The sequence below is a fragment of the Streptococcus sp. BS35b genome, from assembly GCF_000286475.1.
Lineage (GTDB): Bacteria > Bacillota > Bacilli > Lactobacillales > Streptococcaceae > Streptococcus > Streptococcus oralis_W.
Genome location: NZ_ALKH01000001.1, coordinates 57,672 through 288,357, shown reverse-complemented (window position 1 = coordinate 288,357; position 230,686 = coordinate 57,672). Strand labels below are relative to the sequence as shown.

At 40.3% G+C, this 230,686-nt stretch carries 214 protein-coding genes, 2 tRNA genes, 2 pseudogenes and 1 riboswitch (2 of these 219 only partly in view); of the genes and pseudogenes, 114 read left to right on the top strand and 104 right to left on the bottom strand.

Annotated features, from left to right (window positions below; translation table 11 throughout):
- Nucleotides 1–118 carry the final stretch of a F0F1 ATP synthase subunit epsilon gene (locus HMPREF1149_RS03615; RefSeq protein ID WP_000940837.1) on the top strand. 302 nt of this gene lie to the left of the window's left edge, so only the last 118 of its 420 coding nucleotides appear in the window; the start codon falls outside the window, past its left edge; its stop codon occupies nucleotides 116–118.
- Nucleotides 119–170: 52 nt separating this feature from the next.
- On the opposite strand, the gene HMPREF1149_RS03610 is transcribed toward HMPREF1149_RS03615, so the two are convergent.
- Nucleotides 171–1,184 (bottom strand): lactonase family protein, encoded by a 1,014-nt coding sequence (locus tag HMPREF1149_RS03610; RefSeq protein ID WP_000665607.1) that lies wholly within the window; start codon nucleotides 1,182–1,184, stop codon nucleotides 171–173.
- A gap of 176 nt (nucleotides 1,185–1,360) precedes the next feature.
- Here HMPREF1149_RS03610 and HMPREF1149_RS03605 point away from each other — a divergent pair, with 176 nt between their 5' ends.
- The 6 genes from HMPREF1149_RS03605 (at nucleotide 1,361) to HMPREF1149_RS03580 (ending at nucleotide 8,113) form a co-directional block, all read left to right on the top strand.
- Complete coding sequence (locus HMPREF1149_RS03605; protein WP_000745943.1) at nucleotides 1,361–3,337, top strand: peptide ABC transporter substrate-binding protein; 1,977 nt, start codon at nucleotides 1,361–1,363, stop codon at nucleotides 3,335–3,337.
- Nucleotides 3,338–3,454: 117 nt separating this feature from the next.
- The gene (locus tag HMPREF1149_RS03600) at nucleotides 3,455–4,621 is read left to right on the top strand and encodes an AI-2E family transporter (RefSeq protein WP_000400302.1); all 1,167 of its coding nucleotides are present in this window, start codon (nucleotides 3,455–3,457) and stop codon (nucleotides 4,619–4,621) included.
- Entirely contained in the window at nucleotides 4,611–5,840 is a 1,230-nt protein-coding gene (locus tag HMPREF1149_RS03595; RefSeq protein ID WP_001065987.1) for a tetratricopeptide repeat protein, read from the top strand. The genes HMPREF1149_RS03600 and HMPREF1149_RS03595 overlap by 11 nt, the downstream gene beginning before the upstream one ends.
- Nucleotides 5,841–5,976: 136 nt before the next feature.
- A complete protein-coding gene (locus HMPREF1149_RS03590; RefSeq protein ID WP_000121160.1) occupies nucleotides 5,977–6,618 on the top strand; it encodes an amino acid ABC transporter permease in 642 nt (213 codons plus the stop codon).
- A 10-nt stretch (nucleotides 6,619–6,628) separates the two neighbouring features.
- Nucleotides 6,629–7,258, top strand: a complete 630-nt coding sequence (locus HMPREF1149_RS03585; protein ID WP_000891744.1) for an amino acid ABC transporter ATP-binding protein — start codon at nucleotides 6,629–6,631, stop codon at nucleotides 7,256–7,258.
- Between the two features lie 15 nt (nucleotides 7,259–7,273).
- Nucleotides 7,274–8,113 carry an amino acid ABC transporter substrate-binding protein gene (locus HMPREF1149_RS03580; RefSeq protein ID WP_000823419.1) on the top strand — a complete coding sequence of 280 codons (840 nt, stop codon included), beginning with the start codon at nucleotides 7,274–7,276 and terminating at the stop codon, nucleotides 8,111–8,113.
- A gap of 228 nt (nucleotides 8,114–8,341) precedes the next feature.
- On the opposite strand, the gene lysS is transcribed toward HMPREF1149_RS03580, so the two are convergent.
- The 5 genes from lysS to HMPREF1149_RS03555 form a co-directional block, all read right to left on the bottom strand.
- Complete coding sequence (gene lysS, locus HMPREF1149_RS03575) at nucleotides 8,342–9,832, bottom strand: lysine--tRNA ligase (protein WP_000102435.1); 1,491 nt, start codon at nucleotides 9,830–9,832, stop codon at nucleotides 8,342–8,344.
- Between the two features lie 140 nt (nucleotides 9,833–9,972).
- Nucleotides 9,973–10,596, bottom strand: coding sequence for a histidine phosphatase family protein (locus HMPREF1149_RS03570; protein ID WP_000780793.1), 624 nt, complete (start codon nucleotides 10,594–10,596; stop codon nucleotides 9,973–9,975).
- A complete protein-coding gene (locus HMPREF1149_RS03565) occupies nucleotides 10,596–11,078 on the bottom strand; it encodes an aminoacyl-tRNA deacylase (RefSeq protein ID WP_001085915.1) in 483 nt (160 codons plus the stop codon). Before HMPREF1149_RS03565 ends, HMPREF1149_RS03570 begins: the two co-directional genes overlap by 1 nt.
- Nucleotides 11,078–11,920 carry a DUF368 domain-containing protein gene (locus HMPREF1149_RS03560; protein ID WP_000493300.1) on the bottom strand — a complete coding sequence of 281 codons (843 nt, stop codon included), beginning with the start codon at nucleotides 11,918–11,920 and terminating at the stop codon, nucleotides 11,078–11,080. The genes HMPREF1149_RS03565 and HMPREF1149_RS03560 overlap by 1 nt, the downstream gene beginning before the upstream one ends.
- Before the next feature lie 105 nt (nucleotides 11,921–12,025).
- Nucleotides 12,026–12,826, bottom strand: coding sequence for a glycoside hydrolase family 25 protein (locus HMPREF1149_RS03555; RefSeq protein ID WP_001224384.1), 801 nt, complete (start codon nucleotides 12,824–12,826; stop codon nucleotides 12,026–12,028).
- Nucleotides 12,827–12,981: 155 nt separating this feature from the next.
- Here HMPREF1149_RS03555 and glmU point away from each other — a divergent pair, with 155 nt between their 5' ends.
- The 7 genes from glmU (at nucleotide 12,982) to HMPREF1149_RS03520 (ending at nucleotide 18,966) form a co-directional block, all read left to right on the top strand.
- Nucleotides 12,982–14,361, top strand: a complete 1,380-nt coding sequence (gene glmU / locus HMPREF1149_RS03550; protein ID WP_000073754.1) for a bifunctional UDP-N-acetylglucosamine diphosphorylase/glucosamine-1-phosphate N-acetyltransferase GlmU — start codon at nucleotides 12,982–12,984, stop codon at nucleotides 14,359–14,361.
- Between the two features lie 9 nt (nucleotides 14,362–14,370).
- A complete protein-coding gene (locus tag HMPREF1149_RS03545; protein ID WP_000393802.1) occupies nucleotides 14,371–14,916 on the top strand; it encodes an NUDIX hydrolase in 546 nt (181 codons plus the stop codon).
- An 11-nt stretch (nucleotides 14,917–14,927) separates the two neighbouring features.
- The gene (gene macP, locus HMPREF1149_RS03540; RefSeq protein WP_000517856.1) at nucleotides 14,928–15,239 is read left to right on the top strand and encodes a cell wall synthase accessory phosphoprotein MacP; all 312 of its coding nucleotides are present in this window, start codon (nucleotides 14,928–14,930) and stop codon (nucleotides 15,237–15,239) included.
- Nucleotides 15,240–15,255: 16 nt separating this feature from the next.
- A complete protein-coding gene (locus HMPREF1149_RS03535; RefSeq protein WP_000689804.1) occupies nucleotides 15,256–15,948 on the top strand; it encodes a 5'-methylthioadenosine/adenosylhomocysteine nucleosidase in 693 nt (230 codons plus the stop codon).
- A 76-nt stretch (nucleotides 15,949–16,024) separates the two neighbouring features.
- The gene (rocS, locus tag HMPREF1149_RS03530; protein WP_000021249.1) at nucleotides 16,025–16,519 is read left to right on the top strand and encodes a chromosome segregation protein RocS; all 495 of its coding nucleotides are present in this window, start codon (nucleotides 16,025–16,027) and stop codon (nucleotides 16,517–16,519) included.
- A gap of 81 nt (nucleotides 16,520–16,600) precedes the next feature.
- Nucleotides 16,601–17,194, top strand: coding sequence for a 3'-5' exonuclease (locus HMPREF1149_RS03525; RefSeq protein WP_000413632.1), 594 nt, complete (start codon nucleotides 16,601–16,603; stop codon nucleotides 17,192–17,194).
- Between the two features lie 8 nt (nucleotides 17,195–17,202).
- Entirely contained in the window at nucleotides 17,203–18,966 is a 1,764-nt protein-coding gene (locus tag HMPREF1149_RS03520; RefSeq protein WP_000801710.1) for a glycerophosphoryl diester phosphodiesterase membrane domain-containing protein, read from the top strand.
- A 37-nt stretch (nucleotides 18,967–19,003) separates the two neighbouring features.
- On the opposite strand, the gene HMPREF1149_RS03515 is transcribed toward HMPREF1149_RS03520, so the two are convergent.
- A complete protein-coding gene (locus HMPREF1149_RS03515) occupies nucleotides 19,004–19,303 on the bottom strand; it encodes a YbaB/EbfC family nucleoid-associated protein (RefSeq protein WP_000981517.1) in 300 nt (99 codons plus the stop codon).
- 423 nt (nucleotides 19,304–19,726) lie between these two features.
- Here HMPREF1149_RS03515 and HMPREF1149_RS03510 point away from each other — a divergent pair, with 423 nt between their 5' ends.
- From HMPREF1149_RS03510 to lacG, 17 genes are all read left to right on the top strand, one after another.
- Nucleotides 19,727–20,434, top strand: coding sequence for an IspD/TarI family cytidylyltransferase (locus tag HMPREF1149_RS03510; protein ID WP_000638518.1), 708 nt, complete (start codon nucleotides 19,727–19,729; stop codon nucleotides 20,432–20,434).
- A 4-nt stretch (nucleotides 20,435–20,438) separates the two neighbouring features.
- Entirely contained in the window at nucleotides 20,439–21,461 is a 1,023-nt protein-coding gene (locus tag HMPREF1149_RS03505; protein WP_000609918.1) for a ribitol-5-phosphate dehydrogenase, read from the top strand.
- A 16-nt stretch (nucleotides 21,462–21,477) separates the two neighbouring features.
- The gene (locus tag HMPREF1149_RS03500; protein ID WP_000413088.1) at nucleotides 21,478–22,335 is read left to right on the top strand and encodes a phosphotransferase family protein; all 858 of its coding nucleotides are present in this window, start codon (nucleotides 21,478–21,480) and stop codon (nucleotides 22,333–22,335) included.
- Nucleotide 22,336: 1 nt separating this feature from the next.
- On the top strand, nucleotides 22,337–23,215 hold the full coding sequence (locus HMPREF1149_RS03495; protein ID WP_000791840.1) for a DMT family transporter: 879 nt from the start codon (nucleotides 22,337–22,339) through the stop codon (nucleotides 23,213–23,215).
- Between the two features lie 11 nt (nucleotides 23,216–23,226).
- Nucleotides 23,227–23,916 carry a sugar phosphate nucleotidyltransferase gene (locus HMPREF1149_RS03490; RefSeq protein ID WP_000643947.1) on the top strand — a complete coding sequence of 230 codons (690 nt, stop codon included), beginning with the start codon at nucleotides 23,227–23,229 and terminating at the stop codon, nucleotides 23,914–23,916.
- Between the two features lie 191 nt (nucleotides 23,917–24,107).
- A complete protein-coding gene (locus HMPREF1149_RS03485; protein WP_000521982.1) occupies nucleotides 24,108–24,584 on the top strand; it encodes a PTS sugar transporter subunit IIA in 477 nt (158 codons plus the stop codon).
- Nucleotides 24,585–24,621: 37 nt separating this feature from the next.
- Complete coding sequence (locus tag HMPREF1149_RS03480) at nucleotides 24,622–24,927, top strand: PTS sugar transporter subunit IIB (protein ID WP_000590551.1); 306 nt, start codon at nucleotides 24,622–24,624, stop codon at nucleotides 24,925–24,927.
- A gap of 55 nt (nucleotides 24,928–24,982) precedes the next feature.
- Nucleotides 24,983–26,458 carry a PTS galactitol transporter subunit IIC gene (locus HMPREF1149_RS03475; protein WP_000382523.1) on the top strand — a complete coding sequence of 492 codons (1,476 nt, stop codon included), beginning with the start codon at nucleotides 24,983–24,985 and terminating at the stop codon, nucleotides 26,456–26,458.
- Between the two features lie 107 nt (nucleotides 26,459–26,565).
- Entirely contained in the window at nucleotides 26,566–27,462 is an 897-nt protein-coding gene (locus tag HMPREF1149_RS11235; protein ID WP_000234151.1) for an aldose 1-epimerase family protein, read from the top strand.
- Nucleotides 27,463–27,742: 280 nt separating this feature from the next.
- The gene (gene lacA, locus HMPREF1149_RS03465) at nucleotides 27,743–28,168 is read left to right on the top strand and encodes a galactose-6-phosphate isomerase subunit LacA (protein WP_000029277.1); all 426 of its coding nucleotides are present in this window, start codon (nucleotides 27,743–27,745) and stop codon (nucleotides 28,166–28,168) included.
- 30 nt (nucleotides 28,169–28,198) lie between these two features.
- The gene (gene lacB / locus HMPREF1149_RS03460) at nucleotides 28,199–28,714 is read left to right on the top strand and encodes a galactose-6-phosphate isomerase subunit LacB (protein WP_001216921.1); all 516 of its coding nucleotides are present in this window, start codon (nucleotides 28,199–28,201) and stop codon (nucleotides 28,712–28,714) included.
- A gap of 10 nt (nucleotides 28,715–28,724) precedes the next feature.
- Nucleotides 28,725–29,654, top strand: a complete 930-nt coding sequence (locus HMPREF1149_RS03455; RefSeq protein ID WP_000604250.1) for a tagatose-6-phosphate kinase — start codon at nucleotides 28,725–28,727, stop codon at nucleotides 29,652–29,654.
- Between the two features lies 1 nt (nucleotide 29,655).
- Entirely contained in the window at nucleotides 29,656–30,636 is a 981-nt protein-coding gene (gene lacD / locus HMPREF1149_RS03450) for a tagatose-bisphosphate aldolase (protein WP_001229122.1), read from the top strand.
- Nucleotides 30,637–30,854: 218 nt separating this feature from the next.
- Nucleotides 30,855–31,694, top strand: coding sequence for a BglG family transcription antiterminator (locus HMPREF1149_RS03445; protein WP_029710821.1), 840 nt, complete (start codon nucleotides 30,855–30,857; stop codon nucleotides 31,692–31,694).
- 35 nt (nucleotides 31,695–31,729) lie between these two features.
- Nucleotides 31,730–32,047, top strand: a complete 318-nt coding sequence (locus tag HMPREF1149_RS03440) for a PTS lactose/cellobiose transporter subunit IIA (RefSeq protein ID WP_001078323.1) — start codon at nucleotides 31,730–31,732, stop codon at nucleotides 32,045–32,047.
- Nucleotides 32,047–33,741: a lactose-specific PTS transporter subunit EIIC gene (locus HMPREF1149_RS03435; RefSeq protein WP_001037487.1), complete on the top strand. Its 1,695-nt coding sequence runs from the start codon at nucleotides 32,047–32,049 to the stop codon at nucleotides 33,739–33,741. Before HMPREF1149_RS03440 ends, HMPREF1149_RS03435 begins: the two co-directional genes overlap by 1 nt.
- A gap of 84 nt (nucleotides 33,742–33,825) precedes the next feature.
- Nucleotides 33,826–35,232 (top strand): 6-phospho-beta-galactosidase, encoded by a 1,407-nt coding sequence (lacG, locus tag HMPREF1149_RS03430; RefSeq protein ID WP_000169241.1) that lies wholly within the window; start codon nucleotides 33,826–33,828, stop codon nucleotides 35,230–35,232.
- Nucleotides 35,233–35,271: 39 nt separating this feature from the next.
- Here lacG and HMPREF1149_RS03425 read toward each other — a convergent pair whose 3' ends face one another.
- From HMPREF1149_RS03425 to nrdH, 4 genes are all read right to left on the bottom strand, one after another.
- Nucleotides 35,272–36,039, bottom strand: a complete 768-nt coding sequence (locus HMPREF1149_RS03425) for a DeoR/GlpR family DNA-binding transcription regulator (RefSeq protein ID WP_000917585.1) — start codon at nucleotides 36,037–36,039, stop codon at nucleotides 35,272–35,274.
- A gap of 139 nt (nucleotides 36,040–36,178) precedes the next feature.
- Entirely contained in the window at nucleotides 36,179–37,141 is a 963-nt protein-coding gene (gene nrdF, locus HMPREF1149_RS03420) for a class 1b ribonucleoside-diphosphate reductase subunit beta (RefSeq protein WP_000451372.1), read from the bottom strand.
- 194 nt (nucleotides 37,142–37,335) lie between these two features.
- Nucleotides 37,336–39,495 (bottom strand): class 1b ribonucleoside-diphosphate reductase subunit alpha, encoded by a 2,160-nt coding sequence (gene nrdE / locus HMPREF1149_RS03415; RefSeq protein WP_000523235.1) that lies wholly within the window; start codon nucleotides 39,493–39,495, stop codon nucleotides 37,336–37,338.
- Between the two features lie 80 nt (nucleotides 39,496–39,575).
- Nucleotides 39,576–39,794, bottom strand: a complete 219-nt coding sequence (nrdH, locus tag HMPREF1149_RS03410; RefSeq protein WP_000259240.1) for a glutaredoxin-like protein NrdH — start codon at nucleotides 39,792–39,794, stop codon at nucleotides 39,576–39,578.
- A gap of 361 nt (nucleotides 39,795–40,155) precedes the next feature.
- On the opposite strand from nrdH, the gene HMPREF1149_RS03405 reads away from it, so the two are divergent.
- From HMPREF1149_RS03405 to HMPREF1149_RS03375, 7 genes and pseudogenes are all read left to right on the top strand, one after another.
- On the top strand, nucleotides 40,156–40,419 hold the full coding sequence (locus tag HMPREF1149_RS03405) for a phosphocarrier protein HPr (protein ID WP_000146948.1): 264 nt from the start codon (nucleotides 40,156–40,158) through the stop codon (nucleotides 40,417–40,419).
- Between the two features lie 5 nt (nucleotides 40,420–40,424).
- Nucleotides 40,425–42,158 (top strand): phosphoenolpyruvate--protein phosphotransferase, encoded by a 1,734-nt coding sequence (gene ptsP, locus HMPREF1149_RS03400; protein WP_007519770.1) that lies wholly within the window; start codon nucleotides 40,425–40,427, stop codon nucleotides 42,156–42,158.
- Nucleotides 42,159–42,416: 258 nt separating this feature from the next.
- Nucleotides 42,417–44,954: a pneumococcal-type histidine triad protein gene (locus HMPREF1149_RS03395; protein ID WP_000700233.1), complete on the top strand. Its 2,538-nt coding sequence runs from the start codon at nucleotides 42,417–42,419 to the stop codon at nucleotides 44,952–44,954.
- A gap of 188 nt (nucleotides 44,955–45,142) precedes the next feature.
- Nucleotides 45,143–46,060, top strand: a complete 918-nt coding sequence (locus tag HMPREF1149_RS03390) for a metal ABC transporter substrate-binding protein (protein ID WP_000747441.1) — start codon at nucleotides 45,143–45,145, stop codon at nucleotides 46,058–46,060.
- Nucleotides 46,061–46,067: 7 nt separating this feature from the next.
- Nucleotides 46,068–48,569 (top strand): pneumococcal-type histidine triad protein, encoded by a 2,502-nt coding sequence (locus HMPREF1149_RS03385; RefSeq protein WP_000700251.1) that lies wholly within the window; start codon nucleotides 46,068–46,070, stop codon nucleotides 48,567–48,569.
- 256 nt (nucleotides 48,570–48,825) lie between these two features.
- A pseudogene (locus HMPREF1149_RS03380) lies at nucleotides 48,826–48,942 on the top strand (adhesin); the annotation flags it as partial.
- A 19-nt stretch (nucleotides 48,943–48,961) separates the two neighbouring features.
- On the top strand, nucleotides 48,962–52,009 hold the full coding sequence (locus HMPREF1149_RS03375; RefSeq protein ID WP_000731460.1) for a pneumococcal-type histidine triad protein: 3,048 nt from the start codon (nucleotides 48,962–48,964) through the stop codon (nucleotides 52,007–52,009).
- 36 nt (nucleotides 52,010–52,045) lie between these two features.
- Here HMPREF1149_RS03375 and pepT read toward each other — a convergent pair whose 3' ends face one another.
- Nucleotides 52,046–53,269: a peptidase T gene (gene pepT / locus HMPREF1149_RS03370; RefSeq protein ID WP_000121373.1), complete on the bottom strand. Its 1,224-nt coding sequence runs from the start codon at nucleotides 53,267–53,269 to the stop codon at nucleotides 52,046–52,048.
- A 356-nt stretch (nucleotides 53,270–53,625) separates the two neighbouring features.
- On the opposite strand from pepT, the gene pitA reads away from it, so the two are divergent.
- The 6 genes from pitA to hemH all read left to right on the top strand — a co-directional run bounded on the left by pitA (nucleotide 53,626) and on the right by hemH (nucleotide 61,140).
- The gene (pitA, locus tag HMPREF1149_RS0101900; protein WP_001025900.1) at nucleotides 53,626–56,196 is read left to right on the top strand and encodes a PI-2 pilus tip adhesin PitA; all 2,571 of its coding nucleotides are present in this window, start codon (nucleotides 53,626–53,628) and stop codon (nucleotides 56,194–56,196) included.
- The gene (sipA, locus tag HMPREF1149_RS03365; protein WP_000924783.1) at nucleotides 56,196–56,747 is read left to right on the top strand and encodes a PI-2 pilus system signal peptidase SipA; all 552 of its coding nucleotides are present in this window, start codon (nucleotides 56,196–56,198) and stop codon (nucleotides 56,745–56,747) included. Before pitA ends, sipA begins: the two co-directional genes overlap by 1 nt.
- Nucleotides 56,747–58,003, top strand: a complete 1,257-nt coding sequence (locus tag HMPREF1149_RS03360) for a DUF7601 domain-containing protein (protein ID WP_009066820.1) — start codon at nucleotides 56,747–56,749, stop codon at nucleotides 58,001–58,003. Before sipA ends, HMPREF1149_RS03360 begins: the two co-directional genes overlap by 1 nt.
- A gap of 17 nt (nucleotides 58,004–58,020) precedes the next feature.
- Nucleotides 58,021–59,022, top strand: a complete 1,002-nt coding sequence (srtG1, locus tag HMPREF1149_RS03355) for a PI-2 pilus system class B sortase SrtG1 (RefSeq protein ID WP_000851045.1) — start codon at nucleotides 58,021–58,023, stop codon at nucleotides 59,020–59,022.
- A gap of 73 nt (nucleotides 59,023–59,095) precedes the next feature.
- Nucleotides 59,096–59,968 (top strand): PI-2 pilus system class B sortase SrtG2, encoded by an 873-nt coding sequence (gene srtG2, locus HMPREF1149_RS03350; RefSeq protein WP_000218040.1) that lies wholly within the window; start codon nucleotides 59,096–59,098, stop codon nucleotides 59,966–59,968.
- 77 nt (nucleotides 59,969–60,045) lie between these two features.
- Complete coding sequence (gene hemH, locus HMPREF1149_RS03345; protein ID WP_000709209.1) at nucleotides 60,046–61,140, top strand: ferrochelatase; 1,095 nt, start codon at nucleotides 60,046–60,048, stop codon at nucleotides 61,138–61,140.
- A 42-nt stretch (nucleotides 61,141–61,182) separates the two neighbouring features.
- Here hemH and mscL read toward each other — a convergent pair whose 3' ends face one another.
- Both mscL and HMPREF1149_RS03335 read right to left on the bottom strand, forming a co-directional pair.
- Nucleotides 61,183–61,563, bottom strand: a complete 381-nt coding sequence (gene mscL / locus HMPREF1149_RS03340; protein ID WP_000910210.1) for a large conductance mechanosensitive channel protein MscL — start codon at nucleotides 61,561–61,563, stop codon at nucleotides 61,183–61,185.
- A gap of 78 nt (nucleotides 61,564–61,641) precedes the next feature.
- Complete coding sequence (locus HMPREF1149_RS03335; protein ID WP_000733463.1) at nucleotides 61,642–62,079, bottom strand: GtrA family protein; 438 nt, start codon at nucleotides 62,077–62,079, stop codon at nucleotides 61,642–61,644.
- 28 nt (nucleotides 62,080–62,107) lie between these two features.
- Nucleotides 62,108–62,204: riboswitch (PreQ1 riboswitch) on the top strand.
- On the opposite strand from HMPREF1149_RS03335, the gene HMPREF1149_RS03330 reads away from it, so the two are divergent.
- From HMPREF1149_RS03330 to dapA, 4 genes are all read left to right on the top strand, one after another.
- Nucleotides 62,202–62,711 carry a QueT transporter family protein gene (locus HMPREF1149_RS03330; protein ID WP_000737309.1) on the top strand — a complete coding sequence of 170 codons (510 nt, stop codon included), beginning with the start codon at nucleotides 62,202–62,204 and terminating at the stop codon, nucleotides 62,709–62,711. (Overlaps the previous riboswitch by 3 nt.)
- A 105-nt stretch (nucleotides 62,712–62,816) precedes the next feature.
- Nucleotides 62,817–62,889, top strand: a tRNA-Thr gene (locus HMPREF1149_RS03325).
- A gap of 389 nt (nucleotides 62,890–63,278) precedes the next feature.
- Nucleotides 63,279–64,355, top strand: coding sequence for an aspartate-semialdehyde dehydrogenase (locus tag HMPREF1149_RS03320; protein ID WP_000542500.1), 1,077 nt, complete (start codon nucleotides 63,279–63,281; stop codon nucleotides 64,353–64,355).
- A gap of 56 nt (nucleotides 64,356–64,411) precedes the next feature.
- Entirely contained in the window at nucleotides 64,412–65,347 is a 936-nt protein-coding gene (dapA, locus tag HMPREF1149_RS03315; protein ID WP_000121610.1) for a 4-hydroxy-tetrahydrodipicolinate synthase, read from the top strand.
- A gap of 46 nt (nucleotides 65,348–65,393) precedes the next feature.
- Here dapA and mnmE read toward each other — a convergent pair whose 3' ends face one another.
- Nucleotides 65,394–66,767, bottom strand: a complete 1,374-nt coding sequence (gene mnmE, locus HMPREF1149_RS03310; protein ID WP_000632738.1) for a tRNA uridine-5-carboxymethylaminomethyl(34) synthesis GTPase MnmE — start codon at nucleotides 66,765–66,767, stop codon at nucleotides 65,394–65,396.
- A gap of 134 nt (nucleotides 66,768–66,901) precedes the next feature.
- The gene (locus HMPREF1149_RS03305) at nucleotides 66,902–67,084 is read right to left on the bottom strand and encodes a 4-oxalocrotonate tautomerase (RefSeq protein ID WP_001117401.1); all 183 of its coding nucleotides are present in this window, start codon (nucleotides 67,082–67,084) and stop codon (nucleotides 66,902–66,904) included.
- Between the two features lie 122 nt (nucleotides 67,085–67,206).
- Here HMPREF1149_RS03305 and HMPREF1149_RS03300 point away from each other — a divergent pair, with 122 nt between their 5' ends.
- From HMPREF1149_RS03300 to HMPREF1149_RS03225, 18 genes are all read left to right on the top strand, one after another.
- Nucleotides 67,207–67,806: a thymidine kinase gene (locus HMPREF1149_RS03300; RefSeq protein ID WP_000068134.1), complete on the top strand. Its 600-nt coding sequence runs from the start codon at nucleotides 67,207–67,209 to the stop codon at nucleotides 67,804–67,806.
- Complete coding sequence (locus HMPREF1149_RS03295; RefSeq protein ID WP_000151332.1) at nucleotides 67,796–68,275, top strand: GNAT family N-acetyltransferase; 480 nt, start codon at nucleotides 67,796–67,798, stop codon at nucleotides 68,273–68,275. Before HMPREF1149_RS03300 ends, HMPREF1149_RS03295 begins: the two co-directional genes overlap by 11 nt.
- Nucleotides 68,276–68,284: 9 nt before the next feature.
- Nucleotides 68,285–69,364 (top strand): peptide chain release factor 1, encoded by a 1,080-nt coding sequence (gene prfA / locus HMPREF1149_RS03290; protein ID WP_001028815.1) that lies wholly within the window; start codon nucleotides 68,285–68,287, stop codon nucleotides 69,362–69,364.
- Nucleotides 69,364–70,200 (top strand): peptide chain release factor N(5)-glutamine methyltransferase, encoded by an 837-nt coding sequence (prmC, locus tag HMPREF1149_RS03285; protein WP_000779318.1) that lies wholly within the window; start codon nucleotides 69,364–69,366, stop codon nucleotides 70,198–70,200. The genes prfA and prmC overlap by 1 nt, the downstream gene beginning before the upstream one ends.
- Complete coding sequence (locus tag HMPREF1149_RS03280) at nucleotides 70,184–70,786, top strand: L-threonylcarbamoyladenylate synthase (protein ID WP_000969277.1); 603 nt, start codon at nucleotides 70,184–70,186, stop codon at nucleotides 70,784–70,786. The genes prmC and HMPREF1149_RS03280 overlap by 17 nt, the downstream gene beginning before the upstream one ends.
- Nucleotide 70,787: 1 nt before the next feature.
- A complete protein-coding gene (locus HMPREF1149_RS03275) occupies nucleotides 70,788–71,219 on the top strand; it encodes a GNAT family N-acetyltransferase (protein ID WP_000945730.1) in 432 nt (143 codons plus the stop codon).
- A 49-nt stretch (nucleotides 71,220–71,268) separates the two neighbouring features.
- On the top strand, nucleotides 71,269–72,525 hold the full coding sequence (glyA, locus tag HMPREF1149_RS03270) for a serine hydroxymethyltransferase (RefSeq protein ID WP_000575505.1): 1,257 nt from the start codon (nucleotides 71,269–71,271) through the stop codon (nucleotides 72,523–72,525).
- A gap of 7 nt (nucleotides 72,526–72,532) precedes the next feature.
- Nucleotides 72,533–73,507 carry a nucleoid-associated protein gene (locus tag HMPREF1149_RS03265; protein WP_000356111.1) on the top strand — a complete coding sequence of 325 codons (975 nt, stop codon included), beginning with the start codon at nucleotides 72,533–72,535 and terminating at the stop codon, nucleotides 73,505–73,507.
- Entirely contained in the window at nucleotides 73,507–74,121 is a 615-nt protein-coding gene (pmp23, locus tag HMPREF1149_RS03260; protein ID WP_025170428.1) for a cell wall hydrolase Pmp23, read from the top strand. Before HMPREF1149_RS03265 ends, pmp23 begins: the two co-directional genes overlap by 1 nt.
- A gap of 75 nt (nucleotides 74,122–74,196) precedes the next feature.
- Nucleotides 74,197–75,171: a DUF1002 domain-containing protein gene (locus HMPREF1149_RS03255; RefSeq protein ID WP_001227375.1), complete on the top strand. Its 975-nt coding sequence runs from the start codon at nucleotides 74,197–74,199 to the stop codon at nucleotides 75,169–75,171.
- Nucleotides 75,172–75,245: 74 nt separating this feature from the next.
- Complete coding sequence (rlmD, locus tag HMPREF1149_RS03250; RefSeq protein WP_000914616.1) at nucleotides 75,246–76,604, top strand: 23S rRNA (uracil(1939)-C(5))-methyltransferase RlmD; 1,359 nt, start codon at nucleotides 75,246–75,248, stop codon at nucleotides 76,602–76,604.
- A gap of 128 nt (nucleotides 76,605–76,732) precedes the next feature.
- Nucleotides 76,733–77,539 (top strand): alpha/beta hydrolase, encoded by an 807-nt coding sequence (locus HMPREF1149_RS03245; protein ID WP_000668458.1) that lies wholly within the window; start codon nucleotides 76,733–76,735, stop codon nucleotides 77,537–77,539.
- An 11-nt stretch (nucleotides 77,540–77,550) separates the two neighbouring features.
- A complete protein-coding gene (locus tag HMPREF1149_RS11225) occupies nucleotides 77,551–77,679 on the top strand; it encodes a hypothetical protein (protein WP_000899997.1) in 129 nt (42 codons plus the stop codon).
- Nucleotides 77,680–77,783: 104 nt separating this feature from the next.
- Nucleotides 77,784–78,410 (top strand): SAP domain-containing protein, encoded by a 627-nt coding sequence (locus HMPREF1149_RS03240; protein ID WP_000573127.1) that lies wholly within the window; start codon nucleotides 77,784–77,786, stop codon nucleotides 78,408–78,410.
- 281 nt (nucleotides 78,411–78,691) lie between these two features.
- Nucleotides 78,692–78,841: a hypothetical protein gene (locus HMPREF1149_RS11445; protein WP_000983966.1), complete on the top strand. Its 150-nt coding sequence runs from the start codon at nucleotides 78,692–78,694 to the stop codon at nucleotides 78,839–78,841.
- A gap of 27 nt (nucleotides 78,842–78,868) precedes the next feature.
- Nucleotides 78,869–79,417: a hypothetical protein gene (locus HMPREF1149_RS03235; protein WP_000339990.1), complete on the top strand. Its 549-nt coding sequence runs from the start codon at nucleotides 78,869–78,871 to the stop codon at nucleotides 79,415–79,417.
- Nucleotides 79,418–79,862: 445 nt separating this feature from the next.
- Nucleotides 79,863–80,744, top strand: a complete 882-nt coding sequence (locus HMPREF1149_RS03230) for a diacylglycerol/lipid kinase family protein (RefSeq protein WP_000757441.1) — start codon at nucleotides 79,863–79,865, stop codon at nucleotides 80,742–80,744.
- 112 nt (nucleotides 80,745–80,856) lie between these two features.
- Complete coding sequence (locus HMPREF1149_RS03225) at nucleotides 80,857–81,168, top strand: hypothetical protein (RefSeq protein ID WP_000420576.1); 312 nt, start codon at nucleotides 80,857–80,859, stop codon at nucleotides 81,166–81,168.
- A 52-nt stretch (nucleotides 81,169–81,220) separates the two neighbouring features.
- Here the strand turns inward: HMPREF1149_RS03225 and HMPREF1149_RS03220 are convergent, their stop codons facing one another.
- Nucleotides 81,221–82,240 carry a hypothetical protein gene (locus HMPREF1149_RS03220; protein WP_000495211.1) on the bottom strand — a complete coding sequence of 340 codons (1,020 nt, stop codon included), beginning with the start codon at nucleotides 82,238–82,240 and terminating at the stop codon, nucleotides 81,221–81,223.
- A gap of 119 nt (nucleotides 82,241–82,359) precedes the next feature.
- Here HMPREF1149_RS03220 and HMPREF1149_RS03215 point away from each other — a divergent pair, with 119 nt between their 5' ends.
- The 17 genes from HMPREF1149_RS03215 (at nucleotide 82,360) to HMPREF1149_RS03135 (ending at nucleotide 97,522) form a co-directional block, all read left to right on the top strand.
- Complete coding sequence (locus HMPREF1149_RS03215) at nucleotides 82,360–82,866, top strand: YfbM family protein (RefSeq protein ID WP_000525324.1); 507 nt, start codon at nucleotides 82,360–82,362, stop codon at nucleotides 82,864–82,866.
- A 32-nt stretch (nucleotides 82,867–82,898) separates the two neighbouring features.
- Nucleotides 82,899–83,750: a CbrC family protein gene (locus tag HMPREF1149_RS03210; protein ID WP_001070498.1), complete on the top strand. Its 852-nt coding sequence runs from the start codon at nucleotides 82,899–82,901 to the stop codon at nucleotides 83,748–83,750.
- An 18-nt stretch (nucleotides 83,751–83,768) separates the two neighbouring features.
- On the top strand, nucleotides 83,769–84,242 hold the full coding sequence (locus tag HMPREF1149_RS03205) for a hypothetical protein (protein ID WP_029710809.1): 474 nt from the start codon (nucleotides 83,769–83,771) through the stop codon (nucleotides 84,240–84,242).
- 26 nt (nucleotides 84,243–84,268) lie between these two features.
- Entirely contained in the window at nucleotides 84,269–84,823 is a 555-nt protein-coding gene (locus HMPREF1149_RS03200) for a hypothetical protein (protein ID WP_000723612.1), read from the top strand.
- Nucleotides 84,824–84,833: 10 nt separating this feature from the next.
- Nucleotides 84,834–85,331, top strand: a complete 498-nt coding sequence (locus HMPREF1149_RS03195; protein WP_001265714.1) for a hypothetical protein — start codon at nucleotides 84,834–84,836, stop codon at nucleotides 85,329–85,331.
- A gap of 48 nt (nucleotides 85,332–85,379) precedes the next feature.
- Nucleotides 85,380–86,174, top strand: coding sequence for a DUF4261 domain-containing protein (locus HMPREF1149_RS03190; RefSeq protein ID WP_001010102.1), 795 nt, complete (start codon nucleotides 85,380–85,382; stop codon nucleotides 86,172–86,174).
- Nucleotides 86,175–86,217: 43 nt separating this feature from the next.
- Entirely contained in the window at nucleotides 86,218–86,685 is a 468-nt protein-coding gene (locus tag HMPREF1149_RS03185; protein WP_000817468.1) for a hypothetical protein, read from the top strand.
- Entirely contained in the window at nucleotides 86,678–87,694 is a 1,017-nt protein-coding gene (locus HMPREF1149_RS03180; RefSeq protein ID WP_000124742.1) for a hypothetical protein, read from the top strand. The genes HMPREF1149_RS03185 and HMPREF1149_RS03180 overlap by 8 nt, the downstream gene beginning before the upstream one ends.
- 592 nt (nucleotides 87,695–88,286) lie before the next feature.
- On the top strand, nucleotides 88,287–89,747 hold the full coding sequence (locus HMPREF1149_RS03175; protein WP_000732143.1) for an aminotransferase class I/II-fold pyridoxal phosphate-dependent enzyme: 1,461 nt from the start codon (nucleotides 88,287–88,289) through the stop codon (nucleotides 89,745–89,747).
- Nucleotides 89,748–90,608, top strand: coding sequence for a polyamine aminopropyltransferase (gene speE, locus HMPREF1149_RS03170; protein ID WP_000366710.1), 861 nt, complete (start codon nucleotides 89,748–89,750; stop codon nucleotides 90,606–90,608).
- Nucleotides 90,605–91,864: a saccharopine dehydrogenase family protein gene (locus HMPREF1149_RS03165; protein WP_000088755.1), complete on the top strand. Its 1,260-nt coding sequence runs from the start codon at nucleotides 90,605–90,607 to the stop codon at nucleotides 91,862–91,864. Before speE ends, HMPREF1149_RS03165 begins: the two co-directional genes overlap by 4 nt.
- A complete protein-coding gene (gene nspC, locus HMPREF1149_RS03160; RefSeq protein WP_000764356.1) occupies nucleotides 91,864–92,991 on the top strand; it encodes a carboxynorspermidine decarboxylase in 1,128 nt (375 codons plus the stop codon). Before HMPREF1149_RS03165 ends, nspC begins: the two co-directional genes overlap by 1 nt.
- The gene (gene aguA / locus HMPREF1149_RS03155) at nucleotides 92,988–94,073 is read left to right on the top strand and encodes an agmatine deiminase (protein ID WP_000969479.1); all 1,086 of its coding nucleotides are present in this window, start codon (nucleotides 92,988–92,990) and stop codon (nucleotides 94,071–94,073) included. Before nspC ends, aguA begins: the two co-directional genes overlap by 4 nt.
- Before the next feature lie 9 nt (nucleotides 94,074–94,082).
- A complete protein-coding gene (gene aguB, locus HMPREF1149_RS03150; protein ID WP_001246732.1) occupies nucleotides 94,083–94,958 on the top strand; it encodes an N-carbamoylputrescine amidase in 876 nt (291 codons plus the stop codon).
- A gap of 144 nt (nucleotides 94,959–95,102) precedes the next feature.
- Nucleotides 95,103–95,840 carry a TraX family protein gene (locus HMPREF1149_RS03145; protein ID WP_000759212.1) on the top strand — a complete coding sequence of 246 codons (738 nt, stop codon included), beginning with the start codon at nucleotides 95,103–95,105 and terminating at the stop codon, nucleotides 95,838–95,840.
- A gap of 105 nt (nucleotides 95,841–95,945) precedes the next feature.
- Complete coding sequence (locus tag HMPREF1149_RS03140) at nucleotides 95,946–96,647, top strand: response regulator transcription factor (RefSeq protein WP_001284148.1); 702 nt, start codon at nucleotides 95,946–95,948, stop codon at nucleotides 96,645–96,647.
- Nucleotides 96,644–97,522, top strand: coding sequence for a sensor histidine kinase (locus HMPREF1149_RS03135; RefSeq protein ID WP_000990194.1), 879 nt, complete (start codon nucleotides 96,644–96,646; stop codon nucleotides 97,520–97,522). The genes HMPREF1149_RS03140 and HMPREF1149_RS03135 overlap by 4 nt, the downstream gene beginning before the upstream one ends.
- Nucleotides 97,523–97,560: 38 nt before the next feature.
- On the opposite strand, the gene HMPREF1149_RS03130 is transcribed toward HMPREF1149_RS03135, so the two are convergent.
- From HMPREF1149_RS03130 to HMPREF1149_RS03120, 3 genes are all read right to left on the bottom strand, one after another.
- Nucleotides 97,561–98,313 carry an ABC transporter permease gene (locus HMPREF1149_RS03130; RefSeq protein ID WP_000581956.1) on the bottom strand — a complete coding sequence of 251 codons (753 nt, stop codon included), beginning with the start codon at nucleotides 98,311–98,313 and terminating at the stop codon, nucleotides 97,561–97,563.
- A 10-nt stretch (nucleotides 98,314–98,323) separates the two neighbouring features.
- Entirely contained in the window at nucleotides 98,324–99,232 is a 909-nt protein-coding gene (locus HMPREF1149_RS03125) for an ATP-binding cassette domain-containing protein (protein ID WP_000859677.1), read from the bottom strand.
- Between the two features lie 142 nt (nucleotides 99,233–99,374).
- Nucleotides 99,375–100,184 carry a Cof-type HAD-IIB family hydrolase gene (locus HMPREF1149_RS03120; protein ID WP_000593580.1) on the bottom strand — a complete coding sequence of 270 codons (810 nt, stop codon included), beginning with the start codon at nucleotides 100,182–100,184 and terminating at the stop codon, nucleotides 99,375–99,377.
- A 146-nt stretch (nucleotides 100,185–100,330) separates the two neighbouring features.
- Here HMPREF1149_RS03120 and HMPREF1149_RS03115 point away from each other — a divergent pair, with 146 nt between their 5' ends.
- The 5 genes from HMPREF1149_RS03115 (at nucleotide 100,331) to HMPREF1149_RS03095 (ending at nucleotide 109,441) form a co-directional block, all read left to right on the top strand.
- Nucleotides 100,331–100,792, top strand: a complete 462-nt coding sequence (locus tag HMPREF1149_RS03115; protein ID WP_000170552.1) for a MarR family winged helix-turn-helix transcriptional regulator — start codon at nucleotides 100,331–100,333, stop codon at nucleotides 100,790–100,792.
- Complete coding sequence (locus HMPREF1149_RS03110; protein ID WP_001138500.1) at nucleotides 100,785–101,204, top strand: EVE domain-containing protein; 420 nt, start codon at nucleotides 100,785–100,787, stop codon at nucleotides 101,202–101,204. Before HMPREF1149_RS03115 ends, HMPREF1149_RS03110 begins: the two co-directional genes overlap by 8 nt.
- A gap of 106 nt (nucleotides 101,205–101,310) precedes the next feature.
- Nucleotides 101,311–104,586 carry an ATP-dependent nuclease subunit B gene (gene rexB / locus HMPREF1149_RS03105; protein ID WP_000772370.1) on the top strand — a complete coding sequence of 1,092 codons (3,276 nt, stop codon included), beginning with the start codon at nucleotides 101,311–101,313 and terminating at the stop codon, nucleotides 104,584–104,586.
- Nucleotides 104,583–108,245 (top strand): helicase-exonuclease AddAB subunit AddA, encoded by a 3,663-nt coding sequence (gene addA, locus HMPREF1149_RS03100; protein ID WP_000802720.1) that lies wholly within the window; start codon nucleotides 104,583–104,585, stop codon nucleotides 108,243–108,245. Before rexB ends, addA begins: the two co-directional genes overlap by 4 nt.
- Before the next feature lie 17 nt (nucleotides 108,246–108,262).
- Nucleotides 108,263–109,441 carry a hypothetical protein gene (locus HMPREF1149_RS03095; protein ID WP_001207724.1) on the top strand — a complete coding sequence of 393 codons (1,179 nt, stop codon included), beginning with the start codon at nucleotides 108,263–108,265 and terminating at the stop codon, nucleotides 109,439–109,441.
- A gap of 33 nt (nucleotides 109,442–109,474) precedes the next feature.
- Here HMPREF1149_RS03095 and HMPREF1149_RS03090 read toward each other — a convergent pair whose 3' ends face one another.
- Together HMPREF1149_RS03090 and mazE are read right to left on the bottom strand one after the other, a co-directional pair.
- On the bottom strand, nucleotides 109,475–109,831 hold the full coding sequence (locus HMPREF1149_RS03090) for a type II toxin-antitoxin system PemK/MazF family toxin (RefSeq protein ID WP_000256778.1): 357 nt from the start codon (nucleotides 109,829–109,831) through the stop codon (nucleotides 109,475–109,477).
- Nucleotides 109,815–110,030, bottom strand: coding sequence for a type II toxin-antitoxin system PemI/MazE family antitoxin (gene mazE / locus HMPREF1149_RS03085; RefSeq protein WP_001098935.1), 216 nt, complete (start codon nucleotides 110,028–110,030; stop codon nucleotides 109,815–109,817). Before mazE ends, HMPREF1149_RS03090 begins: the two co-directional genes overlap by 17 nt.
- Nucleotides 110,031–110,241: 211 nt before the next feature.
- On the opposite strand from mazE, the gene ylqF reads away from it, so the two are divergent.
- The 4 genes from ylqF (at nucleotide 110,242) to xerS (ending at nucleotide 115,075) form a co-directional block, all read left to right on the top strand.
- Nucleotides 110,242–111,093, top strand: coding sequence for a ribosome biogenesis GTPase YlqF (gene ylqF, locus HMPREF1149_RS03080; RefSeq protein ID WP_000201289.1), 852 nt, complete (start codon nucleotides 110,242–110,244; stop codon nucleotides 111,091–111,093).
- Nucleotides 111,080–111,865 (top strand): ribonuclease HII, encoded by a 786-nt coding sequence (locus HMPREF1149_RS03075; protein WP_000207526.1) that lies wholly within the window; start codon nucleotides 111,080–111,082, stop codon nucleotides 111,863–111,865. The genes ylqF and HMPREF1149_RS03075 overlap by 14 nt, the downstream gene beginning before the upstream one ends.
- Before the next feature lie 15 nt (nucleotides 111,866–111,880).
- Entirely contained in the window at nucleotides 111,881–113,431 is a 1,551-nt protein-coding gene (locus HMPREF1149_RS03070) for a ClC family H(+)/Cl(-) exchange transporter (RefSeq protein WP_000392529.1), read from the top strand.
- Between the two features lie 573 nt (nucleotides 113,432–114,004).
- Complete coding sequence (gene xerS / locus HMPREF1149_RS03060) at nucleotides 114,005–115,075, top strand: tyrosine recombinase XerS (protein WP_000817872.1); 1,071 nt, start codon at nucleotides 114,005–114,007, stop codon at nucleotides 115,073–115,075.
- A 72-nt stretch (nucleotides 115,076–115,147) separates the two neighbouring features.
- Here the strand turns inward: xerS and HMPREF1149_RS03055 are convergent, their stop codons facing one another.
- From HMPREF1149_RS03055 to eno, 17 genes are all read right to left on the bottom strand, one after another.
- Nucleotides 115,148–116,137: a lipoate--protein ligase gene (locus tag HMPREF1149_RS03055; RefSeq protein WP_000873997.1), complete on the bottom strand. Its 990-nt coding sequence runs from the start codon at nucleotides 116,135–116,137 to the stop codon at nucleotides 115,148–115,150.
- A 202-nt stretch (nucleotides 116,138–116,339) separates the two neighbouring features.
- Entirely contained in the window at nucleotides 116,340–118,043 is a 1,704-nt protein-coding gene (gene lpdA, locus HMPREF1149_RS03050) for a dihydrolipoyl dehydrogenase (RefSeq protein ID WP_001162903.1), read from the bottom strand.
- Between the two features lie 45 nt (nucleotides 118,044–118,088).
- The gene (locus HMPREF1149_RS03045; RefSeq protein ID WP_000752714.1) at nucleotides 118,089–119,132 is read right to left on the bottom strand and encodes a dihydrolipoamide acetyltransferase; all 1,044 of its coding nucleotides are present in this window, start codon (nucleotides 119,130–119,132) and stop codon (nucleotides 118,089–118,091) included.
- Between the two features lie 338 nt (nucleotides 119,133–119,470).
- Nucleotides 119,471–120,463: an alpha-ketoacid dehydrogenase subunit beta gene (locus HMPREF1149_RS03040; protein ID WP_000448714.1), complete on the bottom strand. Its 993-nt coding sequence runs from the start codon at nucleotides 120,461–120,463 to the stop codon at nucleotides 119,471–119,473.
- 15 nt (nucleotides 120,464–120,478) lie between these two features.
- Complete coding sequence (locus HMPREF1149_RS03035; protein ID WP_000105375.1) at nucleotides 120,479–121,447, bottom strand: thiamine pyrophosphate-dependent dehydrogenase E1 component subunit alpha; 969 nt, start codon at nucleotides 121,445–121,447, stop codon at nucleotides 120,479–120,481.
- 178 nt (nucleotides 121,448–121,625) lie between these two features.
- Nucleotides 121,626–122,966 (bottom strand): MATE family efflux transporter, encoded by a 1,341-nt coding sequence (locus HMPREF1149_RS03030; protein WP_000283617.1) that lies wholly within the window; start codon nucleotides 122,964–122,966, stop codon nucleotides 121,626–121,628.
- Nucleotides 122,967–123,007: 41 nt separating this feature from the next.
- Nucleotides 123,008–124,276, bottom strand: coding sequence for a dihydroorotase (locus HMPREF1149_RS03025; protein ID WP_000924513.1), 1,269 nt, complete (start codon nucleotides 124,274–124,276; stop codon nucleotides 123,008–123,010).
- 12 nt (nucleotides 124,277–124,288) lie between these two features.
- Nucleotides 124,289–124,753 carry an NUDIX hydrolase gene (locus tag HMPREF1149_RS03020; RefSeq protein ID WP_001135763.1) on the bottom strand — a complete coding sequence of 155 codons (465 nt, stop codon included), beginning with the start codon at nucleotides 124,751–124,753 and terminating at the stop codon, nucleotides 124,289–124,291.
- 9 nt (nucleotides 124,754–124,762) lie between these two features.
- Nucleotides 124,763–125,416 carry a uracil-DNA glycosylase gene (locus HMPREF1149_RS03015; protein WP_001164846.1) on the bottom strand — a complete coding sequence of 218 codons (654 nt, stop codon included), beginning with the start codon at nucleotides 125,414–125,416 and terminating at the stop codon, nucleotides 124,763–124,765.
- A gap of 61 nt (nucleotides 125,417–125,477) precedes the next feature.
- Complete coding sequence (locus HMPREF1149_RS03010; protein WP_001146397.1) at nucleotides 125,478–126,170, bottom strand: YjjG family noncanonical pyrimidine nucleotidase; 693 nt, start codon at nucleotides 126,168–126,170, stop codon at nucleotides 125,478–125,480.
- Between the two features lie 38 nt (nucleotides 126,171–126,208).
- On the bottom strand, nucleotides 126,209–126,340 hold the full coding sequence (locus tag HMPREF1149_RS11620; protein WP_267472357.1) for a hypothetical protein: 132 nt from the start codon (nucleotides 126,338–126,340) through the stop codon (nucleotides 126,209–126,211).
- Nucleotides 126,341–126,403: 63 nt separating this feature from the next.
- Nucleotides 126,404–127,405, bottom strand: coding sequence for a hypothetical protein (locus HMPREF1149_RS03005; protein ID WP_000344675.1), 1,002 nt, complete (start codon nucleotides 127,403–127,405; stop codon nucleotides 126,404–126,406).
- Between the two features lie 382 nt (nucleotides 127,406–127,787).
- Nucleotides 127,788–128,330, bottom strand: a complete 543-nt coding sequence (locus HMPREF1149_RS03000; RefSeq protein WP_001137894.1) for a ClbS/DfsB family four-helix bundle protein — start codon at nucleotides 128,328–128,330, stop codon at nucleotides 127,788–127,790.
- Between the two features lie 126 nt (nucleotides 128,331–128,456).
- Nucleotides 128,457–129,371, bottom strand: a complete 915-nt coding sequence (locus HMPREF1149_RS02995) for a hypothetical protein (RefSeq protein WP_001178531.1) — start codon at nucleotides 129,369–129,371, stop codon at nucleotides 128,457–128,459.
- A 184-nt stretch (nucleotides 129,372–129,555) separates the two neighbouring features.
- Nucleotides 129,556–130,392: an AraC family transcriptional regulator gene (locus HMPREF1149_RS02990; RefSeq protein WP_025170427.1), complete on the bottom strand. Its 837-nt coding sequence runs from the start codon at nucleotides 130,390–130,392 to the stop codon at nucleotides 129,556–129,558.
- A 201-nt stretch (nucleotides 130,393–130,593) separates the two neighbouring features.
- A complete protein-coding gene (locus tag HMPREF1149_RS02985) occupies nucleotides 130,594–131,088 on the bottom strand; it encodes a YkgJ family cysteine cluster protein (protein WP_000031476.1) in 495 nt (164 codons plus the stop codon).
- Between the two features lie 124 nt (nucleotides 131,089–131,212).
- Nucleotides 131,213–132,517 (bottom strand): surface-displayed alpha-enolase, encoded by a 1,305-nt coding sequence (gene eno / locus HMPREF1149_RS02980; RefSeq protein ID WP_000022823.1) that lies wholly within the window; start codon nucleotides 132,515–132,517, stop codon nucleotides 131,213–131,215.
- Between the two features lie 162 nt (nucleotides 132,518–132,679).
- On the opposite strand from eno, the gene HMPREF1149_RS02975 reads away from it, so the two are divergent.
- Entirely contained in the window at nucleotides 132,680–133,126 is a 447-nt protein-coding gene (locus tag HMPREF1149_RS02975) for a DUF1694 domain-containing protein (protein WP_000131092.1), read from the top strand.
- On the opposite strand, the gene HMPREF1149_RS02970 is transcribed toward HMPREF1149_RS02975, so the two are convergent.
- The 12 genes from HMPREF1149_RS02970 to HMPREF1149_RS02915 form a co-directional block, all read right to left on the bottom strand.
- Complete coding sequence (locus HMPREF1149_RS02970) at nucleotides 133,123–134,238, bottom strand: glycerate kinase (protein WP_000706387.1); 1,116 nt, start codon at nucleotides 134,236–134,238, stop codon at nucleotides 133,123–133,125. The two genes, HMPREF1149_RS02975 and HMPREF1149_RS02970, sit on opposite strands and share 4 nt — an antisense overlap.
- 9 nt (nucleotides 134,239–134,247) lie before the next feature.
- A complete protein-coding gene (gene serB, locus HMPREF1149_RS02965) occupies nucleotides 134,248–134,892 on the bottom strand; it encodes a phosphoserine phosphatase SerB (RefSeq protein ID WP_000084496.1) in 645 nt (214 codons plus the stop codon).
- 58 nt (nucleotides 134,893–134,950) lie between these two features.
- The gene (gene glgA, locus HMPREF1149_RS02960) at nucleotides 134,951–136,384 is read right to left on the bottom strand and encodes a glycogen synthase GlgA (RefSeq protein ID WP_000697324.1); all 1,434 of its coding nucleotides are present in this window, start codon (nucleotides 136,382–136,384) and stop codon (nucleotides 134,951–134,953) included.
- Entirely contained in the window at nucleotides 136,381–137,520 is a 1,140-nt protein-coding gene (glgD, locus tag HMPREF1149_RS02955; RefSeq protein WP_000687051.1) for a glucose-1-phosphate adenylyltransferase subunit GlgD, read from the bottom strand. The genes glgA and glgD overlap by 4 nt, the downstream gene beginning before the upstream one ends.
- Nucleotides 137,510–138,652: a glucose-1-phosphate adenylyltransferase gene (locus HMPREF1149_RS02950; protein WP_000787258.1), complete on the bottom strand. Its 1,143-nt coding sequence runs from the start codon at nucleotides 138,650–138,652 to the stop codon at nucleotides 137,510–137,512. The genes glgD and HMPREF1149_RS02950 overlap by 11 nt, the downstream gene beginning before the upstream one ends.
- Nucleotides 138,653–138,810: 158 nt before the next feature.
- Entirely contained in the window at nucleotides 138,811–140,706 is a 1,896-nt protein-coding gene (gene glgB / locus HMPREF1149_RS02945) for a 1,4-alpha-glucan branching protein GlgB (protein ID WP_025170426.1), read from the bottom strand.
- A gap of 272 nt (nucleotides 140,707–140,978) precedes the next feature.
- A complete protein-coding gene (locus HMPREF1149_RS02940; RefSeq protein WP_000186349.1) occupies nucleotides 140,979–142,403 on the bottom strand; it encodes an NADP-dependent glyceraldehyde-3-phosphate dehydrogenase in 1,425 nt (474 codons plus the stop codon).
- Nucleotides 142,404–142,600: 197 nt separating this feature from the next.
- Nucleotides 142,601–144,886 (bottom strand): type I pullulanase, encoded by a 2,286-nt coding sequence (gene pulA, locus HMPREF1149_RS02935; RefSeq protein ID WP_000287689.1) that lies wholly within the window; start codon nucleotides 144,884–144,886, stop codon nucleotides 142,601–142,603.
- A gap of 161 nt (nucleotides 144,887–145,047) precedes the next feature.
- Nucleotides 145,048–147,006 carry an NAD-dependent DNA ligase LigA gene (ligA, locus tag HMPREF1149_RS02930; protein ID WP_001005750.1) on the bottom strand — a complete coding sequence of 653 codons (1,959 nt, stop codon included), beginning with the start codon at nucleotides 147,004–147,006 and terminating at the stop codon, nucleotides 145,048–145,050.
- Nucleotides 147,007–147,094: 88 nt separating this feature from the next.
- Nucleotides 147,095–148,273 carry an MFS transporter gene (locus tag HMPREF1149_RS02925; protein WP_001079350.1) on the bottom strand — a complete coding sequence of 393 codons (1,179 nt, stop codon included), beginning with the start codon at nucleotides 148,271–148,273 and terminating at the stop codon, nucleotides 147,095–147,097.
- An 80-nt stretch (nucleotides 148,274–148,353) separates the two neighbouring features.
- On the bottom strand, nucleotides 148,354–149,217 hold the full coding sequence (locus HMPREF1149_RS02920) for an Rgg family transcriptional regulator (RefSeq protein WP_000400527.1): 864 nt from the start codon (nucleotides 149,215–149,217) through the stop codon (nucleotides 148,354–148,356).
- A gap of 3 nt (nucleotides 149,218–149,220) precedes the next feature.
- The gene (locus tag HMPREF1149_RS02915; protein WP_000584894.1) at nucleotides 149,221–151,122 is read right to left on the bottom strand and encodes an ABC transporter ATP-binding protein; all 1,902 of its coding nucleotides are present in this window, start codon (nucleotides 151,120–151,122) and stop codon (nucleotides 149,221–149,223) included.
- Nucleotides 151,123–151,349: 227 nt separating this feature from the next.
- On the opposite strand from HMPREF1149_RS02915, the gene HMPREF1149_RS02910 reads away from it, so the two are divergent.
- Entirely contained in the window at nucleotides 151,350–153,068 is a 1,719-nt protein-coding gene (locus tag HMPREF1149_RS02910; RefSeq protein ID WP_000222137.1) for a phospho-sugar mutase, read from the top strand.
- Nucleotides 153,069–153,178: 110 nt separating this feature from the next.
- Nucleotides 153,179–153,526 carry a thiol reductase thioredoxin gene (locus tag HMPREF1149_RS02905; RefSeq protein ID WP_001071325.1) on the top strand — a complete coding sequence of 116 codons (348 nt, stop codon included), beginning with the start codon at nucleotides 153,179–153,181 and terminating at the stop codon, nucleotides 153,524–153,526.
- 37 nt (nucleotides 153,527–153,563) lie between these two features.
- On the opposite strand, the gene HMPREF1149_RS02900 is transcribed toward HMPREF1149_RS02905, so the two are convergent.
- The 9 genes from HMPREF1149_RS02900 to HMPREF1149_RS02860 form a co-directional block, all read right to left on the bottom strand.
- Entirely contained in the window at nucleotides 153,564–154,337 is a 774-nt protein-coding gene (locus HMPREF1149_RS02900; RefSeq protein ID WP_000824595.1) for a potassium channel family protein, read from the bottom strand.
- Nucleotides 154,338–154,426: 89 nt separating this feature from the next.
- The gene (locus HMPREF1149_RS02895) at nucleotides 154,427–155,236 is read right to left on the bottom strand and encodes an MBL fold metallo-hydrolase (protein WP_001290611.1); all 810 of its coding nucleotides are present in this window, start codon (nucleotides 155,234–155,236) and stop codon (nucleotides 154,427–154,429) included.
- A gap of 1 nt (nucleotide 155,237) precedes the next feature.
- A complete protein-coding gene (gene vicK / locus HMPREF1149_RS02890) occupies nucleotides 155,238–156,587 on the bottom strand; it encodes a cell wall metabolism sensor histidine kinase VicK (RefSeq protein WP_000568714.1) in 1,350 nt (449 codons plus the stop codon).
- Nucleotides 156,580–157,287, bottom strand: coding sequence for a response regulator YycF (gene yycF / locus HMPREF1149_RS02885; protein ID WP_000722062.1), 708 nt, complete (start codon nucleotides 157,285–157,287; stop codon nucleotides 156,580–156,582). Before yycF ends, vicK begins: the two co-directional genes overlap by 8 nt.
- Before the next feature lie 56 nt (nucleotides 157,288–157,343).
- On the bottom strand, nucleotides 157,344–158,522 hold the full coding sequence (mutY, locus tag HMPREF1149_RS02880; protein ID WP_000886133.1) for an A/G-specific adenine glycosylase: 1,179 nt from the start codon (nucleotides 158,520–158,522) through the stop codon (nucleotides 157,344–157,346).
- 82 nt (nucleotides 158,523–158,604) lie between these two features.
- Nucleotides 158,605–159,579, bottom strand: a complete 975-nt coding sequence (gene pta / locus HMPREF1149_RS02875) for a phosphate acetyltransferase (RefSeq protein ID WP_000451564.1) — start codon at nucleotides 159,577–159,579, stop codon at nucleotides 158,605–158,607.
- Nucleotides 159,580–159,622: 43 nt separating this feature from the next.
- Nucleotides 159,623–160,519 carry an RluA family pseudouridine synthase gene (locus tag HMPREF1149_RS02870; protein WP_001210026.1) on the bottom strand — a complete coding sequence of 299 codons (897 nt, stop codon included), beginning with the start codon at nucleotides 160,517–160,519 and terminating at the stop codon, nucleotides 159,623–159,625.
- Entirely contained in the window at nucleotides 160,516–161,334 is an 819-nt protein-coding gene (locus tag HMPREF1149_RS02865) for an NAD kinase (protein ID WP_000799063.1), read from the bottom strand. Before HMPREF1149_RS02865 ends, HMPREF1149_RS02870 begins: the two co-directional genes overlap by 4 nt.
- Nucleotides 161,318–161,989, bottom strand: a complete 672-nt coding sequence (locus tag HMPREF1149_RS02860) for a GTP pyrophosphokinase (protein ID WP_000151552.1) — start codon at nucleotides 161,987–161,989, stop codon at nucleotides 161,318–161,320. The genes HMPREF1149_RS02865 and HMPREF1149_RS02860 overlap by 17 nt, the downstream gene beginning before the upstream one ends.
- A gap of 128 nt (nucleotides 161,990–162,117) precedes the next feature.
- On the opposite strand from HMPREF1149_RS02860, the gene HMPREF1149_RS02855 reads away from it, so the two are divergent.
- The 7 genes from HMPREF1149_RS02855 (at nucleotide 162,118) to HMPREF1149_RS02825 (ending at nucleotide 166,885) form a co-directional block, all read left to right on the top strand.
- The gene (locus HMPREF1149_RS02855) at nucleotides 162,118–162,687 is read left to right on the top strand and encodes a CYTH domain-containing protein (protein WP_000681310.1); all 570 of its coding nucleotides are present in this window, start codon (nucleotides 162,118–162,120) and stop codon (nucleotides 162,685–162,687) included.
- A 111-nt stretch (nucleotides 162,688–162,798) separates the two neighbouring features.
- Nucleotides 162,799–163,758, top strand: a complete 960-nt coding sequence (locus HMPREF1149_RS02850; RefSeq protein ID WP_001283843.1) for a ribose-phosphate diphosphokinase — start codon at nucleotides 162,799–162,801, stop codon at nucleotides 163,756–163,758.
- A 9-nt stretch (nucleotides 163,759–163,767) separates the two neighbouring features.
- Entirely contained in the window at nucleotides 163,768–164,883 is a 1,116-nt protein-coding gene (locus HMPREF1149_RS02845) for a cysteine desulfurase family protein (protein ID WP_000639682.1), read from the top strand.
- A gap of 4 nt (nucleotides 164,884–164,887) precedes the next feature.
- Nucleotides 164,888–165,235, top strand: coding sequence for a DUF1831 domain-containing protein (locus HMPREF1149_RS02840; RefSeq protein ID WP_000863522.1), 348 nt, complete (start codon nucleotides 164,888–164,890; stop codon nucleotides 165,233–165,235).
- Nucleotides 165,236–165,241: 6 nt separating this feature from the next.
- A complete protein-coding gene (locus HMPREF1149_RS02835; protein WP_025169551.1) occupies nucleotides 165,242–165,445 on the top strand; it encodes a DUF4649 family protein in 204 nt (67 codons plus the stop codon).
- A 93-nt stretch (nucleotides 165,446–165,538) separates the two neighbouring features.
- Nucleotides 165,539–166,180: a redox-sensing transcriptional repressor Rex gene (locus HMPREF1149_RS02830; RefSeq protein ID WP_000653419.1), complete on the top strand. Its 642-nt coding sequence runs from the start codon at nucleotides 165,539–165,541 to the stop codon at nucleotides 166,178–166,180.
- A gap of 15 nt (nucleotides 166,181–166,195) precedes the next feature.
- Nucleotides 166,196–166,885 carry a gamma-glutamyl-gamma-aminobutyrate hydrolase family protein gene (locus HMPREF1149_RS02825; RefSeq protein WP_000743315.1) on the top strand — a complete coding sequence of 230 codons (690 nt, stop codon included), beginning with the start codon at nucleotides 166,196–166,198 and terminating at the stop codon, nucleotides 166,883–166,885.
- Here HMPREF1149_RS02825 and radC read toward each other — a convergent pair.
- The 4 genes from radC to HMPREF1149_RS02805 all read right to left on the bottom strand — a co-directional run bounded on the left by radC (nucleotide 166,882) and on the right by HMPREF1149_RS02805 (nucleotide 172,241).
- Nucleotides 166,882–167,562 carry a RadC family protein gene (gene radC, locus HMPREF1149_RS02820; protein ID WP_000286942.1) on the bottom strand — a complete coding sequence of 227 codons (681 nt, stop codon included), beginning with the start codon at nucleotides 167,560–167,562 and terminating at the stop codon, nucleotides 166,882–166,884. The two genes, HMPREF1149_RS02825 and radC, sit on opposite strands and share 4 nt — an antisense overlap.
- A 42-nt stretch (nucleotides 167,563–167,604) precedes the next feature.
- The gene (gene pcrA, locus HMPREF1149_RS02815) at nucleotides 167,605–169,896 is read right to left on the bottom strand and encodes a DNA helicase PcrA (protein ID WP_000992839.1); all 2,292 of its coding nucleotides are present in this window, start codon (nucleotides 169,894–169,896) and stop codon (nucleotides 167,605–167,607) included.
- A gap of 88 nt (nucleotides 169,897–169,984) precedes the next feature.
- Nucleotides 169,985–170,497, bottom strand: a complete 513-nt coding sequence (locus HMPREF1149_RS02810) for a GNAT family N-acetyltransferase (RefSeq protein WP_001142347.1) — start codon at nucleotides 170,495–170,497, stop codon at nucleotides 169,985–169,987.
- 73 nt (nucleotides 170,498–170,570) lie between these two features.
- Nucleotides 170,571–172,241: a formate--tetrahydrofolate ligase gene (locus HMPREF1149_RS02805; protein WP_000845268.1), complete on the bottom strand. Its 1,671-nt coding sequence runs from the start codon at nucleotides 172,239–172,241 to the stop codon at nucleotides 170,571–170,573.
- Between the two features lie 231 nt (nucleotides 172,242–172,472).
- Between HMPREF1149_RS02805 and coaB the strand changes: the two genes are divergently transcribed.
- From coaB to HMPREF1149_RS02790, 3 genes are read left to right on the top strand one after another with little or no spacing between them, the layout of a single operon-like run.
- Nucleotides 172,473–173,162, top strand: coding sequence for a phosphopantothenate--cysteine ligase (gene coaB / locus HMPREF1149_RS02800; RefSeq protein WP_000699532.1), 690 nt, complete (start codon nucleotides 172,473–172,475; stop codon nucleotides 173,160–173,162).
- A gap of 11 nt (nucleotides 173,163–173,173) precedes the next feature.
- Nucleotides 173,174–173,725 carry a phosphopantothenoylcysteine decarboxylase gene (gene coaC, locus HMPREF1149_RS02795; protein WP_001274060.1) on the top strand — a complete coding sequence of 184 codons (552 nt, stop codon included), beginning with the start codon at nucleotides 173,174–173,176 and terminating at the stop codon, nucleotides 173,723–173,725.
- A complete protein-coding gene (locus tag HMPREF1149_RS02790) occupies nucleotides 173,709–174,272 on the top strand; it encodes an ECF transporter S component (RefSeq protein WP_001042718.1) in 564 nt (187 codons plus the stop codon). The genes coaC and HMPREF1149_RS02790 overlap by 17 nt, the downstream gene beginning before the upstream one ends.
- 41 nt (nucleotides 174,273–174,313) lie before the next feature.
- On the opposite strand, the gene HMPREF1149_RS02785 is transcribed toward HMPREF1149_RS02790, so the two are convergent.
- The gene (locus HMPREF1149_RS02785) at nucleotides 174,314–174,673 is read right to left on the bottom strand and encodes a hypothetical protein (protein ID WP_000600207.1); all 360 of its coding nucleotides are present in this window, start codon (nucleotides 174,671–174,673) and stop codon (nucleotides 174,314–174,316) included.
- A gap of 134 nt (nucleotides 174,674–174,807) precedes the next feature.
- On the opposite strand from HMPREF1149_RS02785, the gene HMPREF1149_RS02780 reads away from it, so the two are divergent.
- Together HMPREF1149_RS02780 and HMPREF1149_RS02775 are read left to right on the top strand one after the other, a co-directional pair.
- Nucleotides 174,808–175,335 carry an ECF transporter S component gene (locus HMPREF1149_RS02780; RefSeq protein ID WP_000354641.1) on the top strand — a complete coding sequence of 176 codons (528 nt, stop codon included), beginning with the start codon at nucleotides 174,808–174,810 and terminating at the stop codon, nucleotides 175,333–175,335.
- Nucleotides 175,336–175,346: 11 nt separating this feature from the next.
- Nucleotides 175,347–175,862, top strand: a complete 516-nt coding sequence (locus HMPREF1149_RS02775; RefSeq protein WP_000205862.1) for a transcription repressor NadR — start codon at nucleotides 175,347–175,349, stop codon at nucleotides 175,860–175,862.
- On the opposite strand, the gene HMPREF1149_RS02770 is transcribed toward HMPREF1149_RS02775, so the two are convergent.
- A complete protein-coding gene (locus HMPREF1149_RS02770; protein WP_000085290.1) occupies nucleotides 175,859–176,326 on the bottom strand; it encodes an 8-oxo-dGTP diphosphatase in 468 nt (155 codons plus the stop codon). The genes HMPREF1149_RS02775 and HMPREF1149_RS02770 overlap by 4 nt on opposite strands.
- A gap of 748 nt (nucleotides 176,327–177,074) precedes the next feature.
- On the bottom strand, nucleotides 177,075–179,063 hold the full coding sequence (gene uvrB, locus HMPREF1149_RS02765; protein ID WP_000610416.1) for an excinuclease ABC subunit UvrB: 1,989 nt from the start codon (nucleotides 179,061–179,063) through the stop codon (nucleotides 177,075–177,077).
- A gap of 180 nt (nucleotides 179,064–179,243) precedes the next feature.
- On the opposite strand from uvrB, the gene HMPREF1149_RS02760 reads away from it, so the two are divergent.
- The 3 genes from HMPREF1149_RS02760 to zwf all read left to right on the top strand — a co-directional run bounded on the left by HMPREF1149_RS02760 (nucleotide 179,244) and on the right by zwf (nucleotide 183,786).
- Nucleotides 179,244–181,409, top strand: a complete 2,166-nt coding sequence (locus tag HMPREF1149_RS02760; RefSeq protein WP_000726958.1) for an ABC transporter substrate-binding protein/permease — start codon at nucleotides 179,244–179,246, stop codon at nucleotides 181,407–181,409.
- Entirely contained in the window at nucleotides 181,409–182,149 is a 741-nt protein-coding gene (locus tag HMPREF1149_RS02755) for an amino acid ABC transporter ATP-binding protein (RefSeq protein WP_001096337.1), read from the top strand. Before HMPREF1149_RS02760 ends, HMPREF1149_RS02755 begins: the two co-directional genes overlap by 1 nt.
- Before the next feature lie 149 nt (nucleotides 182,150–182,298).
- Nucleotides 182,299–183,786: a glucose-6-phosphate dehydrogenase gene (gene zwf / locus HMPREF1149_RS02750; protein WP_000096123.1), complete on the top strand. Its 1,488-nt coding sequence runs from the start codon at nucleotides 182,299–182,301 to the stop codon at nucleotides 183,784–183,786.
- A 44-nt stretch (nucleotides 183,787–183,830) separates the two neighbouring features.
- Here zwf and ftsY read toward each other — a convergent pair whose 3' ends face one another.
- From ftsY to HMPREF1149_RS02735, 3 genes are read right to left on the bottom strand one after another with little or no spacing between them, the layout of a single operon-like run.
- Nucleotides 183,831–185,129, bottom strand: a complete 1,299-nt coding sequence (gene ftsY / locus HMPREF1149_RS02745; RefSeq protein ID WP_000522291.1) for a signal recognition particle-docking protein FtsY — start codon at nucleotides 185,127–185,129, stop codon at nucleotides 183,831–183,833.
- Nucleotides 185,130–185,132: 3 nt separating this feature from the next.
- Nucleotides 185,133–185,951, bottom strand: coding sequence for a Cof-type HAD-IIB family hydrolase (locus HMPREF1149_RS02740; protein WP_000763425.1), 819 nt, complete (start codon nucleotides 185,949–185,951; stop codon nucleotides 185,133–185,135).
- Nucleotides 185,951–186,742, bottom strand: a complete 792-nt coding sequence (locus tag HMPREF1149_RS02735; protein WP_009066845.1) for a Cof-type HAD-IIB family hydrolase — start codon at nucleotides 186,740–186,742, stop codon at nucleotides 185,951–185,953. Before HMPREF1149_RS02735 ends, HMPREF1149_RS02740 begins: the two co-directional genes overlap by 1 nt.
- Nucleotides 186,743–186,947: 205 nt before the next feature.
- Between HMPREF1149_RS02735 and HMPREF1149_RS02730 the strand changes: the two genes are divergently transcribed.
- A complete protein-coding gene (locus HMPREF1149_RS02730) occupies nucleotides 186,948–187,643 on the top strand; it encodes a VIT1/CCC1 transporter family protein (protein ID WP_000136036.1) in 696 nt (231 codons plus the stop codon).
- A gap of 38 nt (nucleotides 187,644–187,681) precedes the next feature.
- Here the strand turns inward: HMPREF1149_RS02730 and HMPREF1149_RS02725 are convergent, their stop codons facing one another.
- The 5 genes from HMPREF1149_RS02725 to HMPREF1149_RS02710 all read right to left on the bottom strand — a co-directional run bounded on the left by HMPREF1149_RS02725 (nucleotide 187,682) and on the right by HMPREF1149_RS02710 (nucleotide 193,708).
- Nucleotides 187,682–189,670, bottom strand: a complete 1,989-nt coding sequence (locus tag HMPREF1149_RS02725) for an FtsX-like permease family protein (protein WP_000489340.1) — start codon at nucleotides 189,668–189,670, stop codon at nucleotides 187,682–187,684.
- A gap of 1 nt (nucleotide 189,671) precedes the next feature.
- The gene (locus tag HMPREF1149_RS02720; RefSeq protein ID WP_000173369.1) at nucleotides 189,672–190,430 is read right to left on the bottom strand and encodes an ABC transporter ATP-binding protein; all 759 of its coding nucleotides are present in this window, start codon (nucleotides 190,428–190,430) and stop codon (nucleotides 189,672–189,674) included.
- A gap of 380 nt (nucleotides 190,431–190,810) precedes the next feature.
- Nucleotides 190,811–191,083, bottom strand: coding sequence for a PspC domain-containing protein (locus HMPREF1149_RS02715; protein ID WP_001092797.1), 273 nt, complete (start codon nucleotides 191,081–191,083; stop codon nucleotides 190,811–190,813).
- Nucleotides 191,084–191,142: 59 nt separating this feature from the next.
- Entirely contained in the window at nucleotides 191,143–191,592 is a 450-nt protein-coding gene (locus tag HMPREF1149_RS0101870) for a SprT family protein (RefSeq protein WP_001054510.1), read from the bottom strand.
- On the bottom strand, nucleotides 191,579–193,708 hold the full coding sequence (locus tag HMPREF1149_RS02710; protein ID WP_000359110.1) for a Tex family protein: 2,130 nt from the start codon (nucleotides 193,706–193,708) through the stop codon (nucleotides 191,579–191,581). The genes HMPREF1149_RS0101870 and HMPREF1149_RS02710 overlap by 14 nt, the downstream gene beginning before the upstream one ends.
- A 130-nt stretch (nucleotides 193,709–193,838) precedes the next feature.
- Here HMPREF1149_RS02710 and HMPREF1149_RS11615 point away from each other — a divergent pair, with 130 nt between their 5' ends.
- From HMPREF1149_RS11615 to HMPREF1149_RS02695, 3 genes are read left to right on the top strand one after another with little or no spacing between them, the layout of a single operon-like run.
- Entirely contained in the window at nucleotides 193,839–193,970 is a 132-nt protein-coding gene (locus HMPREF1149_RS11615; RefSeq protein WP_000268697.1) for an SPJ_0845 family protein, read from the top strand.
- Nucleotides 193,971–194,876 carry a permease gene (locus tag HMPREF1149_RS02700; protein WP_000215682.1) on the top strand — a complete coding sequence of 302 codons (906 nt, stop codon included), beginning with the start codon at nucleotides 193,971–193,973 and terminating at the stop codon, nucleotides 194,874–194,876.
- Nucleotides 194,873–195,688, top strand: a complete 816-nt coding sequence (locus tag HMPREF1149_RS02695; RefSeq protein ID WP_000617758.1) for a TIGR03943 family putative permease subunit — start codon at nucleotides 194,873–194,875, stop codon at nucleotides 195,686–195,688. Before HMPREF1149_RS02700 ends, HMPREF1149_RS02695 begins: the two co-directional genes overlap by 4 nt.
- 20 nt (nucleotides 195,689–195,708) lie before the next feature.
- Here HMPREF1149_RS02695 and HMPREF1149_RS02690 read toward each other — a convergent pair whose 3' ends face one another.
- The 29 genes and pseudogenes from HMPREF1149_RS02690 to HMPREF1149_RS02545 form a co-directional block, all read right to left on the bottom strand.
- Nucleotides 195,709–196,320, bottom strand: a complete 612-nt coding sequence (locus HMPREF1149_RS02690) for a tetratricopeptide repeat protein (RefSeq protein WP_001070707.1) — start codon at nucleotides 196,318–196,320, stop codon at nucleotides 195,709–195,711.
- Nucleotides 196,321–196,337: 17 nt separating this feature from the next.
- Nucleotides 196,338–197,390, bottom strand: coding sequence for a hypothetical protein (locus HMPREF1149_RS02685; protein WP_000521320.1), 1,053 nt, complete (start codon nucleotides 197,388–197,390; stop codon nucleotides 196,338–196,340).
- A gap of 8 nt (nucleotides 197,391–197,398) precedes the next feature.
- Nucleotides 197,399–198,172, bottom strand: coding sequence for a nucleotidyltransferase domain-containing protein (locus tag HMPREF1149_RS02680; RefSeq protein WP_001194439.1), 774 nt, complete (start codon nucleotides 198,170–198,172; stop codon nucleotides 197,399–197,401).
- A 17-nt stretch (nucleotides 198,173–198,189) separates the two neighbouring features.
- Nucleotides 198,190–201,540: a DEAD/DEAH box helicase family protein gene (locus tag HMPREF1149_RS02675; RefSeq protein WP_000526247.1), complete on the bottom strand. Its 3,351-nt coding sequence runs from the start codon at nucleotides 201,538–201,540 to the stop codon at nucleotides 198,190–198,192.
- 28 nt (nucleotides 201,541–201,568) lie between these two features.
- A pseudogene (locus HMPREF1149_RS11645) lies at nucleotides 201,569–202,650 on the bottom strand (restriction endonuclease subunit S).
- Nucleotides 202,651–202,662: 12 nt separating this feature from the next.
- Nucleotides 202,663–204,156, bottom strand: coding sequence for a type I restriction-modification system subunit M (locus tag HMPREF1149_RS02660; protein ID WP_000627758.1), 1,494 nt, complete (start codon nucleotides 204,154–204,156; stop codon nucleotides 202,663–202,665).
- A 143-nt stretch (nucleotides 204,157–204,299) separates the two neighbouring features.
- Nucleotides 204,300–205,226, bottom strand: a complete 927-nt coding sequence (locus HMPREF1149_RS02655; RefSeq protein WP_000633638.1) for a bifunctional riboflavin kinase/FAD synthetase — start codon at nucleotides 205,224–205,226, stop codon at nucleotides 204,300–204,302.
- A gap of 142 nt (nucleotides 205,227–205,368) precedes the next feature.
- Nucleotides 205,369–208,908: a chromosome segregation protein SMC gene (smc, locus tag HMPREF1149_RS02650; protein ID WP_000280888.1), complete on the bottom strand. Its 3,540-nt coding sequence runs from the start codon at nucleotides 208,906–208,908 to the stop codon at nucleotides 205,369–205,371.
- Complete coding sequence (gene rnc, locus HMPREF1149_RS02645) at nucleotides 208,899–209,597, bottom strand: ribonuclease III (RefSeq protein ID WP_000661475.1); 699 nt, start codon at nucleotides 209,595–209,597, stop codon at nucleotides 208,899–208,901. The genes smc and rnc overlap by 10 nt, the downstream gene beginning before the upstream one ends.
- A gap of 182 nt (nucleotides 209,598–209,779) precedes the next feature.
- Nucleotides 209,780–209,851 (bottom strand) — tRNA-Arg (locus tag HMPREF1149_RS02640).
- Nucleotides 209,852–209,919: 68 nt separating this feature from the next.
- A complete protein-coding gene (locus HMPREF1149_RS02635; RefSeq protein ID WP_000931192.1) occupies nucleotides 209,920–210,906 on the bottom strand; it encodes a GMP reductase in 987 nt (328 codons plus the stop codon).
- A 174-nt stretch (nucleotides 210,907–211,080) separates the two neighbouring features.
- Nucleotides 211,081–212,385, bottom strand: a complete 1,305-nt coding sequence (locus HMPREF1149_RS02630; protein WP_001223079.1) for an McrC family protein — start codon at nucleotides 212,383–212,385, stop codon at nucleotides 211,081–211,083.
- Nucleotides 212,372–214,360: an McrB family protein gene (locus HMPREF1149_RS02625; protein WP_000253878.1), complete on the bottom strand. Its 1,989-nt coding sequence runs from the start codon at nucleotides 214,358–214,360 to the stop codon at nucleotides 212,372–212,374. Before HMPREF1149_RS02625 ends, HMPREF1149_RS02630 begins: the two co-directional genes overlap by 14 nt.
- 214 nt (nucleotides 214,361–214,574) lie before the next feature.
- The gene (locus HMPREF1149_RS02620) at nucleotides 214,575–215,354 is read right to left on the bottom strand and encodes an L-threonylcarbamoyladenylate synthase (RefSeq protein ID WP_000160498.1); all 780 of its coding nucleotides are present in this window, start codon (nucleotides 215,352–215,354) and stop codon (nucleotides 214,575–214,577) included.
- A gap of 26 nt (nucleotides 215,355–215,380) precedes the next feature.
- On the bottom strand, nucleotides 215,381–215,974 hold the full coding sequence (gene leuD, locus HMPREF1149_RS02615; RefSeq protein ID WP_000410617.1) for a 3-isopropylmalate dehydratase small subunit: 594 nt from the start codon (nucleotides 215,972–215,974) through the stop codon (nucleotides 215,381–215,383).
- A 9-nt stretch (nucleotides 215,975–215,983) separates the two neighbouring features.
- The gene (leuC, locus tag HMPREF1149_RS02610; RefSeq protein ID WP_000907586.1) at nucleotides 215,984–217,366 is read right to left on the bottom strand and encodes a 3-isopropylmalate dehydratase large subunit; all 1,383 of its coding nucleotides are present in this window, start codon (nucleotides 217,364–217,366) and stop codon (nucleotides 215,984–215,986) included.
- A gap of 3 nt (nucleotides 217,367–217,369) precedes the next feature.
- Nucleotides 217,370–217,639 (bottom strand): DUF1294 domain-containing protein, encoded by a 270-nt coding sequence (locus tag HMPREF1149_RS02605; protein ID WP_000700084.1) that lies wholly within the window; start codon nucleotides 217,637–217,639, stop codon nucleotides 217,370–217,372.
- On the bottom strand, nucleotides 217,636–218,673 hold the full coding sequence (leuB, locus tag HMPREF1149_RS02600) for a 3-isopropylmalate dehydrogenase (RefSeq protein WP_000162506.1): 1,038 nt from the start codon (nucleotides 218,671–218,673) through the stop codon (nucleotides 217,636–217,638). The genes HMPREF1149_RS02605 and leuB overlap by 4 nt, the downstream gene beginning before the upstream one ends.
- A gap of 11 nt (nucleotides 218,674–218,684) precedes the next feature.
- Nucleotides 218,685–220,247: a 2-isopropylmalate synthase gene (locus HMPREF1149_RS02595; RefSeq protein WP_001261078.1), complete on the bottom strand. Its 1,563-nt coding sequence runs from the start codon at nucleotides 220,245–220,247 to the stop codon at nucleotides 218,685–218,687.
- 314 nt (nucleotides 220,248–220,561) lie between these two features.
- The gene (locus tag HMPREF1149_RS02590; RefSeq protein ID WP_000461569.1) at nucleotides 220,562–221,218 is read right to left on the bottom strand and encodes an MmcQ/YjbR family DNA-binding protein; all 657 of its coding nucleotides are present in this window, start codon (nucleotides 221,216–221,218) and stop codon (nucleotides 220,562–220,564) included.
- A gap of 43 nt (nucleotides 221,219–221,261) precedes the next feature.
- The gene (locus tag HMPREF1149_RS02585) at nucleotides 221,262–221,894 is read right to left on the bottom strand and encodes a copper homeostasis protein CutC (RefSeq protein ID WP_000638809.1); all 633 of its coding nucleotides are present in this window, start codon (nucleotides 221,892–221,894) and stop codon (nucleotides 221,262–221,264) included.
- Between the two features lie 92 nt (nucleotides 221,895–221,986).
- Nucleotides 221,987–222,346, bottom strand: a complete 360-nt coding sequence (locus tag HMPREF1149_RS02580; RefSeq protein ID WP_001220350.1) for a YbaN family protein — start codon at nucleotides 222,344–222,346, stop codon at nucleotides 221,987–221,989.
- A gap of 106 nt (nucleotides 222,347–222,452) precedes the next feature.
- Entirely contained in the window at nucleotides 222,453–224,540 is a 2,088-nt protein-coding gene (gene topA / locus HMPREF1149_RS02575; RefSeq protein WP_000179624.1) for a type I DNA topoisomerase, read from the bottom strand.
- Between the two features lie 117 nt (nucleotides 224,541–224,657).
- Nucleotides 224,658–225,506, bottom strand: a complete 849-nt coding sequence (dprA, locus tag HMPREF1149_RS02570; RefSeq protein ID WP_000705330.1) for a DNA-processing protein DprA — start codon at nucleotides 225,504–225,506, stop codon at nucleotides 224,658–224,660.
- 81 nt (nucleotides 225,507–225,587) lie between these two features.
- Nucleotides 225,588–226,211 (bottom strand): hypothetical protein, encoded by a 624-nt coding sequence (locus HMPREF1149_RS02565; RefSeq protein WP_000734771.1) that lies wholly within the window; start codon nucleotides 226,209–226,211, stop codon nucleotides 225,588–225,590.
- 145 nt (nucleotides 226,212–226,356) lie between these two features.
- On the bottom strand, nucleotides 226,357–228,180 hold the full coding sequence (gene lepA / locus HMPREF1149_RS02560) for a translation elongation factor 4 (protein ID WP_001047193.1): 1,824 nt from the start codon (nucleotides 228,178–228,180) through the stop codon (nucleotides 226,357–226,359).
- Between the two features lie 78 nt (nucleotides 228,181–228,258).
- Nucleotides 228,259–228,987, bottom strand: coding sequence for a metallophosphoesterase family protein (locus tag HMPREF1149_RS02555; protein ID WP_000133360.1), 729 nt, complete (start codon nucleotides 228,985–228,987; stop codon nucleotides 228,259–228,261).
- Nucleotides 228,988–230,655 (bottom strand): DNA repair protein RecN, encoded by a 1,668-nt coding sequence (gene recN, locus HMPREF1149_RS02550; protein WP_000923554.1) that lies wholly within the window; start codon nucleotides 230,653–230,655, stop codon nucleotides 228,988–228,990. It lies immediately after the preceding gene.
- 6 nt (nucleotides 230,656–230,661) lie between these two features.
- Nucleotides 230,662–230,686, bottom strand: the 3' end of a protein-coding gene (locus HMPREF1149_RS02545) for an arginine repressor (RefSeq protein WP_001034405.1). The gene runs 407 nt beyond the window's last position; 25 of the gene's 432 nt are visible here — the last part of the coding sequence; its start codon lies off the right edge, out of view; the stop codon is at nucleotides 230,662–230,664.

Genomic DNA, 230,686 nt, shown 5'->3' with positions numbered 1-230,686 from the left:
TCGTGCTGAACGTGAGATTGAAGAAGCACAAGATAAACACTTGATTGACCAAGAACGGCGAGCTAAGGTTGCTTTACAACGTGCCATTAACCGTATCAATGTCGGAAATAAACTATAAAAACTATAAAATAAAAATGAACTTGCTTAAGCGAGTTCATTTTTATTTTACATTAATGTTTAAATGTGATGCAAACAGCTTCGGGAACTTGGAAATCGTTAGAAAGCTCAGCTAATCGACCAGTTTCAGGATTACGTTTAAAGACGGTTGCATTATCTGAATCTTGGTGAACTGCAATTAGAAATTCTTGGTCAGGAGTAAGATTGAAATCGCGCGGATTTTGTCCGTGGCTGGGCACAATTTCTAATAACTCCAGACTACCATCAGCTAGGATGCTAAATACAGCAATGGAATCATGACCACGGTTGGATGCATAGAGATATTTACCATCTTTTGAAAGACGAATGGCGGCAGTAGCATTAAATCCCTCATATCCATCTGGCAAAGTCGAAATGACTTGCATGCGTTCAAATTCACCAACACCATCGTAAATCAAGACTTCAATGGTACTGTTGAGTTCACAGATGAGGTAGGCAATCTTATAATGATGATGGAAAACGATGTGGCGAGCACCTGCCCCAGCTTGGCTGTTATAAGTGTAGAGTTTACTTAGTTTTCCTTCTGGGCTAACATCGTAGGTAGTTACTTCATCCGTGCCCAGATCACATGTAACGAGATACTGGTCAGGTGTTAGATCCGTAAAGTGTACATGTGGGGAAGCTTGGTTTTCATGAGGGCCTTGTCCACTATGCTGATCTAGATCTGTTTGGATGAGGCTACCATCCGTTTGACGTTTATAAACCAGAACTTGTCCTTTATGATAGTTGGCTCCATAAACGAGACCACGCTTTTCATCCACTGCCACATAACAATGGGGAGCGCCTTCTTCCACCACATGATTTAACAAAGTGCCATCTGTCTTGTAAGCAGCGATTCCACCTAAGCCATCCTGGCTCCCTACAGTGTATAAGTGTTGCTGTTGGTCAAAGGCAAGGTAGGTCGGACTTGGTTCAGCAGCAAAGAGTTCAAGATTTGCAAGCTGTCCTGTTTCTGTATTAAAATCAGCTTTGTAAATCCCTTTAGATAAGCGACGAGTGTAAGTTCCAAAATAAACAGTTTCTTTCATGTCCATACCTCTTAATAATGATAAATTTATTATACCACAAAATGAAATTCTTAACTGACTTTCATCATTTTTTGAAAATTACAGAAAACATCTTAGGGAGATTTATTTAGTTTTTACCTTGCTTTCAAAAATCAAAGTGATATAATAATCATATATTTGATTTAAAGGAGTGCCTTATGAAAAAACGTATTTTTCTAACGGCTGCAGTAGCAGTGTTGTCCTCAGCACTACTAGCAGCTTGTTCGTCTGGTGGTAAAAATGCCAACCAACCTGTGACTTATACTTATGTCTTCTCATCGGATCCCGCAACTTTGGACTACACAGTTTCTGGAAATTCCAGTACCAAACAGGTGACTGGGAATGTCATCGATGGTTTGCTTGAGAATGACCAATATGGAAATCTTGTACCGTCTGTAGCAGAGGACTGGAGTGTTTCTAAAGATGGTTTGACTTACACCTATAAAATCCGAAAAGGGATTAAGTGGTACACTAATGAAGGCGAAGAATATGGTGAAGTAAAGGCTCAGGATTTCGTGACAGGTTTGAAACATGCTGTCGCTAAGAAATCACAAGCCCTCTATCTCGTACAGGATTCAATCAAAGGGTTGGATGATTATATTAACGGGAAAACAAATGATTTTTCTACTGTTGGAATTAAGGCGACAGATGATTATACACTTGTTTATACGCTTAATAATCCTGAATCTTTCTGGAATTCCAAGACAACGATGGGTGTTTTAGCACCAATCAATGAAGACTTTTTAGCCTCTAAAGGGGATGATTTTGGTAAACCTACTGATGTTACAAGTATTCTATACAATGGTCCTTACCTTCTGAAAGGTCTCACATCGAAATCTTCAATTGAGATGACGAAAAACCAAAACTATTGGGATAAAGGAAACGTCTTCATTGATGATATAAAATTGACTTTCTTTGATGGTCAAGATGCAGACTCTCTTGGTCGTGGTTTTGATGAAGGACACTACCCAGCAGCTCCGCTCTTTAAGAATTCTGCAAACTATGAGCGATTCAAAGAAAAATACAAAGACAATATTGTGTATGGTCAACAAAGAGGAGGTAGCTACTACATTTCAACTAATATTGACCGTGTAGCCTATAACCATACTTCTAAAACAACGGACGAAGAAAAGACATCTACTAAGAAAGCTTTGTTGAACAAAGATTTCCGCCAAGCCTTGGCTTTTGGAGCAGATCGTAAGGCTGCTGTCTCTCAAGTATTTGGTGATGAAGTTGCCCCTCGTAAATTACGTACTAGCTTTACACCTCCAACATTTGTTCAAATTGGGGATCAATCTTTTGGTCAAGTAACAAAAACAGAACTTGACAAGTTGGATACTGCTTGGAGCGATGTTAGCTTAGATGATGCACAAGATTCACTTCATAATGTAGATAAAGCTAAAATCAAACTTGAAGCGGCTAAGAAAACTCTTCAAGCCGACGGTGTTCAGTTCCCTATTCATTTGGACTTGCCAGTATCCTCTACTCAAACGGATTTTGTACGTCAAGCTCAATCGTATAAACAATCAATAGAGGAAGCTCTTGGAGTTGAGAATGTTGTGGTTGATATCCAACAAGTTTCTGATGATGAATTGGGAAGTATGACCGTTCTTGCAACTTCAAAAGACAATATCGACTGGGATATCAATCCAAACAGTGGATGGAGCCCAGACTATGCAGATCCATCAACCTATCTTGATGCATTTGATCCAACATCTGGACCAACTCTTCTTGGAGCACTTGGTATTGCACTAGGATCAGATAGTTCAGCCATTAAGGCAGTGGGATTGGATAAATACAAAGAATTACTTGATGATGCAAACAGTGAGAAAACAGATCTCGAAAAACGCTATTCAAAATATGCTAAAGCTCAAGCATGGTTGACTGATAGTGCTTTGATCATCCCTGTTAACTCTGACGGTGCCCAAATGCTTGTTACAAAGAAAGTCCCAGGAACAGGAGCAGATGGTTGGGTCGGTGATAAAACAGGTGAAAACAGTTATAAATATCTGAAGATTCAAGATAAGATTGTGACAAGTAAAGAAATGGAAGAATTCCGCAAGAAATTTGCTGAAGAAAAAGCAAAATCAAACGAAGAATACCAAAAACAACTATCAAGTCATATTAAAGATTAAATAAATCTCCTCAATAGAGGAGATTTTTTCTTTTTGTCTATCTATGTAAGCACTTTAAAAAAGAGTTATTTTAGTCTAAAAATGGTATAATGAGAGAATGACAGAAAGGATGTATTTATGGAACATAAAGAGAAACATTTTAGCCTATCTTGGTTCTTCAAGTGGTTTTTAGATAACAAAGCTATTACTGTATTCTTGGTGACCCTGTTACTGGGCTTGAACCTTTTCATTCTAAGTAAGATTAGTTTTATTCTTTTACCAGTTTTAGATTTTCTAGGAGTTGTCATGTTGCCAGTTATTTTATCTGGTTTACTTTATTATCTCCTCAATCCGATTGTTGATTGGATGGAGAAACACAAAATCAATCGTGTTCTTGCCATTAGTATTCTCTTTGTTATAATTGGTCTCTTTATCATTTGGGGGCTAGCGGTTGCTATTCCAAATCTGCAACGTCATGTCTTAAATTTTGCGAAGAATGTGCCGACATACCTGGAAGATGCTGATAAGGTGATCAATGACCTGGTAACCAAACGTTTGCCAGATGATTTTAGGCCGCAGTTGGAGCAGGTTCTTGCGAATATTTCTACTGAAGCGACCATGTGGGCGAGCAAAATCTCTTCCCAAGCCGTTAACTGGGTGAGTGCCTTTGTCAGCAGTGTATCCCAGGTTATTGTAGCGGTCATTATCGTACCTTTTATGCTCTTTTATCTTTTACGTGATGGAAAAGGTTTGCGAGATTATTTGACCAAGTTTATTCCTACGAAGTTAAAAGAACCAGTAGGACAAGTTTTGTCAGATGTTAATAAACAGTTGTCAAACTACGTTAGAGGGCAGGTTACAGTTGCTATTATCGTGGCGATTATGTTTATTATCTTCTTTAAGATTATTGGTCTCAGGTATGCTGTAACACTTGGTATCACGGCTGGTATCCTCAATCTAGTACCTTACCTAGGTAGTTTTCTAGCGATGTTGCCTGCTTTAGTTTTGGGCTTAATAGCGGGGCCTGTGATGCTTTTGAAAGTGATTATTGTCTTTATTGTTGAACAAACGATTGAAGGTCGCTTCGTTTCTCCGCTTATTTTAGGTAGTCAGCTAAACATCCATCCGATCAATGTCCTCTTTGTTCTCCTAACTTCAGGGTCTATGTTTGGTATTTGGGGAGTCTTGCTGGGAATCCCAGTCTATGCCTCTGCCAAGGTCGTTATCTCAGCTATCTTTAACTGGTACAAAAAAGTCAGCGGTTTGTATGAAGAAGAAGGGGAGGAAATCAAGAGTGAACAATAGTCAACGCATGCTCCAAGCTTTGGAGGACCAAGATTTAAGCAAAGCGGATCAGTATTTTCACAAAGCAGTCGAAACAGATTCAAGTGAAGTTCTCTATGAACTAGCAAGCTATCTAGAGGGAATTGGCTTTTATCCTCAAGCAAAAGAAATTTACCAAAATATCGTTACAGAATTTCCAGAAGTGAATCTGAACTTAGCTAGCATTGCTAGCGAGGATGGCAATGTTGAAGAAGCCTTTGCTTACCTTGAGGAAATTACACCCGAAAGTGACTGGTATGTATCGGCCTTGGCCTTGAAGGCAGACCTCTATCAGTTGGAAGGATTGACAGATGTAGCACGCGAAAAGTTACTGGAAGCCTTAAATTACTCAGATGATGCCTTATTAGTTTTTGGTTTGGCTGAGTTGGATAGCGAGTTAGGGAATTATCAAGAAGCCATTCAGGGCTATGCTCAATTAGACAATCGCTCTATCTATGAGCAAACGGGTGTCTCAACTTATCAGCGAATTGGCTATGCTTATGCCCAGTTAGGTAAGTTTGAAGCTGCAACAGAATTCTTAGAAAAAGCTTTAGAATTAGAATATGATGACCAAACTGCCTTTGAACTGGCCAGTCTTTACTTTGACCAAGAAGAGTATCAAAAATCTGTTCTTTACTTTAAGCAGATTGATACCATTTCACCAGATTTTGAAGGATATGAGTATGGTTATAGTCAAGCCTTGCATAAGGAACATCAGGTGGAAGAGGCCCTTAGTATCGTTAAAAAAGGACTGGAGAAAAATCCATTTGAGACTCGGCTCTTACTAGCTGCTTCTCAGTTCTCGTACGAATTGCATGATCCTAGTGCTGCAGAGCAGTTTCTCCTTACTGCTAAGGATGATGCAGAGGATACAGAAGAAATTTTCCTTCGCCTTGCAACTATTTATATGGAACAAGAGCGGTATGAAGATATCATTGCTCTCCAAAGTCAAGAACCTGAAAATCTCTTGACTAGGTGGATGATTGCCCGTTCTTACCAGGAAATCGAGGATTTAGATAAGGCCTATGAGCTCTATCAGGAACTATCGTCTGACCTCAAGGATAATCCTGAGTTTCTGGAGCAGTATAGCTATCTCCTGCGTGAATTAGGATATTTTGAAGAGGCCAAGATACAAGTTGAAGCTTATTTAAAACTCATTCCAGATGATGTTCAGATGCAAGAACTCTTAGAAACACTTTAAAAGTTATCTCTCGAAAAACGTATCCGTCAATTTGTCAGATACGTTTTTTTAGGAGAAATGGAATTTTTTTACAATTACTCTTGCTAAATTGTTTATTTATGCTATAATAGGAACAATTATTTTTAGGAGGTGCAGTATGTCTTATATGTTTGAGATATTACCAAGTTTGTTAAACGGTGCAAGTATGACACTTCAAGTCTTTGCTCTGGTTTTAATTTTTTCAATTCCCTTAGGTATTGTCGTTGCCTTTGCTTTGCAAGTCCGTTGGAAACCCCTCCATTATCTGATTGACCTTTATATTTGGGTAATGCGAGGAACTCCCTTGCTTTTGCAATTAATCTTTATTTACTATGTGCTCCCTAGTGTTGGGATACGTTTAGATCGTTTGCCAGCTGCTGTGATTGCTTTTGTATTGAACTATGCAGCCTACTTTGCTGAAATCTTTCGTGGAGGGATTGAAACCATTCCCAAAGGACAGTATGAGGCTGCTAAGGTCTTGAAGTTTAGTCCTTTTGACACAGTGCGCTATATCATTTTGCCACAGGTTACAAAGATTGTTTTACCGAGTGTCTTTAATGAAATTATGAGTCTGGTCAAGGATACTTCATTGGTTTATGCCCTTGGGATTTCAGATTTGATTTTGGCAAGTCGGACAGCAGCCAATCGAGATGCCAGCCTTGTGCCTATGTTTTTAGCTGGGGCGATTTATTTGATCATGATTGGTCTTGTAACCATTGTAGCGAAAAAACTTGAGAAGAAGTACAGTTATTACAGATAGGAGGATTGCTATGTTAGAATTACGAAACATCAACAAAGCCTTTGGTGGCAAACAAATCTTAACTAATTTCAGTCTATCAATTCCTGAAAAGCAAATCCTTGCAATCGTAGGTCCATCAGGAGGCGGAAAGACAACCCTATTACGTATGCTAGCTGGACTGGAAACCATCGATTCTGGAGAAATCTACTATAACGGTGAATCGCTAGCTATAGACGAACTAGAAAAGCGCAATCTTCTGGGATTTGTTTTCCAAGATTTTCAACTCTTTCCACATTTGTCAGTTCTAGATAACTTAACTCTGTCGCCCATAAAAACGATGAGCATGGAGAAGGAAGTAGCTGAGAAGAAGGCTCGTGGTTTGTTAGAACAACTTGGGTTAGCTGGGCATGCAGATGCCTTTCCGTTCTCATTATCTGGTGGGCAAAAACAACGGGTGGCCTTAGCGCGTGCTATGATGATAAACCCAGAAATTATTGGATATGATGAGCCTACATCAGCCTTAGACCCAGAATTGCGATTAGAAGTAGAAAAACTTATCCTTCAAAATAAAGAGCGTGGGATGACCCAGATTGTTGTGACCCACGATCTTCAGTTTGCGGAAAACATTGCTGATCAGATCCTTAAGGTTGATCCAAAATAGGAGTAGGAGGTGCCTATGAAGAGAAAGAAAATTGCCCTTGTACTTGCTCTGTTCTTTAGCTTCTTCCTGACAGCTTGTACTCAGAAGGCAAGTGATCCAAATCAGAATAATTTGGCCAAATATCAAAAGCAGGGTAGCATTACCATTGGCTTTGACAATACCTTTGTTCCCATGGGATTTGAGGAAAAGAATGGCCAGTACGCGGGCTTTGATATTGACCTAGCCCAAGCTGTTTCTGAAAAGCTAGGAATTCAGATTAAATTTCAACCCATCGATTGGGATATGAAAGAAACCGAACTACAAAATGGTACCATTGATGCCATCTGGAATGGCTATACAGCTACAGATGAACGGAAAGAGAAGGTTGCCTTTACCATTCCTTACATGGAAAATCAACAAGTTTTGGTCTCTAAAAAGTCTCAAAATATCCACTCAATTCAGGATATGACAGACAAAGTTTTAGGGGCTCAGGCTGGATCTTCTGGTTATTTGGATTTTGAAGCCCAGCCAGACTTATTGAAAAATCGTGTCAAAGACCAGAAGGCTAATCAATACCAAAGTTTCAATGAAGCCTTAATTGATTTGAAAAATGATCGGATTGATGCCTTGTTAATTGACCGGGTATATGCCAATTATTATCTCCAGTCTGAAGGAATATTAAATGACTACAATGTCTTTTCAGCTGGATTTGAAAGTGAAGCTTTTGCAGTGGGTGTTAGACCTGCTGATAAAACTTTGCTAGCTGCCTTGAATCAAGCCTTTGTATCACTATACCAAGAAGAAAAATTCCAGGAAATCAGCCAGAAATGGTTTGGGGAAGATGTAGCCACCAGTCAAGTTAAAAATCAAGAATAAGAAAAAGAGATTGAGTTTTTCCTCAGTCTCTTTTTGTATCGAAAAATCCTCTGGCAAGTACCAGAGGATAAGAGTTTATACTCAATGAAAATCAAAGAGCAAACTAGGAAGCTAGCCGCAGGCTGCTCAAAACACTGTTTTGAGGTTGTAGATAAGACTGACAAAGTCAGGAACATATATCTACGGCAAGGCAACGCTGACGTAGTTTGAAGAGATTTTCGAAGAGTATTATTTCATTGTTGGGAAGAGCAATACATCACGGATAGTGGTTGTATCAGTGAGGAGCATGCAAAGACGGTCGATACCGATACCCAAACCACCTGTTGGTGGCATACCGTATTCAAGAGCTTCGATGTAGTCATAGTCGATACCTGTTGCCTCATCATCACCAAGTTCTTTGGCTTTTGCTTGGGCTTCGAAACGGCTAAGCTGGTCGATTGGGTCGTTCAACTCAGAATAGGCATTACCGTACTCCTTAGTCATGATAAAGAGCTCAAAACGGTCAGTAAAGCGTTCATCTTCAGGGTTTTTCTTAGCAAGTGGAGAGACAGCTACTGGATGTCCATAAACGAAGGTTGGTTGGATCAATGTTTCTTCGACAAATTCTTCAAAGAAGGCATTGATGATGTGACCAACTTCAGTGTAGTGTTTCTCAACTGGAACTTTCTTCTCAGCAGCGATAGCTTTGGCTTCCTCGAAAGTCATATCTTGCCAGAAGTCTACACCAGTAGTTTCTTTGATAGCATCCACCATGTGAACACGTTTAAATGGTTCATTGATTTTGATTTCAGTACCTTGGTAGTTGACTGGACCATCACCTTTGACAGCCTTTGCAGCATGCTGGATAATACCTTCTGTCAAATCCATAATATCATGGAAATCGGCATAAGCTTGGTAAACCTCAATCATAGTAAATTCAGGATTATGAGTTGCATCCATTCCTTCGTTACGGAAGATACGGCCAATCTCATAGACGCGTTCCATACCACCGACAATTAGACGTTTAAGATGAAGTTCTAGAGCTATCCGAAGCACCATGTCAATATTTTGAGCATTGTGGTGTGTAATAAATGGTTTGGCAGCAGCACCACCGGCCTCGTTGTGAAGTACAGGTGTTTCCACTTCAAGAAAATCATGTCCATCTAGATAACGACGAATTTCAGAGATGATTTTTGAACGAGTGACAAAGCGTTCAAAACTTTCGCGATTTGAAATTAAATCAAGGTAACGTTTACGGTAAATTGTTTCAACGTCAGTCAAACCGTGGAATTTCTCAGGAAGCGGGCGAAGTGCTTTAGACAAGTGTGTAATGTGAGTTGCCTTGATAGAAAGTTCTCCCATATCTGTTCGCATGACTTCACCTTCGACACCAAGGAAGTCACCAAGGTCAGCCTTTTTGAAGATTTCGTAGTTTTCTTCACCAACTTCATCTTTACGAACGTAGATTTGGATTTGACCTTCTCGGTCTTGAAGATGGGCGAAGCCGACTTTTCCTTTACCACGTTTACTAACTAAACGTCCAGCGATAGTAGCAGTTTCGTTTAATTCATGTAATTGTTCTTTATCGAGTTCTGCAAATTTGTCTTTTAGTTCTTGAGAGTTAGCAGTACGTTCAAAACGTTTACCGAAAGGATCAATTCCTTGTTCACGAAGCGCAGCCATTTTTTCACGGCGAACGATCTGCTGGTCATTTAGTTCTTCCATATGTTCTGTAGACATGGGTTCCTCCTAATTTTTAATCAAATTTTGAAATAATAAATCAATTTTTCACGATACTCCCATTTTATCATAAATAACAGAGAAATTCACGGATATTCTTTGAAAACTAAAAAGAACTTGACCATTAAGATCAAGTTCCATTACTTTCCCTGATAGGAAGTGTCATTCCACCTTTCAAGAGTGAAGGTTTCAAAATCCTCGGTTTCTAAAACTGTTAGACTAGCATTTGCTAAACCTCCATCTTTTCGAAGAAGGGGTTCTTTATAACCGAGAAGGGTACGAAGACTAGCAGTGAGATTCGCACCATGACCAACGATTAGAACTCTCTCAGCCTGACTCCCCTTCAGAGATTTGATAAATTGAATGGTGCGTTGAGTTGTAGAGTAGAGGGATTCCGCTTCAAACATTCTTGTATCGAACTTAGCTAAGTTTGTACGAAAAGCCTTGATTTGTTGTGGGTAGATGGCCTCTAATGTTGCAATTTTTAATCCCTCTAGTTTTCCGAGATGCCATTCACGCAGGTCAGGAATAGCCTTTAAAGGACATTGTATCTGGAGTTGACTTTGGATAATTTCAGCAGATTTGACCGCTCTTGGTAAATCACTTGAATAAATCTCATCGAAAGGGATATTGCTGAGATATTGACCGAGCGCCTTTAAGGTATCAATAGACTCAGGAAGAAGAGGTGAGTCCCCTCCGGCACCTTGGAAACGTCCTTCAAGATTCCAGATAGTTCGGCCATGACGCACAAAATAGAGTTTCATCAGTTGTCTTCCTCCAAGATATCTGCAAAATCTGCTTTCACAAAGCTAGCCAAGTCTTGTGGAGCAATAATGATACTATGCCCGACTTCCCCAGCAGAGACAATCATTTTATCCAAATCCAAGGCTTTTTGATCAATAAAAATAGGATAGTTGTGTTTTTGGCGAATACCGACGGGGTTATTTGCCCCATGAATATAGCCTGTCGTTTTTTCTAGGTCTTTTTGTGGAATCATACTCACTTTTTTATTACCAGAAACCTTTGCTAATTTTTTTTCAGCGAGGTGTTCTGTTATGGGGACGATTCCGATAATTGGGCCTGTCTTGTCCCCCAGCAGAGCCAAGGTTTTAAAAATATGTGTTCGATCATATTCCGAAGGAAGTTCACCCTCAAGCGCATTGATTTGAATCCCTGTGTGCTCAATTCCTGCCTTGGTCAAGATTTGTTCGACCAAGGTTTTCTTAATCTTAACTTTCTTTGCCATTATTTATACTTATCCTCCAATTGACTCATCCAGATACCAAGCCAAATGCCAAGTGCAAAGAAGAAGGCGATGAGAACATAGCTTACGATGGAAAGTCCAGTGTATTGGATACTTTCAGCACTTCCAGCATTTGGAATCAAAATCAAGAGGGTGCTTGATAGCACAATTCCAATAATAAAGTGATAAACACGGGAGTGGTAGTTGTTCAAGGCATGGTCCATTAATTTTGAAAAAACGATGAGAGTTGCACCCGCACCAATCCCGATAGGAAGGAAGGTACCAAATAAATCAAAGGTCTTAAAGCCAGTTAACATTGGAGCGTACAGTCCTAAAATCAAGAGTAGATTTGATGGACTTAAACCAGGTACCAAGACACCAAGAGCTAAAAGAACACCCGCTAAGATGAAACTAGCGAAACTGGCGCTGAGAGAACCAACAACAAAGTTTAGCGCGTAGAGCCCTAGTCCTGAAAGGATAAAGGTGGTCCAGAACCAGACTAGGTCAACCTTATCACGATCAGATTCTCGAGTAGATTCTTTAAGGAGACTAGGAACTGTACCAATGATAGCTCCAGCAAAGCTCCATAAAACATAGACTTGGTAATTTTCTAGCAAATACTCGATCGGATAGGAAAACAAACCAATACCTAGCAACATCCCAATAGCTACTGGGATAAAGTATAGGACATTCTCTTTAAAATCCTTAAAGGGATGAGCAAGAAAGCCAATCATTCGCTCGTAGATCCCCAAAATCGCTGCCAGAACACCACCAGAAATTCCAGGTAGGATAAATCCTAAGGCGATGACGATTCCTTTAATAACTCTTGCAATCCATGAAAACATATTAGACTCCTCAATTTCATAAATTTCTTTTTCTATCCTATCAATTATAACACAGACGGCAAAAAAATGAAAAAGCAAGTGAAAAAGTTGCGATTTTCACTTGCTTTATGGTCTTAAAAATAGCTTTCTGAAGGTTTCTTCTTTTTCCTTATCAGTAGAAATGAGATTGATGTCTAGGTGATGTTCAAATCCTGCAATTTTTCCTTTGGAAGTATACTGATGGAGGTCATAGTCTAAATCAGTATTGGGTGTGGCCTCAAAGTAGCCTGAGTCTGTCCCATAAGAAGGAATCCAAACAGCGGAGAAATTCTTCGTATTGATGCTATGTTCTTGCATGAAATAAACACCAATGTAAATCCCGATATTTTTAGCGCCCAGCGATTCAAGTTTAGCCCGAAAAGCTTCGACTCCGTCATTCATATCGGCCATTGTTTTTTCCTCAACGTCAAGCCAGTAATAACTAGGATTATATGGAGAAGCAGAATTGTAGAAAACTTCAGCCGCTTTTTCCATTTCTTCTTTGTTCGTACCAGCTAGATAAGCATAAACGGCTACGGGGACATTGCGCTTTTGAAATTCTGAAATGTGATTTTTATAGGATTTATCAACCCCGTTGATAAAGGCTGCATTATTTGCTTCCGTGTGTTGAGTACCACTGTGCACACGAACAATAGCTCCAGAAATATTTTGAGATAAAATATCGTAGTTTATCTCCTCCGGTCTTTGCCAACCAGAAATGTCAATAATGGGTTTATCAAGATTATGCAAGGCCTGGTTTTCAACTTGGACAGTGTTGCTTTTTGACTTGACCGAATGGTCTTCATAAGCTGGTTTATTAAAGATTAAAATAGCTATAACAATGGTGAATAGACTAAAAATAATAGCTGGATGAATCTCTTTTCTCATATCTAATTAGTTTAACGTAAATAGATAAAAAAATCAAAGAAAACGTTGAAAAGATGAATGAACTAGCATGTTTTCCCCTATTTCTCTGTTTGTTTACTCCTAAGGAAGTAAATTATGGTATAATATAAGGGAATTTTTACAGAAAAGAGAATAGTATGTCAAATTATGCCATTATTTTAGCAGCGGGTAAAGGTACTCGCATGAAATCAGATCTTCCAAAGGTACTTCATAAGGTAGCAGGAATTTCGATGTTGGAACATGTTTTTCGTAGTGTTGGTGCTATTCAACCTGAAAAAACAGTCACTGTTGTGGGACACAAGGCGGAGCTAGTTGAGCAAGTCTTGGCTGGACAGACAGACTTTGTCACTCAATCGGAACAACTGGGCACAGGGCATGCTGTAATGATGGCAGAACCCATTCTCCAAAACCGCTCTGGGCACACCTTGGTTATCGCTGGAGATACTCCTCTGATTACAGGTGAAAGCTTGAAAAATCTCTTGGATTTCCATATCAATCACAAAAATGTGGCGACTATTTTAACGGCTGAAGCAGCAGATCCTTTTGGGTATGGTCGTATCGTCCGTAACGATAATGCTGAAGTTCTTCGCATTGTGGAGCAGAAAGATGCCACAGACTTTGAAAAGCAAATTAAGGAAATCAATACAGGAACATATGTATTTGACAATGAACGTCTTTTTGAGGCCCTTAAAAACATCAACACCAACAATGCCCAAGGTGAATACTATATTACTGATGTGATTGGTATTTTCCGTAACGCAGGTGAGAAGGTTGGCGCCTATACTCTCAAGGATTTTGATGAAAGTCTTGGAGTAAACGACCGTGTGGCTCTTGCCACTGCGGAAGCAGTGATGCGCCGCCGTATCAATCAAAAGCACATGGTTAATGGTGTTAGCTTTGTCAATCCTGAAGTGACTTACATTGATATTGATGTCGAGATTGCACCTGAAGTTCAAATCGAAGCCAACGTTACCTTGAAAGGTCAAACGAAGATTGGGTCGGAAACTGTTTTGACAAATGGAACTTATATCGTAGATAGCGCTATCGGAGCTGGAGCTGTGATTACAAATTCCATGATTGAGGAAAGTACAGTTGCAGATGGTGTGACAGTCGGTCCGTATGCTCATATTCGTCCAGGCTCAAGTCTTGCTTCTCAAGTTCACATTGGAAACTTTGTTGAAGTAAAAGGATCTTCAATCGGTGAAAATACTAAGGCAGGTCATTTAACCTATATCGGAAACTGTGAAGTGGGTAGCCATGTTAACTTTGGTGCAGGTACGATTACAGTTAACTACGACGGGAAGAATAAGTACAAGACTGTCATTGGCAACAATGTCTTTGTTGGATCAAACTCAACCATCATTGCTCCAGTAGAACTTGGTGATAATTCACTAGTTGGAGCTGGTTCAACGATTACAAAAGATGTTCCAGCTGATGCCATTGCTATTGGACGTGGACGTCAAGTTAATAAAGATGAATATGCATTACGTTTGCCTCATCATCCTAAGAATCAGTAGGAGTCTATCATGGAATTTGAAGAAAAAACGATTAGCCGGAAGGAAATCTACCGAGGTCCTATTTTTAAGCTAGTGCAAGATCAGGTGGAACTACCAGAAGGGAAGGGAACTGCCCAACGTGATCTGATTTTTCACAATGGAGGCGTATGTGTTCTAGCTGTAACAGCTGAGGATAAAATCGTCCTTGTTAAGCAATACAGAAAAGCTATTGAAGCTATCTCTTATGAAATTCCTGCTGGTAAACTGGAAATTGGTGAAAATGCAGATCCCATGTCGGCAGCCCTTCGTGAATTGGAGGAGGAGGTTGCCTATACGGGTAAGTTAGAGCTTCTATATGATTTCTACTCTGCTATTGGTTTTTGTAACGAAAAATTAAAACTCTACCTCGCAAGAGATTTAACTAAGGTGGAAAATCCTCGTCCGCAAGATGATGATGAAACCTTGGAAGTTCTAGAGGTCAGCCTTGAAGAAGCAAAAAACTTAATTCAGTCTGGCCATATCTGTGATGCCAAGACGATTATGGCAATCCAGTACTGGGAATTGCAAAAGAAATAGAGGAGTAGCCCATGGGAAAACCTTTGTTAACAGATGAAATAATCGAACGTGCCAATCGTGGAGAGAAAATCTCTGGGCCACCTCTTCAGGATGACGAGGAAACTAAAATTTTATCAACTTCTTCACAAAACTTTGGTTATTCACGTTCTAGAGACTATAATTCTATTCAAGATACTTTAACAATCGAAGTAGAGCCAACGATTCATAAGAGCCGTCGCATTGAGAATACCAAGAGAAATGTTTTTAACTCGAAATTAAACAGAATCTTATTTACAGTCATCCTACTCTTGATTTTACTTGTGTTGGCGATGAAACTTTTGTAATAGAAAAGGAAATAAAATGAAAATTGGAATCATTGCAGCAATGCCAGAAGAACTCGTACACTTGACTCAGAATTTAGACCGAGCACAAGAAGTCCAAGTCCTCGGAAATACTTACTATACTGGCGCTGTTGGCAAGACAGAAGTTGTTCTAGTTCAGAGTGGGATTGGAAAGGTCATGTCAGCTATGAGTGTAGCGGTGTTAGCTGACCACTTCAAAGTAGATGCCGTTATCAATACAGGATCGGCAGGTGCAGTTGCAGAAGGTATTGCCGTTGGAGATGTAGTGATTGCGGATAAGTTGGCTTACCATGATGTGGATGTAACTGCTTTTGGCTATGCTTATGGTCAGATGGCTGGTCAACCTCTTTACTTTGAATCCGATAAGAACTTTATCGCTAGGATTAAAGAAAACTTATCTCAGTTAGAACAGACCTGGCACCTAGGCTTGATTGCTACAGGAGATAGCTTTGTAGCTGGTGATGATAGGATTGCTAGTATCAAATCTCACTTTCCAGATGTTTTAGCAGTTGAAATGGAAGGGGCAGCGATTGCACAGGCAGCTCAGGCTCTTGGCCTACCTTTCTTAGTCATTCGTGCCATGAGCGACAATGCCAATCACGAAGCTTCTATCTCTTTTGATGAGTTTATCATTGAAGCTGGATGTCGTTCTGCCCAAGTTTTACTGGCCTTTTTAAAGGCTATGGATTAAGCGGAAATTTGACAGTTTATCTAGCTTATGATAAGATTTAAGTAAAGAAAAGCTAGAAAACGTTTCAGAGGATATTATGAGTATTGAAATGACCGTCAGTGAGATTGCAGAGGTCTTAGGACTCTCTCGTCAAGCAATCAACAATCGTGTCAAAGAACTTCCAGAAGAGGACACGAAAAAAAATGACAAAGGTGTAACTGTAGTTACTCGAAGTGGCTTGATTAAGCTAGAAGAAATCTATAAAAAAACGATTTTTGAAGATGAACCAGTCAGTGATGATGTCAAACAACGCGAACTGATGGAAATCTTAGTCGATGAGAAAAATGCTGAAATTCTTCGTTTATATGAGCAGCTCAAGGCCAAAGACCAGCAGTTAGCAGAAAAAGATGAACAGATGCGTGTTAAAGATCGACAGATTGCTGAAAAGGACAAACAATTGGACCAACAGCAACAATTAACTCTTCAAGCTATGAAGGATCAAGAAAGTTTGAAACTAGAGTTGGACCAAGCAAAAGAAGAAGTTCAAGCTACCAAAAAAGGCTTTTTTGCTCGCTTATTTGGAGGAAAATAAAGAAGCTGTTTGGGTTATTCACTAACCTGATAGCTTCTTTTATTATTTATGGTTTAAATTGAGTCGGAACCGAGGTAAAAGATGGAAAAATTAAGAGATTATATTGCCTTTGATTTGGAGTTCAATCAATACGAAGGGGTTACCCATTTGATTCAAGTATCAGCAGTTCGCTTTCAAAATGGTCAAGAAATAGGTGCCTTTGATTCTTATGTTCATACTACAGCACCTTTGAAGAGTTTTATCAATGGCTTGACTGGAATCACAGCTGAAACCTTAAAAGATGCGCCAATGGTGGAGCAAGTTTTAAGGGATTTTCAGACCTTTGTTGGTAATTTACCTATGGTTGGTTATAATGCGGCCAAGAGTGATTTGCCCATTCTCTTGGAGCACGGTATCGATTATCGAGACCAGTATAAGGTTGATCTATATGATGAGGCTTTTGAACGGCGTAGTTCTGACCTACACGGTATAGCTAATCTTAAATTACAAACTGTCGCGAATTTTTTAGGTTTTCACGGGAAGTCTCATAACAGTTTAGAGGATGCCCGCATGACGGCGCGTGTTTACGAAGCCTTTTTGGAATCGGATGAAGGAAAGCTATTAATAGAAGACCAGAGTAGTTTTTCTCTGAATAATCCTTTCGGTGGCTTAGATTTATCTCAATTTTTAGACTAGGAGTGCCTATGAAACCTGAAAAACCTAAAAAGCTAGGTTTTAGGAAGATATACTATAACCTAGATAAAATACTATTTCTATTTTTCTTGATATTTATGATGGTTGAGTTTGTTTGGTTGCCATTGAATTCATGGATAGCTGGCATACTTCTAAGACAAACAGGTTACTTGTTTATCTCCTACAATAACTTTTGGGCGATTATACAAGGCTCGCCTTTTGTCAGTTTAGCCTTTCTCATTTTAATAGCAATCAATCTTTTAGTGGCTTATTTTCAAATCTGTCTTTTGTTCATTGGGGCGCGTCACCTTCTCTACCATGAAAAGAGAACCCTGATTGAATATAGTCGAAAAGTCTTTCACCAGAGTTTTCTATTTGTCAAACGATTGAGCTTTTGTAAGATGGCCTTTGTCTTCTTTTATGTAGCTCTACTTTTTCCTTTTATTAGGAAAATTTTAAAAATCTACTATCTCAATAAGATTATTATCCCTGATTTTATCGTTACATACCTAGAAGATAAGAACTGGCTGGTAGGGCTGTTGATCATAGCATCCGCTTGGATCTTTCTCTACATTTCTGTTCGCTTCATGTTTGCCCTTCCTAAGATACTCTTTGAAAGAAAGACAGTAAGAGAAAGTGTGAAATATAGTCTCCAAAAGACGAAGAAAAACGTCCTTTTCTTCTCTTGGCATCTTCTACTCATTATCATTAAAACCTATCTCTTCTTCTTTGTCTTGTTAATTCCCTTGCTCTTTGCTCAGGCAGTAATGGATAATTTTACTCAAAAAGAATCCTTGATTCTTGGTGTGATTAATTTTATCTTGATTAAAAACCTCCATTACATGACTCTGACTTATTTCCTAGTGAAGTTTGTTTCCTTCCTGACAGGAGAAGAGTTGGAGATCATGCCAAGGCGAAAGAAAGACCATTTGATGAGGTGGGGAGTCATGGGGTGTGCAAGTATCTTCTTTGCTTTAGAAGGTTACATCTATTTGGAGTCTCCGGATACCAATACACCTTTAGTAATTTCGCACAGAGGAGTAAGTAATAAAAATGGTGTTCAAAATACAGTACAGTCTTTAGAAAAGACAGCCCAACTAAAACCAGATCTCGTCGAGATGGATGTGCAAGAAACGAAGGATGGCCAGTTTGTGGTGATGCACGATGCCAACCTTAAATCACTAGCTAGAATTAATGCTACGCCGCAAGATTTGACTCTGGATGAATTAACAAATACAGATATTTATGAGAATGGCTATCAAACAAAGATTTCAAGTTTTGATGCCTATTTAGAGCGAGCAAATGCTTTAAACCAAAAATTGCTGATTGAGATTAAAACCAGTAAAAAAGATAGCCCACAAATGATGGACCATTTCCTTGAAAAGTATGGAACGACGATCAAGAAATATGGGCACCAGATGCAGTCACTAGACTATCATGTGATTGATAAGGTCTTGGCTTACGATCCTGAAATTCCAGTGTACTTCATTCTGCCATATAATAGTGTGTTTCCGAGAACCAAGGTGACTGGTTATACCATGGAATATTCAACTTTGGATGAATACTTTGTCAATAAACTTTGGACAACAGATCAGAAACTATATGTTTGGACTGTGAATAGTTCTGAGTCCTTTGATAAGGCAGTCAGACTTGGAGCAGATGGAATGATAACGGATGATCTTGAAATGGTCCAGTCACAAGTCACAATGGCTCAAGATGATCCGGAATACACGGAATTACTCTTAAAGAAAGCAATGGAATTCTTTGAGTTCTAAGAAAAAAGAGAAACATCTGTTTCTCTTTTTTTGTGGATTAGAAAGGCAATTTTCCAGCGAAAGCACCTAGTTTCTTCTTAGTCGTTTCATCAATTTGTTCAAGTGCAGCGTTAATCGCTTGAACAGTCATGTCAGAAAGGGTTTCAAGATCTTCTGGATCTACAACTACTGGGTTAAAGTCAATGCTGACCACTTTCTTATCACCAGTTAGAGTTGCTTGGACAAGGTCTTGAGCTGATTTTCCAACAAATTCCATGGCAGCGAGTTCTGCTTGACTTTGTTCCATTTGTTTTTGAAGTTTTTGTGCTTGGCGCATCATGTTCTGCATGTTCATCATAGCGGTTTATAGTTTCCTTTTTCTATTATTTTCTTTTTTATTTTACCAATTTTGGGAGCAAAAGTCTAACAATAGTTTAAAACATCGTAGAGATTGCTTTCTTAAATTTACAAAAATGGATGCCATAATTTTCCTAGCTTTTTCTTGTATTTCTAAAAATATATTTAAGTTTTCTTTAAGTTTTCTATTATATTCTAAAGAACTCTATATTAACCGAACGTTGAATGAGGGGTATAGAGAATAACCTAAATTTATTTCTTAATTTATTATAATTTTTCAGATTTTGTTGAATATTGTTCATTTTTCATCCTAAATAATGAGCCGATTCACATGGTGGTTCTTTATCTTTTCTTCATGATAGGCATATATTGTGATATAATAGATAGTAATGAGTTTTTTAGAATAAACTAAAGGAGAATATAAATGATCTATGCAGGAATCCTAGCCGGAGGAACTGGCACACGCATGGGAATCAGTAATTTACCAAAACAATTCTTGGAGTTGGGTGATCGACCTATTTTGATCCACACAATCGAAAAATTTGTTTTGGAACCAAGTATTGAAAAAATTGTAGTTGGAGTTCATGGAGACTGGGTGTCACACGCTGAGGACCTAGTTGACAAGTATCTTTCTCTTCACAAGGATCGCATCATCATTACCAAGGGTGGTGCTGATCGCAATACCAGTATTGAGAAGATTATAGGAGCCATTAATGCCTACCGTCCAATCACTCCAGAAGATATCGTGATTACCCATGACTCTGTTCGTCCTTTTATTACACTTCGCATGATTCAGGACAATATCAAACTCGCCCAAAATCATGATGCGGTTGACACAGTAGTAGAAGCGGTTGATACCATTGTTGAAAGTACTAATGGTCAGTTTATCACGGATATTCCAAATCGTGCTCACCTCTATCAAGGTCAAACACCTCAGACTTTCCGTTGCAAGGATTTCATGGATTTGTATGGTTCCCTATCTGATCAAGAAAAGGAAATCCTAACGGATGCATGTAAGATTTTTGTTATCAAAGGAAAAGATGTTGCTCTAGCTAAAGGGGAATATTCAAACCTTAAAATCACAACTGTAACAGACTTGAAAATCGCAAAAAGCATGATTGAGAAAGACTAAGGCTATGATTAATCAAATTTATCAACTGACAAAACCAAAGTTTATCAATGTACAATACCAAGAAGAGGACATTGATCAGGAGAACCATATCCTGATTCGTCCAAATTATATGGCGGTTTGTCATGCGGATCAACGATACTATCAAGGGAAGCGTGATCCAAAGATATTGGCTAAAAAACTTCCTATGGCCATGATTCATGAGTCTTGTGGAACTGTTATTTCAGATCCGACTGGGACTTATGAAGTCGGTCAAAAGGTGGTCATGATTCCAAATCAACCGCCTATGCAGAGTGACAAGGAATTCTACGAGAACTACATGACAGGGACCTACTTCCTATCTAGTGGTCACGATGGTTTTATGCGAGAATTTGTCTCTCTTCCAAAAGACCGAGTCGTTTCTTATAATGATATCGAAGATACAGTTGCAGCAATTACTGAGTTTGTAAGTGTTGGTATGCATGCCATGGATCGATTCCTGCATCTTGCTCATAGCAAGCGAGAGCGCATCGCTGTTATTGGAGATGGTAGTTTGGCCTTTGTGGTTGCCAATATTATCAATTACACACTACCGGAAGCAGAGATTATCGTTATTGGTCGCCATTGGGAAAAATTGGAGCTCTTCTCTTTTGCAAAAGAGTGCTATATCACGGATAATATCCCAGAGGATTTGACCTTTGATCATGGATTTGAGTGTTGCGGTGGTGATGGTACAGGACCAGCTATCAATGACCTGATTCGCTATATTCGTCCACAGGGAACGATCCTCATGATGGGAGTGAGCGAGTACAAGGTTAATATCAATACACGAGATGCTTTGGAAAAAGGATTGTTATTAGTAGGCTCATCTCGCTCAGGACGCGTCGATTTTGAGAAGGCCATTCAAATGATGGAAGTCAAAAAGTTTGCGAATCGTCTGAAGAATATCCTTTATGTTGAAGAACCAGTGAGAGAAATCAAGGACATTCACCGTGTCTTTGCTACGGATCTTAATACTGCTTTCAAAACAGTATTTAAGTGGGAAGTGTAGAAGATGGAGGTTAATTGTGGAAAAACTCATCAAAGAAAAAATTTCTTCTTTACTATCTGATGAAGAGGAAGTACTCAGCGTTGAACAATTGGGAGGCATGACCAACCAAAACTATTTGGTTAAAACAACCAACAAACAGTATATTGTGAAATTTTTTGGTAAAGGAACCGAAAAACTCATCAATCGTCAAAATGAAAAGTACAATCTTGAACTTTTAGAGGATTTAGATTTAGATGTCAAAAATTACCTCTTTGATATTGAGTCAGGAATCAAAGTAAATGAATACATCGAATCAGCAGTAACTCTTGATTCAACATCAATTAAGTCCAAGTTTGAAAAGATTGCACCAATTTTACAAACCATCCACGCTTCAGGGAAAGAATTAAGAGGAGAGTTTTCTCCTTTTGAGGAAATCAGAAAATATGAATCCTTGATTGAGGGATCTATCCCTTATGAAAACTATGAAGCTGTTAGAAAAGATGTGTTTTCACTCGAAAAGAGATTGGCTGATTTGGGTGTTGACAGAAAGTCTTGTCATATCGATTTGGTACCAGAAAACTTTATCGAGTCACCTCAAGGTCGTTTGTATTTGATTGACTGGGAATACTCTTCTATGAATGATCCGATGTGGGATTTGGCAGCTCTTTTCTTAGAGTCTGAATTTACAAAGCAAGAGGAAGAAGATTTCCTTTCCTACTATGAAAGTTACAAAACGCCTGTATCTCACGAGAAGATTCGTATCTATAAAATCTTGCAAGATACTATCTGGAGTTTGTGGACAGTATATAAAGAAGCTCAAGGAGCTGATTTTGGAGATTACGGTGTTAGTCGTTACCAAAGAGCTGTCGAAGGTTTGACTTATTATGGAGGTTAGGATGAAGAATAAAAATGGTGTTTCTTTTGGTCTGCTCTCTGGTATTTTCTGGGGATTAGGTCTAACGATTAGTGCTTATATCTTTTCAATTTTTACAAATCTTTCGCCTTTTGTGGTGGCTGCTGCTCATGATTTCTTGAGTATCTTTATCTTGTTAGCTTTTCTTTTAGTAAAAGAAGGAAAAGTTCGACTTTCTATTTTCTTAAATATTCGAAATGTCAGTGTTATTATTGGAGCTTTGCTAGCTGGACCTATAGGAATGCAAGCTAATCTTTACGCGGTTAAGTATATCGGTAGTTCTCTAGCTTCATCCGTGTCTGCTATTTACCCAGCGGTTTCAGTTTTACTCGCCTTCTTCATTTTGAAACACAAGGTTTCAAAGAATACAGTATTTGGTGTTTTCTTGATTATTGCAGCTATTATTGCTCAAACCTACAAGGTTGAACAAGTTAACTCGTTTTACATTGGGATTCTTTGTGCCCTTGTCTGTGCCATTGCCTGGGGGAGTGAAAGTGTTCTCAGCTCCTATGCTATGGAAAGTGACTTAAGTGAGATTGAAGCCTTGTTAATCCGACAAGTAACTTCATTCTTGTCCTATCTTGTGATTGTACTCTTTTCTCACCATTCATTTGCAGAAGTGGCAGACGGACAATTACTAGGACTCTTGATTGTTTTTGCGGCCTTTAATATGATTTCCTACTTAGCTTATTATATCGCTATTAATCGTTTGCAACCTGCGAAAGCAACAGGTTTGAATGTGAGCTATGTAGTTTGGACTGTCTTATTTGCAGCTGTTTTCTTAGGTGCACCGCTAGATATGCTGACAATTATCACTTCACTTATTGTTATGGCTGGTGTTTATATTATTATTAAAGAATAAAGGAGATTCATGTGAAAGCGATTATTTTAGCAGCGGGATTAGGAACTCGTCTGCGCCCTATGACTGAAAATACCCCAAAAGCTTTGGTTAAGGTTAATCAAAAGCCCTTGGTAGAATACCAAATCGAGTTTTTGAAAGAGAGAGGAATTGATGAGATTATCATCGTTATCGGTTACCTCAAAGAACAATTTGACTACCTAAAAGAAAAATATGGTGTCCGTTTAGTCTTTAACGACAAGTATGCTGATTACAATAACTTTTACTCACTTTATCTAGTAAAAGAAGATTTGGCTAACAGCTACGTCATAGATGCAGATAACTATCTTTTCAAAAATATGTTTCGAAACGATCTTAAACGTTCTACCTATTTTAGCGTTTATCGTGAAGACTGTACGAACGAGTGGTTCTTGGTTTACGGTGATGACTACAAGGTCCAAGACATTATTGTTGACAGCAAAGCTGGTCGCATTTTGAGTGGGGTTTCATTCTGGGATGCTCCAACTGCTGAGAAGATTGTTGGCTTTATTGACAAAGCTTACGAGAGTGGTGAATTTGTTGATCTCTACTGGGACAATATGGTTAAGGATAATATCAAAGAATTAGATGTCTATGTCGAAGAATTAGAAGGCAATAGTATCTATGAAATTGATAGTGTAAAAGATTACCATAAGTTAGAAGAGATTTTATCTACTATTGAGTAAGGAAAGAGAAGAAGGCTTGGCTCTTCTTTTTTTTGTAGATTTTAAGACAGAAATGTTTGATATTGATTGTATTCTTTAAACAAAACAAAAATTACAAAAAAATGAACAAAATAAAACAAAAAATATTGACAACGATTTCATATAGTGTTATACTTATACCGTAAAAGATAATTGAAAGAAGGGAAAAGGTTATGGGATTAGATCATTTCTTTGACAAAAACCTGGTGTTTTGCTTAGAAGCGGATAATCAAGAACAACTTTTTAATCAGGTTGCAAGTTTGTTGGAAGAACGAAAAATTGTCACTCCAACTTATCGTGAAGCCTTGATCGCGCGTGAGAAGTCATTTCCAACTGGTTTAGATATGGAATTTTTGGGGAAAGATCTACCAAATGTGGCTATTCCTCATACAGATATTGTTCATAATCTAGCTGAGAAAGTAGTGGTTGTTCGATTAGAAAAACCAGTAACTTTTCACAATATGATTGCTCCTGATAGAGAGGTTGAAGTTTCACTGCTCTTCTTTATCATTAATAACTCAAGTTCAAGTCAAACGAATATTCTGGCTCAGTTGATGGATTTCTTTACAGGGAAGGATCATCTAGAAGATTTATCAAAAATTTCTGAACCAGAAAAACTTTATTCTTATATTGCTGAAGCAACAGCTTAATCTTGTATATTAAAATATAAAATCGGAGGAAATCCAAATGATTAAAATTCTTGCTGCCTGCGGTGCAGGTGTTAACTCAAGTCACCAAATTAAAAGTGCTCTAGAAGAAGAACTTTCAAACCGTGGTTATGATGTTCACTGTGATGCAGTCATGGTGAAAGATGTAAACGAAGACCTTATCAAGGGCTACGATATCTTTACTCCAATCGCTGCAACTGACCTTGGTTTTGAACCAGGAATTCCAGTAATTGAAGCTGGGCCAATCTTGTTCCGTATTCCAGCGATGAGCGCTCCAGTATTTGACAATATTGAAGCAGCTATCAAAGAACATGGACTAAGCTAATTCATTCTTTATCTTGTTAACATTCATATAACTTAGAAAAACGGGAGGAACTATTATGGATGTCATTATCAATCTGGCCAACGATATCTTCAAACCTATCTTGGCTATGGGTGGCCCTATCATCATGCTGATCATTTTGACAGTATTGGCCCTACTTTTTGGAGTGAAATTCTCCAAAGCGCTTGAAGGTGGTATTAAACTTGCCATCGCTCTTACTGGTATCGGTGCTATTATCGGTATGCTCAACGGAGCTTTCTCAGCATCACTTGCGAAATTCGTTGAAAACACTGGTATTCAATTGAACATCACTGACGTTGGTTGGGCACCACTTGCTACCATCACTTGGGGATCTGCCTGGACACTTTACTTCTTGCTTGTGATGTTGATTGTCAACGTTGTGATGCTTGCAATGAAGAAAACAGACACACTTGACGTTGATATCTTCGATATCTGGCACTTGTCAATCACTGGTCTTTTGATTAAATGGTACGCAGACAACAATGGAGTTAGCCAAGGTGTTTCCCTTTTCATCGCAACTGCAGCAGTTGTCCTTGTAGGTATTTTGAAAATCATCAACTCTGACTTGATGAAACCAACATTCGACGACCTTCTTAATGCACCAAGTTCATCTCCAATGACTTCAACTCACATGAACTACATGATGAACCCAGTTATCATGGTTTTGGATAAAATTTTTGATAAAGTATTGCCTGGTCTTGATAAATATGACTTTGACGCTGCAAAATTGAACAAAAAAATCGGTTTCTGGGGATCTAAATTCTTCATCGGTTTCATCCTTGGTATCGTTATCGGTTTGATGGGAACTCCGCATCCAGTTGCTGGAGTAGAAGATGCATCTTCATGGGAACTAGTTATTAAAGGTTGGTTGAGCCTTGGTTTGACTGCCGGTGTCTGCTTGGAGCTCTTCTCACTTATAGGATCTTGGTTTATCGCAGCCGTAGAACCACTTTCACAAGGTATTACAAACGTTGCTACTAAACGTCTTCAAGGACGTAAATTCAACATCGGTCTTGACTGGCCTTTCATCGCTGGTCGTGCTGAAATCTGGGCATGTGCCAACGTACTTGCACCAATCATGTTGATTGAAGCAGTGCTTCTTTCAAACGTCGGAAATGGTATCTTGCCACTTGCTGGTATCATCGCCATGGGTGTAACTCCAGCTCTCTTGGTTGTTACTCGTGGTAAATTGCTCCGTATGATCATCTTCGGAACACTCTTGTTGCCACTCTTCCTTCTTTCTGGTACTCTCATCGCTCCATTTGCAACTGAACTTGCTAAAGGTGTAGGTGCCTTCCCAGAAGGTGTGAGCCAAACACAATTGATCACTCACTCAACTCTTGAAGGACCAATCGAAAAACTATTTGGTTGGGCAATCGGTAATGCTACAACAGGTGATATTAAAGCAATCCTTGGTGCAGTAGCCTTCCTAGTATTCTATGTGGGTATCTTTGCTTGGTATAGAAAACAAATGATTAAACGTAACGAAGAATACGCAGCAAATGCTAAATAATTCGCTCCTATAAAATGTAAATTGTGAAAACTAGGTTGTTAATTTCCTACATTGGGAGTGGCAACCTAGTTTTTCATATAAAAATCTAAAAATTGTTGGAGAATATTATGGTAATTGAAATCAAATCAGACCAGTTAACGGTCCAGTTTAAAACCTTAGGTGGAGCCTTGTCGTCAATCAAGGACCGAGAAGGCATTGAGTATTTGTGGCAAGGAGATGCCGCTTACTGGAGTGGACAAGCGCCAGTACTTTTTCCAATCTGCGGCTCTTTAAGAGAAGATACAGCCTTCTACAGTTATGCAGATGGAACGGAGACGAAAGGAACTATTCCTCGACATGGTTTGGTTCGCAAAAAAGAATTTGACTTGGTTGATCAAACAGAAAACAGTGTAACCTTTGCTATCGAAGATGATGAGAATACTTATCAAAACTATCCTTATCATTTCCGCCTTGAAATCACTTATAAGATTACTGGCAAGACAGTTCGTACTCAATACAAGATTTTCAATAAAGAAACCAATAAAGTAATGCCATTCTTTATAGGAGGACATCCAGGATTTAATTGTCCTCTGCTAGATGGCGAAACTTATGAAGATTACTATTTAGAGTTTGAGAAAGAAGAGACTTGCTCTGTTCCCCGTCCTTTCCCAGAAACTGGCATGTTAGACTTTCAAGATAGAATTCCATGGTTGGATTCACAAAAGGAAGTGGATCTCAGTTACGATCTGTTTCGTGTTGATGCAGTGACCTTGGATGAGTTGCAATCCAGAACAATTGCCCTTCGTTCTCGTAAGAATGAGAAGGGATTAAAAGTACACTTCCAAGAGTTCTCAAATCTCATCATTTGGTCAACTTTGAATAAGGGACCTTTCATCGCTTTTGAACCCTGGTTAGGCTTATCAACTTCACTTGAAGAAGGAGATCATCTAGAAGATAAGAAGAATGTTCGGCTCTTGGAACCAGGCCAATTCGATCAGATTGGCTTTGATATTGAAATCTTTTAGATTAAAAAATAAAACACAAAAACAAACATTTAGTGTTGACTTTTTCTAAAAATAGGAGTATATTATGTTTGTAAACAACAAATGATGTTTATAACAAACAAAAAATCACTTGTTATATTCTCTTTCGAGGAGAAAGTTTGTTTCTAGGAACTTGATTTCCTGGACTTGGATAAGGTGTTATTCATCTCATTCAATCAAATTTGTCACTAAACTGCTAGAAAGTCTTTTATAGGTTATAAAAGTCTTTACTGGCCTAGAAAAGTAAAAAGGAGTAAACAATATGTCTATTGTTATCGGTGCAGATGCTGCAGGTTTGAGATTGAAAGAGGTTGTGAAAGACTTCTTGGAAAAAGAAAACTTCCACGTTGTGGATGTTACAGCTGAAGGTCAAGACTTTGTTGATGTGACTCTTGCTGTTGCTGCAGAAGTAAACAAAGAAGAACAAAATCTTGGTATCGTGATTGATGCTTATGGGGCTGGTCCATTCATGGTCGCAACTAAAATCAAAGGAATGGTTGCTGCAGAAGTTTCAGATGAACGTTCAGCTTATATGACTCGTGGTCACAACAACTCACGTATGATCACTATGGGTGCACAACTTGTTGGTGATGAATTGGCTAAAAATATTGCTAAAGGTTTTGTTAACGGCAAATACGACGGTGGTCGTCACCAAATTCGTGTTGATATGTTGAACAAAATGTGCTAACTAGATTACAGTAAGAAAGGTAAAATAAAAATGAGAATTGCAATTGGATGTGACCACATCGTAACAGATGAAAAAATGGCGGTTTCAGAATTTTTGAAATCAAAAGGATATGAAGTCATCGACTTTGGTACCTATGACCACACACGTACTCACTACCCAATCTTTGGTAAAAAAGTTGGTGAAGCCGTTACAAGTGGTCAAGCTGATCTTGGGGTATGTATCTGTGGTACTGGTGTTGGTATCAACAACGCTGTAAATAAAGTTCCAGGAGTTCGTTCTGCCTTGGTTCGTGATATGACAACAGCTCTTTATGCAAAAGAACAATTGAACGCTAACGTTATCGGTTTTGGTGGTAAAATCACTGGTGAATTGCTTATGTGCGATATCATTGAAGCTTTCATCAATGCTGAATACAAACCATCAGAAGAAAATAAAAAATTGATTGCGAAAATCGAGCACGTTGAAACTCACAATGCTCATCAAGCAGATGCAAACTTCTTTACAGAATTCCTTGAAAAATGGGATCGCGGTGAATACCACGACTAAGAGGTGACGCATGATTTTAACAGTCACAATGAATCCATCCATTGATATTTCTTATCCTTTGGATGAATTAAAAATTGACACTGTCAACCGTGTGGTGGACGTGACCAAGACAGCTGGTGGTAAAGGTCTCAATGTTACACGAGTTCTTTCAGAATTTGGTGATTCTGTTGCTGCTACTGGTTTGGTCGGTGGTAAACTTGGTGAGTTTTTAGTAGAGCATATCGATGATGAAGTAACGAAACGTTTCTTCTCCATTCAAGGAGAGACTCGTAACTGTATCGCTATTCTCCATGGTGACAACCAAACAGAAATCCTTGAAAAAGGGCCTGAAGTTCTGGAACAAGAAGGGCAAGACTTCTTGGTTCATTTCGAAAATCTTCTTGACACTGTGGAAGTAGTAGCCATCTCTGGTAGTCTGCCAGCTGGCCTTCCAGTTGACTACTATGCGAGCTTAGTAGAGCTTGCTAATCGCGCAGGAAAACCAGTTGTTCTGGATTGCTCAGGTGCTGCCCTTCAGGCGGTTCTTGAATCACCACATAAACCAACAGTAATCAAACCCAATAACGAAGAATTGTCTCAGCTTCTTGGGAAAGATGTTTCTGAGGATTTGGATGAATTAAAAGAAGTTCTACAAGAGCCTCTATTTGCAGGGATTGAGTGGATAATTGTTTCACTTGGAGCATATGGTGCTTTTGCAAAACACGGTGATACTTTCTACAAGGTAGATATTCCAAGAATTCAGGTAGTCAATCCTGTCGGATCTGGAGATTCTACTGTTGCAGGTATTTCATCAGGACTTCTTCATAAGGAATCGGATGCAGAACTCCTCATCAAGGCCAATGTCCTTGGTATGCTCAATGCCCAAGAAAAGATGACAGGTCATGTCAATATGGCTAACTATCAAGCTTTATATGATCAATTAATAGTAAAAGAGGTATAAAATGGCTTTAACAGAACAAAAACGTGCACGCTTAGAAAAACTTTCAGATGAAAATGGAATCATCTCAGCTCTTGCCTTTGACCAACGTGGTGCTTTGAAACGCCTCATGGCTCAATACCAAACAGAAGAGCCAACAGTCGCTCAAATGGAAGAACTCAAAGTCTTGGTAGCAGATGAATTGACAAAATACGCATCCTCTATGCTTCTCGACCCTGAGTATGGACTTCCAGCTACAAAAGCGCTTGCTCCAAATGCTGGTCTTCTCCTTGCTTATGAAAAAACTGGTTACGACACAACTAGCACCAAACGCTTGCCTGACTGCTTGGATGTTTGGTCTGCAAAACGCATTAAAGAACAAGGTGCAGATGCAGTCAAATTCTTGCTTTACTACGATGTAGACAGTTCTGACGAACTCAACCAACAAAAACAAGCCTACATTGAACGCATCGGTTCTGAGTGTGTGGCGGAAGATATTCCATTCTTCCTTGAAATCCTTGCTTACGATGAAAAAATCGCTGACGCTGGCTCTGCTGAATACGCAAAAGTAAAACCACACAAGGTTATCGGTGCTATGAAGGTCTTCTCAGACCCACGCTTTAACATTGATGTCTTGAAAGTGGAAGTTCCAGTCAATGTCAAATACGTTGAAGGTTTTGGCGATGGTGAAATCGTGCATACTCGTGAAGAAGCAGCAGCCTTCTTTAAAGCACAAGATGAAGCAACTAACTTGCCATATATCTACTTGAGTGCAGGTGTATCAGCCAAACTCTTCCAAGATACTCTTGTATTTGCCCACGAATCAGGCGCAAACTTCAACGGAGTTCTTTGCGGCCGTGCTACATGGGCAGGATCAGTTGAAGCCTACATCAAAGACGGTGAAGCAGCAGCTCGTGAATGGCTACGTACAACAGGTTTTGAGAACATTGACGAACTCAACAAGGTTCTTCAAACAACAGCGACTTCATGGACTGAACGCGTGTAAGCAAGTTCTCCTAGGTTAGGAACATGAATCTAAAAAAATTTTAAAAAAAGTTGTATGTAAAGGTTTACAAAATAACTTACTTGTGCTATACTTAAATCACAAGTTAATACAAGGTGAGTGTTACTAAGTAATATTAGGCATGATCACAGGTGAATTAGAAATCGGCTGATTTTCTAGTTCATTTGTGGTCATTTTTTGTACTAATATACCTTTAAGATATAAAAGGAGGTTGCCATGTATCGAATAATCACAATGTCTCGCTTGTCAGAAATGACAAAGGAGAAGAAGTGATTGTGATTGGTAAGGGGATTACATTTGGAAAGAAGAAGGGGGATTTGATTGCAGAACATCAGGTTGAGAAAATCTTTCGGATGAAGACCGAAGAGTCAAGAGAAAACTTTATGGCTCTCCTCAAAGATGTTCCGCTTGATTTTATCACAGTGACTTATGAAATCATTGATAAGCTATCAAAGAAATATCATTATTCGATTCAAGAGTATCTCTACGTAACCTTGACAGATCATATTTACTGTTCTTACCAAGCTCTAGCACAAGGAAGGTACAAGGATAGTAATCTGCCAGATATTTCCACTAAGTATCCTGTCGCTTTTCAAATCGCAAAGGAAGCCTTTGAAATCTATCGTCAGAAGTTGACAGATCATTTCCCTGAGGATGAAATTATTCGGATTGCTTATCATTTCATTAATGCCGAAGGTGAAAATGAAGTGGAACTTGTGGAGTCGATTGATAAGAGGAAAGAAATTCTCAGGAATGTTGAAGAAGTGCTAAAGGATTATGCAATTCAACGAACCAAAGAGAATAATCATTTCTATGATCGTTTTATGATTCATTTGAATTATTTCTTGGATTATTTAGACAGATCTAGAGATGATAACCAATCACTTCTGGATATGGAAGATCATATTAAACAATCCTATCCAAAAGCGTTCGAGATTGGTTCCAAGATCTATGATGTGATTACGCAACATACGGGTCTTGATTTGTATAAAAGTGAACGAGTTTATCTAGTTCTACATATCCAACGTTTATTGTCATAAAAATTTAATTAAAAATACATAAGGAGAATTCTATCATGAATAGAGAAGAAGTAACATTGTTAGGTTTTGAAATCGTAGCCTATGCTGGCGATGCTCGTTCAAAACTATTGGAAGCCTTGAAAGCTGCTGAAGCTGGCGATTTTGCGAAAGCAGATAGCTTAGTCGAGGAAGCTGGTTCTTGCATTGCAGAGGCTCACCACGCGCAAACAAGTCTATTGACCAAGGAAGCCGCTGGTGAGGATTTGGCTTATAGTGTGACCATGATGCATGGTCAGGATCACTTGATGACAACTATCTTGCTCAAAGATTTGATGCATCATTTAATCGAACTCTACAAGAGAGGAGTTAAGTAATGAACAAACTAATTTCATTTATCGAGAAAGGGAAGCCTTTCTTTGAAAAACTGTCTCGTAATATCTATCTTCGTGCTATTCGTGATGGTTTCATTGCAGGTATGCCTGTTATTCTCTTCTCAAGTATCTTTATCTTGATTGCTTTTGTACCAAACTCATGGGGCTTTAAATGGTCTGATGATGTTGTTAATCTCCTCATGAAACCTTATAGCTATTCAATGGGGATTCTAGCTCTCTTGGTAGCTGGTACAACAGCTAAGTCATTGACCGACTCAGTAAACCGTAGCATGGAGAAAACCAATCAAATCAACTATATGTCAACATTGTTGGCAGCGATTGTTGGTTTGTTGATCTTGGCAGCTGATCCGATTGAAGGTGGATTTGCGACAGGTTTCCTTGGGACAAAAGGGTTGCTTTCAGCCTTCCTTGCTGCCTTTGTTACTGTAGCTATCTATAAGGTTTGTGTTAAGAACAACGTCACTATTCGTATGCCTGACGAAGTTCCACCAAATATCTCACAAGTCTTTAAAGATGTGATTCCATTCACTCTATCAGTGGTTTCTCTTTATGCTCTTGATTTACTAGCTCGTCATTTTGTTGGTGCAAGCGTAGCTGAATCAATCGGTAAATTCTTTGCACCATTATTCTCTGCTGCTGATGGTTATCTAGGTATTACGATTATCTTTGGTGCCTTTGCCTTCTTCTGGTTTGTTGGTATCCATGGTCCATCTATCGTTGAACCAGCAATCGCAGCTATTACCTATGCAAATGCCGAAGTCAACTTGAACCTTCTCCAACAAGGTATGCACGCTGACAAGATTCTTACTTCTGGTACACAAATGTTTATCGTTACCATGGGTGGTACTGGTGCGACACTGGTTGTTCCATTCATGTTCATGTGGTTGACCAAATCGAAACGGAACCGTGCAATCGGACGCGCGTCTGTTGTACCAACCTTCTTCGGAGTTAACGAACCAATTCTGTTTGGTGCACCGCTTGTCTTGAACCCAATCTTCTTTATTCCTTTCATCTTTGCGCCAATTGCCAACGTATGGATCTTTAAATTCTTTATTGAAACGCTTGGCATGAACTCATTTACTGCCAACCTTCCTTGGACAACACCAGGTCCGCTCGGTATTGTTCTAGGTACAAACTTCCAATTCTTGTCATTTGTACTTGCTGCTTTGTTAATCCTTGTTGACGTAGCCATCTACTATCCATTCCTCAAGGTTTATGATGAACAAATTCTTGAAGAAGAGCGTTCAGGTAAAGCCAATGATGAATTGAAAGAAAAAGTAGCAGCAAACTTCAATACTGCCAAAGCAGATGCGATTCTTGAAAAAGCAGGTGTAGAAGCAGCGCAAAACACAATCACTGAGGAAACAAATGTTCTCGTTCTCTGTGCAGGCGGAGGAACAAGTGGTCTCCTCGCAAATGCTTTAAATAAAGCAGCGGAAGAATACAAAGTTCCTGTTAAAGCAGCAGCTGGTGGCTATGGCGCTCACCGTGAAATGTTGCCTGAGTTTGATCTGGTTATCCTTGCTCCTCAAGTTGCTTCAAACTTTGAAGACATGAAGGCTGAAACCGACAAACTTGGTATCAAACTTGCTAAGACAGAAGGTGGCCAATACATTAAATTGACTCGCGATGGAAAAGGCGCTCTTGCCTTTGTTCAAGCGCAGTTCGAAGATTAAAATGTAAATAGCGAAGAAGTGAGATGGAGGAACTCCTCCCAATTATACCCCCATCTCATTTCTATTTCTTGAAAGGTGAATCAAATGACAAAAACACTTCCAAAAGACTTTATTTTCGGTGGCGCAACAGCAGCCTACCAAGCAGAAGGTGCTACACATACTGATGGTAAAGGACCAGTAGCGTGGGATAAATATCTTGAAGATAACTACTGGTACACTGCTGAACCAGCCAGTGATTTCTACCACAAATATCCAGTTGATCTTAAACTAGCAGAAGAGTATGGTGTTAATGGTATCCGTATTTCAATCGCTTGGTCACGTATCTTTCCAACTGGTTATGGGAAGGTTAATGACAAAGGGGTTGAGTTCTATCATAATCTATTTGCAGAGTGCCACAAACGTCATGTTGAGCCCTTTGTAACTCTTCATCACTTTGATACGCCAGAAGCTCTACATTCAAATGGAGACTTCTTAAACCGTGAAAACATTGAACACTTTGTAGACTACGCGGCTTTTTGTTTTGAAGAATTCCCAGAAGTTAACTATTGGACAACATTCAATGAAATTGGACCAATCGGTGATGGTCAATACTTGGTTGGGAAGTTCCCTCCAGGTATTCAGTACGATCTTGCCAAAGTCTTCCAATCTCATCACAATATGATGGTGTCGCATGCGCGTGCAGTCAAGCTATATAAAGATAAAGGATATAAAGGTGAAATTGGTGTGGTTCATGCCCTACCTACTAAATATCCTCTAGATCCTGAAAATCAAGCAGATGTTCGTGCAGCCGAGTTAGAAGATATCATTCATAATAAATTTATTTTGGATGCGACTTATCTAGGACGATATTCTGAAGAAACCATGGAAGGTGTCAACCATATCTTAGCAGTCAATGGTGGAAGCTTAGATTTGCGTGAAGAAGACTTCGATGCATTAGAAGCAGCAAAAGACTTGAATGACTTCCTCGGCATTAACTACTACATGAGTGATTGGATGCAAGCCTTTGACGGAGAGACGGAAATCATTCATAACGGTAAAGGTGAAAAAGGAAGCTCTAAGTACCAAATCAAAGGTGTTGGTCGTCGTGTAGCTCCAGATTATGTGCCACGTACGGACTGGGATTGGATTATCTACCCTCAAGGTTTGTATGACCAAATCATGCGCGTGAAGAAAGATTATCCTAACTACAAGAAGATTTACATTACTGAAAATGGCCTCGGCTATAAAGATGAGTTTGTTGATAACACTGTTTACGATGATGGTCGTATTGATTACGTGAAGCAACACTTGGAAGTTTTGTCTGATGCGATTGCAGATGGAGCCAATGTCAAAGGCTACTTTATCTGGTCTCTGATGGATGTCTTTTCTTGGTCAAATGGTTACGAAAAGCGTTACGGCCTCTTCTATGTTGATTTTGAGACGCAGGAGCGTTATCCAAAGAAATCGGCTCACTGGTACAAGAAACTAGCTGAGACACAACTTATTGATTAAAATTCAACAAAAATTCCCCGCCAAAAGGCAGGGGAATTTTTATGGTTTTGATAAAAGAATGGTTGTTTGTTTCGACAGGTCTTCAAATGTCTCCTGACTCAGTTTGGAATCTGAAACGATTGTATCAATCTCTGAGATATTGTAGAAGGTGTAAAAATCAAACTTATTAAACTTACTGTGGTCTGCCAGTAAGTATTTTTTATTGGCATTGTTCAAGGCGATTCGTTGTACCTCGCCCTCTTCTTCACTGAAAGTAGCAATTGCCTTATCTTTAATACCATTACAACTTACAAAAGCTTTAGAAAACTGAAGATTGGTCAAATCCTGTAAGGTAAGTGTTCCTACAAAAGCACCAGTGATAGAGCGATAATTTCCACCAATCAAGATCAAATCTGTTAGTTTTCGTTCGTTTAGGATGAGAAAGACTGGAAGACTGTTTGTTACAACACGAATATTATCAATTGGGAGCTCACGAGCAAAACATTCTAAGGTTGTTCCTGGCCCGATAAAAATGGTTTCACCTTCGTCAATCAAATGACCAGCAAAACGGCTAATTTCTTGTTTTTCAGCAATCTGCAAGCCTTGTTTTTCAACATTTGAGCGTTCGTTGTTTAAGAGAGAACCTGTACGAAGTTTTTCAGCGCCACCGTGCACACGAACCAGCAAATCTTTGTCTGCTAATTCTTGTAAGTAGCGGCGAGCTGTCATATCTGACACATCAAGACTCTCCATAATCTCTTTTACAGTAATAGTGCCTTTTGTGTTTACTGCTTCTAGAATACTATCTAGTTTTTCTTGCTTTAGCATCCTTATCACCTCGATTTCTACTATTATTATCTTACCATAAAACGCTCAATCAATCAAATAGAAAAAAACAAAAGAAAACAAAAACAAAAATATCATGGTTATTTTAAACAAACCATGATATTTTGAATGATTGGTCAAATTAGTCCAAACCGTAGTTGTAATCCTCGTCTTGCATGGCTTCAACTTCACCAAGGAGGTATCCATTTCCGACTTGAGAGAAGAAGTCGTGGTTAGAAGTTCCTGTTGAGATTCCGTTCATGACGATAGGATTGACATCATCAGCTGAATCTGGGAAGAGCGGATCTTGTCCTAGGTTCATAAGCGCCTTATTGGCATTGTAACGAAGGAAGGTTTTAACTTCCTCAGTCCAGCCAACACCGTCATAGAGGCTTTCTGTATAGCCCTCTTCGTTCTCGTAGAGAGTGTAGAGCAGGTCGTACATCCATTCTTTGAGCTTTTCTTGCTCTTCTTCAGGTAATTCATTGAAACCAAGTTGGAATTTGTAACCAATGTAGGTTCCGTGAACAGACTCATCACGAATGATCAGTTTGATGATTTCCGCAACATTAGCCAGTTTGTTGTTACCAAGATAGTAAAGCGGTGTAAAGAAACCAGAGTAGAAGAGGAAGGTTTCAAGGAAAACGCTGGCAACTTTCTTTTCTAGAGGGCTACCATTGAGGTAGATCTCATTGATAATTTCCGCTTTTCTTTGTAGGTAGGGGTTAGTGTTGGTCCATTCAAAAATTTCTTCAATCTCAGCCTTGGTATTCAAGGTAGAGAAGATAGAAGAATAAGATTTTGCATGGACAGATTCCATAAACTGGATGTTGTTGAAAACAGCTTCCTCATGTGGCGTACGGATGTCTGCGCGAAGCGCTTGAACCCCTGTTTCAGATTGCATGGTATCCAAAAGGGTCAAACCACCAAAGACTTTTCCAACCAAGTCTTTTTCTTTGTTTGATAGTTTTCTCCAGTCGTCTAGGTCATTTGACAAGGGGATACGCGTATCGAGCCAGAATTGCTCTGTCAGCTTTTCCCAAGTTGATTTGTCGATGACATCTTCGATGGCATTCCAGTTAATGGCTTTGTAGTAAGTTTCCATTTGAAATCTCTTTCTGTATGTAATAATGCGATTGTCGAATCATCTCTATTTTATCATAGTCTGAGAAGAGTATCGCACAAAAAGTCGGAAGCCCGACTTTTTAGTTTTTCATAGTATTTAAGATACTTATCAAGTTTTTTCTGGTGAGTAACTTAATCAGTAGTCTGAGAAAATGTGGTTGCCTCAGATAAAAATTAAATCACACAGCTTTCACATTGGTTAGCACCGACTTCTCCACCGTCGTCTGTAAAGGTACGGACGTAGTAGATAGACTTGATACCCTTGTTAAAGGCATAGTTACGGAGGATAGATAGGTCACGTGTCGTTTGTTTGTTTTCTTTCTTCCATTCGTAAAGACCTTTTGGAATGTCGCTACGCATGAAGAGAGTGAGTGAAAGTCCTTGGTCCACGTGCTCAGTCGCAGCAGCATAAACATCAATCACCTTGCGCATATCCATGTCATAAGCAGAAGTGTAGTAAGGGATAGTATCTGTTGACAAGCCTGCAGCGGGATAGTATATTTTACCGATTTTCTTCTCTTGACGTTCTTCGATACGTTGTGTAATCGGGTGGATAGAAGCAGAAACGTCGTTGATGTAGCTGATAGAACCATTTGGAGCAACAGCTAGACGGTTTTGGTGGTAAAGTCCATCTGCTTGAACCTTTTCGCGAAGTTCAGCCCAATCAGCAGAACTCGGAATAAAGACGTCTTTGAAGAGTTCTTTAACACGGTCTGATTTTGGAACAAATTCGCCAGTTACATACTTGTCAAAGTAGCTTCCGTTAGCATAGTCTGATTTTTCAAAGTTGTGGAAGGTGATGCCACGTTCGCGCGCGATATTGTTTGACTCAACCAAGGTCCAGTAGTTCATAAGCATAAAGTAGATGCTTGTAAATTCAATTGACTCAGGTGATCCGTACTCAATCAGTTGTTGGGCAAGGTAGCTATGAAGCCCCATGGCACCAAGACCAAAGGTGTGAGCTAAACTGTTTCCGTGGTCGATAGTAGGAACAGCTACGATGTGTGAACTATCTGTAACGAAAGTTAAAGCACGAACCATCGCACGGATAGAACGACCAAAGTCAGGTGAAGTCATCATGTTGACCACGTTGGTTGATCCAAGGTTACATGAAACGTCCGTTCCCATTTGAAGGAATTCTTGAGCATCGTTGATTAAGCTTGGTTCTTGAACTTGAAGAATCTCAGAACACAAGTTACTCATGATAATCTTACCATCTACTGGGTTCGCACGGTTGGCTGTATCAATGTTGACTACATAAGGGTAACCAGATTCTTGTTGCAATTTAGAGATTTCAGTTTCCAAATCACGCGCCTTGATTTTTGTCTTGCGGATATTTGGATTTGCGACTAATTCATCGTATTTTTCAGTGATGTCGATGTAGTTGAATGGTACACCGTACTCAAGCTCTACAGAGTAAGGGCTAAAGAGATACATTTCTTCATTTTTACGAGCTAATTCGTAGAATTTATCTGGTACCACAACTCCAAGTGAGAGGGTCTTAACACGAACCTTTTCATCGGCATTTTCTTTCTTAGTTGAAAGGAAAGCGATGATATCTGGGTGAAAGACGTTGAGGTAGACAACCCCGGCACCTTGACGTTGCCCGAGTTGGTTTGAGTAAGAGAAGCTGTCTTCAAAAAGCTTCATAACTGGTACGACACCAGAAGCAGCACCTTCATAACCTTTGATAGGAGCTCCAGCTTCACGAAGGTTGCTGAGGGAAATTCCCACACCACCACCGATACGTGAAAGTTGAAGAGCAGAGTTGATAGAACGTCCGATAGAGTTCATGTCATCAGTTACTTGAATCAAGAAACAAGAGACCAACTCCCCACGACGAGCACGGCCTGCGTTCAAAAAGGAAGGAGTAGCTGGTTGGTAGCGTTGGTGGATGATTTCATTGGCAATATCAGTCGCGATCGCTTCATCCCCGTCAGCAAAGTAAAGTGCATTAAAGAAGACACGGTCTTCCATACTTTCAAGGTAATATTCACCGTCGTTAGTCTTCAAGGCGTACTGGTTGTAAAACTTATAGGCTGCCATGAATGATTTGAATTGGAAGTTTTGGTCTTTGATAAATTGATGCAATTCTTCCAAAAACTCTGGACGGTACTTCTTGAGAAATGCAGTTTCAATATAGTTATGTTCAATAAGGTAGTTGATTTTATCAGTAATTGAATCAAAAACCATAGTGTTTGGAATTACATTTTCTTTAAAGAAGGCATCCAAGGCTTCTTTATCTTTATGAAGCATGATTTGTCCATTGACAGGACGGTTGATTTCGTTATTGAGACGGAAGTAAGTCACGTCCTCAAGATGTTTTAATCCCATAAAATTTCCTTTATCTAATTACAAAAGAAAGGCCTCTAAGTTAGCCCTAGAAGCAATCTCTTCTGGATGATGTACTAAGATTATGCTAATTGTTTCAGTTTTCCTGGTTGGAAACCTGAAAAGACTTCAGTTGGTGTTTGGATAACAGGAGCAGCGCTGAAACCAAGCTCTTTAACTTGATCTATGTACTCTGGTTGCTCGTCGAGATTGATCTCACGATAAGCGACATTGTTGCTGTCCAAGAAACGTTTGGTCATCTTACATTGGACGCAGTTATTTTTAGAATAAACGGTTACCATTTTCGTAACTCCTCTTTCAAAATAGATTACTTTCTTAGTATATCAGAAAAAAAAACTTTGTCAAACTTTTTAAACTAAATCTTGTGCTAAAAAGTTACAGTTTTGAAATCAAAACACAAGATATAGTGTTTTTTGAAACATAAATTTTGACTTCCGTTGAATTGTCAAACTTTCTCAAAATAAAAAAACTACATACTGTATATTGGCAATATAAATAGAAGATTTTCAGCAAGTTATCAGAAAGGAAAACGAAGAAAGTCCATAAAATACTTGAAAAATTATCTAGAAGGTGATATAATACAGTCTTGTAAGGGTTATCACATATAATCCAAATAAGAAACAATTAAAGGAGAGTCAAACTATGGCTTCTAAAGATTTCCACGTAGTGGCAGAAACAGGTATTCATGCACGTCCAGCAACATTGTTGGTTCAAACAGCTAGCAAATTTGCTTCAGATATCACTCTTGAGTACAAAGGTAAATCAGTAAACCTTAAATCAATCATGGGTGTTATGAGTCTTGGTGTTGGCCAAGGTGCTGATGTTACAATTTCAGCTGAAGGTGCAGATGCTGACGATGCAATCGCTGCAATCACTGAAACTATGGAAAAAGAAGGATTGGCATAAGGAAAATGACAGAAATGCTTAAAGGAATCGCAGCATCTGACGGTGTTGCAGTTGCAAAAGCATATCTACTCGTTCAACCGGATTTGTCATTTGAGACTGTTACAGTCGAAGATACAAACGCAGAAGAAGCTCGCCTTGATGCCGCTCTAAAAGCATCACAAGACGAGCTTTCTGTTATTCGTGAGAAAGCAGTAGGTACGCTCGGTGAAGAAGCAGCTCAAGTTTTTGACGCTCACTTAATGGTTCTTGCTGACCCAGAGATGATCAGCCAAATCAAGGAAACAATCCGTGCGAAGAAAGTGAATGCAGAAGCAGGTCTGAAAGAAGTGACAGACATGTTTATCACTATCTTTGAAGGCATGGAAGACAACCCATACATGCAAGAACGTGCAGCGGATATCCGCGACGTGACGAAGCGTGTATTGGCAAATCTCCTTGGTAAGAAATTGCCAAACCCAGCTTCTATCAATGAAGAAGTGATCGTGATTGCGCATGACTTGACTCCTTCAGATACAGCTCAATTGGACAAAAACTTTGTAAAAGCTTTTGTAACCAACATCGGTGGACGTACAAGCCACTCAGCTATCATGGCGCGTACACTTGAAATCGCGGCAGTATTGGGTACAAACAACATCACTGAAATTGTTAAAGATGGTGATATCCTTGCTGTTAACGGTATCACTGGTGAAGTGATTATCAACCCAACTGATGAGCAAGCGGCAGAATTCAAGGCTGCTGGTGAAGCTTATGCGAAGCAAAAAGCTGAATGGGCACTTTTGAAAGATGCTCAAACAGTGACTGCTGATGGTAAACACTTTGAATTGGCTGCTAATATCGGTACTCCAAAAGACGTTGAAGGTGTCAATGCCAACGGTGCCGAAGCTGTCGGTCTTTACCGTACAGAGTTCTTGTACATGGATTCTCAAGACTTCCCAACAGAAGACGAGCAGTATGAAGCTTACAAAGCCGTACTTGAAGGAATGAACGGTAAACCTGTTGTCGTTCGTACAATGGATATCGGTGGAGATAAGGAACTTCCTTACTTCGATATGCCTCACGAAATGAACCCATTCCTTGGATTCCGTGCCCTTCGTATCTCTATTTCTGAAACTGGAGATGCTATGTTCCGCACTCAAATCCGTGCCCTTCTTCGTGCGTCTGTACACGGTCAATTGCGTATCATGTTCCCAATGGTTGCGCTCTTGAAAGAATTCCGTGCAGCGAAAGCAGTCTTTGACGAAGAAAAAGCAAACCTTCTTGCTGAAGGTGTTGCAGTTGCGGATAATATCCAAGTTGGTATCATGATCGAGATTCCTGCAGCGGCTATGCTTGCAGACCAATTTGCTAAAGAAGTTGACTTCTTCTCAATTGGTACAAACGACTTGATCCAATACACAATGGCAGCAGACCGTATGAATGAGCAAGTTTCATACCTTTACCAACCATATAACCCATCAATCCTACGTTTGATTAACAACGTTATCAAAGCAGCTCACGCTGAAGGTAAATGGGCAGGTATGTGTGGTGAGATGGCTGGTGACCAAAAAGCTGTTCCACTTCTTGTCGGAATGGGCTTGGATGAGTTCTCTATGTCAGCAACATCTGTCCTTCGTACACGTAGCTTGATGAAGAAACTCGACACAGCTAAGATGGAAGAGTACGCAAACCGTGCCCTTACAGAATGCTCAACAATGGAAGAAGTTCTTGAACTTCAAAAAGAATACGTTGACTTTGATTAATTGAAAGGTCCTTGCAACTCAGTTGCAGGGATTTTTTGTTTTAAAAATTTGGTGATTGATTTTCAATATAGGATTCTCAAATCAGACTGTTCAGATAGAAGACAGTGTAGAAAACAAAAAAATCGTTAACTAGTTCATAAAATTCTTGACAAGTTGAATATTTAGGAGTAAACTATTAACCAGTTAACTTTTAGAGAGGAGTTTCTGCAATTTAGAAATGAATTGCAACTAGAAATATCAAAAAGAAAGAGAGTTTCGATGAAAATTAATAAAAAATACCTAGCAGGTTCTGCGGCAGCTTTAATTTTAAGTGTCTGTTCTTATGAGTTAGGACTGTATCAAGCTAGAATGGTCAAGGAAAATAACCGTGTGTCTTACGTTGATGGTAAACAAGCGGCACAAAAAACGGAGAATCTAACTCCTGATGAGGTTAGTAAAAAAGAAGGCATCAATGCCGAACAAATCGTCATCAAGATCACGGATCAAGGTTATGTGACTTCTCATGGGGATCATTATCATTACTATAATGGCAAGGTCCCTTATGACGCTATCATTAGTGAAGAGTTGCTGATGAAGGATCCAAACTATACACTCAAAGACGAAGATATTGTCAGTGAAATCAAGGGTGGTTATGTTATCAAGGTAGATGGAAAATACTATGTCTACCTTAGGGATGCCGCCCATGCAGATAATGTTCGTACAAAAGAAGAAATCAATCGACAAAAACAAGAGCATAGTCAGCATCGTGAAGGAGGAACTTCAGCAAACGATGGTGCGGTAGCCTTGGCACGTTCACAAGGACGCTATACCACAGATGATGGCTACATCTTTAATGCTTCTGATATCATTGAAGATACTGGTGATGCTTATATCGTTCCTCACGGCGACCATTACCATTATATTCCTAAGAGTGAGTTATCAGCCAGCGAATTGGCTGCTGCAGAAGCCTTCCTATCTGGTAGAAGTGGTCAATCAAATACGCCTACTTATCGCCGTACCAATGGCAACAGTGCTAGCAGTGATATAGATAGATGGACCCCATCCTATAATAATCAAGGTAGTGGCTATACGAACACGCCTAACAACAGTAACAGTAGCGACGATAGTCAAGCGAGTCAAAGTGATGAGGATATTGATGGCCTTCTGAAACAACTTTATAGTTTGCCACTCAGCCAACGACACGTAGAATCTGATGGCCTTGTCTTTGATCCAGCACAAATCACAAGTCGAACAGCTAGAGGTGTTGCAGTACCTCATGGGGACCATTACCATTTTATCCCTTATTCACAGATGTCTGAATTGGAAGAACGAATCGCTCGCGTCATCCCACTTCGCTATCGTTCGAACCATTGGGTGCCGGATTCAAGGCCAGCAGAACCAAATCCACAACCGACTCCGGAACCTAGTCCAAGCCCGCAACCTGCACCAAATCCTCAGCCAGCTCCAAGCAATCCAATTGACGATAAATTGGTTAGACAGGCGATTCGAAAAGTAGCCGATGGCTATGTATTTGAGGAGAATGGAACCACACGTTATATTCCTACCAAGGAACTTTCAGCAGAAACTGCTGCAGCCATTGATAGTAAACTAGCCAAGCAAGAAAGTTTAACTCATAAGCTTGGATCTAAGAAAACTAACCTTCCATCTGGCGATCGAGGATTTTACAATAAGGCTTATGATTTACTAGCAACAGTTCATCAAGACTTACTTGATAATAAAGGGCGCCAAGCTGATTTTGACGCTTTGGATAAACTGTTGGAACGACTCAATGATGCCTCAAGTGATAAAGTTAAGTTGGTCGAAGATATACTTGCATTTCTAGCACCGATTCGTCATCCAGAACGTCTAGGAAAACCAAATGCGCAAATTGCCTACACTGATGATGAGATTCAAGTGGCCAAGTTGGCAGGTAAGTATACAACAGAAGACGGTTATATCTTTGATTCTCGTGATATCACCAGTGATGAGGGGGATGCCTATGTAAATCCGCATATGACCCACAGTCATTGGATTAAGAAAGATAGTTTGTCTGAAGCCGAGAAAGCGGCAGCCCAGGCTTATGCTAAAGAGAAAGGCTTGACTCCTCCTTCGACAGACCATCAGGATTCAGGAAATACTGAGGCAAAAGGAGCAGAAGCTATCTACAACCACGTGAAAGCAGCTAAGAAGGTGCCCCTTGATCGTATGCCTTATAATCTCCAACATACTGTGGAAGTCAAAAATGGTAGTTTAATCATACCTCATTATGACCATTACCATAACATCAAATTTGAGTGGTTTGACGAAGGACTTTATGAGGCACCTAAGGGGTATAGTCTAGAAGATCTCTTTGCGACTGTCAAGTACTATGTCGAACATCCAAACGAACGTCCGCATTCAGATAGTGGTTGGGGCAATGCAAGTGACCATGTTCAAAGAAACCAAAATGGTCAAGCTGATACCAATCAAACAGAAAAACCATCAGAGGAGAAACCTCGGACAGACAAACCTGAGGAAGAAAAGCCACGCGAAGAGAAGCCTCAAAGTGAGAAACCAGAATCTCCAAAACCAACTGAGGAGCCGGAAGAAGAATCACCAGAGGAACCAGAAAAACCTCAGGTCGAGACTGAAAAGGTTGAAGCGAAGTTAAGAAAAGCTGAAGATTTACTTGCAAAAATTCAAGACCCCATCGTCAAGTCTAACGCTAACGAAACTCTTACTGGATTAAAGAATAATCTATTGTTTGGCGCTCAAGACAACAATACTATTATGGCAGAAGCTGAAAAGTTGTTGGCTTTATTAAAGGAGAGTAAGTAAAGGTAGCAGTATTTTCTAACTCCTAAAAACAGGATAGGAGAACGGGAAAACGAAAAATGAGAGCAGAATGTGAGTTCTAGTTCTCATTTTTTTCATGAAAATGTGCAAAATATCTTGACAGATAGTGTAAATAAAGATAAACTATTTACTGGTTAATTAATCAGTTAAACACTAGTTAAGGAGTAATGATGAAAAAAAGAACAATACTATTATTGATGACCAGTGTGTTGGCTCTTGTCTTAGGAGCATGTGGTCAAAAAGAAAAACAAGAAGCAAAAGGGATGAAGATTGTAACAAGTTTTTACCCGATCTATGCCATGGTCAAAGAGGTATCGGGGGACTTGAATGATGTTCGGATGATTCAGTCAAGTAACGGGATTCACTCCTTTGAACCGTCAGCAAATGACATTGCTGCCATTTATGACGCGGATGTTTTTGTCTACCATTCTCATACGCTTGAATCTTGGGCAGGAAGTCTGGATCCAAATTTGAAAAAATCAAAAGTTAAAGTTTTAGAGGCTTCTGAAGGAATGACATTGGACCGTGTACCAGGTTTGGAGGATGTAGAAGCTGGTGACGGTATTGATGAAAAAACACTTTACGACCCGCACACTTGGTTAGATCCTGAAAAAGCAGGAGAAGAAGCCCAGATTATCGCTGACAAACTTTCAGAGGTTGATAGTGAGCACAAGGAAACTTACCAAAAAAATGCTCAAGCCTTTATCAAAAAAGCTCAGGAATTGACTAAGAAATTCCAGCCTATTTTTGAAAAAGCGAGTCAAAAGACCTTTGTTACGCAACACACAGCCTTTTCTTACCTCGCTAAACGTTTTGGTTTGAAACAACTTGGTATTGCAGGGATTTCCCCTGAACAAGAGCCAAGTCCGAGACAGTTGACAGAAATCCAAGAATTTGTCAAAACTTATAATGTCAAAACGATCTTTACTGAGAGCAATGCTTCCTCTAAAGTTGCTGAAACCTTAGTCAAATCAACAGGAGTTAGCCTAAAGACACTCAATCCTTTAGAAGCAGACCCTGAAAACGACAAAACGTACTTAGAAAACCTAGAAGAAAATATGAATGTTCTTGCAGAAGAATTAAAATGAGGAGATTATGAAAATTAATAAAAAATACCTAGCAGGTTCTGCGGCAGCTTTAATTTTAAGTGTCTGTTCTTATGAGTTAGGACTGTATCAAGCTAGAACAGTCAAGGAAAATAACCGTGTGTCTTACGTTGATGGAAAACAAGCAGCGCAAAAAACGGAGGATCTAACTCCTGATGAGGTTAGTAAAAAAGAAGGCATCAATGCCGAACAAATCGTCATCAAGATTACAGACCAGGGATATGTCACTTCACACGGTGACCACTATCATTATTACAATGGTAAGGTTCCTTACGACGCTATCATCAGTGAAGAGTTGCTGATGAAGGATCCAAATTATACACTAAAAGATGAGGATATTGTCAGTGAAATCAAGGGTGGTTATGTCATCAAGGTAGATGGGAAATACTATGTCTACCTTAAGGATGCGGCCCATGCAGATAATGTCCGTACGAAAGAAGAAATCAATCGACAAAAACAAGAGCATAGTCAGCATCGTGAAGGAGGAACTTCAGCAAACGATGGTGCGGTAGCCTTGGCACGTTCACAGGGACGCTATACCACAGATGATGGTTATATCTTTAATGCCTCTGATATCATTGAAGATACTGGTGATGCTTATATCGTTCCTCATGGCAACCATTACCATTACATTCCTAAGAGCGAGTTATCAGCCAGCGAATTGGCTGCAGCAGAAGCCTTTCTATCTGGTAGAAGCGGCCAATCAAATACGCCTACTTATCGCCGTAGCAATAACAACAGTGCTAGCAGCGATGTAGATAGATGGACTCCATCCTATAATAATCAAGGTAACAGCTATACGAACACGAACACAGCTAACAACAGTAGCGACGATAACCAAGCAAGTCAGAGTGATGAGGATATTGATAGCCTTCTGAAACAACTTTACGCCTTGCCACTCAGCCAACGACATGTCGAATCAGATGGACTTGTCTTTGATCCAGCACAGATCACAAGAAAAACTGCGAATGGTGTTGCAGTACCTCATGGCGACCATTACCATTTTATCCCTTACTCTCAAATGTCTGAATTAGAGCAGAAGATTGCGAGAATGATTTCTGTAAAAGGACAAGATAATGGAAACAACAGGCCAGTAAATACTCAAAAGCCAGCAAACAGTACAGTTGAGCATACATTTTTAGGAAATTCAATTAAGGCTTATGGTAAAGGTCTGGATGGTAAACCATACGACACTAGTGATGGATATGTATTCAGTAAAGATTCTATCTATTCAGTTGATAAATCAGGCATTATAGCGAGACATGGAAATCATTTCCATTATGTGGGATTTGGAGAGTTAGAACAATTTGAATTAGATGAAGTTAGCAAATGGATGAAGGAAAAAGGTCAACCTAATGAGAGTGTTATTCCTTCAGAGAATATGGATAACAAAGAAAAACCAAAATTTGATTCAAAAAAAGTGACTGGTAAAGTGACTAAAGATGGTAAAGTTGGCTATGTTCTTAAAGAAAACGGAAAAAAATACTTCTACTCTCGAGATGAACTTGATCTTACTCAAATTGCTTTTTCTGAACAAGAACTTATGCTTAAGGATCGAGATCATTATCGCTATGATATTGTGGACACAGGGATCAAACCAAGATTGGCTGTAGATGTCTCAAGTTTGCCGATGCATGCGGCGAATACTACCTATGATACCGGCACTTCATTCATTATCCCACACATTGATCATATTCACGTTGTGCCTTACTCATGGTTAGAGCCTAATCAAATTGCGACTATTAAATATGTCATGCAACACCCTGAGGTTCGTCCCGAAGTTTGGTCTAAGCCGGGTCACGAGGACTCAGGTTCCGTTATTGCTAATGTAACTCCTCTTGAAAAACGTGCTGGAATGCAGAATTGGCAAATTATCCATTCTGCCGAAGAAGTTCAGAAAGCTCTTGCAGAAGGTCGATTTGCAACTCCAGATGGTTATATTTTTGATCCGAAAGATGTATTGGCAAAAGAAACTTTTGTATGGGGAGACAAATCATTTAGTATTCCAAGAGCTGGTGGAGGTTCATTGAGAAGTATCACTCAATCCGACTTGTCAGAAGCAGAATGGAAACAAGCGCAAGACTTAATAGCCAAAAGAATGAAAGAAAAAGAATCCAAAACTGAAACGTCTACGCATCCTAATGAAGAATTAAAACCTGATTCAAACAATACTGAAAATAGTGATAAGAATAAGACTACTGTAGATAAAACTGAGGAGCAACCGAAGAAAAATATAGGGGAAAATGAGACTGGTACAACCAACGAAATTCCTTCAGAAAATAAAGAAAAGTCCAAAGAAGAAAATGACGATGATTTACCAAACTATGGGTTAGATAAAGTAACTTTAAATGAACATATAGAAAAGTTAGCGAAAATTGCTCAAATTGATCCTAAGTTTCTAATCTTTCAACCAGAAGGGGTTCAGTTTTACAATAAAAATGGAGAATTAGTAATGTATGATATTAAGACTCTTAAACAAATAAAACCTTAAAAGATTTTTATTAGTTATAATCTATTCGAAAGGATATTGTTCTATTTTTGATAGAATAATGTCCTTTTCTTTGTTAAAAAAACTGGGGTTTACTGTCTTAAAAAATGAATCAAAGAGTCCTAAAACAGTGATTTTATTTTTGACGATTAAAAATCTTGACTTATTAAATAAAAAAAGATAAACTATTTACTAGTTAATTAAATGGTTAAACACTAGTTAAGGAGTTGTGGTGAAAAAGAGAACGATTTTAGTATTGATGACCAGTGTATTGGTTCTAGTATTAGCTGCTTGTGGTCAAAAGGAAAGCCAGACAGGTAAAGGGATGAAAATTGTGACCAGTTTCTATCCTATCTACGCTATGGTTAAGGAAGTATAATGAGGAGATAATGAAAATGAAGAAGAAATACCTTGCAGCAGGATCGGCTCTTGTCCTTTCCCTAAGCCTATGCATCTATGCATTGAACCAACATCAGGTAGAAGGAAACAAAGATAATAACCGTGTGTCTTATGTCAATGGGAAGCAAGACACTCAAAAAACAGAGAATCAGACACCAGATCAAGTTAGCAAAAAAGAAGACATTCAGGCTGAACAAATTGTTGTAAAAATTACCGATCAAGGTTATGTGACTTCACATGGTGATCATTTCCATTATTACAATGGTAAAGTTCCTTTTGATGCGATTTTCAGTGAAGAACTTCTGATGAAAGATGCCAATTATCAACTGAAAGACGCTGATATTGTCAATGAAATCAAAGGTGGCTACATTATCAAGGTGGATGGTAAGTATTATGTTTACCTTAAGGATGCAGCACATGCTGATAACGTTCGTACGAAGGACGAAATTGAACGCCAAAAACAAGGTCATACTCATGATGCGCCAACCTCTAACAGTGCAGTGGCGCTTGCTCAATCGCAAGGACGCTATACTACCGATGATGGTTACATCTTTAACCCATCAGATATTATAGAGGATACTGGTGATGCTTATATTGTCCCTCATGGTGGACATTACCACTACATTCCTAAGAGTTCCTTGTCTGCTAGCGAATTGGCTGCTGCCCAAGCCTACCTCTCTGGAACTAGAAAACAAGCAAGTGTGACTGACTATCGTCCGACTCCAAACACAACTAGTCAAACTAGCAATCTGAGTCAAGAAGCTGAAACGCCAATCAATCCAGAAGAGAGCTTACAGAGTCTATTGCAGCAACTCTATGCTCTTCCAAGTAGTCAACGTTATGCTGAATCAGATGGCTTGATTTTTGACCCTGCTAAGATTTCAAGCAGAACACCAAGTGGCGTAGCGATTCCACACGGAAATCACTATCATTTCATCCCATATACAAAACTTTCTGCCTTGGAAGAAAAGATTGCGCGTATGATTCCTTTAAATAGCGACAGTGGGAAGCCAACACCTTTGGAAAACCCAAGTAAACCAGCAGAACATCCAGCTCAACAAGATCATCATCATGACCAAGACGGTAACCATGGAAGTCTGGATACCAACCATGAAGACCATGACCACGATGGAGAGGAGCATGAACACCACCACGGTGAAGAACATGATCATGGTTTTGCAGCTGACCGTGTTATTAGTGAAGATGAGCAAGGGTTTGTAGTTTCTCATGGAGATCACGCTCATTATTTCTTTAAGAAGGACTTGACTGCATCCCAAATCAAAGCTGCCCAAGATCACTTGAAAGAAAATCATCAGCCTCAGCACGTTCAACCACTTGCAAAGACTGTGGAAAGTTTCTCAAGAGATGCTAGCGATGAAGAAAAAATCAAGTATATCTCACAGACCTACGGGGTTCCGCTCGAAGCGATTCGCATTTCAAATGGATTCTTTGTCTTTGGAAATCCGGATCAAGCCTATGATCCAACCCATATCCATCCCTATGCCGTTCGAAAAGAACATGTTCGTATTCCTCTCCAAACTGGAAATCCAGAACTGGATTTCCTAAATGAACTTTATACGACTGCACTACGTGATGGGGTGTCTCCTTATAGTTTGCAAGTAGAAAATGGTAGTTTTGTGATTCCTCACGGAGACCACAATCACTACATCAAGGTTCAAACCAAGGGCTATGAAGTGGCTTTGAAAAACAAGATTCCGGCCCTACAATCGACCTATCAACCTGGGGCTTTTGATGAACAAACTGTTCTATCTAAAGTGGATCAACTGTTAGCAGATAGCAGAAATCTCTACAAAGACCAGCCAATCATGCAGAGACGTGTTGAACTTGCTTTGGGGCAGTTCACCGAAAATATGAAAAAACTGGCAACAAACTCAACTGCTGGATATCTAGCAGCCTTGGATCTCTTTGATAAACAGTATATCCATGTGGATCAAAGTGTGGCACCGGTTGAAACTTCACCTTTAGATAAGAAGTACCAAGCCCTAGTAGATAAGATCAATACACTGGATACAGATACTTATGGCCTGCCTAAGAAAGATCTTTTGGTACATTTGCAGGAAGCAAAACTAGCACAAGATGAGACAGAGTTGGATGCCATTGAAACAAAACTTCAGGCCTTGCAAGATTTCCGAGATCGGACAGGAGTCACAACAGTAGAGTACATCAAGTACTTCTACGAACATGTGTCTGATGGTCGTTTGAGAGAAGAACTTCGGAACCGTGTTGCCAAGTTGACATGGGAACTTTACCAGTCACAATCTTTCCTCAAAGCAACCGACTTGAACAAGTTATTCCCAACTATTTACCAAACTAAGCTAGAAGTAGAAGAAGCTCTCAAAGAAGAACCCGTATCTACAAAAGCTGGTAAGACTATTCTAGATACGGAAAAAGTAGATAGTCAAACTGCTAAGACCGCCATCTATGAATTCCTAAAAGAACTCTACGGTGATTTTATGCCAGAAGAGCGGGTTAGCCATGTTAAGAAGGGAGAAGTGGATGCTCTCCTAACTAAAGCTGATCAACTCCTAGCACGTGTCAAAGAAGATGGTGTCAAACAATCCCTAGCTGAAGAAGCAGCTAATATCAAAGCGGCTACTGAAAAGGAAAATGCAGACCTTGACGAAGCTAAAACACAACTTGAGGATCTCTTGAATCGTATTGCAGCGACTATCCAACGAGAGGAAAAAGAAGCAGAACAAGATCCGCAAACCGTGATCATCTACCAAAAACTCTATAATGTCTTGCTCTCTCTTCACAAGTACTTAGAGGATAACAAAGGATCCGATGCTGACTTTGAACGTGTTGATGGCCTATTTGATCAACTTGCAGCCAAAAGCAGTGATAAAGAAGGTCTCCTCACTCTAGCTAAAGAAATCATTAGCTTGAACCAGGAACTTCGTTCAAAAGCAAGTGAAACTGATAGCCAATCTAAGTCTGAGAAAGACAGTGAAACAGCTGCTTCTCAACCAACAGAAAAGCAAGCGCAAAGTGAGTCTGAGACAAGTGCTCAACCAAATGAATAAAAAGAAAGGCGAAGTAGCTGAGCTACCTCGTCTTTTTTAGTCTTTATAAGATACAATGCCAATGATGGTATCCACCGCACGCTCCATAGTCTGAAGGCTAACGTATTCAAAACGTCCATGCATGTTTTCACCACCAGCAAAGATATTAGGAGTTGGAATTCCCATAAAGGAAATCTTAGACCCATCTGTTCCACCACGGATTGGTTCGATAATTGGCGTGATACCTAAATCTTCCATAACAGCCTTAGCAATGGTAACAGGCATCATGTCTTTCTCAATGACTTCCTTCATATTGTAGTACTGGTCTGTCAGAGTCAAGCTAACGCGATCATTCCCAAGCTCTTGATTCATCTTATCAGCAATAGATTGCATAGCTGCTTTACGAGCTTCAAAGGAATCCTTTTCAAAGTCACGAATGATGTAGCTTGCACGCGCCTCTTCGACACTACCTGACACATCCATAAGATGATAGAAACCTTGGTAACCATCTGTCAGTTCAGGTCGGTCATTCTCTGGAAGTTGATTATGAAAATCAATTGCTAGCTGAAGGGCATTGACCATTTGACCCTTTGCAGTACCAGGGTGGACATTGCGCCCTTGAAAATGGAGTTCAGCAGCTGCTGCTGAGAAAGTTTCGTACTGAAGCTCACCTAGCGGACCACCATCAACAGTATAGGCAAAGTCAACGTCAAAATCTTCTGCATCAAACTTGTTAGCTCCAACGCCAATTTCTTCATCTGGACCAAAACCAACTCGAATCTCACAGTGTTTGATTTCGGGATGAGCTGTCAAATATTCGATAGCAGTCATAATTTCAGCAATTCCAGACTTGTCATCAGCACCTAGCAAGGTCGTGCCATCTGTTGTGATAAGCGTTTGACCTAGATATTTTTCAAGGCTCTTGAAATCAGCAGGATCCAGTTTAAATCCAGAATTACCTAAGTCGATAGCTCCGCCATCGTAGTTTTCAATCACCTGTGGATTAACTCCCTCAGCATTAAAGTCAGCTGTATCCATGTGGGAGATAAATCCAATCTTACGTGTCAGGCTGGGATCATTAGCTGGTAAGGTACCAATAGCAAAACCATTTGGTAGGTAGTAGACGTTTTGCAGGCCGACACGTTTCATTTCAGGAATAAGAACATTAGTCGCAAAATCTACCTGGCTCTGCGTACTTGGAGTAGTAGTAGAGTGTTCATCAGAACGTGTATTGACCTTAACGTAGGTCAGAAAACGTTCCAAAAGGTTCGGATAAGACATAAAAACTCCTTTTTTATCATAAAATAGGATACAAAACTTCGGAAAAATATGATTTGAGAAATTTTATGAATTTTGAAAAAATATAATAATTCAAATTCAGAAGACTTTCAAAAAATTTTCTGAGTTATTAGAATGAAATATATGCATCTATATTTTGTGATATATTTTACCATTTTTTCCATTTTACCACAGAAAACATTGAAAAACAAAGAAGAATCATACTTTTTTGTAATTTATAATAACATGTTTTCAAACACATTGATTGACATGCGCTCAACATTATTATATAATTAACCTATGGATGTTTCAAATTTATATAGTAACAGATTTAAACATATTCTAGTAAGGGAGATAGCATGAACATTCAATATGATTTTAAGAAAATTCAATATTTCACCAGTCGTTTAGTTATCTTTCTAGCTATTCTTTTTTTGTGTGCACCGATTAATTCTTTACATGCAGAATCAACAACGGAACCTCAGACAACTCTTCGCAAAACGATTACTCCAATTCAGGGGCAGGAAGACCAGTATGAGTTGTCACTGGATATCACATCTAAACTGGGAACGGAAACCCAGTCAGAACCCTTGGATGTTGTCCTAGTTGCCGATCTTTCAGGGAGTATGAAAGAGCAAGATGTGTGGTCATCTTACACTTCAAGTTATGTAAGTAGAATTGAAGCACTAAAACATACACTTAGAGGTGTAAACGGTCGTCAGGGACTCATTGATACAATTCTTTCTAACTCTCAAAACCGTCTATCTATAGTTGGGTTTGCCGGAAAAATTGATAACGTTTATGAAGATTACAACTATTACGGAACAAGATATGGGTGGCCAAATTGGGCTGGTTGGTATTCGAATATTTCTCCATATGATGATGCTAAAACTTTAGTAGCTTGGAGTACTGATTCTAATAGTTCAAAAAATATTGTTAGTTCGTTGACAATTGCTGACTCCAATCGTTCTTATGGTATGAACGCTGGTATCGGTACTGGTACAAATATAAATGCTGGATTAACTGAAGCTCAAAAATTATTGCAAAGTGCAAGGACAGGGGCGAAAAAAGTAATTATTCTGCTATCAGATGGCGAAGCTAATATGTATTACGATCATAGTAGCGGGAGGACGATATACAATTATTCTTCTAATCCAAACGTGGGACGTACAATTGATACACCAGATTGGTTTACTTCCGGTTTAGAGAGAGGTATGGGAAGTATTTCTAGTTTAATAGCTCCGAAAATAGATGGCTTCTATTCAATTAAATTCAAATACATAGGCTCAAAAGATAGTATTACATCCCTTAAGGAATATATCGGTGGTTATAATTCCACAATCCCGAATGAAATCCTTTCAGCAAGCGATGAAAATCAACTGCAACAAAAATTCAAAGAAATCACCGATAAAATTCTACCTCTAGGCGTACACCATGTAACTATATCAGATGTCTTGTCCAAGTACGTGCAGCTGTTACCGGGTAATGCTTCACGCCTTCGTGTCGTCAAAATAAAGGATGGTAATGAGGAAGAACTGACAACTAATCAAGTGACGATTGAAAGTAAGAAGAACGAACAGGGATTAGTGGAAGTAACAGCCAAGTTTGATCCGAGTTACACTTTGGAGGATGACGCCAAGTACGTTCTCAAGTTTACTGTCACCTCTACCCAAGAAGCCTTTGATGCGATTGCAGGTGATAAGACACTTACTAGTGATGATGCCGAAGGAGCCGATGCTACTAAACTCTACTCCAACAAGGGGGCAAAAGTTGCCTATTCCTATGGTATTGGGACCTCACGTACCAAAACAAAAGACTATTCTGAGAAGCCCACTTTCAAGCCGTCAGATCCATTGACGATTTCGGTTGAAGTTGAATGGAAAGGTGTCGATGGGAAATCAAATCCATCAGCAAATCGTCCACCTAGTGTCGAATTAAAATTAAACCAAAAGAAAGATGGAAGTACAAAGGATTCCTATCGAAAGGTCACTAGTCCAGTTCAAACGAATAGTTTTACTGAAAATGCTAGTTTTGCAAAGGTAGCCAAGGGATATGACTACGAACTGAAAGCACCAGACGCTCCGGGCTACACAGTCGAAGTTCAAAAGACAGGTACGAAAGAGAAACCATCCTTCAAAGTTATTTACCGACAGCTTCCAAGCCTCACCATAAAGAAAATCCTAGAAGGTGAGCAATCACCTAATAAGTATTTCACAATTAATGTTACCCTTTCAGATAAGGATGGCAAGCCGATTAATGGCAAGTTTGGGAATACAATAGTGACTAATGGAAAAGCGCAGATTTCTCTCAAAAATGGTCAAGAAACTGCCCTCAAATATCTGCCTCGTGATACCCACTATAAGGTAGAAGAAGTAGAGAACTCTAGAGCAGGATATCATGTTACCTATGAAAAACAAGAGGGGACTTTGTCAGAGGATGTTCAAACAATCGTCACCAACCACAGACTTCCGATACTTTCAGTCACAAAAAAAGTTACAGGTGCCTTTGCTAATCTTTTGCAATACTTTAAGATTACCATTAACGTAAAGGATGCGCAAAATAAACCATTGAATGGATCGTATAGTGCAATAGTAAATAATCAAAAAACAACCCTAAAATTTACTAATGGTAAGGCAACAGTCGATTTAAAGAAAGATAAAACCATTAAAATTTTCGACCTTCCTCTAAATGCCCAGTACAGTATCGAAGAAGAAGCAAGTTCGTCTCGTGGGTATCAGGTGTCCTATAAAAATAAAGAAGGCAAGCTTGATAAGGATAAGTCTGCGACAGTCACGAATAATAAAAACAGCGTACCTGAAACGGGAATTGACTTCTTGAGTAGCACTCTCGTGCTTGGAGTCGTTCTTCCTCTAGGAGGGATCTTCTTTATCATCTTACTTGGTCACCTTGTGGTGAATAGGAGGAAGTGATGCTGCTTAAAAAGAAACATAAGAAACCAGTAACGCAAGTCAATCGGGATAAGTCTCCGCCGAGTGTCTGGGGAGATATCCTTTACTTAGTCAGTAAACTTCTGATGGTTGGGGTTGTACTAGCCACCCTTTACTTTTTCGTCTTTGGACTATTAAGATACAATGACGATGGCATGAAGCCCGCCTTAAAAGATGGCGACTTGGTCGTCTATTATAGGTTGGATAAACGCTATTCGATTGGTGATTTGCTAGTCTATAGTTATAAAGGCAAGGAAAGAGTGGCGCGTGTCATAGCAACCGAAGGAAGTACAATCGATATAAACGAAAATGGTCTCATCATCAATGGTTCTCCTCAACAAGAGCAAGATATCTACAAAGAAACGCTGCTCTATAAGGAAGGGGCAACCTTCCCGATGAAAGTCCCAGCAGGACAACTCTTTGTCCTCGGGGATAATCGAACAACGGCTGTAGACAGTCGTGCTTTTGGAACCATCCCTATACAGGATACTCAAGGCAAAGTTGTAACAGTCATTAGAAGACGAGGCTTTTGATGATCATAATGAAAAAAGAAAATAAAAAAACAAAAGGAATAATCATGAAAAAAACATTCTTTAAAAAGCTATTCACTGCAAGTATTGCAGCTATAACCGCTTTGTCGGTGTTCCATGCCCCTATTAGCTTTGCTGACTCAAATGATGATGTAGCGGCAACTGCAACGAGTACAGGTGAGACAAATGCTAAGGTTGCAATTAATAAGACATTGAAGATTGCAGAAGGAATCACAACACCAGAAGCAACATTTACATTCACTTTCACACCACAAACTGGAACATCATCAAATGAGGCTCCTTATGAAACAGGTGTTGACATTCCCAAGAGAACAGTTACATATGGTTCTTCAGATGAATTAAAAGCGGGAGCAGACAGCATTAAAAAAGCAACAGGAGATATTTTTGATGGTGTAACTTATGGGCATGCTGGAGAATATGTTTATAGTGTAAAAGAAGAAAATACAGGTTGGAAACCTATAAATAAAGATGGTAAAGACATCGATAGTATGACCTATGATACTCGGACATACAACATGCATGTTATTGTAAAAAATAAAAAAAATGGTAATGGAACATATATTTCATCAGTATACTTTAGAGAAACAAATAATGCTAGTGGTGCAAAAGTAAAACCATCTACAAATTCTGGAACGTATACGTATGATTTATTTGACAATATTTATCGTAAAGATGCAGGTAAAATTACTCCAAATGAACCAACACCGAATAAACCGAATCCAGATAATCTAGATCCTACAACAAATTCATTGTTCATTAAAAAAGTTGTTTCAGGGGATACTGCTGATAAAACAAAAGATTTTACGTTTAAGATTACCTTTACCAAGTCTTCAACAGCAACTAGTGATACATTTATAGGAAAAGTAAATAATACAGAATATACTTTCACTAGCGGACAAGAAAAGACAATAACACTCCATCATGATCAAATGTTAGTCTTCCAAACTATCCCTGCAGGTACTCGATATACTGTTAAAGAAATTGGAACAGCAGGTTATACTGCATCAGCTACTTATAATGAAAATGGTATAACTAAAGAAGCTACTGGAACTAAAGCTACTGATTTTTCTGTAGATAATTCTTTGATTGGTGAAAAGACAAACAATAATACTATCACAAATACACTACCAGACGTTACCCCTACTGGTCTCTTGATTGATAACCTTCCATTCATTTTGATGATTGGTCTTGGTTTAGCTGGATTTGTTGTCTTGTCTAAAAAACGTAGAGAAGCCTAAACGGCTGGGGGCAAACGATGAAAACCAAGCGTGAGAAACCAAAAAAGAGTCTGTCTAGGCGTCTCGTTCTTGCTGTGGATGGGGTGATCAACCACCTGCTGCTCATTTTTGCAGCTTTGATCTTTCTCTTTGGTTTCTATGCCCTTTGGGATTCCAACCAAGTCTACTCCTTGGCTTCGTCAAGTGAGTACGAAGCTTATCGACCTGTCACGACGCAACAGGATGAGCTAGCTAGCTTTTCAGGCTTCAGCAAACTCCAAGAACTCAATCCCGAAGTCCTCGGTTGGATCAATGTCTATGGTACCAATATCGACTATCCCTTGGTCCAAGCCAAGGACAATGAAAAGTATCTCAACAAGGACTCCAAAGGTGAGTTTGCAGCGACAGGCGCTATCTTTCTCGATGCACGAAATAATCCCAAGTTCGAAGACTTTAATACCATTATCTACGGGCACCACGTAGAAAACGGGGTCATGTTTGGTGATGTGGCTAAGTTTGCTGATCAGGAATTTTTTGACCAGCATCGTTACGGTAGTATATACTACAATGGTGTGGAAAAAGGGCTCGAGATCTTTGAGATGTTGGAGGTCGATGCCTATGACTTTAACATCTATGATCCAGGAATACAGGGTGAGGATCATCAGCAGGCCTATCTAGATCACTTGCTCTCAGTAGCCATGCACAAGCGGGATATCTCGCTCTCGCCAAGTGATCGTATCATCCTACTCAGCACCTGTTTTCTCGATGTGACTAATGGTCGTCATATCGTGGTCGCAAAGATTACAGACACCGTCCCTAAAAATACTTTCCATACAAAAAAATCAAAACCATTCCCATACAGTGTCTTTGATGACTCGTCTCTTGGACGTTTCCTCTCATCAATCCCACTATGGATTTGGTACCTTATCTTGTTTGTATTGTTCTTGCTCTTGATTTTCTTACTCCTTGTCCTCTACTTGATCCTACGTCGTAGAAGAGAGAGTAAGAAAATGCAAGAAGCAGACCCTTTTACTGACTAAGGGTGAATAGAAAAGAGGCGGTTTTGTCCCGCCTCCTTTCCTTTTAAGAAATCTCGCATAGAAAGGAGTGCCGATGACGGTTCAAAAGAGATTGCGGTTCAAAAAAGTATTTCTGGTATTCTTCTGTGTTTTTGTAGCTCTTTTTAGTTGGCAGAGAGCGGAAGCGAGTGACTATGATCACTATAATCCTATTGAAAAGGATGCTTCGAGCACAGGATTTGAAACCCTGCAACAGCTTAATCATGATGTTTGCGGTTGGATTAGCCTAGATGGGACTAAGGTAGACTATCCCCTCTTGCAGAGTCAGGACAATGTCAAATACCTTGACCGCAATGCTTTTGGTGATTATACTGTGTCAGGTTCTATATTCCTAGACTATCGCTTTAATCCCAACTTTACTGATTTTAATACCATCATCTACGGTCACTCTATGGCTTCAGGGGCTATGTTCGGCGAGATTAAGAAATTTGCTGATAAGGAATTCTTCGACCAGCATCGCTATGGTTCTATTTACTACAATGGTCGAGAACGTGGTCTTGAGATTTTTGGGATTTTAGAAGTGGATGCCTATGATACGGAAATTTACCGAACCTTGAGTTCCAACGATGAGGAACACCAGGCCTACTATCAGTATCTGTTGAGTAAAGCCAAGTACAAGCGAGATGTTTCCTTGACTTCAACGGACAAGATTGTTTTATTAAGCACCTGTTTTCTGAATATTACCAACGGCCGTCATATCCTTTTAGCAAAAATAACGGATGCACCAGTAAAAGCAGCACAGGATAAAAGTGGGGAAGCAGTAGGAACACGGTATTTCGATCACGGAATTCCCAGCCATTGGATTTATATCCTAGCCTTTCTACTCCTTATTATCGTCCTCTTACTTCTTATCCTCATCATCCTAATCATGAGACGAGATAAAAAGACTAAAGACAAAAAGAAATAGTAGACGTCGGAAGCGTTTACTATTTTTCTCTTTCATGATAGAATGGATAGTGAAAATAATATCATAAGGATGATAACATGAAAAAAGCCATATTAATGATGACCTTTGGATCTCCAGAGGAGATTAGTTTTGAAGGAGTGGCAGAATTCTTTACAAACATTCGTCGTGGAGTTAGACCCCAAGATCACGAGATTCAGACTCTCTTTGACAACTATGTCCTTATCGGTGGGACGCCCTTGCAGAGGATTACACGTGAGGAGGTTGATTTAGTCAAGGAACGTTTAGGCGAGGAGTACGGTATCTACTTTGCCAACAAATTTTCTCGTCCCTTTATTCCAGACGTGATCAAGCAGATGGAAGCAGATGGTGTTGAAGAATGTATCTGCTTGATTTTGGAACCTCATTATTCTTTTTACTCAGTCATGGGGTATGAAAAGTTTCTGGAAAGCCAGCAGATTCGATTTTTAGTCATTAAGGATTGGTATCAACAGCAGCCTTTGCTGGACTTTTGGACTGACGAGATTAGGAAAATTTTACAAGATCAGGTGGGAGCAGAATCCTTCAAGGTGATCTTTTCAGCCCATAGCGTCCCCATTTTTGCCTTAGACTATGGAGATCCATATATCGATCAGATTTTCGATAATAGCAAGCTAATCGCTGAACAACTCGGTCTAACAGCCGACCAGTATACCAATACTTGGCAGAGCGAAAGCGATATTGGGATCCCTTGGATCAAGCCAGACGTTTTAGAATATTTGCGAGAACAAAAGCAACATCCAGAGCATTATATTTTTGTCCCGATTAGCTTTATTAGTGAACATATCGAAGTCCTTTTTGATAATGATGTGGAATGTTATGATTTATGTCAAGAATTAGGTGTCACCTATCATCGCCCACCTATGCCCAATACGGATAGTCGTTTGATTGACGCTTTAGTTGCTACTGTAAGAGCCAATGAAGACAAAGAATTTAAAGCTTTTCTCCCAGAAGAAGAAACCTTTGATGAGTTAGCTCCTTCAGCAACTACAAAGGACATCATGGAGGAGACAGACGGTCTTCAGATGCCAGAATTTGTCAAAAAACTCATTGAGAAAAAAGGTCGTGAAAATGTAAAGATGCCGTACTTAGTTAAGAAAATGCTGGAAAAGGCTGGTAAGTTACCAAAAGAGTAAAGAAAAAAAGGATTTAGCTTTAAGCTAGATCCTTTATCTGTCTTATTTTTTCTCAAGAAGAGCTTTGATTTCTTGAAGAACTTCAAGTTCAGTTGGAGCAGCAGGAGCTTCCTCAACCACTTCCTCTTTTTTACGAAGATTTTGAGCTTTTTCAATACCTTTGATAACGAAGAAGAGAACTGTACCCACAACAAGGAAGTTGATAACAGCGCTCAAGAAGCTACCGTAACCAACACCATTCCATGAAAGTTCAGCGATACGTTCAACGTTCGCAGCTTTCAAAGCTGGGTTCAAGATAAGTGGAGTGATGATATCGTTAACGAGTGAAGTTACAATAGCACCAAAAGCAGAGGCGATGATTACACCGACAGCAAGATCAACAACATTACCGCGAAGCAAGAATTCTTTTAGGTCCTTTAACATTTTCATAAATTCCTTTCCTAATTTCTAACTAATTATATCCTAAATTGTGACAAAAGGCAACCTGGATGCTTAAGGAGATCAGTTGCTCCTTTTAAAAATATAGATTTTACTGAAAATATAATTAAGCAGAATAATCAAGATTTGTGCTAGGATGGTTTCAACCGTATTAACCCTATCTATATTATATTCGACAAACTGGCCAATAAGATCAGGAAAGGTTGTAACGAAGATATAAGTTAAAAGAACGTCAAGTCCAAGTGTAGAGAGACGAGCTAAGAAAAACTTAGCTAGGCGAGTTGGCCAATTTCTTCTCTCTTGTTTAAAGACAATTGTATCATTTGTGAGAAAGGCAAAGAGAATCCCGATAAGATTTGCGAGTACGGTTGCTAGGATTTCCTGGTGGCTGATGTGGTAAATAACCAAGCGCGATAAAATAGAAACCAAAGTAGTAGCACCACCGAAAAATAGGTAGGAGAGGATTTCGTTATCGAAGAATGCCTTTATTAGTTTTTTCATGATTTTAGTATAGCATAAAGTCCTATATTGTGCTATACTGGTAAGGTTGATAATCTCAACCCTTGGTGCTTAACTTCTTTCACCAAGCATATTTTACGCGGGAAACCGCTAAAGGAGAAAACATGAAAAAATTAACTGTTCGTGATATGGCAGATATCGCTATTGTCGCTGCTATTTATGTGGTTTTGACCATCACCCCACCGCTGAATGCCATTAGCTACGGCGCCTACCAGTTCCGTATTTCAGAGATGATGAATTTCTTGGCTTTTTACAATCCTAAATACATCATCGGTGTGACGATTGGATGTATGATTGCTAATTTCTTTAGCTTTGGTCCAATAGATGTCTTTGTCGGCGGGGGCTCTACCCTAGTTTTCCTAAGTCTAGGTGTATGGCTTTTTAGCAAGTACAAGAAAGACTATTTGTTTAATGGTTTGATTCGAAAAGATCATTTCTTCTTTTCAATCCTCTTCTCTATTTCAATGATTACCATTGCAGCAGAACTCTATATTGTTGCAGAAGCTCCATTCTTCTTTACATGGTTCTCTACGGGAATTGGTGAGTTTGCATCACTTATCGTAGGTGCTATTTTAATCGGAAAATTAGGGCGCCGAATCGATCTAACAAGATAAGAAGTTTATAAGCTAGATTCTTGCTAAATCTAGCTTTTTTCATTCCATAAAATTAAAAGAGAGCGCTTGACAAGAACTAGGAACTATAGTATACTTTTTAGGTAAGCTGATTTAGCTCAGTTGGCAGAGCGCATCCATGGTAAGGATGAGGTCGCCGGTTCAATCCCGGCAATTAGCATTAAATAGATAGAAAAACCCTTATTTACAAGGGTTTTTGTTATGTCTGCCCCAAATTTTTCAAAGATATTTCTTATGCACCTGTATAAATGAAGCAAAGCGTTTTGGCTGTTGACAAAAGTGACTCTATCTAGTAGAATAGTAGATGCGATGAGTCGATAGGTAGTCTTCGGACTGCTATTGAGCATAAGGAGGTCACAACGCAGGAGCGGACCTTGATGAGTTGTGTGAACCTGCTCATCACATGAAGATGCCTCTTAGTCCCTGGTCAATGACTAGGGATTTTTAATTTTCAGAAAATATAGTCTAAAAATGCTTTTCAATTTCTTGAAAAAGTAGTATAATACATCTATTATAGAAATTTTTAGAAAATTCCGAAAGAGGTTATTTATGGGATATACAGTTGCTGTAGTCGGCGCGACAGGTGCTGTCGGAGCTCAGATGATAAAAATGTTGGAAGAATCTACACTTCCAATCGATAAAGTCCGTTACCTTGCTTCTGCACGTTCAGCAGGCAAGACTTTGAAATTTAAAGACCAAGATATTACGATTGAAGAAACGACTGAGACAGCTTTTGGGGGTGTTGATATTGCACTCTTCTCAGCAGGTGGTTCGACATCAGCTAAGTATGCACCATACGCAGTTCAAGCTGGTGCGGTAGTAGTGGATAATACATCTTATTTCCGTCAAAATCCAGATGTACCATTGGTTGTTCCAGAAGTAAACGCTCATGCACTTGATGCTCATAATGGGATCATTGCCTGTCCTAACTGTTCAACAATCCAAATGATGGTGGCGCTTGAGCCGATCCGCCAAAAATGGGGCTTGGACCGTATCATCGTTTCAACTTATCAGGCTGTTTCAGGTGCTGGTATGGGAGCGATTCTTGAAACACAACGTGAACTTCGTGAAGTCTTGAATGATGGTGTGAACCCACGTGATTTGCATGCGGAAATTTTGCCTTCAGGTGGTGACAAGAAACACTATCCTATCGCCTTTAACGCTCTTCCACAAATCGATGTCTTCACTGACAATGATTACACATACGAAGAGATGAAGATGACTAAGGAAACGAAGAAAATCATGGAAGATGATAGCATTGCAGTATCTGCAACCTGTGTACGTATTCCAGTTTTGTCAGCTCACTCTGAGTCAGTTTATATCGAAACAAAAGAAGTAGCCCCAATCGAAGAAGTGAAAGCGGCTATCGCGGCCTTCCCTGGTGCTGTTCTTGAGGATAACGTAGCGCACCAAATCTATCCTCAAGCTGTCAATGCAGTGGGTTCGCGTGATACTTTTGTTGGTCGTATCCGTAAAGACTTGGATGCAGAAAAAGGAATCCACATGTGGGTTGTTTCAGATAACCTTCTCAAAGGTGCTGCTTGGAACTCCGTTCAGATTGCAGAAACACTTCACGAACGTGGATTGGTTCGTCCAACAGCTGAGTTAAAATTTGAATTAAAATAGTCATATCGTTTAGGAGTTCAGATGAACTCCTTCTTTGAAATAGAGAGGTGTTTCTCATGTCTTATCAAGATTTAAAAGAGTGTAAAATCATCACGGCCTTTATTACCCCTTTCCACGAGGATGGTTCTATCAACTTTGATGCCATACCAGCCTTGATTGAGCATTTGTTGGCCCATCACACAGACGGCATTCTCCTTGCTGGGACGACTGCTGAGAGTCCAACTTTAACCCACGATGAGGAGTTGGAACTCTTTGCGGCTGTACAAAAGATTGTCAATGGACGTGTTCCTTTGATTGCGGGTGTAGGTACCAATGATACACGTGACTCGATTGAATTTGTCAAAGAAGTCGCGGAATTTGGTGGTTTCGCAGCTGGACTTGCGATCGTACCGTACTACAACAAACCTTCACAAGAAGGAATGTATCAGCACTTTAAGGCTATTGCAGATGCTTCTGACTTACCTATTATCATCTATAACATTCCAGGGCGTGTAGTAGTGGAATTAACTCCAGAAACCATGCTTCGTTTGGCTGATCATCCAAATATTATCGGTGTCAAAGAATGTACGAGCTTGGCCAATATGGCTTACTTGATTGAACACAAGCCAGAAGAGTTCTTGGTCTATACTGGTGAGGACGGAGATGCTTTCCATGCCATGAACCTTGGTGCGGACGGGGTTATTTCTGTTGCATCTCATACAAATGGAGATGAAATGCACGAGATGTTGACTGCTATTGCAGAAAGCGATATGAAGAAAGCTGCAGCTATTCAACGTAAGTTCATTCCTAAAGTCAATGCCCTCTTCTCTTATCCAAGTCCTGCTCCAGTTAAGGCAGTTTTGAACTATATGGGATTTGAAGCTGGTCCAACTCGTCTACCTCTAGTTCCAGCACCAGAAGAAGATGCCAAACGCATTATCAAAGTTGTCGTAGATGGCGACTACGAAGCAACTAAGGCAACTGTAACAGGTGTCCTTAGACCAGATTACTAATAAAGACAATAAAATCCATGACCGAATGAATGATCATGGATTTTTCTTATTTTCCTAAACAGAATTGGCTAAAGAGTTGGGTGATGAGTTCATCAGGTGCGGCATCTCCAGTGATTTCACCGAGAATTTCCCAAGTACGAGTCAAGTCAACTTGAAGCAAATCAACTGGCATCCCCAGTTCCAGCCCTTCATTAACAGCTTGCAAGCTTTCAACAGCCTTCTCAATCAAGGAAATATGACGGGCATTTGACAAGTAAGTAGCATCTTGCTCGACCAAACCAGCATTTTCAAAGAAGAGGTCGTTGATTCTATCCTCAATCTTATCAATGTTTTGGTTTTTAAGAACTGAAATACGGATGATATCTTCTGGTAGTTCCGAAGTTTCAATCACTTCAGGAAGATCAGTTTTATTAAGTAGAATAATGCGGTTGGTATCTTGGCTGATTTCTAAGAGTTGGCGATCTTGGGCGGTCAGTGGTTCACTGGCATTTAATACTAGTAGTACCAAGTCGGCTTCTTTAAGGGCTTTTTTCGAACGCTCGACACCGATTTGTTCCACGATATCATCTGTTTCCCGAATTCCAGCTGTATCAATCAATTTGAGAGGAACCCCGTTAATGTTGACGTATTCTTCGATGACATCACGGGTAGTACCAGCGATATCTGTAACGATGGCCTTGTCCTCACGCAAGAGGTTGTTGAGGAGGCTGGATTTTCCAACGTTGGGACGGCCGATGATGGCAGTTGAAATTCCTTCACGAAGGATTTTACCACGACGAGCTGTTCTAAGGAGATTGGTTAGCAATTGCTCAAACTCCATAGTTTTCTCACGGACAACAGCAGTAGTAGCTTCCTCAACATCATCATACTCAGGATAGTCGATATTGACCTCTACTTGGGCAAGCGTATTGAGGATTTCTTGGCGAGTATTATTGATAAGATCAGAAAGAGAACCGTCCAATTGTTTGACTGCAATATTCATGGCCTTATCTGTCTTAGCACGGATGATGTCCATCACTGCCTCAGCCTGTGTCAAGTCCACGCGACCGTTTAGAAAGGCGCGTTTGGTAAATTCACCAGGTTCTGCCAACCGAGCTCCTTCACGGATAGCTAGTTGGAGAATCTCATTGGTCACCGCAATCCCACCGTGAGTGTTAATCTCGATAATATCCTCACGAGTGAAGGTCTTTGGAGACTTCATAGCCCCAACCATAACCTCGTCCATGACCTTACCAGTCAAAGGGTCAACAATGTGACCGTAGTTAAGGGTATGGCTAGCAACCTTACTCAAGTCTTTGCCTTTAAAAATCTTTTGCGCAATGGCAAAACTGTCAGTTCCGCTCAAGCGGACAATACCAATGGCTCCTTCACCTAGTGGAGTAGAGATAGCAGCGATGGTATCAAATTCACGTGTAATCATACTAATTCCTTTTGTATTTCTTTTCTTAGGATATGTATCCAAGCATCTCTTCAAATTGTAACAAAATTAGACTATTTCTTCAATGGATGCTACTTGGAGATTGAAAAAGCCTAAGCAATTCTGCTTAAGCTGGTTTATTTGGTGCGCATTTCCCCTTGAGGAAAGTAAGTTCCTTCTGGCATGTCGTTGATGATGACATGAACAGCTGATTGAGGGGCTCCAGTGTTACGGACAACAGCTTCCGTTACTTCCTTAGCAAGAGCTTTCTTTTGCTCGAGCGTGCGTCCTTCAAATAAATCGATACGTACAAATGGCATAATAGCTTCCTCCACTAGTTTTTGATTTCTTCTATTTTACCACATTTTGCCGTTTAAAGCTTCAGAAAATTATGATATACTAGAATGTAGCAAAAATTTAGAAATGGACGTGAAATAGAAGCATGGCACAGTTGTATTATCGTTATGGGACCATGAACTCTGGTAAGACGATTGAGATTCTCAAGGTGGCCTATAACTACGAGGAGCAAGGAAAGGGAGTTGTGATTATGACTTCGGCTCTGGATACGCGTGACGGTGTTGGCTATGTGTCGAGTCGAATCGGCATGAAACGCCCAGCCATTGCGATTGAGGAAACGACAGATATCTTCGGCTATATCCGAAACTTACCTGAAAAACCTTACTGTGTGTTGGTTGATGAGGCCCAGTTTCTCAAGCGTCACCATGTTTACGACCTAGCTCGTGTTGTTGATGAGTTAGACATACCTGTCATGGCTTTTGGTTTGAAGAATGACTTTCGTAATGAATTGTTCGAAGGTTCCAAATACCTCTTGCTCTTAGCAGACAAGATTGACGAAATCAAGACCATTTGTCAGTACTGTAAGAAAAAGGCGACTATGGTGTTGCGTACGCAGGATGGCGTGCCAGTCTATGATGGAGAACAAATTCAGATCGGTGGAAATGAAACTTATATCTCAGTCTGCCGAAAACATTATTTTGCGCCAATGATAGCATCTAACAAGGAGCATAACTATGACAATTGAACTAAGAGATGTTACAATGGAAAATTATTTTGATGTTTTGAATTTGGATGTCAAGGAATATCAAAAGCAATTCATTGCAACCAACGCAATTAGTTTAGCTGAAGCATATGTCTACACTAAAAATGGAGATTTTGTAGCTCCATTGGCAGTTTATGATAATGATTCAATTATAGGTTTTGTGATGATAGCTTATGATAAAAAGATCGGAATTAGTAGTGGAAATTATTTACTATTTCGTTTTATGATTGATAAGAATTTTCAAAATCAAGGATATTTTAAACCAATTATGGATAAAGTGCTGGACTATGTTCGGACAGCGCCAGCAGGTTTAGGCAATAAACTTTGGTTGTCTTATGAACCAGAAAATGAACATGCAAGATCTTGTTACCTCAGTTATGGATTTAAAGAAACTGGGGAAATATTTGAGAACGAAGTAGTAGCAATCTATGATTTAACAATTGAGAACTAAGGAGAAAAAATGAACATTTATGATCAACTACAAGCTGTAGAAGACCGTTATGAAGAATTAGGAGAATTACTGAGTGACCCTGATGTCGTTTCAGACACCAAGCGATTCATGGAGCTTTCAAAAGAAGAGGCTTCAACTCGTGACACAGTAACAGCCTACCGTGAGTACAAACAAGTCCTTCAAAACATCGTCGATGCCGAGGAGATGATTAAAGAATCAGGCGGAGATGCGGACTTGGAAGAAATGGCCAAGCAAGAGCTCAAAGATGCCAAGGCTGAAAAAGAAGAGTATGAAGAAAAATTGAAAATCTTGCTCCTTCCAAAGGATCCAAACGATGACAAGAACATCATCCTTGAAATCCGTGGAGCGGCTGGTGGTGACGAAGCGGCACTTTTCGCCGGAGACCTTCTAACTATGTACCAAAAGTATGCGGAAGCACAAGGCTGGCGCTTTGAAGTAATGGAAGCTTCTATGAATGGTGTTGGTGGTTTCAAAGAAGTGGTTGCCATGGTTTCTGGTCAGTCTGTATACTCTAAACTCAAGTATGAGTCTGGTGCCCACCGTGTCCAACGTGTCCCTGTGACAGAAAGCCAAGGCCGTGTACACACTTCGACAGCGACAGTGCTTGTCATGCCTGAAGTGGAAGAAGTTGAATACGATATTGATCCAAAAGACCTTCGTGTTGATATTTACCACGCATCAGGTGCTGGTGGACAGAACGTCAATAAGGTTGCGACTGCCGTGCGTATTGTTCACTTGCCAACCAATATCAAGGTTGAGATGCAGGAAGAACGTACCCAGCAGAAGAACCGTGAGAAGGCCATGAAAATCATCCGTGCGCGTGTTGCTGACCATTTTGCTCAGATTGCTCAAGATGAACAAGACGCTGAGCGTAAATCAACAATCGGTACTGGTGACCGTTCAGAACGAATCCGTACTTATAACTTCCCACAAAACCGTGTTACAGACCACCGTATTGGTTTGACCCTCCAAAAACTAGATACCATTTTGTCTGGTAAATTGGATGAAGTTGTGGATGCCTTGGTTCTTTATGACCAAACACAAAAATTAGAAGAATTAAACAAATAATGAAATTAACTCAATTATTTTCATATTTTGAAGAAGAGTTGATTAGACAAGGAGAGGAAGCTGAAAGCCTCTCTTTTGTCTATCGTCGCCTGAAAAAACTCTCTTTTACAGACTTTGCCTTTGCCCTCCAGAAAGAAGTAACAGAGGAAGAAAAAAAGTTTGTGGAGGAAATTTACAAGAAATTAGCAGAACATATACCTGCCCAGTACATTATCGGTCATACAGATTTCTTTGGAATGCGGTTAAAAGTAGATGAGCGGGTTTTGATTCCTCGTCCAGAAACAGAAGAGTTGGTGGAGCTCATCCTCACAGAAAATCCTGAGGAAAATCTTAATGTCCTAGATATCGGGACTGGAAGTGGCGCTATAGCCCTTGGATTAGCTAAAAACAGACCAGATTGGTCAGTGATAGCAGCAGATATTTCCCAAGACGCTTTGCAGCTTGCATCAGAGAATGCTAGCAATCAAAATCTTAATATATTTTTTAAAAAATCGGATTGTTTTGCAGAAATTTCTGAAAAATATGATATAATTGTATCCAATCCACCCTATATCTCTCGTGAAGATGAGTCAGAGGTTGGTTTGAATGTTTTGCATTCAGAACCTCATCTAGCTCTCTTTGCAGATGAGGATGGCCTAGCTATTTACCGCAGAATTGCGGAAGATGCAAAAGACTATCTCACAGATGGTGGTAAGATTTACCTTGAAATTGGATACAAGCAAGGTCAAAGTGTTCCTGCGCTTTTTAGGAAATATCTTCCTGAAAAACGAGTACGAACACTCAAGGACCAGTTTGGTCAAGATAGGATGGTTGTAGTTGATGATGGACAGGATTAGACAAGAGTTAGAAAAGGGCGGGGCTGTTGTTCTACCAACCGAGACAGTTTATGGTCTCTTTGCTAAGGCCTTAGACGAAAAAGCTGTCGACCATGTTTACCAACTCAAACGTCGTCCCAGAGATAAGGCACTCAATCTTAATGTCGCTTCTCTAGAGGACATCTTACACTTTTCAAAGAATCAGCCAACTTATCTAGAAAAACTTGTAGAGACCTTTTTACCAGGTCCCTTGACCATTATCCTCGAAGCCAATGACCGAGTTCCCTATTGGGTCAACTCTGGTCTTGCAACGGTGGGATTTCGGATGCCGAGTCACCCCATTACACTGGATTTGATTCGAGAGACAGGTCCTTTGATTGGGCCGTCTGCCAATATCTCAGGTCAGGCAAGTGGAGTGACCTTTGCTCAAATTCTAGAGGATTTTGACCAAGAGGTTCTGGGTCTGGAGGACGACGCTTTTCTAACTGGACAGGATTCGACGATTTTGGATTTGTCTGGAGACAAGGTGAAAATCTTGCGCCAAGGCGCAATTAAACAAGAAGATATTCTTGCTCGGTTGCCAGAGATTTCTTTTGAGGAGGAATGAGATGCTAAGAAATTTGCAAGAAACAGATGTGAATGCTATATGTGAGATTAACCAAGAGGCTTTGAGTTATTCTTTTAGTCCAGAGGACACAGCTAGTCAACTAGCTAAATTATCTCAGGATTCTCATCATTTCCTACTTGGCTATGAGGATGCAGCCAATCATGTCTTACTTGGATATGTCCATGCTGAAGTTTATGAATCTCTCTATTCCAAAGCAGGATTTAATATCTTAGGCTTAGCGGTTTCGCCTCAAGCACAAGGACGAGGTATCGGTAAAAGCTTACTGCAAGGGTTGGATCAAGAAGCAAAAAGACGGGGCTATGAGTTTATCCGCTTAAACTCTGCTGATCATCGTCTGGGTGCTCACGCATTTTATGAAAAAGTTGGTTATACTTGTGATAAAGTGCAGAAACGGTTTATTCGCATCTTTTAGTATATTTTCTTAAACTAAAAGACCTGTCATATTATAAAGGAGAAGACCTATGATTTTTGACAAAGACGATTTTAAAGCATACGATGCTGATCTCTGGAATGCTATTGCCAAAGAAGAAGAACGCCAACAAAACAACATCGAGTTGATTGCTTCGGAAAACGTGGTTTCCAAGGCGGTTATGGCAGCTCAAGGGTCTATCTTGACGAATAAATACGCCGAAGGTTACCCAGGACGCCGTTATTATGGTGGAACAGATGTGGTAGACGTTGTAGAAACTTTAGCTATTGAACGCGCGAAAGAAATTTTCGGGGCTAAATTTGCCAATGTCCAACCTCACTCAGGAAGCCAAGCCAACTGTGCTGCTTACATGGCCTTGATTGAGCCAGGTGATACCGTTATGGGGATGGATTTGGCAGCAGGTGGACACTTGACCCACGGCGCTCCTGTTAGCTTCTCTGGTCAAACCTACAACTTTGTTTCTTATAGTGTGGATCCTGAAACAGAACTCTTGGACTTTGATGCTATCTTGAAACAAGCCCAAGAAGTAAAACCAAAACTAATCGTAGCGGGCGCTTCAGCCTATTCTCAAATTATCGACTTCTCAAAATTCCGTGAAATCGCAGATGCTGTTGGAGCTAAGCTCATGGTCGATATGGCTCATATCGCTGGTTTGGTGGCAGCTGGTCTTCACCCAAGCCCAGTACCATACGCTCATATCACTACAACAACGACCCACAAAACCCTTCGTGGACCTCGTGGTGGTTTGATTTTGACAAATGATGAGGAGCTAGCTAAGAAAATCAACTCAGCTATTTTCCCTGGTATTCAAGGTGGTCCTTTGGAGCATGTTATCGCTGCTAAGGCGGTTTCCTTCAAAGAAGTTTTGGATCCAGCCTTCAAGGAATATGCTGCTAATGTCATCAAAAACAGCAAGGCTATGGTTGAAGTCTTCTTGCAAGACCCTGATTTTCGTATCATTTCTGGCGGAACTGAAAACCACCTCTTCCTAGTGGATGTGACTAAGGTTGTAGAAAACGGAAAAGTTGCTCAAAACTTGCTAGATGAGGTTAATATTACCCTAAATAAAAACTCAATCCCTTACGAAACCTTGTCACCATTCAAGACAAGTGGGATTCGTATCGGATCTGCAGCCATCACTGCACGTGGTTTTGGTGAAGAAGAAAGCCGTAAAGTAGCTGAACTCATCATTAAAACCCTTAAGAATGCAGAAAATGAGGCTGTCTTAGAAGAAGTGAGAAGTGAAGTCAAAGCGTTGACAGATGCCTTCCCACTATACGAGGACTAATACTTTTATGGACATTTATATTAAGAAAGCTATTATCCATCAGTTCAGCCCAGACGATACTGAGTTGTTTCTAGCGGATAAGTTTCTCAATATCACTCCAAAAATCGAAGAATACCTACGTAAAAAAATCGAACGCGTGTATTCAGATGAAGCCAAGACTGGGATTTTCGAAGAAGAAAATCCCTTCTTCAATCACATCACAGATGATTTGTTGGAGACATCAGTAACACTGGCTAATCTCTGGAAAGAGGAGTTTAGCATTTCTGAAAATCTCAAGACCAATGACTTGGTTTTTGTACAGTTTTCTAAAGAAGGTGTTGAACATTTTGCTTTCTTGCGAATTGCTCTACGTGAGACCTTGACCCACCTCGGTGGAGAAGTTGATAACCCAATCAAGTTAACTCAAAATAACCTGCCTGGATTTGGAACGGGGGCTGATGAGGCCTTGGTGGTCAATCTTCAAAGTCGCAAGTACCATCTGATTGAAAAACGCATCAAGTACAATGGGACTTTTTTGAACTATTTTTCAGATAATCTCCTAGCTGTTGCACCTAAGATTTCGCCCAAGAAATCCATCAAGGAACTGGAAAAAACGGCCCAGAGAATTGCAGAGTCCTTTAACACCGATGATTTTCAATTCCAATCCAAGGTCAAAACAGCGATTTTTAACAATCTGGAAGAAAGCAATGAATTGTCACCCGAGAAATTGGCTAATGACCTTTTTGACAACAATCTGACAGCTCGTTTGAGCTTTATCGACCAAGTAAAGGAAGCCGTACCAGAACCAGTCCAGTTCGATGAAATTGATGCAAGTCGTCAGCTCAAGAAATTTGAAAACCAAAAGCTTTCCTTGTCAAATGGAATCGAGCTCATCGTTCCCAATAACGTCTATCAAGACGCAGAATCGGTCGAGTTTATCCAAAATGACAATGGAACCTATTCTATCTTAATCAAAAATATCGAGGATATTCAAAGTAAATAATGTTTAAATTTATAAGAAGAGTGCTTGTGCTAGCAGTCTTCCTTTTCGCAGGATACAAAGCTTATCATATCCATCAGGATGTTAAACAAGTCATGACTTATCAACCTATGGTTCGAGAAATCTTGAGTGAAAAAGATACTCCAGCCAATGAAGAGCTTGTGCTCGCTATGATTTATACCGAAACGAAGGGAAAAGAAGGGGATGTCATGCAGTCTAGTGAGTCTGCAAGTGGCTCAACCAACACTATCAATGACAATGCCTCCAGTATTCGTCAAGGGATTCAAACTCTAACAGATAACCTCTATCTGGCTCAGAGCAAGGGAGTAGATGTCTGGACTGCCGTTCAAGCCTATAATTTTGGACCTGCCTATATAGACTTTATCGCTCAGAATGGCAAGAAAAATACACTAGCACTGGCCAAGCGTTATTCCCGTGAGACTGTTGCCCCAATCCTTGGCAATACCACTGGAAAGACCTATAGTTATATTCACCCTATTTCTATCTTTCACGGAGCTGAACTCTATGTAAATGGTGGAAACTATTACTATTCTAGACAGGTACAGCTAAACCTTTACATCATAAAATGTTTCACTCTCTTTTCGACATCTGGCTAGACCAGGTGTTTTTTCACTATAAGTTTTCTTTAAGATTGTTTTATTACCCTAGAAAGGTAAAGGAGGGAATATCCCATGAGAAAGAAATTCTTTCTAACAAGTGCTGCAGTATTGTGGGCTGCAACAGCTATGGCGAGCGTCCACGCAGCAACCAATGTTCAAAAAGTAATCGATGAAACCTATGTACAACCCGAATATGTCCTAGGTTCTTCTCTATCTGAAGACCAGAAAAATCAAACTCTTAGCAAACTTGGCTATGACGCATCAAAAGACACCAAAGATATCAAAACTATGACACCTGATATCTACTCGAAAATTATGAATGTGGCTAATGATGCTAGCCTACAGCTCTATTCGTCAGCTAAGATTCAAAAGCTGGGTGATAAGTCGCCTCTAGAAGTCAAGATTGAAACGCCTGAAAACATCACCAAGGTGACGCAGGATATGTACCGTAACGCTGCAGTAACACTGGGAGTGGAGCATGCCAAAATCACAGTTGCAGCACCCATTCCAGTTACAGGAGAGAGCGCCCTAGCAGGGATTTACTACTCGTTAGAGGCCAATGGTGCCAAAGTACCGCAAGCCAATAAAGACTTGGCCCAAGAGGAGCTAAAAGCCTTATCCGATATCAACGCAGAAAACAAGGACAAATCAGGCTACGATGCCAATAAACTCAATGTCGCTTTGGCAGATATCAAGGCAGGAATCGCAAAGGCAAAAGAAGCCAAAGGTAATCTGACAGAAGAAGATGTCCGCAAAATCGTTGAAGACACGCTAAAAAACTACAAACTCGATCAGGTTATAACAGGAAACCAGGTCAATATCATCATCAATTTTGCACTCAACCTCTCTAAGAGTGACATTTTGAACAATGCTGATTTCACTAAAACCCTAAATGATCTCAAGCAAAGCATTGTCTCCCAAGCTGGAGATAGCTTCAAAAATATTAACCTCAACTTTGATGCCAATAAAGCACTAGAAGACGGGGGCAACTTTTTGAGTTCCCTTTGGCAGGCCATTGTCAACTTCTTCAAGAGTTTTGGTGCTTAGGTCATTTCATGATATAATAGATGGTAACAGAAATGTTGCCGTCTTTTTTTGTCGGCCGATAGAAAGTGAAAAATATGTTAAAAAAAAATGATATTGTAGAAGTTGAAGTTGTCGATTTGACCCATGAAGGTGCTGGGGTTGCTAAGGTAGATGGTTTGGTTTTTTTTGTAGAAAATGCTCTACCAACTGAGAAAATCCTCATGCGAGTCCTTAAGGTCAATAAAAAGATTGGCTATGGAAAAGTTGAGGAATACCTTACTTACTCTCCATATCGTAACCAAGACCTTGACCTAGCATATCTGCGTTCAGGCATCGCTGATTTGGGGCATCTTGCCTATCCAGAGCAGCTCAAGTTTAAAAGCAAGCAAGTCAAAGACAGTCTCTACAAGATTGCTGGTATTACAGATGTAGAGGTCGCTGAAACGCTCGGTATGGAACATCCAGTCAAGTATCGCAATAAGGCACAGGTGCCCGTTCGTCGAGTGAATGGTATCTTGGAAACTGGCTTTTTCCGTAAAAATTCGCATGACCTTATGCCCCTTGAAGATTTCTTCATCCAGGATCCTGTCATTGACCAAGTCGTAGTAGTTCTACGCGATTTGCTTCGTCGTTTTGATTTAAAACCTTATGACGAAAAGGAGCAGTCTGGCTTGATTCGGAACCTTGTGGTGCGACGTGGTCATTATTCAGGACAAATCATGGTCATTTTAGTAACAACTCGTCCGAAAGTTTTTCGTGTCGACCAATTGATTGAACAAGTCATCAAGCAGTTCCCAGAGATTGTGTCTGTCATGCAAAATATCAACGACCGAAATACCAATGCGATTTTTGGTAAGGAGTGGAAGACTCTTTATGGTCAAGACTACATTACAGACCAAATGTTAGGCAATGACTTCCAAATCGCTGGCCCAGCCTTTTATCAGGTCAATACAGAAATGGCAGAGAAGCTCTATCAGACAGCTATTGACTTTGCAGAGTTAAGGGAAGATGATGTGGTGATCGATGCTTATTCGGGTATTGGAACGATTGGATTATCAGTCGCCAAGCATGTTAAAGAAGTTTATGGTGTAGAGGTCATCCCAGAAGCAGTTGAGAATAGCCAGAAGAATGTTGCATTAAACAATATCACAAATGCCCGCTATGTCTGTGACACTGCTGAAAATGCCATGAAGAATTGGCTCAAGGAAGGTATTCAACCAAGTGTTATCTTGGTTGATCCTCCACGCAAAGGCTTGACCGAGAGCTTTATCGAAGCAAGCGCTCAAACAGGAGCAGACCGCATCGCTTATATTTCATGTAATGTGGCAACCATGGCGCGTGATATCAAACTCTACCAAGAGTTGGGATATGAGTTGAAGAAAGTCCAACCAGTGGATTTATTTCCACAGACGCATCATGTTGAGTGTGTAAGCTTGTTAGTGAAACGTAGTTAATCCTCAAAAGGTTCCCCGAACCTTTTGAGTTCCACAGACGTATCATGTTGAGGCGGTGTCACTGCTTGTACGAGCTGATTGAACAAGGAAAATTAGCTAGTGAAAGTTCTACAGTAAGGAGTTTAAACATGAAATTCCATGAATTTGGTGATAAGAATTTGCCTCCTATCTTACTGATACATGGTGGTGGCAGTTCTTGGTGGAATTATCTTCGTCAAGCACGAATCTTGTCAGAAGAATACCGTATTATTCTACCCACTTTGAATGGCCACGGCGAGGAATATCAACTTGATTATGTTTCTACTGAAGATTCTGCTTTGGAGATTCTAGACTATATCAAAGCAAACTGTGGTGGGAAATTGTTTGCAATCGGTGGTGTTTCACTTGGTGGTCAAATTGCCATGGAGCTTTTGTCTTTAGACAGTGAAATTGCTGAGAAGGCCATCATAGATGGAAGCCTCTGTATTCCTCAACCAAGGTTAGCTAAAATCAGCATCTTTCTAGTGTCTCTATTTGGTAAATTGATGTTCAATAAATTCTCTTGCAAACTTCAGTTAAGCATGATGGACAAACTCTATCCTAAACTGGCTTATCCAGAGGAAATAAAAGCTTATTATTTAGAGGATTTGCCAAGGACGCCTGTCAAAACATTGGTGACCATTTACAAAACCTATATGGGGCATTACAAGCTAAAGGATACGATTTCTGCTAGCAAGGCTCAGGTTCTGTATATCTATGGTGAAAAAGAATTGAACTGTGTGAAAGAGTCAGCTAGATTGTTTCAGCAGCTTCGTCCAAATACGATTTTGTATGAAGCAAAAGGGTATAACCACGGTTATTTATCAGCTTACCTGCCTTATGAGTGGATTGATTTGGTGGTGCCATTTTTAAAGAGTGACTCATTAGAAATGTGTAACGAATCTGATATGCCATAAGGAGGAAACGGATGCTAGGAGCAATTATTGGAGATATTGTAGGTTTAGTTTACGAATGGAACAATATCAAAACGAAGGATTTTTCTTTATTTTGTGAGGATTGTTTTTTCACGGATGATACGGTAAGTTCGAACCGCTGAGTGTATTAGTTTGTTAGTGAAACGTTGCTAATCCTCAAACTAAAGAAACTAAAACTACATTATTTAGAAATGAAAACCTAAATTGGCTTTAAGGAGGTGTTATATTGATAGAGAGCAGACCTGAGTTTGAAAAAATCTCATCCTTTGATGAATTTAATAAATACTATTGGTATCGGGATGAACTTTCACAGATATGCAAGTCATTAGGGCTTGAATATAGAGGTACAAAACAAGAACTCAATCATATTATTGAGCAGTACTTTAAGGGTAATTTGATTAAAAAATCATCAATAAAAATGAAAAAGAAACAAGTAGAAGTCGTTGCCTTAGATACGCCCTTACTTGAATGTGGATTCTCCTTTAATGCATACTTTAGAGAATATTTCTCAACTTTAACAGGTGTTTCCCCCTTTAAATTTACTGCTGATATGGCCACTGCTTGGAGAAAAGTGAAAAAAGAACATGATTTGAGTTTTACAATCCAAGATATGCTAAAAGTTTATTATGGAAAATCAGATTATGCCAAGTATGATCATTCGGTTTGTCAATGGAATCAATTTCTAAAGGATTTCTGTGCAGACGAAAATAGTCGTAATTACTCGGATAAACTAAAAGTAGCTTCTATTCTTTGGAAAGAAGTTAGAAATTCAAAGAATGAAAAAGTTTATTCAAAGAATCTTTTAACTAAATATGCAGATAAAATAAAAGAGTATGGCGAGGTAGTTCAATAGAAGTGCCTTTGTTTTGAAAATCTGAATTTTTAACTAGCTATTATACATGTCTTGTTTTATAATTTAGAGGATTTAAAACCTTTTGATTTGATTGCTGTTGACTTAGCTGAATTAAAGCAGTATCTAAGTTTAAAATAAGCGACAATCATTTTAAGCAATTTTGAGCAAGTCGAGGATATTTTTTCTGAAGACGGAGTAAATAGTGAGCTAGTGTAGATTTACCCACATCTATTTGTCTTTTTAAACGGATTTATAAAAACTAAAAATATGGAGGATATTTTATGATGCAAGTAACTGATTTTATTAATAAAGTAGATATTACAGATAGTGATAATGTCACTTGTGAATTTGAAGTACGTAAAAAGGCAATGGATTTTTATAAGAAGTATCCTTTTTATGAGGAAGATGATTGGGAGATTATTAAGTTTTAAAACTCAGTTAATCAATATAATACTTTAATGGATGCCCAAAAATATAATGAGATTGAAGCATACAAAGAAAAATCAAAATCAGGATATAAGGGAGCTCATTTGCTTGTCAATAAATCAAAAGGGATTGCACTTACGGCTGACATCCTTACTTCAATCACTGTTCCATATAAAAAAATTACCAATGTTGAACCTAGCTTGAAAGGTGGTAAAGAAATAAAAGATTGGATATTAAAAGATGATTTAGAAATACCACATGACTTAGAACCTTATTTTAAAGCTTTTGCTATTGTTTACTATTGGTGTGGAAATATGATGCCTACTGTTGGGAATTTTAGACCAGGACGATATGGAGGAGATAACTGGCTTCTAAAAATGGATACAATAATTAATTGTCTTAAAGCTGGGCCACATCAAAACTGGAGAGATTGGATTAAAGAAAACTGGGGTGAAGATCTAAACAAATTCATCACTGATTTCTTTTTTGAAGATTGTTTTGACAAGGATAGTTTAATCATAAAAAATATTATTTCATATCCTAATGGTGATAACATTTATTCATTGAAAAAAGTAATTTAGATATTCTTCAAGCAAATGAACATAAATTAGCAAAAGAATTTTTAATCAATCATGTAAAAGTGATTATTCAAAGAAGCTACCGAATCGAGAATGAATTTCATGGGGATTGGAAGAAAGAAGAGGAGGACGAGGTAAAAGAAATTTTTAAAGAAATTTTCGCGCAAGCTGGATTTAATGGTGGACAGATTAATAAAATGGTTTCTTTATTTTAGATAGTTAAGTGATAATATTTAGAAGCTAGTCGTCTGATATAATTTACTAATCTTTATTCAAACTATATTTTATATGCTTAAAATTCTTAGTAAACACTTTTTCTATGTTTTTATAAATTAATCTTTAGTACGTCTGATTTCTTTTTTCTGAGGTTTCATTATATAATAGCATTATATGTAATGAAATATATAGCAACTCTAACATTTCTATTTAAAATTCAAGGAGAAAATCAATGAAAAAAGTAATGTTAATTATCAACCCTACCTCTGGAGGTGAAAAAGCTCTAGATTATAAGGTGAAGCTGGAGAATAAAGCTAGAGACTACTTTGATGATGTAGAGATTAAAATTACGGAAAAAGCGCAAGATGCAACAAACTTTGCAGAAGAAGCTGCTCGAGAGCAGTATGATGCAGTTCTTGTTTTTGGTGGAGATGGGACTGTCAATGAAGTAATCTCTGGTATTGCTGAGAAAGACTATATTCCTAAACTGGCGATTATCCCAGGGGGAACTGGAAATCTCATTACGAAACTATTAGAAATCTCTCAGGATATTGATAGTGCTATTGACGAGCTTGATTTCAGTTCTACCAACAAGATTGATATTGGAAAATCAAATGGAAATTATTTTGGTTATATCTTTAGTATTGGCTCTTTGCCAGAAGCTATCCACAACGTTGGGATAGAAGATAAAACAAAGTTTGGTATGCTCGCCTATGCGATTAATACCATGAAGTCTGTGGTTACAGATCAAGCATTTGACATTACAGTTGAGACTGATAATGGTAATTACATTGGCCCAGCCAGTCATGTTTTAGTTCTCCTCACAAATTATTTCGCTGACAAAAAAATCTTTAATGAAGACAAGGATGGTTATGCTAATATTTTGATTCTAAAAGATGCGTCAATTCTTACTAAATTGTCAGTTATACCTGATTTATTAAAAGGGGATGTTGTCGTAAATGACAATATCGAGTATCTGAAAGCTCGAAATATTAAAATTTCTTCAGATGTTGAGTTGGAAACGGATGTTGATGGTGACAAATCCGATAATCTACCTGTAGAAATCAAGGTACTAGGTCAGCATATCGAAGTCTATTCTCAACCGAAAGAATAAGAATTTTTTAACAGAGGGAAACATACACGTGAGTATCTAGATAAACCATTTTCATGAATAGTTAGAATAGCTCTCATACAAAAACAAGTTGTTGAAGATAAGGAGTAGATATATGGAATTAAAAGATTTTACTGAGAAAGAACAAGAGATGATTAAGCAAGGATTGACAACATCTGAGATTAGCGATAAGGAAACCGCTGCGAAAATCCTTGCCCTAGTACCTCAGGAATGGATCAAACGCATTCCCTTTTTCGTGCGAAAACACGCAACAACTCGGACAATAAAGCGTATTTCTATCGAACATCCAGAGCTCTACGCAGTTGCCAAGAGAAGTGGTGAGATTCCTGAGAAGGAAAGAGAAGAATTGCGCCAAATTCTGACAGATATTTTCCAAGAAAAAATGAACAAGCATAAGATTAAGTAGTTTTTAATCATTTACTTAATCTTATACTTGCTCGTATTGAAATGATACGATATTATTCCCACATACTGTGTTGAGCTCTAACACCATAACTATCTATGGAACCATCTGAATTGAACTTGGCTTCAATCCTGTATCTTTTCCAGAGGTCGTAATCTGCTGTTTGAATGGTTAGGATGTAGTTTGCGTCCGTCTCAGCGACATTGTAATCAGCAGGATTGACTTCAAAGATATCGATTAATTCTCTTGTTTGAAAATCTTGGAGCTTGAGATTTGCTAAACTGACATGATTGATAGAAATTCCCTGCAATTGATGGGCATCCTTAGGCGTTCTATAGTAGGTAATGACACAGTTTTTGAGTTGATCAGTATCTTTGCCAGTAGGAGTAAGGGTCATAAAACCATAGGACTGATCTTCACGCTTGATTTCGAGAAGCTGACCGTAGTAGAAATGGTCGTTTTTTGGATTGGTAATAGGACTATCTGCACCTTTATCTTCGAAGGTGAAACCTTGCTCTAAAAGCTCGGAAGCCTTGGTCTCTCCGATAATGACTGTGGTATTTTGAATGGTGACTGGAACAGGTTGAGCTGGAAGACCACTCATCATGATGCAGAACATAAACACATAGCTTGTTAAAAAAACTGTCCCAATAAAAGCATTGGTTGATGCATAGGCATGACTGTTTTGAAAGTTTTTTCTTATAGCTAATACGATTAATTTGCCGATACTTTTTATAACCATACTAACAAGTACGATGAAAAATTGTTTTTTCAAACATTCATAAACTGCTTGCGGGAAGCTATTGCCATGATAGTAGAAGCCAGCCAATACGAGTAGGTTTACGATTAAATAGATCAGCAAGAACCAATGAATCTCTTTAAGGGCATTGGCATCAGTGATTTCTTCATAGTCAACGTGAATTCTACCTTGAATGGCATGGCCGAGTTTATAGATCCATTTTGGGACATCTTTCCCTTGTCTGACCGCAACTACAAGTCTGATATAGAGATAGATAGTAAAGGACAAGGATAGAAAGAAAAGAGCATAAAAACCCAAAACAATACTAGTGAACATTACTATTTCCCCCTATTTAACATTCAATAAAACAATTTCTTAGCTCCATTATAGCATTTTCTAGGGAAATAGAGCTAGAAAGATCCGTATAATACTAACTGATTCAAAGGAGTAAAATCATGGGAATGATTGCCAATTATCAATATTTACCAGACGATGAATTAGATCAAATAAAAGGTCTTTCCAATCAAGAAGATGACTTGTTAGATTTTGCAGAGGATTCCGCTGATAGTCATGATATCTTACTAGATATTGACAAAATGTGGGATGCTCTTCTCTTTGTCATGACAGGATTTAGTAGTTCAGAATTTTTGGATGACAATCCCTTGAGAGAAGCGGTTTTAGGAGTGACTCCTCTAGAGGATGTATCTGAATATATGGCCTATACTGAAAAAAACAAGATAGCTGAGATCGTAGAAGCTTTAGAAAGTTTTGACATGGACAGAGCTATGGCTAACTTTAGTATGGAAGCTTGTAAAAAAGCAGACTTGTATCCTGATATTTGGGATTATCTTGAGGAAGAGGAAGAAATCAAGGATGATATTTTAACCTGCTTTGTCAAAATGAAAGACTTTTACAAAAAGATTCTGGAGCTCAATGGAAATGTCTTAGTTACTATTTGTTAAGATTTTATGTCATTCATTAGGAAGGTGGTCAGATGAATCCATATTTACAAGAATATATCACTCGGACAAGGGAATACCATGCTAAAGATGGAAATTCTTCCAGTGTTGCGGCACTCTATGATTTGGCTGATGAATTAGCTAAGTCTGAGGATTTAGAAGCTAAGAAAGTCTTAGTTGACCTCTATGAACAATTGGGTCTCTACGCTAGTGCCTATAGCTTATTTACCGAAATCTTAGACAAACCTGATCGAAAACAGATAAAGAAACTGAGCCGTTTACAAGAAATGAGTCAGAGTCATGGCAATCGTTTTGCCCTTCCTCGTCCTCTAAAAAAAGAGGAGAAGAAGTATAGGCAGAAGCTATTACAGTCTTTGCCGCATTTTATCTATCATCCAGATCCTTTAGCTACAGGTTCATTTGTTGAAGGAGAAGCCAAGGTTTGTCCATCTTGTGGGAAAGAAAGCAATTTTTATTATACCCTTCTACCTTATTGTATCGAAGAGATAGAACATCTCTGCCCAACTTGCATTGCAAACGGTCAAGCAGCTAAAAAATTCGATGCAGAATTTATCCAAGATGCCGAGTGGCAGGGTGAATTGGATCCAGAAAAGAATCAGCTGCTTTTTTGTCAGACCCCAGGCTACTCTAGTTGGCAGGGAGAATATTGGCTTTCTTGTTGCCAAGATTATTGTGCTTACTTGGGTACAGTTGGAACTCGAGAATTGAAGGATATGGGAATCGCTGAGCAAGTCTTGGAAGACTATGAAGCGCGTGAAGAATATCAAGAGGTAGAAGACTACTTGGTCAAAGACGGGCCTATCTGTGGTTATTTGTTTAGATGTCTACATTGTCAAAAATACCATATCTGGGTTGATGCAGATTAAATCGAAATGTGATTAGCTATGAAAATTAAAGAGAAGACTATGGAAGAACTAGAATTATTCGAAGCTGCCTCCAAAGATTTATTTGATACTATGCAGGGATTTAAAGACAATCTATCTGTTCAATTTCCCCTATTAGATAGTGATAACTGGCAGTATGATAAGGGATCCATAAAAGTTTGTAAGGCTGATGAGTCAGGATTCAAAAAAAGATGTAGAGTCGGAATCAGCTACAATTTGAAAGTCACCCTATTAAACGAAGATGCCGAGCAAATCTGGCTACTGTTTAAAGACTGGTTCAATACTAGCAGATTGAGTCAAGTTGAAAGAAATCTTAATAATGAGGATTTGGGAAGATATGTCTTCTCAGCAAGTTCCCCTCTAGGTGATCAGGTAGATTGTTCCATTTATTTGCCTAATGAGTGGAATATCCCTCAGATTAGCTTTTCAGGCTATCTAACAGCTCGTTATAGGGCTTGTGATCTTGATAAATAGCAAAAATAAGATGGAGGTTTTTAGAGATGAAAAAGATTAATTGGGACAAGATAAAAACTCGCTTAGATGCCTTGCTAGTCATTGACGAATATCTAACAGATCCGAGTGAGGATTGGCTCAGACTTGTGATTAAGACTGAGGAAGACTATGGACTCCGCTACCTTATTGACAATGGCTCTGGTGATTCTTTAGATGTGATTTTGACTGATAAACTGATCCTCATAAAAGGCTTTGATCATGAAAGCAGTTTAAGCCAGTTTGCTGCTGACGAGTGGAATCAAGATATCATCGATGGTTTTTATAATGGACTGGATGAAAAGTATGTCTCACTTTATTCAGAAGAACAAAAAGATGAAACAACCTTCTTTATCTGGTATGACGGTCACGCGCATCAACACACTTACCAAGATCAGGATGGCGGAGAATGGTTGCTCTCTTACCTTTTTGATAGCTTTGAGAGATTTCATGAGTTTGTGACTGACTATTATGAAATTACCGTAGATAAAGATTTACTTAGGAAACTCTACATGGATGGACAACTTTCAGACATAGAAGTAAAGCAATTAATCCAGGAAAGTTAAGAGAGTAATCATGAGAGTGAACTATAAAAATACCCCTGAAAACTATCGAGCCATGGCGGAAATAATCATCCCACCCTTGCTTAATTTACTCAAAAGTTTAACCTTGTTAGAAGAGGAAATTTTTGAGCGTAACAGAGCACTGGATAAGGAAAAAGAAGCCCTTAGCATCCCAGCAAATCAAGTTCATCCAAAGTGGAATGATCTTATGGATGACTATTTTCATAGACAAATCCAACTTATGACTGGACAAGTGACTCAAAAATGCTTGGAAGGAGGAGTTCGAAATTCTTATGGCTCCCCAAGTGAGTATAACTATGTTCAAACGAATGATTTTTCTGTAGATTTTATCATGACAAAAGCTGAAGAAGCAAGAGTCATCACCCATTATCAAGAAGCTTTAGAAATGAAGCATCAGTTTGTACTTAGATTGGTGGATGGAAATTGGCTACTTGATGAGAAATTCTACGGTTTTGAGGATGAGGAAACTTGGTATGACGACTCACTTTAAGCAAGATAGCTTTGCTTCCCAACTGATATGAGAAAAAGGAGAAGTCCTATGAATTTTTTAAAAAATCTATTTACTAGTAAGAAAGAAAAGTCAGAGAAGAAAAAACAACTGATCTTGTCCATGCCCCTCTTTAAAGGCAAGCAGGCCTATTCTTTAGACCAGGTCGTTCAGGAATTGAAATCTCACTGGGCGCTTGAAATTTCTGAAGTTTCTGGGGATGATTCTAGTGCAACCTTTGTGATTGATGGTGCTCTCGTTGCGCTGGCTTTAATGGATTTGCCTATCCCAAGTCAAGAATTTGAAGAATTGTATGCCTATTCTTACCTCTGGCAGGATGTTGAGAAGGAAACACAGGAGCACACACAACACGCCATTGTTTCTATCCTGTCTGACAATCTTTCGCCAGTAGAAACTTATTCCCTATTAACCAAAGTCAATGCCTCTATCTTAAAAACTAGTCAATCAGCTATTGGTATTTATCAGGGTTCTACCACCTTGCTCTTACCCAAAGATCTTTATCTAGACCTGACTGACCTTTTGAAAGAAGAAATGCTTCCCCTTCAACTCTGGATTTATATGGGAATTATCAACCAGGGAGATAAAACTAGTATTTACACTTATGGTTTGAAAGAGTTTGGAAAAACTGAGATTGAAATTATCGAGTCTCTTATGAATAGCGATGACCTATATTATTTTCTCTTGTCTATTCTTCAGTATGTTTTAGGCAGTGATGTCACCTTAAAGGATGGTGAAACCATTGGCTTTTCAGAGGATCAAAAAATCAAAATCACTGAGTCAAAAGCCGTCTATTTGGAAGGAAATTCCTTGAAATTAGATGTTTAAACCATGATTTATAATTGAGTGTCTTTCCTAGATTGGGGGTTTTATGAAGCGTGATATAAACAAGTATTATCTCTACCGATTTCTGGTCTATAGATTTGAAAAACTCTCTTGTAAGAACCCAAGTCTCAAGGAAATAAAACCAGAAAACAGAGAAAAAATCGTTCTAGAGGCTACTCGAACTAGTCAAAAGATTATTCTAGTCCTTGGAATTCTTTATGTTTTTCTAAATTCTGCTATGTTCATTTACCTAAGGCTCAATGATTTTCAAAATCCCTTTTTGACTTGGTTTACTGACTACATCGACTATTTGGGGGTACTGATAAACGGTGAATGGGGCGGTAGTTGGCGTCAAAAGAAAGCTAGTTTTTTGATGATTGCTCTAGTGGCTTTACCCATTGTGCTGATAGAAGGCGGCCCCTTCTTCTTGCTGGTTTTATTGATTGGGAATTGGGTACTAAAGAGAAAGATAAGATTTGTGAGAGAACATAAAGGAGTAGAGAGCCATGGCTAGAACAGTGATTATAGGTACTTTAATTGCTTTTGCAATCTTTAATCTGCTACTAGGTCTGGGTTTTTATCTCTTTCTAAAAAAGAGGAAAGAGAATGGACAGTCATTGTACGAAACTCCTGTAAATCAACAAACTCGAACAGAAAAACTGGGTCTAGGCGAGATTTTGATCTACCTGACACTGATTGTCATCGCAGGGATCTTTGCCTTTCAGACCTTAAATAGAGGCGGTGTGGGGAATTCTATTTTAGCCAAAATGATCCTCCTACCTGCTCTAATGGCCCTTTTCAATGCAAGAAAACGAACTGGGAAGTCTATGCTTGCCCTCCTTATAACCTTCCTTGTCTTTCTAGTAGGAGTCATGTTTAATCTCACGATTGGTTTGCCACCTCAAGCACCGATTTTGCAAATTAATGAAAGTAAAATCATTTTAGCTGAAACTAAATCCAGTGAGCTGATGGACGCTGGATTTGACATCTATGTAAGACAGGGCGATGGTGGTAGCGACTATGAAGACCTCCTTACAAGTAACAGTTTCCAAAAGTATCCTGGAGATAAAACAGTTACCATCGAAAAAGGCTTCAGGCTTGATAGCAATGCTGTTCCTTACGCTCCCTATCTCCTAGCAAAAGATGGCATAGTACTGGGCAGTATTTCCTTTTACGGTGCTGAGGACCATGATGTGGCTATAGAAGATTCTCAGGTTATTCAGGTTCGATTTAACAAGGACAGTATTGAGGCAGCGAAAAAACATTCTATTACTTTCAAATTAAATGAACTTGACTTGACTACACGACTGGATGTTTCTCTTGTTCAAGAAACTTTCAAGAAGCATCTATGGTCAATTCCGCCATCAAATACAAGTGATGTCACTCAACTATGGTATGGATTAAAGTGGTCCAGCAACAGCGATTCGCTATTTTGGAATGAGTACTATGGTCTCATCCGCCTAGATGAAAATTATATGATGACTGATTTTGAACTAGCTGTTCAAGTAGCACGAGATAAGTAGATAAGATTTTGAATAACTGACTATACTTACGATTCAACAAAGGAACTAATCGATTTAGTTCCTGCTTTTGTTTTTTGATTTCAATTTTAAACGGTTTCTTTTTATTGTTGAATACTATTTCGCGAACAAAAAAAGAAATTCTTTAAAAAAAGTTTCACAAAATCCTTTACAAGCTCTTGTAAACATGGTATAGTTATAAGGCTTAGAAAATGAGAAGATGTTTTCTAGCAAATATAAACCCGAGTAAAAAATGCCTACGGACAGGCAGGGTTGAATGCCGAAGCGTGGTTGAAAAGCCACATTATTGATAGGGTTAAAAGCCTACTTTTATAAGTTGATGTTAGGACGCTTGTCCTAATTCATAAATTTTAGTGTGGTGAAAGCACACGTCATCTTGTGAAACGATCAATAAAGTACGTAATATTTGCTACTAGAGAGTTAGGAAACATCGGGAACAGACATACTCAACAGAAACCAAAATAAACACGTCAGAAGATTGCAGAGCAGGTGAAAACCTGCTCTTTTTTCATAAGTCAACCTTTAGTCACCTTTATCTTCTTGTGGTGCTAAAAATATGGTAAAGGAGTATGTCTTGAAGAAGTTAGATCAAAACCAAGCCCCAATTTACGAGGCTTTGGTCAAACTACGCAAGAAAAGGATTGTCCCCTTTGATGTGCCAGGTCACAAGCGTGGGCGGGGAAATCCAGAACTTGTTGAACTATTAGGGGAAAAATGTGTTGGCATTGATGTCAATTCGATGAAACCCTTGGATAATCTCGGCCATCCCATTTCGATTATTCGGGATGCAGAGGAGTTGGCTGCGGATGCTTTTGGTGCAGCCCATGCCTTTCTCATGATTGGTGGGACAACTTCTTCCGTGCAGACCATGATTCTTTCGACTTGTAAGGCGGGAGATAAGATTATTCTGCCACGAAATGTCCACAAATCTGCCATCAATGCGTTGGTTCTATGTGGTGCCATTCCCATCTATATCGAGATGAGTGTGGATCCTAAAATCGGCATCGCTTTAGGTTTTGAAAATGACCGGGTTGCCCAGGCCATAAAGGAACATCCAGATGCTAAGGCTATCCTAATAAACAATCCTACCTACTATGGGATTTGTTCAGACCTCAAGGGTTTAACGGAAATGGGTCATGAAGCGGGCATGCTGGTTTTAGTGGATGAAGCCCATGGAGCGCATTTGCATTTTACAGACAAATTGCCACTGTCTGCTATGGATGCTGGCGCTGATATGGCGGCGGTCTCTATGCATAAGTCTGGTGGGAGTTTGACTCAAAGTTCCATCCTGCTTATCGGGGAACAGATGAATCCTGAGTACGTTCGTCAGATCATCAACCTGACCCAGTCTACATCCGCCTCTTACTTGTTGATGGCTAGTTTGGATATTTCTCGACGGAACTTAGCCCTTCGTGGCAAAGAGTCTTTTGAAAAGGTTATTGAACTATCTGAGTATGCTCGTCGTGAAATCAATGCTATCGGTGGTTATTATGCCTACTCAAAAGAGTTAATAGACGGTGTGTCAGTCTGTGATTTTGATGTAACCAAGCTGTCAGTTTACACTCAGGGTATTGGGCTAACAGGGATAGAGGTTTATGACCTCTTACGAGACGAATACGATATTCAGATTGAATTCGGGGATATTGGCAATATATTGGCCTATATTTCAATCGGTGACCGCATCCAAGACATTGAGCGTCTGGTCGGTGCTTTGGCGGATATCAAGAGACTATACTCAAGAGATGGAAAAGATTTGATTGCTGGAGAATATATCCAGCCTGAGTTGGTCCTATCTCCTCAGGAAGCCTTTTATTCAGAGAGAAGAAGTTTGACCTTGGATGCGTCGGTTGGACAGGTCTGTGGGGAATTTGTCATGTGCTATCCTCCAGGCATCCCAATCCTAGCACCAGGTGAACGGATTACACGAGAGATTGTGGATTATATCCAATTTGCCAAGGAACGTGGTTGTTCCCTCCAAGGAACGGAAGATCCAGAGGTCAATCACATCAACGTCATTAAGAGAAAGGAGAACTAGATGGATTTATGGTTTTCTGAAGTTCATACTCCAGATGTGAAATTATCTTTGAGAACTGCCAAGCAACTCTATGCTGGAAAAAGTGAATGGCAGGATATCGAAGTCTTGGATACACCAGCTTTTGGGAAAATACTAATCTTAAATGGCCATGTCTTGTTTTCAGATGCGGATGATTTTGTCTACAACGAAATGACCGTCCACGTTCCCATGGCTGTCCACCCAAATCCCAAGAAAGTCTTGGTTATTGGAGGTGGAGACGGTGGTGTTGCCCAAGTTTTGACACTGTATCCAGAATTGGAACAAATCGATATTGTGGAACCAGATGAGATGTTGGTTGAGGTCTGTCGTGAGTATTTTCCAGACTTTGCTGCGGGGCTAGATGATCCTCGTGTCACCATTTACTACCAAAATGGACTACGATTTTTACGAAACTGTGAAGATGACTACGATATTATCATCAACGATGCAACAGATCCATTTGGACATACGGAAGGGCTCTTTACCAAGGAATTTTACGGAAACAGTTACAGGGCCTTGAAAGAAGACGGAATCATGATCTATCAGCATGGGAGTCCCTTCTTTGACGAGGATGAGTCAGCATGCCGAAGCATGCACCGCAAGGTCAATCAAGCATTTCCAATCAGTCGGGTCTATCAGGCTCATATCCCAACCAGTCCAGCTGGATATTGGTTGTTTGGATTTGCATCGAAAAAATACCACCCTATCAAAGATTTTGACAAGGAAGGCTGGAAAAAACGCCAGCTTTTCACAGAATACTATACTGCAAACTTACATGTGGGAGCCTTTATGTTGCCTAAGTATGTTGAGGATATTTTAGAAGAAGAGGAAGGAAAAAAATGAGTCGTTTATTAGTTATCGGATGTGGGGGCGTTGCCCAAGTTGCTATTTCAAAGATTTGCCAAGATAGCGAAACCTTTACAGAGATTATGATTGCTAGCCGCACCAAGTCAAAATGCGATGACTTGAAGGCTAAATTAGAAGACAAAACAAGTACAAAGATTGAGACAGCTGCTCTTGATGCTGACAAGGTAGAAGAAGTCACTGCCTTGATCGAAAGCTACAAGCCAGAAGCTGTTTTGAACGTGGCGCTACCATATCAAGATTTAACCATTATGGATGCTTGTTTGGCGACAGGTGTCCACTATATCGATACTGCCAACTATGAGGCTGAAGATACAGAAGACCCTGAATGGCGTGCTATTTATGAGAAACGTTGTAAGGAACTTGGTTTTACAGCTTACTTTGACTACTCATGGCAATGGGATTATCAGGAAAAATTCAAAGAAGCAGGCTTGACAGCTCTGCTTGGATCTGGTTTTGACCCAGGTGTGACTAGTGTCTTTTCAGCCTATGCTCTCAAACATTACTTTGATGAAATCCACTATATCGACATTTTAGACTGTAATGGTGGTGACCACGGTTATCCATTTGCGACAAACTTTAACCCAGAAATCAATCTCCGCGAGGTTTCTGCGCCGGGTTCTTACTGGGAAGATGGAAAATGGGTCGAAGTCGAAGCTATGTCTATCAAGCGTGAGTATGATTTCCCTCAAGTTGGACAAAAAGATATGTATCTCCTTCACCATGAAGAAATCGAATCACTGGCGAAAAACATTCCAGGTGTCAAACGGATTCGTTTCTTTATGACCTTCGGCCAATCTTATCTAACGCACATGAAATGCTTGGAAAACGTTGGTCTCCTTCGCACGGATACCATTAACTTTAATGGACAAGACATCGTTCCGATTCAATTCTTAAAAGCCTTGCTTCCAGATCCAGCCAGCCTTGGTCCACGCACAGTTGGAAAAACAAATATTGGATGTATCTTTACAGGAATCAAAGACGGTGTTGAAAAGACCATTTACATCTACAATGTTTGCGACCATCAGGAATGTTACGCAGAGGTTGGTTCACAAGCTATTTCTTACACGACAGGCGTTCCAGCAATGATTGGGACAAAATTGGTTATGAACGGAACCTGGAAACAACCTGGAGTTTACAACCTTGAAGAATTGGATCCAGATCCATTCATGGAAGCTTTGAATGAGTACGGTTTGCCTTGGGTTGTGGTTGAAAATCCGCAAATGGTGGACTAATGAAGCTAGAACAAGTACCAACACCAGCTTATGTCATTGACTTGGCCAAGTTAGAAGCCAATTGCCGTATCCTACAATATGTACAAGAAGAAGCTGGTTGCAAGGTTTTGCTTGCCCAGAAGGCATATTCTCTTTACAAAACCTATCCCTTGATTAGCCAGTATCTGTCAGGTACGACGGCTAGTGGTCTCTACGAGGCCAAGTTAGCTAGAGAAGAGTTCCCGGGAGAAGTCCATGTCTTTGCGCCAGCCTTCAAGGATGCGGACTTGGAGGAATTGCTTGAGATAACGGACCATATCGTCTTTAACTCGGAGAGACAGTTGCGTAAGCATGGGGCTCGTTTTCGAGCGGCTGGTATCAGTGTCGGTTTGCGTATCAATCCTCAGTGTTCAACTCAGGGAGATCACGCGCTCTACGACCCTTGTGCGCCTGGCTCTCGGTTTGGAGTTACCTTAGACAAGATACCAAGTGATTTGCTGGATCTAGTTGATGGCCTTCATTTTCATACCCTTTGCGAGCAAGGTTCAGATGATTTAGAGACAACTTTGAAAGCAGTAGAAGAGCAGTTTGGTCCTTATTTACATGAGGTTAAATGGCTCAATATGGGTGGAGGACACCACATCACAAGAGAAGATTACGATGTGGATTTGCTAATTTCTGAAATCAAGCGTATCCGAGATACTTACAATCTTGAAGTCTATATCGAGCCGGGTGAAGCTATTGCGCTTAATGCAGGTTATCTAGCGACGGAAGTATTGGATATTGTAGAAAACGGTATGGATATCTTGGTTTTAGATGCCTCTGCGACCTGCCATATGCCAGATGTACTTGAGATGCCCTATCGTCCACCTTTGAGAAATGGATTTGAACCGCAGGAAAAAGCCCATACCTATAGACTTTCTTCCAATACCTGTCTGACGGGTGATGTGATTGGAGATTATAGTTTTGAAAATCCAGTCCAAATAGGTGATAGACTTTATTTTGAAGATATGGCTATTTACTCATTTGTCAAAAACAATACCTTTAATGGTATTGGATTGCCAAGTCTCTATCTTATGGACGAACAGGGAGAATGTAGCTTAGTCAAATCCTTTGGCTATCAAGATTTTAAAGGGAGATTATCATGATGGACAGTCCCAAAAAATTAGGCTATCGCATGCCAGCAGAATACGAGCCCCATCATGGCACCCTCATGATATGGCCAACTCGACCAGGTTCATGGCCCTTTCAAGGAAAGGCTGCCAAAAGAGCATTTAGCCAAATTATAAAAAACATAGCAGAAGGGGAAAGAGTCTATCTCTTGGTGGATCAGGCCCATCTATCTGAAGCCCAATCTTATCTTGGAGACAAGGTTGTTTATTTAGATATTCCGACAAATGATGCATGGGCGCGTGATACGGGTCCGACCATTCTCGTCAATGATAAAAGAGAAAAGTTGGCAGTAGACTGGTCTTTCAATGCCTGGGGTGGTGCAGTCGATGGCCTCTACCAAGATTATGAAGATGATGACCAAGTAGCCAGTCGCTTTGCTGAGGCGTTGGAAATGCCTGTTTACGATGCTAAACCTTTTGTACTGGAAGGCGGAGCCATACACAGTGACGGTCAAGGAACCATTCTTGTGACTGAAAGTTGCCTTCTGAGCGCTGGTCGCAATCCTCATCTCAGTAAAGAGGAAATCGAGAGAAGATTATTGAACTATCTTGGCGCTGAAAAAGTTATCTGGCTTCCTTATGGTATTTATCAGGACGAAACCAATGAACACGTTGATAATGTTGTAGCCTTTGTAGGTCCTGCAGAACTTGTCTTGGCTTGGACAGATGACCAGAACGATCCCCAGTATGCTATGTCTGTAGCTGATTTAGCTCTTTTAGAGAAGGAAACGGATGCAAAAGGTCGTCCCTTCACTATTCATAAATTGCCAATCCCAGCGCTTCATCAAGTTGTAACCGAAGAGGATTTGCCAGGCTACATCTATGAAGAAGGGGAAGAAGAGCGTTATGCAGGTGAACGTCTTGCAGCTTCCTATGTCAATTTTTATATTGCCAACAAGTCTGTCTTGGTTCCACAGTTTGAGGATGTCAATGACCAAGTGGCCCTAGATATCCTCAGCGAGTGTTTTCCAGACCGTAAAGTCGTAGGAATACCAGCCAGAGATATTCTCTTAGGTGGTGGCAATATCCACTGTATCACCCAACAAATCCCAGAATAGGAGAAAAAGATGAGAAATGTTAGAGTTGCAGCGATTCAGATGCAATGTGCTAAGGATGTAGCAACAAATATCCAAACCGCAGAGCGTTTAGTACATCAGGCTGCAGAACAAGGCGCACAAATCATTCTCTTACCGGAGTTGTTTGAACGCCCCTATTTCTGTCAGGAACGCCAGTATGACTACTACCAATATGCTCAGTCAGTGACAGAAAATACAGCCATTCAACATTTTAAAGTGACTGCTAAGGAACTACAGGTTGTTCTACCGATTAGTTTCTACGAAAAAGATGGCAATGTCTTGTATAACTCAATCGCCGTCATTGATGCAGATGGAGAGGTGCTGGGTGTTTATCGGAAGACCCACATACCAGATGACCATTATTATCAAGAAAAGTTCTATTTCACGCCTGGCAACACTGGTTTCAAGGTCTGGGATACTCGCTACGCTAAGATTGGGATTGGCATCTGTTGGGATCAATGGTTCCCTGAAACAGCGCGCTGTCTTGCGTTGAATGGGGCAGAATTACTCTTTTACCCAACAGCTATAGGTTCGGAACCGATTTTGGATACAGATAGTTGTGGTCACTGGCAACGTACTATGCAAGGGCACGCAGCAGCAAATATTGTCCCAGTCATTGCAGCCAATCGTTACGGTTTGGAAGAAGTCACTCCTAGTGAGGAAAATGGTGGACAGAGTTCTAGTCTTGACTTCTATGGTTCCTCCTTTATGACGGATGAAACAGGAGCTATTCTAGAGAGAGCTGAAAGACAAGGAGAAGCTGTTCTGTTAGCAACTTATGACCTTGACAAGGGAGCAAGCGAACGCCTAAACTGGGGACTGTTTCGTGATAGAAGACCAGAAATGTACCAACGAATTACGGACTAGAAGGTAAATTTTATAATAAACTTTTGATATTCACGCCTGTCTTACAAAAATGTAAGATAGGCTTTTTAAATGTAAGATGGGTGTACGATTATACGTGGAAATGTATGCTATACTCTATGTAGATCAAAAAGAAAGAGGTTTATTATGAAAAAATGGAATGCAACGCAGTTGAAGTATCTGATGGCGGCAGTAATGGTTCTAGACCATATCCCGCATATTACAGGAATCGTTTCTCCTTTGTGGGAAGGTATCTTTCACGCTATGACCCGTTGTGTGGGAGTTTGGTTTGCGTATATGGCTATGGAAGGATTCATCCATACTCGAAATTTGAAAGACTACCTCATCCGCCTTTGGTCTTGGGCACTTATCATGTTTGCTGGAAATAGCCTTCTCAATGCCTTATTTGCATCCAAAGGAGTAATGGTCAATAATAACATTTTCCTGACTTTGGCCATCGGTGTTACCATGCTTTGGCTTGGTTTTCCCAGAAAAGAGCTGGATAAAAAAGAGAAGTTGTGGCGTCGGATTGGGGTTGCTGGTCTCTTGATTTTCGGTTGTCTTTTTACCGAGGGTGGTATCACCATGCTACCATTTCTCTTGATTAGTTACTCTTGTCGAAATCGCAAGGGCTTGCGAAATCTCCTATATGCCTTTCTGTGGGCCTTCTTGTTAGTGACTTCCATCCAAATCTACGACACATGGTACCAAACACTGGAAATGATGCTTTACAATTCTGACTGGCTCTTTATCACCGTATTTCCTTTTATGGCACTTTATAATGGACAGCGAGGAAAAGAAACCAGTTGGAGTAAATATTTCTTTTATATTTTCTACCCAGCTCATCTATGGATTATAACTCTGATTGCTTATTTGCTTAAGTAGATTCAATATTCATTAGCTCCTTCTTGCTTAAAATGTGAGAGGAGCTTTTCTGTATCTGGAAATCCTAACAAAACATGTTATAATAGTTTAGAAAGGACGAGGTTTATGGCGAACATACTTGTAGTTGAAGATAATAATGAAATCCAGGAAATCTTAAGAACCCTTCTTGCAGAGGAACACGAGGTGATTCAAGCATTTTCTGGAACAGAAGGTATCATGCAATTTGACAAAGGTGGCATCGATCTCGTCTTGCTAGATATCATGCTCCCTGGGAAAAATGGCGACCAAGTCTTGCAAGCCATTCGAGAAACTGGTCAGACACCAGTTATCATGCTCACTGCTTTAAGTGATAAAAAGCTTATCAGCCAATATCTCTTAGACGGTGCCAATGATTACATAGTAAAACCTTTTGATTTGAACGAAGTCTTTGCTAGAGTTACTGTGCAGTTACGCCAAAGCGGTGAACATCAGTCAGAAAACCAGAGAAAAACTGAAAATCTCCTACAAAACTTAAAAAATATCCAGTTTGATGCGGATAGTTTTGAAATAAGTTGCGCAACTGAAACGATTCGCCTTGCAAAGAAAGAGTGTCAAATTTTCCAAATCTTGCTCCATCATCCTAAAAAGATCTTCACCAAGGAAGAACTCTATGAATTGATTTGGGAAGAAAGTTACCTGCCTGGAGATAATACGCTCAACACTCATCTAAGCAATCTCCGTAAAAAACTGCATCAACTGGATCCAAATGACGAATACATCGAAACCATTTGGGGAGTTGGTGTACGATTAAAAGGAGACAAGCAATGATGTATATTTTATTATCAATATTGCTCCTCATTAACATCATTTTATCAGTTTCTTTGATTCGCTATCATCTAACAGTTAGAGATTTAAGCAGACAAATCGAAGAAAAGATTCGCTCTGGTAGCATGAAGAGGATCGGGGTAAATTTCTTTTCAAAGACCATTTTGCGTCTACATAACCAAATTGAGAATCTATTTCAAGAAGTGGAGCACAACCAACTAATCATGAAGCGTGAAAAACGCACCCTAGATATGGCAATCAGTAACATTGCTCATGATATTCGGACACCTTTGACAATCGCATCAGGATATACTCAGCAACTAATAAAACATCCCGATAATAGTTCAGAAACCTTAAATAAAATAGCCCATCATCAGGATTTGGTTTCCAAACGGTTGGAGGCCCTCCTTGAATACCGTCATTTGATGGAAGGAGCAGTCAAACCGAAACTGGAAGAACTTGATTTATCAACTTTTATAACAAAAAAGACTTTAGCTTATTACGACGTTTTTCAATCTTCACAGATTGTTCTTGATTTTAACGTTGAACCTGGATTGAAAACGACGACTGATGAGGACTTGCTTGATCGAATTATACAAAACCTCCTTGGAAATGTTCTCAAGCACGGCAAGGAGAAGGCTCGACTTTCTTTGAAAAAGGAAGACAATAGGCTTGTTTTGGAAATTGATAATCTTGTCAAAAAATCTATCAAGAATATAGACAATCTCAGCAATCGTTTTTATTCTGAAAATATGTCAGATACCGAAGAATCCTCTGGTTTAGGTCTCTATATTACTGAGGAATTGGTTCATCTTCTTGGAGCGGAAATGAAGCTAGCCACTGATGGAGAATGGTTTTCAGTCTTTATTTATCTTTAACAGAAGAAACCTCCTCTATATCCTAGAGGAGGTCCTTTTTATAAGCTCTTCTTCTTGAAAACGGTAAGGCCGCTAAGAGAGAAGAAAAGTATGATAGCGATGCAAACCGTAATGGTATAGAGAACGGATTGACTATCAGCAGTCATGGCATAGGCAAAATTTAAGCTCAGATATCGTAAAATTGCGATATTTGGAAAAATAAGCATTGGCACAGAAAGGATGATAGAGCTGACCAGATAGCCGATAAATACGGCAAGATAGGAGTGAGTCACATAGAGAATGAAGGAAACAATCGAAAGCCAGGCGAGAAGGCAGAGAAATTGAAGGAAAATCGTTAAGAGGAGGTTTGTAATAAAACCATCAGGCATCGTACCAAGTCCGTTTAGTAGAGTTGAAGGAACAAAAGCAATCACAAGGCTGGCGATGAGCTGCAAGAGAGCGATACTTGCTAGTACAAAGGATTTAGCAAGGAAAAATTCTGTACGAGAAACGCCGACTGTCAAACTATTTTTATAAAGCTTACCGATTAGATCAACTCCGAGAACGAGACATGCTAGAACAATGCAGAGAAAAACGAGGTTTGAACCATTGCTAGACGTGTTGATAAGAGCTTGAACGCCGTCCCAACCATGGGTTGGAGTCTCTGGTGGTGTTGTATCTACTGCCATTAGATGTCCTGTAGCACCAATAGTAGCACCCAGTAACATAAGTATAAAGAGAATGAATTCTGTAATCCAGAATCCTTTGGAGCGGAAAAGACGGTAAAAATCTGCTTGAATGGTATGTATCATGATTTTTCTCCTATTCTACCAATTGGGTGAAGTATTCTTCTAGGTTTTGACGGGCAAAGTAAATCTCATCAATAGCAACATCAGCCAAAGTTAGTTGCTTGAGAATCTGTTTGACATCTTGTTCATTACCAAAGATATGGATTTCATTTTCAGGGTTTACAACCTTAAACTGGAGCTTGATTTGTTCTTTCAATACCTGACAAGCTCTTTCTTTGTCGCTTGTTTTAAGCACAATATAATCCTCGCTCAGTGTTTCAAACTCAGCTTTACTGATTTCACGGATAATCTTACCTTGATCCAAAATTCCAAAGCGATTAGCTAAAAGATAGAGTTCTGACAAGATATGACTAGAGATGAGTATAGTTATGCCTTTTTCTTGATTGAGTCGCTGGATCATGAGACGAAATTCTTTGATTCCAATCGGATCGAGACCATTAATAGGTTCATCAAGAATCAGGAAGTCGGGTTTTGATAGGAGGGCAATAGCAATGCCAAGTCTTTGTTTCATTCCTAGTGAGAAATCACGAAAGACTTTTTTCCCTGTATCTGACAAGCCAACATAGTCCAAGGTCTCATGAATCACCTTATCAGCATTTGGAATATGACGAATCATACAATAATATTTCAGATTCTGGTAGGCTGTTAAGTGATTATGGGCTACAGGTGATTCGATAACAGAACCCACTCGAGATAAAGCCTTGGTCCACTCATTTTCTTCTTTGCTAGAAAAGAGAGAAACTGTACCTTTGTCCGCAAACAATAATTGTGTAATGATTTTAATAAGAGTAGTTTTACCTGCTCCATTTTTTCCAATTAGACCATAAATATCTCCCTCTTTTATGGTTAGACTAAGATCTTGAAGAATAGCTTGTTGGCCGAATTGTTTGGTCAGTCCATGAATTTCGAGTACTGTTTTCATGATTTTCTCCTTTTGATTTATTTTTCTAACTTTAGTATAAGGTATAGAAATCAAAGAAACATCAAGTAATTCTAAAGAGTTTCTAAAGTTTTGTAATTCTTAAAAGAAACAAAACCCAGTTGACATGAACTGGGCTTCTCAATTATAAAATATACTTCTCAATGGCACGCGCAACGCCGTCTTCTTCGTTGCTAGCTGTAACGTCATTGGCTAAGGATTTGACATAATCACTGGCATTTCCCATAGCAATGCCAAGCCCTGCAAACTGAAGCATTTCGATATCGTTATTGGCATCGCCCATGGCCATAATTTCTGAGGGCTCGATCTTCAAGATCGCTGCTAGTCGCGAAAGAGCAGTAGCCTTGGTCGTTCCAAGCGGCATAGCTTCGTAAATGACAGGCTGCGAACGAACGCCGCTAAATCGTTGGCAGAGCTCCTTGGCAAAACGCTGCTCAAAATCATCTGTTTGCTCTTTGGTACCCAAAAACATTCCTTGGAACATGCGATACTTACCACCGGTAGCTTCCTCAAGGGAAATTTCAGTCAGGTCTGAAAAAACAAGTTTGGCATCATTTTGAACGATTTGATTAGGCTTACCACCGAGGACAAAATAATGTTCTTCATCAAAAAGAGTCAACTGGACATCGCTTTTTTCAGCCAGGTCATAGAGGTATTCAATGTCAGCTGGACTAAGTTCTTGCCAGTCAACTAGACTCCAGTCACTGGTTTGGTGAGTTGAGCAACCGTTATTGACAATGACATACTCATTCTGGAGATCAAGCCCCAGTTTTTTGTAATAAGGAAGAACACCGAAAAGCGGTCGACCCGTACAGAGAACCAGTTTGCCCCCCTTTTCAATAGCTTGATGAATGGCAGTAATGTGGGCTTGTGGGATTTCCTTGGCTTCATTGAGGAGGGTTCCGTCCATATCCAAGGCTAGTAGTTTAATCATAAGACTTCCTTTTCTAGGTGTTTTGCTTTTATTATAGCATATAGACTATGAAATGTCCGACAGAATTGTAAAATTCGGCTTTCCTTTTCTTGAAAAACAAAATAAATTCTTATATAATATGTATACTTAATATTTAAGGAGAAATAATGACAAAGTATCAATTTAATTCAATTTACAAAAATGATGAAACAGAGTCTACAGGTCTTCTTTTCATCAAAGTCTACAACAAGTGGGAAAGCAACTTAAAAAGAGTCTTGAAATCAGTTGATCTAACTTTGCCCCAATTTATTGTTTTGACTTCGCTCTTGTTTCTGACCAATAGAGAGGAATATGTAACGCAAGTTGATATTGCTCGGTTCTCTGGTATGGATGTCATGACGGTTTCCCAGATTGTTAGACTACTGGAGAAGAAGGACTACATTAGACGTGATCAACATCCAAAGGATAGTCGGGCAAAACTGGTCTCAGTGACGAAGTCTGGCGCGGAGAAGGTCAATCAAGCTTTACCTTTAGTAGAAGGTGTTGATGAAGAATTTTTTGAAAAACTATCTAAAGATAGAGAAGTTTTTAATCGCTTTTTAGTAGAGTTGGAGGATAAAAATGCCTAGATATTGGGTCGGAGTTGTTTCGAAGAACCATGTTTTAAGAGGAGTTGAAGGGAATTTTTGCCAGGTCTGTCATGGAAAGGGCGGCCCCTTAAATCGTATGAAAAAAGGTGACTACCTTTTATACTATAGCCCAAAATACGATATGAACAGCCAAGATAAGTTACAGGCTTTTGTGGCCGTAGGTAAAATTATAGACGACAAGGCCTATCAAGTAGAGCAGTTCGAAGGATTCTTTCCCTTTAGACGAAATGTTGAGTATTATCAACCAGTCAAAGATTGCTCCATAGAAATAGCCAGACAGCATCCTGAATGGAGAGACTATACTTCTCGGCTTCGCTATGGGCATTTTGAAGTTTCCAAAGACTTTTTCCTCTATATCTTTCAGCATATGAAAGTGGATGATGGAGTATGATTGATTTCCTAGTTAAATGATTGTCAACTAGAATTTTGGATTTGGACTGTGAAGCGAACTTTGCTATAATAGAGTAAGAAACTTTGATAAACCAAACGAGGCTGAGATGAAATTACTTTATACTGATATTCGGACTTCTTTGACTGAAATTTTAACGAGAGAGGCGGAAGAGCTAGTTGCTGCTGGCAAGCGGGTTTTCTACATCGCCCCCAACTCTCTTTCATTTGAAAAGGAACGTGCCGTGCTGGAATGCTTGTCCCAGCAGGCTTCTTTTGTGATTACCGTCACGCGCTTTGCTCAAATGGCTCGTTACCTGGTTTTGAATGATTTGCCAACTAAGACGACTCTAGATGACATCGGGCTTGGGATGGCTTTTTATAAGTGTCTTGCGGAACTCGATCCCAAGGACTTGCGAGTTTATGGTGCTATTAAGCAGGATCCTCAATTTATCCAGCAGTTGATTGAACTTTATCATGAGATGACGACTGCTCAGATGAGCTTTTTGGACTTGGAAAGTTTAACAGATGAGAATAAGCGAGCAGACTTACTCTTGATTTTTGAGAAAGTAACAGCCTATCTCAATCAAGGTCAGTTGGCTCAGGGAAGTCAGTTGTCCCATTTGATTGAGGCTATTGAAAATGGCAAGGTAAGTAGTGATTTTAGTCAGATTGCCTTAATCATTGACGGATTTACCCGTTTTTCTGCTGAGGAAGAGCATGTGGTGGATCTGCTCCATCGAAAAGGTGTCGAGATTGTTATTGGGGCTTATGCAAGCAAGAAAGCCTATACCAGTCCGTTCACTGAAGGGAATCTCTATCAAGCCAGTGTGGAATTCCTCCATCATTTGGGTGCAAAATACCAAACACCTGCTCAGGATCGTTCTCAGACTCATGAGAAAATGGATAGTTTTGACAAGGCCTCTCGTTTGCTAGAGTCTTCTTATGATTTCTCAGAACTCACCTTGGATATCGATGAGAAGGACCGTGAAAATCTGCAAATCTGGTCCTGCTTGACGCAAAAAGAAGAGCTGGAATTAGTAGCCCGTAGCATTCGTCAGAAATTACATGACCATCCAGAACTGAGTTACAAGAATTTCCGTATTCTGCTGGGGGATGTGGCTTCTTACCAGCTATCGCTGAAAACCATTTTTGACCAGTACCAGATTCCTTTCTATCTTGGTAGAAGTGAGTCCATGGCTCACCACCCTTTGACTCAGTATGTCGAATCTATTTTGCGTTTGAAACGCTACCGTTTCCGTCAGGAAGATTTGATTAATCTCCTCCGAACTGGTCTGTATACTGACCTTAGTCAGGCTGATATTGATGCTTTTGAACAATATCTCCGCTATCTTGGCATCAATGGCTTGCCAGCTTTTCAGCAAACCTTTACCAAATCCCACCATGGAAAATTTGATTTAGTTCATTTAAATACTCTTCGTTTGCGTATTTTATCACCACTTGAAACCTTATTTGCCAGTCGGAAGCAAAAGACTGAAAATCTCTTGCAAAAGTGGAATACTTTTCTAAAAAATGCTGCTTTAAGCAAGCAGATGCAAGAATTGACAGCTACCATGGAAGCTCTTGAACAGGAAAGACAAGCCGAAGTTTGGAAGGCTTTCTGCCATGTTTTAGAACAATTTGCGACGGTTTTTGCTGGTTCACAAGTTAGTCTAGAGGACTTCCTGTCCTTGCTTCATTCTGGGATGAGCCTTTCTCAGTACCGTACTATTCCAGCAACTGTGGACACCGTTCTGGTGCAGAGTTACGATCTGATTGCCCCTCTGACTGCTGACTTTGTCTACGCCGTTGGGCTGACTCAGGATCATTTGCCAAAAATCGCGCAAAACACCAGTCTTTTGACAGATGAAGAACGACAAAGCCTAAACCAAGCGACTGAAGAGGGAGCGCAATTACTGATTGCAAGTAGTGAAAACCTCAAGAAAAATCGCTACACTATGCTTTCTTTAGTCAATGCTGCCCGCAAGCAGTTGATTTTGTCAGCTCCAAGTCTCCTCAATGAAAATAAGAGCAAGGAATCGGCCTATCTTCAGGAACTGGTGAGTTTTGGATTTAGCCGAATAGAGAAGAAGATTCATCAAAAAAGTCTGTCTAAGGATGATATGGGTTCTTATCACAGTCTTTTGTCTAGTCTGGTTGCCTATCATCAGCAGGCAGGTTCAAGTGAAAATAAAAAAGATGTCACCTTTGTCAAGGTTCTGGCGCGTGTGATGGGGAAAAAACTTGATCAAAAAGGTCTTACAAATCCAGCTATCCCAACTAGTCCAAGTAGTAAACCGTTAGAGAAAGAGACCTTGCAGGCTCTCTATCCCGCTGACAAGGAGTTTTACCTGTCTACGTCTGGTTTGACGGAGTTTTACCGCAATGAATACAGTTATTTCCTCCGTTATGTATTAGGTTTGCAGGAAGAATTGCGCCTTCGTCCAGATGCTCGCAGTCATGGGAATTTCCTGCACCGTATTTTTGAACGTGCCTTGAAACTGCCTGCTGAAAATTCCTTTGACCAGCGTTTGGAGCAAGCTATCAAGGAAACTAGTCAAGAACGCGAATTTGAAGCTATTTATCAAGAAAGTTTGGAAGCCCAGTTTACCAAGGAAGTTCTGCTTGATGTGGCTCGGACAACTGGTCACATCCTTCGTCATAATCCAGCCATTGAAACCATCCAAGAGGAAGCAACATTTGGTGGTAAAGATCAGGCCTTTATTCAATTGGATAATGGTCGCAGTGTCTATGTGCGAGGTAAGGTTGACCGAATCGACCGTTTGAAAGCTGATGGAGCGCTAGGAGTGGTGGACTACAAGTCTAGTCTGACTCAGTTCCAGTTTCCTCATTTCTTTAATGGGCTTAATTCCCAACTGCCAACCTATCTTGCTGCCCTTAAAAAGGAAGGGGAGCAGAACTTTTTCGGCGCTATGTACCTAGAAATGGCTGAACCTGTCCAATCTTTATTAGCTGTTAAAAGTTTGGCTGTAGCAGTAGCAGAAGCCAGCAAATCAATGAAATACCAAGGACTCTTTTTAGAGAAAGAAAGCAGTCACTTGGGAGAGTTTTATAACAAAAACAAGGCTAATCAGCTGACAGACGAGGAATTCCAGCTCTTACTGGACTACAATGCCCATCTTTACAAGAAGGCAGCAGAGAAAATTTTAAAGGGCCAGTTCGCTATCAATCCCTATACCGAAAATGGCAGAAGCATTGCCCCGTACGTTCAGCAGCATCAAGCTATCACAGGTTTTGAAGCCAATTACCACTTGGGACAAGCCCGTTTCCTTGAGAAATTAGACTTATCTGATAGCAAGCGTCTGGTAGGAGAAAAACTTAAGCAAGCTTGGTTTGAAAAAATGAGAGAGGAGTTGAATCGATGAAGCCCATTTCCTTTTTAACTGAGGAAGAAATTCAAAAACTGCAAGAAGCAGAAGCGAGTTCGAACAAGGAACAAAAGAAAACAGCTGAGCAAATCGAAGCCATTTATACCGCAGGGCAAAATATCCTTGTTTCAGCGTCTGCTGGTTCAGGGAAAACCTTTGTCATGGCAGAGCGTATTCTCGATCAGTTAGCGCGTGGTGTGGAAATCAGCCAACTCTTTATCTCGACCTTTACTGTCAAGGCTGCTACAGAACTCAAAGAACGTTTGGAGAAAAAAATCAGCCAACAAATCCAAGAAAGTAACGATGTCGATCTCAAACAACACTTGGGACGTCAATTGGCAGATCTGCCAAACGCTGCCATCGGTACCATGGACTCCTTTACACAAAAATTTCTTGGCAAGCATGGCTATATGATTGATATCGCACCGAACTTTCGTATTCTACAAAACGAAAGTGAACAATTACTCTTAAAAAACGAAGTCTTTCGTCAAGTTTTTGAAAACCATTATCAAGGTGAAAATAAAGAGAAATTTAGCTGTTTGGTGAAGAACTTTGCTGGGCGTGGCAAGGATGAACGAGGTCTGCGCCAGCAAGTCTACAAAATCTATGATTTCCTTCAATCCACCAGCAGTCCTCAAAAATGGTTGAGCAACTCTTTCCTCAAAGGATTTGAAAAAGCTGACTTTGCAAATGAAAAAGACAAACTAACTGAGCAAATCAAGCAAGCGCTTTGGGACTTGGAAAGTTTCTTCCGTTATCATCTGGATAACGATGCCAAGGAGTTTCAAAAAGCTGCCTATTTAGAAGCTGTTCAACAGGTTCTGGATCAAATTGGCTCCTTAAATCAAGAGTCCGATAGTCAGGCTTATCAAGCAGTGCTTGCGCGTGTTGTCGCCATCTCGAAGGAGAAAAATGGTCGAGCTCTGGCTAACTCCAGTCGTAAGGCCGATTTAAAACCACTGGCTGATGCCTATAACGATGAGAGAAAGACGCAGTTTGCTAAACTAGGACAACTGTCAGATCAGATAACCATTCTCGACTATCAAGAGCGTTATCATGAAGACACCTGGGATCTAGCTAAAACCTTCCAAACCTTTATGAGTGATTTTGTGAATGCTTATCGTGAACGTAAACGCCAGGAAAATGCCTTTGAATTTGCTGATATCAGTCATTACACCATTGAGATTTTAGAGAATTTTCCGCAAGTTCGTGAGGCTTATCAGGAGCGCTTCCACGAAGTTATGGTCGATGAGTACCAGGATACCAACCACATTCAAGAACGAATGCTGGAATTGCTGTCGAATGGTCACAATCGCTTTATGGTGGGAGATATCAAGCAGTCTATCTACCGTTTCCGTCAGGCAGATCCGCAGATTTTCAATGAAAAATTCCAACACTATGCGCAAAATCCTAAAGAAGGAAAGTTGATTCTCCTCAAGGAAAATTTCCGTAGTAGTTCAGAAGTGCTGTCAGCAACCAATGATGTTTTTTCGCGCCTTATGGACCAAGAGGTCGGCGAAATTAACTATGACAGCATGCACCAGCTTGTTTTTGCCAATACCAAACTGACTCCTAATCCAGAAAACAAGGCAGAATTTCTCCTCTACGATAAGGACGATAGTGGGCAAGAGGAGAAAGAAGAGAAAGAGAGCCAAACAGAATCGAAACTAACTGGTGAAATGCGCCTAGTCATCAAGGAAATCCTGAAGCTTCATCAGGAGAAAGGTGTGGCATTTAAGGAAATCGCCCTTTTGACCTCTAGTCGCAGTCGTAACGATCAGATTCTCCTCGCTTTGTCTGAGTATGGGATTCCTGTTAAAACAGATGGCGAGCAAAACAATTACCTCCAATCCTTAGAAGTACAAGTCATGCTGGACACCCTTCGTGTCATTCACAATCCCCTGCAAGACTATGCCTTGGTTGCCCTTATGAAGTCTCCTATGTTTAGCTTTGATGAGGACGAGTTGGCACGTTTGTCTCTTCAGAAAGTAGAAGATAAGGTCCAAGAAAATCTCTATGAGAAACTTGTCAATGCTCAAAAACAAGCAACTCCCCAGAAAGAGTTAATTCACACAGAACTAGCTGAAAAACTAAATCAATTCATGGATATTTTGAATTCTTGGCGCTTATATGCCAAAACCCATTCTCTCTATGACTTGATTTGGAAGATTTACAACGACCGTTTTTATTATGACTATGTTGGGGCTTTGCCGAACGGACCTGCTAGACAGGCCAATCTCTATGCCCTAGCGCTACGTGCTGATCAGTTTGAAAAGAGTAATTTCAAGGGATTGTCGCGTTTCATCCGTATGATTGACCAAGTTTTAGAAGCTCAGCATGACCTCGCAAGCGTAGCCGTCGCGCCGCCTAAAGATGCTGTAGAACTCATGACTATTCACAAGAGCAAAGGGCTGGAGTTTCCTTACGTCTTTATCCTCAACATGGACCAGGACTTCAACAAGCAAGACTCAATGTCAGACGTCATTCTCAGCCGTCAAAATGGACTTGGTGTCAAATACATTGCCAAGGTAGATACAGAAGCAGTGGAAGCACACTATCCTAAAACCATTAAACTTTCCATTCCTAGCTTGACCTATACGCAGAATGAGAAAGAACTGCAACTGGCTAGCTATTCAGAGCAGATGCGTCTGCTGTATGTTGCCATGACGAGAGCTGAGAAAAAGCTCTATCTTGTCGGTAAGGGCTCTCGTGAAAAGCTAGAAGCCAAAGAATACCCAGCAGCAAATAACGGAAAATTAGATAGCAATACCAGACTACAAGCAAGAAATTTCCAAGATTGGATCTGGGCTATCAGTAAAGTATTTGCCAAGGACAATCTCAACTTTAGCTATCGTTTTGTTGGTGAAGACCAGTTGACTAGAGAAGCTATAGGAGAATTGGAAAACAAGAGTCCTCTACAAGATAGCTCTCAAGCAGACAACCGCCAGTCAGAAACCATCAAAGAAGCTCTGGAAATGCTGAAAGAGGTGGAAGTTTATAATAGTCTCCACCGCGCAGCAATTGAACTACCAAGTGTTCAAACCCCAAGCCAAATCAAGAAATTCTACGAACCTGTCATGGATATGGAAGGGGTAGAAATTGCTAACCAAACTCCATCACCGGAAAAGCGGATCAGCTTTGATTTACCTGATTTTTCAACTAAAGAAAAGGTAACTGGAGCTGAGATTGGTAGTGCCACTCACGAACTCATGCAGAGAATTGACCTCGGTCAACAACCAACACTTGCTAGCCTGACAGAAACTCTCAAACAAGTTCAAACTAGTCCAGCTGTTAGGGAAAAGATCAATCTTTCTAAAATTCTCGCCTTCTTTGAAACACCACTTGGTCAGGAGATTCTCGCTAATACCGACCATCTCTACCGCGAGCAACCTTTCTCCATGCTCAAAAAAGATCAAAAGAATCAGGAAGACTTCGTTGTTCGTGGGATCTTGGACGGCTATCTGCTTTATAAGGATCGTATCGTTCTTTTCGACTACAAGACAGACCATTACAATGAACCAAGTCAACTCATAGACCGCTATCGTGGTCAGTTAGCCCTCTATGGAGAAGCCTTATCTCGTGCCTATTCGATTGAAAACATAGAAAAATACTTGATTTTACTAGGTAAAGATGAGGTTCAAGTTGTAAAAGTATAATTTAGAAAGGAGACCTCATGGCACTTCCAGTTAGAAAATCCCTGCACGATGCGGTTTTACAGGCTTCAAAAGCCGATACTTGGGATCAAGCTACCAAGGAATGGAATGAAGTTTCCTTGATCTTTAATGGCATTGGCCGTAGTAATTGTGTTTGCGGGAACGCCATAAAATACGCCTACGAACTCTTTAACGGAGTTACAGGCCAACGTCTCTTTCCTATAGGAAGCGACTGTGTTCGCCATTTTCATCGACTGACTTTAGACCAGCAACTCGAAGAGGAAGACAAGCTTTTCAGAAAACTTGAGAATCTAACCAGAAAGGCTCAGAAAAAGGAAAAAATCAAGGTTAATAAAAGCGATTTTGACGAACGACTTCTAAAATGGTTTTGGGAGAAAGGTGTTTTCAAAGCCAATCGTGGCAATCAATTCGCGCCCGAGAGAGACTATCAGCTCTTCCTAGAGGTCTTTCAAGGCGGAAGTTGGACCAAGGCAGAGCCAAAGAAGAAGGCTCGTATGGAAGAAGTGCTGGAAAAGTGTATCAAACCTTTTCTACTTGGTAAGACCGATGATCAACTCTACCTTGTCAAACTAGGCAAGGAGAAAATCGACTACGAGCAGCATTTACGAATTCAAGCAGAGAAAGAACGCAAGAAGAGAGATAAAATCGCCAAGCAATACGCTGACAAGCTCATTCTTGCCATGGGACCTGCAGAACGAGCCTACCAAGATTACTTTGGCTTTACAGAAACCCTAACCCTAGAAGAACGAAAATGGGAGAAAATCCTCTTTGGAAAAAATAGAGAAGAACGGGCTATCAAGGCTAAACAAAACCAGAAAGAGCTGGAAAAGGATCAGAGAATTGCAAATCAAGATCCGATTGAACGAAAGCAGAAGCAGACTTGGCTTCTTAATTCCTATTTTCGGGATTTACCTGATGAAAAAGCCAGATTTTCTAGACTCTTATTAGAATATCGAAAAAGTGGAGAAGTACCCTTTTCAGATGAGTACTTATCTGAGCATCTCATCGACTTTTTCTACAAGATGAAAGCCTTTGAGTTTGAAATTGCACCAGAACAAGTCCGCGATTTTCTAAAAGAATGCCTTCAGGAAGAACATCTATCATCAGCACAAGAAAGCTGGATTAGAGGGATTTTGACAAATTGCCTTCACCCGTTTTTAGATAGGTTACTCATATAGAAAAAATCCTACCTTGTCTATGCATGGTAGGATTTATGTATCTCCAAAGATGTACTGGTAAAGTTGGACGACTTTCTGAAAACACTGCGTGTCCATTCTTGTTATTTTTTGAGCATTTCGCATCCGAAAATCAAAGGTATATAGTTGAAATGGATTGACAGCACCATCTACCTTGTCCGACGAGACAGGAACGAGCAAGCCTTTTTCTGCCAAACGTTGTTGGCCATGAGTGATGGGACAGACAGCTACAAAACCAGTTTGCAAAGCGTATTCTCTCCTAGAAACAACCAAGGCAGGTCGCCTTTTCTGAATCTCCCGACCAACTGATGGATCAAAGTCCAGCCAAATGATATCCTGCTTTTCAGGAATATAGTCAGATTTCGTTACCAAGTGACCTTACCCCTTCAAAATCATTTGTCATTCTCAAATCAGTAATCCCATCAAAAGGATCTTTTAGTTTTGGAGCTAAGACAATGACTCCGTCAATCCCTTTGTAGACAACCATTTCTTGACCTTCTGACATACCCAAATTTTTAGGAATGGTCACAGTGAGCGAATTCCCCACCTTCCGAGTCTTTACTGTATTCATTGCTCTACCTCCACGATTTAGTATACACTAAGTATATACTTGAAAGCAAAAAAAGTCAAGTAAATCGTGAATGGTATCAAGGATGTGTCGGACCTATACTATTTGTCATTTATTGTGGTCAAAGCCTGTGCAAAAGTTCCTAATTTATGATAGAATAGATGGTAGGAAAGAAAACGTTTTTACTACGTTTTTCAGTCGGAAAGGGAAATTTATGGCTACAATTCAATGGTTCCCGGGCCACATGTCTAAGGCTCGGCGACAAGTTCAGGAGAATCTAAAATTTGTTGATTTTGTGACGATTTTGGTGGATGCTCGCTTACCTCTATCTAGTCAAAATCCTATGTTAAACAAGATTGTTGGCGATAAACCAAAGCTTTTGATTTTGAATAAGGCAGATCTTGCTGACCCCGCAATGACCAAAGAATGGCGCCAGTACTTTGAATCACAGGGAATCCAAACTCTGGCTATCAACTCCAAAGAGCAAGTGACTGTAAAAGTTGTGACAGATGCCGCTAAAAAGCTCATGGCTGATAAGATTGCACGCCAGAAAGAACGTGGTATCAAGATCGAAACCCTGCGGACCATGATTATCGGAATTCCAAATGCCGGCAAGTCAACTCTTATGAACCGCTTGGCTGGTAAGAAAATCGCAGTTGTCGGCAACAAACCAGGTGTGACCAAGGGGCAACAATGGCTTAAAACCAATAAAGACCTGGAAATCTTGGATACACCAGGAATTCTCTGGCCTAAGTTCGAAGATGAAACTGTCGCTCTCAAACTAGCCCTAACAGGTGCTATCAAAGACCAGTTGCTTCCTATGGATGAGGTGACCATTTTTGGTCTCAATTATTTCAAAAAACATTATCCAGAAAAGCTAGCTGAACGCTTCAAACAAATGAAAATTGAAGAAGAAGCACCTGTTATCATCATGGATATGACACGTGCTCTCGGTTTCCGAGATGATTACGACCGCTTTTACAGTCTCTTCGTGAAGGAAGTTCGTGATGGCAAACTTGGTAACTATACCTTAGATACATTGGACGACATCGATGACGACGATTAAAGAAATCAAAGGACTTCTTGCGACTGTCAAAGAATTAGACAATCCTCTTTTTCTGGAATTCGAAAAGGATACTCGTTCTGGAGTTCAAAAGGAAATCAGCAAGCGTAAAAAAGCCATCCAGGCTGAACTGGATGAGGATCTTCGTTTGGAATCCATGCTTTCCTATGAAAAAGAGCTTTATAAACAAGGAGTGACCTTAATAGCAGGTGTTGACGAGGTCGGCCGTGGTCCTCTGGCTGGACCTGTAGTTGCTGCAGCCGTTATTTTACCAAAAAATTGTAAGATTAGAGGCCTCAACGATAGCAAGAAGATCCCTAAAAAGAAACATTTGGAAATTTATCATGCTGTTCAAGATCAAGCCTTGGCAATCGGAATTGGTATCATGGATAATCACATCATTGACCAAGTCAATATCTATGAAGCGACCAAACTGGCCATGAAAGAAGCAATCTCCCAGCTCAGTCCGCAGCCTAAGCACCTCTTGATAGATGCCATGAAACTGGAGTTACCAATTTCACAAACCTCCATTATCAAAGGAGATGCCAACTCCCTCTCAATCGCAGCCGCATCTATAGTGGCCAAGGTGACACGGGATAATATTATGAAGGACTATGATAATCAATACCCCGGCTATGACTTCACGGCTAATGCAGGATATGGAACAGCTAAACATCTAGACGGACTCAAGAAACTAGGTGTCACCCCAATTCACCGAACCAGTTTTGAACCCGTTAAATCATTGGTTGCAGAAGAGAAAGAAAGTTTAAGTTAGAAGGAATGAATGATTATGGAGGAACAGTCAGAGATACTCCGCTCCAAGAAGGAATTTGCCTTCGCCTCAAGCACAATATTATCCCAAGTTGGACGAGGGGTCATTGTCGGTCTCGTCGTCGGACTAATCGTCGGATCCTTTCGGTTTTCAATCGAAAAAGGCTTCCACCTGATACAAGGACTCTATCAAGATCAAGCGCACCTGGTGCGCAATCTTTTTATCATTGGTCTATTTTATTTAATTGTTAGCTGGCTCAGTGCGAAATTAACTCGATCGGAAAAAGACATCAAGGGTTCTGGAATCCCTCAAGTCGAAGCTGAACTAAAAGGTCTCATGACTCTCAACTGGTGGGGCATTCTCTGGAAAAAATATATTTTAGGTATTCTTGCAATTGCCAGTGGACTTATGTTAGGACGAGAAGGGCCAAGTATTCAACTTGGAGCGGTCGGTGGTAAAGGTATTGCCAAGTGGCTCAAATCTAGTCCAGTAGAGGAACGTTCCCTGATCGCCAGTGGAGCTGCTGCAGGTTTAGCCGCTGCCTTTAATGCACCAATCGCAGGTCTCCTCTTTGTTGTAGAGGAAGTCTATCATCATTTTTCACGCTTTTTCTGGGTCTCAACTCTAGCAGCCAGTCTCGTAGCAAACTTTGTTTCTCTGCTCATATTTGGCTTAACACCCGTACTGGATATGCCAGACAACATTCCTCTCATGACCCTAGACCAGTATTGGATTTACCTCCTTATGGGAGTTTTTCTCGGGCTCTCTGGTTTTCTCTATGAGAAGGCTGTACTCAATGTTGGTCGAATTTATGACTGGATTGGTCAAAAAATTCATTTGGATAAAGCTTATTTTCCAATCCTATCCTTTATCCTTATCATACCAGTCGGGATTTTCTTACCTCAAATTCTCGGTGGTGGAAATCAGGTCGTTCTTTCTTTGACTGAGCAAGATTTTAGTTTCCAAGTTCTATTAGCTTACTTTTTGATCCGTTTTGTTTGGAGCATGATTAGCTATGGAAGTGGCCTCCCAGGAGGAATTTTCCTACCAATTCTGGCGCTAGGTTCCTTACTTGGTGCCCTAGTTGGTGTCATTTGTGTCAATCTTGGGCTTGTCAGTCAGGAACAATTCCCTATATTTGTCATTCTGGGAATGAGTGGCTACTTTGGGGCAATTTCCAAGGCTCCCTTAACTGCCATGATCCTCGTAACTGAGATGGTTGGAGATATTCGCAACCTCATGCCACTTGGATTGGTAACCCTAGTTGCCTATATCATCATGGATTTACTTAAAGGTGCGCCAGTCTATGAGGCCATGCTAGAAAAAATGCTGCCAGAAGAAGCAACAGACGAAGGAGAAGTCACCCTCATTGAAATCCCTGTATCAGATAAAATCGCTGGAAAACAGGTTCACGAACTAAATTTGCCACATAACGTACTCATCACTACCCAAGTACATAATGGCAAAAGCCAAACAGTTCACGGTTCAACCAGAATGTATCTGGGTGATATGATTCACCTGGTGATTCCAAAAAGTGAAATTGGGAAAGTCAAAGATTTGTTGTTGTAGGGTTGATTTACATAATTTATATTATGTAAGGATTTTGATTAAACACATTAGAAAGCCGATTCTCAGTAATGAGATCGGTTATTTTTTGCAGATAAGATATTTCACATACAAATAATTGAACTTTGGTAAAAATAAGACTACAATTAAGTTAGAAATGATAAACCATAAAGCTAGAAAGGAGTTTACTGTATCGAATCTGTACAGTAAGATTGAAATCATGAAAAAGAAAACAATAGCAATTATACAATGTATTTTGTATCTCATAGCTCCTTATATAGCTCTTCAGTTATGTAGAATGAACAGAAGTTTCGTTACTGATAATCTCTTTTTTATTTTCCTTATTCTGCTGACTATTTCATTCTGGTTTAGTATTTGGAAACTAGAAAAAGCACTAGATAATGATTCACAATAGAAAAAAGACTTAGGTCTGTATTTCATAGATCTGAGTCTTTTTTTCTATTTTATCCCTTTCTTTAAAAGCTCCTATAACATCTTTCCGAAAAACTATAATTTTCTTGAAAAATATATAAGTCTATGCTATACTACTGGTAGACTTAATTATGGAGAAAATGCATGAAACGTGAGATTTTACTGGAACGAATCGACAAACTAAAACAAATCATGCCTTGGTATGTTCTGGAATACTACCAATCAAAGCTTGCTGTTCCCTACAGTTTTACAACCTTGTACGAATACCTCAAGGAATACGATCGATTTTTTAGCTGGGTTTTGGAGTCTGGTATTTCAAATGTTGATAAAATGTCCGACATTCCTTTATCGGTCTTGGAAAATATGTCTAAAAAAGACATGGAATCCTTTATCCTATACCTACGAGAACGACCTTTGCTGAATGCTAATACAACCAAGCAAGGTGTCTCTCAGACGACCATCAATCGGACCTTGTCAGCACTTTCCAGTCTTTACAAGTATTTGACCGAGGAGGTTGAAAACGAACAGGGTGAGCCTTATTTCTATCGTAATGTAATGAAGAAAGTTTCAACCAAGAAAAAGAAAGAAACTCTTGCTGCCAGAGCTGAAAATATCAAGCAAAAACTCTTTCTAGGTGATGAAACTGAAGGTTTTCTAACTTATATCGACCAGGAGTACCCACAACAGCTCTCAAATCGCGCTCTCTCGTCATTTAATAAGAATAAAGAACGTGATTTAGCCATTATTGCCCTTCTCTTGGCGTCTGGTGTCCGCCTATCTGAAGCTGTTAATCTGGATCTAAGAGACCTTAATCTAAAAATGATGGTCATTGATGTCACTCGAAAAGGGGGGAAACGTGATTCTGTCAATGTCGCAGCCTTTGCTAAGCCTTACCTAGAGAATTATCTAGCCATTCGAAATCAACGCTATAAGACGGAAAAGACAGATACAGCTCTCTTTCTGACCTTATATCGTGGTGTTCCCAATCGTATCGATGCTTCCAGCGTTGAGAAAATGGTTGCTAAGTACTCTGAGGACTTCAAAGTGCGTGTAACTCCCCATAAACTACGCCATACTCTGGCAACTAGGCTCTATGATGCGACTAAATCTCAAGTTTTGGTCAGCCATCAGCTAGGACATGCCAGCACGCAAGTCACTGACCTCTATACCCATATCGTCAATGATGAACAAAAGAATGCTTTGGATAGCTTATAAAATACATAAAATTATTTATGTAAAATATCGCTCATAAAAAGAAGCTGCTAAAACAAGCAACTTCTTTTTGATTTATTCTACTACTGCTTCAGCGATTTCTTCACGACTAATACCAGCAAAGTAGCGTGTGATGTCAATAGTTTCTAAAGCTTTAAGGACATCTTCACGTTCGTATTTCACTCCACGAAGGACATCTTCTACAGCTGCAACGTCCTCGATACCAAAGAAGTCACCGTAAATCTTGATATCTTGGATTTTTGATTCAATGACGTTGGCAAAAACTTCAACCTTACCACTAGTGAATTTTGTTCCACGACGGACGTTAAATTCAGGTGATTTACCGTAGTTCCAGTCCCAAGTACCGAACTTGGTCTCCTTGATATGGTTGATTTCAGCCAATTCTTCCTCAGAAAAAACGTATTCAGACATTTCTGGGTACTCTTTTTTCATGTATTCCAATAGCAAATCACGGAATTCTTCAACTGTGATTTTTTCTGGTAATTCATTAACAATATTGGTTACACGGGCACGAACGGATTTCACACCTTTTGATTCAAATTTATCTTTTGAAACCTTGAGGGCGTTAGCAAGGACTGATAAATCAACGTCAAATAACAAGCAACCGTGGTGCATGATACGCCCATTGATATAGGCTTGGGCATTGCCACAGAATTTTTTTCCATCAATCTCAAGGTCATTACGCCCTGTAAATTCAGCTTTAACACCGAGTTGAGCTAAGGTATTGATAACTGGAGTTGAGAAGCTCTTGAAGTCAAAGGCCTTGTTTTCATCTTCTTTTGAAATAATGGTGTAGTTGAGGTTGTTTAGATCGTGGTAAACAGCTCCACCACCACTGATACGACGGACTACCTCAATACCATTTTCTCGAACATAATCACGGTTAATTTCTTCGATAGTGTTCTGGTGACGACCAACAATGATAGAAGGTTTGTTAATCCAAAGAAGGAAGATTTGATCCTCATCTAGTAAGTGTTTAAAGGCATATTCTTCCAAGGCGATATTAAAAGCAGTGTCGTTTGAATGATTGATAATATATTTCATAGTGTTTCCAAAAATTTAGTTTTTAAAATCTGTTCATAGCAATCAAATTTTCTAAAGTGGTAAAAAGAAATGTAACGTGTTATCGTTACATTTCTCGGAAAAAATTGAGACAAGAGGAAGAGGCTCAATTTTTAGACATGGAACTCTAATAGAGGTCGCTGCCGTCCGTACTACTTTAAGAAAATTTAGTTGAAAAACTTATTTATTTTTTCTTAGGTGAATGGATGGCCATTCCTAGAACATCCGCAAATGCTTCGTACATCACTTCAGAGTAAGTTGGGTGTCCGTGGATAGTCTTCAACATTTCTTCAACAGTGATTTCCATTTCGATAATGCTTGACGCTTCGTTGATCAATTCTGCAGCTGCAGGACCGATGATGTGTACACCAAGGATTTCCCCGTATTTTTTATCTGCAATGACTTTTACGAAACCTTGAGCCGCATCTGATGCAATGGCACGACCGTTAGCAGCAAAGTTGAATTTACCGATGGCTATATCGTATTTCTCACGAGCTTGTTCTTCAGTCAAACCTACTGCTGCTACTTCAGGAAGAGTATAGATGGCTGCAGGAGTCAAGTTCAATTTGGCAACAGCATGATTTCCTTTGAGGGCATTTTCAGCAGCAATTTCACCCATGCGGAAGGCTGCGTGGGCCAACATCTTCGTACCGTTGATGTCACCTGGTGCGTAGATTCCAGGAACAGAAGTTTCCATGTATTCGTTGACCTTGATACGTCCACGATCCAATTCAAACTCAACATCACCAATTCCTTCAAGGTCTGGTACACGACCGATTGAAAGAAGAGCTTTGCTTGCGATGATATCGTCTTTTCCTTCAACCTTGATACGAAGTTGACCATTTTCTTCGATGATTTCTTGCAATTTTGTACCTGTTAAGATAGTCATACCTTTGCGTTCCAAAATCAAGCGAAGATTCTTAGAAACTTCCGCATCCATAGCTGGAACGATACGGTCCATCATTTCAATAACAGTCACTTTTGAACCAAATGTCATGAAGGCTTGACCGAGTTCAATACCGACAACGCCACCACCGATGATTACGAGGCTCTCTGGAACTTCGTTCATTTCAAGAATGTCATCACTGGTCATGACAAGTGGAGATTCCATACCAGGAACGTTAATCTTGCTGACTTTTGAACCACCGGCAAGGATAATTTTCTTGGTTTCAAGCAATTCAGAACCATTTACCAAGACATTCTTGTCTTTAGTGATCGTACCAACACCCTTATGAACAGTAACTCCGTAGCTACGAAGAAGACCCGCAACACCGCCTACCAAGGTATTGACAACCTTAGACTTAGTTTCAAGGAGTTTGTCCATATCTACAGTGAAGTTTGGATTTTCGATGACGATACCACGATTTGCTGCATGACCGATATTTTCGATGATTTCAGCGTTGTGAAGGTAGGTCTTAGTTGGGATACAGCCACGGTTCAAGCAGGTTCCACCGAGTTCAGATTTCTCAACAAGGGCAACTTTACCACCAAGTTGGGCAGCTTTAATGGCTGCAACATAACCAGCAGGACCCCCACCAATCACAACGATATCAAAGGCATCATCGCTCTTACCATCGTCGTTTGAAGCACTAGCTGCAGGTGCAGGTTTTGATTCTGGCGCAGCCGCTCCAGTTGTTGGGATATTTTCCCCTTCTTCCCCAAGGTAACCGATAACTTCAGTTACTGGAACAGTTTCACCATCTCCTTTGAGGATGGCAATCAAGTATCCATCTTCTTCGGCTTCCAATTCCATGCTGACTTTGTCAGTCATGATTTCCAAAAGGATTTCTCCTTCTTTTACAAATTCTCCGACTTTCTTATTCCATTGGACGATTTGTCCTTCTGTCATATCCACGCCGGCTTTTGGCATAATTACTTCTAAGGCCATGTCTTACTTCCTTTATCTATATCTCTAAAAATAAATACTGTATTTTTAAACCAACATTGAGATTGGGTTCTCAATTAAGGCTTTCAAGTCTTTCATAAACTTAGCACCAGCCATACCATCTACAACACGGTGGTCAATGGTTAATCCTAGGCTCATGATAGGGCGAATGACAATCTCACCATTGACAACTACAGGTTTCTCTACTGTTGAGCTCACCCCGAGGATTGCTGAGTTTGGTTGGTTAATAATAGGACCAAAGGACTGAACGCCAAACATTCCCAAGTTACTGATTGTGAAGGTTGAATTTTGCAGTTCGCTTGGAGCCAATTTACCATCCAAGGTACGACCAATTACATCCTTAAAGGCAACAACCAACTCTGACAAGCTCATTTTTTCAGCATTGTAAACAACTGGTGTCATCAATCCATTATCCATACCAACCGCCATCGCAAGGTTGACATAGTTATGAGTGATAATGGTCTTGCCATCTTCTGTCAATGAAGCGTTGATGTATGGGTGTTTCATCAATGTTTTCACAACAGCGAGTGATAGAAGGTCTGTTACAGTAGTCTTCTTACCAGTCGCTTCCATAATCGGATCAAGAACCTTCTTACGAAGGGCCAGCATTTCAGTCATATCAACTTCATAGTTGAGTGTGAAGGTTGGCGCAGTTAGGTAGGATTCAACCATACGTTGAGCGATAACCTTACGCATTGGTGTCATTGGAATACGCTCAATCTCACCATAAGGAGTGATATTGTCTGGAACCTCTTCCACTTTTTCGATTTGAGCAGGAGACTTGATGGTGTCGTTTTCGATATTTTCAGGAAGCAAGGCCAAAACGTCCTTCTTCATAATCTTACCACGATGACCCGTTCCTTGGATTTCCTGCCAAGCAATGTTATGTTCGAGGGCAATTCGTTTTGCAAGTGGCGAAATGCGAACCACATTTGTGTCTTTATAAGTTTCCACGTCTTCTTTGTGGACACGACCGTTTGCACCTGAGCCAGAAACGTCGTAGAGGTTGATCCCTAGATCATCCGCTAACTTTCTAGCCGCAGGAGTCGCTCTTAGCTTGTCATCAGCCATGACCTCTCCAATTCTAATTATGATACAAAGGGCGTTTAAAAGCGACCGAAAAATAGGAAATCAACGCAGACTTCGATGAAGTCAAGGAGATTTATCTTTTTTCCGAGCTTTTAGCCCGTATTCAACTCTACAAGTAACTTGGACACGAAACATGTCTCAAGTTACTACGGTTGCCGCTATTAGGCGGCCAACCTAGTAGACTTACTAATTCATTCGTCGAATATTATCGATTCGACTCACTCATGTCTCAACTTTATATATAACTTGGATACAAAACATATTTCAAGTTATTAAAATTAAAAATCTCTAGAATATTACATAATTTAATTTATGCAGTATTATTCTTTGTTGTAAGTTTTTCGGATTGCATCTTTGATGCTTTCAACTGTTGGAATCATTGCATTTTCTAGATTTTGTGCGTAAGGCATTGGCACATCTTCTCCGGCGCAACGGCGGATTGGTGCATCTAGATAGTCAAATGCTTCTGACTCTGAAATAATTGCTGAAATCTCCCCGATATAGCCACTTGTTTTGTGAGCGTCGTTGACAAGCACCACCTTACCAGTCTTCTTCACTGAGTTAATGATGATATCCTTATCAAGTGGAACGAGGGTACGTGGGTCCACAATTTCAACTGAAATTCCTTCTTCAGCTAATTCTTCAGCAGCTTGAACCACACGGCGAAGCATTTTTCCATAAGTAACGACTGTTACATCTGTACCTTCACGTTTGATTTCGCCAACTCCAAGTGGGATTGTGTAGTCTGGATCAACTGGCACTTCCCCTTTTTGGTTAAATTCTGACTTGTATTCAAGGATGATAACTGGGTTGTTATCACGGATAGAAGACTTGAGCAGTCCTTTCATGTCAGCAGGTGTACCTGGAGCTACAACCTTGAGACCAGGGATGTGTGTAAACCAAGACTCTAGAGACTGAGAGTGCTGAGCTGCAGAACCAACTCCGTTACCAGCTGCACATCGGACAGTCATTGGAACCTGACCTTTCCCACCAAACATATAACGTGTTTTAGCAGCTTGGTTGACGATATTGTCCATGGCAATGACCGAGAAGTCCATGAAGGTCATATCAACGATTGGGCGAAGTCCCGTCATAGCTGCTCCTGCTGCTGCTCCCGAGATGGCAGCTTCAGAAATCGGACAGTCACGAACACGTTCTGGGCCAAATTCTTCGAGCATTCCAACAGAAGTACCGAAGTCTCCTCCGAAGACACCGACGTCTTCTCCCATCAAGAATACATTTTCATCGCGACGCATTTCCTCAGACATAGCAAGGATAATGGTGTCACGGAACGACATTGTTTTTGTTTCCATTTTATCTCTTTCTCCTTAGTCTGCGTAAATATCTTCAAATGCTGATTCTAGTGGTGGGAATGGGCTTTCTTCCGCAAATTTAACAGAAGCTTCTACTGCTTCCTTGACTTGCGCTTGGATTTCTTCCAATTCTTCGGCACTCGCAATGTTGTTCTCAACGAGGTAGTTACGAAGGTTTTCGATTGGGTCTTTTTGTTTCCACAATTCCACTTCTTCACGGGTACGATATTTACCAGGGTCAGATGATGAGTGGCCAAGCCAGCGATAGGTTACACTTTCGATCAAGACTGGGCCATTACCAGCACGAACATGGTCTACGGCTTTCTTAAATCCTTCATAGACATCGATGACATTGTTTCCATCTTCGATAAACATTCCAGGAATTCCATAAGCAGCGCTACGTTGATGGATATGTTCCACATTGGTCATTTTCTTGATATCCGCAGAAATCCCATAACCGTTGTTAATGCAGTAGAAAATAACAGGAAGTTTCCAAATAGAAGCCATGTTGACTGCTTCGTGGAAGACGCCTTCATTAGTCGCACCATCTCCAAAGAAGCAGACGACGATTTTTCCAGTGTTTTGCATTTGCTGACTGAGAGCTGCGCCAACAGCGATTCCCATACCACCACCTACGATACCATTGGCACCGAGGTTCCCAGCATTCAGGTCAGCGATGTGCATAGAACCACCTTTTCCTTTACAGGTTCCAGTGTATTTTCCAAGGATTTCAGCCATCATTCCGTTAAGGTCAATCCCTTTGGCAATAGCCTGTCCATGACCACGGTGGTTTGAGGTAATCAGATCATCTGGGTTGAGAGCTAACATAGCCCCCACGTTGGCTGCTTCTTCACCAACAGAAAAGTGAGTCATACCGGGAACTTTCCCCTTTTTCACTAATTGTGCAATTTTTAAGTCCATACGACGGATTTCTTCCATCTTACGGAACATTTCTAGCAAAAGATTTTTATCTAAAGTTGACATCTTCTTGCCTTTCTAACTTTGTTCTTACTTTATTATTTTACCGTTTTTAGAAAGCACTGTCAAAGTATATGACCGATAAAATTTCACAAGGTAAAAAAATAAATCCCCGTTTTAACAGGAATTTTCTTTAGTTAGAGTATTTTTTCACAAAGTTATTTTTCAGGATATTTTCTAAAAATTAGCTCAACCTTTTCATTATGGATTTCAAACGCCATTGATACAAACAACCAGAAACAATCAAGCTGGCAATTAACCCAATCCAGTAGGCATATGCCCCTAAGTCAGTTGCCTGATCTAGTAGATATCCTAGAGGTATCGCTACTCCCCAATATCCGATTAGGCCAAGATAGAAAGGAACGATAGTGTCCTTATACCCTCTTAAAATTCCTTGGAGCGGAGCCGCAAAGGTATCAGCTAACTGGAAAAAGAGACTGTAGGTCAGGAAAACAGCAGTTGTTTCAATGAACTGAGGGTCATTTCCATATAAACTTGCTACACGATCTCTAAAAATGTAGAGAAAAGACAGGGTAAGACCTGCAAAAATAAGGGCGGTTACCCTCCCCAGACGAGCATAGATTTTTGCATCCTCAAAACGTTTAGCCCCCACCTCGTAAGACACAACAATTGCCATAGCAGAGGAAATACTCATGGGAAAAGCGTACATGAGACTCGAAAAGTTCATAGCTGACTGATGACTTGCGATGATGAGCGATGAAAACTTAGCCATGATTAGTCCCACCACGGAGAAAATAGCTACTTCAGCAAATACGGTTCCTCCGATTGGTAGACCTAATCGAACACCTTCCTTGATTTTGTCTATATTGAGTGGAATCCGTTTTTCAAGATGTAGCGCTTTTAACCTTTCCTGTTTGAACAAAACAAGAAGAGAAATCCCCAACAAAACCCAATAGGCTAGCGAAGTTCCTAGCCCTGCTCCTGCACCACCAAGCTCAGGAAAACCAAGGGCTCCATAAATCAAAAGATAGTTAAAACCACTATTGAGCGGAAGTAACAAAAGCATGAGGTACATAGATAGCTTGGTCAATCCAAGAGAATCCAACAAAGAGCGAATGACACTAAAAAGCAACAAGGGAATAATCCCGATAGACAGGTACCAAAGATAAGAAACTGCAACCACCGCCACCTGAGATTCTAGTCCGATATGATTTAAGACAGGCGGTGCTAAGAATACTACCATGCCAAGCAAGAGCAAAGACAGTCCGAAAGCTAAATAGATGAATTGGTAAAAATCAGATGCCACTTCTTCCTTTTTGCCCCGTCCCAGATGATGGCCTATGATGGGAACCATGGCCGAAACAATCCCTGTTAAAAAAGTAAAGAAAGGATTCCATAGACTCGTTGCAGTCGATACACCAGCCAAGTCCATAGTATTGTACTGCCCAGTCATGGTTGTATCAACAAAAGAGGCAGAATAATTGGCAAACTGATAAATTAGGATAGGAAAAAATATCTTAAGAAATAAGACAAACTTATCTTTAAATTGATGGGTTGGATACATATACGCTCTCTATTCTTATAGTTTATAGAGCAGAGTCCCATCTAGTTTTGGTAGACGATTTGTCCTTTACAGATAGTATACTTGACCTGCCCTTTTAAAGTTTCCCCGATAAATGGAGAATTAGCTGATTTTGAAGCGAAGTTTGGACCAACAGTCCGATCAGCCTTGTCATCAAAGATAGTGATATCCGCTGGACCATTTTCAGCCAAGTAGCCTGCTTTAAAGTTGTAAAGTTTGGCTGGATTGACAGTCATTTTTTCTAGTAATTCCATCAAGCTTAGTTCACCAGCTTCCACCAAATAAGTCAAACCAAGAGAAAGAGAGGTTTCCAAACCTGTCATACCAGATGGCGCTTTGGTGATATCTTCTACATTTTTCTCATCTGCATGGTGAGGCGCGTGATCAGTCGCGATAACTGTGATAACACCTGACTTGAGACCTTCGATAACAGCACGACGGTCTGATTCCAAACGAAGCGGCGGATTCATTTTGGCATTGCTTCCTTGTGTCAAGAGGAGTGCTTCAGTCTTAGAGAAATGCTGTGGCGCTACTTCTGCTGTGACTTGTGCTCCCAAACCTTGAGCGAATTCCACTACCTTGACACTTTCTTCCTTAGACAAATGCTGGATGTGAACATGGGCCTTAGTTGCATAGGCAATCATGACATCACGCGCAATCATAGCGTATTCTGCTACCCCTGTCGCACCACAGATCTTGAAGTGGTCTTTAGCGATGTTTTCGTTAAAGCCAAGAATGCCGTTCAAGCCGGGATCTTCCTCGTGTAGACAAACAAAGGTACCAAGTTTTTTAGCAGTTTCCAAGGCTTCTTTGAGAACTTTGCTGCTTTCAAGCGGGATACCGTCATCTGAGAAACCAACCGCACCTGCTTCTAAAAGCGCCTTAAAGTCAGTCAAGTCTTTACCATTAAAGTTCTTGGTAATAGTTGCAACCGTTTTGACGTTAATCTTTTCCTTGGCAGCAGACTGGAGAACTTCTTGCAAAGTCTCTACGTCTGAGATGGTTGGATTGGTATTAGCCATCATGACAACCGTTGTAAAACCACCTGCAGCGGCTGCTAGAGAACCAGTATGGATATCCTCCTTGTGGGTCTGACCAGGTTCACGGAAATGAACATGGATATCGACTAGTCCAGGCGCAACTACAAGACCAGTAGCATCAATTAGCTCTGCTCCTTCTTCCTTGATTTCGGCAGCTATTTTGACAATTTTCCCATCTTGCACTAAAACATCACACACTTGATCCAAACCAGACTTGGGATCCATTACACGACCATTTTTGATAAGTAGCATCTGCTTTCTCCTTTATTCATAGAAATCAACTTGGGTATCCAATAATTTGTCCCCATCATAAACAAACTTGGCTGAAAAGAAGGGTTTATCTTCTAAAAGCCACTCAACAAAGGTGTGGTCACCCTCCCAAGTTGGCTTGCTCAAAACTTCATCATATGGAACCCATTCTAGCGTCCCCTCATTGCAGTCAATCAACTCACCTTCAAACTCTGTCACCTTAAAAACATAGGTGTACCAGTCTAAATCTGGCGTAAATTCAGGGAAAGTGATAATGCCTTTTAGAACTGGCTTGGCTTTCAGGCCTGTCTCTTCGAGGATTTCACGCGCAGCGCATTCTTGAGGTGTCTCCCCTCGCTCTAGCTTACCACCCACACCAATCCATTTGCCTTCATGGACATCATTAGGCTTCTTATTGCGATGCAGCATGAGCAGTTCTTTTCCGTTATCAATGTAGCAAATCGTCGCTAACTGAGGCATATTCTCTCCTTATCTAAGCCAATCGATTGGCTCTTGTCCTGTCTCTTTTAAGAATGCATTGGCCTTGGAAAAAGGCTTGGAACCCCAAAATCCTCTATAAACCGATAAAGGACTAGGATGGGCTGATTCGATAATCAAGTGGTGTGGATTGGTAACCAAGGACTTCTTCTTGCGTGCATAAGCGCCCCAGAGTACAAAGACTACAGGTCTGTCTAGATGATTGACAACCCGAATCACAGCATCTGTAAATGGCTCCCATATCTGCCCAGCATGACCATTGGCCTGCCCAGCAGGAACCGTCAAGCAAGCATTGAGAAGTAAGACTCCTTGCTCAGCCCAAGACGTTAAATCATGGGACTTCTTAGCTCCGATGTCATCTGACAATTCTTTTAAAATGTTTTGCAAGGACGGCGGAGCTGGGATTGAGTCAGGTACAGAAAAACTCAAGCCCTGCGCCTGACCTGGCCCGTGATAGGGGTCTTGCCCTAGAATCACCACCTTCACTTCTTCAAGTGGTGTAGTCAAGAGAGCCTGAAAAACTTTTTCCTTAGGTGGATAAACAGTTCCCTGAGCATAGACCTGATCCATAAACTGATTGATTTTCCCGAAATAACCCTCAGGTAATTGCTCCTTAATCAAAGCATGCCAAGATGAGTGTTGCATCGCCAGCTCCTTCGTTTTTACTGCTTCTATTATAGCAAAAAGTGGCTATCTAAACCACTTTTTACAGTTTATCCAAACAATCCAGCAAGTCTTGGTAAGAATGAACTTCATAGGTCGGCTGGGCTTGTGTGTGATTTTCGAGGTGATGAGGGTTGTACCAGATAGTGTCAATTCCAGCATTATTACCACCTTGAATGTCAGCAGTTAGGGAATCTCCAATCATCAGCGTCTTTTCTTTGCTAAATCCTGCAATCTGCTGACCGATTTTTTCATAGAATAGTGCATCAGGTTTTTGTGTTTGTAACTGTTCGGAGATAAAAACTTGGTTGAAATAGGGAGCCAGACCAGATTGAGCCAGACGTCCTGTCTGGATGGCAGTAATCCCATTTGTCGCAGCATACAAGTCATAATCTCGTTCGATGAGACTGTCCAAGAGTTCATGAGCACCTGAAAAAGTTTGTCCCTGTTGAGCGAGATAAAATTGGTAACGCTGGGCAAGAAAACTACCTTCTTTCTCCAGTCCAAAATGAGCAAATAAACGAGAAAAGCGCGTGTTAACCAGTTCTTGTTTACTGATTTTCTTTTGCTCCAAGTCTTTCCAGAGAGCCTTGTTCATAGGAATGTAATAGTCTTTATAGGCTTGAATATCCGCAACTCCTTCTTCCTTTAGAAGTTGCGTCAAAGCCACATCCTCAGCAGCATCAAAATCAAGCAAGGTGTGGTCGAGGTCGAAGAGTAGAAATTTGTAGGGCAATTTGAGAGTTTTCCTTTCTAGGTAATCAATAGATTAGGTTATTTCTTCTTATTCTTAGTTTTATTCAACAACATGCCAGCTACAACTGGAGCAACAACAACTCCAACTTGTTCAACAACTTTAAGTATCTTTTTTTGCTCCATATATTTTTTTGTTTCTACACGATTCACACTTATTGCGTTTATAACTTGATGGTAAATCCCTAGTACATGTCTTGCATTTTTTTATTTCGTTCATTCTAACACCTCTGTCTCAATAGAATCTAGTTTATTTGGCAATTTCATTATAGAAGTTTCAATTTTTGGCAATTCTTTTGTCCAGTAATTTGTAGGAGAAGGATCAAGTAAATCAAGTCTCTCTACTAATTCTTGAGAACTGAGATAAGTTTCGTTAATAAATTTCCCAAAGTAATCCAAACTTTTTTGAGCAGCCTGTTTCTCGCCCAACTCATTATAAGCTATTGCCGCTGATAGTGAAACGATATTTACGGCTGCTAATCCATCTCTAATCTCATTCATACGAGCTTCAATTTTATCTGGTTTATCACCTTTGAATAACTTACCCCAAGTAGAATCTGGTTGTTCCTTGATAAAATTTACATTTGATTTTTGACTAAGCATTAAGAGATTTCGACTATCCTCTGCATCTGAAATAACTTGCAGTAACATCATTGTTCTAATGTTTGGATTTGATATCTCTCTAGCCTGCAAAAGTTTCTGTTGACAACTATAGGCTATTGCAAGTCTATCTGACTCCTGTCCTTTTCTAACGTCCTCAATAGCAAATTGTACATTTTGAATCTCTTCTGCAATCTGTGCCATTTGAATTTGCGACGAATAGTCGGCTAAGGCTTTATTTAATTCTGGTGTCAATTTAACAGATTTCAATGGTACATTTCCAATGACTTTATTAGTATTGGTATCTACTAATACCGCCAAGAGAGAGCCATCTTTCTTGGTCATTAATTTTAACACACCTTGAGCAATTGCTTCTCGTTGTTCTGAAGAAAGAATTGCCTGAAAAACCTCTTCAGGTATACTAGATTGGACAACATTGATAAAGGTTGGAGCAGAATATAACATTTTTTCTACTTCAGATAAGATTTTACTTGCATTTTTGACTAATGGTTGGGCTATTTCTGGTAACTTATTAAAAAACGCTGAGGGTTTTAGTTCATAACCGTCAATATCAAGAATATCGAAGTCATTTTCGTCAAAAAATAAAACTTCATCCATAAATTACTACCTCATTATGTTTAAATTATTAGAGATATTATACCATATTAAACAAAATTATGATTTTGATTTTTCTTTAATATTATCTATCAAATCATTTTTACTGGAATCTAACATAAAATAATACTATTCTATACAATTGACAACCTAAATCTTTCAAAATAGAACAATCCTATCTATCGAATACCCTAACTTCATAGATATCCATGCAATTCTAAACCTAGAATTCCTATAAAATAAATGTTTTAGACCTATTCTAAGTTTATGATAGCCTTAAAATTTGATTTTTAAAGGATTCTAAAGCTAGAATGGCTCAAAAATCACGAGAATGAAGCTATTCGAAACTTAGAAGAACATTTTCTAAACCTCATGAGCACTTCAATTAACGTTTCTTACAATTTTTCTGATGAGCTTTGAGTTTTTTAATAGCCCAATCATAGTGACTGGAAGTGCTACTGACAAAGTAGGAGCCTAGACTTGTCCCACCCGTCCACTTATAGATACCTTTGGTAAAGAGTTGGTCATTGCTGAATCCTTCCATCAACTCTAAAATCTCTTTATGCGATTGCTCTAGTAGTCTAGTCGCTTCTTCTAAGGACGTTCTCTGGTGCTTCTTCCAAAAAGCGACATTCATTTCCCCATAAGTTTTCCAATTATAAGGTTCGGGAAGAAAAGGTCTTTCATGACCCTTTTGATTAGAATCTACCCAAGTCAAAAGTAACTGCTGCCATTCATAGAGATGGATCAGGATATCCCGTAGATTTTTATCTCTTTTCCAGTGAGCTTCTTTTTTCTTTTGGTCTTTTGAAAAATCAAAAGGAGTCTGTAGCTCCTCTTCACTTAATTTAGATATAAAGTGATTGAGCTTTTCATAGTTTTCCTTGGAGGCTAGCACCAGCTCCTCTTTTGTTTTTGGTCTAGGCATAGGAGTTCTCCCTTCATTTTCAAGTAGAATAAGCTATTTTCTTACTTCATTATACCATAATCAAAAAGCAGTTCTTCATTTTACGAACAACTGCTTTTACTAACTATTTTTTTATGCTTATAGTCACTACTTTACATATAAATCTCTAAAGCGACCATCCACTTCTGCTATCTGATAGAGCAAGTGGGATAGTTCTTGGTAATCTTCTTTTAAACATGAAAGATGGGCTTGGCCAAATAGAGATGCCAATTCCTCTTTTAATCTTGCCCCTTCTGGATCATACGCTTTTAAGAATTTACTGAGATAGAGATTTCGAACAGCTGCAAGTTTAAAGCTGAAATACTGATGCAATTGTTTTTGCTCGGTATTTAAGCCGTTTTCAGTAACTGCTTTTGCATAGAATTCCAAAACACCGCTTTGACCGTTCAGATATCGGGTCTTTATTATCTTTGCTGTTTCCTGATAGATTTCAGTCTGACTAGGACTCTTGACCTTCTTAAAATTTCCCCACATGGAGTAAGATCCACGCTTATAGTCAATAGTCTCTGCCTTCCAGGCTTCTAATATGTCATTAAAAGCAACCTTCATGCAGGCAAAACCAGCTGGATCATGCAAATAGAGGTGCTGATGATCAATGCCATACACGGTTACGAAGTGATCCACACCATAAAAGATTGTGTGATTGGGATTGTAGGTCAGATGCCCCATATCAAGAGGTCCCAGTACGACAGGTCCATTGGACAGAAACGTTTCCAACTTTCCTTTAACCTCTTCCAAATCTACTTCTGCTCCATCTTTTAGATAGAAATCCTCATAGTCAAACCCAAGTATTTTTAAGGAATGGGAGATGGAAATATCTGGCATTCCATTATCAAAAAATACTAGAGGGTGCTGGTCATCTTCCTTTACGATACTAGCGCCATTGCCCATCGCCATGATTGCCTCTAAGAACTCTGCTTTAAAGTCATAACCATAGGCATCCAGCGCCATTACCAATGAATAGCTATAGCAAAGCGACACATCTCCAAAATACATCTGCATATTCATGCCTCCTTATCTTCTATGGGACTATTATACCGAGAAAACTATTCTCATGCCCCATAAAATCCAAACGAAAATTATGGTATGTTTGATTTATAGACATGAATTTCCACAATAAAAAACTCTGTAGAAGACACTTTCTACAGAGTTCGATTTGCATCTTTATAAAAAGTCAGAAAATGTTCTAGTTCTTAATCACTGGTATCCAGAGTTCCATTTGATAGTCTGGTGACGACATGTCACCTTTGGAATAAACCTCAAAGTCTGGCGCTCCTGAGTGGCGATAGCCTGTTTCAGGGAAAAAGACCTCCAAGACATATTTCCAAGCATTGTGAATGCTAGCTGGTATAGAACCTTTGACTGGTACGATAGCATATTCGGTGGCTGGGACATCTTTGATGAACAGACCTAGCTCTTCTGCTTTCGCTTTATCCACGACATCATAAGCAGCCATATAGTTGATGATTTCACCTTCTTTGACATCCGAGCAGACACCAAAAGATTGGCCACTACCCAAACTTTCTAGGTTTTCAATGCTGTGATGGGCATAGAGATGCTCCCAAGCAGACGGGCATTTGCTATTGTCAATAGCTTCCAATAGGACGCCTGCCACGGTAAAAGCTGGTTTCTTTTGAATTTTGATATCCATGTTCTTTCCTCCTGTGATTTTTAAGGATAATTGAAGTCTAGGAAAGATCCGATAAGGTTTTCCATTTCGAACTTCTGAGGGGGTTGCCCCATGGAATTTCTTAAAGGCAGCACTAAAAGCATCCGCAGAGTCATAGCCGTATTTCAACGCTATGTCAATAACTTTCCCAGAGCCTTCCCGCAAGTCTGTCACAGCCTCTGACAGCCTGCGATTGCGCAAGTATTCTGCCAAGGTCATATCTGCCAGGATAGAAAATAGCCTGCTAAAAAGAGGGTAAGAATAGCCCGATAGCTGCTGAAATCTTTTCATATCCACTTCTTCAGTCAGGTGCTGCTCCAAATAATCCATGGTTTGATTGAATTGATGCATCATATTCTTCTTTTCTTACCTCCATAAGATACAAAGGTCGTTAAAAGCAAAGTGAAAATAGGAAAATTAACGTGGTTCTTCTGATTCTAGGCAATTTTTTCTTTTTCGCATAGCTTTTCGTCCGTGTTCAATTCTATCTATATTCTAACAAATACAAGATACTTCCACCCTAGAATTTTTGTACGAGATTTAAAGGTGTAAATTCTATAACTTATCTTTTAATTTCTCAACAAAGAGATAGGCTGCAGGGCAGGTCAAGGTATTCTTAATCGTCAAATGATTAATTTGATGGATCTTTTTCCGGTCTGTATGGGGGAACTCACGACAGGCCTTGGGACGAACGTCGTAGATTGAGCAGAGATTATCTCCTCCTAGAAAGGGGCAAGGCATGGATTTGAAAACCTTGTCCCCATCTTCATCCACCTGCAGAAATTCCGCTTCAAAAGCCGGTAATTTCATCTTAAAGTACTTAGCAATACGGGTGATGTCTGCCTCTTTAAAGTCTGGTCCCAAAGTCTTGCAACAGTTAGCACAGGCAGTACAATCTATCTCAGCAAAAACTTCTTGGTGGATCTGCTGAGCTATCTTATCTAGATTCTTTGGTGGCTTTTTCTTTAGATTAGCTAACACTTTACGATGCTCCTTCTGCTTTTGCAGTGCTAATTGATGGTAATACTCAATATCAATCTCTTTAGACATAATTTCTTCCTAATACAAGTTTTTAGTCTATTATACCATAAACACTGCCCCCTTTTTGCCCCCTGAACAGAAAAAAGCCCTTCGGATAAAATCCGAGGGGCTTAAAACGTTGTTAAATCAACGATTATTTTTTAAGGTTGTAGAATGATTTCAATCCACGGTATTCAGCTACTTCACCAAGTTGGTCTTCGATACGAAGCAATTGGTTGTATTTAGCGATACGGTCTGTACGTGAAAGTGAACCAGTCTTGATTTGTCCTGCGTTTGTTGCAACTGCGATGTCAGCGATTGTTGAATCTTCAGTTTCACCTGAACGGTGTGATACAACAGCAGTGTAACCAGCTTCTTTCGCCATTTCGATAGCGTCGAAAGTTTCAGTAAGAGTACCGATTTGGTTAACTTTGATAAGGATTGAGTTAGCAGCACCTTCTGCAATACCTTTTTCAAGGTAAGAAGTGTTTGTTACGAAGAAGTCGTCACCAACCAATTGAACTTTACCACCAAGACGTTCAGTAAGAGCTTTCCAACCGTCCCAGTCGTTTTCATCCATACCATCTTCGATAGTGATGATTGGGTATTTGTTTACCAATTCTTCAAGGTAGTCGATTTGTTCTGCAGCAGTACGTACAGCAGCGCCTTCACCTTCGAATTTAGTGTAGTCGTAAACTTTACGTTCTTCATCATAGAATTCTGATGATGCACAGTCAAATCCGATAAAGACATCTTTACCTGGAACATAACCAGCAGCTTCGATAGCAGCAAGGATAGTTTCAACACCGTCTTCAGTTCCTTCGAAACGAGGAGCGAACCCACCTTCGTCACCTACGGCTGTTTCAAGGCCACGAGATTTAAGGATTTTCTTAAGAGCGTGGAAGATTTCAGCACCCCAACGAAGAGCTTCTTTAAATGTAGGTGCACCAGCAGGTACGATCATGAATTCTTGGAAAGCGATTGGAGCGTCAGAGTGAGAACCACCGTTGATGATGTTCATCATTGGAGTTGGAAGAACTTTAGTGTTGAATCCACCAAGGTAGCTGTAAAGTGGGATTTCAAGGTAGTCAGCAGCAGCACGAGCTACAGCGATAGACACACCAAGAATTGCGTTTGCACCCAATTTACCTTTGTTAGGAGTACCGTCAAGTGCGATCATAGCACGGTCGATAGCTTGTTGGTCACGTACATCGTAGCCGATGATAGCTTCAGCGATGATGTTGTTTACGTTGTCAACAGCTTTTTGTGTACCAAGACCACCGTAACGAGATTTGTCACCGTCGCGAAGTTCAACTGCTTCGTGTTCACCAGTAGAAGCTCCTGATGGAACCATACCACGTCCGAAAGCACCTGATTCAGTATAAACTTCTACTTCAAGTGTTGGGTTACCGCGTGAGTCTAGGACTTCGCGAGCGTAAACATCAGTAATAATTGACATTTTTTACTCTCCTTTGAGTTAAATTTTTTACACCTCTATGATACCTTAAAAATAAGCGTTTTTCAAGAAAAAACGTTATCTTTGTGCAAATTTTCCTTAACTTTATAAAGTAATCGCTTTCTTTTGTCTGTTTTATTCTAACTTTTATGATATACTGTTTTCATGACAGATTTATCAAAACAATTACTTGAAAAAGCTCATGGTGGGCCAAAATTAAATCCGGATGAGCAAAGACGCTATCTTGGTACTTTTGAGGAAAGAGTTCTTGGCTACGCTGATATTAATACTGCCAATAGTCCTGAATTAGAACATGGATTTTTTTCTATTTTAGAGGGTTTTCAAGAAAAGGTTGAGGCACTTTTTGTGAAAATTTCACCAAATATCGAGTTTGACAAACAGGTCTTTTACTTAAAACAAGCAAAGGAAAGCAACTGTCAGGCGACTATTGTTTCAGATGATCATATCACCTCTCCTTTTGGTCTTGTCATTCATACAAATGAACCTGTTCAAGTAGACGAAAAGGACCTTAGACTTGCATTCTCAAGCCTCTGGGAAGAGAAAAAGGCAGAGCCACCTAAAAAATCCACCTGGAAAAAATGGTTTGGTTAATGATTTCTCATATTTAATAAACGACCAATATTAGTAGATGTGTGCTCCAAATAGAGACTTGCATTTTTCAGACTGTCTTCCAAAGGTTCACTTTTTTCTAAAATAGAAAAGGCTGCTTGTATATTTTCGAATGGTAGGGAAGGTAAATCCTCGGAAAGACTACCACAAATAGCGATAACTGGAACTCCTTCAGGAGTTCTTTTTGCTACACCAATAGGAGCTTTTCCAACAAAGCTTTGACTGTCCAGTCTGCCTTCTCCAACGATAACCAAGTCGGCCCCTGCAACCTTCTTGTCAAAGTCAATCAAATCTAAGCAAGTGTCAATCCCAGATACGATAGTGGCCTCAGCAAAGGCACAGAGCCCAGCCGCAATCCCACCGCCGGCTCCTGCTCCTTTAAGAGAGAGGGTTGATGGTGAAAATTTTTCATAGAACCGCTGTATAGCCAAATCTACTGTCTCAAACAAAGCAGGATCCAAGCCCTTTTGTTTTCCAAATGTATAGGTCGCTCCTTGAAGACCACATAAAGGGCTCACGACATCTGCTAAAATGCGAATTTTTACATCTTCAGGAATCCTATACAACTTGCTATTTGAAACTAACTCGAACTTAAGCAAAGTCTGACCGCAAGCTGGCAATTCTTTTCCATTCTTATCATAAAAACGATAACCTAAACCAGCAGCGATTCCTATTCCACCGTCATTACTAGCCGTACCACCAACTCCGATATAGATTTCTTTCATCCCTTGATCGATGAGGTAGCAAATCAACTCTCCGATACCACGAGTTTGGATGTGAAGAGGATCTCTTTTTTCTTGCGGAATCTTTCCTAACCCAACCAGGTCAGCCACTTCAAAGAGTGCCCTTTTGTCTTTCTGAAAGTATCGCATTTCTTCTTTAAGACCAAAAGGTCCCGTCACTTCTTGCCATTGTTCTTCGAGGTCAAGAGAATGTCGAATCGCATCTACAGTTCCTTCGCCTCCATCACCAACTGGGCATAGAGAACAAACTACACTAGGAATTGCTTTCTCGAAACCTCTTTTTATAGCTTTGGCGACCTGCTGAGCAGACAAGCTTTCCTTAAATGAATCGGGTGCAATTACAATTTTCATATTTTCCTCTCATTCTAAGAAATCAATCAAAGGAAGAGCTTCTAAAAAATCCCTTTCATCTACATGACAAGCTATCTCGGCTTTTACGACCTCTTTTGCACAAAAGGCTATAGCGTGACCTGCTGACTTTAACATCAAGAGGTCATTGGCACCATCACCGATAGCAATCGTTCTTTCTTTAGGAATTTCTAATTCCATTCTCCATTTCTCAAGAGTAGCTTGTTTTACTTGGGCTGTAACAATTTCACCAACTAATTTACCTGTTAAAAAGCCGTCTTTGACTTCCAACTGGTTAGCAGAGAAATAGGAGATACCAAGGAATTTTGCTAATCTCTCAACTATGGGTGTAAATCCACCAGACACTAGACCGACTAGAATGCCATTTTTTTGAAGTATGGAGATAAATTCTTGAGCATTCTTGGACAGATGAATGGATTTGAAGACAGTATCAAAGACCGAAACTGGAAGACCTTTTAACAAAGCCACTCTCGCTCGTAAACTCCTTTCAAAGTCCAGTTCACCTCGCATTGTCTGGCTTGTAATCTGCGATATTTCTTCTTCGCAACCTGCTTCTCTTCCTAAAAGATCAATCACCTCTTCTGCTATCAGGGTGCCGTCAACGTCCATGACACACAAGCCTTTTACTTGAGACATAAGCTTTCCTTTCTAAACAGCCCAAAAATCGTATGAAAGAATCATACGATTTTATCTATTAGTTGACTAAACTATGGTACAAGTCCAGGTAAGATTTGCAGGCTGTATCCCATGAGAAATCGCATTCCATAGCTTGTTTTTGTAGATTTCTCCAAACGTCTGGCTGGTACTTATAAACATCCAAGGCTGTTTGGAAACTCCAGTTAAGCCAGTATGGTGTTAAATTATCAAAGCTAAATCCAGTTCCAGTTCCTTCGATCGGATTGAAGGATTGAACTGTATCACGCAAACCACCAACCTCATGAACCAATGGTAGAGTTCCATAGCGCATCGCCATCATTTGAGACAAACCACATGGTTCAAAACGACTCGGCATGAGGAAGAGATCACAAGCTGCGTAGATTTCTTGAGCAAGTTTGACGTCAAAAGTGATATTTGCTGATAGTTTGTCTGGATAGACTTGCGCAAACCAGGAGAAGGAATGTTCAAAAGCAGGATCTCCTGTTCCTAAAAGGACTATTTGAACGTCCTCCTGTAAGAAACGATGCAAGCTTTCTACAACGACATCAAAACCTTTTTGGCGTGTCAAACGAGAGACAATCCCAACTAGCGGAACATCTGCTCGCACAGGTAACCCAACTCTCTCTTGCAATTTTGCTTTGTTTTGAGCTTTTCCAGACAAATCTTCCTTATCAAAATGATAGTCTAAAAGTGGGTCTGCTTGAGGATTATAAAGATCTGCGTCAATACCATTGACAATACCTGAAACCTTACCTGACTCCATGCGAAGAATCTGATCCAAACCGCAACCAAACTGACTGGTCATAATCTCATGTGCATAGCTAGGGGAAACGGTTGAGACACGATCCGCGTAGAGAATACCTGCTTTCATCCAGTTAAGGCAATCATTCCAGCGAAGGGTACCATCAGCATAGCGTTCAAATCCAACACCGAACAAATCCCACAATATTCCTTCAGAAAATTGACCTTGAAATTCCAAATTGTGAATGGTTAAAACTGTTCTGATTCCTTGATATGCCTGAATCCAATGGTACTTTTCTTTTAACAAGAAGGGAATCATGGCTGTGTGGTAGTCATGAACATGGAGAAGGTCAGGGATAAAGCCGATGCGTTCCATGGTTTCAAGAGCAGCCAGTTGGAAAAAGGCAAAGCGTTCGCCATCGTCAAAATCACCGTACACATGACCACGGAAGAAATAATACTGATTATCAATGAAGTAGAAAGTAACGCCATTCAAGACCGTTTTCTTAATACCACAGTACTGTCTACGCCATCCTACACTAACTTCAAAGTGGAGAACATCCTCTATCTGGTCACCGAACTTAGCTTCTACCATATCATAATAAGGCAAGAAAACTGCAACTTCGTGCCCCGCTTTTACAAGTGATTTGGGAAGTGCGCCAATGACATCGCCCAAACCACCTGTTTTTGAAAAGGGTACTCCTTCTGCTGCTACAAATAAAATTTTCATGAATAAATGTCCTCTGTTACTGTTTCACCCTTCTTCACTACAACTGGATGTTCTGCCGTTCCTCGAATGACAACACCGTCCGCAACTTCAACGCCCTTGTCCAAGATAGCATATTCAACTTGGGCACCCTCACCAATCACAACTCGAGGAAATAGAATGCTGTCCTTCACCACACTATCTTTGTGAACATAAATGTTACGAGATAGGACTGACTGAACTACTTCACCCTCAATGATACTACCAGAAGCAAACTGAGAAGTACTTACTTTTGAAGTATTCGCATAGTAGGTTGGTTCTTCATTTTTAACTTTTGTATAAATCTTTTGATTTGGTGAGAAAAGTGAGTAGAACTTTTTAGATTCAAGCATATCAATATTTGCTTGATAATAGGATTGAACAGAGTGAATGTTTGCCAAGTATCCTGTGTATTCGTAAGCAAAAGCTCCTTCTTTTACAGCTAAATCGCGGAGAACATAGCGCAACTTTTCAGGATATTCTTTCTGAGCCTCTTCTTCAAGTCGTTCAATCAACCAAGGAGTGTCCACAACAAAGATATCTGTAGACATGTTGAAGAGTTCATCCGTAGATTTGTTATCAAAGAGTTTGTGCGAACGAACATGGTCAGTTTCATCAATTTCCAAGATAGCATTCACATCAGAAATGTCTTTCTTAGGAAGTTTCTTATATACAACTGTAATCGGACCTTTTGTTGTATTATGAAGGTGAAAGACTTGATTCAAATCAATATTCACCAGCACATCGCAGTTAATCGAAACGGTTTGGTTTGAACCTGAACGTCTCAAGTAGGTAAGAAGCTGTTGGTAATACTCTTTTCCAACTGTACTGCTTTCAACACGAGTATTGTAAATTCCCAAATAGTAGTGACTTAGAAGTGTTGACAAGCCCCATTCACGACCTGAACGGATATGGTCGAAAACTGAGCTGATATTATCTTGTTGGAAAATACCAAAGATACTACGAACACCTGCATTTGCAAGACTGGAAAGGGGGAAGTCAATCAAACGGTATTTCCCACCGAAAGGCAAGCTAGCTACCGGACGGTGTTCTGTTAACGTTGACATATCATGAAAACCAACTGTGTTTCCCAAAATGGCTGAATATTTATCAATCTTCATCTGTTGCTACCCCCACTACTTCATTGTATCCTACTACTTGTACTTCGTCAGTTCCGTCAATCTCTACGCCGTCTGCAATAATGGCACCTTCACCAATGATAGCACGTTTAATCTTTGCACCTTTTCCGATAATGGCACCACTCATGATTACAGAATCTACTACTTCAGCCCCCTCACGTACTTGCGCCTCTGTTGAGAGAATGGAATGCTTAACAGTTCCATCCACGAGACAGCCATCCACAACTAAAGAATCTTCTACATGAGCATGTTCTCCAATAAAGTTTGGTGGTGAAATCAAGTTCCGTGAGTAAATCTTCCACTGACGATCACGACTATCCAAAGCGTTGTTTGGATCAATGTATTCCATATTGGCTTCCCAAAGTGACTCAATCGTACCAACGTCTTTCCAGTAACCATTAAATTCATAGGCAAAGACACTTTCACCAGACTCGAGATAGTTAGGGATAACGTTCTTACCAAAATCTGACATATCCACATTGCTCTTTTCAGCAGCAACAAGCATATTGCGAAGCCGTTTCCAGTCAAAAATATAAATTCCCATAGAAGCCTTTGTAGACTTAGGTTGAGCAGGTTTTTCTTCGAATTCAACGATACGGTTATTGGCATCTGTGTTCATGATACCAAAACGGCTAGCTTCTTTTAAAGGGACGTCTAGGACAGCTACTGTCAAACTGGCATTGTTATCCTTATGGGACTGAAGCATGTCATCGTAGTCCATCTTGTAGATGTGGTCACCAGAAAGAATCAAAACATATTCTGGGTTGATACTGTCGATGTAGTCAATGTTTTGGTAGATAGCGTGACTAGTCCCTTCAAACCAACGATTTCCCTCGCTTGCAGAGTAGGGTTGAAGGATAGAAACACCTGTGTTAATACCATCTAGTCCCCAGCTCGAACCATTTCCGATATGATTGTTCAAAGCAAGAGGTTGGTACTGTGTAATCACACCAACATTATGAATCCCAGAGTTTGCACAGTTGGAAAGAGCAAAGTCAATGATACGGTAGCGCCCACCGAATTGCACTGCCGGTTTGGCAATGCTTTGAGTGAGTTTTCCGAGACGTGTTCCTTGCCCGCCCGCAAGGATCAAAGCTAGCATTTCATTCTTCATTTTCTACTCCTTTATAAAGACATGTGAACATTAAAATCGAAAGAAGGTCGGAAGTCAAACTTTTTATAAAAATAATAGGAAATCCATTTCTCTTGTGTTTCAAGTCCAATACAAGTACATCAGTTATTAAAATCTAAAAAATTGTAATCAACAGCCTCTTATTCTTTTTTCTTAGCTGGTTTCAAACGACGCTTGATCTTCCAGATGCTTGCTCCCATAGCAGGCAAGGTAAAGGTCAAAGTCTGCTCGTAATCTTTCCATAAGCCTTCTTGAGTCTGAACTGTTTGATTGTGCTCTTTCCAGACACCTCCCCATTCTTCTAGTTCTGTATTCCAAACTTCTTCGTAAATACCTGCAACAGGTAACCCAATCGTAAAGTCTTTACGTTCAACTGGTGCCATATTAAAGACACAGACTAACATTTCGTCCTTCTTACCCTTACGAATAAAGGAGAGAACACTCTGGTCTCTATTATCCGCATCAATGATTTCAATGCCGTCATAACTGGTATCAATTTCCCAAAGACAGCGATGGTCTTTATAGAATTGATTCAGTTGTGAAGTGAAATGCTTCATCTTGGCATTCATCGGATCTTCTAGATTAGACCATTCTAACTGCTCCTCAGACTTCCACTCGAGAAATTGCCCGTACTCACTACCCATGAACAAGAGTTTCTTACCTGGATGACAAATTTGATAGGTGTAGAGGTTGCGCAGACCAGCGAACTGATTGTAGCGATCTCCCCACATCTTATGCATCATACTCTTTTTGCCATGAACAACTTCATCGTGTGAGAAAGGTAGGAGATAGTTTTCATTGAAAACATACATAAAGCTGAAAGTCACAAGATTAAAGTCATACTTGCGATAAATCGGATCTTCCTCGTAGAAACGGAGAATGTCGTTCATCCAGCCCATATTCCATTTATAGTCAAAGCCAAGGCCGCCCATTTCTTTCATACCAGTAATCTTTGTCGCTGATGAACTTTCTTCTGCAATCATCATGATATCTGGATGAGCTAACTTAATCACTGTATTCAAACGTTGAAGGAAATAATAACCCTCGTAGTTAAGGTTTCCACCGTCTTTGTTTGGAGTCCAAGGAGCATTATCATAATCTAGATACAGCATATTGCTTACTGCATCTACCCGAATGCCATCTAAGTGGTAAAAATCAATCCAGAATTTAATACTTGAAATCAAGAAAGACTGGACCTCATTTTTCCCGAGGTCAAAATTTAGCGCACCCCATCCATAGTTATGAGCCTTGTTGTGGTCTTGGTATTCAAAAGTAGGTGTACCATCATAATATGCCAAGGCATCGTCATTAATAGTAAAATGACCTGGCACCCAGTCTACGATAACACCGATATTATTTATATGACACTCTTCAACGAAATCTTGGAACTCCTCAGGTGTACCATAGGAATGTTCAAAAGCAAAGTAACCCATAAGCTGATAGCCCCAACTCAATCCAAGTGGGTGAGCCATTAAAGGCATAAACTCAATATGTGTATAGTTCATTTCAACCAAATAAGGAATCAACTCCTCCTTCAGCTGTGAAAAACTATAGGGACTACCATCTGGATTTCTCTTCCAAGATCCTGCATGGGCCTCATATATATTAACTGGTCGATCGAAAAATCCCAGACGCTTGCGACGCGCTAGCCAAAGGCCATCTTTCCACTTCTTTTCTCGAATAGTGGTCAGAACAGCTCCTGTACCTGGTCGGGCTTCAAAACGAACTGCCAACGGATCAATTTTCATAATCTGGTGACCATTTGCACGCGTAATATGATATTTATAAATCTGACCTTCCTGTGCTTGAGTCGTAAAGACTTCCCAAACACCTGCTTCATTACGAACCATGGGAATCTGATTCTCAACCCAATCAGTAAAATCTCCAACTAGATGAACTGCTTGTGCATTTGGGGCCCAAACCCTAAAAGTATAACCAATTTCTCCGTTTTTCTCCTCTCTATGTGCTCCTAAATAATGCTGGAGGTGAAAGTTTTCACCTGTAGTAAAGGTTCTTAATGCTTCTTGATTATTCATCCAATCCCCTTTCTCTTTGTAAGCGTTTTCTATATTTTTATTATACACTCTTTTAAGATAACTTTCAAGTAATTTACGAAGAAAATCATATTTTTTTATGAAAGTCTTCAAAAAATTACCTAGCATTTTAAAAAAGATATCCAGAAAATAGAACACGAAACAATTTCCATATATTTTTTTATTATAATACCAGAATATTCGTTTTTTATCAATTTTTCACTGTATTGTTTTGAAAAAATAAAATCAGGAAGTTATTTTCCTGATTTTATAAATTATCTCACATCAAAAACAATGGATTTGACATTTGTCATCGCTTCGATACTATATTTAATTCCTTGTACTCCTGCACCAGAACCTTTTACACCAAGGAATGGGAAATTATCTGGTCCACGTTGTGTTTTATTATTAATATGAACGGTTCCAACTTCAAGTTTTTCAGCAATTTCAAATGCCTTCTTAAAGTCATTTGTAAAGACAGAGGATTGAAGACCAAACTCAGATTCATTAGCAATTGCTACTGCTTCATTCGCATCTGCGACACGGATAATTGGGAGAACAGGTCCAAACGGTTCTTCCCAGGCTACTTTCATATCTTTTGTAACTTGGTCAAAAAGCACTGGCCAGAGAAGATTGCCTTCACGTTTGATTGGTGTAAGAGCCCTAGCGCCCTTTTCTTGTGCATCTTCAATCAATCCCCAGATGAAATCAGCTGAAGCATTATCAATAACAGGTGTGATATCAGCATTGTCAAATGGATCACCTACCGTTAGCTTAGCGACTTTAGCATGGAGCAATTCGGCTAACTTGTCTGCTACACTTTCTACAACTAAGACACGTTTAATAGCGGTACAACGCTGACCAGAGTAGCTAAATGCACCACCTACGATTTGATTGGCTGCATTCTCTAAATCTGCATCTTCTAAAACGATTGCTGCATCTTTCCCGCCAAGCTCCAGCATAATTGGGCGCATACCAGCTAAACGACCGATACGCTCCCCAATCGGTGTTGAACCTGTAAAGTTAATGAAGTTGACTTCCTTGTGTTCAATGATATAATCCCCAATTTCAGAACCTCGTCCAGTGATGGTATTGAAGACACCTGCTGGGATTCCGGCTTCGTCAAATGCTTTAGCCAGCAAGAGACCAGAAATAGATCCTTGCGTTGGTGGCTTAAACATAACGACATTTCCTGCAATCAGAGCCGGAGCAATCTTAGATCCAGAAAGATTGACTGGGTAGTTAAATGGCGCGATAGCTAAAACGACTCCAACTGGCTCACGACGAACAACGGCTAGTTTGTTCTTACTTGCAGCTTCAAAACCGCCACCTTCCATTGCTTGTCCAGTGATACGGAGACCTTCCTCAGCTGCAAAACGGATCAAATCTGCTGTACGTACCACCTCTCCAATGGCCGCTTTAATCCCTTTTGCAACCTCTTTGGCAAGAATTGTACCAATTTTTTCTTTATCACGTTCCAAAATATCTGCTGTCTTATGCAAATAGGCTGCACGCTCAACTGGTGCTAAATCACGCCATGCGGGGAGAGCTGCACGCGCAACTTTCATAGCCTCATCTACTTCAGCCTGACTCATAGCGGGTACTGTACCTAGTTTTTCTTGATTGATAGGAGAATAGATCGCAATCTCGTTCTCTGATGATTTCCATTTTCCATTCACTAAATTCTGATAATTTGTCAAATTCTCTTCCTCCTGAAAATGATTAAAACTTATTTTACCAAATTTTCAGAAAATTACAACCCTTTTTGTGAAAATATTGATATTTTTTTCACAAACTTGATTCTTCAAATTATTTGAATTTTATTCCTATTGGATATTGGTTTTTCAATAAAAATCAAAAAAGGTCTAGTGAATCTAAACCTTTTCAGAACATTAATTTACGAGAGTACTTTTAAGACTACGACACTGGTATCATCAATCACATTTGATTCTTTAGAACGACTATTAGACACCAGCATTTCAAGATTTCCTGCATTCTCAAAGTAGAAGGAAGTCCCCTTCGCATTAAAGACTACCAATAAGTGCTCTGGTCCACCGTGAATTTCGTAAACAATCCACCCACTATTTTCAGCAGCTGTATGGACGAAGACATGGCGATAGACTTCTTCATACGTAGGATAAGAGAAGGCGCTGGTCTGTGTTTTTAGGCGAATAATCTGGCGAATAAAGTCAATGCTCTCTTGTCTCTCATTGATTAAATCCCAGTTGACCTGGTTGACACTATCTGGAGCATTGTAGCTGTTCATGGCACGTTCTCTATCTGCCACAGTCAGCTCGCCGTTTTCACCAGTAGCAAGGAGTTTAGTGCGGCCAAATTCTTGCCCCAACTCTATAAAGGACATCCCTTGCATGAGAATGCTCATCGCTGTTGCTGTCTCAACTTGGCGCATAATCTTATCTGAACTGTGATTTGGATGAAGAGTTACTAACAAATCATGCAAGTTGTAATTATCATGGGCCTCCACATAGTTAAGGACTTGGTTTGGACTAAGATATGAACCCAACTCTCGGCTACCAAGAATAGCTTTGGCTACAATCGGTTCTGTAGCAGCACCACTAACAAATCCTGCCTTGATTGAACCATAAACTTCCCCTCCTTTGATGGCATCACGCTGATCATCATTGAAGAATCCAATATTTGGCATCTGGTAGGCATTGTCCTTCTTGGCCTTGTCATAAGGTGCAAGACCGGTCCCCATATCCCAACCTTCTCCATAAGTGAGAATACTAGGATCAACTTCATCAAGTGCCCAACGAATTGCCTGCATGGTTTTGACATCGTGAATTCCCATCAAGTCAAAACGGAAACCGTCAATATTGTATTCTTTCACCCAATAAAGGAGTGAGTCAATCATATACTTACGGAACATTTCATGTTCACTGGCTGTTTCATTTCCTACACCTGTACCATTTTGGAAGGTTCCATCTGGGTTCATGCGGTAATAATAATCTGGAACAGTTGTTTGGAAAGGTGCATCAACCGTTGAGAAGGTATGGTTGTAAACGACATCCATAATGACACCGATTCCTGCATCATGATAAGCCTGAATCATGGTCTTGAGGTCTCGAATAACCTGTCCAGGATCATCTGGGTTACTAGAGAAACTTGGTTCTGGGGCATTGTAGTTTTGAGGGTCATAACCCCAGTTATAGGTTACATTCCCGTCCTCGTCGTATTCCTTATGGCGATCAAAGATTGGTTGGAGCTGAACATAATTACATCCGAGTTCTTTGATATAGTCAAAGGCTGTTGCTTGACCATACTGGTTAACCGTTCCAGTCTGGGCAGCCCCAAGGAAGGTCCCTCTAAGGTTTTCTGGAACTCCAGATGTCGGCGATTTTGTAAAATCACGAATGTGCATCTCACAGATAACGGCTTTACATGGGTTTTCCAAACGCCAAGGAGCGTCTGTCCCATGTTTGACTTCGAACCCTTCTACCTGTCTATCTTGCTGAGAGAGAATTATGGAACGTTTTCCGTCAGGACTTGTAGCGATAGTGTATGGGTCTCGTGTCAAAGTCTGGTGGTGCGGAAACTTAATCTGATACTGATAGGCTTTACCTGCAAGATTTTCATCCAGGTCTACACTCCAAACACCAATAGTATTGTACTTATGGCTGTATGAATAGCTATTCCCACGTTCAAGATTAAAGGTTTTCCAAACCGGCGCGTCGTTACTTGTATTTTCATAAACGACCACTTGGACAGCTGTAGCTGTTGGAGCCCAGAGTTTAAAGCTTGTCTGGTAGTCTGAGATACTATAACCTAACTCTCCTTGGTATCCCCAATGATGATCAAAACTTTCACTGTGAAAGGCTTTATCAAAAGCAAATGGGTTTTGATCTTTATAGCAAGGACTTGCAATGGCTGGATTTTCAGAATAATAGACTGTCTCATCACCATCCAAAATCCAAACCTCAGTCAACAGTGGATAATGGTTAAACCGTAGGAGATAGTCCTTTGTCTTTCCATCGATTTCGACAGAAAAGGTCAGAGTATCGAGCCTTTCTGCACTTGTGACTGTAAAGGAGAATTTTGCTCCAAAATAGTCATTTTCATAATACAAACTTTCAACATTGTCCGCCTGTTTTCTACTGAATGAACAAGCGGCATAATCCTCATTTTTTCGGTGAAAATGGATGACTACAGGGTAACTATACATTTCTTTTCCTAATTTCTAATTTCAATTTTAATTTTAATTTTTAAGTCATGCTGAAGAATTTAACGGGAAATTCAGCACAATAGAGAATAGTTTTAATAGATATAAAAACACATCAGGAGAGATAGTTCCAGACTATCTAGCATCTAGTTTTCAACTATTCTTTACAAACTTTCTAGCCAGGCCTCATCTCGAACCTCGATACCAAGTTCTTGCGCTTTTTGGAACTTGCTTCCTGCATCTGCTCCTGCTACGACAAGATTCGTTTTCTTAGAAACACTGCCTGTTACCTTGGCACCCAGACTTTCGAGTTTACTTTTGGCTTCAGAGCGCGTGAGGCGTTCCAATTTCCCCGTTAGCACAACGGTCAAACCTGACAAGGCCGCATCTGCCACTACTGTCTGCCCTTTGTAGTCCAGATTGACTCCAGCTTCTTTCAACTCGTCTAAGAGAATCTTCGATCCTTCTGTAGCAAAGTAAGTCTGAAGACTTTGGGCAATTACACTACCTAAGCTTTCGATACTTGCTACTTCCTCTGGGTCTGCTTGGGCTAGATTTTCAATAGAGTGAAAGTGTTGGAGCAAGAGCTGACTAGCCTTGCTTCCGACATGGCGAATTCCCAGACCAAACAAGAGCTTTTCAGCAGAGTTTTCCTTGGATGATTGAATGGCTTGATACAGTTTAGAAGCAGACTTTTCCTTGACGCCTTCTAAAAGGAGGAAATTGTCTTCTTTCAAACGATAAATATCCGCCACATCCTTTACTAGATTGGCAGCAAAAAGCTTTTCAACGATAGATGGACCAAGTCCTGTAATATTCATGGCATCACGAGAAGCAAAGTGAATAAGACCTTCCATGATTTGAGCAGGACAGCGAGGATTGATACAACGAAGAGCCACTTCATCTTCAAAATGAAGCAATTTACTGTCACAACTTGGACAATTAGTCGGAATATCTAGTTTTTCTTCAGAAACACGCTTGGACGCTACCACACGCAGAACAGCAGGGATGATATCTCCAGCCTTATAAACGATAACCGTATCGTCTTTTCGGATGTCCTTTTCAGCGATATAATCTACGTTGTGAAGAGTTGCACGGCTAACAGTTGTGCCAGCAAGCTGAACAGGTGTTAGATTGGCAGTTGGGGTCACAACACCAGTACGACCTACTGTCCAGTCAACTGAAAGGAGCTGGGCTTCTTTTTCTTCAGCAGGAAATTTGTAGGCTACAGCCCACTTAGGCGCTTTAACTGTAAAACCGAGTTCTTCTTGACCTGCTAGGTCATTGACCTTGATCACCACCCCATCAATGTCATAAGGTAAATTATCCCGTTCTTGTCCAACTTCTTGGATGAAATCCCATATCTCATCTATGCTTTCAGCCAGAATTCGTTTAGGATTAACTACAAATCCAAGCTGTTCAAGATGCTTCAAGACTTTTTCTTGGCTATCACGAGTAGAAGGGCTGGCTTCTTGATAGAGGAAAGTGGCAAGATTGCGCTTGGCTACTACTGCTGTATCCAGCTGACGCAAGGTTCCCGCTGCCGCATTACGAGGATTGGCAAATTCAGGCTCCCCATTTTCTTGGCGAGCTTGGTTGACCTGATCAAACGAAGCGCGTGGCATATAACACTCTCCACGAACGGTGATATCTAGTTCTTCTGGCAAGGTCAAAGGAATGTCCTTGACACGCTTGAGGTTCTCTGTGATATTCTCTCCAATAGAACCATCCCCACGTGTCGCACCGACAACCAAAATCCCCTTTTCATACGTAAGCGAGATGGATAAACCATCGATTTTCAGCTCACAGATATAGATTGGATGGGGTAATTCCTTTCGAACACGCGCATCAAAAGCTTCTAACTCTTCACGTGAAAAAGCATCCTGCAAACTATAAAGAGGATACTGATGACTGTATTTTTCAAAACCATCTAAAACCTTACCACCAACACGATGGGTCGGACTGTCCGCTAAAACTTGATCTGGATAGGCAGCTTCCAACTCGACCAACTCTCGGTAGAGACGATCGTACTCGCTATCTGAAACCGAGGGATTATCACTCGTGTAGTACTCGGTCGCATAGCGGTTGAGCAAGGCAACTAACTCATTCATTCTTTCATTCATAAAACTATTCTACCATAAATCAAGCCCTCCTCACAATAGAGAAGGGCTGAAAAATGGTTCATAGTGTAATATTTTCTTAAAAAAGAAATTATAACTCTTTTTCAAAATGACTTCGTACATAAACGAGGGAGAAACAAGACAGGACAATAACCCCACTTCCAATTATCAGAAAAGAAGAAAGATGTACACTTGGTAGCACTGTCATAAAGCCTTTTGCAATCGGCATAAATAGGATGGCTAAGGTAAAAATTGTGCTTAGCACTCTCCCCAAGTATTCTCCCTCAACCTTGGTTTGCACCTGAGTAAAAAAGTGAATATTAAATATCGTCATAAACAGTTCACAAACTAAATTTCCAGAAAAGGAAAGAAAAGTTGGCAGTGGTAATCCCATCATAAAAACTCCAACTCCAGTCAAAGCCAATAGAATCAAAAGATTATAAACACTTGCCTTTATTTTACTAGCTAGAAGAGCTCCGATAATCGAACCAATAGCGCCCATAGTCAAAATACTTGCATAAGCTCCTTCTACTCCGTAAAGCCGTTCTGAAAAAGGGAGGAGAAATTCAAAAGCTGCAAAAAAGAAATTAACACTGGAAGCTACTACCAAAAGGAAAAAGATCTCTTGCTGGCGCCAAATATAGCGAATCCCTTCTTTCATATCAGCAAAAATATTTTTCCAGCTGAAAGTCTTTTTCTCTTGCTCCTGAGTTTCTTTTTGGGGGAGAAAAGCTACTAAGGTAAATGCGATGAAAAAACTAATGGCATCTAAAACAAGTGTCATATGGAGACTAGAAAATTGTAAAACGAGGAAAGAAAGTACAGGGGAGCTAACACCTACAACCTGCAAAACGAGCTCTAAGCGAGCATTATAGGTCACAATCTCGTCTTTTTCTACAACCTCAGTTATAATGGCTTTATTGGCTGTACGAGAAAATGCAAAGGCAACCGCCTGAACAATATTGGCAAAGATCAGAGCAGCAATCATCAAGCTATCATTTCTGATGAAAGAAATAGCTAAACAGAGAATACCACAAACCAAGTCTGTCATCATCAAAATTTTGCGACGCGAAAAGCGGTCTGAAATCACTCCTCCAAAGGGATTGACCAGAATCGATGTGACGAGTTCAGAAATCTGATAAATCCCAAGAACAGTCTGTCCTATCGTTCCCATTGATGCCAGCCAAACACTGTTTCCATAATCATAGAGCATATTTCCTATCTTATTAATCGCACCACGACTAATCAACTGGATTGCATGTCGATTCATATAAAAAGCTCCTCTCAAATTTTGAAACTATTGTATCAAAACTGAAAGGAGTTCCTTCATATTTCCCTTATTTGGGAAATTTAAGCATTTACAAATTTTTCATAATGTTCCTGATAGTAAGCCACTTGCTCTGGAAGTCCAAGTACATCAAAAATATGCATAGCTTCCTGCATCTGACAACAACCTTCTTCTTTCAAGTCTCTTTGGTAAAAAGCGAAACCTTTGAGATAATGGAAGATATTACGCTCATAAAGCTTGATACCATTTCCAATCAACTTCTCCACATAGCCCTCAAAATAGTCCGCATCCGCAAAGGAACGGTTCTCCAAACAATGTTGGTAACAGTTAAGAGCTAAAATCAAAACGAGTTTACGATGCCGACCAATTTCCTTGTAGTAATCTTCTCGCTCCATAACTTCTCTGCCAATCCGAGCTACATAGTCCACATTGTAGAAAGTATAGAGGTTTCCAAAAAGAATCAACTCATACATGGTCCATTCTTCTGTTTGAAAAAGATAATCCGCTACCTTTTCCAAATCACTCTGCCTCATCGTGTAATGAGCATCTCTTTGACAAATCAGGCCCTGTAACAAAATCCAATTCAGCTCAAAATAGAGGGGATTGGTCGAACTCTTTGCTTTCTCAAGTTGTTCCTTTTGAAGCTTTTGAAAACCTGCAATATCATTTGAGTAGTAAAGCGGAATGATCTGTGCCATCAAGGCAACATGTTCATGATTTTGAAAATCTCTAGCCTTGTCCATGAAATTTTCAATAGTCACATGAATATTGTCCAAAATCTCAAAGAAACGGGAAACTGCTAGATCAGACTCCCCAAGCTCGAAACGAGATAGTTGAGAGGTTGAACATGATTCACCTGCCGCCTCTTTTAAGGAGTATTTCCCACTTGTTCGAAATTCACGAAATACCTTTCCAAGATGTTCCATTTCTTACACCTGCTCCGACAATTCTTCCCACTCAAGCATGGCTTCTTCCTGACGGTGGCTGATTTTGTCAAGTTCAGCCTGCAATTCCATCAGTTTTTCAGCATCGTTGGTTTCCAGCATTTGTTCAGAAATGGCTTGATTTTGACTTTCTAACTCTTCAATTTCAGCCTCCAAACTCTCGATTTGACGCATGAGCTTGCGGGCTTCTTTCTGACTTTCTTTCTGGGCTTGGTAGTCATTAGCTGGACTTGTTTCTTTGGCTTGATTGCTGGTTGAAGCTTCCTCAGCCTGAGTCATTTCTACTTCTGCTTTCTTCTCAACATAGTAGTCATAATCTCCAAGGTAGAGGGTTGAGCCATTTTCAGACAATTCTAGAACATGGGTAGCGACACGATTGATAAAGTAACGGTCGTGACTAACAAACAACAAGGTTCCGTCAAAGTCAATCAAGGCATTTTCCAAGACTTCCTTGCTATCAATATCCAAGTGGTTGGTCGGCTCGTCAAGGATCAAGAAGTTGTTATTTTCCATGGACAATTTAGCCAAAAGCAAACGAGCTTTCTCCCCACCTGACAGCATGCCAACTGATTTTTTGACATCATCTCCTGAAAAAAGGAAGGCGCCAAGACGATTACGGATCTCAACTTCAGGTGTCAGTTTAAAATCATTCCAAAGTTCATCCAGAACAGTATTACTTGGTGTTAGCTTACTTTGAGTCTGATCATAGTAGCCAACCTCAACATTGGCACCAAAACGCTTCTCTCCCTTGATAAAAGAAATCTGGTCCACAATAGACTTGATAAAGGTTGATTTTCCAATACCATTTGGACCAACGATGGCGACAGCATTCATCTTACGAAGATCCAGATTGATAGGCTCTGACAATATTTCCCCATCATAGCCAATAGCCGCATTTTCAACAGTCAGGACAACATTTCCCGACGTTTTTTCAGACTGGAAGGTCATGTTGGCTGCTTTCTTGCCAGCTTCCGGCTTGTCCAAACGCTCCATTTTTTCTAGTTGTTTACGGCGAGATTGAGCACGCTTGGTCGTTGAAGCTCGGACCAGATTGCGATTAACAAAATCTTCCAGAGCAGCAATTTCCTTCTGTTGCTTTTCATAGTTTTTTGCCTCAGTAGCTAGCTTTTGCTCCTTCAACTCGACAAAGCGAGAGTAATTGCCCACATAGCGATCCAAAGAATGCTTGGTCAAATCCAGTGTAACCGTCGCAACCTTGTCCAAAAAGTAACGGTCGTGGCTGACAATAATGAGCGCACCGCTATAGTTCACCAAGTAATTCTCTAGCCAGGCAATGGTTTCGATATCCAAGTGGTTGGTTGGCTCGTCCAAGACCAAAAGATTTGGTTTTTCAAGGAGCATTTTAGCCAGTGCTAGACGAGTATTTTGACCACCTGAAAGCTCGGCAATTTTCATCTGCCACATGGTTTCATCAAACTTGAACCCATTCAAAATAGCACGGATATCAGCTTCGTAGGTAAAGCCACCAGCCTGACGGAAATTCTCTGATAAACGATCATAATCCGCCATCAGTTTATCTAGATCTTCACCAGACTTTTCACCCATCTCCAACTCCATCTGACGCAGTTGTGTCTCTGTCCGACGTAAGTCATCAAAGACATGGAGCATTTCATCATAAATGGTATTTTCAGACTCAAAACGGCTATCTTGGGCTAGGTAAGACAGAGAAACATCTTTTTTCTTATTGATTTCTCCACTGGTCGGCTCCTCTTCCCCAACCAAAATCTTTAAAAGAGTAGACTTACCTGCACCATTTTTTCCAACGAGGGCAATTCTGTCTCGTTCATCAACCTGCAGATTGATATTATCAAAAAGAACCTCTCCTGCAAAAGATCGTTCAATTTTATTAGCTTGTAAAATAATCATACATCCATTTTACTATCTTTTTCTCTTTTGCACAATTGTAATGAAAAAAGTTCGAGTGGTATACCCAAACTATTCATCCTCTTTTTCATTAGAAAGCGTATTGGGCTATTCTTCTACAATGAAATAAAAGTAAATTTCCTACATTTTAAATTATGCTAACGTTTTACTAAAATATCAAATCGTGATATAATGAAAGCGATTAAAGCAATAGATAAAGGAGATACTCTATGACTTACCAAGAAAATTATCAAAAATGGGTCGATTTTGCCGGCCTTCCCGACTATCTTCGTCAAGATTTAGAAAACATGGACGAAAAAACAAAAGAAGATGCTTTCTACACCAATCTTGAATTTGGTACTGCAGGTATGCGCGGCTTGATCGGTGCAGGTACAAACCGCATCAACATCTATGTTGTTCGTCAAGCTACAGAAGGTTTGGCTCGTTTGATTGAGTCAAAAGGTGAAAATGAAAAAGAGCGTGGTGTGGCGATTGCCTATGATAGCCGCCACTTCTCACCTGAGTTTGCCTTTGAATCTGCTGCAGTTCTTGCTAAACACGGTATCAAATCTTACGTATTTGAAAGCCTCCGTCCAACTCCAGAACTCTCATTCGCTGTTCGTCACCTCAACTGTTTTGCAGGTATCATGATTACTGCCAGTCACAACCCTGCACCATTTAACGGTTATAAGGTTTACGGTGAAGATGGTGGACAAATGCCTCCACACGACGCGGATGCTTTGACAACTTACATCCGTGCAATCGAAAATCCATTCGCTGTGGAAGTTGCTGATGTGGAAGCTGAAAAAGCTTCTGGTTTGATTGAAGTCATTGGCGAAGCTGTTGATGCAGAATACCTTAAAGAAGTTAAAGACGTAAACATCAACCCAACCTTGATTGAAAAGTTTGGTAAAGACATGAAGATTGTCTACACACCACTCCATGGTACTGGTGAAATGTTGGCTCGTCGTGCTCTTGCTCAAGCAGGATTTGACTCTGTTCAAGTTGTTGAAGCGCAAGCAACTGCTGACCCAGACTTCTCAACTGTAAAATCTCCAAACCCAGAAAACCAAGCAGCCTTCGCCCTTGCTGAAGAACTCGGCCGTCAAGTTGGTGCTGATGTTCTTGTGGCGACTGACCCAGACGCTGACCGTGTTGGTGTTGAAGTTCTTCAAAAAGATGGTAGCTACCTCAACCTTTCAGGTAACCAAATCGGTGCTATCATGGCTAAATACATCTTGGAAGCTCATAAGAGTGCTGGAACCCTTCCTGAAAATGCTGCTCTCTGCAAATCCATCGTATCAACTGACTTGGTAACGAAGATTGCTGAAAGCTACGGGGCAACCATGTTCAACGTTTTGACAGGTTTCAAATTTATCGCTGAAAAAATCCAAGAATTCGAAGAAAAACACAATCACACTTACATGATGGGATTTGAAGAAAGCTTCGGTTACTTGATTAAACCATTCGTACGTGATAAAGACGCCATCCAAGCTGTTCTTGTCGTTGCTGAACTTGCTGCCTACTACCGTTCACGTGGTTTGACACTTGCTGATGGTATCGAAGAAATCTACAAAGAATACGGCTACTACGCTGAAAAGACTATTTCTGTTACCCTTTCTGGTGTTGATGGTGCCGAACAAATCAAAGCGATTATGGCTAAATTCCGTAACAATGCTCCAAAAGAATGGAACTCAACAGCTATCACTGTCGTAGAAGACTTCAAGGCTCAAACTGCTACTGCTGCAGATGGCACTGTTACAAACTTGACAACTCCTCCAAGTGATGTGTTGAAATACACGCTTGCTGACGGTTCATGGATAGCAGTTCGCCCTTCAGGTACAGAACCAAAAATCAAGTTCTACATTGCCGTTGTAGGTGAAAGCAACGAAGATTCACAAGCTAAGATTGCTAACATCGAAGCGGAAATCAATGCGTTTGTGAAATAGCACCCTATAAAGATGAGATAAACTAGTCTCATCTTTTTTTCGTATCAAATTCGAGCAATTTTAGAAACTTTGTGGCATACTAGTTTTATCAAAAAAAGAGAGGTATTCTTATGAATCAGTTTTTAGAAGATATTAAAGACCTTGAAGTGACTACAGTTTCGCGCGCACAAGAAGCACTCGATAAGAAAGAAACTGCAACCTTCTTCATCGGTCGCAAAACTTGCCCTTACTGCCGTAAATTTGCAGGTACATTGGCTGGTGTCGTAGCTGAAACCAAAGCTCACATCTACTTCATCAATAGTGAAGAACCAAGCCAACTCAATGAGTTGCAAGCATTCCGCTCACGCTACGGAATCCCAACAGTACCAGGCTTTGTTCACATTGCGGATGGACAAATCAATGTCCGTTGCGACTCTTCCATGTCCGCACAAGAAATCAAGGACTTTGCAGGATTGTAAAAAAACCACTCGTCGAGTGGTTTTTGTATAGTCTAAATTACTTTTTTTCAAGCAAATCTTGTATCATTCTATGAAGTTCTTCTATCTTCTCAGATTGTTTCTCTAGTAATATTCTTTGAGTTATTAATTCGCCTTGGAGTTTATCAAATTTTATCTGCTCATCTGGATTATCCTTTACAAAAAAGTTTGTCAAAGCACTTGTTAACATCCCTATTGTGCCAATACCAACAAGCATTAGTAAAACAGCTAACCACTTCCCAAAAATCGACGCAGGAACAATATCTCCATAACCAACAGTCGTTACAGTCACAAGCGCCCACCAAAGACTATCTGAGAATGATTTTTCTTCAACAACAGATAAAATTGAACTACCTACCAGTACAATAAAGGAATTGAGATATAAAATATAAAGTAAGCCATTTGTTCGTAAGAGTTTTCCAACCTTTTTTTCCAACTTGCCAGTCAATCCAACGACTCTTAAAAGACGAGTTATTTTCAGTAATTTTGTCAGCCTTGCTAAGCGGAAGATACGCCCTAAGCGAAATACTGTAAAAATAGCATTCAAAGGAAGTATGGCTAGCAAGTCGAAGATATTTTCAAATATAAATTTCCATTTTTCTTTACTTGAAAAGAAGCGCCAACCATAATCTACCACAAAAACAAACCAAATCAGTAAATCAATAATACTATAAGGTGGATTATCCAAATCAATCATCTCAGCAAATCCAAGCAAGACAAGGACAACGGATATCAATGCAAGTATGATAATCGTTGTGTCATAGTAATCCTTTAATAGCCATTTTCTCTTCACACTGCTACTCCTTTAGTTTTTTTAATCATTATACCACACTAAATTCCTGATAAAACACAGAATAAAAGAAGGCACTCGCCTTCCTTTTTTTATATCTCTGTCAGTGGTGTTGCTGTATCTGGGGAGGTGTCGTAAACTTTAAAGTCTACCCCTACTCCCAGATCGGCTTGTGCTAGCTGGTTGACCATAGTCATATGAGCCAGCTCCTTGATATTGTTCTCTTTGGACAAATGCCCGAGGTAGATTTTCTTGGTTCGATTTCCCATTGCACGAATCATGGCCTCAGCACCATCCTCGTTAGAGAGGTGACCGAGATCCGATAGGATTCGCTGTTTTAGACGCCAAGCGTAAGATCCTGATCGCAAAATCTCTACGTCGTGGTTGGACTCGATGAGATAACCGTCTGCATTTTCGACAATTCCTGCCATTCTATCACTAACATAGCCTGTATCGGTCAACATGACGAAGCTCTTGTCGTCTTTCATAAAGCGGTAAAACTGTGGTGCTGCTGCATCATGGCTAACCCCAAAACTCTCAATGTCGATATCACCAAAGGTTTTGGTTTTACCCATTTCAAAAATATGCTTCTGCGATGAATCCACCTTGCCAAGATACTTGCTATTTTCCATAGCCTGCCAAGTCTTTTCATTGGCGTAAAGGTCCATACCATATTTGCGAGCCAATACACCAACTCCATGAATATGATCTGAATGTTCATGCGTAATCAAAATCGCATCCAAATCTTCAGGTTTGCGATTGATTTCGCTCAAAAGACTGGTGATTTTCTTACCAGACAAGCCCGCATCCACTAAGATTTTCTTTTTTGGGGTTTCCAGATAAAAGGAATTTCCACTGGAACCTGATGCTAAAATACTGTATTTAAAGCCTTTCTCACTCATTCTAGTCTTCTATTTCGTCCTCCCATATTTCTTCTTTTACGGCATCCTTATCATAAGGGAGCACTATGGTAAAGGTTGAGCCCTTACCGTATTCGCTTTTTGCCCAAATAAAACCATTGTGTTGTTTGATGATTTCTTTCGCGATAGCCAGACCCAGACCAGTTCCACCTTGAGCACGACTTCTTGCGCGATCCACACGGTAAAAGCGGTCAAAGATCCTAGGCAAATCTTGTTTTGGAATCCCAAGACCTTGGTCAGAAATTGATAAAATCATCTGGTCATCCGTGGTTTTCATGCTGACCGTAATCTTCCCACCATCTGGGGAATACTTGATGGCATTGTTAAGAATATTATCAATCACCTGGGTCATCTTATCCGTATCAATCTCAATCCAAACTGAAGTTATTGGATAATCTCTCACTAGCTCATATTTTTTCTCTTCATCCTGATTTCTCATCTTATCAAAACGGTTGAGGATAAAGGTGATAAAGGCTGTAAAGTTAATCAACTCTATATCCAGTTTACTAGTCGCATTGTCAATACGAGAGAGATGCAAGAGATCTGTTACCATCCGCATCATACGGTTGGTTTCATCGAGTGAAACCTTGATAAAATCAGGAGCAACAGGATCATACAGAGCTCCCTCGTCCAAGGCTTCAAGATAAGATTTAACACTGGTCAAAGGAGTTCGCAACTCGTGACTCACGTTCGAAACAAAGAGTCTTCGCTCACGCTCTTCCTTCTCCTGCTCGGTCGTATCATGCAAAACGGCAACCAAACCAGAGATGAACCCAGACTCGCGGCGGACAAGGGCAAAACGTACACGAAGGCTCAAATATTCACCATTAGCATCCTGAGAATCAATCGTCAGCTCAGGTATCTGTGTAATCAGGTCACGTAGTTCATATTCATCTTCTATCTTGAGTAATTCGAGGATGCTTTTATTAAGAACATCTTCTTTCTGCACACCGAGCTGTTTCTTTGCCATATCGTTGATCATAGTAATCTGGCCACGGCGATTGGTCGCAAGGACACCATCTGTCATATAAGAGAGAATACTATGCAACCTTTTACTCTCTTGTTCCAAATTTTCTTGGGTCAAACGAATAACTTCTGACAAATCATTCAGGTTATTGGTGATGTTGGTGATCTCTGTACTACCTTGCAAGTCCAAAACTTGAGAATAATCACCTGCAATTAAATCCTTGACCTTCTGATTTATCTCTTTTAACCGGATGTTATCCCGACGGTTTTCCAGCAAGAGCAAGGTCACCACCAGGATAAAGCCAAGTAAAATCAGGATAAAGATAAAATCACTGGTCAGAATAGTTTGTCTAATATCTTCAATCATTATTTTTCATATAGTAGCCAACACCACGACGTGTGAGAATGTACTCTGGACGGCTTGGTGTGTCTTCAATTTTTTCACGCAAGCGTCTAATGGTCACGTCCACAGTACGAACATCACCAAAATAGTCATAACCCCATACAGTCTCAAGCAAGTGTTCACGCGTAATCACTTGTCCAATATGAGAGGCCAAGTGATACAAGAGTTCAAACTCACGGTGGGTCAAATCTAATTCCTCACCATATTTCTTAGCCACGTAAGCATCTGGAACGATTTCCAAATCACCAATTTGTAAGGGCTGCGTCTTCTTCTCATCAGACTCTTGGCTATCTACTGAAGCAAGATCTGTACGACGAAGCAGAGCCTTGACACGTGCTTGCAACTCACGATTTGAGAAAGGTTTTGTAACATAATCATCTGCACCTAACTCCAAACCGATAACCTTGTCAAACTCGCTATCCTTAGCTGAGAGCATGATAATCGGCACACTACTAGTCTTACGAATAGCTTTAGCAACTTCTAAACCATCGATTTCCGGAAGCATCAAGTCTAGAATAATAATATCTGGTTGCTCTGCTTCAAATAGCTCAATTGCTTCACGACCATTGAAGGCTGTAACAACTTCATAACCTTCCTTGGTCATATTAAACTTAATAATATCCGAGATTGGTTTCTCATCATCTACAATTAATATTTTTTTCATTTTATCACCTTTTCTCTATCTATTATAACAAAAAAATGCAAAGAAGGCACAAATGGCTACTGTAGGCCTTTATCTTCAAAAGTTGTTTTATAAGCCTGCCAAATTTTTTGTTGAGGTTTAGCAAGTGGATAATCAGAAAACTCCTGAGGAGAAACCCAACGAACTTCTCTGTCAGAAAACTGTTTCGAATCTGTCACTTGACCTGCTAGGATTTGAATATGCCATTTCCGATGACTAAATACATGCTTGACCTGGTCAAATACTTGCTGGGACCAATTCACTTCTAAATCATAATCCTGCTCAAAGTTTTCTTGAGGGCTTGGTCCAAAAGCCCTGCTTTCCTCTTTGACTTGTGAAAAAAGATCTAGTTGATTATCATCGCTAGAGAAATCGTCAACTTCAATCAGTGGGAAATGCCAAAAACCGGCTAGTAGCTTCTCGCTTTCGTTTTTCTCAAGTAGATATTGACCATAGTCATTGCGTACAACCAAAGCCTTGAGATAGATTGGGAGGGGCTTTTTCTTGGGTTCTTTAATCGGATATACATCCATAGTTCCGTTCTGATAGGCTGCGCTAAAGTCCTTAACAGGACTTTCTTCTGGTCGAGGGTTAACTGGAGCCTCTATGTCAGAACCTAAATCCATCAGAGCTTGGTTAAAATCACCTGGTCGTTTCGGATCAATCAAGATTTCCATCATGGCTTGGAAAATCTTTCGATTGCTGGGAACTCCGATATCATGATTAACCTCAAATAAGCGTGCCAAAACCCGCATGACATTGCCATCGACCGCTGGCTCGGGCAAATTAAAAGCGATACTGGAAATAGCTCCCGCTGTGTAAGGGCCAATTCCTTTCAGGCAAGATATTCCTTCATAGGTATCTGGAAATTGCCCCCCAAAGTCAGCCATAATCTGCTGGGCTGCAGCCTGCATATTGCGCACTCGAGAATAATAGCCTAATCCCTCCCAAGCCTTCAACAAACGCTCTTCAGGGGCATTCGCCAAACTTTCTACTGTTGGAAACCAGTCCAAGAATCGTTCGTAGTATGGAATAACTGTATCCACTCTGGTCTGCTGGAGCATGATTTCAGATACCCAGATGTGATAAGGATTTTTACTTCTCCTCCAAGGCAAATCTCGCTTGTTTTCATCATACCAATTGAGGAGTTTTTCACGAAAAGAAATAATCTTCTCCTCTGGCCACATGACGATACCGTATTCTTTCAAATCTAACATATATCTAGTATAACATAGAAGCTTCTAACTGTCCTTTTCTCAGTACTAAAAAGCCTCTTCCCATGGGAAAGAGGACTAAATCTTATTGATGAACTGCTTGAGCTGCTGTGATAAGGGTCAACTTGTACACATCATCTGCATTACATCCACGAGAAAGGTCGTTTACTGGTTTATTCAAACCTTGCAATACAGGACCTACAGCCGCGAAGCCACCAAGACGTTCTGCAATCTTATAGCCAATATTCCCCGCTTCGATACCAGGGAAGATAAAGACAGTTGCTTGCCCAGCAACGTTACTTCCTGGAGCTTTCAATGCTGCAGTTTCAGGGTGGAAGGCCGCATCAAATTGCAATTCTCCATCGATTTCAAGGTCAGGACGCAAATCGTGAGCAATTTTAGTAGCTTCCACTACCTTATCAACACTTTCACCAAATCCTGAACCTTTAGTAGAATAGCTTAGCATAGCAATTTTAGGTTCAATACCAAACATTTTAGCTGTAATTGCTGAGTTGATGGCAATTTCAGCCAAGGCTTCTGCATCTGGATTGATATTAATGGCACAATCTCCAAATAGGTAACGTTCCGTACCACGTACCATGAGGAAAGCACCTGACGTACGAGTAACGTTTGGACGAGTTTTAATGATTTGTAGGGCTGGGCGAACTGTTGAGGCAGTTGAGTGAATAGCTCCTGACACCATACCGTCAACCAATCCCAAGTATACTAGCATCACACCAAAGTAGTTGACATCTTCAACCAAAACTTTGCGCGCTTCTTCTTCAGTCATTTTACCCTTACGACGCTCTACCAAGGCAGCAACCATTTCTTCAAATTGAGGATAGTGTTGGGGATCAATCACTTCATAACCATCCATGATCCCCTCGATTTCGAGATAAATTTTAATTTTTTCTGGGTTCCCAAGCAAAACAGGAACAACTTCTGTTTCTTTTACCAAGCGTTTTGTTGCCTGAAGAATACGAGGTTCTTCTCCTTCAGGGAGAACAATACGAGCATTTTTGCCAACTAGGTTGGCTTTGAGATTTTCAAAAACTTCCATGAGTTTTCTCCTTTAAGAAAATAAATTATACTCCAGATAGATTTTAAAGAGTATTAGTTGATAACTGAGTAATAAGATTGCTGAAATCATCCGGTAAGGGGCTTTCTAGCTGCAAATCTTGCTCTAGAAAGGGATGATAAAAAGATAAATAATGACAATGCAAGGCCTGGCGTTGAATCCCATCGTCTAGGCCGCCTCCATAGAGATCGTCTCCCAACAAAGGAAAACCAATATGAGAAAAATGCACTCGGATTTGGTGGGTTCGCCCAGTATGCAGGCGAATATCAACTAGGTGAATATTTCCATAAGACGCTACAACTTTGTAAGACGTATGAGCGTATTTCCCACCTTTGGCAACCCGTCTCGTGATAATGGAATCTTCATCACGCGCAATCGGGGCAATAATCTCCCCTTCAGGCTCCAAGACACCAGCTCCTTTAACTAAAGCAAAATACCGTTTTTCGATAGACTTTCGTTGCAACTGCTTGTCTAAACGTGCATGAGCGTAGCCGTGTTTGGCAAAAAGCATCAAACCAGAAGTATCTCTATCAAGCCTAGTCACGATGTGAACTTGCTGATTTTCATATTCCTGTTTAACATAGTAGCCCTTGATAAAATTGGCAATGGTATTGGAATGATTGACACTGGGGATGGAAGCCACTCCATAAGGCTTATTCAAAACCAGAAAATGATCATCCTCATACAAGATATCGAGTGGACGATTGATTGCGTCCAGGCTCTCAAACCCTTCCTCTGCAGGAATATCAATAGTCACCCTGTCTCCAATATCTAAGAGATAAGTCGCATTTTGAGGTTGGCCATTGACCAGAATAGCCCCACCTCGAAACTTAATCTTAGCCAAAAGTCCCTTGGAAACCTCATGTTTCTTGAGGAAAGTTTTGACTTTGACGTGCTCATCTGCGGTAAATTCGAACCTCATTCATCCACCTCGCCGATGAAGGCATCTTTGACACGATTCCAGAAACTAGTGTGACTTGGAGTCGCTACGAAGTGAATCTTGTGATGGTCGATTTGATACTCAATTCGTTCTATATTACGGAATGAATAGACGCTGTTATCGACTGATATCGTATGGTAATCATTGCGTGTCGGTAAGAGTTCAATCTTATCTTTTTTGGGAATAATGATTGATGAGCCCAAAGTGCGATAGACTCGGTTGTTAAGACTCGCTATCTCCGTCAACTGCAAGGCTTCAATGGTCGGATGCAAGACAGCTCCACCCAAGGACTTGTTGTAGGCAGTACTTCCCGTCGGCGTTGAAACAGTCACTCCATCTCCACGAAATCTCTCGAACGGAACATGGTTAATGATGATATCTGCCACCATGGTCCGGTCTGATCGACGGATACTCGCTTCATTTAAAGCACGGAAGATTTTCACCTCTCCATTTTCAAGCGTTACCTTGACATTCAAAACAGGATAGGAAACTTTGGCACCAGTGTCTAGCAGAAGATTGGTCACCAACTGATCCAGCTCAAAATCACGATAATCTGTGTAAAATCCCAAATGCCCTGTATGAACACCTACAAATCGAACTTTGTCTAACTGATTCTCATACTTGTGAAAGGCAGACAAAAGCATCCCGTCACCACCAATCGAAATGACGATGTCGGGATTGGTATCGTTCAGTATAAAATGTTGTTTCTTGAGTTTTTCCCTCAGCTCATGCAAGACCTTCTGACTTTGTGGCTTTCTATTTGCTATGAGGTCAACTCGTTTACCTGTATTCTTCATCTGTATCGTCACTATTTCCTACACCATCGTTTAGTTTTCTGCTCAATGGATCAAAGAGAGCCTGCGCTTCCTGGATATCGTCACGAATCTTACCCATTTCTTCATCCAGTTGATAGGCTATTTTGGCCGTGATTTCCAGTCTTTTCCTGATTTCTTCTGGAAAATCGCCCTGATATTTATAATTGAGCGAGTGTTCAATCGTAGCCCAGAAATTCATGGCTAAAGTCCGTATTTGAATCTCCGCCAAAATCGTCTTCGCCCCGTTGATCGTATCAACCGTGTACTCGACAACCACGTGATAAGAACGATAACCCGAAGCCTTACGATGAGTAATATAATCTCGTTCCTGAACGACTCTCATATCTTGGCGTTTACGTAGAATTGCAACAACTTCTTCCACATCATCAACAAACTGAACCATGACACGTAAACCAGCAATGTCTTGCAGATCATGTTCCAGACTTGCATATGTAATTCCTCGACGAGCCATCTTTTCTTTGATGCTTTCAATCGGTTTGACACGACCCGTTACAAACTCAATCGGAGAATGCTTGTTTTGCTTACGATACTGTTTGCGAATTCCTCGAAGTTTAATCTTCAATTCACCAACAGCCTGAATGTAAGGATCTAAAAATTCTTCCCATTCTATGGTCATACTCTCTCCCTTGTAATGTTTGATTGCTCTGTCGAAAATCTTTGATTTTTTCAATACATTCGTATACAATAAATACATTGTCCATTATACCATAAATCGCTTTCAAAGATATAGAAAAGGTTGAAAAAATGAAACATTTAGAAATAGAATTGAAAACACTTCTGAAAAAAGAGGAATATGATCATCTAAAAAAACAGTTTTCCCATATCCAACCCGTTCTTCAGAAGAACTACTACATTGACACGCCAGATTTCCAATTGCGTGAAAAGAAGGTTGCCATGCGCATTCGCACCTTTTCAGATTGGGCGGAATTGACCTTAAAAGTGCCTCAAACTGTAGGAAATATGGAATACAACCAGAAACTAACTCTTCCAGAAGCTGAATCTTACCTAGGAAAACAAAAACTACCTCAAGGGCTCGTTCTAGAGAAGCTCGCTAAGATTGACATCGAAAGCCATGACTGGCTTGTTCTAGGCTGCCTTTCCACCCTTCGTTATGAAATGAAAACTGAGATTGGCTTAATGGCCTTAGATGAAAGTCGATACTTTGACCAGACGGACTATGAACTCGAGCTTGAAGTCACCGACCATGAAAAAGGGAAAGCTGATTTTAAGAGATTTTTAGATGAAAATCAGATAACCTATCAGAAAGCTCCTTCAAAATTAATTCGTTTTATTAAAAGCATGAAAAAAAGCTGAAATAATCTCCTTTTTTTGGTAAAATAGAAAAGATAAAAATAAAAGAATCTGGCTTTGGAAAACAAAGCTTTCTCAAAGAAGATTCGCAAAGTTTACAGAGGACGGTCTATAATGTCAGATAGAAACAACATGAAACTTTTCACCCTAAACTCTAACCATGAAATCGCTCAAAAGATTGCGGATACAGTTGGTGTACCTCTCGGGAAATTATCCTCTCGACAATTTTCTGACGGCGAAATCCAGGTCAACATTGAAGAAAGTGTCCGTGGTTACGATGTCTACATCATCCAGTCAACCAGCTACCCTGTTAGCAACCACTTGATGGAGTTGTTAATCATGGTTGACGCTTGTGTACGTGCAAGTGCTCATAGTATCAACGTTGTCCTTCCTTACTTTGGTTATGCGCGTCAGGATCGTATCGCTTCTTCTCGCGAACCCCTCACTGCAAAACTAGTTGCCAATATGCTTGTCAAAGCTGGTGTAAGCCGTGTTCTAACGCTGGACCTCCACGCTGTTCAGGTCCAAGGTTTCTTTGATATTCCTGTAGATAATCTTTATACTGTTCCTCTATTTGCTAAGCACTACTGTGATAAAGGACTTCTTGGCTCTGATGTTGTTGTTGTTAGTCCAAAGAACTCTGGTGTTAAACGTGCTCGTAGTTTGGCTGAATACCTTGATGCTCCTATCGCTATCATTGACTACGCGCAAGATGATTCTGATCGTAACGAAGGCTATATCATTGGGGATGTTGAAGGCAAAAAGGCTATCTTGATTGACGATATCCTAAATACTGGTCGTACTTTCTCTGAAGCAGCCAAAATCGTTGAACGTGAAGGTGCAACTGAGATTTATGCAGTATCCAGTCACGGTTTATTTGTTGAAGGTGCAGCAGACCTCCTTGATGCTACAAACATCAAAGAAATCCTCGTGACAGACTCGGTAGCAACCAAAGAAAGAACTCCAGAAAATGTATGTTACATTACCGCTAGCGAATTAATTGGTGATGCTATCGTCCGCATCCATGAAAGAAAACCAGTCAGCCCGCTCTTTGCTTACAACAAAAAGAAATAAGGTGATTCTTTGATTTATTTGGACAATGCTGCTACGACTCCTATGTCAGCAGTAGCTATTTCTGAAATGACCAAGGTCATGCAAGAAACTCATGGTAATCCTTCTAGTATTCATAGTCATGGTCGGCAGGCTGGCAAACTCTTGCGAGAAGCTCGTCAAGACTTAGCCCTCTTACTAGGAACAAAACCTCAACATATCTTTTTCACGTCTGGCGGTACAGAAAGTAACAATACTGCTATTATCGGCTATTGTCTCCGTCATCAAAATCGTGGAAAACATATCATTACGACAGCTATTGAGCACCATTCTGTGCTTGAGACTATCAATTATCTGGTGCAACATTTTGGCTTTGAAGCAACCATCATCAAACCGGTAAATCAAGAAATTACTGCCCAGCAAATTCAAGAGGCCTTACGTGACGATACTATTCTCGTTTCCACTATGTATGCTAATAATGAAACGGGCAGTCTCTTACCTATCGCTGAGATTGGACGTGTTTTAAAAGAGCATCCTGCGGCTTATCATGTAGATGCTGTTCAAGCTATCGGAAAAGTTCCTATCCATCCTGAGGAATTGGGAATTGATTTCCTCAGTGCTTCTGCCCACAAATTCCATGGACCAAAGGGAATCGGCTTTCTTTATGCTTCTTCCGCGGACTTTGATTCCTATCTTCACGGTGGGGACCAAGAACAAAAGAAACGGGCTGGAACAGAAAATCTTGCTGCCATTGTAGGTATGGTCGCTGCTCTCAAAGAGGATTTAAATGACCAAGCTAAGCATTACCAAAAACTAAGCGCACTCAAATCTGCTTTTTTAGAAGAAATTGCTGATTTAGACTACTATCTCAATGAATGCAACCACCAACTACCTTATGTTGTCAACATTGGCTTTCCTGGCCAAAAAAATGATTTGCTCTTGCTACGGTTAGATCTTGAAGGAATTTCAATTTCTACCGGTTCAGCTTGTACTGCTGGTATTGTGCAAACCAGTCATGTACTTGAAGCATTTTATGGACCAGATTCGCATCGTTTGAAAGAATCTATCCGTATCAGTCTCTCTCCTCTTAACACCGAAGAAGAACTGAAACAACTCGCACAAACCTTAAAAAATATTATTGGAGATTAATCTAATGGCATTCGAAAAAACCATTAAACTACAAAACTGCCGCTACGACTACACACTTAGCCCAACTGTCAAAAAGTTCACACTGAAAGATAATACTTTCTTTGAAACAAAAGTTGGAAACTTCGAACTGACTCGTCTACTTGAAAAAGTACCCAACAGCGGTGAAGGTTTCAAGCTAAAAATCATCATCAACAAAGACCTTACAGGTGCTAAACTCAACATCACTGACAAATCTGGCCTTCGTTTGGTGAATATCTTTAAATCAGAAGACCACCACATTCATCAGGAGAAATTCTACTTCCTCATGGACAGCCTTGTAGAACGCGGAATCTTCACAAAAGAAGAAAGATAAATGGCTATGTATCGACTTACCTACCAAGATAACTATCACGTAGAACGTACACTTGAATATAAGGATTACGAAGAGCTTATGTTATCTCTATCAGGTTGTGTAACTCTTCCAGATACATTCCTAGTTACCTCATTAACCTTTGATGATAAAGTTATCTATCAAGGATTGGTCGGAGATCTCTACCGTTTTCTATCACAAGCTAATTTTTAAGACTAAAACTAAGATTTTCTTAGTTTTTTCTTGTTTTTGTTGATTTTTTCACAATGTTTCTATAAAATAGAAGAATAGAAAGGTTGTGGTTTTGTGAAAGATAAACAGTCTGCTATTCCAAAAGCAACAGCAAAAAGACTCTCTCTCTACTATCGAATTTTCAAGAGATTTCATGCAGAAAAAATCGAACGTGCCAATTCCAAGCAAATTGCAGAGGCTATCGGTATCGACTCTGCGACTGTTCGTCGTGATTTTTCCTATTTTGGCGAACTAGGTCGTCGTGGTTTTGGTTATGATGTTAAAAAACTGATGACTTTTTTTGCTGACCTCCTAAATGATAACTCAATTACGAATGTTATGCTGGTTGGGATTGGAAATATGGGGCATGCCCTTCTCCACTATCGCTTCCATGAGCGTAACAAGATGAAAATCATCATGGCATTTGACCTAGATGACCATCCAGAAGTCGGAACCCAAACACCTGATGGAATTCCAATCTATGGTATCTCTCAAATTAAAGAAAAAATCAAAGAAGCAGATGTTAAAACTGCTATCCTAACTGTTCCAAGTGTTAAATCACAAGAAGTTGCCAATCTTTTGGTCGATGCAGGTATAAAAGGTATTCTCAGTTTTTCCCCTGTTCACCTTCACCTTCCAAAAGATGTGGTTGTTCAGTATGTCGATTTGACAAGCGAACTCCAAACCCTCCTCTATTTTATGCGTAAAGAGGATTAGAAAGCGAAAGCATTTATGAAAAAACCAGTTATTGGGATTACAGGAAATGAAAAAGCTCATCCAGATGATGACATCATGATGAGCTATGCAGCAAAGGGCTTTGTTGAAGGAGTCAAGGACGCTGGCGGAATTCCAATCATCCTACCGATTGGTGATCAAGAAATGGCTGCCTATTACATCAGTATCATTGATAAGCTCATCCTAACGGGTGGGCAAAATGTTGATCCAAAATACTATGGTGAGCCTAAAACCATTGACAGCGATGACTACCATCTTCAAAGAGATATTTTTGAATTAGCCCTTATCAGAGAAGCGATTAAACAGAAGAAACCAATTTTCTCTGTTTGCCGTGGTACTCAGCTTTTCAATGTCGCTATGGGAGGTACGCTTCACCAAGATATAGAGGATCATTGGCAGGACTGTTCAGCCGAATACACAACACAACGCCTCGTAACGGAACCTGATACAATTCTCCGAGAAATCTATGGAGAAATCTCTCATATCAACTCCTTCCACCACCAGAGTATTAAAGATCTAGCTCCTAATCTTAAGGTTGTAGCACATGATCCTAAAGATGGAATCATTGAGGCAGTGACAACTACGGATGGCTTTCCTTACCTTGGTGTCCAATGGCATCCAGAATTTCTATTTGAAAATCGCCCCAAAGATAAAACGCTATTTGACTATGTTGTTAACGAACTCTAGATTAGATCCGTCTTTTCACGGTAACTAAAGTAATCCGAGTGCGAGACAATCAGGTGGTCCAAGAAAACGATCCCCATCAGTTCGCAGGCTTCCTTGACTAGCTTAGTGACATGGTCATCATTTCGACTAGGAGATACGGCACCAGATGGATGATTGTGAACGAGAATCACTGAGGTAGCCATATGCTTCAAAGCATAGTGAAGAATTTCCCGTGGTTCAGCAATGCTGCGTGTCGCAGATCCGATAAAAATAGTTTGCTGATGGATGATTTGATTTTGAGTATTGAGATAGAGCGCCACTAGGTGCTCTTGTTTTTTGTCGCCAAGTTCCTGTTGCATTTTCTTGGCTAGCTTTTGACTGCTGAGAATACTTTCCATCTCAAGAGTTTCGTGTTTGTGAATACGATGCCCTAGTTCAATCACCGCTTGTAATTCAATGGCCTTAATCCGTCCAATACCAGACAAACTCTGCAATTCCTGCAGGGTCATTTTTTTCAAATCGGTTAGACTGGTCAGACTATTCAAGACTTTCTGAGCAATTTCAAAAACATTGGCCTGACGAGTTCCAGTTCTGAGCAGAATAGCTAGTAATTCTTGATTGCTCAGAGCCTCTACTCCTTCTTTAACTAGTCTTTCTCTAGGCAAGAGTGAATCTTCTTGGAATGAAATACTGTACATAAAAATCCTCCTCACTTTATTATTCGTGAGAAGGATGGAAAATTAGATTTTTTTCTCAATTGGGGCTACACTAGCTAAGAGTTTTTTCAGACCGACTTCTGGGAAATTGATTTTCAATTCCTGAGTATCACCGCTACCAGAGACTTCCAGAACAGTACCCTCTCCCCATTTCTTGTGAAGTGCAATATCTCCAATAGACCAGTTGGTATCGCTTGAATCTTTTTTATTTCCGGATGTAAACTGTCCAAACAGAAGACCACTTGACTGGATAGAGCTTGGTGCAGCATTGCGTTTCCGTTCTTGAAGCGCTTGAGCCAAACTCATACCTTGACCGAAAGCAATCCCACCACTGCTATAAGAGGCTTTAAAGCTAGTATTCGCTGGACGGGCCAAACCTTGATACTCAAGCAAATCCGAACTGATTTCATTGATAAAACGAGTTGGACGATTGTAGCTAGTACGACCAAAAAGCAAGCGTGAGTTGGCATTGGTCAGATAGAGAATTTTCTCCGCACGCGTAATTCCTACATAGGCCAAACGGCGTTCTTCTTCCAGTTCATCAGGATCCTCAGCTGCACGGCTAAGTGGAAAGACATTTTCCTCCATCCCAATGATAAAGACAACTGGGAACTCAAGTCCCTTAGCTGCGTGCAAGGTCATTAAGGTCACTTCTGATGTCTCCTGACTGCCTGAATCCGTATCCGCAATCAGGGCAAGGTCATTCAAGAAACGACTGAGTTTGTCCAAACCTGTTTCCTCTTCTTGACTATCAGGATTGTCGTCAAAATTCTTGGTAACAGATAGAAATTCCTCGATATTTTCAACCCGCGCCTTACTTTCCAAGGTTGCTTGAGCATTAAGAATATCGACATAACCTGTTTTTTCTAGAACAGCCTCCACCAGCTCGGTGATGGTTAATTGATCCAGTTGCTCCCGCAAATCCAGAATCATATTGGCAAAATCCCAGATAGACTGGGCTACTTTTCCTTTGATGCCAGACAGCATGATATTAGCTGAAGCATCCAGCATAGACATCTCTTGCATATTGGCAAAGTCGCGAATTTTCTCAACAGTACCTGGCCCAATTCCACGTTTAGGCTCGTTGATAATACGCTCAAAACTGATATTATCACTCAAATTGGCAATGAGGTTAAGATAAGCGATAATATCTCGGATTTCCTTACGACTGTAGAACTTGGTTCCGCCAACCATAGTATAAGGAATATTGGACTTGAGCAGGGCTTCCTCAATGGTACGAGACTGGGCGTTAGTTCGATAGAGAACTGCAAAGTCTTTGTGGAGGAAGTTTTGAGTACGACCAAGTTCATCGATGGTTTTGGCTACAAAAACAGCTTCATCCAGTTCGTCATTTGCACGATAGTAAATAATCTGCTCTCCATCCGCATTCTGGGTCCAGAGATTCTTAGGACGACGATTTTTATTGTTTTTGATGACGTCGTTGGCAGCTTGGAGAATGGTTTTGGTTGAGCGGTAATTCTCCTCCAACAAAACGACCTTGGCTTTAGGATAATCTTTCTCAAAATCCAAGATATTCTGCATATCAGCCCCACGCCAACCATAGATAGATTGGTCTGCATCACCGACCACGCAGATGTTTTTAAAGCGTGAAGCCAAGAGTTTGACCAATTGATACTGGGCATGGTTGGTATCTTGGTACTCATCAACGTGGATATATTGGAATTTTTGCTGGTAGTAGGTCAAAACATCAGGATTTTGATCAAAAAGACGCAAGGTCAGCATAATCAAATCATCAAAGTCAACCGACTCAGACTGACGAAGCTCTTTCTGATAGGCTGTATAACATTGAGCCACGATTTGCGTATACATATCACCAGCTTGAGCAGCATAAGCCACATCATCAATTAGGTCATTCTTAGCATTGGAAATGGTTCCCAAAATAGTCCGTTCATTCCATTTTTTAGGATCCAAGTTTAATTGCTTGAGAATGCGTTTCATGAGGGTTCGCTGCTCTCCTGGATCTACAATAGTGAAGTTCCTATTGTAGCCAATATGATCCGCATCACGACGTAGAATACGAACACACATGGAGTGAAAGGTCGCAATCAAACAGTCCTGAGTAGCTGGATTGAGGCCATAGGCGCGCTCCTTCATCTCACGCGCCGCCTTATTGGTAAAGGTAATGGCCAAGATATTCCAAGGATTGACCATCTTTTCATCAATCAAATAAGCAATACGGTGGGTCAAAACTCGGGTCTTCCCAGAACCAGCCCCCGCCATGATTAACAAGGGCCCTTCTGTCATTTGCACCGCCTCAGCCTGACGGTCATTCATTCCATTCAATAATGCGTTCATTTTCTCTTCCTTACTCTTGAAGTCAATGTTTCTATTATATCAGAAATTAGGGAAAATATCTTTAGCTAGACTGGTTGCGTGTGGAATTCTACTCTTTCATATCATCAGGAGGAGTCAATGACTTTTGCATCCAAACGATATCATGCCATTTTCCAAACTTATAACCTATCTTAGGGAAATGAGCTACTTGTTCATAGCCCCTCTTTCGGTGAAGAGAAATGCTCCTATCATTTGGCAAAGCGATACAAGCTAAGAAGCGTAAGTAACCCCTTGACACTAATTCTTCCTCCAGACAGTCATAGAGTAGACTCCCTAACCCTCGACCTTTGGCTTCTTGGTGCAAGTAAATTGACACTTCAACTGACCAATCATAAGCTCTCCTATCATAATAGGTGGAGGCATAGGCATATCCCAAAATTTTGCCTTCTTCCTCTAGCACTAGATAAGGATATTTAAGCAAGGTCTTTTGGATTCTTCTTTGAAATTCTTCAACACTTGGCACCTCATATTCAAATGTAATGGCTGTATTAAGGACATAGGGAGCATAAATAGCAAGTAGGTCTGGAATATCAGACTCCCTTACTGTTCGAATCGTTGGCATATATTTCTCTTTCTAAAATCGAAAATGAGCTTGGATAGCTTTTCCAAACTCATTTGAAATCAATTGCAACATATTAGAACAATCCTAAAACGGTTCCATCGCTTTCAACATCCATATTAAGAGCGGCCGGACGTTTTGGAAGGCCTGGCATGGTCATAACATCACCTGTTAAGGCAACGATGAAGCCTGCACCTAATTTTGGTACCAATTCACGGATGGTAATTTCAAAGTTCTCTGGTGCTCCAAGTGCATTTGGATTGTCAGAAAAACTGTACTGAGTTTTCGCCATACAGATTGGCAATTTGTCCCATCCATTCTGAACGATTTGAGCGATTTGCGTTTGGGCTTTCTTCTCAAAGTTCACTTTGCTACCACGATAGATCTCTGTAACAATCTTTTCAATCTTTTCTTGAACAGAAAGGTCGTTGTCATAAAGACGAGTGTAGTTGGCTGGATTTTCAGAGATAGTCTTAACAACCGTTTCAGCAAGCGTTACTCCTCCTTCTGCGCCATCAGCCCAGACACTTGCTAGTTCAACTGGCACATCAATAGAAGCACAGAGTTCTTTCAAAGCTGCGATTTCAGCTTCAGTATCAGAAACAAATTCGTTAATCGCAACAACTGCTGGTACTCCAAATTTACGTATATTTTCAACGTGGCGTTTCAAGTTAGCAAAACCTGCACGAACTGCCTCCACATTTTCCTCTGTGAGAGCGTCTTTAGCTACGCCACCATTCATCTTAAGGGCACGAAGGGTTGCAACGATGACAACTGCATCTGGAGATGTTGGCAAGTTTGGCGTCTTGATATCAAGGAATTTCTCAGCACCAAGGTCCGCACCAAAACCAGCTTCAGTGACTGTATAATCAGCCAAGTAAAGGGCTGTTGTTGTTGCCAAAACAGAGTTACATCCATGAGCGATATTGGCAAATGGACCACCGTGTACAAAGGCAGGTGTACCGTAAATTGTCTGAACCAAGTTCGGTTTGATAGCATCTTTCAAAATCAATGCTAAAGCACCCTCAACCTTCAAATCACCAACAGTAACTGGTGTACGATCATAGCGATAACCGATAACGATATTCGCCAAACGGCGTTTCAAATCTTCAATATCGGTCGCCAAGCAAAGAATCGCCATGATTTCAGAAGCAACTGTAATATCAAAACCATCCTCACGAGGAATACCATTTAGAGGACTACCAAGTCCAACGGTCACATGACGAAGGGCGCGGTCGTTCAAGTCCACAACACGTTTCCAGAGAATACGACGTTGGTCAATTCCCAACTCATTTCCTTGGTGCAGGTGATTGTCAATTAAAGCAGAAAGAGCATTGTTGGCAGTTGTAATGGCATGCATGTCTCCAGTAAAGTGGAGGTTGATGTCCTCCATTGGCAACACTTGGGCGTAACCACCACCGGCTGCACCACCTTTAATCCCCATTACTGGACCAAGTGACGGTTCGCGAATAGCAATCATGGTTTTCTTGCCAATCTTGTTCAAGGCATCCGCAAGACCAATGGTAATGGTTGATTTCCCTTCACCTGCAGGTGTTGGGTTAATGGCAGTAACCAAGATTAATTTTCCAACTGGATTGCTCTCAACTGCACGAATTTTATCAAAGCTGAGTTTAGCCTTATACTTCCCGTACAATTCCAAATCATCGTAAGAAATACCAAGTTTCTCAACAACATCAACGATTGGTTTCAACTCAATACTCTGTGCGATTTCAATATCTGTTTTCATTCAAAACTCCTCTAACCTCTAATATGATAACTCATTATAACACAAAAAAAAGTTTTTCACATACAAAAAGCTTAGTAAAGTTTATAAACATCAAGTTTTAAGGTCTATATTAGACATTTTTTTTACTTTTTATAAGTTTTTATAGCCAAAAACTATAATCTTGCTGTAAAATTAGATGAAATAACAAACGCTTTCTTTTGATTCTATTTTATTTTTTGGTACAATAGTCCTATGAAAATTTTAGTCACATCGGGCGGTACCAGTGAAACTATCGATAGCGTCCGCTCTATCACAAATCACTCGACTGGTCGCTTGGGAAAAATCATCACAGAAACCTTGCTTGCTGCGGGGCATGAAGTTTGTCTGATAACGACAAAACGAGCTCTGAAGCCAGAAGCTCATCCCAACCTAAGCATTCGAGAAATTAATAATACTAACGACCTTCTTCTGGAAATGAAGGATTGTGTTCCAAATTACCAGGTCTTGATTCATTCAATGGCTGTGTCTGACTATACTCCTGTTTATATGACGGGGCTTGAGGAGGTACAGGCTAGCTCCAATCTAGAAGAATTCTTAAACAAGCAGAATCATCAAGCTAAGATTTCTTCAACTGATGAGGTTCAGGTTTTATTTCTGAAAAAAACACCCAAAATCATCTCTCTAGTCAAGGAATGGAATCCAGCTATTCATCTGATTGGCTTTAAACTGCTGGTTGATGTTTCTGAAGATTATCTCATAGAAATTGCTAGACAGAGTCTTATCAAGAACCAAGCAGACCTAATCATCGCAAATGACCTGACTCAAATCTCAGCAAATCAGCATCATGCAGTCTTTGTTGAGAAAGAGCAACTCCAAACCGTTCAAACCAAAGAGGAAATAGCAAACCTCCTCCTTGAAAAAATTCAAGCATACGATTCATAGAAAGGAAAGCCATGGCAAATATTCTCATCGCAGTGACAGGTTCCATTGCCTCCTATAAATCAGCTGACCTGGTCAGTTCCTTGAAGAAACAAGGCCATCATGTCACTGTCTTAATGACTGAGGCAGCGAGAGAGTTTATCCAACCGTTGACACTACAGGTCCTCTCTCAAAATCCTGTCTACCTTGATGTCATGAAGGAACCCTATCCTGATCAAGTCAATCATATCGAACTAGGTAAAAGAACTGATCTTTTTATCGTTGCACCCGCTACTGCTAATACCATCGCAAAGTTAGCGCACGGTTTTGCGGATAACATGGTGACAAGCACAGCGCTTGCCCTACCAAGTCACATCCCTAAACTCTTAGCGCCAGCCATGAATACAAAAATGTATGACCATCCGGCAACCCAGGCTAATCTAAAAACATTAGAGACCTATGGTTATCAGATTATCTCTCCAAAGGAATCTCTACTAGCCTGTGGCGATCACGGAAAAGGCGCCCTAGCTGACCTGAATACTATTTTAGAAAGAATAAAGGAAACCCTCGATGAACAAACGCTCTAACATTGCTCCAATTGCTATCTTTTTTGCAGTTATGCTCGTTATCCACTTTTTGAGCTCTCTCCTATTTAACCTTTTCCCATTTCCAATTAAACCAACTATCGTTCATATTCCAGTAATCATTGCTAGTATCATTTACGGCCCACGAGTTGGAGTTACACTTGGTTTTCTTATGGGGCTATTGAGCTTAACGGTAAACACGATTACCATCCTTCCAACCAGCTACCTCTTCTCTCCATTCGTACCGAACGGAAACATCTATTCTGCGATTATCGCTATTGTCCCTCGCATTTTGATCGGTCTGACACCTTACTTGGTTTATAAACTGATGAAAAATAAAACTGGGCTAATTCTAGCTGGTGCCCTTGGTTCCCTTACCAACACCGTCTTTGTCCTCGGGGGAATCTTCTTCCTTTTTGGAAATGTCTTCGACGGCAATATCCAAAAACTCCTAGCAACTGTCATCTCTACAAACTCAATCGCTGAATTGATTATCTCAGCTATCCTGACTGTAGCAATTGTCCCACGTCTCGAAACCTTGAAGAAATAAAAAAACAACTCCACTTTCGTCCTGAAGGTGGAGTTTAGCATTTAAAACATGAGAAACATCAATAGAATGTGAAAGCCAAAGCGCAGGAGATGATACGAAAGAGGGGTAGGTCGCTGGCTTTTCTGGCTATCCAAGTATAGGGTTAGAGATAGAAAAATCAAACCAAATGCAATCACCAATCTGACGAAATAAGCAATTTCGAGTATTGCTGCCATCAAAAGAAAACCTAATAAAGGAAGGCTAAAAAGTGAAACAGCCAAGCTACTTGCTAATAGAGAGAGTAGCGAAAGGACTAATAAACTATAAACTAGGAAACGAGTCCAACCTGAGACTACTTTCCCTTCACTTTTCTGTTTTGACATCATCACGATTACCACTATTAGGTAAACAAAAAGTATCATCACATTTTCTCCTCGTTTCCTATTATTCTTTACCACATTTAATCAAATATCCCTTAAAAATTACTAATGCTTCTTGACTTAACTGATTATTTATTGTACTATACTTGTGTATATACAGATAAATGGAGGTTCTTATGGATATACGGAAAAAAACGCAGTTTATGACCATGACTGCACTGCTCACAGCAATCGCGATTTTGATTCCAATCATTATGCCTTTTAAAATCGTCATCCCACCGGCTTCTTACACCTTGGGAAGTCATATCCCCATCTTTATCGCCATGTTTCTTTCGCCTTTGATGGCTGCTTTTGTGATTATTGCTTCTAGTCTCGGTTTCCTGATGGCAGGCTACCCTATGGTTATTGTCCTACGCGCCTTTTCTCACATCGTTTTTGGTACTTTGGGGGCTTTGTACTTAAAGAAATTCCCTGAAACCTTGGATAAACCAAAGGCATCTTGGATTTTTAACTTTGTTTTGGGTGTTGTCCACGCTATCGCTGAAGTACTAGCTTGTATCATCTTCTATGCTACTTCAGGGACAAACGTTGAAAATATGTTTTATGTTCTCTTCGTCCTAGTTGGCTTTGGCACAATTGTCCATAGTATGGTAGACTATACATTAGCACTAGCTGTCTATAAAGTGCTTCGAAAACGTCGCTAAAAGGAAAAACTATGACAACGGATCGCAAACAAGCTCTTCTCAAACTATTAAAAGAGGCGCCAAAAGCTCTCAATGGTCAAACCTTGGCTGAACACTTTCATGTTACGCGCCAAGTCATTGTACAGGATATCGCTATTCTCCGAGCAGATGGGGCTCCTATCCTATCCACCAATCGTGGTTATATCTACAAAGAAAATGATGCCAGTCCCTACGTCCACAAACTCTTTAAAGTGAAACATGAACTGGAAGAAATCGGGCAGGAACTTCTAGCCATTGTAGATAATGGCGGACGCGTTCAAAATATCTTAATCGATCATCCCGTTTATGGCGAAATTGAAACCCACCTCAAACTCACCTGCCGCCGAGATGTCCAGCACTTTCTGGAACAAGTCGAGAATTCAGACTTTAGACCCCTTTCTGAATTGACAGACGGCATCCATTACCACCTTGTTGAAGCTGAGACACAACAAGACCTCCACTATATCGAGGAGGCCTTGGATCAGTTAGGTTATTTGGTAAAAGACTAGAAAATTTCTTTCTCCCAGCCGTCCTCTGTGCGGTGGCGATAGAAGAACTCAGACTTGTCAGGTGCTTCCATCATTTCCATCAAAGGCAACATATCATAGGCCAGATCCAAGTTTGGAATCTGGTCTTTTTGCACCCAAGATACTTCCCCTTCTTCTGAGGATTGAAGAGTTCCACTAAACTCTGTCGCCTTATAGCAAACAACGATGTAGCGCTCACCTGTATCTAAGGGCCAATTTTTAATACCGACCAGTTGGGGATTCTGAATGGTCAAACCTGTTTCTTCGTAGATTTCACGTATGACAGACTCTGCGAAAGCCTCGCCATTCTCAACATGACCTCCTGGAAAAGCATAGCCAGACCAGCGATTGTTTTCAGGAGAGCGATATTGCATGACTACTCGCTTATTTTCTAGATCTTCGATTAGACAGATGTTGGTTAAAATAGTTGCTTGGGCACGGGACATAGATTTGCTCGCTTTCTAAATTATTAAAATGTATCTTTGTTGTATTTTATTTCAAATTTCACGATAAAAGCATTAACTAAGTCATGGTATTATGATAAGATACTCTGACAGTGATAATTGTATATAATGGCCTATATTGGCAAGAATAGATGAAAGAGGTATTACAATCATTTCTTCAATTTCTTCTTTTCTAAATGTTTAGCAAGAAGTAAAAGGACCAATCCCAAGAAAAAGAATAGCATATAAGTTGCGATAGGAAACCAGATATAGCGGTAATCTAGTGATAAGAGAGATGGTAAAATCCCTTTACTGTTTTTCCCACTAACTCCGAAAAACAGATGGACCACTAAACCGATACTATTAAGATAGATGAATAATCCAGCAAATCTGGTTAGAGTCATCCTTAACCTGGATAAATCTAGAAACCAATAGTCAAATATTCTGTAGACCAGACAAAAAAGATTTGCATATAATGGAAAACTATAGTTAATATCTCTGTATAGTAAAGGAAGTGGGAGGCTTTCAAAAATAAAATTAATACCTAGTCCTATTCCTAAGATTAGAAAAAGGACTAAGAAGAAACCTATAATTTTATGAGAATCTAGCCAATGCTGAAAACTTTCTTTCCTTGATAGATTCTTTTTTGTATTTGAATTTCTTTTATTCATTTTCACCGTTTTCTTCATATCTAGACTACTGAAACAAGGGCATAGCAATTTGGCTAATTAAATTTGACTTAAGGGCCTATCTACCCCAACGCCTTGACTTCCAACATCATATCACGGATCTGAGCTGCGAGTTCAAAATCAAGCACTTCGACGGCTTCTTGCATTTGTTTTTCGAGTTTCTTGACGAGTTCCTTACGTTCTTGTTTGTTGAGGCTATTGATATCGACTTCCTTGTCCTCTTCCTTAGCAACTGCCTTAGTTACAGCAATCAGGTCACGGATTTCTTTCTTGATTGTCTGAGGTACGATACCATGCTCTTCATTATAAGACATCTGGATTTTCCGACGACGAGCCGTTTCATCAATAGCACGTTGCATAGACTGGGTCACCGTGTCTGCATACATGATGACATGCCCTTCGCTATTGCGAGCAGCACGTCCAATGGTCTGAATCAATCCACGTTCGTTACGAAGGAAACCTTCCTTGTCAGCATCTAGAATGGCAACCAAACTTACTTCGGGTACGTCAATCCCTTCGCGGAGCAGATTGATTCCGACCAAAACATCAAAAACACCCAAACGTAGGTCACGGATAATCTCCGTCCGCTCCAAGGTTTTGATATCCGAGTGCATATACTTGACCTTGATGCCCATTTCTTTGAAGTAGTCGGTCAAGTCTTCTGCCATCTTCTTGGTCAAGGTTGTGATAAAGGTTCGTTCATTCTTTTCAACACGGGCATTGATTTCACCTAGGAGGTCATCAATCTGTCCCATAGTTGGACGGACTTCCACTTCAGGGTCTAAAAGCCCTGTTGGACGAATGATTTGCTCGATCACTGTCTCGGTCTGTTCATTTTCATAGTCACCTGGTGTCGCTGAAACGTATACAATCTGATGCACATGACTCTCAAACTCCTCCCGACGGAGAGGACGATTATCTAAGGCAGACGGCAAACGGAAACCATAATTGACCAACATTTCCTTACGAGAACGGTCTCCATTGTACATGCCCTTTATTTGCCCCATAGTCATGTGACTTTCATCAATCATAATCAAGAAATCATCTGGGAAGAAGTCAAGAAGCGTATAAGGAGGCTCTCCTTCGCTACGACCATCCATGTGGCGGGAGTAGTTTTCGACACCGTTGGTATAACCCATCTCACGCAGCATTTCGATATCGTACTCTGTCCGCTGTTTCAAACGCTGAGCTTCTAGCAGTTTGCCTTCCTTTTCAAAGACAGCCAACTGCTCCTCCAACTCTGCCTGAATTTTCACAATCGCAACTTCCATGTGGTCGTCATTGGTCACAAAGTGAGTGGCAGGGAAAATCGCCAAATGATCCACTTCACCCAATACCTGACCTGTCAAAGCCTCAACCTCACGGATACGGTCAATCTCATCACCGAAAAACTCTACTCGAAAAGCGTGTTCATCACGAGAAGCTGGGAAAATCTCCACCACATCCCCGCGAACGCGAAATCTTCCCCGTTGGAAATCAATATCATTGCGTTCAAACTGAATATCAACCAAGTCATTCAAGAGTTTATCACGAGAAATCTCCAGACCTGGACGAAGACTAACAACACTATCAGAATATTCCTTGGGCGAACCCAAACCATAGATACAAGAGACAGAAGCTACGACGATGACATCGTTACGCTCCAGAAGAGCTGAAGTCGCTGAGTGTCGAAGCTTGTCAATCTCATCATTGACCGAGCTATCCTTCTCAATATAGGTATCGCTCGAAGGGACATAGGCCTCTGGTTGATAATAATCATAGTAGGATACGAAGTACTCGACTGCATTTTCAGGGAAAAATTCCTTGAACTCTCCATAGAGCTGCCCAGCTAGCGTTTTGTTATGGGCAATGACCAAAGTTGGTTTATTAACTTTGGAAATGACCTGACTCATGGTATAGGTCTTCCCTGTACCCGTCGCCCCCATCAAAATTTGGGCCTTCTCTCCACCTTCGATATTGTCAACCAACTGCTCAATCGCTTGGGGTTGATCTCCTGAAGGTTGGTATTTTGATACTAGTTTAAATTTATTATCTGTAATTCTATTAATCATGATTGCCTCATCTGCATTTTTCTATCCTTCTATTTTACCATAAATTTACTTTTCAGACTCTACTCTAGGTTGATAAGAGTGAGTATTTCATGTTACATTTCCTTACATAAAATCCATAAAATTTGCCTTTTCATTCATTTTCTGATATAATGGGAAAATATTCGGAAAAGGAGACTAAAAATGAAGAAAAAAATACTAGCATGTTTGCTCATTTTATTTCCCATTTTCTCACTAGGTATGGCAAAAGCTGATACTGTTAAGATTGTGTCTGATACAGCTTACGCACCTTTTGAGTTTAAAGATTCAGATCAAACCTATAAAGGGATTGATGTTGATATTATCAATAAAGTCGCAGAAATCAAAGGATGGAACATCCAAATGTCTTATCCCGGCTTTGACGCAGCTGTAAATGCAGTGCAGTCAGGTCAAGCAGATGCTATTATGGCAGGTATGACAAAAACAAAAGAACGCGAAAATGTCTTTACCATGTCTGATACCTATTATGATACAAAAGTTGTCATTGCTACCACAAAGGCAAATAAAATCACCAAATATGAGGAACTTAGCGGGAAAACAGTTGGAGTTAAGAACGGAACTGCCGCTCAACGTTTCCTCGAAAGTATCAAAGATAAATACGGTTTCTCTATCAAAACCTTTGATACAGGTGATTTGATGAATAACAGTCTAAGTGCTGGTGCTGTGAACGCCATCATGGATGATAAACCTGTTATTGAGTATGCGATTAACCAAGGACAAGATCTCAGCATCAATATGGATGGCGAGGCTGTTGGAAGCTTTGCTTTTGGTGTCAAGAAAGGGAGCAAGTATGAACACTTGGTTACCGAGTTTAACGAAGCCCTAGCACAAATGAAGAAGGATGGTAGCTTGGAGCAAATCATCCAAAAGTGGACGGCTTCTAAAACTACGGCAAGCCCAACAATAACTACTGCTGCTGGACAAAAAGCTACTCCTGTGAAAAGCAAGTATATTATTGCCAGCGACTCATCTTTCGCCCCATTCGTCTTTCAAAATTCAAGCAATCAATACACCGGTATTGATATGGATCTTATCAAGGCCATTGCCAAAGATCAAGGTTTTGAAATTGAGATTACCAATCCAGGATTTGATGCAGCCATTAGTGCTGTTCAAGCTGGACAAGCAGATGGTATCATTGCTGGTATGTCTGTAACAGATGCTCGTAAGGAAACCTTCGACTTCTCAGAATCATACTACACAGCAAATACGATTCTCGGTGTGAAAGAATCAAGCACAATTGCTTCTTATGAAGACCTCAAGGATAAAACTGTCGGTGTTAAAAACGGAACTGCTTCTCAAACGTTCCTTACTGAAAATCAAAGCAAATACGGCTATAAGATTAAAACTTTCGCAGATGGCGCTTCTATGTATGACAGTCTGAATACTGGATCTATTGATGCCGTGATGGATGATGAGCCAGTTCTCAAATATTCTATCAGCCAAGGGCAAAAATTGAAAACGCCAATCGCTGGAACTCCAATCGGTGAAACAGCCTTTGCGGTTAAAAAAGGAACAAATCCAGAATTGATCCAGATGTTCAATAATGGACTTGCCAACCTCAAAGCTAACGGAGAATTCCAAAAGATTCTTGACAAGTATCTAGCTAGCGAAACTTCAACTGACTCTACAAGTACGGTTGACGAAACAACTATCTGGGGCTTGCTTCAAAACAACTACAAACAACTTCTTAGTGGACTTGGAATCACTCTTGCTCTAGCGCTTATTTCATTTGCAATTGCCATTGTCATCGGTATTATCTTTGGTATGTTTAGCGTTAGCCCATACAAATCTCTTCGTCTGATCTCTGAGATTTTCGTTGACGTTATTCGAGGTATTCCCTTGATGATTCTTGCAGCCTTCATCTTCTGGGGTATTCCAAACTTCATCGAGTCCATTACAGGCCATCAAAGTCCAATTAACGACTTTGTAGCTGGTACTATAGCCCTCTCACTCAATGCTGCTGCTTATATCGCTGAAATTGTTCGTGGTGGGATTCAAGCCGTTCCAGTTGGTCAAATGGAAGCCAGCCGCAGTCTTGGTATTTCTTATGGAAAAACCATGCGTAAGATTATCTTGCCACAAGCGACTAAATTGATGTTGCCAAACTTCGTCAACCAATTCGTTATCGCTCTTAAAGATACAACCATCGTGTCTGCTATCGGTTTGGTGGAACTTTTCCAAACTGGTAAGATCATCATCGCCCGTAACTACCAAAGTTTCAAGATGTATGCAATCCTTGCTATCTTCTATCTTGTAATTATCACACTTTTGACTAGACTAGCGAAACGCTTAGAAAAGAGGATTCGTTAATGGCAAAACTAAAAATTGATGTAAATGATTTGCATAAGTATTATGGAAAAAACGAAGTTTTAAAAGGCATTACGACTAAATTCTATGAAGGTGATGTTGTCTGTATCATCGGTCCTTCCGGTTCTGGTAAATCCACTTTCCTCCGTAGCCTTAACCTTCTCGAGGAGGTAACGAGTGGCCACATCACTGTGAATGGTTATGATTTGACTGAAAAATCAACCAATGTCGACCATGTTCGTGAAAACGTGGGAATGGTTTTCCAACACTTCAACCTCTTCCCTCACATGTCCGTTCTAGAAAATATCACTTTTGCACCTATTGAACACAAACGAATGACCAAAGAAGAAGCTGAGAAATTGGGGATGGAGTTGCTTGAAAAGGTTGGACTAGCAGATAAAGCTAATGCCAATCCAGATAGTCTTTCAGGTGGTCAGAAACAGCGTGTAGCCATCGCTCGTGGACTTGCCATGAATCCGGATATCATGCTCTTTGATGAACCAACTTCTGCTCTTGACCCTGAGATGGTTGGAGATGTACTAAACGTTATGAAGGAATTAGCAGAGCAAGGCATGACCATGATCATCGTAACCCACGAGATGGGATTTGCTCGTCAGGTGGCCAATCGCGTTATCTTTACGGCTGATGGTGAGTTCCTGGAAGATGGAACTCCAGATCAAATATTTGACAACCCACAACACCCTCGTCTAAAAGAGTTCTTGGACAAGGTCTTAAATGTATAAAACAAAACTGTAAGGTTCTCCTTACAGTTTTTTAATTGCGTATTGGATTTTTTGTTTTTTTTGAAAATTATGATAAAATAAAAACTATGATAATGAGGAAATCTCATCCCTAGTCCAACTAGGAAAAAATATAGAAATTAGGTAGCTAGATGTCATCAAAGGTTATTGTTACAATTTTCGGTGCGAGTGGAGATTTAGCTAAACGCAAACTCTACCCTTCCCTTTTCAGACTCTATAAATCAGGCAATCTCTCTGAGTATTTTGCTGTTATCGGAACAGCTCGTAGACCTTGGAGTAAGGAATATTTTGAATCTGTAGTTGTTGAGTCCATCCTTGATTTGGCAGATAGTACCGAGCAAGCCCAGGAATTTGCTAGCCACTTCTACTATCAAAGCCATGATGTGAATGATACGGAACATTACATTGCTTTGCGTCAATTACAAGCTGAGCTTAACGAAAAATACCAAGCTGAACACAATAAGCTCTTCTTCTTGTCTATGGCGCCTCAGTTCTTTGGAACCATTGCCAAGCACCTCAAATCTGAAAACATTGTTGATGGCAAAGGTTTTGAGCGCTTGATCGTTGAGAAACCATTTGGTACAGACTACGAAACAGCGAGCAAGCTCAATGAAGATCTCCTTGCGGCCTTTGATGAGGAGCAAATCTACCGAATTGACCATTACCTAGGTAAAGAGATGATTCAGAGTATCTTTGCTGTTCGTTTTGCCAATATGATCTTTGAGAATGTTTGGAATCGCGAACACATCGATAATGTTCAAATTACCTTTGCAGAGCGCTTGGGTGTAGAAGAACGTGGTGGCTACTATGATCAATCTGGTGCTCTTCGTGATATGGTGCAAAACCATACTCTCCAACTTCTCTCTCTTCTAGCCATGGACAAACCAGCTAGCTTTACAAAGGATGAGATTCGTGCTGAAAAGATAAAGGTCTTTAAAAACCTCTATCATCCAACTGAGGAAGAATTGAAAGAACAGTTTATTCGTGGTCAGTATCGCTCTGGTAAAATCGATGGCATGAAATACATTTCCTATCGTAGCGAGCCAAATGTCGATCCTGAATCTACAACAGAAACCTTTGCATCTGGTGCCTTCTTTGTAGACAGCGATCGCTTCCGTGGTGTTCCCTTTTTCTTCCGTACAGGGAAACGTCTGACGGAAAAAGGAACTCACGTCAATATCGTCTTTAAGCAAATGGACTCTATCTTCGGTGAGCCTTTGGCGCCAAATATCTTGACCATCTATATCCAACCAACTGAAGGATTCTCTCTCAGCCTCAATGGGAAGCAAGTCGGTGAAGAATTTAACCTAGCACCAAGTTCTCTGGATTACCGTACAGACGCTACTGCTACTGGAGCCTCACCAGATCCATACGAGAAATTAATCTACGATGTCTTGAACAACAACTCAACCAATTTTAGCCACTGGGATGAGGTAAGTGCTTCTTGGAAATTGATTGACCGTATTGAAGAACTCTGGGCTGAAAATGGTGTCCCACTTCATGACTATAAAGCTGGAAGCATGGGACCACAAGCTAGCTTTGACTTACTTGAGAAGTATGGAGCCAAATGGACCTGGCAACCAGATATCGCCTATCGTGAAGATGGACGTTTAGAATAGCAAAAATATCCTGCAAGATTGACTTGCAGGATATTTATTTTGTATTAAATCAAGCCTTCTAAGAGACCCTTCATAAAGTTTTCTGAGTTAAATTCCCCGATATCATCGATTTTTTCACCGAAACCAATCAATTTTACAGGGATATTAAGTTCTTCACGAATTGCCAGAACGACACCACCTCGTGCAGTTCCATCAATTTTTGTCAAAACAATTCCAGTCAATGGTGTTATCTTCGAAAATTCCTTAGCTTGTACCAAGGCATTCTGTCCAGTTGACGCATCAAGGGCCAGGAAGGTTTCATGAGGTGCTTCAGGAACGACACGTTTGATAATACGGCCAATCTTTTCCAACTCGGCCATAAGGTTGTCCTTGTTTTGCAAACGGCCTGCTGTATCAATCATGAGAATATCAATCCCTTCGGCTACAGCACGTTCCATCCCATCAAAGACCACACTTGCTGGATCAGCCTTTTCAGGTCCCGTCACAACAGGAACATCCACACGTCGACCCCATTCAGCTAGCTGGGCAACGGCTCCAGCACGGAAGGTATCTGCCGCAACCAACATGACTTTCTTTCCAGCTTGTTTGTAGCGATGAGCCAATTTCCCGATAGAAGTTGTTTTCCCAACACCATTAACACCAACAAAGAGCATGACTGTCAAACCATCTTGGAAATGGATTTGTTCATCGTAGTTGCCATCCTTCTCATAGAGTTCAACCAATTTCTCGATAATGACACGGCGGAGTGCCTCAGGCTTCTTAGCGTTTTCTAATTTTGCTTCATAGCGTAGTTCTTCTGTTAAGTTTGAAGCGACTTGCACACCGACGTCGCTCATGATGAGCAGTTCTTCCAATTCCTCGAAGAATTCTTCATCGACAGAACGAAAGTTGGCAAAGAAAGCATTCAAACGAGCACCGAATCCCGTACGAGTTTTCTTGAGACTGCGGTCATATTTTTCCTGAACGGTTTCTTCAACTTGAGGATATTCTTCTACTACTTCAGAAGCCTGCTCTTCTTCTGTTTCTTGGTTCTCTTCTTCAAGAATTTCTTCTGGCTCTTGGAATTGTTCCAATTCATCAGATTCTAGCTCAAGCTCTTCCTGAGCAGCTTCTTCGACTGCTTCTGGTTCAATAACTTCTTCTGTCAAGACCTGAGGAATTTCTTCTTGAGCAGGTGTTTCTTCCACTTTGTCTCTTGCTGTCTCTTCCTGAGCAGTTTCTTCGACTGCCGTTTGGTTTTCTTCAACCTCTTCTGACAAATCAAGATTTTCCAGTGCTTCTTTTACAACATCTTCGATTTTCGGCTCTTCTTTTTTTCCGAATAGACGGTCAAACAATCCCATATTCTACTTCTCCTTTAGCACGTATTCTTCGATAGCCCAAGCAACGGCTTCCTCGTCGTTGGTCATCGGGGTAATCACATTTGCAACTGCCTTAACTGCTGGAACTGCATTTTGCATAGCAACTCCCAGACCTGCCCATTCAATCATGGAAAGATCATTGGCCTCGTCCCCACAAGCCATGACCTGACTTTGATCGATTCCCAAGTGTTTAATTAATTTCGCTAAACCTGTTGCCTTGTGGACATTTTTCGGCGACCATTCCAATAAGAGTTCACGCGATTTGAAGATTTCATACTGGTTAAACAATTCTGGAGAAATCTGTTGAATCGCTGCATCCAAAGGTTCTTGGGCAAAGGCAGTCACACATTTATTATACGTCATCTGACTAGATAGATCCTCAAAAGCGACAGGTACGAAAGTCAAGGCTGGGTTGAACTTGGCATAGAGACTTTCTTGGTCAGACTGGATTTGATAGACTGTTCCTTCTGAAATAGCATCTAACGGTAATCCCAGTTTTTCAGTTTCCTCGTACAATCGTGCTACATCGTCGATTGAAAAGACGGTTTTATCGAGAATCTCTCCAGTATTTTTCTGTACCAGACCACCATTAAAGGTGATGGTGTACTCGTCCTCCTGACCATCAGTACCCAGCTCATGGAGAAAGAAATCCATAGCCTTTAGAGGACGACCCGTTGTCAGTACGACCTTAATGCCACGATCACGCGCAGCTTTGAGGACCTCCTTGGTACGATCTGTCAGCTTTTTATCCGTTGTCAGCAAGGTGCCATCCAAGTCCAATGCAATCAATTTAATATCTGCCATTACAAACCCTCCATATAAGACATCACTGACTGGTCCTTATGGTGGCCAATCACTGCTTCTGCTAATTCTAAAATCTCTGGTCGCGCATTTTCAGGAGCGATTGGGTGCCCAACAACCTGCATCATATGAAGGTCATTGAGATTATCGCCAAACGCCATAACCTGATCCATGGTTAGACCAAGTTTTTTGGATAACTCAACAACAGCCACACCCTTATCAACGTAGTCCAAGACAATATCGATGGATTCAAAACCAGTTGTCATGGCTTTCACACCAGGAACATTTTCGTTGACCCAGGCCTCACCAACTTCTATCGTTTCTTCTGTAAAGTTGGTGGTGAATTTAAAAATCTCATCCGTGATATCTTCCAAACGTGCTACTTTTTGAATGTTTTCATTGTAGTGACGACTGAACATCAGATAGGTCTCATCCACTGTGTCCAAAACATAACAAGCTTTTTTCCCAGTCAAGAGCATCTTTCTTTCATCAAAATAAGGCGATTTCTTCAAAGCTTCAAAAGTGCTCAAGTAAAAATCCCGAGACATAGTAGCCTCATACGTATCCTCACCATGAAACTCAACATAGCTCCCATTTTCAGCTATAAAAATCACTTCGTCACGCACATCCGCAAACAACTTTTTCAGGGACAGAATACCACGACCTGAAGCCACTGCAAAATAAATCCCCTTTTCCTCGTAGGAAACAAGTACGTTTTTGAGGCGTTCCATATCAAACCGTCCCTTTCCGTCAAGAAAGGTTCCGTCCATATCCGTTGCTACAAGTTTAATCATAAAATCCTTCATTCTCCAATTGATAAATCTATCTTCTATTATACCATAGATAAGTTTAAAAAGTTCCAGTACAGCAGGATAGCACTACTTTTTCGGAGAAACTTCAAAGGGCCTAAAAATTAGAATCGTAGAACTTTTTTCAGATAGTTTAAAAAGTTTGTATTCCCCTACCCTTTTCTCTATAATGGAGAGAAAGGAGATGACTATGACAGAAATAAAACATGAAATTGATGCAAACTTTGCAGGCCGACTCAATATCCTACGCGCAGGTGTTCTGGGTGCCAATGATGGGATTATTTCCATCGCTGGAGTCGTTATCGGTGTTGCCAGTGCGACGAGCAATATCTGGATTATCTTTTTATCAGGTTTGGCGGCTATCCTCGCTGGTGCTTTCTCTATGGCCGGTGGCGAATATGTCTCTGTATCCACTCAAAAAGACACGGAAGAAGCCGCTGTTGCTAGAGAACAGTTGCTTTTGGATAAGGACATCGAATCTGCAAAACAATCCCTCTATGCTGCTTACCTTCAAAATGGTGAGTGTGAAACGTCCGCCCAACTCTTGACCAACAAGGCCTTTTTAAAAAATCCACTCAAAGCCTTGGTCGAGGAAAAATACGGTATCGAGTACGAAGAGTTTACCAATCCTTGGCATGCTGCCATATCTAGCTTCATCGCCTTTGTACTGGGAAGTCTTCCTCCTATGCTTTCAATCACCGTCTTTCCAAGTGACTATCGCATTCCTGCTACTGTTTTTATCGTGGCCCTTTCCCTTCTCGTCACTGGCTATACCAGTGCTAAACTAGGTAAGGCTCCTACGAAAACAGCTATGATCCGTAACCTCTGTATCGGACTTCTTACCATGGCAGTAACTTACCTGTTTGGACAACTCTTTAGCATTTAAGATAAAGAAATACCTCGATAAATATCGAGGTATCTTTTTTACATTTGCACAATCTTGCGATAGCTTCTTGAGGTAATCATAAAGATTAAGACGTAGACAATGAGGAAGATAGCACAGATAGACAGAGTGACAGTCAACATCATGGTCGCATCTAGCACCCCAATGACTTTTAGGATGAGGCTAAGCATATGATAGGCAAAGGCAAGGTGTAGGAAGGCAAAGAGCAAAGGGAGGAAGAAAACAGTAAGGACCTGTTTGTTAATGGTTTGCTTGATTTGCTTTTGATCGAGACCGACCTTTTGCAAAATGATAAAGCGTTCGCGATCTTCATAGCCTTCAGAGATTTGTTTGTAGTAGATAACAAGAACTGTTCCCACCATAAAGATGATAGAGAGGAAGATACCGATGAAGAAGACTCCACCAAAGAGAGCACTCATCTGCGCACTGCTATCAGCCAGATTGCTTCCGTAAACATAGCTTCCCTCTTTGCTTAATTCTCTATTAAAATCATCAAGGAATTTTGAATAGTCATCTGCAAGTTTGAGTTGCTCTTCCTCACTAGCCGTTACATTCATACCACCGTAGTATTGATTAAAGATGGAAGAATTAGGATGCTGGTCAAGAAAGGCTTTCAAGTCAGGAACAACCAGATAGTTATAGTCCGAAGTTAGAATATTGTACTGATTTGGGACATGTTCAAGAATAAAATCTTTTTTGATTTCTTCTTTGATCGTGTAGGTCTGGTTATTTAGAGTCAGTTCTTTCTGTCCTTGAAGTTCTTTGTTTTTAGTAAACAATCCAACTTCCTTTCCTGAAAGTGCGAGTTTTTGCCCCGTCATATTCTCATAGTCTTTTTGGTCAAAGACCATAAAAACAGTTTTCGGTTGAACACGGTTTTGACCTTTGTCAAAGATTGTTAATTTCGTACCTTCTTGATTTGCTACACCAAAGCTACTGTATGTAAGAACTTCTTTCTTTGTAACAGTCAATCCCTTATCACTAGCATACTGGTCTAGGAGTTTATTTATGTCTTCTTTTTCAATATTCTGTCCTGTAATTCCAAAATCATGTGGATTCATGACTTTCTTGAAAGTTTCAGAGCCTTTAAAGATACTCGTTGCAGCAGACATTGTCACCAAGACCATGGTTGAAAGAATAGCAATCGTCGCCAGACCAACCGCATTTTTCTTCATACGAAAAATGAGATTGGATACAGAAATCATGTTGTTAGGTTGGTAATAATAACGCTTGTTTTTCTTCAAGATTTGTAGGAAAACTGTGATTCCTGCATTGAAGAGAAGATAAGTTCCCAAAATTACTAACAAAACTGCTACGAAGAAAATCAGAACAGCAGAAAGTGGATTTTCAACTGTAACTGCTAGGTAATAACCAGCTCCCAAACTGATTAGACCTAGAATGGTTTGAAGGCCTAAGAAACGTCCTTTTTTCTCACCACTGGCTTTTTCACGAGAGAGCTGAAGGGCATTCATGCGTGCGATGCGAAAGGCATTGATAAAAATTAGACCTAGGAAGATAGCTCCAAAGACGATGAGAACTAGGATAAAGACAATTGGTTGGAAAGTCGAAACGAGTTCCACTTTCATCTTCATCAGCTTCAGAAGAAGGGCAAAGATTAGCTTATCAAAGAGAGCTCCTAGGCCGAGACCAGCTGTCAAGGTTAAGGAACCAAAAATAAGAAGCTCCTTAAAAACCATACTGATCAAATGGCGCTTTTCAAGACCCAGCATACCATATACACCCAGCTCCTTGGAGCGGTTCTTCATGACAAAACTATTGGCATAAAGGACAATAATTCCAGAAGCGATGGTAACAACCACCATACCGAGAGCCAGGGTCATAGAGATAGTTTCTCCCCCTCGGATCTTGCCAATGTTAGGATTAAGTGACAATGAATAAAAGAGATAGGTGATGGTCACTGCTAAGAGAACAGCTAAGGCAAAGGGATAGTAGAGTTTGCGGTTTTTAATCAAGTTAGATACCGCTAACTTATTGGTTAATCGGAACATACTAATTCACCTCGCTTGCCATAACAGTCAAAGTATCAGAGATTTCTTGGAACATCTGACGCTCTGTCTTGTCTCCACGGTAGATTTGGTTGTAAAGAATGCCGTCTTTGATAAAGAGAACGCGTTTGGCCCTGCTGGCTGCCGCCGTTGAGTGAGTTACCATGAGAATGGTTTGACCGCGTTCATTGATTTCATCAAAAACATCTAGAAGAGCTGCAGATGACTTGGAGTCAAGAGCTCCTGTTGGCTCATCCGCAAGGAGAATTTCAGGTTCAGTGATGATGGCGCGTGCTACTGCTACCCGCTGCTTTTGACCACCTGAGATCTCGTAAGGGTACTTCTCTTGCAATTGGTTGATGCCCAAATTTTCAGCTGTCACTACCAATTTCTTCATCATCTCCGTAATAGGTTTTCGTGATAGAACTAACGGAAGCAAGATATTGTCCTTAACAGACAGGGTATCTAGCAAGTTAAAGTCTTGGAAGACAAATCCCAACTTCTCACGACGGAAACTCGAAGCCTGTGAATTTTTAATAGTGGCTGTGTCTGTTCCGTTTAAGTAAACCTGACCTCGAGTTGGTTTATCCAGCATAGCTAGGATGTTGAGCAGGGTTGATTTCCCAGAACCAGACTCTCCCATGATGGCAACATAGTCACCCTTTTCTACGGTAAAGTGAATGTCTTTGAGAGCTTCTACTTGGTTGCCTTGGAAACGTGTTTTGTAGATTTTTTGAACGTGTTTTACATCTAAAAGTGTCATGATTTTCTCCTTCTTAATATCCCATCATTTGAAACTGTGCTTGCATCATAGCGCATCCCAGTTGAACACGCTCGATATCTTTTTGACTTGGTTTTCTTGTTTTCTTTTGTAAGATTCTTTTCATGGTTTTGCTCCTTTGTTCTTTATGAGTCTAGTTTATCTCAAAAAAAGGCGACCTGCCATAACCTAACCTTACAAAAGAGACTTTAATCTTACATTTTTGTAAGATTGCAGAATATCAAGCAATTTCGCTATCAATATTTTACCACAAATGAAATACAAGAAGAAAACCCTTGCGGATGCAAGGGTTAAGGTTCACTTCTTTTTCCGACTTCTTTGAGAAATAAGAAAAGTATCTATAAACTATTTTCAAATCTGACTCACCAAAACCAGCCATCATTGTCTTCAATGGCTTGGGCTTCCTTACGTTTGCGTGGTCCTGTTCCATACATTTCGGCTTCGATTTCTTCCTTAGTTGGCAGGATAGAGGCAAGAATGATGTATATTATCACACCAATCCCAAAATTTGCTACGGTAAAAATGGCGAAGAGAAAGCGGACTAGGGTTACATCAAAATTCCACTTGTCTGATAGCCCAGCTAAAACTCCTGACACCATACGATTTCGTCTCATTTTATAAAATTTTGTATTCATGATTATTTCCTCTTTCGGTATTCTTACAAGTAGTATAGCATGAATCAGAACGATCAACATCAGTCCTTAGGCCGATTTATGATGACGAGTTTACCTCGACAAACCCCACAGCGATAGCGTTTGGTATCAATTCTTCTCTTACGCTGATAACTTTGCTGGCAAGATTGGCACTGATAGACTAGGTAGGCACTTTGAGATTGTGTTTTCAAGGGTGGTACATAGCGTAGTCCATCCACTTCTTTCAAAAGTTCCTTGAAATCTCGGTCCTTATGGAGATACCCCTTTTTCTGAAAATAAAGGTGATAGTGACATAGTTCATGGCGCACGATTTTACGAAAGACTTCCAAACCTAGTTCATTATAAACCTTGGGATTAAAATCCAAATGCCCATCCTTGGGGAAAAATCGCCCACCTGTCGTTCGCAGACGAGAATTCCACTGGGCTTGGTGCGTGAAAGGTCTACCAAAATCTTCGAGTGAAACAGACTGAACGTAGTCAGTTAGATTCATCTGGAGCGAGGAGCGACAGATTGACTTTTTCACGTTCAGTATCGATTTTCTTAACCCAAACCGTTACCAAATCTCCGACGGATACAACTTGGCTGGGGTGTTTGATAAATTTGCGACTCATATGAGAAATATGAATGAGACCATCCTCGTGAATTCCGATATCAACGAAAGCACCGAAGTCAACGACATTACGCACCACACCTTCCAGCTTCTGGCCGACTTTTAAGTCCCTGATATCCAGTACATCTTGACGGAGTACAGGAGTATCAAAGGAATCACGGAAGTCTCGACCTGGTTTGAGAAGGTCGGCAATGATATCTTTAAGGGTTTCTGGGCCAAGATCTAGTTCTTGCGCCATTTCCTTAACTGAAAGGGACTTAAGCTTGTTTTGCGCTTCTTCATTCAAATCTTTGATATCCAAGCGTTTGAAAAGCTCCTTAACGGCAGCGTAGTTTTCTGGGTGAACTCCTGTATTGTCGAGGATATTGCTACTTTCAGGGATACGGAGGAAACCAGCAGCTTGCTCAAAGGCTTTGGCACCTAGGCGAGGAACTTTCTTGATTTGGGCACGTGAAGTGATTTTTCCTTCTTCCTCACGGTATTTGACAATATTTTCAGAGATAGTTTTATTAAGTCCAGCTACATGAGATAATAGAGCAGGGCTGGCTGTATTGACATTGACGCCAACCTGGTTAACCACCGTATCAACTACAAAGTCCAGACTTTCAGACAGTTTCTTCTGACTGACATCATGCTGGTACTGGCCGACACCGATTGACTTGGGATCAATTTTAACCAATTCAGCAAGCGGATCTTGCAAACGACGGGCGATTGAAATAGCAGAGCGTTTTTCAATGGTTAATTCTGGAAATTCCTGACGAGCAAGTTCACTGGCAGAGTAGACCGAAGCGCCACTTTCATTGACGATAACATAGCTGACTTCTGGAAAATCTTTCAGAACTTCCGCCACAAAGGCTTCACTTTCCCGACTGGCCGTCCCATTTCCGATAGCAATAATTTCCACACCGTATTGACCAATCAAGTCCGACAAATCTTTCTTGGCTTCTTCAATCTGACGAGCTGATGCTGGTTTTACTGGATAAATGACTTGGGTCGTCAGCATTTTACCCGTCGCATCAACGACAGCTAGCTTGGCGCCTGTACGAAAGGCGGGGTCAAATCCTAGAACCACGCGCCCTTTCAGCGGAGCAACCAAGAGGAGATTGCGCAGGTTGTCAGAAAAGAGTTGGATAGCTCCTTCTTCTGCTTTCTCAGTCAATTCTGTCCGAATGCGTCGTTCGATAGCAGGCAAGACCTTTTTCTTAACTGACTGTTGAACAACTTCATCTATATAGGCATTTTTCACCTTGAAACGGGCAGCAAAGAAAGCTAGAATACGATCTGTCGCGTGCTCAAAACCGACTTTTAAGACGCCTAGTTTCTCCCCACGATTGAGAGCCAAGGTACGATAGCCCTGCATATTGCCAACTGTCTCTGAAAAATCGTAATATATCTGAAAAACTTGTTTTTCATCGAGATTTTCATCCTTGATTTGCGAAGTGATTTTAGAGTGTCTCAACACTTCCTGATAGGTCAGTGAGCGCAAGGTCACATCTTCAGATAAGGCTTCGACCAAGATATCAACTGCACCAGCCAAGGCTTCTTGACCAGTCGCAAATCCTTCACAGACAAACTTCTCAGCTTCTTTCTCTAATCCATCTACGTTTTGCAAGATCAAGCGAGCAAGAGGAAAGAGTCCAGCTTCACGAGCAATGGTTGCCTTGGTCCGACGCTTTTCCTTATAAGGAAGATAGAGTTCTTCAACGTCTGCTAATTTTTCAGCTGCCAAAATAGCTGCTTCCAATTCCTTGGTTAGCTTGCCTTGTTCTTGAATCTTAGCCAAGACAGCTTCCTTGCGGTCATTAAGATTTGTCAGACTTTTATCCAAGTCGATAATGGCCTTAATCGCCACCTCATCCAGACTACCAGTCATGTCCTTTCGATAACGCGCGATGAAGGGAATTGTCGCTCCTTCAGCCGTCAAACTAAGAACGGTATCAATTTGCTTTAAGGTTACTCCCAAATCTTGGGAGATTTTTTCATATTTTTTGTCCATATACCTATTATACCATAAGGAACTGCTCTTGTTTTGCCTTACCTGTTTTTGCATCTTTGATTATCAAAATAATCCCATTTCCACAAAATAATAGTATAATAGAGGTAGAATGTAGAAAAGAGGTAGGCCCATGGCTGTTAAATTTACAAAAACGGATGACTTGGACAAGATGTTTGAAGAATTCGCCAAACTTCCTGACTTAACACAAGTCACTTTCCCAGATGACAAAAACAAAAAAGAAAAAGTTGAGAAGAAAAAATAGATGACTGTTTTCCAATCTCTTCCTCCTAGCATCTTACAAGCAGGGGCTATTTTTCTCTCCATCATGATTGAAGCCCTTCCTTTTGTCTTGATTGGAAGTCTTATTTCGGGATTGATTGAGGTCTATATCACACCTGATAAAGTTTATGAGTTTCTTCCTCGCAATCGTTGGGGAAGGATCTTTTTTGGTACCTTCATTGGCTTTCTCTTTCCATCCTGCGAGTGTGGAATCGTTCCGATTATCAATCGTTTTCTGGAAAAGAAAGTACCCAGCTACACAGCGGTTCCTTTTCTGGTGACTGCTCCCATCATCAATCCTATCGTTCTTTTCGCTACATATTCTGCCTTTGGCAATTCAATAAAATTTGCCTTATTGCGAGCTCTGGGAGCTATTGTGATTGCTTTGGTGCTTGGGATTTTCCTAGGATTTTTCTGGAAGGAACCCATTCAAAAAGAGAATCCTATCGCTTGTCATGAGCATGACTTTTCACACTTGAATCCTGCTAGAAAGGTCTTTCAGGTCTTTATACAAGCTATTGATGAGTTTTTCGATATGGGCCGTTACTTGGTCTTTGGCTGTCTCTTTGCGGCCATTGTGCAGGTCTATGTCCCAACTCGGATCCTGACCTCTATCAGCGCAAGTCCAATACTTGCGATTCTCTTGCTCATGTTTCTAGCCTTTCTCCTCTCTCTTTGTAGCGAGGCGGACGCCTTTATCGGTGCTTCTCTCCTCTCGAGCTTCGGCCTAGCGCCAGTCCTTGCTTTTCTCATCATTGGCCCCATGCTTGATATCAAAAATCTCCTCATGATGAAGCACTATCTCAAAGCGCGCTTCATCTGGCAATTCATGGGCATCGTGACAGTGCTTGTCTTGCTTTATTCTTACATGATAGGGGTGATGCTATGATCCGATTTATCATTCTACTGGGCTATTTTTCTCTGACCCTTTACCTCAAGCTATCTGGCAAGCTTAGCCAATACATCAACCTCCACTATTCCTATCTAGTCTATATCTCCATGCTCCTTTCTCTTCTGTTGGCTCTGGTTCAATTCTACATCTGGATCAAGAAAATCAACTCTCACAGCCATTTGGAAAGTCGTCGAACTAGACGAATCAGCATCCTGTTACTGTCACTACCTCTGTTGATTGGGGTTGCCTTTCCGACAGTAAGTTTGGACTCGAGAACCGTAAATGCAAAAGGATATCATTTCCCACTTGCTGAGGGAATCAACACAGCCATTCAGGCAAGCGAAGGCACATCCAGTCAATACCTCAAACCCGATACCAGCACCTATTTTTCCAAATCTGCTTATGAAAAGGAAATGAGGACTATAGCTGACAAATACCTCTCCCAGCCAACCATTCAAATTACAGACGATAACTATATGGAGGTCATGGAAGTTCTCTATGACTATCCTCAAGAGTTTGAAGGAAAGAGAATAGAGTTTACAGGCTTTGTTTATAACGATCCTAGCCATCCAGATAGCCAGTTCCTCTTTCGCTTTGGGATTATCCACTGTATCGCAGACTCTGGTGTATATGGACTCTTGACCAAGGGGAACTCACGCCAGTATCCTGACAATACCTGGATTACCGCTAGGGGAACCCTGACACTCCACTACCATAAAGAACTCAAACAAAAACTCCCAACACTAGAGGTTGAGAGTTTCACAAAAGTAGACAAACCAGAAAATCCTTATGTATATCGCGTGTTTTAATAAAAAGTAGCCTTTTCAGGCTACTTTTTATTATTTAGCAATTTTCTAACCTCTTGAGCACCAATCTGATCGCCTGCCTTTTCAAAAAGAGCGATAGCTTGTAAAAAATTTTCATGTGATTCTTCAGGATTTTGTATCGAACCAATCTCTCCTAAACCTCTATAGGCACAAGCTTGGGCAATCAAATCATCTGTTTGCAAAGCTTGTTTTAAGGACTGTTCCATATACATGAATGCTTCTGCTACTTTCCCTAGCTTTAATCGTAAATAACCTTGCTCATAATTGTTAACAGAAGATTTGAGGGTATCCTCTGTAAAAGCTTCTTCAATGACTTTTTGCTCTCTTTCGATATAGAAAAGGGCCGTTTGAAATTCATTCATTTCACGATAAACCATGGCTAACTGATGATAGCCTATATGTTCATTTTCTGGATCACTTTTAGTTCGTGCTAAGTCAATGTAACGCTGATAGATACTTAAGCACTCGTTGTATTTTTGCTCTTCAAGATAGATATAACCCATTAAATTTAATAAACTAAAATTAGTGCAAGTTTCCAAAGAAAAATCAGCTTCAACTAATTTTTTAGCCTCTTCAATTTTGCCCTCAAACAATAATTCCCATGCTTGATTCATGCTTATTCTCCTGCATCTTACGTTGTATAGAAATCTATTGATAAATCGCTATCAGACTTATATTTTTTCCAAGCTAAACTGAAGCCATAATAATCTTCAAATTCAGGGTGCCAGTCATAATAAAGTGGGATACGACTATATTTTCTTGCAACAACTTCGTCTTCAAATTCTGGAGATTCCCCTGCAGTAATACCAAATTGAAGACCATTTAGTTCCCAGCTATTGCCCCAAACATTTTCATCCGAGAGAACATCGATCCATCTAGAAGCATCAATATCAAAATCTGCACATAATTCCAGTTCATAGAATCTTCTACAGTTAATCTCTAAAGGCTTAATATAAAACGCACCTTCTACTTGGTACTTTTTATCTCTGACTTGAATCTGTGTGATTTTCATTGGAATCGGAACTCCATTTAATTCTAACCAGAAATAGCCTAAGGGAGTTTTGATACTATAATATGTTTGCTGAGTGACAGGTTTAGCATTTTTAGAGCAAGCATCAAGAATTCTTCCAAGCTTAATTAAATTTCTACAAACGATTTTTGAAGTGTGTGGGTCGAAATGTGAATACCTACGGGTGACTCGTTTTAACTTTTCAACAGGAAAAGTGATATCCTTTGGTAGAGCATGATACTTCTGTACAACTAGAGCAGTTTTTTCAGTATTTTCCTTCCCCACTGGGACAACTACAGCATGCCTAATATGGATATTTGGGTCATCGCAGATATAAGTATAGCCATTCCCTCCCTCCTGAAACTCAACAACAACGAGATTTAGCTCTTGATTCGGATCAAAGAGAGGCTCAACCTGTTCTGCTTCTTGGCGCTCATAAAAAGTAAAGCGTTCCCTATCCCCGTCTTCGCCAAAAACCATGAAACTACCACACTCAGGGCACTTCCACATATAAAAGGATGCTTCAGAAATATCATCATAAGAAATTTTATTATGGTCGTCAGCTTTATTTATGATTTCTTCAAACAACTCATCCGAATAAACTGAATAAGCATTTGGATCGGGCGCTCGGTGGTCGTTCATTGCTTGCCCGCATCTACATGTCCATTTACCCATAAATAACCTCAGTCGTGGCCTAATTCTTCAAGGAAAAATTGATTTAGGGTTTCCCACTCTTTTTTCTTCTCAGTAACGTTTTGGATGTAAACATCGAGCTCTTGGATATTATCTAAAATATAATCTTGAATTGGCTTTATAGGCTCAATTTCCATACCTTCAGGTCCCTTTACCTTGATATCAAGCAATCTTGACACATGCTCCTTCATTTGAGACGGTAATAATTCTTTGACCAAATCATCAAATAAAATCGGCGGAATAGAATGGTATTTTTCAATCCAACGACAAGCCCAAATGGGACGCAGCGCATAGAAATACTTTTTAGGTTTAACCTTGTTTCCTGAAAGATACTTATTCATTTGAGTTCTAGCAGTGTTCAAGTAATGGTAAAGCATTTTTTTCTCTGAAAAATACTGGTTCGCAAGAGGACGTATGCGCTCGATAAAATCCGTTTGTTGATAAACAATTGGTGACTGTAACCATTCAAACAATGTTGGATTTGACTTATAAAGGAGTTTTAAAGTTTTGTCTAAATCCCAGCCGCTCACATCCCAAGTATCGTCAATTGGTAGCTCGATAACATCTCGCTGTTCATTCAAACGGAGATAAAAATCTCGCTTGTGTTTGTAGATAAACCGTACATCAAAGTCACTGTCTGGAGACTCAAATCCCCAAGCACGACTACCAGACTCAATAGCCCACAAAACTTTGACATCGTAATCACGCTCAATTTCTACTAATTTTTCTGGTACCAGAACATTCATTTCATCTTGCGTTTGCATTTACAACCTCTTATTATTTACGCTGCTTCTCCAGCTCGATCATTAATGAGTTCAATTGTTTGGACAATATTACGAAGTATAGGGAGTTGGTGTTGAAAGAGTAGTTGAACTGAACCATACGATTTAAACGGCTCTTGTGTTAAAACTTTAGTCTCCAAGCAACCATTTTCTACAATGTAATCTACAATCAATTTCACAAAGGAAATCTGCTTGGCATTGAGACTCTCATCCGATAAAAATTTAGAAAAAACTTGATTGGCAGCCTCTCTATCTAAACCAATAATCTCACGAACCAATCTAGGAATTGCCTTATTTTCATAATGTTGTTGGTAATCTGACTTGCTACCTAATTTTTCCCATAGCAATGTTTCAAGTGCAAGTAAATCTTGAGAGGTCAATTTTTCATTATGGTATAACTTAGAAATTGCTTCATCATCTAGATGAGTTTTCAAATAATGTTCAACTTTTTCATTATAAGATCGCAGGTCATTGACTTGTAAATATGGCTTAGTATCATGGACAGTGGAAAGAATGTGATCATCAAAATTGACATAATAGACTTTTCGGCTCGTTTTATCTAAGAATTGCAATAAATCTCTTAGAGAAAGGCGGATTTTTTCAAGTTCAGACAAACTAACTTCTTCCCAAAATTCAGGTTCTTGTACTTTCCTGATAATTTCAGCCTGTGCAAAAACTTGTGGTATATTGCCAACCTTAGCAAGGGCTTTAGCTGTTTTCATAACTTGAGATATATGGACAGTTGCTGGCTTAGCCAACAGTTGTCCTAACTGTATCTGAAACAGCCATAAATCAAATCGTCTCGCCATCTCGTCTTCTTTATTTTCTTCAAATAGAATCGGAGAAAGATCTTTCTGGATTGTTTCACTTGTGACGGTCGTTAGATTTTGCCAATTTTCCAACTTTCTGTAAGTATAAACTGTATCTAAGACCATACGAACCCTAAAGTCTAACTCATTTAAGCTCACCATACGTTCATGAAGTTCTGAGACGAGTTGCTGACGGTATTCTCTAGCAAACTGATTATCTTGATAATGAAGCCCCTGCAGTTCTCGAATCAAGTCCACTTTGATGTTAAACAAACGTTGAGTCAGAGAAACAATGTGACGGCCATCTCCTTCTCTTGGATCAGCTTTGAAATATTCAAAATTATCACCATAATCAAATACCAAGAAATTTTCCTTATCCTGCTCAGGTCCGAATAAATCTTTACAAAGACGGGTTCCACGACCAATCATCTGCCAAAACTTAGTTTTAGAGCGCACTTTCTTGAAAAAGATTAAATTAACAACCTCTGGTACATCAATACCTGTATCCAACATATCAACAGAAATTGCAATTTGAGGGTATTTCTCCTTAATTTTAAAATCATCAATTAAGGTTTGATAATGCTTAATGCTATAATCAATCACTTGAGCATAATCGCTTCCTTTTTCAGGATAGCGTTCGTTAAAAATATCTCTGATATATTCAGCGTGTCGATGGTTTTTAGCAAAGATAATGGTTTTACCAATTTCGTCACCTGAAGCTGTCTGAATTCCTCTTGTCATTAGTTCATCTAGAACAATTTTGACTGTTTTTCTATTGAAAATAGAGGTATTAAAATCCTCAGGATCAATATCTTTCTCAGAACTACCATCTTCAAATTGGCTATCAAAATATTCTTTTTCGTCTTGGGATAAATCATCGTAATGTAGACCATCCGTTGGTAGTTTTAACTTAGTTTCAATCGAATGATAAGCTACTAAATAACCATCTTTTACAGCCTCTTCCAAATCGTATGCGTATGTTGGAACACCATTCTCCAAGTTAAAGAAACTATAGGTATTTTTATCCAAATCTTGACGCGGAGTGGCAGTTAATCCTACAATCCTTGCATCAAAATAATCAAAAATTGATTTGTATTTCTGATAAATAGAACGGTGAGACTCGTCAATTATGATGAGATCAAAGTGCCCAACAGTGAAGGGGCGTTGATTTACTTCTTCTTGATCACTGATCGCTCCTATCATAGTCGGATAGGTTGAAAAAACCATACGACTAGATCGAGCACTATCTTTATCTTCTAAGAAATTACAAACCGAAAGATCTGGAAGTAATTTCCTAAACGAATCATAAGCTTGCTTAACTAGGGAAGTTCTATCAGCTAAAAAAAGAACATTTTTTACCCAGTTATGACGCGAAAGGATATCAACTAGGGAAACCGCTGTACGGGTTTTCCCAGACCCAGTTGCCATGACCAAGAGTGCCTGTCTCCGATTATTGGAGAATGCTTCACAGACACTTGTAATCGCATGTTTCTGATAATAACGTCCAGAAATGTCGTCCCTAATTTTGCTAGAAATATCCTCGAGTGGTTTTTGCAAGTGACGTCTGTCCATCAACAGTTGCAACTCTTCTTGAGAGTAGAACCCTGCAATCTGGCGACGATTAACACCATCAAGTATGTAGTGCTTTAAACCATTGGTAATAAAGCAAATTGGCCGATAGCCGATTTGTTTCTCAAGAACTTCAGCATATTCCTTGACCTGCACCTCCCCTACTTCTGGATTTACAGATGCCTTTTTAGCTTCAACAATTGCTAGAACTTTCCCATTTTTGCCATAAAGGACATAGTCACAGTATCCAGTTCCTGTACCATGCTTCAAACCATGAACGGCTACCTCAACACAACAGTTTTCCTCAAATGTCCAACCTGCTAAACGGAGATCGATATCTATAAAGAGTTTTCTTGTCTCTGATTCAGATAGTTGATCGATATGGAAAGATACATCTTGCCGTAGAGCTGCTGTTTCACGTTTTTCAGTATAAGTCTCTTGAACAGCCAATGACTGACTAGCCATCTGTTCATCGAAATCAGGAAGATCTGACAAACTGTTTTGTAATTTCGCCATAGATTGTGGCGTTTCTCGAAACTTGATGTTTGCTGAAAGTGGCAATAATTGCTCGTCGAAATAACGCTCCACGAACTCGTTACTGTAGCAATAATCAATAAAATTGACAAACTGATACAAATGATGCAAAGCCAAAATCGCTTCTCGTTCCTTAATTTCTCCACCATGTGCAGCATGATTTCCCCATCGAATTAAAAGAACAATCTGCCTATGGAGCTCAGGATCCACAATCTCTCTAAAATCATCATCCCATACCAAAGAAGATAAGGTAGCACGATAGGGAGCTTCTAAATATGAATCGTGACTATATATCCAATGAACAGCCTGCTCCAAAGCACGGCGTGCCATAAAAGCAGTAGCTACAGTAGATGTCGCGATCATATTCTCAGCTTCTATACAAGGCTTTGAAAAAGATTCATACTCTTCGTTATTTAAAAGAAAATCAAAATTTCCCATTTTTCTCTCACTTTGAATAAATAGATAGCTATATTATACTAGATTTCAAGCTATTTCTCCACAGTTTTATAACTATCCCACAAGCAAATTGTGATTTGTCGACTTGAGCCACGAAGTCTGCGAATTCGTTTTGGAGGGCTAGATGGGGGAGGATATATTTCTGTTTTTCTAATGGTTTTTGAGTTATCTTTGGTTGACCTGAGAAATCAGCAAATCTACTAAAATCAATTACTTTCATTAATTCTAATAAAAATACAAGGTTAAAATCTAAATTTTTAAACTCTTTTATATATATAGCATTGTCACTTATCCATACCTTACCGTGAGTAGTTCTTACATTACCACAATATGCACCTACACGACCAATGATAATAGTTGGATTATCAATTAAATAATTTCGACTTTTCCAAGCAATACCATTTCCACCATAGGCAGGGTAACCTTCAAAAACTCTATCATTTTTATCAAGAAATTTTCCACTTGAAAATTTAAAACACTGCTGTCCCGTTTTCACTGCAAATTTCTTGTCATTATTTATAGGATCCCCAAACATCTCGTTAAATCGGGATTTGACGAGCTCGTTCAATTTTTATTTTGTTCTTTACGACAGCAAATTAATCGTTCAATCAAATTTAACGTACTAGTAATCAACTCTTGTTGCTCAACTGAAGGATAAGTAATCTCTACTTTTTTTAACCAGTCTGTACTTAAATTTTTTTGAGCAACACCATTAGAACTTCTTATTGCTGACTGCTCAAACAGATCTGAATTAAGAAATTGAAATACATATTCTTTGGAAATTAAACTATCAATAGTTCTTAAACAGGCAACCCGTTGATTTAACGCAGCAGGAAGCATTGTTTTACTTATTAATCCTACTCTTCCAACATTTCCTGTTAAAGACATAAGCAAATCATTTTCTTTTAAAATATACTTCTCGATTGAATTTGTATATTCAATTGGATAGTATTTGGGATCACTATCTTCGATGTATCCTTTTTGAACATTAGTAATTCTTATAATACGAATGCCTTCATTAACATATAGCAAACTCTTGAAGGCAAATCCATTTAATATCTCACAAACTTCCCCCAACTTCACTTTTTTCATACATCCATCTCCCTACTTGAGTAATTCTTCTAACTCTGCCAAGCCAGCTTGAATTTCTTTTTCTAGATCATTAATTTTCTTTAAGATGACTTCTGTTGGTTCATACTCAACTTTTTCATACTCAATTTCTTTGTATTTATTGATCGATAAATCATAATCATTATCCTTTATCTCATCGACTGGAACAAAGAAAGACTGGTCCGTTCTCTTACGTTCTGCTTCATTTTCAAGTTGATGGAAACGTTGAATAATATCTGGAATATCATTGTCACTGATCGGTTGTCGTTTATCATCCAAACTTAAACCATCTGCTTTCATATCGTAAAACCAGACCTTATCCGTTCCACCATTTCCAGTTTTTGTAAAGATGAGAATGGCGGTTGAAACTCCAGCATAAGGTTTGAAAACACCACTTGGCATTGATATTACAGCATCCAATTTATGATTCTCTACAATTTCCTGACGAATTCCTTTATGGGCTTTAGAAGAACCAAAGAGGACACCGTCAGGTACAATAACTGCTGCACGTCCCCCTGGTTTCAATGTACGCAAGAAAAGAGCAAGGAAAAGTAATTCTGTTTTTTTGGTTTTTACAGTCGCAAGAAGATCATTTGAAGTTGAATCGTAGTCAAGCGATCCCTTAAATGGAGGATTTGCTAACACTAAAGTGTATTTATCTGCTTCTTCATTATCTTGAGATAGTGAGTCAAGATAACTAATTTGTGGATTTTCCACTCCATGCAGCATCATGTTCATTGCACCAAGTCTAAGCATAGTTGTATCCGTATCATTCCCATGAAACATAATGTTATGAAAATGGTTGATATTATCTGGATTGGTTTCCCATTCATCTTTTTTACGCTTTAAGTAACGGCTAGCAGATACTAAGAAACCCGCAGACCCCATAGCAGGATCTGAGATAATATCCTTGATAGTTGGTTGCATCAACTCAACCATCATATCGATGATGTGACGAGGTGTACGAAATTGTCCATTTTTACCTGCGGTTGACAATTTTGATAGCAGATATTCATAGATGTCGCCAATATCATTAATCCCCTGTGTGTCACTATCAAAGTCTATACCTGAATCTCTGGTTGGAAATTCATCTAATATAGAAATCACCTTTTGGAGAGTAGCAGGTTTATTTATTTGAAAGATAGCTTCACGCATATAACGTGAAAAAGCTGTATCATCAGTATCACCCTTGAGATTCTTCATAAATGGAAAAATCTCCTGTGTCATTAAACGATAGACTTCCTGAGCATCTCCCATATTTTTAAAAGTCGACCAACGGTATTCAGGTTTGTCTTTTGGAAAAATTCCCTCATAAGAAATTCCTAGAAACTCAGCATCGCTTTCGCGTCCAAGCTCGACACTATCCAAATCCTTCATAAACAGAAGATAAGTCAATTGTTCAATATTTGTTAGAGGATTTGCATTTCCTTCAGTCCACAGCATTTCCCACAGCTGATCAATTTTATTTTTTAATTCGCCTGTAATCATACTAGTCTCTTTTCTTTGGTTTTAAAGTTATGAATATCACTATTTTAACAGATTTTCAATCAACCTTCAATTATGTTTCTTTCTATTAAAATTTCTTTCAAAAATAAAAAAGCAAACACAAAATTGGTTTACTTTTTTAACTCTCACTCTCCATCCTTCCAATTCCGAGCAATCTCTTCGTCTTTCTGGAGTTGGTCTACCAGTTCCTCTACGGAGTCAAATTTGACCATATCTCGGACACGGTCCAGCCAGTAGACCATGACGGTCTCACCGTAAATATCATCTGAAAAGTCAAAAATATTGACTTCAAAACGTGGTTCTTCTCCATCAAAGGTGACATTTTTGCCAACGCTCGCCATTCCACGATATCTCTGACGCTGCACTTCCACATCGACTACGTAAACACCGTCCGCTGGCATATAAGTTCGGTCTCTTAGGACCAGATTTGCTGTTGGATAACCGATAGTACGCCCACGAGCATTTCCGTGAACGACCATCCCACGAGATGGGAGCGGAGTGCCGAGCAAATGATTGACTTCCTTTACATCTCCATCAAGAATTGCCTGACGAATCCGTGTAGAACTAATCTTGCCCTTTTCATCCTCAACTGGAGGAACAATGATGATCTCTCCATCAAAATAGTCCTTCAGGTCATCCGCAGTTTTCTTATCAGACCCAAACGTGTAATCAAATCCTGCCACGATGATAGCCGGTTTTAAAGCCTTGATATAGGTATCAAAGAATTCTTTCCCTGTTAGATTGGCGAACTTGCTACTAAAGTCAAGTAAGAAGAGAGCCTCTACTCCATGCCATTTCATCTTGTGCTCCCGTTCTTCGTGATTGACAATATGGAGCATGAGTTCAGGTTGGTAAGGTTGTAAGGCAAGTTTCGGCGATTCTGTAAAGGTCATCACGACAACTGGCAGATAATCCTTCATCGAAGCCTTGCTGGCCACTTCAAAGAGTTTCTGATGTCCCTTGTGGATACCATCAAAATAACCTAGTACAAGGACTGTTTTCCCTGGTACTGCAATATCTTTTTCGTTCTTAATAGGTACTGTTGTAATCATGAAACTATTATATCATAGAGCAAGTCTTTTCGCTAAGAGGAAATCCCAAATGTCGTTTTTGCGCCTGAACTGACCGTAAGAGAAGATTTAGCACTTTAGTTTTAAAAAATAGCACCTCCTAAGAGATGCTATCATTTGGTAACTAGTCTATTGTTTCTTCCAAATCTTTTAACTTAACCGAAACAATTTTAGATACACCTGATTCTTGCATGGTAACTCCATAGATAGAGTCCGCTGCCGCCATCGTTCCCTTACGGTGGGTCACGACGATAAACTGACTATCCTTATCAAAGCGGTTGAGATAATCCCCAAAACGTTTGACATTAGCTTCATCCAGCGCCGCCTCTACCTCGTCCAAGATGACGAAAGGAATAGTCTTAACTCGGATGATTGAGAAGAGCAGAGCCAGAGCAGATAGGGCTTTTTCACCACCACTCATGAGGTTGAGAGATTGGATTTTCTTACCTGGTGGTTGAACAGAAATCTCCACACCAGCTGTTAAAAGATCGCCCTCAGTCAATATCAAGTCTGCCTGACCACCGCCAAACATCTGTCTAAAGGTCACTTTAAAGGACTCACGAATAGCCTCAAAGGTTGATTTGAAGCGCTCCTTAACCTCATCATTCATCTCTGTGATGGTCTCAAGGAGTAGGTTTTTCGCAGACAAAATATCATCTCGTTGACTATTGAGGAAGTCCAGACGGTTGTGAACTTCTTCGTACTGGTCAATAGCGTCTAAGTTGACAGGGCCCAGCGAGCGAATAGCCTTCTCTAAATCCTTAACCTCTTGCTCCGCCAGAGTGAGATTTTCCAGTTCATGAGCCTTTTCTAGCGCCTCATTATAGCTAATCTGGTACTGGTCTGTTAATTGAGCTTGTAGATAGCGCAAGCGTTCGCTGACCTTTTCCTTCTTGGCTTCAGCACGTGTTTGCTTGCGAATCCACTCTTCGTTCTGCTGGCGAGCCTGATCCAAATGGCTGGCAATATCATCCAGTTGACCCTCGATATCATCCAATTCAAACTGCTTGCGAATCAGACCTTGTTGAAGATTGGCTTTCTGAGTTTTGGCCTCTTCCGCCTGCTGACTTAGCAGATCCGTATCAACCTTCTCAAGATTATCAACCTTTTCTTGGAGAAGGCGCTGAATTTCCTCTTGTTCGATATCCAGATTATCCAGTTCCTTACCTAAGCGTTCTATATCAGTCACTTCGTACCGCTTTTGTCCTTGCAGTTCTGACTTAAGCAAGCGCGCTCGAGAAATCTGTTCCTGCAAGTTTTGATAACGTTCTTGAATAGCGTTTTTGTTAGACTTAATCTCTTCAATCTCAGCTTCCAGATTTTGCTTTTCACTGGCGATAGTAGCAAGGCGCTCTTGGCATTTTTCCTTATCCGCTTGCCAATCTCCTTCAGAAAGACGATTTAATTCCTCTTCTTGAAGTTTCCAAAGCGTTTCCAGTTCTTCGACCTGCTGATTGGTTTGTTGATAAGCAAGGTACAAACCTTGCTCCTGAATACGAGCTTGCTCACCCTGAGACTTGATAGCTTCTAATCTTTCTTCCAATACTGCCATCTCATCTTGCAAGGCCTTCAAATTCGCTTCTTCTGACCGCAAGTCAGCTTCTTCTTTAGCAATTTCTTTTTGTAATTGCTCCAGTTCTGGCTTGATGAAAATACTGTTGTTTTGACGATTGGCACCACCCGCGTAGGAACCACCTGTACGCAATTCGGTACCATCAAGCGTCACCATACGAACCTGGTAACGAACTTGACGAGCTGCGGCACGCGCATGTTCTACGGTATCAAAGATAGCCGTAGTAGCTAGCAAGTTCTTGAAAATGGCTTCTAGTCTATTATCAAACGACACCAACTCATCTGCCATACCCAAAAATCCTGGACTTGCAGCGATAGCATCTTGATTCTGACTAGATATTGTACGCGCCTTAATCGTTGTCAATGGAAGAAAGGTTGCACGACCAGCTCTATTTCGTTTGAGGAAATCAATTGCCTTGGTTGCCGCGTTTTCATCTTCTACGATGATATGTTGACTGCTAGCTCCAAGCGCAATTTCTAGGGCAGTTTGATAGTGCACATCAAAAGTCAGATGCTCACTGACTGCACCAATAATCCCACCTAGGCGGTCTTTTTCTTGGAGAACACTCTTAACGCCCGCATAAAAATTACTATGATTTCTAAGGATATTCTCTAAACTTTGGGCTCGAGCCTGCTTGTTTTTGAGACTGTCTAGACTGTCAAAGAGTTGGCTCTGCTGGGCTTGGTAAGAAACTTTCTGCTCCTCTTGTTCCTTGGCACTAGCTTGGTAGTCAGCCAATAATTTCTGAACCTGCTCCTTGGCAGATTCAAGCTCAGCCTGCTGTTGACTGGCCTTCTCTTTAGCTGTAGCAAGCTGTTCTTTCAATTTCTCAAGTTGATCTGCTTGTTTTTGAGATAGTTGACGGCTGTTCTCCAGTTCATTCTCGATGCGGGTCAGTTGGTTTGAGACATCCGCTTCTTCTTGTAAAAGCGCCACAAAACGTTCACGCAAAAGCTCGATCATCTGGTCTGGATCATCTGAAAAAGCTAGTAACTCCACTTCTAAACGATTGAGTTCCTTGTTGTTTTCAGCTAGACTTTCCTCTAACTGTTCCAAATTCCCTTCTTTTTCAGCCTTTTCCTTACTTAGAGCCTTCCTCTTATCTTCCAAAGCAGTCAAACGGGTTTGTGCTTCTTGTTGATTAAGGGCAACTTGCTCGGATTCCAGTTTGGATAGGGCTAGTTTTCGCTCTAAGTCACTGATCAAACTAGTCAAATCCATTAAGCTTCCTTGGTCTTTAGCCATTTCAGCTTGGAGATCTTGGCGTTTCTTTTTAAGAGTTTGATTTTCCTCTTCTAAGTCTTCGCGCTTTTGGTAATAGCTAGTCAAAAGTTCCTGAACCTGCGTTAGCTCTTCTTCCGTCAGCTCTAGTTCAGTCTTGTTTTCCTTGATTTGGGCAACCAGTACATCCAAGTAAATCGCCTTACGTTGACCATCCAAGTCGAGAAACTTGCGCGCATTTTCAGCTTGCTTTGCAAGGGGCTTGATTTGATTGTCCAACTCGTAGATAATGTCTTCTAAGCGATCGAGATTGTCTTGAGTTTGTTGCAGTTTGCTTTCTGTTTCTTTTCGACGAGTCTTGTATTTTAAAACTCCAGCAGCTTCTTCAAAAATAGCTCGGCGTTCTTCGGGCTTGGAGTTAAAAATTTCCTCAACCTTCCCTTGAGAGATAATGGAGAAGGAATCTCGTCCCAATCCTGTATCCAAGAAGAGGTCATGTACATCACGCAAGCGGACTTTCTTGCCGTCAATTCGATACTCGCTATCACCACTACGATAGATATGACGTTCAACCTTAATGACTTGCCCCGCATCCTTGATAAAACCATCTTCATTATCCAAAGTCACGACAACAGAAGCATAATTGAGTGGTTTGCGACTTTCAGTTCCAGCAAAGATAACGTCGGGCATCTTGCCACCACGAAGACTCTTGACACTGGATTCCCCCAAGGCCCATCGCAGACTTTCTGTAATATTTGATTTCCCAGAACCATTGGGCCCAACGACAGCTGTCACACCTTGATCAAAGATGACCTTGGTCTTGTCAGCAAAGGACTTGAATCCCTGAATCTCAATCTCCTTTAAATACATGAATCCAGCCCTTTCTCAACTGCATTTTTGGCGGCCTCTTGTTCTGCCAATTTTTTAGAACGACCTTGACCTTTTCCGATACTCTTGCCCTTAACCAGAACTTCTACATCAAAAACCTTATCATGGGCAGGTCCCGTTTCAGAGGTCACCTGGTAACGAATATCTACATCTCCATTGACCTGGAGCAGCTCTTGCAGGTGTGTCTTGTAATCCTTAATCATTTCAAAGTCACCTGCTTCAACCTTGGGAATCATGACCTGATAGATGAACTCTTTTACCCTAGCAACATCCTTGTCTAAAAGCAATGCTCCCAGAAAGGCTTCAAAGGCATCTCCAAGAATGGTGTCACGATTGCGCCCACCAGACTTTTCTTCCCCTTTCCCCAGCTTGATAAACTGATCAAACTGGCAATCACGCGCAAAACCAGCCAAACTCTCCTCACGGACAATCATGGCACGGAGTTTAGACAAATCTCCCTCTGGTTTCTTAGGATATTTTTTATACAGATATTCTGAAATCAATAATTGCAGAACAGCGTCTCCTAAAAATTCCAAGCGCTCATTGTGTGAAATTTTTAAGAGGCGGTGCTCATTGGCATAACTCGTATGAGTAAAGGCAGTTTCCAGTAAGTTTTTGTCTGCAAATTCGATTGCAAAACGCTTCTTTAGTACAGTTTGTAATTCTTTCATACCAACCTCTTTCTAACTGATAACAGTCTCTTTTATTATATCAAAAAAAGCCCCCTGAGTCACTTTAAAACGGGACTAGAGGGGATTTGAGCATTTTTTAGAATAAAATTTTTAATTTTAGGGGCAAATTTGGGGCGAGATAAAGAAAAAGCCTTATTTAAGGCTTTCTTGGGCTATTTACATCCACCCTGAGGGAATCGAACCCCCATCTCAAGAACCGGAATCTTACGTGATATCCATTACACTAAGGGTGGAAACTTGTCTTATTATAACAGAAATTTGCTCTAATAACAAGTTTTTTTATGGGTAGACTAAGCGTCCATTAGTGGGATGCATCCCCGTTCCAGATAGAGTTTTTCACGATAACATAATCAACGTGTTTGAGGTCAGCAACCTTGCGTCCACCTGCGTAGGAAATAGCACTTTGCAAGTCCTGCTCCATCTCAGTAAGTGTGTCTTGCAAATGCCCTTTGGCAGGAAGTAAGATGCGTTTACCTTCCACATTTTTATAAGCGCCTTTTTGATATTGAGAAGCTGAGCCATAGTATTCTTTGAATTGTTCACCATCAACTTCAATCGTTTTCCCTGGGCTTTCGATGTGTCCTGCAAAGAGGGAACCAATCATGACCATGCTAGCACCGAAACGGATAGACTTGGCAATATCACCATGGGTACGAATCCCACCATCAGCAATGATCGGTTTTCGTGCGGCCTTAGCACACCAGCGTAGAGCAGCCAACTGCCAGCCACCTGTACCAAAACCTGTTTTCACCTTGGTGATACAAACCTTTCCAGGACCGATACCAACCTTAGTAGCATCCGCACCGGCATTTTCCAATTCACGAACAGCTTCTGGTGTCCCAACGTTGCCAGCGATGACAAAGGTTTCTGGTAATTCTTTCTTGATGTGTTGAATCATAGAAATCACGCTATCCGCATGGCCATGAGCAATGTCAATCGTGATGTACTCAGGAGCATCAGCCTTGAGCTGGCTAACGAAATCATACTCATAGTCCTTGACACCAACAGAAATGGAAGCAATGAGCCCTTGATCGTGCATACGTTTGATAAAAGGAATGCGCCCCGCTTCATCAAAACGGTGCATAATGTAAAAGTAACCGCCTTTAGCAAGTTGCTCTGCTACGTTCTCATCCAAAATCGTCTGCATATTTGCTGGCACAACAGGTAGTTTAAAAGTGTGTTTTCCAAACGTAATACTTGTATCCGCTTCTGAACGGCTTTTAATGACACATTTATTTGGGATCAACTGAATATCTTCGTAATCAAAAATTGGAAATTCATTTAACATATCGATGTCTCGTTTCTTTTATAATGACCTACCTATGCTTGCGCATCCCTACGCCTTTTCCCGACGTTTCCTTGACTTATTATAAACCAAGGTACAGTTTTTGTCAAATAATTTCAATTATAAAATAATATCGTTCGGGAATTACTTATATAAATAGCAAAAAAAGTGAAGAGATTATTTTCTCCCCACTTCTTCATCAATAATCGCTTTAAAATTTTCTTCTGAATTTTCCATCATTTTACAAAATTCATTGTAAGATGAAGCATTCTGAGGGATTTGGATAGACCACTTCTTCAATTGAGCTCCATAGCCAGCTAGTTTTCCTATTTCACTATTTACTGACTGCTCCATACTAGGGAAAATCAGTCCGGCTTTCTCAGCTTTTAAAATATAAGAATAGGAAATCAGCTGGAACAAGTCCTCGCGGTTAATCCCTCTTTCAGTGAACTCCAGTTTCTTATATTTAGCATCTAAAACAGTATTTCGTTCTCTGTCATAAAAATCTGGATATACTTTTCGTTTCCCAACAGAAAATACTGAAATTCCGTTCGTCTTATCTTTATTTCGTGGATGGATGAAACCTTTTGGCAACAAGGTATGAACATACTCTTCCCAAATCCAGGCAACATCAAAGAGAATACCATGTACCATCTGGGCTTGAGGTCCAAGACCATGCTTTTCTCTACTCAGAATCATCAAGCAGAGTTCCTGTAATTTTCTATACTCTCTGAAATAGGCGTGTCGGATGGGTTTGATTTTATTCATTCTGATAATCTTGGCACGATTAGCTAGTTTATAAGCTGGAGTTACACGAGTAATTTCTGTCATATTTTCACGATTACTATCGAGCAGAACTCCGAAACTTTTCTGATTCTTTATGTACTCAATCGTATGTCGAATCAACTGCATGAGTGGATTATCATAGGTAAATTCCCTAGTGGTATAGGCAATATTTCCCATAAAAGGGAGATTTTTTTTCAGATGATTTCCAACATCTAGTACACCCTTTACATGACTATCGTTATGGAAAAATCGCTGGTATTCCTTATAAAGACCTTTTCGGAGAGCAGCTTGCAGATATTTGGGAAAGAGGTAAATCAAGAGTTGATAGAGTTTATCCTCTGGAGATAGACCAACATCCAAACTAGTCAGATTGATATTGAGAACCTTTTGTAAGAGATAATGCAAAAAATGGTCGTTACTTCCATCAGAAAAACGAGAGGAAATCGTCAATCTTTCCTGATCACACCCCAGAAAACCAATCACATTTCCAGTCTTAATTTCCTGATTGACTGTTTCAAAAATCTTTTGGTCCTTATCTAAGTCAGGAGAATATTGCAGGTCATTTGGAAATATAAAGATACGGTCCTCTCTAGAAAGGTTATCCAGTGTTCTATCAAGAAGAGCTTGACTTAGTTTGGGATATTCAGCGACAAAGTCTTCTTTAGCAATTCTATGCTGATTATCAGTTATCCGCATCATTATCACCAGTATCTTGGGGTTCTGTTTGCTCTTTATTTGTCAGATCAAATGCTTTTTTCAATGTTTGCAGAGTTTCATCTTCTTCATAAGAACCACGCAAGTAGTCTTCTAGTAGCGGTTTAATATAATCAGACCAAAGCAATTCATAATCAAAATCTACTTCCTGCAACTTAAGGAAATAACTTGGTCCAATATGATAATGACTGTTTAATTCCTGAACGTTTTCTATAGCAGTATTCAAGTTTCTTAGACGAATTTTTGCTTCTTCTGCATGGATATTCAGCTCTTTATCCAACATGCCAACTTGACTTTCAGCAGTAACTTCAACAAAACGGAAACGACGACGCATAGCAAAATCAAAGGTATCCACTGAACGATCAATATCATTCATCGTTCCGATGATGTAAACATTTTCGGGGATATAAAACTTTTCATCAGTTTCGTGTAGATTTGCATATTGGGTAGAAACACTTCCCTTTTCACCACGATAGCCAGGGTCAATAGAGAAAAAGAGTTCACCAAAAATCTTAGAAATCTCCCCACGATTAATCTCATCGATGATGAAAACGAATTTCTTGTCTGTGTCAATTTCTGTTGGAGAAATATAATCTTTCAGACCAAATCTTTTCTTTAAAGTTTCTAGGACTTTTTTTCCTTGATTACGATAATAGGGCTGTTTCAGATATTTTTCATCTTTATAGAGTTCATAAACATAAGATTTTGTTAAGCAAGTTCCTTGGGCTTTAGTTTCATAATTGATATTAAAATTATTTCTACTATTTACTGTGAGATAGGAAAATTCTGTCAAATATTCTTTTTCATCTCTGCTATTTACATATTCAAGATAAAGATCCCACGCTTCCTCAAAATTATCTTGGCCTCCAGTTTTTTGAGCTTCTTTAGCCTTCTGACAAAACTTCTTAAAAATGCCGTCCTGCAAGCCAAAGTTAATCTGTCCATCATTTACCAGGATTGGTCTCAACCCCTCTACAAAATCCGTATAATCATAGGAAGGGTGAAACTGTACAAATTCGATTTGGTCTTCGTTGCCACCCGTTAATTCTTTGGCAATTTCTTTAGCAAGATAAGTTTTTCCTGTGCCAGGTGCACCACGGAGGATGAGGTTTTTGGATTGTAATAAGATATTCTTATACTCGTTGATATTTTCTGACATGTTTATCTCTTCCTTTTCTGATTCTCTATAAAAACTAGTGAAATTATCATAAAACTCTTTTAAAATATCGTTAGGTTCAGCAGTTGATTCCAACTCTAAGTCCTTGACAAGGTATTTATAATCTAAATCTTCATCTCGATTATTACTATACCATTTTACTATTTTAAATTCTGTGAGTTTAAATCTCTGAAAACCACACCTTATATTTATCCATGAGTTATCCATGTCACTCAGCCGATAACCAAAGTAAGGTGATTTAATATATCCATTGCCACTCTTTGGACCAAAATGACCTGTGTTAAGCATTTCAACTTTGTACGGAATACCCTCAATAGTCAGAGCAGGGTAAATCTGTTCAGCTCCATCTAATTTTTGAGAACGTTTAATTTCTATATCTTTTGAATTATAGATATTTGCTTGATTCACAAATTTAGACAAAAATTCTCTGAAGACTTTATAACACTCTGATTTAATTCCACTTTTTACAAACTCATAAGATTTATTTATAAAAGGTAAAATCTCATTTAATGAATTTTCATCCTCAATAAAATACTCAGCATCAAGTGTCCAACCGAATGAATCAGGCTTCTTATTAAACAACAAAATATCTGAATCATGAAGACTCTTAGAGAGAACGGCAATCTTTATTCCTTTATTTTGAAAATTAATTTCTATAAAATTTTGTAACTTCCCTTTCCTATTTTTAACCTGAAAAGAAATATAACTTTTTGTTTGATTTTCAATTGCATCTGGGAATTCTTTTTTTATCCTGTCAATGAAAGTTTGTTTTGAAACCATTGTGTTTTCCTTGCCTATTAAAAATTTATTGTTAGACGTAAATTATATTTGTTTCGTTCAAAGTAAGATATTTTACTTTGAACGAAACCACATTCTATTAATATATATTCTGCATCTAGCATATCATATCCTATAGAAAAAGAAAAGAAATTCTAAAGAAAAAGCCCAGCATTAGGAGTTTCAATATCTCTTAACACTAGACTTCTTTTTTATCTTAATAATACTCACCCTGGCGGTAGTCCCATGAGTTAAAGGTATCTGACAGGTGCATCATGATTTTATCAATATCAAGCCCTTTGCGAATCACAACTGGGGCTGGTGAGGTTGAACGTGCTCCTCCTTGTTCTGGGATAAGTTTACCATCTTTATCAACCATAGACACCATCACACCTTGCTCGTAGCGAGTTTCGATTGTTTTGTCAGGTTGGATGGATGCAACGTAGTCGTCTGCCTCGATGACAAGGTCCACTGCTCCTTCGATACGTTCCCCGATACCTTCCACCTTACCGCGGTTTCCTTTTCCAGATGGGTTGGCAGATGAGGCATAAACCATTTTACCTTCTTCCCAAAGTTTAGCAGCCAATTGTTCACCAGCTTTACCAAACTTGATGACAAAACAGCTAGTACCACGCACGTCAGTCATGAGTTCTTCACGGCCATCACCGTATGCTTTGAGTTTTTCAAAAGCTTCTGGTTTCCATGGAAGGATACAACCGAGGAGAATATCTTCATCCCAATGTTTTTGGTAAAAGGCTTCAATTTCTGGGTTGAGTTGTGCTAAAGCGCGAAGCTCGTCCATGCTACCGCAGAGGACAACACCTGGTTTGTTACGGTTACGCTCTTTGGCTGCGAACTTACGCTCAAGTCCTGCCTTGTCACTGGTCATAATGATGTAACCAACTTTTGTAGGGCAAACGATACAACCGCCCTCACCTTTTAAAATGTCATAGCCTTCTTGTGAAAGTGTTCCGTTCCATTGAATGTGTTTTGTCATAGTTCTATAGTTCCTTTTCTATTTTTCTAATCCTGCCAGTAGGCCGGACGTTGTTTTTCATAGGCAGCAATCAAGTCTTCATACTGCAAAGTAATACCGATATCATCCAAACCATTTAAAAGTTTGTGTTTCCACTCACTATCAATTTCGAAAGAGAATTCTCCAACTGGTGAGATGATTTTTTGTTGTTCCAAGTCCACAGTTACCTGATCAGTCGGTTTGAGTTGGGCTAGTTTCTCTCGAACATCTCTGGGCTGAACAATGGGCAACATGCCATTATTGAGTTCATTATTGTAATGAATGTCCCCAAAAGATCCTGCAATCACAACCTTAAAACCATAGTCGGCTAGAGCCCAAGCTGCGTGTTCTCTCGAAGAACCTGCCCCAAAATTATCCCCTGAGATGAGAATACTAGCTTTACGATATTCAGGTCGGTTAAAAACAAAGTCTGGATCCTCAGTATAGTTATCGTCCAGATAACGCCAAGCATACATGAGATACTTACCAAAGCCTTTCTTATCAATTAACTTGAGAAACTGCTTGGGGAGTATTTGGTCGGTGTCGATGTTATCATTCATGAGAGGAACGATCGTTCCCGTATAAACTGTAAATTTCTCCATATCCTCTCCTTACTGGGCCTCTGGCATTTGCCGAACATCTACGAAACGCCCTGCAATAGCTGCCGCCGCTGCCATGGCTGGACTGCAGAGATGGGTTTTAGCACCAAATCCTTGTCTGTCTTCAAAGTTGCGGTTGCTGGTTGAGGCACAGTGGACACCATCAGGGACCTTGTCAGGATTCATCCCTAGGCACATAGAACAACCTGGGTCTCTCCATTCAAAGCCAGCATCTAAGAAGACCTTATCCAAGCCCAACTTCTCCGCAGCTCGTTTGACAGGACGAGAGCCTGGAACCACGATAGCCGTTAAGTTAGGAGCTATTTTCTTCCCTTTGACAAATCGCGCGGCCAGTTGTAAATCGCTGAGACGAGCATTGGTACAAGACCCGATAAAGATATAACCTAGTTCAATATCCGCTGGCTTTTGACCAGGCTCCAAGTCCATGTAATGATAAGCACGTTCATCGTTCATATCCTTAATTTCTGGGAAGCTACTGTCAAAGTCAACGCCCATAGCAGGATTGGTTCCCCAGGTCACCATAGGAGCCAAGTCTGAGACATCCATCTGGATAACCTTATCATAAACAGCATCATCATCGCTGACAAGCGTCTTCCAGTCAGCAACCGCCTCCTCAAAAGCTTCAGGAACGCATTCCCGTCCCTTGAGATAGTCATAGGTAGCCTGATCTGGATTCATGATTCCCATCTTGGAGCCAAACTCGATGGACATATTGCAGATGGTCATTCTCTCTTCCATGGTCAGTGCATCAATTGCTTGTCCACGATATTCCACCACATAGCCAACACCACAGGCAACGCCGTACTTGGCAATTAAGGCGAGAATGTAATCCTTAGAGTAAACTCCTTTTTGAGGAACACCAGTGAATTCTACCAACATTTTCTTAGGTTTAACTTGCCAGAGGGTCTGGGTAGCAAAGACATGCTCGACCTCACTGGTCCCAATCCCAAAGGCGATAGCTCCGAAAGCTCCGTGAGTAGCTGTATGACTGTCTCCACAGACGATGAATTTTCCCGGTTGAGTCCTTCCTGTTTCTGGACCAACCATGTGAACGATCCCTTGTTTTTCAGAACCGTGGGCAGCATGTTCAATTCCAAATTCCTCAACATTTTCAGCAAGCTTATCAATTTGGGCCTTGGAAATGACATCTCGAATATCGTAGATATTGACGGTTGGAACATTATGGTCAAAGGTTCCAAATGTCAAGTCTGGCCGTCTCAATCTGCGACCTGCATCTCGTAATCCTTGGAAAGCTTGGGGACTGGTCACTTCATGAATATAGTGCTGATCTACATACATGAGTTGGGGCTGCCCCTCTTCTCCTGTGATAACATGGCGTTCCCATAATTTATCAAAAATTGATTTTCCTGCCATTCATTACCTCCAAATAAAATATAAGGCTACTAGTGTGGTCACCATCCCGAGAAACCAAACTGTTTTAAAATACCATTTTCTAGTCTTGTGGTGAAAGGTGATTCCTGCCAACCAGGCACCAAAACCACCACAAGTAAAGGCTAAAATGAGTAAGATTTTCTCTGGGACGCGCCAAGCACCTCTTCTTGCCTTGGATTTGTCAATGCCATAAATCAAGAAAATCAGCAAATTCCAAATCAAGAAGGCAAGCGTGATTCCTTCATTTATCTTCATAATCTTTCAATGATGGCTTCTGTCATTTCCTTGGTCGAAGCCGATCCTCCAATATCTCTTGTTAAAATGCCAGCCGCTAAACTAGCTTCAACAGCATGTTCGATACGCTCTGCATCCTCATAACGTCCGAAACTATCTCTCAACATCATGGCAACTGACAAAATCATAGAAATAGGATTGGCAATTCCTTGACCTGCAATATCAGGAGCTGAACCGTGAATGGGCTCATAGAGACTTGGTCCATTTTCAGAATGACTGGCTGATGGCATGACTCCAAGCGTGCCAGATAGAACGCTTGATTCATCAGATAAGATATCTCCGAAAAGATTCTCTGTCACGATGACATCGAACTTAGCAGGATTGGTAATCATGAGCATGGCAGCTGAGTCCACCAACTGGTGCTCCAAGGTTACATCTGGAAAATCTTGCGCGACTTCCTCAGCTACTCTGCGCCAGAGTTTTGATGTCGCTAGAACATTTTGCTTATCGATACTAGTAACGATTTTTCTCCGACTTCTTGCGATTTCAAATGCCTTGCGAATAATCCGCTCTACTTCCTCATAGCTATAGTCGTTGATATCACGCGCTTTTCGCTCTTCAAGGATATGATCTCCAAAGTAAATTCCACCTGTCAACTCACGCACCACGACAACGTCTACACCAGCAATTCGTTCAGGTTTGAGAGGTGACAAATGCTTAAGACTGTCAAAGATTTTTACAGGTCGAATATTGGCATAGAGATTGAGTTCCTTACGAAGAGCTAGCAAGCCTTGTTCAGGCCGAATCGCTGCCCTATCATACTGGGGACTACCGATAGCTGCAAGGAGAATAGCATCTGCTTCTCTACTTGCCTTGAGGGTTGCATCAGGTAAGGGATGCCCTGCAGCATCAATACCTGCACCTCCAAAGGGGCGTCTGTCTATCTCATAGTCAAAATCTGTTTTTTCAGCTAGAGCTTCCAGAACTGCTAAACCAGCTTCCATGATTTCTGGACCGATTCCATCCCCTGCTAGAGCTACTATTTTCTTTGTCATAGCCTTCTCCTTTACACACTAGGCATGTCTCGGTAGGAAACGCTATGCCCCATCTCACCTGCATTCTCTTTTTGAACAAAAGTATTGGCATTGATATAGGCAATAGCCGAAGCCTTCAATACATCGAAGTCAAGACCTGCTGCGTTAAAGATGGTTTCTGTATCTCTGTTTTCAACAGTTACCAAAACCCGAGCTTGAGCATCAATTCCATCTGTCACCGCATCAATGGTATAGGACACCAAGCGGACAGATTGGTTAAAGAACTTATCGATAGCATTAAAGATCGCTTCAACGGAACCTTGTCCTGTTGCATTAAATTCGACTTTCTCACCATCCATATTTGCTAGGCTAACGAGAGCTTCAATCTCATTGTCTGCATGGGTTTGAAGTTGCAAATCATCAAAGTGGAAGCCTTCAGGATTTTCAACCATGGTTCCAGCTACCAGAGCTCGAATATCTGCATCTGTGATTTCTTGTTTCTTGTCTGCTAGAGCCTTGAACTTAGCGAAGAGTGGTTTGATATCCTCTTCTGTAAAGTCTAGAGCCAATTCTCTTAGTTTTTCAACAAAGGCATGGCGACCAGACAATTTTCCAAGCGGAAGACTATTACTCTTAACACCAACCAATTCAGGTGTGATGATCTCATAAGTGAGAGGATTTTTAAGAACTCCATCTTGGTGAATGCCAGATTCGTGAGAAAAGGCATTACCACCAACCACAGCCTTGTTTTTAGGGACTGGAATACCAGAGAAGCGAGAAACCATTTCTGACGTATTAATGGTTTCATTTAGGACAATACTTGTTTCTGCTTGGTAGTAATCTTGGCGAATATTGAGGGCCACTGCAATTTCTTCAAGCGCAGCATTCCCAGCTCGCTCCCCAATACCATTGATGGTTCCTTCGACACGTCCTGCACCATTCTTGACAGCAGAAAGGCTGTTAGCCACTGCCATTCCGAGGTCATCATGACAGTGAGGTGAATAGATAATCTGACGATCCGTCTTGACATTTTCAATCAAGTATTTGAAAATAGCTCCGTACTCTTCTGGCGTCGTGAATCCAACCGTGTCTGGGATATTGATATAAGATGCCCCTGCATCGACTGCTGTTTGAACGACTTGCAAGAGGAAATCCAACTCTGTTCTAGTCGCATCTTCAGGAGAAAATTCGACGATTTCAAACTTAGAACGTGCGTAAGAAACATGCTCCTTAATAGCTTCTAAAATCTCTTCCTTGCTCTTATTGAGCTTATACTTGCGGTGAATCGGACTAGTAGCGATAAAGACATGAACCTGTGGATACTTGGCATCCTTAAGCGCCTCGTAACAAGCATCAATATCAGACTTGACAGAGCGTGCTAGACCAGTTACCGCCGTTTTCTTCAAGACTTTAGCAATCTCCTGCACTGCCTTAAATGAGTCTGGACTAGCAGCTGGAAAACCAGCTTCGATGGCTGAAATGCCCCACTTCTCCAGCTGCCTTGCAATGGCAATTTTTTCCTTGATTGAAAAGTTAACGCCAGGTGTCTGCTCTCCATCTCGAAGGCTGGTATCTAGAAATTCAACTGTTCGCATAAGATTTCCCCTTTTCCAAATATGGTTTTAAAAAAACATCTCGCTCGGAAACCCAAGCGAGATGTTGATTTACTCCCGCTTGGTAAGCCAAACAGGACTAATGCTTTTGCACTAGCCCGAGTACCTCAACAACAAAGCAAATTGATTAAACTTAGCTGTTTTCATGTTTGACTTTCTCCTTCGTTTGATATCTTGTTTAGTATTTTAGCATAGCTAAAAACACTTGTCAATAAAAAATCCATTATTTTCTGAAAATTTCTTCAGTAAAGAATATTTTGCTAATTGAAAGTATTTGAAAACTCAAGTAACTTTCTTTATTTTTTTACAGTCAAGTTCCAACTTCTTTCGATGAGTTCTATCACTTCTTCATCTTGCAAACTATCATCAAGTGTCAGACTAAGCCAGTAGCGTTTGTTCATATGAAAGGCTGGATAAATGCCTTTTTTTGAAAGCAAGTCAGCTACTTGTTCGTGTTTGATATTGACTGCTTCGACTAACCCTTCTCTTCCCTTTTCCAGCTTATCCCATGGGATTCTCATCAAAACAGCATACCACTTTTGATTGTCTTCATGGCGCAATACAGCTGTATCAGGCGATTTTTCCCACAAATACTCCAATTGATTAGCATACTTTTCCTGAACTTGATCCATGATTCGCTTAGTCTGAGGACAGATAAAATCCTGCACGTCAAAACAAGCCTTCCGAATCTGATAGAGAATCTCCAGACAAGCTTGACGGACACTTCCTACAAAAGTCCCTCTCATGCTTTCCATATGAACTTGAGGATAGAGATCTCCCGTTTCCTGGTCAAAGACAAGAAAACTCACATTATCAGGAGTGATAGAGACTGTCATGAAAAATTCACCCTGCAAAATCTGGCAACTATAGGTCCAGACTTCCCCACTTTCTACAAAACCATAGGCATGGGCTTTTTCTTTATTAAACTGATAGGATTTAAAAATTTCAAACATAAGTGAAAACTGCTACCAAAAGCTAGCAGTTCCTTTCTATTTTTTAAAAGACAACCTTGGTTCCATGCAATTGTGTCACACCCAGCTGGTCGATAAAGGCTTGACGGTTGTCAAGGTCAATCCCTCCACCTGGTAAAATTTCAATTTTACCTTTAGCATGTTCCAAAATTCTGTGATAATGGGCAAAACGTTCTTCTAGCGAGTCTCCAGACACACCAGCACGAGTTAAGATGCGAGTGACACCAGCTTGGCTGAGCCAGTCAATGGCATCCAACTGGTCTTCATCACTTAATTCATCAAAGGCCATGTGAAAGACAATTTCCATTCCTTTAGATGCGGCAATCAGCTTCTCAAGATTAGCCTTATCCAACTTCTTATCAGCAGTTAAAGCCCCAAATACAACCCCTTGACTTCCAGCCTGTGCAGTCAAACGAATATCTTCTAGCATAATCGCTATTTCCATATCAGTATAGACAAAGTCGCCACCGCGGGGACGAATCATAGTCATGATGGTGGTGTCGTAGTTAGCTGCCAGTTCAACCGCTGCCTTGGTCACTCCATAGCTAGGTGTTGTTCCTCCTACTGCTAGATTGTCACAAAGTTCGATTCGACGAGCTCCAGCCTGCATCGCTTTTTCAAGCAAGGTCACATTTTCAGCACAAAATTCGTAAATCATTTGATTCTCCTTGATATTTTCTTTAAATTTATTATATCATATTATTTTAAATATGCTTTTATTTTTATCAAGGCAAATTACTACTATTTTAACTATTCTTTGTCAGGAATGACTTTAAAAAGATAGTAGGTGATAAAGATAGTCAAGGCTCCCAGACCAATTTTGACTGGTAAAAGAGGGGCAAAATAAATAGAAATCCCCATCAAGATGTAGATGGATACGATGATTTTTTTCTTACGTTCTCGCGCGATTGACTTGGTTTCCCGAAAGTCAGCTACATAGGTTTGATAAAGCTTTGTATGATAAAGCCAGTCTTCAAAACGCTTAGAAGATTTTGAAAAGCAAGCGATAGCTAACAAAAGAAAGGGGGTTGTTGGTAAAAGTGGTAGGACAACTCCAATCACAGCTAAAGCCAGTGAAATAAAGCCAATACAGAGATAAATGATACGCATGATTTCTCCTAGATAAATTACTCTTCCTCTAGTTTCGCACACAAGGGGGAAATTTGTCAAGCTCCAACCAAAAAGAGCCTGAAAATCATTTTCAGGACTCTTCATTTTACTTAATTTTTTCCTCTTCGTAGTCGCCATTACTACATACAACCTGCTTACCACCACCACGGACTTTTTTCTCCACAAGAAAGTGTCCGCATTTTGGACAGTCACGGCCAATTGGTTTGTCCCAGGAAGTAAATTCACATTCTGGATAGCGATTGCAACCATAGAAGATACGATTGCGCTTGGTTTTGCGTTCGATGATTTGTCCTTGATGACAGCTCGGACACTCGACTCCAATCTCTTTGACAATCGCTTGTGTGTGACGGCAGTCTGGGAAATTACTACAAGCATAGAATTTACCAAAACGACCGAGCTTAATGACCATCGGACTGCCACAAACTTCACAATCAAATCCAGCTGGCTCATCCTTGATCTGGATTTTTTCCATTTCAGCTTCAGCCTTGGCTACTTCTTTGGAGAATGGTTTATAAAATTCATCAATAACGCGTTGCCACTGCTCTTTACCAACTTCGACATCATCCAGTTTTCCTTCCATCTCAGCTGTGAAGGTCACATTGACAATATCTGGGAAATATTCAACAATGAGTTTATTAACAATTTCTCCCAGTTCTGTCGGTTCAAAGCGTTTAGCTGCCAGACGAACGTAGTAGCGTTTTTGGATGGTTTCAATTGTCGGAGCATAGGTTGACGGACGTCCAACTCCATTTTCTTCCAAGGTCTTGATAAGGGTCGCTTCCGAATAGCGAGCTGGCGGTTGAGTGAAATGTTGTTCTGGCTTGCTATTGACCTGCTTGACCACATCTCCTACTGCCATATCTGGCAACATCTTGTTCTTGTCAGAGTCATTATAAATGGCAAGATACCCATCAAACTTAACTTGACTTCCATTTGCCGCAAACTGAACGCCATTTTGAGAAAGCTTAACAGCCATGGTATCAAAGATAGCGCCTGTCATCTGGCTGGCCACAAAACGGTTCCAGATAAGGGTATAGAGCTTGAGCTGGTCTTTGTCCAAGTACTTAGCGATGCTTTCAGGTGTGTTAAAGACACTAGATGGACGAATGGCTTCGTGGGCATCCTGAGCACCTGAGGCATTCTTGACCTTACTACCATGCTTGGAATACTTGCTACCAAAGCGGTCGTTAATATAGCTTGCTGCTTCGTTCTGAGCCACAGGACTGATACGAGTCGAGTCTGTACGCATATAGGTAATCAAACCTTGCACGCCTGATCCGATATTGATCCCTTCATAGAGCTGTTGGGCCACCATCATAGTCTTTCGAGTACGGAAATTGATTTTGTTAGCCGCATCCATCTGCATGGTTGAAGTTGTATAAGGTAGGGGTGCATTGCGTTTGCGTTCTTTCTTATCTACCTGATCCACTGTGAAATCTTTGCTAGTCAAATGGGATAAGACTTCTTTGACCTCTTCATTGGTGGTCAATTTCATCTTTTTGCCATTCATACCATAGAAAGAAGCCTGAAATTGCTTGGTTCCCTTCTTAAAGACACCATCAATTGTCCAGTATTCTTCCGGTTGGAAGGCATTGATTTCATTTTCACGGTCAATGATGAGCTTAAGGGCAACTGACTGCACGCGTCCTGCTGATAAGCCCTTCTTGACCTTTTTCCACAAAATAGGCGAAATTGAATACCCGACCAAGCGGTCTAAGACACGACGAGCTTGTTGGGCATCGACCAAGTCCATGTCAATCTTACGAGGTTCTTTAAAGGCATTTTTTACTGCGTCCTTGGTGATTTCATTAAAGACCACACGATTGGCATCATTCTCATCCAAATCGAGAATATGAGCCAAATGCCAGGAAATTGCTTCTCCTTCACGGTCCGGGTCACTCGCCAGAAAGACTTTATTGGCCTTTTTGGCTTCTTTTTTCAGATCATTGATGAGAGGGCCTTTGCCTCGGATATTGATATACTGCGGTTCATAGTTATTTTCAATGTCGACTGACATACTGGATTTCTTCAAATCACGGATATGCCCGACACTGGCTAAAACCTTGTAATTTCTGCCTAGATATTTCTCAATCGTTTTCGCCTTAGCAGGCGACTCTACGATGACTAGATTTTTTTTAACTGTTGATTTTTTCTTCTTTGTTGCCGTAGCCACACTATCACACCTTTTCAAAGTAATAAACTTTATAAAGTGTAAACCATTTTTCTATAGCTGTCAAGACCTAAGTCCTATATATAGAAGAAAAGTTTATCTGAGTGAACAAATTTCTCCTTAAAATTCAAACTCAGCCAACACATCTTGACCACTGGAAATCAGCTTTGCTCCCTCTTGGATCAGGTGGTGACAGCCATCTGAATGGCCATCTAAAATGTTTCCTGGAATGGCAAAAACATCACGCCCTTCCTCCATAGCTCGCTCACAGGTGATAAGACTGCCCGAACGCATCCTTGCCTCTGCCACAATAACTCCACGACACAATCCTGCAATGATACGATTACGGGCTGGAAAATGAAATTTCAAGGGTTCCTCTCCAGGTCCGTACTCGCTAAGTACCAAATGGTGATTGCCAATGTGTTCCTGCAAACGTTTATTGGCGTGGGGATAAAAAACATCCAATCCTGTTCCAATCACTGCAATTGTTCTTCCTCCATTCTGGAGTGCAGCCATATGGGCAGCCGTATCAATCCCTTTGGCTAAACCACTGACCACAATTAACTCGTTTTCCAAACCTTGAATGACTTTCTGGACCGATTTTGCTCCCTGACTAGAACATGAACGACTCCCTACAAGAGCAACCTTTGGAAACTTCAACAGGTCTAGATTTCCCTTATAAAACAAGAGCACTGGAGCATCATAAATCTCGCTCAGATCCCAAGGATAACAGTCATCAAGAATAGAAAAGGATGGAAATTTCTGAAACTCCTTCTCCAACTGTGCATCATCTATCTGGAAATAGCGTTCCATAAAGACAGCAGGATTACGACACCCCGATAGTTCCGCAATATCACCTAGCAAGAGCTCCTGATCTACAGTCTCATCGTATTCAAGAACCGTTAAAATTTGTTGATTGCTCAGCCCAGCTTTTCTCAATTTGTAAATCTCATAGTTTGTGATCTTCATATACAACTCCATTTCTTTTTCTACTCATCTATCTATTCGTAAAAAAAATAAAAAGAAGACCAAGGATCTTCTTTTTTTCATTTATTCAGATTTAGTAGTTGACCAGCTACTTTCAACCATCGGTAAGATTGTTTTTAAAGTTTCCCCATCTCCTTCAAGTGAAACATAGCGGATTTTACCATCATTTGATCGGAAAACCCAGGTAACGAGGTATTTCCCTGACTTAGCAATTGCATTGACAACATAGGCTTCATAGCCTCCAATGGTCGATTTGGAGCCCCAAACCTTACTGAAATCAGAACTTTGTTCTTTAGAAGTTAAAATACTAGATGAGACAGTCACAACATCCAGTTTAGCATATTCTTCTTCGCTGATATTAAACTGCTCAGCCTTGAAGGTATTTAGCGTAACAATGTTGATATCTGTTCCATCACTATACTGTATATCATTTCCACCTTCTACTTCATGGAATCGAACCCATGATTTGGGTACCTTGACAAAACCATACTCTTTCGAGCCGATGATTTGCGTCTCTTCCTTTTTCGCTTCAGAAACAGCAGAGCTAGAGCTACTCGTTTCTTGACTGCTAGAAGAACTAACAACTGCAGTCGAACTTTCTTCGGTTGCAGTTTGCGGCTTACTAGAGCATGAAGCTAAAAAAGCACTAACAGTAACTACAGTACCTAAAATCAATAATTTTTTCATCCTACCACCTCTCCATCTGCATTATAAGAAAAATAAGAACTTCTGTCAAATTCTGACCTAATCGATTCTGTTAGTTTCTGATTTTATAGCTCTCATTAAAAGCAAAAACTCTTGAAGATTTTTCAAGAGTTTTGTTTTTTTATTTCTATTCTTCATCCATGCTCAAGACGCTAAGGAAGGCTTCTTGTGGGACTTCTACTGATCCGATAGCTTTCATGCGTTTCTTACCAGCTTTTTGTTTTTCAAGGAGTTTGCGTTTACGAGAAACGTCACCACCATAACATTTGGCAAGTACGTTTTTACGAAGGGCCTTGATATCAGTACGAGCCACGATCTTGTGCCCAATAGCTGCTTGAATCGGCACTTCAAATTGTTGACGAGGGATGATTTTCTTGAGCTTATCAACGATGAGTTTCCCACGTTCGTAGGCAAAATCCTTGTGAACGATAAAACTGAGGGCGTCCACCTTGTCTCCATTGAGAAGGATATCCATTTTGACCAGCTTAGATGGGCGGTACTCTGACAATTCGTAGTCAAAGCTTGCATAACCACGCGTCGAAGACTTGAGCTTATCAAAAAAGTCAAAGACAATTTCAGCAAGTGGAATTTGATAGATAACATTGACACGATTATCATCAATATAGTCCATGGTCACAAAGTCCCCACGCTTACGCTGAGCCAGTTCCATCACTGCTCCGACAAACTCCTGTGGTACCATGATTTGTGCCTTGACATACGGTTCTTCAATGGTCGCAATCTTAGTTGGATCTGGAAATTCAGAGGGGTTAGACACATCCATAGACTCACCATCAGTTTGATTAACCTTATAGATAACAGACGGTGCTGTCATGATGAGGTCAATGTTGAACTCACGTTCTAAACGCTCTTGGATAACATCCATATGGAGAAGCCCAAGGAATCCACAACGGAAACCAAATCCAAGAGCCTGAGATGTTTCTGGTTCAAACTGCAGGCTGGCATCGTTAAGTTGCAATTTTTCAAGGGCTTCACGAAGGTCATTGTACTTGTTTGACTCGATTGGGTAAAGACCTGCAAAGACCATAGGATTCATCTGCTTGTATCCATCTAGCGGTTCTGCTGCTGGATTGCTTGCTAGGGTCACTGTATCACCCACACGAGTGTCTTGAACCGTCTTGATAGAAGCCGCAATATAACCAACGTCACCAGTCGCAAGAAAATCACGACCAACTGCTTTCGGTGTGAAAATACCAACTTCCGTCACATCAAAGGTCTTGCCATTGCTCATGAGCTGAATCTTATCACCAGGTTTGACCACTCCGTCCATAACACGCACTTGCAGGATAACCCCACGGTAAGCATCGTAAACAGAGTCGAAAATCAAGGCTTTGAGTGGTGCTGCAACATCACCCGTTGGAGCTGGAACTTTTTCAACGATCTGCTCAAGAATTTCTTCAATACCAATACCAGCTTTGGCTGAAGCCAAGACTGCTTCGCTGGCATCTAGTCCGATGACATCCTCAATCTCTGTACGCACACGTTCTGGATCCGCAGCTGGTAGGTCAATCTTGTTAATAACTGGCAGGATTTCCAAATCATTGTCCAATGCTAGATAAACGTTGGCAAGAGTTTGTGCCTCAATTCCTTGTGCAGCATCAACCACCAAAATCGCTCCTTCACAGGCAGCTAGCGAACGCGACACTTCATAGGTAAAATCCACGTGCCCCGGCGTATCAATCAAGTGGAAAATATAGGTCTCGCCATCTTTTGCAGTATAATTAAGCTCAATGGCATTGAGTTTAATGGTAATCCCACGTTCACGCTCAAGATCCATACTATCCAGAAGCTGGGCTTGCATTTCACGACTAGAAACCGTCTCCGTCTTTTCCAAAATGCGGTCTGCCAGCGTTGACTTCCCATGGTCAATATGGGCGATAATAGAGAAGTTCCGAATCTTCTCCTGTCGTTTCTTCAATTCTTCTAAGTTCATGATGCTCTTCCTTTCAGGGTATCTATTAATTATAAATTGTTTTTAACATTTTGACAAGACCATACCCTGCTAGGAGTACTAATCTTCGGCAATAAAACCATCATTTTCGATAAAGTGGTGTTCTGTCATTCCTTGGTCTGTAAAGACGATTCCATGAAGGACACCACCATAGACAGCTCCTCCATCCATGCCAATCTTGCCATCCTCTGTTATCCAAAGCTCAGCTGTACCTCGGTCTTGCTTCAGTAAGCCATAAACTGGTGTATGCCCAAAGACAATGGTTTTCCCAGTATGATTTTCGGCTTCGTGGAATGGCTTTCTGAGCCAGACTTTCTTATAATCTGTTGTTTCATGCCAATCATCCAAAGTTAAATCAATACCTGCGTGAACAAAGATATATTTGCCTGTCTCTACTACAAAAGGCATTTGACGAATAAATTCGACCAAGTCTGCTGCTTCAGTCGCAACGCGCTTGGCATCTTCTACGCCATCAACTGGTGCATCCAAGGGACGACCTAAAATAGAGTTAATGGTTGTATCACCACCATTGCGACGATAATGGTCATAACTTTCTTCTGGATTATCGAGCCAAGTCAGAAACATATACTCATGGTTTCCTGATAGACAGATAGCTCCATGATTGTCGACCAATTCTTTGACCATTTCTAGAACACGGCGACTGTCTTCACCACGGTCAATCAAATCCCCTAGAAAGAGCAGCTGAGTTTGACCATCCCAGGTTTTGAGCAGATCTTCTAGCATACCTGCCTTTCCGTGAACATCTCCAATTACATAATAGTCTGTCATTTATTTCATCCTCGTTTGCAATAATTCTCTGGCTTGAGTAAGGGCAGCTTCTGTTACATTTTCCCCAGCCAACATTTTAGCTACTTCCTCTACTCGCTCTTCTAAAGTCAAGAGGCGAACCGTCGACACCGTTGAGTGCTCATCGCTAATCTTCTCAATAAAGAATTGATAATCCGCGATAGCAATTACTTGTGGAAGGTGAGAAATAGCAAGAACCTGACCATGCTGGCCAATCTTATGAATCTTCTGAGCGATGGCTTGGGCCACGCGACCTGAAACTCCCGTATCCACTTCATCAAAGACAATACTGGTCTTGCCTTCTTTGCGAGAAAAGGCAGACTTGATAGCTAACATGAGACGGGATAATTCCCCACCAGATGCAACTTTGACCAAGGGTTTAAAGTCTTCACCTGGGTTGGTAGAAATATAAAACTCGACCGTTTCATTCCCCTCCCGACTAAATTTGCCCTTGCTAAAGCGAACCTGGAATTGTGCCTTCTCCATATAGAGGTCCTGAAGTTCTTGTTTAATCTCTGCCTCAAGCTGCTGGGCCAAATCATGACGAGCAGATGCAAGCTGCCCTGCCAAATCAACAAGATTAACTTCCAATTTCTTGAGCTCTGCTTCCATGTCCTCAGACGAAAGATTATTACCTGTCAAGAGATTGTACTCATCCGTAATCTTGGCAAAATAAAGCAAAACGTCGTCCACAGTTCCACCATACTTGCGGGTAATAGTATTCAGAAGATCTAGGCGATTCTCAACCTGCATGAGGCGATTGCCATCAAAATCCAAGTCCTCAATAATATCTTCCAAACGCTTGCTAATATCTTCTAAAACATAGTAGGTCTCTGACAGAGAACTTGAAATTTCACGGTATTCAGGGTCGTATTCTTCGACACTTTCCATGTCATTCATGGCTGAACGGACATTAGCAAGACTGGAGAATTCCTCATTGTCCAACATAGTGTAGGCATTAGTTAGCGTATCCGCAATATTCTTATGATTGAGAAGCTTATCTCGTTCTTGGTTGAGAGCCAAGTCTTCACCAGCCTGCAAGTTCGCAGCCTCAATCTCAGCCATTTGAAATTCCAACATTTCGATACGTGCCTTGTGTTCCTGCTGGTTTTTCTTGACTTCCAGAACCTGCTTGCGCATTTTGCGATAGGCATCAAAGCTCGTCTGATAGGTCTCCTTCAAGTCCAAGAAAGCAGCATCACCAAACTCATCCAACATCTGGATGTGCAGTTGAGGACGCATTAACTCTTCTTGGTCATGCTGACCATGGATATCCACAAGGTGTTGCCCAATGGCACGCAAGACAGAAAGATTGACCATCTGACCATTCACGCGACTAACACTACGACCATTTTGCAAAATTTCACGCCGGATGATAATCTCATCACCCATTTCCAAACCTTGCTCTTCAAAAAGTTCCTGTAAAAGGCGACTATTTTCAACCGAAAAAAGTCCCTCAATCTCTGCCTTTGGCGCACCGTGACGAATAACGTCTGTCGTTGCACGAGCCCCCAACATGAGATTCATAGCGTCGATAATAATAGACTTTCCAGCACCCGTTTCCCCGGTTAAAACAGTCATACCCTTTTCAAAATTGAGGGAAATCGCCTCAATAATGGCAAAGTTTTTTATCGAAATTTCAAGTAACATACTGACCTACCATTTTTTGACTTGTTCAACA

Excerpts from the sequence above, each read along its gene's own strand:
- HMPREF1149_RS03610 (WP_000665607.1), bottom strand. The coding sequence starts at position 1,184 with ATGAAAGAAACTGTTTATTTTGGAACTTACACTCGTCGCTTATCTAAA.
- HMPREF1149_RS03605 (WP_000745943.1), top strand. The coding sequence starts at position 1,361 with ATGAAAAAACGTATTTTTCTAACGGCTGCAGTAGCAGTGTTGTCCTCA.
- HMPREF1149_RS03600 (WP_000400302.1), top strand. The coding sequence starts at position 3,455 with ATGGAACATAAAGAGAAACATTTTAGCCTATCTTGGTTCTTCAAGTGG.
- HMPREF1149_RS03590 (WP_000121160.1), top strand. The coding sequence starts at position 5,977 with ATGTCTTATATGTTTGAGATATTACCAAGTTTGTTAAACGGTGCAAGT.
- HMPREF1149_RS03585 (WP_000891744.1), top strand. The coding sequence starts at position 6,629 with ATGTTAGAATTACGAAACATCAACAAAGCCTTTGGTGGCAAACAAATC.
- HMPREF1149_RS03580 (WP_000823419.1), top strand. The coding sequence starts at position 7,274 with ATGAAGAGAAAGAAAATTGCCCTTGTACTTGCTCTGTTCTTTAGCTTC.
- lysS (WP_000102435.1), bottom strand. The coding sequence starts at position 9,832 with ATGTCTACAGAACATATGGAAGAACTAAATGACCAGCAGATCGTTCGC.
- HMPREF1149_RS03570 (WP_000780793.1), bottom strand. The coding sequence starts at position 10,596 with ATGAAACTCTATTTTGTGCGTCATGGCCGAACTATCTGGAATCTTGAA.
- HMPREF1149_RS03565 (WP_001085915.1), bottom strand. The coding sequence starts at position 11,078 with ATGGCAAAGAAAGTTAAGATTAAGAAAACCTTGGTCGAACAAATCTTG.
- HMPREF1149_RS03560 (WP_000493300.1), bottom strand. The coding sequence starts at position 11,920 with ATGTTTTCATGGATTGCAAGAGTTATTAAAGGAATCGTCATCGCCTTA.
- HMPREF1149_RS03555 (WP_001224384.1), bottom strand. The coding sequence starts at position 12,826 with ATGAGAAAAGAGATTCATCCAGCTATTATTTTTAGTCTATTCACCATT.
- glmU (WP_000073754.1), top strand. The coding sequence starts at position 12,982 with ATGTCAAATTATGCCATTATTTTAGCAGCGGGTAAAGGTACTCGCATG.
- HMPREF1149_RS03545 (WP_000393802.1), top strand. The coding sequence starts at position 14,371 with ATGGAATTTGAAGAAAAAACGATTAGCCGGAAGGAAATCTACCGAGGT.
- macP (WP_000517856.1), top strand. The coding sequence starts at position 14,928 with ATGGGAAAACCTTTGTTAACAGATGAAATAATCGAACGTGCCAATCGT.
- HMPREF1149_RS03535 (WP_000689804.1), top strand. The coding sequence starts at position 15,256 with ATGAAAATTGGAATCATTGCAGCAATGCCAGAAGAACTCGTACACTTG.
- rocS (WP_000021249.1), top strand. The coding sequence starts at position 16,025 with ATGAGTATTGAAATGACCGTCAGTGAGATTGCAGAGGTCTTAGGACTC.
- HMPREF1149_RS03525 (WP_000413632.1), top strand. The coding sequence starts at position 16,601 with ATGGAAAAATTAAGAGATTATATTGCCTTTGATTTGGAGTTCAATCAA.
- HMPREF1149_RS03520 (WP_000801710.1), top strand. The coding sequence starts at position 17,203 with ATGAAACCTGAAAAACCTAAAAAGCTAGGTTTTAGGAAGATATACTAT.
- HMPREF1149_RS03515 (WP_000981517.1), bottom strand. The coding sequence starts at position 19,303 with ATGATGAACATGCAGAACATGATGCGCCAAGCACAAAAACTTCAAAAA.
- HMPREF1149_RS03510 (WP_000638518.1), top strand. The coding sequence starts at position 19,727 with ATGATCTATGCAGGAATCCTAGCCGGAGGAACTGGCACACGCATGGGA.
- HMPREF1149_RS03505 (WP_000609918.1), top strand. The coding sequence starts at position 20,439 with ATGATTAATCAAATTTATCAACTGACAAAACCAAAGTTTATCAATGTA.
- HMPREF1149_RS03495 (WP_000791840.1), top strand. The coding sequence starts at position 22,337 with ATGAAGAATAAAAATGGTGTTTCTTTTGGTCTGCTCTCTGGTATTTTC.
- HMPREF1149_RS03485 (WP_000521982.1), top strand. The coding sequence starts at position 24,108 with ATGGGATTAGATCATTTCTTTGACAAAAACCTGGTGTTTTGCTTAGAA.
- HMPREF1149_RS03480 (WP_000590551.1), top strand. The coding sequence starts at position 24,622 with ATGATTAAAATTCTTGCTGCCTGCGGTGCAGGTGTTAACTCAAGTCAC.
- HMPREF1149_RS03475 (WP_000382523.1), top strand. The coding sequence starts at position 24,983 with ATGGATGTCATTATCAATCTGGCCAACGATATCTTCAAACCTATCTTG.
- HMPREF1149_RS11235 (WP_000234151.1), top strand. The coding sequence starts at position 26,566 with ATGGTAATTGAAATCAAATCAGACCAGTTAACGGTCCAGTTTAAAACC.
- lacA (WP_000029277.1), top strand. The coding sequence starts at position 27,743 with ATGTCTATTGTTATCGGTGCAGATGCTGCAGGTTTGAGATTGAAAGAG.
- lacB (WP_001216921.1), top strand. The coding sequence starts at position 28,199 with ATGAGAATTGCAATTGGATGTGACCACATCGTAACAGATGAAAAAATG.
- HMPREF1149_RS03455 (WP_000604250.1), top strand. The coding sequence starts at position 28,725 with ATGATTTTAACAGTCACAATGAATCCATCCATTGATATTTCTTATCCT.
- lacD (WP_001229122.1), top strand. The coding sequence starts at position 29,656 with ATGGCTTTAACAGAACAAAAACGTGCACGCTTAGAAAAACTTTCAGAT.
- HMPREF1149_RS03440 (WP_001078323.1), top strand. The coding sequence starts at position 31,730 with ATGAATAGAGAAGAAGTAACATTGTTAGGTTTTGAAATCGTAGCCTAT.
- HMPREF1149_RS03435 (WP_001037487.1), top strand. The coding sequence starts at position 32,047 with ATGAACAAACTAATTTCATTTATCGAGAAAGGGAAGCCTTTCTTTGAA.
- lacG (WP_000169241.1), top strand. The coding sequence starts at position 33,826 with ATGACAAAAACACTTCCAAAAGACTTTATTTTCGGTGGCGCAACAGCA.
- HMPREF1149_RS03425 (WP_000917585.1), bottom strand. The coding sequence starts at position 36,039 with ATGCTAAAGCAAGAAAAACTAGATAGTATTCTAGAAGCAGTAAACACA.
- nrdF (WP_000451372.1), bottom strand. The coding sequence starts at position 37,141 with ATGGAAACTTACTACAAAGCCATTAACTGGAATGCCATCGAAGATGTC.
- nrdE (WP_000523235.1), bottom strand. The coding sequence starts at position 39,495 with ATGGGATTAAAACATCTTGAGGACGTGACTTACTTCCGTCTCAATAAC.
- nrdH (WP_000259240.1), bottom strand. The coding sequence starts at position 39,794 with ATGGTAACCGTTTATTCTAAAAATAACTGCGTCCAATGTAAGATGACC.
- HMPREF1149_RS03405 (WP_000146948.1), top strand. The coding sequence starts at position 40,156 with ATGGCTTCTAAAGATTTCCACGTAGTGGCAGAAACAGGTATTCATGCA.
- ptsP (WP_007519770.1), top strand. The coding sequence starts at position 40,425 with ATGACAGAAATGCTTAAAGGAATCGCAGCATCTGACGGTGTTGCAGTT.
- HMPREF1149_RS03395 (WP_000700233.1), top strand. The coding sequence starts at position 42,417 with ATGAAAATTAATAAAAAATACCTAGCAGGTTCTGCGGCAGCTTTAATT.
- HMPREF1149_RS03390 (WP_000747441.1), top strand. The coding sequence starts at position 45,143 with ATGAAAAAAAGAACAATACTATTATTGATGACCAGTGTGTTGGCTCTT.
- HMPREF1149_RS03385 (WP_000700251.1), top strand. The coding sequence starts at position 46,068 with ATGAAAATTAATAAAAAATACCTAGCAGGTTCTGCGGCAGCTTTAATT.
- HMPREF1149_RS03375 (WP_000731460.1), top strand. The coding sequence starts at position 48,962 with ATGAAGAAGAAATACCTTGCAGCAGGATCGGCTCTTGTCCTTTCCCTA.
- pepT (WP_000121373.1), bottom strand. The coding sequence starts at position 53,269 with ATGTCTTATCCGAACCTTTTGGAACGTTTTCTGACCTACGTTAAGGTC.
- pitA (WP_001025900.1), top strand. The coding sequence starts at position 53,626 with ATGAACATTCAATATGATTTTAAGAAAATTCAATATTTCACCAGTCGT.
- sipA (WP_000924783.1), top strand. The coding sequence starts at position 56,196 with ATGCTGCTTAAAAAGAAACATAAGAAACCAGTAACGCAAGTCAATCGG.
- HMPREF1149_RS03360 (WP_009066820.1), top strand. The coding sequence starts at position 56,747 with ATGATCATAATGAAAAAAGAAAATAAAAAAACAAAAGGAATAATCATG.
- srtG1 (WP_000851045.1), top strand. The coding sequence starts at position 58,021 with ATGAAAACCAAGCGTGAGAAACCAAAAAAGAGTCTGTCTAGGCGTCTC.
- srtG2 (WP_000218040.1), top strand. The coding sequence starts at position 59,096 with ATGACGGTTCAAAAGAGATTGCGGTTCAAAAAAGTATTTCTGGTATTC.
- hemH (WP_000709209.1), top strand. The coding sequence starts at position 60,046 with ATGAAAAAAGCCATATTAATGATGACCTTTGGATCTCCAGAGGAGATT.
- mscL (WP_000910210.1), bottom strand. The coding sequence starts at position 61,563 with ATGTTAAAGGACCTAAAAGAATTCTTGCTTCGCGGTAATGTTGTTGAT.
- HMPREF1149_RS03335 (WP_000733463.1), bottom strand. The coding sequence starts at position 62,079 with ATGAAAAAACTAATAAAGGCATTCTTCGATAACGAAATCCTCTCCTAC.
- HMPREF1149_RS03330 (WP_000737309.1), top strand. The coding sequence starts at position 62,202 with ATGAAAAAATTAACTGTTCGTGATATGGCAGATATCGCTATTGTCGCT.
- HMPREF1149_RS03320 (WP_000542500.1), top strand. The coding sequence starts at position 63,279 with ATGGGATATACAGTTGCTGTAGTCGGCGCGACAGGTGCTGTCGGAGCT.
- dapA (WP_000121610.1), top strand. The coding sequence starts at position 64,412 with ATGTCTTATCAAGATTTAAAAGAGTGTAAAATCATCACGGCCTTTATT.
- mnmE (WP_000632738.1), bottom strand. The coding sequence starts at position 66,767 with ATGATTACACGTGAATTTGATACCATCGCTGCTATCTCTACTCCACTA.
- HMPREF1149_RS03305 (WP_001117401.1), bottom strand. The coding sequence starts at position 67,084 with ATGCCATTTGTACGTATCGATTTATTTGAAGGACGCACGCTCGAGCAA.
- HMPREF1149_RS03300 (WP_000068134.1), top strand. The coding sequence starts at position 67,207 with ATGGCACAGTTGTATTATCGTTATGGGACCATGAACTCTGGTAAGACG.
- HMPREF1149_RS03295 (WP_000151332.1), top strand. The coding sequence starts at position 67,796 with ATGACAATTGAACTAAGAGATGTTACAATGGAAAATTATTTTGATGTT.
- prfA (WP_001028815.1), top strand. The coding sequence starts at position 68,285 with ATGAACATTTATGATCAACTACAAGCTGTAGAAGACCGTTATGAAGAA.
- prmC (WP_000779318.1), top strand. The coding sequence starts at position 69,364 with ATGAAATTAACTCAATTATTTTCATATTTTGAAGAAGAGTTGATTAGA.
- HMPREF1149_RS03280 (WP_000969277.1), top strand. The coding sequence starts at position 70,184 with ATGATGGACAGGATTAGACAAGAGTTAGAAAAGGGCGGGGCTGTTGTT.
- HMPREF1149_RS03275 (WP_000945730.1), top strand. The coding sequence starts at position 70,788 with ATGCTAAGAAATTTGCAAGAAACAGATGTGAATGCTATATGTGAGATT.
- glyA (WP_000575505.1), top strand. The coding sequence starts at position 71,269 with ATGATTTTTGACAAAGACGATTTTAAAGCATACGATGCTGATCTCTGG.
- HMPREF1149_RS03265 (WP_000356111.1), top strand. The coding sequence starts at position 72,533 with ATGGACATTTATATTAAGAAAGCTATTATCCATCAGTTCAGCCCAGAC.
- pmp23 (WP_025170428.1), top strand. The coding sequence starts at position 73,507 with ATGTTTAAATTTATAAGAAGAGTGCTTGTGCTAGCAGTCTTCCTTTTC.
- HMPREF1149_RS03255 (WP_001227375.1), top strand. The coding sequence starts at position 74,197 with ATGAGAAAGAAATTCTTTCTAACAAGTGCTGCAGTATTGTGGGCTGCA.
- rlmD (WP_000914616.1), top strand. The coding sequence starts at position 75,246 with ATGTTAAAAAAAAATGATATTGTAGAAGTTGAAGTTGTCGATTTGACC.
- HMPREF1149_RS03245 (WP_000668458.1), top strand. The coding sequence starts at position 76,733 with ATGAAATTCCATGAATTTGGTGATAAGAATTTGCCTCCTATCTTACTG.
- HMPREF1149_RS11225 (WP_000899997.1), top strand. The coding sequence starts at position 77,551 with ATGCTAGGAGCAATTATTGGAGATATTGTAGGTTTAGTTTACGAATGG.
- HMPREF1149_RS11445 (WP_000983966.1), top strand. The coding sequence starts at position 78,692 with ATGATGCAAGTAACTGATTTTATTAATAAAGTAGATATTACAGATAGT.
- HMPREF1149_RS03235 (WP_000339990.1), top strand. The coding sequence starts at position 78,869 with ATGGATGCCCAAAAATATAATGAGATTGAAGCATACAAAGAAAAATCA.
- HMPREF1149_RS03230 (WP_000757441.1), top strand. The coding sequence starts at position 79,863 with ATGAAAAAAGTAATGTTAATTATCAACCCTACCTCTGGAGGTGAAAAA.
- HMPREF1149_RS03225 (WP_000420576.1), top strand. The coding sequence starts at position 80,857 with ATGGAATTAAAAGATTTTACTGAGAAAGAACAAGAGATGATTAAGCAA.
- HMPREF1149_RS03220 (WP_000495211.1), bottom strand. The coding sequence starts at position 82,240 with ATGTTCACTAGTATTGTTTTGGGTTTTTATGCTCTTTTCTTTCTATCC.
- HMPREF1149_RS03215 (WP_000525324.1), top strand. The coding sequence starts at position 82,360 with ATGGGAATGATTGCCAATTATCAATATTTACCAGACGATGAATTAGAT.
- HMPREF1149_RS03210 (WP_001070498.1), top strand. The coding sequence starts at position 82,899 with ATGAATCCATATTTACAAGAATATATCACTCGGACAAGGGAATACCAT.
- HMPREF1149_RS03205 (WP_029710809.1), top strand. The coding sequence starts at position 83,769 with ATGAAAATTAAAGAGAAGACTATGGAAGAACTAGAATTATTCGAAGCT.
- HMPREF1149_RS03200 (WP_000723612.1), top strand. The coding sequence starts at position 84,269 with ATGAAAAAGATTAATTGGGACAAGATAAAAACTCGCTTAGATGCCTTG.
- HMPREF1149_RS03195 (WP_001265714.1), top strand. The coding sequence starts at position 84,834 with ATGAGAGTGAACTATAAAAATACCCCTGAAAACTATCGAGCCATGGCG.
- HMPREF1149_RS03190 (WP_001010102.1), top strand. The coding sequence starts at position 85,380 with ATGAATTTTTTAAAAAATCTATTTACTAGTAAGAAAGAAAAGTCAGAG.
- HMPREF1149_RS03185 (WP_000817468.1), top strand. The coding sequence starts at position 86,218 with ATGAAGCGTGATATAAACAAGTATTATCTCTACCGATTTCTGGTCTAT.
- HMPREF1149_RS03180 (WP_000124742.1), top strand. The coding sequence starts at position 86,678 with ATGGCTAGAACAGTGATTATAGGTACTTTAATTGCTTTTGCAATCTTT.
- speE (WP_000366710.1), top strand. The coding sequence starts at position 89,748 with ATGGATTTATGGTTTTCTGAAGTTCATACTCCAGATGTGAAATTATCT.
- HMPREF1149_RS03165 (WP_000088755.1), top strand. The coding sequence starts at position 90,605 with ATGAGTCGTTTATTAGTTATCGGATGTGGGGGCGTTGCCCAAGTTGCT.
- nspC (WP_000764356.1), top strand. The coding sequence starts at position 91,864 with ATGAAGCTAGAACAAGTACCAACACCAGCTTATGTCATTGACTTGGCC.
- aguA (WP_000969479.1), top strand. The coding sequence starts at position 92,988 with ATGATGGACAGTCCCAAAAAATTAGGCTATCGCATGCCAGCAGAATAC.
- aguB (WP_001246732.1), top strand. The coding sequence starts at position 94,083 with ATGAGAAATGTTAGAGTTGCAGCGATTCAGATGCAATGTGCTAAGGAT.
- HMPREF1149_RS03145 (WP_000759212.1), top strand. The coding sequence starts at position 95,103 with ATGAAAAAATGGAATGCAACGCAGTTGAAGTATCTGATGGCGGCAGTA.
- HMPREF1149_RS03140 (WP_001284148.1), top strand. The coding sequence starts at position 95,946 with ATGGCGAACATACTTGTAGTTGAAGATAATAATGAAATCCAGGAAATC.
- HMPREF1149_RS03135 (WP_000990194.1), top strand. The coding sequence starts at position 96,644 with ATGATGTATATTTTATTATCAATATTGCTCCTCATTAACATCATTTTA.
- HMPREF1149_RS03130 (WP_000581956.1), bottom strand. The coding sequence starts at position 98,313 with ATGATACATACCATTCAAGCAGATTTTTACCGTCTTTTCCGCTCCAAA.
- HMPREF1149_RS03125 (WP_000859677.1), bottom strand. The coding sequence starts at position 99,232 with ATGAAAACAGTACTCGAAATTCATGGACTGACCAAACAATTCGGCCAA.
- HMPREF1149_RS03120 (WP_000593580.1), bottom strand. The coding sequence starts at position 100,184 with ATGATTAAACTACTAGCCTTGGATATGGACGGAACCCTCCTCAATGAA.
- HMPREF1149_RS03115 (WP_000170552.1), top strand. The coding sequence starts at position 100,331 with ATGACAAAGTATCAATTTAATTCAATTTACAAAAATGATGAAACAGAG.
- HMPREF1149_RS03110 (WP_001138500.1), top strand. The coding sequence starts at position 100,785 with ATGCCTAGATATTGGGTCGGAGTTGTTTCGAAGAACCATGTTTTAAGA.
- rexB (WP_000772370.1), top strand. The coding sequence starts at position 101,311 with ATGAAATTACTTTATACTGATATTCGGACTTCTTTGACTGAAATTTTA.
- addA (WP_000802720.1), top strand. The coding sequence starts at position 104,583 with ATGAAGCCCATTTCCTTTTTAACTGAGGAAGAAATTCAAAAACTGCAA.
- HMPREF1149_RS03095 (WP_001207724.1), top strand. The coding sequence starts at position 108,263 with ATGGCACTTCCAGTTAGAAAATCCCTGCACGATGCGGTTTTACAGGCT.
- mazE (WP_001098935.1), bottom strand. The coding sequence starts at position 110,030 with ATGAATACAGTAAAGACTCGGAAGGTGGGGAATTCGCTCACTGTGACC.
- ylqF (WP_000201289.1), top strand. The coding sequence starts at position 110,242 with ATGGCTACAATTCAATGGTTCCCGGGCCACATGTCTAAGGCTCGGCGA.
- HMPREF1149_RS03075 (WP_000207526.1), top strand. The coding sequence starts at position 111,080 with ATGACGACGATTAAAGAAATCAAAGGACTTCTTGCGACTGTCAAAGAA.
- HMPREF1149_RS03070 (WP_000392529.1), top strand. The coding sequence starts at position 111,881 with ATGGAGGAACAGTCAGAGATACTCCGCTCCAAGAAGGAATTTGCCTTC.
- xerS (WP_000817872.1), top strand. The coding sequence starts at position 114,005 with ATGAAACGTGAGATTTTACTGGAACGAATCGACAAACTAAAACAAATC.
- HMPREF1149_RS03055 (WP_000873997.1), bottom strand. The coding sequence starts at position 116,137 with ATGAAATATATTATCAATCATTCAAACGACACTGCTTTTAATATCGCC.
- lpdA (WP_001162903.1), bottom strand. The coding sequence starts at position 118,043 with ATGGCCTTAGAAGTAATTATGCCAAAAGCCGGCGTGGATATGACAGAA.
- HMPREF1149_RS03045 (WP_000752714.1), bottom strand. The coding sequence starts at position 119,132 with ATGGCTGATGACAAGCTAAGAGCGACTCCTGCGGCTAGAAAGTTAGCG.
- HMPREF1149_RS03040 (WP_000448714.1), bottom strand. The coding sequence starts at position 120,463 with ATGGAAACAAAAACAATGTCGTTCCGTGACACCATTATCCTTGCTATG.
- HMPREF1149_RS03035 (WP_000105375.1), bottom strand. The coding sequence starts at position 121,447 with ATGTCAACTTTAGATAAAAATCTTTTGCTAGAAATGTTCCGTAAGATG.
- HMPREF1149_RS03030 (WP_000283617.1), bottom strand. The coding sequence starts at position 122,966 with ATGTATCCAACCCATCAATTTAAAGATAAGTTTGTCTTATTTCTTAAG.
- HMPREF1149_RS03025 (WP_000924513.1), bottom strand. The coding sequence starts at position 124,276 with ATGCTACTTATCAAAAATGGTCGTGTAATGGATCCCAAGTCTGGTTTG.
- HMPREF1149_RS03020 (WP_001135763.1), bottom strand. The coding sequence starts at position 124,753 with ATGCCTCAGTTAGCGACGATTTGCTACATTGATAACGGAAAAGAACTG.
- HMPREF1149_RS03015 (WP_001164846.1), bottom strand. The coding sequence starts at position 125,416 with ATGCAACACTCATCTTGGCATGCTTTGATTAAGGAGCAATTACCTGAG.
- HMPREF1149_RS03005 (WP_000344675.1), bottom strand. The coding sequence starts at position 127,405 with ATGGATGAAGTTTTATTTTTTGACGAAAATGACTTCGATATTCTTGAT.
- HMPREF1149_RS03000 (WP_001137894.1), bottom strand. The coding sequence starts at position 128,330 with ATGCCTAGACCAAAAACAAAAGAGGAGCTGGTGCTAGCCTCCAAGGAA.
- HMPREF1149_RS02995 (WP_001178531.1), bottom strand. The coding sequence starts at position 129,371 with ATGCAGATGTATTTTGGAGATGTGTCGCTTTGCTATAGCTATTCATTG.
- HMPREF1149_RS02990 (WP_025170427.1), bottom strand. The coding sequence starts at position 130,392 with ATGATGCATCAATTCAATCAAACCATGGATTATTTGGAGCAGCACCTG.
- HMPREF1149_RS02985 (WP_000031476.1), bottom strand. The coding sequence starts at position 131,088 with ATGTCTAAAGAGATTGATATTGAGTATTACCATCAATTAGCACTGCAA.
- eno (WP_000022823.1), bottom strand. The coding sequence starts at position 132,517 with ATGTCAATTATTACTGATGTTTACGCTCGCGAAGTCCTAGACTCACGC.
- HMPREF1149_RS02975 (WP_000131092.1), top strand. The coding sequence starts at position 132,680 with ATGACAGATTTATCAAAACAATTACTTGAAAAAGCTCATGGTGGGCCA.
- HMPREF1149_RS02970 (WP_000706387.1), bottom strand. The coding sequence starts at position 134,238 with ATGAAAATTGTAATTGCACCCGATTCATTTAAGGAAAGCTTGTCTGCT.
- serB (WP_000084496.1), bottom strand. The coding sequence starts at position 134,892 with ATGTCTCAAGTAAAAGGCTTGTGTGTCATGGACGTTGACGGCACCCTG.
- glgA (WP_000697324.1), bottom strand. The coding sequence starts at position 136,384 with ATGAAAATTTTATTTGTAGCAGCAGAAGGAGTACCCTTTTCAAAAACA.
- glgD (WP_000687051.1), bottom strand. The coding sequence starts at position 137,520 with ATGAAGATTGATAAATATTCAGCCATTTTGGGAAACACAGTTGGTTTT.
- HMPREF1149_RS02950 (WP_000787258.1), bottom strand. The coding sequence starts at position 138,652 with ATGAAGAATGAAATGCTAGCTTTGATCCTTGCGGGCGGGCAAGGAACA.
- glgB (WP_025170426.1), bottom strand. The coding sequence starts at position 140,706 with ATGAATAATCAAGAAGCATTAAGAACCTTTACTACAGGTGAAAACTTT.
- pulA (WP_000287689.1), bottom strand. The coding sequence starts at position 144,886 with ATGTATAGTTACCCTGTAGTCATCCATTTTCACCGAAAAAATGAGGAT.
- ligA (WP_001005750.1), bottom strand. The coding sequence starts at position 147,006 with ATGAATGAAAGAATGAATGAGTTAGTTGCCTTGCTCAACCGCTATGCG.
- HMPREF1149_RS02925 (WP_001079350.1), bottom strand. The coding sequence starts at position 148,273 with ATGAATCGACATGCAATCCAGTTGATTAGTCGTGGTGCGATTAATAAG.
- HMPREF1149_RS02920 (WP_000400527.1), bottom strand. The coding sequence starts at position 149,217 with ATGGAACATCTTGGAAAGGTATTTCGTGAATTTCGAACAAGTGGGAAA.
- HMPREF1149_RS02915 (WP_000584894.1), bottom strand. The coding sequence starts at position 151,122 with ATGATTATTTTACAAGCTAATAAAATTGAACGATCTTTTGCAGGAGAG.
- HMPREF1149_RS02910 (WP_000222137.1), top strand. The coding sequence starts at position 151,350 with ATGACTTACCAAGAAAATTATCAAAAATGGGTCGATTTTGCCGGCCTT.
- HMPREF1149_RS02905 (WP_001071325.1), top strand. The coding sequence starts at position 153,179 with ATGAATCAGTTTTTAGAAGATATTAAAGACCTTGAAGTGACTACAGTT.
- HMPREF1149_RS02895 (WP_001290611.1), bottom strand. The coding sequence starts at position 155,236 with ATGAGTGAGAAAGGCTTTAAATACAGTATTTTAGCATCAGGTTCCAGT.
- vicK (WP_000568714.1), bottom strand. The coding sequence starts at position 156,587 with ATGATTGAAGATATTAGACAAACTATTCTGACCAGTGATTTTATCTTT.
- yycF (WP_000722062.1), bottom strand. The coding sequence starts at position 157,287 with ATGAAAAAAATATTAATTGTAGATGATGAGAAACCAATCTCGGATATT.
- mutY (WP_000886133.1), bottom strand. The coding sequence starts at position 158,522 with ATGTTAGATTTGAAAGAATACGGTATCGTCATGTGGCCAGAGGAGAAG.
- pta (WP_000451564.1), bottom strand. The coding sequence starts at position 159,579 with ATGGAAGTTTTTGAAAATCTCAAAGCCAACCTAGTTGGCAAAAATGCT.
- HMPREF1149_RS02870 (WP_001210026.1), bottom strand. The coding sequence starts at position 160,519 with ATGAGGTTCGAATTTACCGCAGATGAGCACGTCAAAGTCAAAACTTTC.
- HMPREF1149_RS02865 (WP_000799063.1), bottom strand. The coding sequence starts at position 161,334 with ATGAAGAATACAGGTAAACGAGTTGACCTCATAGCAAATAGAAAGCCA.
- HMPREF1149_RS02860 (WP_000151552.1), bottom strand. The coding sequence starts at position 161,989 with ATGACCATAGAATGGGAAGAATTTTTAGATCCTTACATTCAGGCTGTT.
- HMPREF1149_RS02855 (WP_000681310.1), top strand. The coding sequence starts at position 162,118 with ATGAAACATTTAGAAATAGAATTGAAAACACTTCTGAAAAAAGAGGAA.
- HMPREF1149_RS02850 (WP_001283843.1), top strand. The coding sequence starts at position 162,799 with ATGTCAGATAGAAACAACATGAAACTTTTCACCCTAAACTCTAACCAT.
- HMPREF1149_RS02840 (WP_000863522.1), top strand. The coding sequence starts at position 164,888 with ATGGCATTCGAAAAAACCATTAAACTACAAAACTGCCGCTACGACTAC.
- HMPREF1149_RS02835 (WP_025169551.1), top strand. The coding sequence starts at position 165,242 with ATGTATCGACTTACCTACCAAGATAACTATCACGTAGAACGTACACTT.
- HMPREF1149_RS02825 (WP_000743315.1), top strand. The coding sequence starts at position 166,196 with ATGAAAAAACCAGTTATTGGGATTACAGGAAATGAAAAAGCTCATCCA.
- radC (WP_000286942.1), bottom strand. The coding sequence starts at position 167,562 with ATGTACAGTATTTCATTCCAAGAAGATTCACTCTTGCCTAGAGAAAGA.
- pcrA (WP_000992839.1), bottom strand. The coding sequence starts at position 169,896 with ATGAACGCATTATTGAATGGAATGAATGACCGTCAGGCTGAGGCGGTG.
- HMPREF1149_RS02810 (WP_001142347.1), bottom strand. The coding sequence starts at position 170,497 with ATGCCAACGATTCGAACAGTAAGGGAGTCTGATATTCCAGACCTACTT.
- HMPREF1149_RS02805 (WP_000845268.1), bottom strand. The coding sequence starts at position 172,241 with ATGAAAACAGATATTGAAATCGCACAGAGTATTGAGTTGAAACCAATC.
- coaB (WP_000699532.1), top strand. The coding sequence starts at position 172,473 with ATGAAAATTTTAGTCACATCGGGCGGTACCAGTGAAACTATCGATAGC.
- coaC (WP_001274060.1), top strand. The coding sequence starts at position 173,174 with ATGGCAAATATTCTCATCGCAGTGACAGGTTCCATTGCCTCCTATAAA.
- HMPREF1149_RS02790 (WP_001042718.1), top strand. The coding sequence starts at position 173,709 with ATGAACAAACGCTCTAACATTGCTCCAATTGCTATCTTTTTTGCAGTT.
- HMPREF1149_RS02785 (WP_000600207.1), bottom strand. The coding sequence starts at position 174,673 with ATGATACTTTTTGTTTACCTAATAGTGGTAATCGTGATGATGTCAAAA.
- HMPREF1149_RS02780 (WP_000354641.1), top strand. The coding sequence starts at position 174,808 with ATGGATATACGGAAAAAAACGCAGTTTATGACCATGACTGCACTGCTC.
- HMPREF1149_RS02775 (WP_000205862.1), top strand. The coding sequence starts at position 175,347 with ATGACAACGGATCGCAAACAAGCTCTTCTCAAACTATTAAAAGAGGCG.
- HMPREF1149_RS02770 (WP_000085290.1), bottom strand. The coding sequence starts at position 176,326 with ATGTCCCGTGCCCAAGCAACTATTTTAACCAACATCTGTCTAATCGAA.
- uvrB (WP_000610416.1), bottom strand. The coding sequence starts at position 179,063 with ATGATTAATAGAATTACAGATAATAAATTTAAACTAGTATCAAAATAC.
- HMPREF1149_RS02760 (WP_000726958.1), top strand. The coding sequence starts at position 179,244 with ATGAAGAAAAAAATACTAGCATGTTTGCTCATTTTATTTCCCATTTTC.
- HMPREF1149_RS02755 (WP_001096337.1), top strand. The coding sequence starts at position 181,409 with ATGGCAAAACTAAAAATTGATGTAAATGATTTGCATAAGTATTATGGA.
- zwf (WP_000096123.1), top strand. The coding sequence starts at position 182,299 with ATGTCATCAAAGGTTATTGTTACAATTTTCGGTGCGAGTGGAGATTTA.
- ftsY (WP_000522291.1), bottom strand. The coding sequence starts at position 185,129 with ATGGGATTGTTTGACCGTCTATTCGGAAAAAAAGAAGAGCCGAAAATC.
- HMPREF1149_RS02740 (WP_000763425.1), bottom strand. The coding sequence starts at position 185,951 with ATGGCAGATATTAAATTGATTGCATTGGACTTGGATGGCACCTTGCTG.
- HMPREF1149_RS02735 (WP_009066845.1), bottom strand. The coding sequence starts at position 186,742 with ATGATTAAACTTGTAGCAACGGATATGGACGGAACCTTTCTTGACGGA.
- HMPREF1149_RS02730 (WP_000136036.1), top strand. The coding sequence starts at position 186,948 with ATGACAGAAATAAAACATGAAATTGATGCAAACTTTGCAGGCCGACTC.
- HMPREF1149_RS02725 (WP_000489340.1), bottom strand. The coding sequence starts at position 189,670 with ATGTTCCGATTAACCAATAAGTTAGCGGTATCTAACTTGATTAAAAAC.
- HMPREF1149_RS02720 (WP_000173369.1), bottom strand. The coding sequence starts at position 190,430 with ATGACACTTTTAGATGTAAAACACGTTCAAAAAATCTACAAAACACGT.
- HMPREF1149_RS02715 (WP_001092797.1), bottom strand. The coding sequence starts at position 191,083 with ATGAATACAAAATTTTATAAAATGAGACGAAATCGTATGGTGTCAGGA.
- HMPREF1149_RS0101870 (WP_001054510.1), bottom strand. The coding sequence starts at position 191,592 with ATGAATCTAACTGACTACGTTCAGTCTGTTTCACTCGAAGATTTTGGT.
- HMPREF1149_RS02710 (WP_000359110.1), bottom strand. The coding sequence starts at position 193,708 with ATGGACAAAAAATATGAAAAAATCTCCCAAGATTTGGGAGTAACCTTA.
- HMPREF1149_RS11615 (WP_000268697.1), top strand. The coding sequence starts at position 193,839 with ATGGCTGTTAAATTTACAAAAACGGATGACTTGGACAAGATGTTTGAA.
- HMPREF1149_RS02700 (WP_000215682.1), top strand. The coding sequence starts at position 193,971 with ATGACTGTTTTCCAATCTCTTCCTCCTAGCATCTTACAAGCAGGGGCT.
- HMPREF1149_RS02695 (WP_000617758.1), top strand. The coding sequence starts at position 194,873 with ATGATCCGATTTATCATTCTACTGGGCTATTTTTCTCTGACCCTTTAC.
- HMPREF1149_RS02690 (WP_001070707.1), bottom strand. The coding sequence starts at position 196,320 with ATGAATCAAGCATGGGAATTATTGTTTGAGGGCAAAATTGAAGAGGCT.
- HMPREF1149_RS02685 (WP_000521320.1), bottom strand. The coding sequence starts at position 197,390 with ATGGGTAAATGGACATGTAGATGCGGGCAAGCAATGAACGACCACCGA.
- HMPREF1149_RS02680 (WP_001194439.1), bottom strand. The coding sequence starts at position 198,172 with ATGCAAACGCAAGATGAAATGAATGTTCTGGTACCAGAAAAATTAGTA.
- HMPREF1149_RS02675 (WP_000526247.1), bottom strand. The coding sequence starts at position 201,540 with ATGGGAAATTTTGATTTTCTTTTAAATAACGAAGAGTATGAATCTTTT.
- HMPREF1149_RS02660 (WP_000627758.1), bottom strand. The coding sequence starts at position 204,156 with ATGATTACAGGCGAATTAAAAAATAAAATTGATCAGCTGTGGGAAATG.
- HMPREF1149_RS02655 (WP_000633638.1), bottom strand. The coding sequence starts at position 205,226 with ATGATTACAACAGTACCTATTAAGAACGAAAAAGATATTGCAGTACCA.
- smc (WP_000280888.1), bottom strand. The coding sequence starts at position 208,908 with ATGTATTTAAAGGAGATTGAGATTCAGGGATTCAAGTCCTTTGCTGAC.
- rnc (WP_000661475.1), bottom strand. The coding sequence starts at position 209,597 with ATGAAAGAATTACAAACTGTACTAAAGAAGCGTTTTGCAATCGAATTT.
- HMPREF1149_RS02635 (WP_000931192.1), bottom strand. The coding sequence starts at position 210,906 with ATGTTAAATGAATTTCCAATTTTTGATTACGAAGATATTCAGTTGATC.
- HMPREF1149_RS02630 (WP_001223079.1), bottom strand. The coding sequence starts at position 212,385 with ATGCGGATAACTGATAATCAGCATAGAATTGCTAAAGAAGACTTTGTC.
- HMPREF1149_RS02625 (WP_000253878.1), bottom strand. The coding sequence starts at position 214,360 with ATGGTTTCAAAACAAACTTTCATTGACAGGATAAAAAAAGAATTCCCA.
- HMPREF1149_RS02620 (WP_000160498.1), bottom strand. The coding sequence starts at position 215,354 with ATGACAAAACACATTCAATGGAACGGAACACTTTCACAAGAAGGCTAT.
- leuD (WP_000410617.1), bottom strand. The coding sequence starts at position 215,974 with ATGGAGAAATTTACAGTTTATACGGGAACGATCGTTCCTCTCATGAAT.
- leuC (WP_000907586.1), bottom strand. The coding sequence starts at position 217,366 with ATGGCAGGAAAATCAATTTTTGATAAATTATGGGAACGCCATGTTATC.
- HMPREF1149_RS02605 (WP_000700084.1), bottom strand. The coding sequence starts at position 217,639 with ATGAAGATAAATGAAGGAATCACGCTTGCCTTCTTGATTTGGAATTTG.
- leuB (WP_000162506.1), bottom strand. The coding sequence starts at position 218,673 with ATGACAAAGAAAATAGTAGCTCTAGCAGGGGATGGAATCGGTCCAGAA.
- HMPREF1149_RS02595 (WP_001261078.1), bottom strand. The coding sequence starts at position 220,247 with ATGCGAACAGTTGAATTTCTAGATACCAGCCTTCGAGATGGAGAGCAG.
- HMPREF1149_RS02590 (WP_000461569.1), bottom strand. The coding sequence starts at position 221,218 with ATGTTTGAAATTTTTAAATCCTATCAGTTTAATAAAGAAAAAGCCCAT.
- HMPREF1149_RS02585 (WP_000638809.1), bottom strand. The coding sequence starts at position 221,894 with ATGATTTACGAATTTTGTGCTGAAAATGTGACCTTGCTTGAAAAAGCG.
- HMPREF1149_RS02580 (WP_001220350.1), bottom strand. The coding sequence starts at position 222,346 with ATGCGTATCATTTATCTCTGTATTGGCTTTATTTCACTGGCTTTAGCT.
- dprA (WP_000705330.1), bottom strand. The coding sequence starts at position 225,506 with ATGAAGATCACAAACTATGAGATTTACAAATTGAGAAAAGCTGGGCTG.
- HMPREF1149_RS02565 (WP_000734771.1), bottom strand. The coding sequence starts at position 226,211 with ATGAAAAAATTATTGATTTTAGGTACTGTAGTTACTGTTAGTGCTTTT.
- lepA (WP_001047193.1), bottom strand. The coding sequence starts at position 228,180 with ATGAACTTAGAAGAATTGAAGAAACGACAGGAGAAGATTCGGAACTTC.
- HMPREF1149_RS02555 (WP_000133360.1), bottom strand. The coding sequence starts at position 228,987 with ATGACAGACTATTATGTAATTGGAGATGTTCACGGAAAGGCAGGTATG.
- recN (WP_000923554.1), bottom strand. The coding sequence starts at position 230,655 with ATGTTACTTGAAATTTCGATAAAAAACTTTGCCATTATTGAGGCGATT.